Here is a 173,035-nt window from a genome sequence, read left to right as displayed (position 1 = left end):
GGCACCATTTCCACACGGTCTGCGGATGCAATCCTTCCAGTCTGGCCCATTCCTTTACCAACATGAGATTTATTATAACATAGGATTACTTAAGAAAACAAAACAGTTCAGTAACAGGCAACAACCCCACTCGCCAGATTCGTCCGCGAAGATGCTCAATTCTCTCAAATGGGCTCCTGACAACATTGGAGGAAAAGGAATGCCGGGGGAATACCCCCGGCGACTTGGAGCCTCGCCCTTGCGGGCCAAAGCACTGTTTATTATGCCAAAATACGTGACGACTCGCAACATCCTCATGAATGTTGTTACTGAATTTGATAGAAATAGCAGATGCAGATTCAAACCTAGTCGTTGTAGAGCATTATTGTATAAAGATGTCGCTCATACACTATCAAGAGAATCCGGAACCTTTTTGAATTCATATGCTCGACACGCAATGTATCCAGCGTCGTTTATAATAATTCCTTGTGCCTTAATGGCGTATCGGGCTATAGCGCAGTTTGGTAGCGCGCCTGCTTTGGGAGCAGGATGTCGTGGGTTCAAATCCCGCTAGCCCGACAAACAAAAGAAGCCTGGAATCTCAACGATTCTGGGCTTCTTCTTTTATCCGGCCGCTAAACGATTTATCCGATTTTATCCGATGACCGTAGAACCTATATGGCCTTGCGGCCTAAGGGACTTTTGTGATGTTGGGACCCCACCTGCTAGTCAGTTCGATTCCATGCGACATCGATTTCCGCTTCCCAATCTCAAATGACACCAAAATACCTGCAACGCATTCCGGGATATCCAGACGTCGTACGGCAGTTTCGACGACTATATTTGGCGGTTCACCGGCCGTCATGTCATCTACGAGACAGGCATGACTACATCCCCTCTGTCCGACGCCATCGCAGTGGATCTCAAGACGTACGGCATGCGATTCATCGGCACCACCATCGTCTACGCCTATCTGCAATCCATCGGCGTCATCAATGCACATGAGCCTGGATGCTTCCTGCACCGGGAAAGATGACCTGTGCCGGATTCATAAGGTCGCTCGGGCAGAATCTCTCCGAGAGGAACCAGTGCTTCTAGTTATTTTGCTTATCGAGTTCTTGGTAGCGCTCTTTGACCACGGTGAGGATTCTGGCAGATTGTTTGCGCTACTGCGCGGTGAGCGCTTCGAGCAGTTCGCCGAAAGTCAACCCACCTTCACTACCGGATGACGGATGACGGTTTTGAGGTTTTCCGGTTTTGCTCGGCGCGGATCGGATATGTAGATTTCGTGATGTCGTCGGGCGTCGGAGAGGTCGAGCTCGTAGCCTTGCGAGCGCGCGTAGTCATCCAGAATCGCCACGGTTGCGGGCTCGTCGTCGTACGGGCCCTTGTGCATGACCTGCGCGACCACGCCTTCATCGAAATCGAAGAGATATGCGCGATTGACGTCGGATTCCAGATGTTTGGCGGCAAACGATGCCTTGGCCCACGCAAAGACCTTATCGGTCACGAATTCCGGCAGACGAATCATCGAAGTCCAATGGAAGTCGGCTTTGTGCGCGTAATCGACGCCGGACACACCCTCCCCCATGCTCCATAAGCCCTCCAGCGGAGGCACGGTGTAGTCGAAGTACCCGTCGATATGCTCGGCCGGGTTCTTTGACTTCTTGCTCATTTTGACGGTGAACGAAATGCCGTAAAGCAGTTGCATCGCCTTGGCATAATCGCCGCCTTCTTCATTCGGGTCGCCCACACCGTCCACCGCGACGAACCGCATCGCCGGTACCATGACGATGGCCGGCATGGTCTTCGGCTGATACAGGTCCTTATACTCCTTCTTATAATCGAACGCCATCGCTCATTCCCCTTCCGCCACCGCATCGATCTCGTCCTGATGCCGCCACCGCTTGAGGTTTGGCAGCAGCGCCGACATGCAATCCTCGGCCTGTTCGACGCTGATATGGCAGGATTCCGCCATCATCGGCGCACACGCGGCGATCAATTCATCGCTATTGGCATAGTCCTGAAGAAAAACGCCGTCGTCATAGCAGTAGTTGCAATAATCTCCGCTTCGCGTTCCATCCGGTTCGGTGCCATGGTCTTCCGGGCGATAGAACGGCATGGCGCAACTTTGGCAAAAACCGTTGTCCGGCATCTCCATAAGCCTCGCCATCGGCACCTCAAAACGGGTGCTGATAAGCCGAATCATGTCGATGCTCGGCTCTGCCGTTCCCTTCTCCCAGCGGGAAAGCGCCTGTTGGGTGACGAACAGCTCGTGCGCGAACTGCGACTGCGTAAGACCTCGCTCCTCGCGCACGACTTTGATAACCTGACCGATCGACATGACTACCTCCCGACATCGGAAAACGATTCGAGCGCCTCGCTGTGCGCTTGCTGATTCCAGTCTAAGGGCATGGCCCGTTCGCCAAGCGCGGGTACAACAAACCGTTGTTCGTGCTTGCATCCCGGAGGAAGAAACGGCTCGGTCGAACCTATTTCCTCTCCGCACCCTTCAGTTCTCCCGGTTCCTCTGACTCCTTTGCAAGCGCGGCGGACGGGATAAGCACGCTCACGTATGGGGTTGCGCCGGATAGGACGTTGTCGTAGAAGCGCTGTTTGGCGTCGATGAAGTCGATGGAATCCTGGATTTCCGCAAGCTGTTCGACCAGCCGCGCCCGCTTGTCGGCAAGCATCCGCTTGCGCTCGGGGATGCTCGGCTCGTGGAGGAGAGTAAGGGGCGCGAGTAGGGGTTCGCGGCTTTGCTGCGGTCTCTCCCTCACCCGGCTACACCGGGAGCTCCCTCGTCAGAGGGAGCTTGACTTCGGTCTGGTTATAGGCCCATGGGCTTCTTGGGCTTTTTGGCGCTCATGAGCATGAGGAAGCTGCGGGACTGGGCGGTGATTATGAAGCCCGCCTCATAGCTCAGTTCCGGCCCATTCGGGTTGTGCGTATCCACGACCAGCTGCCACTTACGGCCGTAACGCTCATCCGGCAGAGTGAACATGATCGGCTCGTAATGCGCGTTGAAGATCAGGATGAAGTCGTTGTCGACCATCCGGTTGCCATACCAGTCGACCTCGGGAATATCCGATCCGTTCAGGTAGATCATCATGGAGAACGCATGGGTGTTCTGCCAATCGTCCATATCCATGATGGAACCGGTGTGGTCAAACCATTCGACCTGCGGAATCGTGTTGGAGTCGTCGCCCGGTTCGCGGCCGGTGAAGAAACGACGACGGTGCAGCACCGGATGTTCCAAACGCAAATGAATGAGCTTGGAGACGAACGCAAGAAGCTCTTCCTGGTTCTTGTCGAGATTCCAATCGGTCCACGAAATCTCATTATCCTGGCAGTACGCGTTATTGTTGCCCTGCTGGGTGCGGGCCACTTCGTCGCCACCGCAGATCATCGGAATGCCTTGGCTTAGCAGCAGAGTGGAGAACATGTTACGCATCTGACGCTGGCGCAATTCGTTGACGTCGCGAATGTTGGTGGGGCCTTCCACACCGCAGTTCCAGGAACGATTGTTGCTCTCACCGTCCCGGTTGCCTTCACCATTGGCTTCATTGTGCTTCTCGTTGTAGCTGACCAGATCGTTCATCGTGAAGCCGTCATGCGCGGTGATGAAGTTCACGGATGCCACCGGTCGGCGGCCATTGACCTGATACAGGTCGGAGCTGCCCATCAGGCGAGAAGCAAATTCAGGCAAAGTGGACGGTTGCGAGCGCCAGAAGTCGCGCACGGTATCGCGGTAGCGACCGTTCCACTCGGACCAGCTGGACGGGAAGCCACCCACCTGATAGCCACCTGAGCCCAAATCCCATGGCTCGGCGATCAGCTTGACGCGCGAGATGATCGGATCCTGTTCCACGATGTCGAAGAACGCGGACAGCTTGTCGACCTCCTGGAACTGGCGAGCCAGCGTGGCGGCCAGATCGAAGCGGAAGCCGTCAACATGCATTTCGGTGACCCAGTAGCGCAGCGAATCGGTGATCAGCTGCAGGGCATGCGGCGAGCGCATAAGCAGTGAGTTTCCGGTGCCGGTGGTGTCGAAGTAGTGCTGCTGATCACCTTCCACCAGTCGGTAGTAGGAGGCGTTGTCGATACCCTTGAAGCTCAGAGTGGGGCCCATATGGTTGCCCTCGGCGGTGTGGTTGTACACCACGTCAAGAATGACCTCCATGCCGGCATGATGATATGCCTTGACCATGGCCTTGAACTCGTTGACCTGTTCGCCGCGTTCCCCGGAAGAGGAATAGGCGTTGTGAGGTGCGAAGAAGCCGATGGTGTTGTATCCCCAGTAGTTCGACAGACCCTTTTCCTGCAGGAAGGAGTCGTTGACGAACTGGTGAATCGGCATCAGTTCAATGGCGGTGACGCCAAGCTTTTTCAAATATTCGATGACGCTCGGATGAGCCAGACCCGCGTAGGTGCCGCGGATATCCGGCGGCACATCCATGTTGAGGTTGGTCATGCCGCGCACATGCGCCTCATAAATCACCGAATCATGGTACGGAATATACGGATGCTGATCATTGCCCCAATCGAAGTAGGGGTTGATGACCGCGGACTTCATGGTGTGAGCCGCCGAGTCGAGGTCGTTCATCGCCGTGTTGTCGTCCGGACTCTTGAACCAGTACGAGAACAGGCTTTCGTCGCCGTCGATATTGCCTTCGATGGCCTTGGCATATGGGTCGAGCAACAGCTTGTTAGGATTGCACCGCAGACCGTTCGCCGGGTCGTACGGCCCGTAGACGCGGTAACCATAACGCTGCCCGGGCTGCAGTCCGGGAATATAGTTATGCCATACGTAGGAGTTCTGCTCGGTCATCTCGACACGCGTCTCCGCATCATCTTCGTCGAACAGACACAACTCCACCTTTTGCGCAACCTGCGAGTACAACGCGAAATTCACACCGGCGCCGTCATAGCTGGCACCCAGCGGATACATTGATCCTGGTCTGATCTGCATACTCTTCAGTATCCCACTTTCTTGTGTTACCGATGTTCGGGCACGGTGAACGTCAGGAGAATAACGTCGGCTTGTCTTTGTCGGAATTCTTGGCGAGGAGCCTGCGCAGCGCCTCGTGCTGGATGGCGATCATTGAATTGGAGGAGGTGATGCGCGTGGCGGCCAGATCGCTCCATGGAATCCATGCGGACTCCACATGCTCATCCGGGTCGAAATGCCGTGGCTCATGTTTGAACGGACCGAGATGCAGCACCATGATGTGAGCCAACTCGTCGGTCATGCCCTCAGAGGAATAGAAGTCACCGACATAGTCGACACCCATGGCATCACAGTCAGGAACCACTCCGGTTTCCTCACCCAATTCACGCAATGCGGCGTCAAGCACATCCTCGCCCTCGTCCATAAGACCCGCGGGCAGCCCATAGGCGAACATGTCCGAACCAGCACGATATTCACGTTCGATAAGGTATCGGTCATTGGACATGTCATGCACGAGCATTACTACGCAAGGTGCATGGCGCAACACCTGACGGCTGATTTCATGTTCTTCGCCGCCTTTGTCGGTCAATGCAATACGCATATCGTCCACATGGAAGATGCGGCCGGTATACACGGTTTCACTGCTCACCACCTTGGCGGGCACATCCATGTCGATACCGTCAGAAGTAGCGTTCAGCTTATGGTCAAGCCGGCGCTCGAGTTGTTCCCGCTTGCTTTCGCCAAACATGCTTCTCCTTCGCAAACGTTTTCAATACCCTACTGTAGTGGCTCAGTCTTGACGGGAGATGATGGACAGCGTCCATGGGTCAGTCGTGTCGCGGAACCATTCGACCTCGGGACGAGAACCTGTCGCCCGTTCGACGGCAACAGGCACATCCTCAAGCGCATAATTGAACCACATGGATTCGATGGCAGCATGCGGTGTGTTGATGAAATAAGGACGCACATGCCCATCACCGCTCTCCCCCTGCCCGAGGACAATGCCTTGACCGCGCATTCGTGCCTCGTAACGCGCCTGTTCAATGGCATCAGTCACCGGATGATGCCGTAAATCGCTGGTCACGTATACATCCGCGCCTGTCGCGCGCACTTCATTGAACAAGGAATCACCGGAGCCTGGCAAGATGGCTATACGCCGCACCAGAGCCTCTGGATCGCCGCACATCTGGATACCGAGGGCAGTGACCATGCCATGGTCACTCACCTCATCGAATACGCGCTGAGCAAAATCCTTGAGCGTGATTGGCTCCGGCAAACGACCCACACGTCCAAGCCCGACCGGATGCGCGGCCGCCGTATCTTCGATGGGTACAAGCGGTTGCGAGCCAACAAGCCCGAAATAATCGGCTGCGGCCTGTCCCACGCCGCGGTATGCGGCATCGGCATTCGTATGTCCCACCCATAATCCACAACCGTGCTGGTACAGGCGACGGACAATATCGCCGCGGAAACCAAGTCCGCTGGCCTCATGCACGGATCGGAAGAATAACGGATGATGGGTGACGAGTAGGTCGGCGCCGGTGGCAACGGCCTTATCCACTATGGCCGAGGTCGGGTCGGCCGCGAAGACAATCCGATTCACCCCATGGTTTAGATCGCCCACAATCAGGCCCGGCTCATCCCATTCCTCGGCGTAACGCAACGGATACAGGGTCTCGAGAACGTCGATAACTTGCTTGAGATTCGGCATAGGTCTCATTGTAGTGGAGATGACAGCGATTGCGGTTTGCGGGCACCCTTCATCAAATTTCCGCAGTCCGCTACGGTAATGGTTGCCCTCGGTGGGAGGGCAACTCATACTGCGCGGCAAAAGAAACCGGCAACGAATCAGTGGGCGGCGAGCTGCCAGTCCGATCCGATACCGCAGGACACATCCAGCGGTACGGCAAGATCGACGGCATGTTCCATGGCATTGCGAATCAGCTCGGTGACCTGCTCGCTTTCGCCCGGAGCAATCTCCACCACAAGTTCATCGTGAATCTGCAGGATAATGCGGCTCTTCACACCGGCCTCGTCCAGAGCCTGCCCGGCACGAATCATCGCGATTTTCATGATGTCTGCGGCGGAACCCTGAATCGGCGCGTTCAGCGCTGCGCGTTCGGCGGCGTCACGCGCCATGCGGTTCGTGGAACGCAGCGCCGGAAAATAGCGCCGACGGCCGAAAATCGTTTCGGTATAGCCTTTCTCGCGGGCAGTCGATACCAATGATTCAAGGTAGTCGTGTACCTTGCCGAAGGTGTCGAAATACCGGTTTTTCAGGGCCTCGGCTTCACGCTGCGCAATGTTGAGCTGCTGAGCCAATCCGTAGGTGCTCAATCCGTAGGCAAGGCCATAGCTCATGGCTTTTACATGGCTGCGCTGGTCACCGGTAATCTGATCCACCGGCACGCCATAGACCATCGAGGCCACATATTTATGGAAGTCCGCACCGGAGCGGAATGCCTCGATCAGAGCCTCATCGCCAGACAAATCGGCCATAATACGCAATTCGACCTGCGAATAGTCGCAGCTCATCAGCGCCTCATAGCCTTCTCCCGGCACAAACACACTACGAATCTCACGTCCGACCGCATTACGGTTGGGAATATTCTGCAGATTCGGGTCCACCGAGCTCAATCGGCCGGTGGCGGCCACGGTCTGCTCGAACGTAGTGTGGATACGCTCGTCTGCCTTATTCGTGGCATCAATAAGCGTCTGCACGATCTGCTTAAGCTTATTGGTTTCCCGATGACGCAGCAGCGCCCCGAGGAATCCATTGGCCTGCTCATTATCCACGGAATGGATGTAGAGATTCTGCAATGCCGCCGCATTGGTGGTGTAAGAGCCATTCTTGGTGCGTTTGGTGGGCTTCAAACCCATATCTACAAACAGCACCTTCTGCAACTGCTTGGGGCTCTGCAGATTGATCTCACCACCTGCATACTGCCATGCCATTTCCTGTGCCTGACGGGCATCGGCGGCAAACCGGTCACGCATGTCGGTGAGCCTGGAACGGTCGATTTTTGCCCCCGAATGCTCCATGCCGTGCAGCACCCGGGAAACCGGCAGCTCAATGGCACGCATCAGCCAGTATTGCCGACGCTCGTCGATGACCGGCCCCAAAGTAACGGCCAGTTCGCGGATAACAGCCAAATCATGCACACGCCGTTCGTTCAGGTCTTCCTCGGTGTGTTCGTCGTCGAAATCCAGCACACCTTGGGCCGGCTGCTCGGCATCGACAACATGAATATCCAGGAAGTGTTCGGCTGCCTGATTGAGATTGTCGGCATGGAAGTCAGGCTGGGCAAGGTATCCGCCCAGTTTGGTATCGAACATCGGCAATGCCATGCCCAATCCGGCGGCAGAAAGCAGGTGAAGCAGTTCCTTGTATCCGTGGACGATGGTACGGAAATGCTCGGCTTTCAGGAACCGATCAAGAGCGGTCTGCACTGATGATGCCATCGGAGCCTCGATAATGGCTGCTGAGGATGCCGTAGCAACGGCGCATGCCTGCACATGGGCGCGCCCGGGCCGCGCGTCTCCCCATGCGGTCACCGTCCAGGCATGACCGACCGCGTCACCGCACATGATGTGACGTTCGGCCTCATTGCTGTAATCGGAAACCGGGAAATCAACAATGTCGTCAGGAACATTGATCTCATGACGATGGGCTTCGACCCACTGCTCGAACTGTGCCGCGGATTCAATAACCGTGATTTTCGGTGTGTCCAAACCGGAACCCAGCTCGTCTTCTGCAGGACCATCCGACTGTGCGGCCGCTGCTCCCTGGGCGGTTCCAGCTGGGCTCACGCCACCATTGAAAATCTTCATCACGCGGGTCTTGGTACGCGGACCGAACTCGAGCTCTTTGAAGAGAGCATCAACCTGGGCCACATCCACTGAGCCGAACGTCAGATCCTCGATATCGACACCGAGATCCACGTCGCGCACCAGCGCATTGACCTTGCGGTTCAGCTTGACCTGATCGATATTGGCGCGCAACGCCTCACCTTTTTTGCCGGTGACCTCGTCTGCGTGTTCGCAAATGGCATCCAGCGAGCCATACTGGTTGATCCATTTGGCCGCATATCCGTCGCCCACGCCGGGCACACCGGGAATATTATCGGCGGTCTCACCACGCAGAGCCGCCAAATCAGGGTATTGTGCCGGCGTGACCTTGTACTTGTCCACGATGGACTGAGGCGTCATATGCTTCAGGTCTTTGAAGTGATGGCCTGGGTAGAGCACGGTGACGTTGTCGTCCACAAGCTGGAAGGCATCTCTGTCGCCGGACAATACCAGCGTGTGATAGCCGGCGTCGTCTCCCATAGTGGCGAGAGTGGCGATGATGTCATCGCCCTCATACCCCTGCTTTTCGATATACGTGACGCCCAGGGCCTTGAGCATGCGCTGAATCAAAGGCAGCTGGGTGAGCAGCTCCTCGGGCGCGGCCTCACGGGTGCCCTTGTACTGCGGAAGCATGTCGTTGCGGAACGTGCCGCCCTTCATATCGAAGGCTACACCTAGATGGTCTGGCTTCTCCGCTTCAATCACCTGAGACAGCATGGTGGCAAAGCCCCATACCGCGTTAGTGGCTTGCCCTGCTGCGGTACTGAAATTTTCAACCGGCAGGGCGTAAAACGCACGAAAGGCCAGCGAGTGGCCATCCACCACCAGCAAAGTTTCATTGGTGGGCTCGGTCACGCTGGCCTCTCCCCTAATCGGTTCATTTGTTTGTTGGCTCAGCGCTCGTCGGTCTCGGACGGCTTCGGATCGCCGTACTTGGCGATGATGGCCTGCGCAAGACGCTTCTTAGGAATGCGCTGATCCATGGATGTCTTCTGAATCCAACGGAAAGCACCCTGCTCGGAGAAGTCGGCCTTGTCCATCAATAGACCCTTGGCACGATCCACAAGCTTGCGTTCCTCAAGGGTGTCCTCAGCCTTCTTGAGCTTTTCCTCGGTCTCCTTGAGCTGATCGGTGGTTTCCTGAAGCTTGCGTTCGCTGCGCTCGACGTTGTCCAGAAGATCGTTGATTTCAGCGAAACGACCCATGGCGACTTCGAGGGTCGGCAGGAGCTTGGATTCCTCGTACGGCTTGGTGACATATGCCATGGCACCGGCACCGGTGGCCTTCTTGACCAAATCGGTCTGGGAGAAGGCGGTGAGCATGACCACGGGAGCGATGTTCTCGTCGCAGATGATGCCGGCGGCGGCGATGCCATCCATACGCGGCATCTTGACGTCCATGCACACCACGTCCGGGCGGAACTTGCGGGTCAGTTCGACGGCTTCCTCGCCATTGGCGGCCTGGCCGACGACCTCGTAACCATTGTCTTCGAGCATGGCCACCAAATCCATACGATTCACGGCCTCGTCCTCGGCCACGACAACGGTACGCGGGCCGTTCTCGGGCTTGGTTTTGCACTCAGCAGGCTCGCCGTCTTCCTCGGCCACAGCCTTGAGTTCTTCGTCGGTCAGCACCTCGTCGACGTCGATGCTCGGTTCCTCGGACTTCTTCCTTGCAGCCATGCCACCCTCTTTTCCGATTGTGACCAAATACAAATGACCCCTCGCGATTCGCGAAGGTCGTTATTTGAGTCTGACCTTTTTGCGAAAGTGCCCTCGGTGGGACTCGAACCCACACTGCGCAGATTTTGAGGCTGCTTCCTCTACCAATTGGGATACGAGGGCGTGCCAAAGCACTCTTGCAGAGCTTAGCATATCAATTCGACTCTCCCGCCATAAGACACGCGATAGCCGTCATCATCGCTAACGGCGTACCCGAGTGTTGCCTATCGTCAGGCGTGTCGCCGCGGCCTACAATAGGCCATAGGTTGATGTTCCGCTTCTGTTAGGAGGGCATATGAGCAACGAAACCTACCGCCAGTTTGACCCGTGGCGTCCTTCTCCGGTCAAGGAGATTTCCCGCAGGCAAATCGTGGAGACGCATTATTTCAATGTCGATCATGTCTCGTACGAATCGAATCAGATCGGCTCGTTTGAACGCTATTTTGTCCAGGAACTCAACGGCGACACCGTCGCTGTGTTGGCCGTCACCGAAGACGGCATGATTCCGTTGGTTGAGCAGTACCGTATTGCCAACCATCGGTGGACATTGGAGATTCCGGCTGGGCACGCCAACAATCCTTCCGAACGCCCGACCGATGTGGCCAAGCGCAAGCTGGCCGAGGAAGCCGGATTCGACGCCGACAAATTCACGCAGTTCACCCGGTTCATGAATACGCCGAGCTATTCCACCCAGCACACCTCGATATTCTTTGCCACCGGTCTCAAGCCGGTGTCTCGTCAGGAGATCGGGCCGGAAACGCCTCGTTCCGACGTCCGACTGGTCTCGGTGGACGAGGCCTATGAAATGGTGGTCAACGGCACGATTCTCGATGCCAAAACCGTGATCGCGATTCTGCGACTGAAGAGTGGCAGCCTGCAGCATCTCAATGACTAAGTGAGGAGACAAGAGCCGCAATTCGCCTCGAATGCGACTCCGACTCCTCTCCCTACGCAACAAAAAGTCCCATCCAATCGGATGGGACTTTCGTCTACTACTAGCGTGTGCTAGTCAGCGAGCGAATAATCAGTCGCAAGCGCCAACAGTGTGCACGTAGATGGAGTCGGTGCGGCCCGGCTGGTGATCGCCCTGAGCGGAGCTCAGAATGACGATCTTGTCGCCGTCAACAACCTTGCCGGCGTCCTTGAGGACCTTGTCGGTGAAGATCATGAGGTCCTTGCGGGACTTGTCGTGGTAGTCCTCCTTGAGCAGGAAGGCTTCGGTGCCCCAAGACAGAGCCAGCCAGTGGTAGGTGTGCTCGTTGTTGGTCAGGCCGTAGATCGGGGCGGCCGGACGCTCGCGGGACACGCGGTGCACGGTGGAACCGGTCTGGGTGTAAGCAACGATGGCCTTGGCGTTGAGCTTGTCAGCCAGATCCACAGCAGCGGAGGAAACAGCGCCGGTGGAAGACATGTCAAGGTTCTTGAGCTCCGGGATACGGTCGAAGCCGTGGTCGGTGGCGTAAGCGGAAATACGGGCCATGGTAGCCACGGTCACATCCGGGTACTTACCAACGGCGGTCTCGTTGGAGGTCATGGTAGCGTCGGAGCCGTCGAGAACGGCGTTGGCGCAGTCGGAGGCCTCTGCACGGGTCGGGACCGGGGAGTTCACCATGGAGCCGAGGACTTCGGTGGCCACGATGACCGGCTTGGCGTACTGGCGGGCCAGCTCGATGATGCGCTTGGTGGCCAGCGGGACCTCTTCCAGCGGGCACTCAACAGCCATGTCGCCGCGGGCGGCCATGACGCCGTCGAAGGTCTTGACGATCTCTTCGAGGTTCTCCAGAGCCTGCGGCTTCTCGATCTTGGCGACGATCGGAATACGACGGCCTTCCTCATCCATAATCTCGTGGGCGCGGTCGATGTCGGTGGCGAAACGCACGAAGGACATGGCGATGATGTCGGCACCGGTGCGGATGGCCCAGCGCAGGTCGGCCTCATCCTTCTCAGTCAGAGCCGGCAGAGAGACGGCGACGCCCGGCAGGTTGATGCCCTTGTGGGAGGACACGGGGCCAGCGACGACAACCTTGGTGTGCACGTTGTTGCCCTCGACCTTGGTGACCTCAAGGCGAACCTTGCCGTCATCGATCAGAATCGGGTCGCCCGGGTGGCAGTCACCCGGCAGGCCCTTGAACGTGGTGGAGGTGATGTGCTCGTCACCCTCAACGTCGTCGGTGGTGATGATGAATTCCTGGCCGAGCGTCAGCTGGACCTTGTCCTCGCCCTCGGCGTTCTTCTTGAACCAACCGCAGCGAATCTTCGGGCCCTGCAGATCAACGAGAGCGGCCACGTTGCGGCCGGTGGCCTCGCTGGCCTTGCGCACGTTGTTGTACACGTTGAGGTGATCTTCGGGGGTGCCGTGGGAGCGGTTCAGACGAGCAACGTCCATACCGGCTTCGACGAGCTTGAGAAGGTTGTCGTAATCCTCGGTGGAAGGACCGATGGTGTCTACGATCTTGGCTTTACGCATGAATGCCTGCCTATTCTTGTTCTTTTTTGGTTCGAGGCGCGATTGCCTCACTTGCCGCAGCCCAGTCTACTAGCGCAGACCGGCTCATGACAAGTTTATTCCCCGGTGTGTTGTGAGCGCTCACACTGTTGCGCCGATTGGGTTTTGAGGGGTTGATTTCCCTATGATTTCAGGCCTTCTCAGCGCTTTCCACTTGCTTCATCTTGACCACAGAAGCCAAAGCCGCTCCGCCGATTGCCAGGACAATCACAGCAAGGGAGAGCCATGTTGGCACTTCAGGCACCCAATGCACGCCTTCGCCGCCGTTGATGAACGGCAGAGTATTGCCGTGCAGCGCCTCCATAATGAGCTTGACACCGATGAAGCCCAGCACCACGGACAAGCCAATCGGCAGATAGACAAGCTTGTCGAGCAAGGCGCCAAGCAAGAAGTACAGCTGCTGCAGGCCAAGCAATGCGAACACATTGGAGGTGAACACCAGGAACGGGTCCTTGGTCAGACCGAAGATTGCGGGAATCGAGTCAAACGCGAACATAACATCGGTGGTGCCGATGGTCAGGAACACGATGAGCATCGGGGTCCAATAGCGCACGCCGTTCTTGGTGGTGCGCAGCTTCTCGCCGTCGTAATCGTCGGTAATCTTAATGACCTTACGCAACGCACGGATGATGCCGTTTTCGTGGTATTCCTCATCCTCATCGCCGCCAAGCACCAACTTGAGCGCGGTGTAGATCAGGAATGCGCCGAAGATAAAGAACACCCAGGTGAAACGGGTGATCAGAGCCGCACCAATCAGAATGAACAGACCACGGAAAATCAACGCGATGGTGATACCGACCGACAGCACATATTTCTGGATCTGCTTGGGTACTGCGAAGTTCGACATAATGATGACGAACACGAAAAGATTGTCGATCGATAGCGAATACTCGGTCAGCCAGCCGGAATAGAACTCGATGGCCGGCTTGGAACCAGCGAAAAACCAGATGCATCCACCGAATATGAGCGCCATGACCACGAAGAACGCGATATGCTGCACGCATTCCTTGGTGGAAGGCACGTGCGGGCGACGGCCAATGACGAACAGGTCGACGATGAAGAACAGTGCGAGCACCACAAAGGTGATGATTTCAAATGCGAGTGGGGTTTCTGCCATGATTCCCTACACTAACTTATGTCTGTGACGGGTTTACTTATTCGCCTCAGTCATTTGACGCAGCTCTTTTTTGAGGTCGCGGATTTCGTCGCGTAGACGGGCGGCGAGCTCGAATTGGAGCTGTTCGGCGGCAGTGTGCATCTGTTCAGAGAGTTGACGAATCAAATCAGCCAGGTCCTGTGCGGGCAGTCCGGCCTTGAGGATTTCCTCATGACGCTTGTCGGCTTCGTTGGGATCGAGCACGGGCACGCCCAGATGCGTGTTGCCGGCCTTGCCTGCATTGCGATAACCGCCCTCGAGCAGGGTCTGGGTGTCCACATCCTCTTTGGCCAGCATGTCGTTGACATCGCTGATTTTCTTAATCAACGGCTTCGGATCAATGCCGTGCTCCTTGTTATAGGCAATTTGCTTGGCGCGGCGACGATCGGTCTCGTCAATGGCCTTGCGCATGGCATCAGTGGTCTCATCGGCGTACATGATTACCGTGCCTGACACGTTTCGTGCGGCACGACCGATGGTCTGAATCAGTGAACGATAGGAACGTAGGAAACCTTCCTTATCGGCATCGAGAATCGCCACCAAGGAGACTTCCGGCAAGTCAAGGCCCTCACGCAGCAGGTTGATGCCGACTATCACGTCGATTTTGCCCTCACGCAGCATGCGCAGCAGTTCGACACGACGCAGCGTGTCCACGTCGGAATGCAGGTATTCGACCTTGATGCCGCGTTCCAGCAGATAGTCAGTCAGATCCTCGGCCATCTTCTTGGTCAATGTGGTGACCAGCGCACGCTCGTTCCTGTCTACGCGCGCCTTGATCTCCCCAAGCAAGTCGTCAATCTGACCCTTGACCGGTCGCACATCGATTTTCGGATCCAGCAGGCCGGTCGGACGGATGATCTGCTCGACCACGCCATCCGAAAGTCCCAGCTCATAGTCACCTGGCGTGGCGGAGAGGTATACGGTCTGGCCCACGCGCTGCAGGAATTCCGGCCATTTCAACGGACGATTATCCATTGCGGAGGGCAGTCTGAAGCCGTGCTCGACCAGCGTGCGCTTACGGGAGGCGTCGCCCTCATACATGGCGCCGATCTGCGGCACGGTGACATGCGATTCGTCAATGACCAGCAGGAAATCATCAGGGAAAAAGTCAAGCAATGTGTGCGGCGGAGTACCGGCGGCACGACCGTCGAAATGACGCGAATAGTTCTCGACGCCGGAACAGACACCCACCTGGGTGAGCATTTCCAAATCATAGGTGGTACGCATGTTGAGGCGCTGGGCTTCCAGCTCCTTGCCCTGCTTGCGCAGCTCGGCCAGACGCTCGTCAAGTTCCTCGCGAATGGTTTTCAGGGCCCGTTCCATGCGTTCGGGACCGGCCACATAATGCGAGGCCGGGAAAATATGAACCTCGTTTTCCTCATCGATTTCGTCTCCGGTCAACGGATGGAGCGTGGAAATGCGGTCGATCTCGTCACCAAAGAATTCGATACGCACCGCCAGTTCCTCGTAGACAGGGATGATTTCGACGGTGTCGCCCCGCACGCGGAACGTACCGCGGGTGAAGGCGATGTCGTTGCGCTTGTATTGCATGGCAACAAATTGACGCAGCAGGTCATCACGGTTGATCTCTTGACCCACCTTGAGGAAGAGCATACGGCCGGCATATTCTTCCGGCGTGCCCAAGCCGTAGATGCAGGATACCGTGGCCACCACCACGCAATCACGCCGGGTCAGCAGGTTTGCGGTGGCCTGATGACGAAGCCGTTCCACATCGTCATTGATATTGGAGTCTTTCTCTATATAGGTATCCGTCTGCGGGATATAGGCTTCCGGCTGGTAGTAGTCGTAGTAGCTCACGAAGTAGCTGACGGCGTTGTCCGGCATAAGTTCGCGGAATTCGGCGCACAGCTGCGCGGCCAGCGTCTTGTTGGGCTCAATGATGAGGGTCGGGCGCTGCAGTTTCTCTATCAGCCAGGCGGTGGTGGCGGTTTTACCAGTACCGGTGGCACCCATCAGAACCACGTCATTTTCACCGTTTTCGATGCGTTCAGACAGCTCGGCGATAGCCTGTGGCTGGTCGCCAGATGGTTGATAGGGCGATTTGACGACGAAAGACTTGTCCGCACGCTCGATATTGAATCCCATGAGGCTTTATCTTAGCGGGCCCGGTTCACAGCAAATTATTCTCAATAAGAAAAGTGTGAGGATTTCGCTTTGACAATCGAACACAATCCCCCGAGAAACAGCTCATTCCCGCCATTCCTTTCAATGCGCGATTGAGCGGTATTGTGCGTTTGCCTCACACTTTCTCTAGTGCCGTTCATTTTGTGTGAGCCATCCCACGTATATTTCATCCACTTGGGCCAGCATCTCAGGTATTGGACGGGTGGAGTCGATGACGATGTCAGCGATAGCCCGACGTTCCTCCTCGCTGGACTGGTGGCGGATGCGCGCTTCAGCCTGTTCGAGACTCATACCGCGTTCCTCGATCATACGGTCAAGCCGTATGCACACCGGTGCCTCGACGGTGACGATATGGTCGAAAGTGAAAGGAATGGTATCGATTACTTCGGCGAGCAGCGGGATGTCATGGACGATGACGATTGTCTCGGGATGCTTACGTTCCAGACGCGCCGCCTCGGCGTAAATCAGCGGATGCTCGATGGCATCAAGGCGTTCACGCGCGCCCGTTCTGGCATCCTTGCCAAAGATATGGTCGGCAATCCATTGGCGATTCATGGTACCGTCAGCGTTAAGGGCATCAGAACCGAATTCGGCGACAATCTGCGGCAGCGCCACTCCCCCAGGTTCGACGATCTGGCGGGCCAGGGCATCGTAGTCGATATGCAACGCGCCCAGCTCACGCAACCGTGCGGCCACTGTGCTTTTGCCGGCTGCGATACCGCCAGTCAGTCCTATTCGCATCATGGTGCCTATCGTAGCTGCAACTCCCCTCAAGTCGACTATCGTCGACAGCTCCCCCTCAGGAAGGGGAGTCATTGGCGGATAACTCCCGAAACGCAAGAAACCCGGCCCACTCGGACCGGGTTTCTTCAGACGCTAAGCGTTAGCTTCGCGGCAAACTCACTTGCCGAGCAGCTGGTCGCGCAGGGCGGCGAGCTGATCGGAGTCGGCGAGGGTGCCGGTAGCCGGAGCAGCGGAAGAGTAGTTGGAGGTCTCCTCGACCGGCTTCTCTTCCTTCTGGTTCTGGCCGTCGGCGGCAGCGGACTCGGCCGCATTTGCCAGTTCCTTGGCCACGAACTCCTTGTGCTCTTCCCACAGGTCGTGAGCGGCGGCGTACTGGGCTTCCCACTCCTCGCGCTGCTTCTCGTAACCAGCGATCCACTCGTTGGTGTTCGGGTCGAAGCCTTCGGGGTACTTGTAATTGCCCTGCTCGTCGTACTCGGCCGGCATACCGTAGATGGCCGGATCGAAGTCCTCGGAAGCCGGGTCAACGGAGTCGTTGGCCTGCTTGAGGGACAGGGAGATGCGGCGACGATCGAGATCGACGTCGATCACCTTGACGAACACGGTCTCGCCCGGCTTGACCACGGTCTCCGGGTTCTCGACGTGACGGTTGGCGAGCTCGGAGATGTGCACCAGGCCCTCGATGCCGTCTTCGACGGAGATGAAGACACCGAACTGGACGATCTTGGTGACCTTGCCCTTGACAATCTGGCCGGGAACGTGGGTGCGAGCGAAACGCTGCCACGGATCCTCCTGGGTCGCCTTGAGGGACAGGGAGATACGCTCACGGTCGAGATCGACGTCGAGCACCTCGACAGTGACCTTGTCGCCAACCTTGACGACCTCAGACGGGTGGTCGATGTGCTTCCAGGACAGCTCGGAAACGTGGATCAGACCGTCAACACCGCCGAGATCGACGAAAGCGCCGAAGTTGACGATGGAGGACACCACGCCTTCACGGATCTGACCCTTCTTGAGCTGGGACAGGAAGGTCTCGCGGACCTCGGACTGGGTCTCCTCAAGGTACTGGCGGCGGGACAGAACCACGTTGTTACGGTTCTTGTCGAGCTCAAGGATCTTGGCCTTGATCTTCTGACCGATGTACGGGGAGAGGTCGCGGACACGACGCATCTCAACGAGGGAGGCAGGCAGGAAGCCACGCAGACCGATGTCGACGATGAGGCCGCCCTTGACGGCTTCAATGACGGTGCCCTCAACGACGCCGTCAGCTTCCTTGATCTTCTCAATGTCGCCCCAAGCACGCTCGTACTGAGCACGCTTCTTGGACAGAATCAGACGGCCTTCCTTGTCTTCCTTGGTGACGACAAGGGCCTCGATGGTGTCGCCGACCTCGACGACTTCGTCAGGATCAACGTCCTTCTTGATGGAAAGCTCGCGGGAGGGGATGACGCCCTCGGTCTTGTAGCCGATGTCCAGGAGGACCTCGTCGTGATCGATCTTGACGACGGTACCCTCAACCAGATCACCATCATCGAAGTTCTTGATGGTGGAATCGACTGCCTTGATGAAGTCCTCTTCGGTGCCGATGTCGTTGATGGCAACCTTGGTGACTTCAGTGTTGTTCTCTGCCATGTAAATATATGGTTTCTAATAGTGGATGGATAATTTCTCGATATTCAGTTATACGTATGCCCTTGCAGACATACAGATATTTACGATACAAGCAACTCTGCCCAAATTTCCTAGAACAATTCGGGTGTGTCGCACGCTTTAATTTGCGTTGACCACAGATGGGCTGGAATGTTCTGTTGCCGGGACCGCTCCAGGCCGCTCAGGCCAAGCTTTACGCCCGGCAACAGAACATCCCGGCCCACCTGTTCCTCATCGGGAGGAACGCTCGGCCATTTCTACAACGTTGGCCAGAAGCATGGCTCGGGTCATGGGTCCTACGCCACCGGGGTTGGGGGTGTATGCGGACGCCTTGTCATAGCAGGCCTTGTCCACGTCGCCCTTGATACGGTAGCGACCGGCCTCCTCATCGAATACGCGGCTGACGCCCACATCCACCAGTACCGTCCCCTCCTTGATCTTGTCAGGGGTCACGAAGCCGGCGGAGCCCATTGCGGCGATGATGACATCGGCACGGCGCATATGGTCGGCCACGTCGCGCGTACCGGTGTGGCACAAGGTGACGGTGGCATTGACGGCATTGCGCGTGAGCAGCAGGCCGATGGTGCGGCCGATGGTAATGCCACGGCCCAACACGCACACTTCCTTGCCTTCCAGGTCAATGTTGTAGGCATCAAGCAATTCAAGCACGCCGCGTGGGGTGCAGGGCAACGGTGTTGCGATGTCTGCGCGTACATGCAGCACCAGTTCGCCAAGGTTGTACGGGTGCATGCCGTCCGCATCCTTGGCCGGATCGATCATGTTGATGATCGCGTTTTCATCAACGCCCTTGGGCAGCGGCAACTGCACGATAAATCCGGTGCAAGCCGGGTCATCGTTAAGTTCACGCACGGCCTCGGCAATCTGGCCGAAACTGGCATCGGCAGGCAGTTCCTTCTTGACCGAGGTGATACCCACCTCCTGGCAATCGGCATGCTTGCCGGCCACGTACTTCATCGAGCCGGGATCCTCCCCCACCAGCAGCGTGCCCAGTCCAGGCACCACGCCTTGCGCCTTGAGCTTGTTCACACGTTCGGCGAGATCGGCTTTGATCGTGGCAGCAACCTGCTTGCCGTCGATTATCGTGGACATCCATACCCTTCCATACTGTTCGGCGCATTCTATCGAAACGATAGGCTATCGTTGGAACAAATCAGGATTATATCGTTCGTCCATCTCAACGAAGAAGGCACGCCATGGGGATTCGGATTACACGACTCACGAAACTCGCCGCAGCCGGCCTAGGCGCCGTCATGCTGTTCGCTTCCGCGGCTTGCGGCTCGGCCACAACCCAAACCGAGCCGAACACCAAGCAGAACGTACCCGAGCCCACCGGTCCGATCAACGTGGTCGCCTCCATCAACCAATGGGGGTCGCTGGCCGCGGAACTTGGTGGAGATGACGTGACGGTCACCTCCATCATGAACTCCACCAATGTGGATGCCCATGATTTCGAGCCGAAAACCTCGGACGTCGCCAAACTATCCCAAGCACAGATCGTGGTGGCCAACGGCGCCGGCTATGATTCCTGGGCGACCAAGCCGTTGTCGAAAAGTTCCACCTTGGTTTCCGCCGCTTCCGTTATGGGCGCCATGGAAGGCGACAACCCTCACCTATGGTTCTCCAAGGACGCACGCTCGAGCATGGCCTCCGCCATCACCGAGGCATATGTCAAAGCTCTGCCCAGCAAGAAGAAAATATTCCAGAAGCGACTGAAGAATTGGCTGAACAGCGAAAAAACACTGGAAACCTGGGTCAACGACTTCACCAAAACCCATACCGATCTCACGTACGCGGCAACCGAACCCGTGGCCTACTATCTCATGGCCGACGTGGGGTTCAAGGACGCAACCCCCAAGGGCTATACGCAGTCGACGGCTTCCGGCGGCGAACCAGCACCGGCGGATCTGCAGGCTTTCCAGACGCTTATTGAAGACAAGGGCGCGGATGTATTGATCAACAACACGCAGGAAGCCAGCGATGCCACCAATATGATCACCGGCACCGCAGGCAAATCCGATGTGCCGGTCGTCGATGTCTCCGAGCAGATGCCCGCGGACGCCACCACGCTGAATGCTTGGATTAACCAGCTCATCAACACCATCATTGACGCGGTGGATCCGACTTACGGCTGTGATGCCGGCACCGGCGACAACACCGAAGGCGATGCGTCCGGAGAAAATTCCTCCGACACTGCCGCAAACCAGTCCGACTCCGCCAACGATGCAGGTACCACTTATATCCGCGAATGCAAGGCCACGAACGCCGACTCCGCCAGTGATTCAGCAAACTTCGGGACCGACAACTCCACCACCGATACAGAAGGCACCACTCCTTCGAACGAGGGCCAAACCGATCCGGGCAAATGATCGGGGTCCACGGCGGCGAGCTGTGACCATAGTATGCATATGCGCGAAGGCCATGCTTCCGATATGACATCGGTTGCATGGCCTTTGCCATAACCGCATCATTCGATATTGAGAACGATTGTCAGCATCATTTGCCACAATCGAGCCCTATGAACGAATCTTCCGCATGCATCGTGTTCACGGATGCCGCCATCAAGCGTGGCGATCGCACGATATGGCAACATGGCAACTTCACCATCCCCACCGGTTCGGTCACCGCCATCGTTGGCACTAACGGCACCGGAAAAACCACGATGATGAAGGCCGAGTTGGGCCTGCTGCCTCTCTCGCACGGCTCCCTGACCGTATTGGGCAAGCCGGCCGGAGAGATGAACAAACGCATCGGCTATGTGCCGCAAAGCTATGTTTCCGACGTCGATTCCAATCTCACCGCCGAGCAGTCGGTGCTACTGGGACTGACCGGTACACGATTCGGCATTCATCCCGTCACCAAAACACAGAAGGCCAAGGCACACGAAGCCATGGAATTCACCGGCATCGCAGACAAGGCCCATTACCGTCTGTCCGAGCTGTCCGGCGGCCTGCGTCAGCGTGTCGCCATCGCCCAGGCGCTGGTATGCGACCCACAGCTGCTCATGCTTGATGAGCCGTTGGCCAATCTGGATCTGGCCAGCCAACGATCCACCGTACATGTGCTTGCCAAACTCAATCGCGAACTTGGCATGACTATCCAAGTGGTGGCACATGATCTCAACATGCTGTTGCCGATTCTGACCGGCGCCGTATATCTGCTGGACGGCCATCCGCATTACGCCGATATGCACAAGGTGCTTGATTCCGATCTGCTGACACATTTGTATGGCACACAGGTGCAGGTGGTCACCACCCCGCAGGGAGACATGTTCGTGACCCCCACTCCGGACGAGCCACGCGACCAGCCGCAGGATATGCATACCGCCGCCGAAGTGGCGCAGCTGCACCATCACGAACACAGCACCGATACCGCGACCGCGCACCAATAACGTCTAGCACAGCAGTCAGCACCGTACAGAATCGCCGCGCATACCAAGCCGCGGCATGAGGAAACAAGAGACACAGAGATATCAAAGACCATGAGCACCATCAACTTCTCATATGATCCCGAATGGCTCAGCACGCTATCTGCCCCGTTCATGACCAATGCCTTCATCGCCGGCCTGTGCATCGCATTGGCCGCAGGCGTTATGGGCTACTTCACCATCGCACGACGATCCACCTTCGCCGCTCACGCATTGGCTCATATCGGACTGCCCGGTGCCACCGGCGCGGTGCTGTTCGGCCTGCCCGTCTCGCTGGGCATGGGCGTGTTCGCGCTCGGTGGCGCACTGGTCATCGGCGCATTGGGCAAGCGCGTCTCCGAACGTGAAATCGCCACCGGAACCGTACTGGCCTTTGCCACCGGTCTGGGTCTGTTCTTCGCACGACTGTCCAGCTCGGCTTCCCAGCAGATGCAGTCCATTCTGTTCGGCTCAATCCTGACCATCGTCACCGGCCAGATCATTGGCTTCGCCGTGTTCGACGTGCTGCTGCTAGTCCTCTTGGCGATTATCTACCGTCCGCTGCTGTTCAGCTCGCTCGATGAGCAGGTGGCGCAAGCCAAAGGCGTGCCGATTGGCCTGATGAATGTGGCATTCATGGCGATTATGGCCGGTGTGATTACCATTGCCGTGCCGGCTGTGGGCACACTGCTGATTTTCGCTCTGGTAATCACGCCTGCGGCCACCGCCAATATTCTGGCCGGCTCGCCGTTCAAGGCCATGGTGATTGCCAGCGTGCTGTGCCTGGTGTCCATCTGGGCCGGACTGGTGCTTTCCGCGATGTTCCCCGCTCCCCCAAGCTTCATTATCGTGACGCTGTCCACCCTGTTCTGGGCACTTGCCAAAGCTGTGGAAACGTTGCGGAAGTAGCACTCCGCACCACTCTCAACGAGAGGAGCCCCTTTCCGCATGGGAAAGGGGCTCCTCTCTTATGACTTCGTCATCAGCGACGCTCCACCAAAGCACTGGCGATGGCGGCTATGCCTTCGCCTCGACCGGTAAAACCCATATGGTCGGTGGTGGTGGCGGTGACCGATACCGGGCAATCGGCGGCCGCGGATAACGCGGCTTCCGCCTCGGCGCGGCGGGTACCGATTTTCGGGCGATTGCCGACGATGGCCACGGACGCGGAGACGGGCCGATAGCCACTATCCGCAAGATGGGCAACAGTTTCACGAAGCATATCCGAGCCGTGCATACCGGCACCATGCGCATGGGAGCCCACGCCGAACAGTGAACCAATATCGCCCAGACCGGCAGCGGCGAGCAACGCATCAATCAAGGCGTGAGCGGCCACATCACCATCGGAATCACCTTCGATGCCCTCATATCGGGCAGCCTCAGCCGGTGCAGCGTTCTCTGGGACCGGCCAATACAGTCCGGCCAACCATAATTCACGTCCGGAACCGGAAGCGGCAAACCGATGGGCATCAAAGCCCTGGCCGACGCGCAGGATCACTTCTTCTTGGACTTCTTTTCGGCTTCGACGCGCGCCAGCGTGTCTGCGGCCGCTTCTTCAGGCTCAGCAGCGTGATGCTGGTCATCACCCACCTGGGCAGGTGCGTAGCCGAGGTTCACGTCAAGCAGACGCTGTGCTTCCGTCTCATCGATCTTCTCGGACAGCGCGATCTCGGAGGTCAGGATGGCGCGGGCCTTGGTCAGCATGCGCTTCTCGCCTGCGGACAAGCCGTGTTCGTCCACGTCGCGCTGCGCGAGATCGCGCACCACTTCGGCGATTTTATTGACATCACCGGTGGCGATCTTTTCGACATTCAGCTTGTAACGGCGGGACCAGTTCATTTCCTTTTCGATGATCGGGGTTCGCAGAATCTCGAACACCTTGGCTACCTCGGAACCGGAGACGATGTCACGCACACCGACTTTCTTGGCGTTTTCCACCGGCACATTGATGACCAGACCGTCGGAGGAAAGTACGGACAACTGCAGATATTCGCGCGTCACGCCCTTAACCGTCCGCTCGGTGATGGCCTCCACTTTTGCTGCACCATGACGTGGGTAGACGACCATATCGCCGACTTGATAAGACATGTATCCTCCGAGAACTGACGGATTACTCACAAAAACTCGAATAATTGTGCCATATGGTCTGGACTGGGACAATGAGAGCGCTCACAATCAGGCGACAACACTCTAAGCGGCATAAATTCGCCATTTTCGACGCGCCAATGTAGCGTTTCCGACACCAACGCACGTAGACTTTGGGGCATGGCTAATGAAACGAAGATCAAAGAAGATACCGTCACCGTGCCTGTTGCCCAAAGTGACCTCGACGCGGTGTGCAATGCTGAATTCTACAACCCCCACGGAGTTCTCGGCGGGCATCTCGGCATTGGCAAGCATGCCGATACCGCCACAATCCGTGTGCTGCGTCCGCTTGCCAAATCCGTGACCATCCTCACCCAGGACGGCGAATATCCGATGACACACGAATACAACGGCGTATTCGTGACCACCGTTCCCGCCGCGGGGACCAAGAAGCAGCCCACCATTCCCGATTACCGCGTGAAAACCGAATGGGAAAGCGGCGACGTGCTCATCGAGGATGACCCCTACCGCTACATGCCCACACTTGGCGAAATGGACACCTACCTGTTCGGCGAAGGTCGCCACGAAAAGCTCTGGGAAGCCCTCGGCGCACACGTGTTGCGCTATGACGACCCGATGGGCGGTGCCGATGGCACGCCCGGCGAACAAGTGGTGGGCACCGCATTCTCCGTATGGGCACCAAACGCCCACGCCGTGCGCGTGGTCGGCAACTTCAACGCCTGGGACGGCCGCCGCCACGCCATGCGCGAGCTCGGTTCCTCCGGCGTGTGGGAAATCTTCATTCCCGGTCTTGGCGCAGGCGAGAACTACAAGTTCCAAATCCTCAATGCCAACTACGTGTGGGAGATGAAGGCCGACCCGATGGAGCGTCAGCACGAAATCCCGCCGAACACCGCATCCATCATCACCGAATCCTCCTACGAGTGGGCCGACGACGCCTGGATGCAGCACCGCCGCACCACCAACCCGCACAACGGCCCGGTCTCCATCTACGAGGTGCATGCCGGCAGTTGGAAGAAGGGCCTGAGCTACCGCGACCTAGCCACGGAATTGGTGGACTACGTCAAGCAGGAGGGCTACACCCACGTCGAGTTCATGCCGTTGGCCCAGCACCCGTTCTCCGGATCCTGGGGCTATCAGGTCACCGGTTACTACGCGGTGGATTCACGCCTCGGCTCCCCCGACGATTTCCGTTACCTGGTCGACAAGTTCCATCAGGCCGGCATCGGCGTGATCATGGACTGGGTGCCCGCTCACTTCCCGAAGGATGCCTTTGCACTCGGCCGTTTCGATGGCACCCCGCTGTACGAGGATCCAGACCCGTTGCGCGGCGAACACCCCGATTGGGGCACCTATGTGTTCAACTTCGGACGCCGCGAGGTGCGCAACTTCCTGGTGGCCAACGCCCTGTTCTGGCTTGAGGACCTGCACGTCGACGCACTGCGCGTGGATGCCGTCAGCTCCATGCTCTACCTCGACTATAGCCGCGAACCCGGTCAGTGGCGCCCGAACATCTACGGAGGCCGCGAGAACCTGGAGGCCATCGACTTCCTCAAGGAGGCCACCGCCACCGCTTACAAGAACAACCCCGGCGTGATGATGATCGCCGAGGAATCCACCGCATGGCCGGGCATCACCGCCCCCACTTCCGCCGGCGGCATCGGCTTCGGCCTCAAGTGGAACATGGGCTGGATGCATGACACCCTTGAATATCTGCATGAGGAGCCCATCAACCGCAAGTGGCATCACAATGAAATCACCTTCTCGATGGTGTATGCCTACTCCGAGAACTATGTGCTGCCCATCAGCCACGACGAGGTCGTGTACGGCAAGGGATCCGTATATGGCAAGATGCCGGGCAACGGTTGGCAGAAGATGGCCGGCGTGCGTGAACTGTTCGCCTACCAGTGGGCTCACCCGGGCAAGAAGCTCTCCTTTATGGGCAACGAGCTGGCACAGTGGGGCGAGTGGGATCACGATGCCTCCATCGACTGGGATTGCCTGAACTGGCAGGATCATCGCCAGGTGCAGACCATGGTGGCCGACCTCAACGCCTTCTACAAGGCGAATCCGGCACTGTGGAGCCAGGACTTCGATCCGGCCGGTTTCCAGTGGCTCACCAGCGACGATGCCGATCACAACACGCTGAGCTTCCTGCGCATCGGAACCAAGGGCGAGACGCTGGCCGTGGTGGTCAACTTCTCCGGCGAGGCATGGTCCGACTACCAGGTGGCACTGCCCACCGGCGGCAAATGGACCGAAGTGTTCACCACCGATGATGCCAAGTATGGCGGTTCCGACATCCATAACGGCACGTTCGAGGCGGACGCCGGAGAATACCATTCAAGGCCTTTCTCGGCTAAAATCACCGTTCCAGCTCTCGCAGTTGTATTCTTGAAGCCAGAGAACTGAATTAGCCAACAGGCTGAAAGGTAACTATTCATGCTGAATTCCACAGCGCGTCAGAACACGGCTCCGCGCACGGTGTTGGTAGTGGAGGACGAGCCGACGCTCGCCACTGCCATCGCCCAGCGCATCACTGCTGAAGGATGGACCGCTCGTGTGGCTGGAGATGGCGCTTCCGCCGTTCAGGCCGCCTTGCAGCTCAAGCCCGATCTGGTCATCATGGATATCATGCTGCCGGTTATGGATGGTCTTGAAGCCACTAAGCGTATCGTTGCCGAGCGCCCGGTTCCTGTACTGATCCTCACCGCCCGTGACGATGAAACCGACAAGGTCATTGGCCTGGGTGCCGGTGCTGACGATTACATGACTAAGCCGTTCTCCATGCGTGAGCTCATCGCCCGCTGCAAGGCGCTGCTGCGCCGCGTGGAACGCGCCAAGGTCATCGCCAAGAATTCCGAGAACGAGAAGATTCTTGATTTCGGTTCCATGGTCATCGATCCGGCCCAGCGCATCGTCACCGTCAACGGTGAGCAGGTGCACCTGACCCCGACCGAATTCGATTTGCTGGCCACGCTGGCACGTCGTCCGAAGTCGGTGCTCACTCGTGAGAAGCTGCTTGAAGAGGTGTGGGACTGGGTGGATGCCTCTGGCACCCGCACCGTCGATAGCCACGTCAAGGCCCTGCGCCATAAGCTTGGCGCCGATATGATTCGCACCGTGCATGGTGTGGGCTACGCCTTCGAACCGCCGACCGAGTAATGGCATCTCCGCAATCAACGAAATCCCGGCTCGACAACGCTACCAAGCGTGTCAAGCCGGTTGATTTGTTCTCTTCGCTCAAGCTGGAGCTCAGTGCGCTTATCGTTTGCGCCACCGCCATCGCCTTCGCGATGTGCTGGTTTCTCCTGAAGTTCGGATGGTCCGGTTGGATTGCCATGCCACTGACTCTGGTAGTGGCGCTGGGCATTACCTATTTCTTTTCTCGAGGTATCACCGCACCTCTGCGCCAGATGCGTGACGTGGCTGAAGCCATGGCCGAGGGCGATTACACCGTGCGTGTGAACATCGATCAGGAACGTCATGATGAAGTGGGCCAGCTTGCACGCTCCTTCAACGAAATGGCCGAAGAGCTAGAGCATGCCGACAAAATGCGTCTGGACATGATTGCCAACGTTAGCCACGAACTGCGCACGCCGGTGTCTGCATTGCAGGCGATGGTCGAGAACATGGCTGATGGGGTCACTGAACCCACGCCAGCCAATCTTGAGGGCATTCTTACCCAGACGCAGCGCCTGAGCGATCTTATTGCCTTCCTGCTGGATCTGAGCCGTATGGAAGCTGGAGCCGCCAGTCTGAACATCGAGCAGTTCAACGTCGCCGAATTCCTGGACGAAACCGTTGAACCGTTGGAAATCGCCGATGGCGGGCATGCTCATGATATTCAGATGCGTGTGAGCGATGACATCACGATGGAAGGCGATCAGGATCGTCTCCGTCAGCTGTTCACCAACATCATCGCCAACGCGCTCAAGCACTCCCCCGATAACACCACGGTGCTGGTCGAAACGCATGAAGACAAAGACAACGGCACCATTGTGACCAATGTGGTCAATTTCGGCTCACAGATTGCGCCTTCCGATCGTTCCGATATTTTCCGTCGCTTCGTCAAAGGCAAGACGGGACCGGGTACTGAATCCGGGGGCACCGGCCTGGGCCTGTCCATCGCACGATGGGCCGCCCAATTGCACGGTGGCAGCGTAAGGGTCGTGGATGACGCCCGTGGCGCCGATTTTGAGATCACCCTGCCCAAATATCACATTGCCAATGAGTGATCTAGGGCCGCACGGCCGCAAATGAATCCGCGTCGATCCGGCGAGGATTCTTTGTTGTTATACCACCCTTTTGGCTTCGGTAAGCGTCATTGCCCCTATGACCTCGGCGCCGGCCTGTCTGCAGGTTTGCGCGCATTGGCGCAACGTTGAGCCGGTGGTGATGATGTCATCGACCAGTACCACCTGTTGGCCTTGCATCACGGCATCAGAGACAAGTGCGATTCGTCCACCGATGCGTTGGGCGCGTTGAGCCGATGACGCCTGCTGCACCGATCGGCCGCCCGAAGCAATACTGGCCAATACCCGATATGGTTTCGCATCGAAGCCGTAATCGCATAATGCGTTTGCCACGGCCTTGGATAACGGATCGATATGCCGTCTCCCTCTGCGCCGCATCGAAGCCGGCGATGAAGGTACCGGAACCACGAGCACGGCGGTCTGCCGACGGCAGGAGCGGTGAATGGCGCTGTGTTCCAGTAATGAGGCCATTACCTCGCCGAATATCGTATCGAGCTCGGTATCATCATGGTCTTTCCATGCAAGAATCGCATGCCTGACGACTCCCTGATATGTTGACGCGGACCATGTGTGCACAGCACCCTGAGTTTCTTGACCTGATACCAGTTCCCGGTTGCGCCAGTTGGCGAATAGGGAACGACAGTCGCCGCACAGTACCTCATCCGGTCTGTCACACCCGGCACAGCCACGAGGAAACAACGCGTCACGCATCATGCCCAGCAACGAATCACGGCGATCCCAGCTCAACACGCATCCCCTTTCGCCCAGGCAGGCCTCCCGACCGTTTAGGCCGATGCTCCCACACGTTGCAGCAATGCATCCATCAGGCCCAACGCATCCTGGGGGTTCTCGACCTTCATGCCCACGGCACCGGCTGCGACGGCTGGATAATCGTTGCCGTCAGGAGTCATGCGATCTCCTACGAATACGATGCTGCCAACCGGCACATCAAGTATCTCAGCAAGACGACGCACCGCATAGGCCTTGTCGATGCCATGCTTGCTGACATCCACGCTGGAATATCCGCCGGAGCGCACCCTCAAATCTGGCAAATCCGCTTTCACCGCTTCAACAAGCGCTCGTTTCTTGATATTGTCCGGATCCCATGACTGCTTGGCGGCAACGGGCGCATACTGGCCAAGCGCCGAGAAGGTGATCTGGCTGCCGCGATTTTCAATCCGGCTTCCCCAGACATGTTCTTCCCACATGCCCAGTTCCTTGGCGCGCCGTTCCAGACTGGAGGTGATGGCAGCAACGGTGCGGTTGTCCAAATCATGTGCGTAGACCAGCGTCCAGCGCTCCCCATCCCATCGATAGTAGCGGGAGCCTGACGTAGGCATGACATGCAGATGGCTGCGATCGGTATCCGGGCCCAATACATCCAGCACCTGTGAGGTGACGACGTCCATGCCGCCTCCGGAAATCAGAGCCACGGTCGCGTGCGCGGTCAACGCGCTGAATCGTGCGATCATCGCGGGTTCCATAGGTTGTTTGGAACTGGCCAGCGTGTTGTCCAGATCAAAGCCGAATACTCGCGCATGCGCGCATATGTCATCCAAATCAAGTTCGGCCCACGAACGTACCACCATTCGCCGTGTCCTCCTTGCTGATGAGATTCGATTCGATGAACCAATCCTAGCGCATGTTGCCGTCGCCTTGGCCTATGGTGGAACCATGCTTCAGCCACCTTGGAATGCTCGCGTGTACCGCAATCGTCACGGCAGGGGTACGCGCACCCCGATGTTCGGCACCCGACTGCCCCGCTACCGCACACGTACCGGCATGTTCGACGATATGGTGGCCGCTCAGGTGCGTCGCCTCGGCGATGCCTGGCCCGAACTGGTGCGCCCATTACAATTCGCTGTGGAAGATGTGCCGCCGTCGGATCCGGTGCCGTGGCAGGTCGAGCTGAATATGACCTCGCAATGCTTCCCCGCAGGGCATGGCATTCCGGCACGCATCGTGCTGTACCGCATGCCGTTACAGACGCAGGCACCCACCAAAATCGAACTGCAACTGGCGATTCGTGACGAGCTGGTTTCCCGAATGGCGGAACTCTACGGCCGCAGACCCGAGGAAATCGACCCTGACTTTGGACTGTAAATAAACCCGGGGTCCACTCGCCTAGTGGACGATCGAGGGATTGCTGCGCGCCCAGACATGGGTGGTGGCAGGCATCAGCGGCGTGGCACCCAGCGATGCCAGACCGGCGACTTTGTCATCGCCAAGGTTGGCGTGGGTCAAGCGCACGCCCCAGCCAATCTGCTGAGACTGATCCTCAAGCATCAGCAACACTGCTTGGTCATTGTCTTTCGATAGATCCTTGATATCTATCGTCATAGCGGCATTGGCGTCAATCTCCACTTCCTTGGAGGCGGTAGCCTTGCCGTCGGCGTCATAGGCGTGCAACGTGGCCTTACGTGACTGATTGGACGAGTTCGCCAACGATACCGTGGCATCCACATCATCAGGAATGGCAAGACCAGTAAACGAAGCCGGAGCCGCGGCATTGATCAGGGCGAAATCAGCCTGATCGTCATCACCGGACTGGGACGCCTTCACACTGAAAGCCACATCGTCTTCGGCAGTGGACATCACGCCCAATGCATCTTCGGGAGCCTCACCCAAATCGACGACGGTCACCCGATTGGCCTGCAATGTTGCATCCTTTGCCTGTACCAGACCATGCTCGGTGATCCACGACAACGTGACACCCGTCGCGGAAGCGGCATACAGGTAGGCATCCACCGCATCGCCCTTCGCGATCGACGTGGCCACTGAGGCATTGGACGCATCATGAAGCGGCAGCGCGAAATCCGAGCCTTTTGACGTCAGTCCATTCATGGACACCGTGCGGACAACAGCCGCGATCGGAGTCTCCTTGCTGGATACGGTGACGTACAGCCCCTGCTGATTCGGTGCGGCAGCTGCCAAGTCCAGTGCATTCTCGCCGCTGGCGGGAATGGCCAATGAGGATTGCGTGGACAATGCCATCTCGCCTGACTGCTTCGATCCCCAAATCTTTATCTCCACGGTAGTGGGCTTGGTGGAGGGATTGGCGATAATCAGCTGCTGCGTGGTGCCGGTCGCCGTACCGGACAGCAGGAATGATTGGCTTAAGGCCGTGGTCTCACATGATGATGCGGATACACCTTTGAGGTCACCGTCATCCGCCCAGGAGGCAATGGAGCCGACAGTGCCTGTGCCTTCAGCAGCCTGCAGCATGCGTGTATCGAGAAGGCGAGACCCGTTGTCGATTGACTGGGCACCTGTTTTGACGGCGTCGTTATCGGTCGGATCGGCATCCTTCAAGGTGATGTTGTCAGCGGAATCATCACCGAACGCGGATACCGTGGCGCTGTATACGGAGTCAAAAGCGGCATAACGCGCTTGTGTGCTGAGGTTACCGGTTGTCGCTTGGAAGGCGCTATCCCCGTAGCTGCCAGTATCGGCCAACCCCATAGGGGCAGGACAATAGGCCTCAGTCTGCGTGGGACTGACGGTCTGGTCGATGGCGTCGTCGGTGGCCGCCACCGCATCCACCCACTGCTTGGATCCAGGAAGCACCACCAAAACGGCCAGCAACGCAATCAGCACAATCATGGTGATCACACCGATCACCACGCTGGTCACACGCCTAGACTTGGAAACTATCTCCTTGCTCATGCTTCCACCTCCAATCCGGCAAGCAACCGTCTGCGCGGCACTGCGACAAGGCAATACAGCACCAGAATCACCGATAGGCAAATCAGCCATGCATATCGCCAGGCGCTCTGCTGTGTACGCTGCTGCCAAGAGGTGTCAACGTTCTGGGCATCGGCGTTCTGCAGCGTGAGTCGGTAATAGCTGCCGGCATCGGTGGAGACCAGCGACTGCGTGCCGTCCGAAGCGGCGATATTGGTGCTCAACTGTTCGTAAGGCACTGTATCGGCATCGGATTGCGTATCGGCGACCACATAGATGCCACCAAAACCAAGAGCGCTGATATCGGCAATCGCCTGCTCGTCCGGATTGGACAGCAAAGTCGCGCACGCCTTGGCCAGCACCTGATCGACGTCATCATGCTTGCCATCGAGCAAACGCACCCGTTCCACCGGCGAACTATCGATCAAATCGCCTCTGGAGGTGCGCATCACCGTGTAATTGACCGTATTGCGTGTCTGAGCGCTAACCGCCAGCACACGATGGTCCGCTCCGGACTCCAGGTAATCGGTGACCACCATGGGCAGGCCGGAACCGGAAACATTAAGTCCCTCATCTTGATGGCGCACCAGTCCATACCAACATTGAATACCGATGCAGACAGCCAGCAACACCGCAAGAACGGCACGACCGAAGACAATCAACGGGTGAAGACGGGTCTCCGTGGTCTGCTCGCCGGACGAAGAATGCAGCGGACGGAACCGCTTGACGGCACCGCCGGCCACCAGACAGACACAGGCCAGGAAACCCATGATCATCATCAGCATGCCGGGCTGGGCGGAACCCGCCACCACGCCATCAGCATCGACTGAGATGGCAATACGGCTTGAAGACATGGCCAGCACACCGCCGCAGACGATGACCACCCACATCAGTCGTGATGTTCTCAGTGCAAAAGGCAACACCAACGAGGCAACCGCCAGGATGGTAATCGCTATGAAGACCACAGCCATTGCAATATCGACGGCCTGTCCGGACAAAGGATTCCAGCCCAACGCCCGTTGAGCCGATTCAAGCAGGCTCAATGAGGCCGGCGATCCGTTCTGCGCCGAGGAAGGCAACATGATATCGCCGAACAGCTGACGCCAAAATCCTTCGTCTGCGTATCGGATGGAGTTGAGAATGGTGGGGGCCACGGCAAAAGCTGCAGGCACGGGAATCAGCAATAATGCGGCGCGCTTGCGCTGCACGAACAGCAGGAAAATAAGGAATACCACAATCAACGCCAGCAGCAGTTGCGGCTCAGCGGCCACCACGGGAACAAAGCACAACGCGGAGATGGCCGCGGCTTGTACGGACGGGTGAGGCCTCAACGGATCCTCGGTGTGGTACATGCCCACTGCACGGAACACGAATGCAAAAGCGGCAGGCAAAAACACCAGAACGGTGAGCATGGGAAGATTCGCCTGTGCATACCAGCCAAACATCATGCCGGTTGAGGCCCATAGCAATCCGCCCAGCACACGGACGACATCCGAACGCGTAAAGATACCCGCCAGTGCCCAGAATGACAAGGCGCTCAACGGCGCAGCGGCAAACAAGATCAGTCCCAAGGCGGCAGGAACATGACCAGCAGTGACGATGGACGCGACCATCAATACCAACAGCCACGGCGTGGGGGGTGCGGGAAGGCCAACGCCGGATCCAAACACCCACGGCGTAGTGGTGGACTGCACCAATTGCTCGAAACTTGCGCCCGTGGGCAACAACGCATTGGAATACAATGATCCGTCAGAGAACAGCGAACGGAACACCGGCCAATACAGCAGCATCACCGCTACAAAGCACACCACGGCCAATCCCAAGGCCTCCGCCCAGCGGCGCATCAGACGAATCCTGAGATGGGCACGTTCCAGAGGGCTCAGCAATACCAGCCCCTTCTGGGCCATGAACGCGTCACGACGGTCATGGAATTGCTTGATTTGCTGGCGATCGGCAGTCAGCACCTGCAATGAGGACATGGACACTTTGGATTGCCGAGTCACCAGACTGCGCGATCGCATGGCACCGGCGATGGAGGTCAACGCCAACCACGGCAGACACAGCTGCACCCATGCCTCATATGGCTTTTTGCGGAACAACATCGCTATGGCCATGCCGAAACTACGCAATAAACGCCACAGCCATACCACTATCCATGCCGAGCGTGCAATGTCGGTGTACAGATACCGCTGCTGCGAACGAGCCACCGTCATGGCCGGATTGATGGCACTCTCCTCATTCAACGGTTCGCCGCCACGGGTACGGATGCCCTCATAGCGTGCGCGACGATGCGAGATTTCCGCCTGCGGCACAATAACCACGCGCCTGCCGCTTAAGCAGACACGGCGGCAGAAGTCAACCGATTCACTGTAGGTAGTGAACCAATGATTAATGCCCTTCAGTCGTCTGAGTTGCGATAACGGAACCAATGCTCCCGCAAGGGAAACCGCGAAAACATCCTGCCGACCATCATATTGCTCTTGATCGGGCTCACCGTCGACCACGAGGGAGTGCACGGCATGATTGCCGGCGTACATACCAACATCATGCAATTGGGTGCCTCCCCAATCGCACTGTTTGCATCCTAGGATGCCGGCTCCGGAAGCATTGCGCCACGCCTCGAGCAATCGCTCCAGGCACCAGTTATCCGAAGGACGGGAATCATCATGCAGCATCCACACCGCGCGCGTGGAAGAATCAAGATCGGCGGCGGCGAGCGCCTTGGATACGGCATCACCAAATGAACGCGCCCCCTTGGCACGCACCACTTGCACGCTCACCTGCTTTGCCTGCGGCACCTCCATTGCGGGACCTGCAGGTGAGTGGATCACCTCAAATGAAGTTTGCACCGATCGCGTTGTGAGCCCAGTGGCATCGGCTATGACGATAACGCCCGGCAATACGCTTTGCGTGAGCAGCGAGCGAAGCGTGGCATTGAGAAAACGCATATCCGCTTCAACGGTGACTACCGCCACTATGCCGGCATCCACATCCTGCCGGTGCGTGTATGGCCTTGCCGATATGGCATCGACCACAGCTTCATGGATATCGCTATTCGCTGTCGGATTCATAAACTCCCAGTGTACGCACTGACCTTGAAGTGGCCGTGCATATAGCTATGCCTGTTCCCTGTGGTCCTTCTTGTACCGGCGGCGTTCACGCTCGCTCATACCGCCCCAGATACCAAAACGCTCGTCATGGTCAATAGCCCATTTCAGGCATTGCTCGCGGACTTCGCATTTGGCGCATACGCGCTTGGCGTCGCGTGTCGAACCACCTTTTTCCGGAAAGAACGCTTCGGGATCGGTCTGTGCGCACAATGCTTTGTGCTGCCAAGACACATCACCATCGGGCTTGAACAGTCCCCACAACTCATTCAAAGGCTCTTCGGCAGAATCGTCAATCGCACCCCACATGCGACCCTCCTTGCCTATGAGTTGTACTTGCACCCACAAATTACACACATGTGACTTGGAATTTGTCAAATCAAGTCTCGTGTCATTACAGTTTTTTCCGTCTCAATGTGCTATACGCCGTCCACCGAGCACTGCACTCCATAACCAATTGAGATGAATATTGTGCCGTTCCTGCACAGGAACAGCGCTCCCTAGGTATGGCACGGCACAGCATGTGCAAAAGTGTCATTCAGTAAATTGAGCAGTTTTGGGAGAATTGCATGACGCAGGAATCAGGTGGGGCAGATCCGCAGATCAATCCGCCGAGTTTTATTCCTTCGGCAGGCCGACGTTCACGAGCATCGTCACAGACACCACGTACCATCACTCCCTCATCATCGTCGCGAACACCCAGAGCCGCCGGCGGCAACGATAACGGCATACCGCCCAGCTTCTCCCCCAATGTGAACCGATCCGCTCGCAGAAGCACCTCGGCCTCCTCCCAGCCGCAAAGCATTCCACCGACGCAGGCACGCCGCTCGTCCGGCTCATCTCGCAATGCCAGCACGCCGGCATCATCCGTCATTCGCTCCGCCACCCCCTCCAGAACGCCCGTGGTAGCTATGACGTCCGGGCACAACAGTGCCATAGCGATACGCGACCGTGGTCATAAAGTCCGCAATGGCGTCATCGGCGCAGTCATATTGCTTATCGCAGCACTGGTGCTCGCCGTGTTCGGCGCCTGGGGCTGGGTGGACGGCAAGCTCAACAAAGCGGATTGGCTGACCACCGCAGCCGACACACCGGCTTCCACCTGGCTTATTCTCGGTTCCGATGAGCGTGACGGTTCCACTAACTTTGGTGGCGTAGACGATATCAGCGGATACCGAACCGACACGATTCTGGTGCTGACCAAGCCTAAATCCGGCCCCAGTTCACTGATTTCCATTCCGCGCGACTCCTTGATGAACGTGGACGACCAATACATGAAGATCAATGCCGTGGCTCAGCTGGTCGGCAAAAAGGCCTTGGTCGGCGAGATAGAGCAGTTGACCGGACAGAAAATCGATCATGTGGCACAGGTCAAGTTCGGAGGCTTGCAGAAGGTCGTAGACGCTTTGGGCGGCGTGGAATTGTGTTACGACCAGGACGTACAGGATGCTTATTCCGGCCTGAACTGGACAGCTGGATGTCATAACGCGGACGGTTCGACTGCATTGTCGTTCTCTCGTATGCGTTATGCCGATGCCACCGGCGATTTTGGCCGCAATGCCCGCCAGCGTCAGGTCATTTCCGCCATTGTCAAGAAGGCCTCCAGCAAGGAGACGTTGACCAATCCCAAGACGGTGACGACCATGGCTGAAGCCGGCTTGAGTGCGCTTACCGTCGATGGGAAAACCACGCCGCTAACCTTGGTGAATATGGCGTTGGCGTTCAAAGACGCCACAGGAAGCAAGGGCATATCCGGCAGCGTGTACTGGTCCAATCCCGATTATTACATGGATGGCGTCGGCTCCTCCGTACTGCTTGACGATGCCAAGAACACCGAACTGTTCAGCCAGCTGGCTGCGGGCACCCACGCCGCAGGAACCGTAGGTACACTCGCCGAAAGCTGATAATTCAGCCAATCAGCTTGCCGCGACGCACGCCCGGCAAGCTGGAACCACATATCCCGTTATCGCTTGCGCTACGCGCATCCTTCATTCACGCTGAAAGCATGACTCGTGAACGGCAACGCACAATACGATTTCATCGTTCATTACCGGCCCCTGCAAGAAGGGGTGCCACAACCGCTCCGCGCGGCGCACGCTCCCGCGTGATGGTGCTCGTTGCGGCCGCCCCGATAGTGGCGCAGATCATGATGCTGGCAATGATGGCGTTGCACGGGCAATGGATGTTTGCCCTAGTCATGGTTCCCGGCATCGTCGGTGGCCTTGCATCGATGCTCGTCACATTGCCGCTGCCATATGTCGAACCGTCCCAAGGCCCTGTCGAGTCCACTGAGACACACCACGCTCCCCGAGGCCCCTCCCCTGACGCTGCCGACATGTTCTGCGCTTCCGATGCGCCCTCCATCGAATCCCTGCTGACGTTCGACCGCCTTGGCTGGCGAACCATAGTCCGCAACTGGCTTGAGCCTTCCGATTACGATGTGCCGCTTGGCGTCACCTCGTCCGGCCCGTTCATGCTCAACCTGCACAGGCAGGGCCCTCATGCTCTGGTGGCCGGCACCACCGGCTCCGGCAAATCGGTACTGCTGCAAAGCTGGTGCTTAGCTTTGGCGGCCATGAATGGTCCGGATCAGCTTAATTTCGTTTTTCTTGATTTCAAAGGCGGTGCCGCTTTCCGTAAACTCGAGCAACTGCCCCACACCATCGGAAGCGTCTGCGATCTCGATCTGGCCCATGCCGCACGGGCGCTCAAGGCCTTGGAAGCCGAACTGACCCGCCGTGAAAAGCTGTCTGCCGACCTGCATGTATCCGATATTGATGACATGCGCGACGCACCGCCTCGACTTGTCGTGGTCATCGACGAATTCCATGCGCTGAAAGACCAGCTGCCGGATTACATGCCGCGCTTGGTGCGTATCGCCTCGCTTGGCCGCTCCCTGGGCATGCATCTAATCGCCTGCACGCAGAATCCGCTTGGTCAGGTCAGCACCGATATGAAAGCGAATATGGCCATTAGCATCTGTCTGCGAGTGCGGGACGGATTGCAATCCACCGAGCTGCTGGGCGATTCCAGAGCTGCGACCATAAGTCCCGCACTGCCGGGTGCCGCCTACTGCAATGACGGCGAACACGTGACGGCATTCAGATGCGCGCCAGCCGACAATATCGATGTATATTGCCGGCAAATCGCGTTCGCTGCCCGATTCGTGGGGACACGTTCGCGACCGCCACTGTTCACCTCTCCCCTGCCACGGAGTGTCCAAGACCATCCGGTATCCGGGCAGGTGGATCGTATTCGGTTTGGCCTATCGGATAACGGCATCACACTCACCGATGCGGTTGTGCCCCTTGACTGCGGCAATATCGCCATCATCGAACCTCAGGGACGGGGCAAAACCACGCTGCTCGAAGTCATTGCCCGCCAGGTAAGTGCCGTGGACGGCCTGATGCTGCATATCAGTGGTCTATACAGGGGCCAACGACTCACGACGACCGAGCATCGTTCCCGGCTCAGTGCCGCATCAACGCGCATCGCACCGGCACCACCCCGTTTGATATGGCTGGTTGACGACGCCGACGACCTGCTGGATCCGCTCTGCTGCGATACGCAGGCCGTACGGTTCAGGCAAGCCCTTGCCGATTCGTCCATTATCGTTGTATTCGCGGTGCGCTCACCCCGCCACATACGGGTCCCGGACCATTGCAGCACACGCATTGTGTTCCCCTGCGGAGATCGAACGGCAGATTTGGTAGCGGGCATACCATCATCGCTGGTGAACACGATGAGTCAGGAGGATTTGGACACGCCTGGCCGAGCGGTTCTGATTGCGGGTGCCTCGGCATGCCTTGTGCAGTGCGCGTCATAAAATCTCCGCTTTTTTCTGGGCAGAACCTCTTGAAAAACGCACCGGTTCGTGGTTACCTTGTACAGGACTTAAGGAAAATCACATCAGCCACAGGGCTTTTAAGGGAGGCAAGCAATGAGCAACGCTTTTGATTGGCGAGCCAAGGCCGCATGTCGTGACAAGGATCCGGAACTGTTCTTCCCGGTGGGCAACACCGGTGCCGCATACAATCAGATTGAAGAGGCCAAGGCCGTATGCCGTACCTGCAAGGTGATTGATGCATGCCTCAAGTGCGCATTGGACACCAATCAGGATTATGGCGTCTGGGGCGGCCTGAGCGAAGACGAGCGCCGCGCTCTGAAGCGCCGTGCCATGCGCGCCCGCCGTTCGCAGGCTATGCAGATGCAGATCTGATATTTTTGCTTGTTTATGCAAAAACCCTCCCGTTTGGGAGGGTTTTTGCGTTAGGGCTATTACTCGTCCTGTGCGGCACGCAGCTTCATATCAAGCACCACACGGGTACCGCCTTCGCGGCGAGGCTCCCAGTTCACGGAACCACCGAAGTCGTTGGTCACGAAGGTGTTGATGATCTGCGTACCCAAGCCGGAACCGGAGGAACGTGCCATGCCGCCCTGCTCTTCAGAGCCGAGGCCGGAACCGTCGTCCTCGACCACCACATTGAGGTTCGGACCGGAACGTCCCACGGAGATCGTGATATGCCCCTCCTTGCGCCCCTCGAATCCATGCTCCACGGAATTGGTGATGAGCTCGGTAAGCACCAAAGACAACGGCGTGGCGTCTTGGGCGGGCATCATGCCGAATTTGCCCATGTAATTGATTTCGATGTGCTGATCCTTCATGGTTGCCAGATCCACAGCCATGCGCAGCAGGTTGGCAATCACCTTGTCAAAGTCCACCACTTCATCGGCTGTCTGGCTCAGTCCCTCGTGCACCATGGCGATGGTCTGCACACGGCGCTGGGCCTCCTGCAGTTCCTTCTTGACCTCGTCGGACTTGGTTTTGCGCGCCTGCAACCTGAGTAGCGCGGAAACCGCCTGAAGATTGTTCTTGACACGATGGTGAATCTCGGAAATCGTGGCGTTCTTGGTCTGCAGTTCCTGCTCGCGACGGCGCAGCTCGGTAACGTCACGACATAGGATAATCGCACCGACACGGCCGTTATTGTCGTACAGCGGCAGCGATCTCATGGAGACGGCGGAACGGTTGGCGTTGAGCTCGGAGTCAACGGCCGCCTTGCCTGCCAGCACCAGCGGCAAAGTATCCGGCACCGGATCGTTCTCCTTGAGTAGCTGGGTGCCCAGCTCGCTCAGGTATTGGCCGGGCATGGTATTGAGCAGGCCGAGACGGCGGAAACAGCTGATGGCGTTGGGAGCGGCATACCGCACCACGCCGTCCACGGTGAGGATGATGAAGCCGTCCGCCACGCGCGCGATATGACGCTGGCTCATCACCGAATCCTTGTAAGGGAATTGACCGCGCGGAATCATCTCATACAGTTGCTTTCCGGCATTGATGCTTTCGGATTCGTAGCGACCATTGGATTCACGCGTGGCCATGTTCGTCTCACGCACCACCAAGCCAAGCGTCTTGCCATTGTGCCGCACCGGAGCGTATACATTGCACACCGTGGCCTTGCCTACGGTACGCAGCACAGTGGAACGGAACACCACGCTGGATTGCATGGCGGCGTCCAGCTCACCGGTCATATCATCGGGCATGGTGTCTCCCACCACATCATCACCGCGCAGGGTCATCACGGTGGAGGGGCGGCACTGTTCCGCAACCACGTACTTGCCGTCGCCGTTCTGCACGAGCAACAGCAGATCGGCGAAGCTCAGATCGGCGATGACCTGCCAGTCGGCAACGAGATGGTGCAGCCATTCGCGGTCGTCGTCGTCGAAATCGGGGCGTGTTGCGAGAATATGTGAAAAATCAGCCATGTGTCCATCATACGCAGATAGGTTCCGCTTATCGCCGAATTACGCGGTGTGATCTGATGATAAATTACAGGTGAGTCGGTATTGACAATCCAGTAGGTTACGCTAACGTAAGTTACGGAAACGTAAGGAATGACCGTCAGCTCGCGGGGAACGAGGAATCATATGGCATCAGCAACCGACGACGAGATGGCAGCGACCCAGCAGACCAATTCCAAGGCCGCCAACGAACCGTCCGACTCGTATGTCGAGACGAAGCGTCAGGCCGTCATAGAGGCACGCGAACAGGCGCTGCAAGCCAAAGCGGAAGCAGTGCGCGTCAAGGCGCAGTTCAGGGCCGAAGCCATTCGAGCCAAAGCCGAAGAGAAGGCCAGCCGCACGCTGGCCAAGGCAGAGAACCGGGCACTGAAAATCGAGGGCATCGCCCCTGCGGAAGTGGAGCGCAAGATTCGTCTCGATGTTCACGGCCGTCCGAAGCCCGCTATGCGCGGCTGGATTCATGCGGTGGCCGCTCCCCTGTCTTTGGCCGCAGGCATCGTACTGATCTGCCTGGCACACGGAGCCAGTCTGAAATGGGCATGCGTCGTATTCATGGCATCATCGTTGGTGCTGTTCACCAATTCAGCCTGCTACCATCTGGGTGATTGGAGCCCCCGCGTCACCGATGTGCTGCGCCGCATCGACCATGTGAATATCTTTCTGCTCATCGCCGGCACATACACGCCGGTTTCATTCGCGCTGGAACCATTCTGGCGCAATATCATCATTATTTCGATGTGGGCATGCACGGTCATAGCCATCATCATCCACGTGATTTGGATCAAAGCGCCGCGATGGCTATATACGGTGGTGTACATCATCTTCGGCATTTATGGTCTGGCCTATATGGTGATGTTCTGGAATTCACCGTATGCGGGCCCCGCCGTGGTGGTGCTGTTGTGCTCGGGCGGTGCCTGCTATATCCTCGGCGCCATCGTCTACGCGCTGCGCAAGCCGGATCCCTGGCCGCGCGTATTCGGATTCCATGAAATCTTCCACTGCGGCACCGTAGCCGGCTATGCCTGCCACATGGTGGCGATCTATATGGTAATCGTGGCACTGTGGCATTAATCGCAACGCGCGAGAGCCGATAGAGCGAGAGCCTGAAACCTCAATACGAGGTTTCAGGCTCTCGCTCTATGCGCTTCTGCCTACTCAGGCCAGCGGCTTGGCGGCCTTGACGGTCACGGACAGCTCACGGCCGTTCGGTGCGGTGTAGGAGACGGTGTCGCCCACCTTGGCCCCCTCGATGGCCTTGCCGATCGGGGAATCCGGGGTCATGATCTCGTAGTCGGTGCCCACCACGATGTCACGGCTGCCGAGCACGTAGGTCATCTCGTTGCCGTTGAGCTCGATGGTCACCACGGAACCGTTGCCCACGGTACCCTCGGGAGCGTTTTCGATAATCTTGGAGTCGCGCAGCTTGACGGTGAGCTCGGTGATACGGCCTTCGTTCTTGCTCTGTGCCTCGCGGGCGGCCTGATAACCGCCATTCTCGGACAGATCCCCCTCGGCACGAGCCACGGCAATCTTGTGAGCGATTTCCTCACGCAGCTCGCCCTCACGATGGGCCAGCTCTTCCTTCATCTTGTTATATGCTTCCTGCGTCAGCAGGTAGACCTTGTCCTCAGCCATATCGTCCTCCTGAACCGTTTGATGCTGAATGAAGATACGTTATCTATAACAAAAACGCCGGCTGCGACCCCGGCGTTCGTCACATGCTGAACAGGCGTCAGCGGGTGGAAATGATGTCGATGACGAATACCAGCGTGTCCTCGCCGCCGATGCCGGCCTGCGGAACGCCGCGGGAACCGTATCCGTATTCCGGCGGGATGGACACCACGAGACGGGAACCCACATTGTGGCCCGGCACGGTCTGGTCCCAACCTTTGATGACCTGACCCACGCCGATGCCGAAGCTGGCAGGCTGGTGGCGGTCGAAGCTGGAGTCGAACGGGGTGTCCTTGCCCCACACCACGCCGTGGTAGTTCACGGTCACGGTGTCGCCGCGACGAACCATCGGGCCGTCGCCCTCAGCCAACTCAACGGCCTTGAGACCCTTCGGGGCCTCGGGCGCCGGAAACTCGATAACGGGCGTGGTGCCGAATTCGGCATTCACCTTGGGCATCTGATCTGCCATGAGTCCTCCTTCACAGACACAATGCGCCCTACAATAGCACTATTGGCAAACCTGCGGAAGTCAGCATTCAACGACGTTGACGGCAAGACCGCCTTTGGACGTCTCCTTGTATTTGGCCATCATGTCTTCGCCGGTCTGCTTCATCGTGGCTATGGCCTGATCCAAGGTCACGATATGCGAGCCATCGCCGAGCATGGCCATACGTACCGCATTGATGGCGGTGTTGGCGGCCATCGCATTGCGTTCGATGCAGGGAATCTGCACCAAACCACCCACCGGATCGCAGGTGAGCCCCAGATTATGCTCGATGCCGATCTCCGCTGCGTTCTCCACCTGTTCGGGTGTGCCGCCCATAACAGCGGCAAGACCTGCAGCGGCCATCGAGCAGGCCGAGCCGACCTCGCCCTGGCATCCGACTTCAGCACCGGAAATCGAGGCATTACGTTTGAACAGGTAACCGATGGCTCCGGCGGTCAGCAGGAACGTGGCCACACCTTGATCATCGGCATCGTCCACGAAGTGCCAATAATAGTGGAGCACGGCGGGGATGATGCCTGCCGCGCCGTTGGTCGGCGCAGTGACGATACGGCCTCCCCCGGCGTTCTCCTCGGAAACAGCCAGAGCAAATAGATCCACCCATGCGGCATCCGAGGATTCCAGCACGGCATCCTTACGACGGCTGTTGCGGCGAAGCACATCGGAGTTGAAAGCAAGACGCTGATACATCTTGGGCGCGCGCCGGGGTACGTCAAGTCCGCCGGGCAGCACCGTCTCCTTGGATGTGCAGCCGTGGCTTACGCAGTCGCGCATCACCTGCCATATGCCATCTAGCTCGGCCTTGACAGCCTCTTCCGGGCGGAGCGCGGTTTCATTGGCCCATACGATATCGGCAATGCTCATATCGTGACGCCGGCATAGTGCCACCAATTCCGTACAGGAATGGAACGGATACGGCACCTCGGTTACGGGTTCCACAGCGGACTCGTCTTCATCGGCGAAAGACATGCCGGCCAGAGGACGGTCATGGATGCCGATCATGGAATCATCGGGCGCACCCTGACGGATGAAACCGCCGCCGATGGAATACCAGACTTGTTCGTCGACCAAGTTGGCGGCATCATCGAATGCCTGGAATCGCATGCCGTTGGGATGGGCGGCCATGCGCTTCCACTGCTCGAAAATCACGTCATGGTCATAATCGAAATGAATACGCTTGGCCCCGGCGAGATTCAAGGTGTTATCCAGCGCGCAAGTCTCGCGAATATGCAGCATATGATCGGTATCCACTGTGGCCGGTACATTGCCTTCGAGTCCGGCCATAACGGCGCGATCGGTACCGTGGCCGAGCCCAGTCAAGGCCAATGAACCGTACAGCGTGGTTTTGACGCGCGTAACACGATCCAGCACATGCCGCTGCTGCAACGAGGAAGAGAACGCGTATGCTGCCGCCATAGGCCCCACGGTATGCGAGGAAGAGGGACCCACGCCGATGGTGAACATGTCAAGCACGCTGAACAATAGCTCTCCTTCTCCTGAACAAGCGTCGCCGTATAGCCATTAACGACATATACCAGCATACGTCCGTGCCGCGAAGGAGACACGGCGCTTCGGCTCTGTGCCGGTTTCAGTGCGGCACGGCCGAAAATGCTTTAGTGGGACAATGCCGAGAACATCATCACCAGCACGATGATGCCGATGATGGCGAGTGCGATCTGCACCACCATGAGTCCAACGGTCAAACCCTTTTTAGTGGCGATTTTCGGCGCATACGCCTGCGCCAGCAGGAACGCGATGAATCCGAACACCGCATAGTTGACGGTCAGGGCAATGACATCGCCATTAGCCAATACCACGCCGTTCAACGGCTGGTTGAGCGAGTTCATCATGGCGCTCATGACGAACATGCCCCAGATGCCATAGCCGAGCAGTCCCACGACGCCATAGGCCCACGGCTTGAAGGCGTCCTTCATGCGCATGGTCAGCGCTTCGGAGCACCATAGCAAAGCGAATCCGACGACGTAGGAAAAAGCCACGGCGATCAGCACCATGACGGTCATCCACGGCAGCAAAGCCACCACATTGCCGATCATGGACAGGTAGAAGCCGGAACAGGCGATGGCGCCGATGGTCAGCGCGGTGCCTGCGATGACAGCCTGGGCGAGCATGGTGGGCAAGGCGCCCTCATCGACCCGTTCGACGTCGGTCCAGCGTGAAGCCATGTGCGTTCCCTCATTTCATCAGATTCATCGTCACAACATCACACAGACTAATGGCTGTTTGTTTCGGGAAGGCGACCGATACGAAAAATCCCCGCGGCAAACGATGCTGACCGCAGTCCAGTGAAGGTGCCTCCGGTGGGACTCGAACCCACCGGAGAAAAGCACACAGCCTTACTCCCAGCTCAATCACGCGGCCCTCGAAACCTCTTTTGCCCACATTTTGCCCACATTCTCACGCGCCAGCATCTCACCCATGCGCTCCGACAGCTCATCCAGATCATCGTTGAAAAGGTCGGCGTACACGTCCAACGTCATGGCCGCGCTCTTGTGCCCCAACTGCCGTTGCACGGCCTTCACGTTCGCGCCCGCTCTGACCCATGAGACTCGCGGCCGTGTGCCTCAGGTCATGAATGGTGAGGTGGCCGGGTATGCCGGCACGCCGCAGGCCGACCGACAGCCAACCGTCATCACGGCTCGCATTACCCCACTCGCGTATCATCATGCCCTCGCGTCCCGGCTGCTCGAACAGCAGGTCGCCGGGCTCGCGCCCCTCGCACAGACTGCGCATGATCGGGTCCAGCACGACCAGGTACATGACGGCGCGCGCCTTGTAGGTCTTGGCGCCGTCAGGTATGATGACGCCGCCCACCATCGGCGCGCTCACTCCTATATATACGGTGCTTTTTGAGATCGACGTCCATCACCTTCAGGGGTATAAGCTCGTCCCATCTCATGCCGCACAGTCCGAGCACGAGCACGAGGTCTCGTCTCCATGGCATGACGCTGCCAGCCAGCCGGTCAAGCTGTTCGGCGGTGAGGTACACGTGCTTTTTCCTGCGCTTGCGTGGCAGTTCGATGCCCCGTGCGGGATTGTCCGGGATACGCCGGTCGGCTTTCGCGTCATCCAATAATTCCGGCGAGCACGCCGTGGGCGCGGAGGACGACGCTGGCGCTCCGAGGCTTTGCGAGCACTATCTCGTTGCCTTGTTCATCTTTGGCGGTCTTGCCCTGGCTGATTCCGGTGACCCATCGTTGCGCGGCCTCGCGGGTGACCGCTGATACCGGGGTGTTTCCCCATTCGGGTTTCACCCATTTCTCCCATGCTCCTTCGAGGTTCCGGTAATGGCTGGGCTTGGCGCTGAGCTTCTTCTTGGCCAACCATGCCGGTGCCAACTCCCCCACCGTTATCTTCCCTGCAGTGGGATCGATGTACGTGCCTTCGGCCTTGGCCACGGTGACCCGTTTCGCCGCCCAGTTCTCCGCATCTATCTTGCGGCGAACTCCCCCCGTGTCGGTTTGCGTACCGTCTGGCTTGCGGTAACGGACGCGATAGCGCACTTCGCCTTTGCTGGTCTTGTATCTGGTGACGTTCGCCATGATTTTCACTCACTTGTACGGGTTTTTCCGGTTTTGATGTGTTTTAATGGGATCTGACAAGGGGCAGGAAAACACATAAGCTTATCCACTTACGCCAAAATCGAAAGGAGGCGGCCATGACCATGACGGATACCGACGTACGCGCCGCCCGAGGACGGCAAGCCACGCAACGCCGTGGATGAGAAATGGATGCGACTGCACCGCGCGATGATGAACCGTCCGGCACGACTCGCGAAGAGGAGGGCATAGGGGCCTTTAATTCGGAACCGGAAAACGTATAACGTGATTTTGGAGGACTGATGAGCCATGAGGACATCAACGAAGCAAGCGATGATTCGCGGATTCAAAGCGGAGGTGACAGCGGGACTGACGGGCAGGACACGAAAATCGGAGGCTCCGAAAATCATGACGTCTCTCGAACTGCAGACCAAGGCTTGGAATCTGACCGGCGATTCGATCCGGAAGGCGATGGATCGCCGATAGTCTCTGACTCATATGGAGGTGACGTCCTGCCCCTTGCCGTCCAGCAAGGAACTCGCCGAATACGAACAGACTCTTCCCGGCGCGGCGGACAGGATTCTTCGTATGGCCGAGGATTCCTTGCATTCCGAAATCGACAGTCAGAAACGTGTAGTCGAAATCTATGCCGATGACCGGAAAGCGGAGAACTGGGTCTACAAATTCACCGCCGTCGTATTCTCTTTGATTCCCGCTGCGGCGTTCATCTGCGCCGTGGTGTTCTTTGCTCTGGGCATGAACCCGGCCGCGTTCATCAGCTTCGCCGGAAGCGTCGGTTTCATTATGCCGCGTATCATCGAGGCGTTCAAATCCGGGAAGGCATCGAAAGGCGATGACAAGCACAAGTCCGCAAATTGACATTTCGGGTATAGCTTCGCCCCGTGTAGGATAGTGGGCGAAGCGTCCTCCTTTCTTGAACTAGCTGGATTCTTCACTTGCCCTGTTGGCGCTGCAACGCCGGCAGGGCAACTCTTTTATTTCAAGGTTGTATCGCTTCCATCAGCGGGACATGTCGCCACATCCCGGCCATCGATGGATAGCGTCGCGTTCCATTTGATGCCGGTGCCGCGAATATCCTGATTGGGCAGCATCGCGTAGAAAGTCCCGTCCTGCAGAGTCACCAGATCATTCCATGTCCCGAGATTGTTCTGCTTGCTTGTTCCCATGTCGAACACGAATACCGAGGTCTCGTTCGAGTTGACGACATTCTTGAAACCCGCCTGCCACATCTTGCCAGAATCATTGGTGAAATTGATGTAGTACCCGTAATAGTCGCTCGCCTGTATCGAACTGTTGTTCGGTATCTCGACTCGAATCTTGTATGAGCTGGTATCGATTTTCACCGACTGGAGCCTTGGGTCGGAGCCGGAGCATTCGCCGTGTAGTCCGTTATCGATTAACGGTTCCTGACTGCTTTGGGAATCGGTCCTTTGATGGCGTCTTCAGCTTCCGACTGGATCTCGGCTTTGTCGTTGGCCGCCGTTTCCTTGTTTGAGCCACAGGCGGCAATAGAGCCGAGCAGTAACACCGATGTCACTACTGCCATTGATTTTCTTATACCGTTCATTTTTGCACCGGCTCGTATGTGGGGTTGTCGTTGTGGCGGTTCTCGTATGCGGGGAGCTTTAGGTCAGGGAAATCGTTGCGCACTTTTTCCCAACGTTCCTTGTTGGCAAACAGGAGTGATTCGTTGATGCCGTTGCGTACCGCGCATTTGATGACGAAGTAGCTGATGCCGAGTCCTATCAGCAGAACGATAATCGCAAAAATGAGAGATGCCGAATCCATTGTTTTCTTCTTTCTTCTAGGCGGCCACGCTGTCGTGTAGCCAGTTCTTGTAATCTTCTATGACTTGGACGGTCACGTTGAGTTCAGCGGCAATCTGGTAAGGGTTGCTGTCATACATGCGTTCCGCCAAGGCGTATTCGGCTGGATCGATGAGCAGTATGGCGGTCTCGCGCCGGCAGCGTTGTTCGAGCTTGCCGCCGTTGCACCCGTTGCTGGTGTCGTCTCCGTGTCTCCAGTGGACAAGCTCATGCACGAGCGCGCAGCGTTTGCGTGTGTAGGTGATGCGCCGGTCGATGAGCACGGTGTTGGTGGCGAGGCAGTATATGCCCGTCGAGTTTGCCGGGCAGTCGGGCGCTGGCCACGTGCAGGTTTGGCGCGACCTGATACAGGATCATGCGCATCTGCCCATAGCTCATGCGCGGCGACAACGGCAGGAGGGGCTCTTTCTGCCATCCGTAGTTCATTCGTCCCCTCCTCCAGTTATTCCGGCAAGCAGTCTCGCACAACTTTCATCGGTGAGTGAGTAGAAGGCCGGCCGGGTGCCCTTATGCGACACTGCACCGGTCTCCTCTAGAGAGCCGAGGCCTTGCGCGATTTTCTTTCTTCCCAGACCCAGTCCCTCGCCCAGCTGCCTACGGGTCACCCTGTGCGGGGATTCCCCGAACAGTTCCTCCTGCACGAGCACCGCGATTATGTTGGCTTCGACGTCGTCCCACTGCCGTTCCTCTTTCAGGCTTTCGAGCCGGTTCACGGCGTGCAGGAGCATGGAGCCTTTCTCAGACAAGTCATCGATGAGTTTTTTCTGTGCGTCCGCGACGAATTTCATCATCCGGTATGCGAATATGCTGCCGTCACGCCGGTTCAACGGGTGCTGTGCGTCTTCGAAGGCCTTGTAGTAGCGGTCCTTGCCGTCGTAGATCACGGGGCTGAGGCTGATGGCGGTCGGTGCGCTCAGGTGCTGTCTGAGCTGCAGCGCGAACAGGAATCGTCCCGTGCGCCCGTTGCCGTCGTAGAACGGGTGTATGTATTCGAATGCGAAGTGACACATCGCCGCTCGGATCAGCGGTGGCACGTCCCGGTTGCGTGAGAGTGTCAGCCATTGCGTGAGCAGTACTTTGATTTCCGATTCGGGGGTGATGCCGGTGTGGATTCTTTTGCCGGTGGATGGGTTGTCGATGTAGACGGGCCCGTTGCGGAACAGTTCGCCGTCCGGCTTGTCCTTCTCGGCGAGTTCGCCTGACATGACTTTGTCGTAGATGGCTCGGATCTCGTTGAGTGTTTCGGGCATGGGTTCGGGCTGTTCGTCGCTGAGTGTGAGGAAGAGTTTTGCGAATTCGCTGAATCGTTTGTGCGGCCCGTCGTTGAGTGCGGCTTCGAGGGCGTCGCTGATTTCCCTGCGTGTGGAGCGGACGCCTTCGATGTCATTGGTGCTTTGCATTTCCGTGCCGATGAGGTCGTGCAGGTAGGCGCGGCGTGCGATTGGGGGCAGCGCGTTCCATAGTTCGATTACTTTGTTTTCCTGGTCGCGTATGCTGTCGGCGATCGTGGCAAGTTCGCGGAAATTGACGACGAAGAGTTCGTTGCCGCGTAGTGTGATGCCGGATCGGAACGTGCTCCATCCGTTGAGGCGTTGCCGGTATTCATGTTCGGCTATGGTCTCCGGTGTTTCCGTGGACTGGCTCATATGCACGGTTTGCCGAATGCTTTTATAGTCCATCGTATTGTTCCAATCGTTCCAGAAAAGCATTTATATAAACGAAAATCATACTTCTAATGTTCCAAAACGCCGAAATGGAACATTAGAGACATGAAATATCACGCCGGACCGTCGCCGTCCCCGTCGAACTTGTGCTCGTCTTCCAAGGCGGCGATGTCGAGGTCACCACGTTTGAGCTTGCTAAGGGTCTCCGCCACACGAGCATTATCATCATCGACAGTAGATCGGACGATGGGTTCTGGAGTGTCGGCTGAGGACTGCTGCGTTCTTAGCATTTCGAATATTTCGTTAATTGAATCGCGTTCTTCCTGCGTCATAGACATATATTCTTCGTTTTCGAGCTCGTTTACTCGATCTATCACCATATGAAGTGCCTGCGCTGGAAGACAATGGCTTATTGCGCTAAGTCTGATGAATTCAGAAAGTCGGACGGGAGCTTTATTGCCCATTTTTATATCCCGAATACGGCTATAGGTTACTTCACCATATGTCAGGCTTTCCATTTCGCGGTAAGAAGCACCTAATTCGTCCAACAATTCAGACAGTACGTCTCTTGCTGCGTAGTCGAAAATATCCCATTCAATCTTTGTTGCCATGTGCAAATGTTATCACCTGACAGCAGTTGGCAACGCCGCAGAAATACTGTTGGCATATGACAACACGCCGTAGCGTTTGACTTCGTTTGTGGCAGGTGCCAATATACAAATCGCGATTGCATCAGCCAACAACACAGCAGCTTCGGCCGCGAAGAGCCTCCGAGTAAAAGTCCTGCTCGATGAGGTGCCGAAGACATATATCGCCTCCAAGGTCGGACTCAGCCGAATGACCGTCGGAAAGCATCTCAAATCGGATGCGTCTGTTCAATAGAAGTTAGGCCGATGCGGCATAACTTTCAGGTCCGAAAAGCGGTGGGAATTAGTCCGTTCACCGAAATGGCGAGATGAAGGGCACCGGCCCGCCATAACCCGGCTATTTTCCCGAGTTGAAACACACCCGGCCGAACAAGGCCACTCGGGAAAGGAAAGGAATGACGAAACCGGTGTCGATACAACAACGTATCAGGATTCTCGACGCCCAGGGCGTGTCATGGCGCGAAATCGCCAGACGGCTTGGCGTGTCGAGGGATACCGTCAGGAAATACGCGACCATGGAGGACTGCTCGCCGAAACCCGCGGTCAGGAAAGGACAGCGTTCCCTGACCGACGCGTGTTCCGGCACGGTGGATTCGTGGCTGGCCGCGGACAGGCTCATGCCCCGCAGGACAGGCTCATGCCCCGCAGGACAGGCTCATGCCCCGCAAGCAGCGCCATACCGCCAGACGCGTGTACGCCAGGCTCGTCGAGGAGGAGGGCTTCGAGGGCTCGTACTCGTCGGTGCAGCGCTACGTGAAGAGGTGGCGCGAGGAGCACCGGTCCGACGGCGATGGGTACCTCGAGCTCGACTGGCGCGCCGGCGTCATGCAGGTCGATTTCGGCGAGGCCGTCGCCACGATCGGCGGCGGGGACGTCAGGGTCCACTGCCTGGTCGCCACGTTCCCGCACTCGAACATGCGGTACGTGGCCGCGATGCCGGGCGAGAACGCGGAATGCGCGTGCGAGGGGCTGGCCCAGATCCTCGACCATATCGGCATGGCTCCCCGCGTGCTGGTGTTCGACAACGCCACCGGCGTGGGCCACCGCGTCGCGTGGGACAAGGTCACCGTGGTGCGCGTGTTCGCCATGTTCTGCGACCACTACCGGCTCGAGACGAGATTCTGCAACCCGTATTCCGGCAACGAGAAGGGATCCGTCGAGAACGCGGTCGGCTTCCTGCGCCGCAACCTCATGGTCCCCAAGCCCAACGCGGAGAGTCACAGACAGCCGGCGAGGCATCTGCCGTCGAGGCGCGACGCGATCGCGGATTCGGACCACTACCGTTCCGGCAGGCCGATACGCGAGCTGTTCGACGAGGACCGCGGGGAACTGCAGCCGCTGCCGCGCGCGTTTCGACGCGGTCGAATGGGTCGAGCGCAAGGCCGACAAGGAGGGCAACATCCAGATCGGCTCGGTCCGTTACCTCGCGGGCCCGTCATGGCGCGGCTGGACGCTGCTCGCCGGCCTGCGCGCGTTCGAGGCGGAGATCCGCACCGCCGACGGCAGGCACGTGAACACCCTTCCCCGCTCCTACGGGAACGGCGGCCCGACGGTCAGGAACCCCGCCACGCTGCTGCCCGCGCTTGCCCGCAAACCCAACGCGTGGGGCGAGTCGCCCCTGCGCGGCGAGCTTCCCGACGGGCTCGCCGCCCACCTCGACGCCCTGGATCCCAGGGCGAGACGGCGCGAGCTGACGATGCTGCACAGGGCCAGCCTGGCGAGCGGCTTCGGGAACGCGGTCCGGGCCATGACGGCGATCGCGGAGGACGGCAGGACCCCGGACGAGGCCAGCCTGCTCGCACTGGCCAGACGGATCGCGCAGAGCGACCCGCCCGACCCGGACGACGGGCCATCCAATGGATCAACTCGATAACCGAACCGAAACAACACACCCAAACACTCGACAATGTATAGGAGCATCTAAATACAAGTGTTCCTCATCACGCCGTCCGCGCGGGGCGGGCGTCTGGTCCGAGATCGGGCGTGACGTGATCGGATTGCCGGGAAAAGAGTTGGACGCGGCCCCGGGGATCCGGCCGGCCGAGGGAGGGCCATGCCCAGATTCCGGCTCGGGGAACCGGGCATGACCGGTACGCCTTGGTTCCCCTGACGGTAATGATGGCTTCGAAGGCGCACGACGCCCGATCAGCGTTAGTTGGAGACGGCGGGCATGTTCCTGCCCGATATCGGAATGATGTAGGACATTTTCTCCAGTTTCTCGCCGTTTATTTTCTTCATGAGCACGTCGACCACGGTCTTGGCTATTTGGTCATATGGCTGCGCGACCGTAGGCAATGGCGGGAAAACGGCCTCGGCAAGGAACGTGCCGTCGTATCCGAACATGAAGATGTCATCCGGGATCCTCATTCCTCGCGCAAGGGCCTGCCTCTGGATGGCGACGGTGACCGGATCGGCCGAGAAAACACCGTCCAAGCCGGGATATGAATCTAGGATCTCGTCCGCTGTTTTCAGATAGGTTTGGAATTCGAACTGGTTCAGCTGAAGTTCCTGCACGATGCAGGTGATGCCTGCCTCGCACATCCTTTTCGTGAAGACCTCATGCCGTTTGCTTGAAGGTGTTTTGACGTATCCGGAAGACACCAGCTGGATCACCTTGTGGCAGCCGTGTTCGATGAAGGCGTCCGCGGCGATTTCGCCGCCTTTGGCATGGTCGGCGGCGACGACGGGTATGTCTTCGGACAGATTGCGGTCCAGTGCAACGATCGGCGCATCTATATCGGAGTAATTGATGTCGATGGAATGCGAGCCTATGATGATTCCGTCGACCTTGTTGGCGATCAGCAGATCGAGGTATTTGCGTTCCTTTTTGGAGGAATGCAGCGTGTTGCAGAGGATCATCTTGTACCCACGGGCGTCCAGCTCGTCTTCTATCTGGGCGGTTATGGCCGAGAAGAAGGGATGCTCCACGTCGGGTATGACAAGACCGATCAGATTGGTCTTGTGCGTGTACAGGCTCCGCGCAATCTGGTTGGGCTGGTAGTGTAGCTCGTCGATGGCCGCTTGTATCGCGGCTCTTGTCTTGTCCGATATGTATCCACGCTGGTTGAGGTAGCGCGAAACGGTGTTTTTGGAGATTCCAGCGGCTTGTGCCACATCAGTAATCGTCACCATGAGAAAGCTCCTTATTCAATCACGCCACGACGCAGTATATGGGCTAAACATTATATATTGTTTAGCCCATATACCTTTAGTCCGGCCAAGCGATTCAGACCGAGTTCAACCCGTGTCCGATCAGATCGCGGATTGAGGCGCCTCCCTCGGAAGAAGCGAAGGAGATGCCGTTGTGGTCATTGCCCGCGAATACGTTCATTGAATGAACAATACGTCCGCCATCGACAAATATCTCCACAGAGCTTTGGTCGCTGAGCACGACCACGTCAAGCCGTTCCTTCCCGTGAAGCGGGAGGGGGCTGCGGGACGTGCCTTTGCTCCACCCATCCGCGTTGTTCCGGTCGACACGCAGCTGCGCGGCCGTGAAATCGAACGTGACGGTCAGCGCGTGGTCGTCATGCTGCCTTAGTTTCAGCGTGAGACTGCTCGCGTCGGTCTTCGTCAGGTCGATGTCGAAGGACAATTCGTAGGCCACGCCATCTCCGACCTGAATGGATGTCGGCTCTTCTCCGACTTCGAGCTCGCTCGGGATGGGCGCCTTTTCGCCGTATAGCAGCTTCACTTCGGAAACCGGTGTCGCAGATAGGGTCAGGCCGTCATTCAGGCGGATCTCTCGCGGAATGGCGAAGGAGCCGCACCAGCCTTCCCTCCAAGTCGGGCCCCAGTCTTTCCAGAACGGCATCCAATCCCATTCATTGGCCCATCCGACCATGATGCGGCGGTTCCGATGGTCCAGGAACGTCTGGGGGGCGTAGAAATCGAATCCCCAGTCAGCCTCTCCCGTGACGGTATAGGTGAAGCTTCCCGTCCGATAATCGAAATCACCCACGAAATAGACCGTGGTCCTTTCGCCGGCGCCCATGGGGGAGCAGAGGAACACCCATTTATCCCCAAGCGGGAAGAAATCGGGGCATTCCCACATGTATCCCCATTCGCCGCGTGATTCGAACAGGACATTGAAGAAATCCCAATGCAGCAGATCCGGCGAGTGATACAGCAGGGCTTGTGCTTTTCCGTCGCGTTGGGCGCCGCATACCAGGTAATAGGTCCCATCGTGTTCCCAGACCTTGGGATCGCGGAAGAAATCATGCGGGATGCCGCTGGGTGGTTCGATGACGGGATTGCCCTCATACTTTTTGAAATGAATCCCGTCCTCGCTTACGGCGACGTTCTGCGTCTGCTCGAAGCCGTTGCCGTTGTTGGCGGTGCCCGTATAGATCAGATACAGCTTCCCGTCCTTTTCGATCGCGCTGCCGGAGAAGCATCCTCCCTGCGGGTGGTCGTCATAGCTTTCGCTCGGCGCAAGCGCGACGGGCAGCTGCTCCCAATGCATCAGGTCATCGCTGACCGCATGCCCCCAGTGCATTTGCGACCAGAAGCCGCTATAAGGGTTGAACTGGTAGAAGAAGTGGTATTTCCCCTTGAAATAGATCAGGCCGTTCGGATCGTTGATCCATCCGCAGGGGCCCATGAAATGGTATCTTTGACGGCTTGGCGCCGAGGATACCGTCGGGGCTTTCTCCGCGATGCATCTTTCCGCCCGCTCGATCGCGGCCTGCATGATTTTCTCACTCATCGTTCTGCTCCGAATCGAACCGTGCGCGCAGCTTCTTGGCGAATTCCGTGTTCAGCTTGGATTCGCGCCTTGCCTTGTCCTCCTTGATTCTGAATTGCTCGTCGCGAAGCGGCTTGTATTCCTTCCAACGCTTTTCGTAGGATTCGCGGGCGGCCTTCTGCTCGTCGGTGAAGGCCGGCGGGACCAGTTTCCGCTCCGGAGGCTGCGGGACTACCGGCAGACGGTCCTCGACGGGCGCGATGGTGATGGGCGTTGCCGTCGGCAACGCCTGATACCAATACGCTGTCGAGCTCCAATCGTCGGACAGCTGGTTCGCGTGGCCGTGCTCGATGGTCACCTTCAGATGCTTGTTGAAGCGGACCGGATCGGTGATGTGCCAACGGTACGAGACCTGGAATCCATCCGTATCCCCCTCGTGGACGATGGTCCCGAAGAACGGATACGCGTTGCGTTGCATTCCCCATGCGTGGTTGAAGTAGTCTTCGGTGCCGGTGCCGTTAAGGCTCGGGTATTCCTCGCCGTCGATGAAGAACATGTCGTTGCCTTCGCCCCACCAGCTTCCTTGGAAATGCTTCACGGTGAGGTTGCATCCCACGTAATGCCCCTTGCCCTCGACATCGAGTATCGTGTAGTTGTTCTCGCCCTTGAAGTTGGTGACGTTGTTGACCTCGGGCGAATTCACCTGCAGGTCCGGCCCCCAGCCGTTGCATGGGTTCTCGCGATGCCAAGCCGCGTGGAAGTAGGCGGTGTCTTCCGGAAGCGGCTTGTCGTACATTTCGTAATCGATGTTGAAGTACAGAATAAATGGCAGCTCGTTCTCGTTGATGATCTCGATCTTCGCCTTCTTGTTGAAGGGCATGGGGAAGTAGCAGGACACGGAGCACGGAGCGCCGTATTTTCCGGCTTCTTCGGGCTTGAGTGACACATTAAACGGCATCGAGGAGAAGTTGCCCGGATAGCTGTTGCCGATGCAAAAGAAGTCACCGAGCGGCGCCAGCACGCTCGGAACGTCCTGATCGTCCCAGGTGATTTTGATCAATGCCTTGCGGTAGTAGAACGGGTCGTAGGCGTCCCAAATGACGCCAAGCGCCGGGTGGATCTCCATGACCGGAGCGGCCGAGGCGTTGAGCACCGGATCGAGGATGCTTGGCGCCACGACCTTGCGGCACGAGGAGGTCATCCACATGTGCGTGATGCAGCCGGGGCCTTCGATTTCGCCCAGCGTGATGCTCTCGCCGGCGGGGATCTCCCAGTAGTCCTGGTTCTTCCCTCGTTGGTCCCAGCTCGCGAGCCGTCCGTTCCGGGCGTGCTTAATCTCGGTGAGGTCTTTGAAAAGACCGGTAATTTCACTCATGGTAATCTCCTTTGTTTTATTGGTTTTTATTAGCCCTTGACTGCGCCGGCGACCATGCCGCCGACGATCTTCTTCTGGAACAGCCCGTAGAAGATAAGCTCGGGGATTATGATCATCACGCTCGAGGCGACGATGCCGCCGTAATCAACCGTGTATGTTCCCTTGAAGAAGGACGCGCCCATCGACAGGGTGTATGCGCTTTGCTGCCTCAGCATGACGGATGCGAACGGGTACTCGTTCCAGATGTAGAGGACGTTGAAGATGACCACCGTCGCGATGACGGGTTTTGTCATCGGCAGGATGATTTTGATCATCAGATCCCATATGGAGCATCCGTCGATGACGGCCGCTTCGTCGATCTCGACGGGCAGGGCCTTCAGATAGCCGACGAAAAGCAGTGTGTTGAAGGAAATGGAGGATGCCACATACGGGAATATGAGCGCGAATTGCTCTTTCAGGCCGAAGAACAGGTTGATCTTGTAGACCGGGAACAGGAGAATGAACGGCGAGACGCATAGGCCGGTGATCAGGAAGGCGTAGACTGCCTTGGAGAGACCCGGGCGCTTGTACGTCATCCTCGCCAGAGCAAAAGAACTGAGGAAGGTGATCGTCAGCTCGATGACGATCGAGATCGCACATACGATGAACGTGTTCGCGTACAGTCTCGGATAATTCAACGTGTGCAGCGCGTTGGCGTAGTTCGAAAAATCCAGCGCCTTGGGCCATGCCAGAGGATTCGACATGATCTCGGAATTGCTCTTGAAGGACATCATGAGCATCCACAAGAACGGGAAAACCATGATTAGCGTAATCAACGCCATTAGCACGTAGAAAACCGTCTTTGTCTTCTTGGATAGCATGGGTTCAGCCCCTTTCCTTGCTGAAGAGGAAATAGATGCCAGTGATACCCAGTGAAATCAGGAACGTGACCGTGGCGATGGACATGCCGTATCCGTATTCACTGCTTTGGAATGTCATCGAGTAGCTGTACGTGACCAGCGTCTCGGACATATGGTTCGGACCGCCGCCGGTGGTCTGCTGCACGATTTCGAAGATTTTGAATATTCCGGTGATGATCAGCACAATCACCGTGGAGATGGACGAACGCATCATGGGGATGATCACGTAGAAGACACGCTGCACCGCGTTCGCGCCATCGACCTTCACCGCTTCGAGAACCTCCTCCGGGATCATCTTGAGTCCGGCGATGAAGATGGTGGTAAGGTATCCGAGCTGCTGCCAGAAATAGATGATCGCCATGCTGTATGGAGAAAGGACGGTGCCGCCGATCCATTGCTTCGCCAGCGATCCGGCGCCGATTGAACGCAGTATGTTATTGATCACGCCGATCTTCGGATCCAGGATGTAGACCCAGATGATGCCGACGATGATGGGGGCGATGATCGCGGGGGAGAAGACCAGTGCCTTGGAGGTGTCCGCGAACTTTAGCTTGTTGTTGAGTAGAAGCGCGAGCAGGAACGAGAGCACGAGCAGCAGCACCGAAGCCAATACGAAGATTATCGCGGTGTTCTGCAGTGATTTCCAGAACAATTGATCGTGGAACAGCCTTTTGTAATTATCCAGCCCGATGAAGCGTGCTTTTCCGATGCCGGAATATCTGGTGAAGCTGTAGCCAATGGCGATGAAAATAGGCAGGATGATGAACACGACATAGACGAGGAGTGTCGGGACCAAGAAGCCTATTTTATAGCGTGTCTTACTGAGCCAACGCATACTAATACACTTTCTGTTTTCAATTTCAATTGCCGCTGGGCCGGATGGGCGATTCTTGTGTCTGGTCCAGCCCAGCTGGCTGATTTAATTGATGGCCGGCGAATCACTTGCTGTTCGCAAGGGCCTCATCCATTTTCGTGAGGGCCTGCTGTGGCGTGTAGGTGCCCTGCATAACTCCGAACAGGCCGTCGTACAGAGACTGCTGGACCGCGGACGGGACGGTCAGGTCAGGTGCCGCGACGGGCGACTCATATCCGTTGGACAGGGCGTCGGCCATGGCGGACATCGAATATTGCTTGGAGTCCGGGGTGAGGCCGACGTAGGAAGTCGCGGGGAACATGGAGTTTTCGTACGACAGTTCGGCTGCGTCCTTGCTGTAGTAGAACTTCAGGAACGCATAAGTCGCGTTTTTGATATCTTCATTGTCGGACACGGAAGCGCTCACCGCAATCGGAGCGGACGGGACCTTCATGTCGAGCTTCTGGTCGGCTTTCGAATCCTTGAAGGTCGGCCCCCACCAGAATCCGATTTTGTCTCCGAGATTCTTGTCGAACTCCGCGCAATCCCATTGGCCGCTGCCGAACATTGCGGCCTTGCCGGTATCGAACTGCTGCTTCGCGTCGAAGTACTCGATGGTCGACATGTTCTCGGGGAACGCTCCGGCTTTCGACAGGCCCTGTATCTTGGAGAACGCCTTGACCAATTCGGGATTGTTGAACTTCTGCTTTCCGTTCAGGATGTCCTGAACGGAATCGGACCATCCATATCTGGCCAGCCACAGATTGAATTCCCACATGGCGAAGGAACTGTTCTTGCTGCCGATGGCCAGTGGGGTGACGCCGCTTGCCTTCAGCTTGTCGACCATCTGGATGAACTCGTCATATGTCGTGTCGTCGTTCGGATATTCCACACCGGCCTTGTCGAACAACTCCTTGTTGTAGAAAATGCCCTGCACGTTGCTCTGGTACGGCAGCCCGTACTGGACCCCGGAGTCGTCCTGGAACGCTTTCTCGGAACCGTTCAAGGCCTTTTTGACATTCGGATTCTGCTTCAGGAAGTCCTTGAGGTCCAACAGGACCCCGGATTCGTTGAAACCGGTGACCTGGCTTCCCTCGACCCAGAACACCTGGGGAAGCGTTCCGTCGGACGCCTCCAGTTTCATGTTCTTGTTATGCGATTCGGTGTCGGCCGCCTCGAACTGTACTTTGTATTTTCCTTTGTTCTCTTTATTGAAGGCCTCGACGATCGCGTTCGTTGCCGGCTCCTGCTTGGCCGGGTTCGCCACATTGATGCCGAATTTGATCACGGTGGCGCCGTCGGCGTCCTTCGTGGCACTGGTTTTCCCTCCGCATCCGGCAAGCATTCCGACGATCATCGTCGCGGCCGCCGTCGCCGACAACACTGTCATTAACGCGTTCTTTTTCATGATGCTCCTTCGCCATTCAATGCCCGCAAAACAGGCATTTCCTCCTGTGTCTCCGTGGACAAGGGATATTTCAACCGATTAACATTCTTTTATGCCGCACAGCAATGTCCGAGCGTAAAAGAATAAATCTACAAGTTAACGTTAAACGTATAACCTTTGTTTGGAATCTCCTCTGTTCATCGTTGACGATTCTCATGATACTTGCGAACGAACGATATGTCAACCGGATAACATATTTCTTTTCAAGACTGCAGAATTGGCTCCATATAGCCATTCTCTCCGCGTGTTTCCACCTCGGTTGAGGGTGATGTCGGGAAATTTGCTTGTTTTCGGATTCTGATGTGACGTACATGTTCCATGTACATGTTTGGTATGCGGCCGTGTTTCCCAAATAGCTTCGACCGAAATCCGAAGTGGCGAGACGAGATTCCTCGAACGTCGCATGGATCCGTCGCTCCATCGTCCTTGGTGTTGCGCCAACGCATCATTGTCATCGAAAATGAATTCCGGACGGGGGTGACCTATCGTTCCGCGGTTCGAACGACCTCATATGTGCATCATTTGCCTGAGGACGCTCTGGCGTGACTGGCATGCCAACAGTGCCGAGGTGACCGTCACGCCATAAAACGGTAAGCCATGTCGATTGAATAACCGGAATCATGATGTTTTCTAGTCTGCTGCTCCCGGCTGAAAGATTTTTCGCAATGTGGGCGGTTCGATCCACTCCCTAAAACGGAGGTTTCCGGAACGGATGGCGGATCGGTCGCCGTGTCCACGACACTCCGACGAATAATGTTCCGAAACTCCATGCCATTGACGGGTAGTGGCATGGTCGGACACATGGCGAGCATGATTTACGGATACGCGAGGATCTCCACCAACGACCAGACCACCAGCCTGCAGAAGGACGCACTCGAAAAAGCCGGCTGCGACCGGATCTTCACCGACGTGGCCTCCGGCGCGAAGGCCCATCGTCCTGAGCTTGACCACATGCTCGACCTCCTGCGCGAGGGCGACATGGTCGTGGTGTGGAAGCTGGACCGTCTCGGAAGGAGCATGCAGAACCTGGTCGACCTGATGACCACGTTCGACGAGAGGGGAATGCAGTTCAGATCCCTGACCGAGTCGATCGATACGAGCACTCCAGGAGGCACGCTCGTATTCAACATCTTCGGCAGTCTCGCGCAGTTCGAACGTGATTTAATCCGAGAACGCACGCGCGCCGGACTCGAGGCCGCTCGTGCCCGCGGGCGGAAGGGCGGACGACCCGCCAAACTTGACGAGAAGCAGGTCAAAGAGGCGCGGCGTCTGTACGAATCCAAGACGGTGACGGTGGACCAGATTGCCGCGATGATGGGCGTCGGACGATCCACCATCTACCGTTGTTTGAATTGATGAGAGCTTTATTCCAAGAGTGCCGAATAATTTAATCAACAATATGCCATCGGCATTATTCACTGTCATCTTCGACGAGAACTAATGCATTGATGCCAATTTCAGCTGACAGGGCATCGAAGAACCAGCAGAAAACTTTTGCTTAGAGTTGTAAGGCCGATCCCCGAGCGAGAGGACTGGCCTATTGTCTATCTTCCTACTGGAAGAATGAGGAACGAATCATCGTTCATTTGGACTCGAACAGTGTTGGTGGATTTGTTCACGACATAAGGGATGCTTATACGTTTCGTCTCACCGATTTGTATGTCGGATCCCGGGTATACGCCGAATGCCGCGCCGCCACCGCACTCATATCCCGGATATTTCAAAGATGAGTCGGAACTTGTGCGCTGAACGCCTTCTTCGTCTGAAATGGTTCCGATTTCGTCGAATCTTATATGACCTGAATAGTCATCGGACACGGGATGAGAAATATTTTTGACGATCAACAGGAGGTATCCGCATTCTTGATCGTCGCCGGCTTCTCCGAACTGCTGCAAAGCGACCGTGTCTTCTGGACGAATTGCGAAACCTTCGACGGTGACTTCCACTTGGCCCTTGGATGTATCAATTTTCACGGCTTTGCCCAAGGAATCCATTTTCCCTAGAAATTGTTGGCTTGTCTGCTCTAGCGTTACGAGCGCGTACTCCTTGGCTTCTTCTGTTATCAGCTTGTTCTGTATCTTCAACCCGGAATCGATAAATTTGCTGTTATAGGCATCTGCGTCGTCAGGGTAACGGCCAAGACCGTCTTGCTGCGACTGTAGGGAAGAATCGTAAGATTTGAAAAATTCCCTGAACGAGGCGTCTACGAATTCGGAAGCATCGTGATTTGAAAGGGTTTCTTTTTCGTCGGAAACTGCCTGCAGTGTCTGCTTGGCCCAGTTTTGTGCGGAACCGGTTGTTTCCTCCATTACGGAATTTTTCTTGTCGAAGGCATCAATCAGATTTTTGACGCATCTCTGCTCCTTGATAAGTCCTTCATATCTTCGGCTAGCCTTTTTCAAGGTGCCGGCATTGCTGACCTTCTGCTTGTCTTCGCTGGATAGGGTGTCGTATTTCTGTCTTGCTAGCGCAATTGCCTTTTTAGAGGAGAGGGATACTTTGCCAATAGAGGAGATGGCTTCTGTTGTTTCCTTTACTTGGCTTCCCTCACAGGCGGCTGTCCCCGCAATTAAGGCTAGTCCGATTATGCTTGCTAATAGTCGTTGCAGCGGTGCATCTCTTCTTCTCCTGTCTCAGCTCGGATGGTGAGGTTTCCTTAGATTTTCTAAGTATTCCTGGCCTTTCGCTGTTTGGTGTGGGTAAAGCGGGTCAGGTGGCGACGGTTCGCAGGTCGAGTCTGCCGCAGGTCAGGTAGATCATCGTGCTGAAATAGTCCATGTTCCTGAAGCCCCTCGCGCGGGTCTTGACGTTCTGGATGATGCTGTTCAGGCCCTCGAGGACCGCGTTGGTGCGCCGGTGGTCGAAGTAGGCCAGGATGTCGTCCCAATGGCGGCGGAGCTGTCGGGCGAGGGCCTTCATGGGCTCCAGCCTCGATTGCATCATCCACGAGCACAGGCGTTTGAGCCCCGTTTCGGCCTCGGTCCTGTTCGCGCTGGTGTCGTAGATGTCCTGGAGGGTCTCGCGCATCCGGCAGGCCCGGGCGGTCTTGAGCCGATGCCTCCGCAGGCCGCGCTTGATCTCCAATTGGAGTTCGGTCAGGTTCGACTCGTTCCTGGGCCACAGGTACTTCGTCCTTTTTCAGCAGGCCGTTCTCCCGGTCCTCCGCCTTGTGCACCTTGTAGACGGCTTTGTTGGCGTGCTTGACGACATGGAACCTGTCGATGACCTTCGCGGCGTTGGGCAGGTGCTCGCGGATACCCTTGGCGAATCCTCGGCTCATGTCGCACGTGACCAGCCGCACGCGGTCCGGGTCGCCGTTGTGGTCCATGAAATCCCTTGCGAACCGTTCGACGGTATGCGCGTCCTTGCCCGGCGTCACGCAGACCACGTTGCGCTCCGTCAGGTCGGGGGCCACGGTGATGCACCCGTGGCCCCCGCGGCTGGTCTCGTCGATGCTTATCGCCTCCACGCCCGTGTAGTCCCCGTACGGCATCGCCTCGTCCACGTAATGGCGGATGAGGCGCCACAGGCGGGTGTCGTGCTCGCCGACCTGTACGGCGACGTCCGCGACCGGCTGGCTTTTCGCCAGTTCCACGACCATCGCCTCGAACAGGAGCGCGGACCCACTGCCCGGACGCGACCACGGCACCGTCACGGTCCTCACGTGTTTGTGTTCAATAAGGAATTATTGATTCGAGGTGGTGACGTTTTCTTGGACTCCCCGACCGGGAGGAGAACCCCCTTATGGCAAGGTACGGCAGGGAGCAGCGCGGCAGGGCCGTGGACCTGTACGTCAGATACGAGCGCTGCGCCGCCGACGTGATCCGCGAGCTCGGCCATCCCGGCAAGGGCGCGTTGCTGTCGTGGTACGCGGACCGGCTCGAGGAGGAGCGCACCCGTGGCGGAGACGCCCAGGAGGAAGCCCCCGACGGCCGGAGAGAGGAAAGCCGGCGTGGCGACTATGGCGTCGGGAAACATGCCGACGTCCGCATCCGGGCCTCGGGACACGGCGGATCCGGCGGACACGCTGGGTCCATGGAGGCCAGACTCGCGCGCTTGCAGGCCCGTCTGGACGAACTGGACGCCGACGTCGAACGGCAGCGGCGGGAGAAGAAGGAACTCGACATCGAGATCGCGATCCGGAAGGGCACGTTGGAGCTGTTGGGAAAAGAGCCGGGCACAGACCCGGAAAACCCGGCCAGCCGAGAGAAGACGATCCTCGTCAAACAGACCAGTGAGAGGCTCGGCGTGACCGCCGGAAGCCTGTTGCCCGCGGTGGGCGTCGCGCGCGGCACGTACCACTACCAGCCCGACGCCATGAAACGCCCCGACAAGGACGCGCCGCTGCTGGAGCTCGTGCGCGAGGCGTTCGAGAACAGCGAACGCCGCTACGGGTACAAGCGGATCCACCTGGAGCCGGAAAGCATGGGTATCAGGGTATCGGCCAAACGGATCATGAGGCTCATGACGAAGAACGGGCTCAAGCCGTCGTTCAAGAGCGCGAAGCGGTACGGCTCGTACAAGGGCGAGCTGACCAAGGCCCCGGCGAACCTGGCGGACGGGGATTTCCACGCCGAGCGTCCGAACATGCCGTGGGTCACGGACCTCACGGAGTTCTCGATCCCCGCGGGCAAGGCCTGCCCGTCGCCCGTGATCGACTGCCATGACGGCATGCCGGTCGCCTGGACGATCGGCACGAGCCCGGACTCGGCGTTGGCCAACGGCATGCTCGCCGACGCGTGCTCCACGCTCAAGGACGGAGAGAAACCAATCATCCATTCCGACCATGGCTGCCGTTACCGGTGGCCCGGGTGGATCCGCATCCGCAAGGACGACGACCTGACGCGTTCGACGGGCGCGAAGGGATGCAGTCCGGACAACGCCGCCGCGGAGGGGTTCCTCGGCCGTCCCAGGCAGGAGTTCTTCCACAAACGCAGCTTCGCGGGCGTCTCGATGGACGGATTCATCAACATGCTCGACGACTACATGGTCCGGTACCGGGACAAGAGGATCAAGACGGAGTCCGGACACGGGCATCATGGACCGTCGACGCAGACTCGGTCTTATGGCATGATCGGTGGTGATGGAATCAATGACGAGTCCAACAAAACGGCACCATCCCCGTCTAGCGAGGGTGCCTCCAACGGGACTCGAACCCGTAAGCCGAAGCGGTCGATTTTAAGTCGACTGCGTATACCAATTTCGCCATGGAGGCCTGCCGGATTTTCACCGGCTTAGTTATTGTACGCTACCGAGCGAGAAGACGGCGCCCATAATCGAGCACAATGCCATCCAGCAGACCATGTTCACTCGCGACGAACGAGTCGATGGCCTCGCCGTGATCGGCTTGGGCCGCCTCGCTCACTTTGGCGAGCACGCGGCTCCAGACCACAGCACCACCACCGACCACATCGATACGGCCCGGATGAATGGTCTTGTATGCGCTGCGTTCGGCTCGGGTCATGCGCAGGAATCGGTCATCCACTGCGTACGCATCTTCAAGGCTCAGTCGATGGCCATCGACCACGGTGTGATCGTATTCCTTCAATCCCATGGCCAGGGCGGTCATGGTGGTCACCGTACCGGACACGCCGATGATGGTACGTGCCTTGCCAGCGTCCACAGTACGGAACGCCTCATCGATATGCTCGTCGATATCGGCTATCGCCTCATCAATCTCCGCTTGTGTGGGAGGATCGGTGACGAGATGGCGTTCGGTCATGCGCACGGATCCGATATTCATGGAAAATGCACCCTGCACCTGTGTGGTGGGGGCGTTCACGCCATCACCGCCGATCACCAGTTCAGTGGAGCCGCCTCCCAAATCAACCACCAGATAGGGTGCCGGCAAATCATCTCGGTTGACTACGGAAGTGGCACCCAAGAAGCTGAGATCGGCTTCTTCGGTACCGGGAATGACTTCAGGACGGACACCAAGGATGCTCTCGATGCCATCCTCAAATTCCTCACGATTCTCAGCATCGCGCGTGGCAGAGGTGGCCACGAATCGCAGGCCGTCGACCGGATGCTCGGCGAGTACGCCGGCGAACTCACGGGCGGCTTCATACGCGCGTTCCAATGCTTCGCCGGCAAAACGATGGGTTTTGTCCACGTCCTGACCGAGTCGGATTACCCGCAGGATGCGGGGTACGACTTCATGCATGCCGTCGGCGTCCACGCGCGCGACTTTCAATCGGATGGAGTTCGTGCCGCAATCAATACCGGCAACGGTTACGGATTCCTTGCTCATCGCTTTCCTCTTCTTCTTGTACGGACAATGGCACACGTGCCATGCGCGGAATCGTTGCTCAGTCCTCCAGCGAGCAGCGACAGAGGGCGGGGTCGAACTCATCCTTGATTCGTTCGAGTACCATGTCTCCGATTGGATTGGCTCCCGGCCCCATGACCAGCGATTGGGCCAGTAGCGCATGCAGGCATTTGACACGTACAGGCATGCCGCCGGCCGAGGTCCCCTCAATGTGCTCCTCGCTGTCGCCCAAACGGGTTGCCAGTTCATGGCGGAAGGCCAGATACAGTTCATGTGCCTGCCTATAGGCGGCCTGCAGTTCCTCGTCGGCGCCCAGCATGTCGTTGTATTGCTGCATGATGCCGGCCGCTTCCACGTGGGAGGCGGCCTTGACCGCCTCAGGCCCCGTCAGGTAGCAGGTGGTGGGAAATGGTATGCCGCCGGGCAGCACGGGCCGGGTGATGACGGCGAGCGGACGCCCGCATACGCATCGGGCACCCACAGCAACCATGCCGCGCGGATAACGTCCAAGCTGGCGTTGCACCACATCGATGTCATGGTCGGTCGCGGGTTCGGCAAGAATCGCGTCAACGAGAGCCTTGGCCTTGGCGTCGATATCGATGGTCACTGCTGGGTTCCCTCCCCTGTGTTGGTCTGATTGCTGTCTTGCGTGTTGTTCTGTTCATCCTGCGTATTGCCGGAATCAGAGCCGCCCGAGCTGTCATCTTTTGATTGAGACACAGGCTCGTCGGCTTTCTTGAACGAGTAGGCGAGCTCGCTGTACCATGGCAGCACTTTCTTGTTGGATTCCGAGGACGAGGACGAATCAGACTCGGAATCCTCGCTACCGGTCACGGCTTCCGGATGAAGCACATGAACTGCGGTCTCCCCGGGAAACACAAAGCCGAGACGCTCACGAGCTTGGGCGGTGACGTAGGCTTTGTCATCCCAACGTTTGATGTCGTTTTCCAATTCCTGTTTTTTGGCCACCAACGAGGCTTCCTCTCGTTTGAGGCCATTGAGTTCGGCAAGGTTCAGCGCATAGGTGTGAAACGTGGAAACCAATTGAATGGTACCAAGAGCCACGATAAACAGGGAAACGAAAAATGCGATTGGTCCCGCACTGTTTTTCTTTCTGGCCGTTGCTTTGCCGGGTTTACCGACTTTGCCAGATTTACCGGACTTGCCGGCGCGGAACGACTTGCTCATGACACACGAAAATACCCGTCGCATTCGACTTGACGAATGCGACGGGCATCAAGCTTGCGCTGAATATCACGCCTTTACGGGCGTTTCAATTCACTTGGCCAGGTACTTCTTGCAGGCCTTGAAAGCGCTGTAGCCGGCGTACTGAGCGGTGGAGCCAAGCTCCTCCTCGATCTCGAGCAGGCGGTTGTACTTGGCAACGCGCTCGCCACGGGCCGGGGCACCGGTCTTGATCTGGCGGGTGTTCTTAGCGACAGCCAGGTCGGAGATGGTGGTGTCCGGGGTCTCACCGGAGCGGTGGGAAACCATGGAGGTGTAGCCATTGGCGGTGGCCAGCTCGATGGCGTCGAGGGTCTCGGTGACGGAACCGATCTGGTTCAGCTTGACCAGCAGGGAGTTGGCGGCGCCGAGGTCGATGGCCTTCTGCAGACGAGCCGGGTTGGTGACCAGCAGGTCGTCGCCGACGAACTGCAGACGATCGCCGAGGCGAGCGGTAATGGCAGCCCAGTCTTCCCAGCCTTCCTCGTTGAACGGGTCCTCGATGGAGACGATCGGGTACTCGTTGATGAGGTTCTCGTAGTAGTCGAGCATGTAGGCGGAGTCGCGCTCTTCACCGTCGAAGCGGTACTTGCCGGTCTCCTTGTTGTAGAACTCGGAGGAGGCGACATCCAGGCAGATGCCGATCTGCTTGCCGGGCTCGTAGCCGGCAGCGGAGATGGCGTCCATGATGTACTTGAGGGAGTCCTCGTTGGACTTCATCTTCGGGGCGAAGCCGCCCTCGTCGCCGAGGCCGGTGTTCAGGCCTTCCTTCTTCAGGACGTTCTTCAGGGTGTGGTAGACCTCAACGCCAGCGCGCAGAGCCTCGGAGTAGGTGTCGAAGCCGTACGGGGAAATCATGTACTCCTGAATGTCGGTGGCGAAGTCAGCGTGAGCGCCACCGTTCATGATGTTCATGTTCGGGACCGGCAGGATGTGGCCGTTGGTGCCGCCGATGTAGCGGTACAGCGGCAGGCCTGCGGACTCAGCGGAGGCGTACAGAGCGGCCAGGGAAACGCCGAGGATGGCGTTGGCGCCCAGCTTGCCCTTGTTCGGGGTGCCGTCGAGCTCGATCATCAGGTCGTCGAGGGCGCGCTGATCAGCGGCATCCATGCCGATGATCTTCGGAGCGATGACCTCGTTCACGGCCTTGACCGCGTTGAGAACACCCTTGCCGCCGTAGACAGACTTGTCGCCATCGCGACGCTCCCAAGCCTCGGCCTCACCGGTGGAAGCACCGGAGGGAACCAGACCCTTACCCTGAGCACCGTCTTCGGTCTCCAGGTAGACCTCAACGGTCGGGTTGCCACGGGAATCCAGAATCTGACGTGCGTACACGCTTTCAATTGCTGCCACAACTACTCCTTAAAACGGTTGTGTATCTTGAATGACATTCATAAGAGTAGTGCGATTTGTGGACGTTGTGAACAACACGCCCAAAATTTGGTGTGAGCGCTCACAATGTCGGTGTGCCGCGTGATTGCAGTCAACTTTGGAGGAAAACACTTAGGCGCTGATTACATCATTGAGATAGTCGATTTCGCTATCGGACAATTCAAGAGTGACCGCTTTGAACGAGTCCTGAATCTCCTGTGGGTTTCTAGCGGAGGGAATCGTAAACAGATTGCCATATTGTGCAAGCTCCCAAGCAAGTGTGACACGCTGGTAGGAGCAGCCGTGATTGTCGGCGACTTCCTTGAATCGGTCGAACAGATGCTCATTGAAGGGATCGAGGAAGCCACCAAGCGGCGACCAGCAGACGAAAGCCAGTCCAAGCTGTTCGCAGGTTTCCATCGTGTGGTCGGGATCGCGGTGGACCGGCGAGAACTGGTTTTGGACGGCGACCAGCCTGTCTCCCAGAATGGTATGGGCAATTTCGATGTCCTTGTTGTCGATGCGCGAGATGCCGACCGCTCTGACCACGCCCTCATCCACGAGCTGCTTGAGCGCACCCATCTGGTCCTCGTAGGGCACCTGCGGATCGTTGCAATGCGAGTACAGCAGATCAAGCGTTTCTACACCGAGGCGCCGTGCGGATTCCTTGGCGTTGGCAATCATGGTTTCAGGGCGGGCATCGGCCTGCCAGCTATAGTTTCCATGGTTGTCGAGCGTGCGCAACCAGCCGGTTTTGGTGGCCACGAGCACCTCGTCCTTCGGGCCGTGCCACGAGTTCAACGCGTCACGAACCAAGTATTCGCCATATCCCATGTCCTCCGGCTCGCCGGTTCCTGGCTTGCTGGGCAGGTAATAGGACCACGCCGTGTCAAGGTAACGGACCCCGGCATCCAGCGCGGCATGGATGGTCTCGATCGCCTGATTACGATTGGTCGGCCGCCCCTCGATGGCGAGCGCCATCGTGCCCATGCCGAGTCGAGGAATTTCGTAGCCGGCAAGTGTTGCCGTGTGTTGGTTTTTCATCGTTGTGGCCTCCATGCCAAGTCATCGAGGAGCTGATTGGTCCAAAGAACTACTTGATCGGAACTCATGGGACCTTGGCCCAGGGAGCCGGTGAACGGGGTGGGGACGATGAGCTGGTGAGTGACCGGGCGGTATTGGGTGCCCTTGTAGATTCTCGTCATGCGCATCTGAATGGATTCGGGCGGGTCAATGCGTCCGATACGCACGCGGTTGGATTGCGCCAGAATCTCCGAAACGCCGAGCTTGCGCGCCTTGAACTTCAAGCGAGCCACGTCGAAGAGGGTTTCGAATTCGACCGGAGGCTTGCCGTAACGGTCGGTGAGTTCTTCTTTCAAATCCTTGAGGTCGGCTTCATTGCGTGCGGAAGCGAGCTTGCGGTATGCCTCCAAACGCAGCTTGTCGGAATCGATGTAGTCAATCGGAATCGACGCCTCGATAGGCAGATCGATGGACACGGACACCGGCTCGACGTCCTCATCGGGTTCCTTGTATTTTTCAACGGCTTCGGAGACCATGCGCACATACAGGTCGAAGCCGACGCCCTCGATATGGCCGGACTGCTCGTCACCCAGCAGGTTGCCGGTGCCACGCAGTTCCAAATCCTTCATGGCCACGTCGAAGCCGGAGCCGAGCGCCGTGTTCTGCGCAATGGTGGCGAGTCGGTCGTGCGACTGCTCGGTCATCGGCTTGGACGGGTCATACAGGAAGTAGGCGTACGCACGCTCGCGGCCACGACCAACGCGGCCACGCAACTGATGAAGCTGGCTCAGACCGAAACGGTCGGCATGGTCCACGATCAGCGTGTTCGCATTGGAGATATCAAGACCGGTTTCGATGATCGTGGTGCATACGAGCACATCGATGTCGCGATGCCAGAAGTCGCGGATAATCTGGTCGAGCTGCTTCTCCCCCATCTTGCCGTGGGCGATGCCGACGCGCGACTCGGGCACCAGCGTGTGAATCTTGTCAGCGATGGACGAGATGTCCTGCACGCGGTTGTGCACATAGAACACCTGGCCGCCGCGCAGCAGTTCCCGGCGTACGGCTGCGGTGACCTGCGCGTCCTCATAGGCACCCACATAGGTAAGCACCGGCAGACGGTCTTCTGGCGGTGTGGCGAGCGTGGACATCTCACGAATGCCGGTCACGGCCATTTCCAACGTACGCGGAATAGGCGTGGCGGACAGGGACAGCACGTCCACGTTGGTGCGCAGGGCTTTCAGCGTTTCCTTGTGTTCCACGCCGAAACGCTGCTCCTCGTCGATGATGACGAGTCCCAAATCCTTGAACTTGATTTTCGGGTTCAGCAGTTTGTGTGTGCCGATGACCACGTCCACCGTGCCGTTTTCCAGGCCTTCGATGGTCGCGTTGATCTCCTTGGTGGTTTGGAAGCGGCTCATGGCGGCCACATTCACCGGGAATCCTTCAAAGCGGTCGGTGAAGGTTTCCTGATGCTGTTGAACGAGCAAAGTGGTGGGCACGAGCACCGCCACCTGCTTGCCGTCCTGTACGGCTTTGAATGCGGCACGTACGGCGATTTCGGTTTTGCCGAAGCCCACGTCGCCGCAGATGAGTCGGTCCATTGGCACGGGCTTTTCCATGTCGGATTTGACCTCGTCGATGGTGGTGAGCTGGTCGGCGGTTTCCTGATAGGGGAAGGCGTCTTCCAGTTCTTTCTGCCACGGGGTGTCTGGGCTGAATGCAAAGCCTTTGGCGCGCTGGCGGGCGGAGTACAGCTTGATTAGGTCGTCGGCGATCTCGTGGACGTGCTTGCGGGCTTTGGCCTTGGTGGCCGCCCAGTCGGAGCCGCCGAGTTTGTTGAGCTTGGGTGCTTCGGCACCGATGTATTTGCTGACCTGATCAAGCTGATCGGTGGGGATGAACAGTTTGTCCGCCGGTGCACCGCGCTTGGAAGGCGCGTATTCGATGACCAGGTATTCGCGGGTGGTTTTGTTGGCGCCGGTGCCGATGGTGCGCTGGCGCATTTCCACGAATCGGCCGATGCCGTGCTGCTCATGCACCACGTAATCGCCTTTTTTGAGTTCCACTAAGTCGATGGCCTTGCGCCGGCGTTTCGGCGTTTTGGCCACAGCAACCGCAGAGCTTCGACCGGTCAGGTCGCGTTCGGTGAGCAGGGCGATTTTGGCGGCATTGTCCACGAATCCATCGATAGCCTGAGACCGGATGGTATCGAACGTGGTGATGCCGGTGGTGTTGAGCGCACGCTTCAGACGAGCCAAGGTACCGGCGGCAGCAGCGGTAATGGTGACGTGGAAGCCAGCATCCAACAGGCCGTCGATTCCTTGTGAGGCCTTGGCTTCATCGCCGCGGAATTCGGCTGGGTTTTGCGCGTCGAGCTGCACATGGCCGGCCAGCGTGGTGTCTACACCGAAACTCGTCAGGCGAATCACCGGGTGCTCGGAATACTCGAGCGAACTGACGGTCTCCGCATAGTCAAGGAAACTGGCTTCGTCGAAGCTGATGGGCGCGCCGGCGCCGTGGCCGGATGCAGCCACATGCCAGCTGGCGGCCAGGAACTCGTTGGCGGTTTTGGCCAAATCTTCAGCGGAACGGCGTAGTTTTTCAGGGTCGCTAAGCAGCACCACAGCATGCTTGGGCAGCATGGAGCCCACCGGTTCCAAGTGATCCACAAGCGCGGGCATCAGAGATTCCATACCTTCGACCGGAATGGCGTTGGCGATGGATTCGAGCATGTCTTCGGCGTTGGGAATCGAACCGATCAGGGCCTTGGCACGGGTGCGCACGGCATCGGTCAATTGCAGTTCGCGGCAAGCGGTGGCCCAGATGGTTTTGAGCCCCTCGCCATAGGTGCGCTGGTCGGAAGCGTGGAATTCCTTGATAGTGTCGATTTCGTCACCGAAGAATTCGATACGTACCGGGTGCGGCGCGGTGGGCGGAAATACGTCGAGGATGCCACCACGCACGGCGAACTCGCCGCGATCCATGACTAGTTCCACGCGCGTGTAGGCGTTTTCGATAAGCCGTTTGGCCGCCTCATCAAGCGGCAGATCTTCCCCTACCGTGAACACGAGCGGTTCGACGTCGCCAAGGCCTTGGACCACCGGCTGAATCAGCGAGCGAATCGGCATGACAAGGATGCGAATCGGCCCGAACATCGCATTGCCTGTGTCCGGGTGCTTCAGTCTGCGGAACACGGCCATACGGCTGGCCACGGTGTCCGCGCGCGGGCTCAGGCGCTCGTGAGGCAGGGTTTCCCACGCCTCAAGCTGGGCGATATCGTTCGGGTCGCCGTCATACCAGGAGCGCAGCGATCCCACGGTTTCCTCGGCTTCGCGGCCGGAAGCCACAACCAGCACGACCGGCTTGCCTGCCCCACCGTTCACGCCTTGGGCGATTGCGGCGGCCAATGCCGGACGCAATCCTTCGGGAACACCGGCCAAAATGGAATTGTCGACATCATCCGACACTTCGATGTCGCCAACCGCCAGTTGATGAAAAACCTTGTCCTGCTCGAGCTTGGACAGGACGCCCACGAGCGAGCCGTTAATCAGATCCGGATGGGCGTTGTGGCCTGTGTCAGCAGCCGTCTTCGCATCAACGGCCATTGAACTTCTCCTGGGTCTTGGCAAGACCGTGGAAGATGATTTCTTCGGCCGCATCGGCGCCGTCGGCCAGGAATTCGGGCAGTTGCTTGCGCTGATCTGGTCCAAAGCCGCCCAATACCCAGTTCACCGTGTTGTCATGCGCGTGCGCTCCGCGCTTGGAGTGGCCGACACCCATGCGTACGCGGGCGTATTTCGGTGTGCCGAGTGAACGATCGATGGATTTGATGCCGTTGTGACCGCCTGCGGAGCCACCCGCCTTGACCTTGATACGGCCAAATTCCAAGTCCATGTCGTCGTGAATCACCACGATGTGGTCGGGCTCGATCTGATAGTAGGCGCTGATGGAGGCCACGGCATTGCCCGAGTCGTTCATGTAGGTCAACGGCTTGGCCAGAAAGAACTTGATGGTGCGACCGTCAAGATTCATCGTGCTCTTACCGAGCATGGCAAGACCCTTGTGATCGGCGAAGTTCACGCTCCAGCGTTCGGCGAGCACGTCGGCTGTCATGAAGCCCATGTTGTGTCGCGTGTCCTCATATTTCTTGCCCGGGTTGCCCAGTCCCGCAATCAGCCAAAAATCCGATGCCATATCCGTTCCTCGTCTTGTCTCGCCTGCCTACAAACGCAACGATTGTACTTAGAGGTCGAGATACCAGTAGGACATATCACGCATGGTGCCGGTGGAGTCGGTGGCGGCGGCGGGCATGAGGCCGAACTGGGTGAAGCCGAATCGTCGCATGAGGGCGATTGAGCCGGCGTTGTCGGCAAAGATGATGCCGCAGGCTTTGCGCATGTGACGGGCGCGGGCCTCGCGTAGGAGATTGTCCAGCATGAACGTGCCCACTCCCCTGCCTTGCCATGCGGGGGCGATGTAGTAGGCGAGATCGGTGACGCCGTCATAGCCGGCACGATCGTAGAACACGGAGAGCGAACCAAAGCCGATGACTTGCCCGCCCTCTGATTCCGCCACGAATACGCCATATGGAGGTTTATGGGATTCGACCCACGCACGGCGCTGGTCGAGGGTGCGCGGAGTCAGGTCCGCGGTGGCTCCGCCGACCACCACCGAGGCGTTGTAGATGTCGGTGATGGCTTGGATATCAGACTCGACGGCTGGACGGAAAGTGTATGGCATGACTCCAGACAATAGCATGGCTCCCGCTGGCGGGAGCTGTCGCGGTTTATCCGCGACTGAGGGTGATAGCATTAGTCACTCTTGACCACCCTCAGTCAGCTGCGCTGACAGCTCCCGCCAGCGGGAGCCACCTTGTTTCGGTGAACTACTTGTCGAGCTCTATGGCCTTGTTGAGGGCTTCTTCGAGCTGCTGTTGGGCCTTGCCGTAGGCGGTCCAATCGCCGTTCTTCATGGCGGACTGGCTGTCTTTCATGGCTTGGGCGGCATCGTTCAATGCCTGCTGGAGTTCGGGACTGCGAGCGGTGCCGGACTGCCCGGATGACGTGCCAGAATCCGACTTGCCGTCCGTGGTGCCGGACTGGCCATCAGACTGGGACTGGTCGCCGGAGGTGTCGGAACCGGACTGATTGCTGGCATCCTGTCCGCCGGTGTTCGAGGAGTCGGATGATCCGTCGCCAGACACATTCTCGGCATCGCCGGCCGCTGCACCGGAGTCACCACCGAACACCTGATCGAGCGCCTCATCAAGCGTGTCGGCAAAGCCGACCTGATCGCCGAATGCCACCAGCGTCTTCTTCAGCAGCGGGAACGACGTGGCACCCGAAGACTTGACGTACACGGGCTGCACATACACCAGGCCACCACCGAGCGGCAGGGTGAGCAGGTTGCCTCGCACCACCTGCGTGTCACCGGACTGCAACAAGTTCAGTTCCTTGGACACATCGGCATTGGCGTTGAAATTGTTCTGCGCCTGGCCGGGGCCCGGCACATTCGAATCCTTGGGCAGCTCCTGCAATCGGATGGTGCCGTAATTCGGTCCTATCTTGCCTTTCTCATTACCGGCGTCGGAGTCGACCGAAAGGAATCCGGTCAGAATCTCTCGAGTGGACTGGCCGGCCGGAATATAGGTGGAGGTCAGCGAGAACACCGGCTCCTTGGTGCCACCGGTCTGCAAGGTCAGGTAGTAGGGCGGCTGCAGGATGTCCTGATCCTGCTGGGACTGTGATTCGGTGGGGTCGACCGGCGTCTGCCAGAAGTCCTCGCCCGAGTAGTACTGGTTGGCGGAAGTCACATGGTACTTGGAGAGCAGTTCGCGCTGCACCTTGAACAGGCTTTCCGGGTAACGCAGGTGACTCATCAGGTCACCGGAGATTTCGGACAACTGGTGATACTGGCCGGGGAAGATCTTCTCCCACGCCTTGATCACCGGGTCGGATTGATCCCACACATACAGGTCCACGGAACCGTCGTATGCGTCCACAGTGGCCTTGACCGAATTACGGATATAGTTGGCCTGCTGCGAACCCAGGCTGGACACCGTCGACGAAGACACCGTGGTGGAGTCCTTGGTGGCATTGCCGAGATCGGTCATCTGCGAATACGGGTAGGCGTCGGAGGTGGTGTAGCCATCGACGACCCACTTGACGCGGCCATCGACCACAGCTGGGTACACACGGCCGTCAAGCGTCAGGTACGGCGCGACCTTGGCCACACGTTCCTTTGGGGAACGGTCGTAGAGAATCTGGGATTCGCTGGTCACACGGTCGGAGAACAGAATCTGGTCCGAACCGAAGCGGATTGCATAGAGAATCCGAGAGAACAGGTTGCCGACCGACGGTCCGCCATCGCCCTTGAACGTGGTCAAAGCGCCTTCGGAACCGGTCGGGTAATCGAATTCCCAAGCCTGCGTGCCTTCAGGTGCGCCGACAATCGAGTATTCGGTGGTGTTCGGCGAGAAGTAGATGCGTGGCTCGTACTTTTCGGACTCGGTGAGCTTGCCTTGGGTGGGGATGCCCGATTCAAAGAATTCGGGCTGGCCGTCGGCAGTCACCTTGTTGCCGTAAGCGGCCACCACGCCATAACCATGGGTGTACACGGTGTGGTCGTTGACCCAGTTGCGGTTGTCGTTGCCAGCCAGGTCAAGCTCACGCGCGGCGATCACGGTGTCTTGGGAGACGCCATCAATCTCATACTTATCGACGGCAAGCGTGTCGGCGAAGGTGTAGTACTGCTTGGACTGCTGCAGCTGCTTGAACGTGGGGCTGACGACCTGCGGGTCGAGCAGACGAATCTGCGCGGTGGTGTCGGCCTCCTTGGCCAGTGCACCTTGCTCGCCCTTGTCGGTCACCTTGTACTGCTCGGTTTTGAGCTTGTCGAGACCGTAAGCGGCGCGAGTGGCGTCGATGTTGCGCTGGATATAGGTGGATTCCATCTCCTGCGCATTCGGGTTGACGCGGAAACGTTGCAGCAGCATGGGCCAAGCGATGGTGAGCACCATGCCGACCACCACGGTGACGGCGATGGCAGTTACCGGCACGCGCCAGGCCTTGAGAGCAGCAGAGGCACGCACACCGATGGACGCCTGGCCTTCAAGCGCATGGGACTGCATCAGCCATACGCCCAGCACCACGCCAAGGATGGCGGTCAATGCGGCCATGATGAAGGTGACGGGAATGTTGGCATGCACTGCGGTGTAGGAAGCGCCAGTGATACGCGAGCCCTGCACGGTGAGCTGTTCGAAAACACCCAGTACCTGACGTACGGACCACGCAAGCATGTTAAGAATCAGCCAGATGCCGAGCTGACGGCGAGCGCGTTTGGTGATGGAGAACAGGCCACGGCCGTTGACCGGCATGGTGATGCGGATGCCGCCCATCAGCACATGCGTGACCAATGAGAACACGAGGCCTACGCCCAGCAGCATGGCCACGGCTGCGAGCACGAGCTTCAGGCCAGGCAGTACGAACACGTAGAAGCCGTTGTCGAGTCCGAACTGCGGGTCTGTGGTACCGAACTTCTGCGCGTTGAACATAAGCAGGATCTCGCTCCAGTTCGCGTTGAACTGGGAGCCGAAAATCACGCCGACAATCAGCGAAATCACCACGGCCACGCGACGTGCGGTCTTGGAGCTCGCCGATTTGCCGACTTCCACCACATCACCGTTGATGCGAATCGTGGAGCCATCCGCGGAGTCCGGGCGAGCGCGAATGGCCAGCCATGCGGCGATAAAACCAGTCAAGGCCATCAGCAATGCGTATGCCACCCATAGACCGATTTTCACGCCGAGTTGGGTCCACACCACAGATTGGAAGCCGAGCTGTCCGTACCACATCAGATCGGTGATGAATCGGGACAGACCGAAGAACAGTGCGACGATGATGACCAGTGCCAGCACCACGCCGATGAATATTTTGGTGCCTCGGCTGTTGCCATGGCTGCCGGAGGGTCTGCGGGGCAAGCGCGGACCGGCCGGACCTCGCCCTGAGGGGTTGGAGCCATTCCTGTTGGGGGTGTCTCCATCGGCCTCAACATTAAGAATGATCGGATCATCATCATTCGAGTTATTGCGCCGGGAACCGCCGCCATTGCCGAACAGTATTGAGAAAGGGTCATTAAAAGACATGATTCAAGCGTAGCGAAAGGTCGGGAAAGTAGGTTATGCCCTGAGCACAGCGCACTGGATTTCGGCTTGTATTCAGCTTGGCGGGTTCCTCACAAACCCTGAACACATACTGCCAGCGGATTGCCAGCAAGCTGTATGAGATTCCCCTATGCTGGAAGATTATGAGCAATCGTCCTGAGCAACCGTCGGCGCACCCCTATCGGGATGGCCATAGGACTTCGCATTGGGACGTGTTGGTCGGATCCGTATTGTGTGTACTGGCGCTGGTAGTCACGGCGCTGTATGGATGGCGCATCGGCTGGTTTGCATCGATGACTGGAAATGATGCCGCGGCAAGTTCCGCTACAGCAGACGCTGCACGGAACACTCCGCAGCAGTTGGCACGTTCGGCGGCCCCCAAGCCGGATCCCTCCCCTGCCAGCAAAGCTCATCGCATGGTCAATGCCATGGATATGGACACTCGAATTGGTCAGTTGGTGATGGCACCGCTGTATGCCGGCAACGACCCGGCCTCACTGGCTTCACTCATCGCCGACCGCCATGTGGGATCGGTGCTCATCATCGGCAAATGGACCGGAGGGGTTGCTTCGGTGCGGGCTGCGGACGACCAGTTGCAGGGGTATGCCCCGGTGATAACCGCCTGATTATCTCCACCGATCAAGAGGGAGGCTGGGTACAGCATCTGACCGGCCCTGGTTTTGATCGGATGCCCACGGCAGTGGATCAGGGAACCATGTCGACCGATCAGTTACGTCAATCGGCCAGCGTATGGGGCTCACAGCTGGCAGCCGCCGGCATTAACGTCGATCTTGCACCCGTGCTGGGCACGGTAGTGGCGAATCGGGCCGCCAACGCCCCCATTGGTGCGCTCTATCGCGATTTCGGACTGGACGCGGAAGGCAACGCGGCTCATGGCACGGCGTTTGTGCAGGGCATGGCCGATGCCGGAGTCCAGTCCGCCATCAAACATTATCCGGGATTGGGCGCGGTGACCGACAACACGGATTTCACCGCCGACGGCATCCTGGATACGACCACCACCTTGGATGGCACGGAAATCAAAGCGTTTGACACCACCATTGACCAGGCCAACCCTGCCATGGTGATGATGGCATTGGCCACCTATCAGGCCATTGACCCCAATAATCCCGCGGTGTTTTCCTCAATCATCATCGACGGGCATCTTCGCGGCGATCTGGGATATGACGGCGTAGTGATTTCGGATTCGATGTCGGCAGCGGCTGTGAGCGCCTATGACACCACTCAATTGGGAGTCAAACTCGTGGAAGCCGGCGGCGATTTGGTCTGCATCGGAGACACCAACTATGTCGTGCCGATTCTGGATGGATTGTCTACGCGGGCGGCATCGGATCCCGCCTTCGCCAATAAGGTCACTCAGTCGGCGATTCGTGTGATGACGTTGAAAATCAAGATGGGATTGGCCTAAACGATCCGCTGCGGTTGCCGTCAGTGCTGCTTGGAATACAGGCCATGCTTGCCGATGTACTGCACCACGCCGTCCGGCACCAGATACCAGACCGGCTCATCATGTTCGGCACGACGGCGCACATCGGTTGAGGAGATGGCCAAAGCCGGTATTTCCAGGGTATCGACCTTACCTTCAGGCAGCGTGACGCCATCCGGGCTGGAATATCCGGGGCGCGTGACGGCCACGAAGTGGGCAAGATCCCACATCAAGTCGGCGTCCTTCCACTGCATGATCTCAGCCACGGCATCAGCACCGGTGATGAAGAACAACTCTGCATCGGGATGCTGGGCTCGAATGTCTTTAAGCGTATCGATGGTGTAGGTGACACCTGGACGGTCGATATCCACGCGAGACACGGTGAACTTGGGGTTGGATGCCGTGGCAATCACTGTCATCAGATAGCGGTCCTCGGCGTTGGTGACTTCCTTATCAAGCTTGAATACAGGCCGACCCGTGGGCACGAAAATCACTTCATCAAGGTCGTACACCCATGCGACTTCGGACGCCGCGACCAAGTGGCCGTTGTGAATCGGGTCGAATGTGCCGCCCATAATGCCGATGCGCAGACGCGTGTGCCAATTGCCGCGCGCGGAAAGGCGACCTTTGCCATGGCTGTTCGCGCCGCCCGGCACAGACAGATCAGACATACGCCGTTCGGCTTCGCCCTGTGCGACAGCGATGATTTCAGCCGGATCGCTGCTGCTCATGCCTTGCCGCCTTCGCCGCCTTCGTTGGCGCTTTCGGTTTCCTGCTCGATTTCATTGGCGGTGGGATTGTCTTCCTTGGGATCGATCTTACCCATGTCTTCGTCCCACTCATCCTGCACCACGCGGCGAATCTCAGCGAACGTAGGCAGAGGGAAGTCCGGCTGATACAGTCGACGGACCTCGGCCACGCGTTCGGTGATGCGAATCAGCGTGTCCGTCATGCCATCGATATCGCCATCATGCTCCATCTGCGTGTATTTGGCGATGTAGCTTTCCATCAGATCCATGTGTTCGCGCACGGTTTTGAGCTGGGCATCAGTCAAATCCGCAATCTCCGGGGATTCATTCTCCGGCCAACCGATAAGCACTGCATCCGCGTACTCGAGCGACGCTCGCTGCGCCGCCGAAGCGATGCCATCCTCAATCTGCACGAGAAACACGTAGCGCACAATGCTCAGACGCTCAGCCGCAATCTTGAGATTGAGTTTGGGATCGTTGAGCTCAATATCCGGCCGTAGCTCAACTGCGGCGTTGTCCTCGCTCTTCACATTCTCGCTCATGCGCGCACCTGCCCCGTTCCATAGCCAATCCACTTCGTGGTGGTCATTTCCCTCAAGCCCATGGGTCCGCGCGCGTGCATCTTTTGGGTGGAGATGCCGAGCTCGGCGCCGAATCCGAACACACCGCCATCAGTGAAACGGGTGGAGGCGTTGACCATGACCACGGCCGAGTCGATGCGCTTGGTGAATTCCTCGATGGCCGCATAGTCCTCGGCAATGATGGATTCGGTGTGACCGGTGGAATGAGTGTTGATATGGTCGATAGCCGCTTCTAGGTCCGGCACCACCTTAATACCCATCTTGAGCGCCAGGTATTCGGTATCCCAGTCCTCCTCGGTGGCATGATTCAGTTCAAGCCCTTCAATGGCGGCACCTTCGAGGATGTCGTACGAAGTTTCATCCGCTTGCAGCACGACGTTCGCCTGCGTCAACGCTACGGCGATCTGAGGCAGGAATTCAGCGGCGACGTCCTCATGCACCAGCAGTTTCTCGGCCGCATTGCACACACCCACACGCTGGGTTTTGGCGTTCAACACAATCGGAATGGCCTTGACGAGGTCTGCGGACCTGTCGATATAGATATGAACGTTGCCGGCACCAGTCTCAATAACCGGCACCTTGGAATTGCGCACCACGGCTTGGATGAGCCCCGCACCGCCGCGTGGCACCAACACATCGATATGGCCACGGGCCTCCATCATGGCGGTGGCGCCGGCACGGCCGTACTGGTCGACGGACTGCACCAGAGCCGAATCAAAACCGTGAGCTTCCAGCACTGGAGCGATAACGCTCAAGGTGGCGGCATTGGTACGTTCGGCGGCATGCCCACCTCGCAGCAGCGCAGCATTACCGGACTTCAGGCACAGGCTGGCCACGTCAACAGTGACGTTGGGGCGAGCTTCGTAAATCATGCCGATGACACCCATGGGCACGCGCGTTTGGGTGAGGCGCAATCCGTTAGGCAGGTTGTAGCCGCGCACGATTTCACCAACCGGATCGGGCAACGTTGCCACATGGCGCACGCCTTGGGCTGCGGCGGCCACGCGCGGCGTATCGAAAAGCAGGCGATCGAGCTTGCCCGCGTCCATGCCGTTTTCCTTGGATTCAAGCATGTCCAGCGCATTGGCGGCCTCGATATCGGCGGCATGCTCGTCCAGCGCATCCGCAATGGCCAGCAGCAGCTCGTTCTTGGCTTCGGCGTTCGCCTGGGCAAGGCGTTGCTGTGCGCTCGCGGCCTGATCGGCCTGACGGCACACCGCGTCGAATACCTCAGGACTCAGTTCATCACTCATAACATTCAAGCCTAACTCACCAAATGGTCTAACGCAGCGTAATTTCCGTGGTTATTGCGCCCCCACGGCTATATTTTCTGACCTTTTGCCCTCATCACTATCCCTCCAGCATCCTTCAGCGACAGAATTTCAGGAAATGACCCCTATACTTCTAAATTTCTGTCGCTCAGCTCCGCTCAGCGTCAGAATTCTCGGAAATAAACCCATTAATCCTAAATTTCTGTCACTGAGTACTTCTTAGCGACAGAAATTTAGGAGCATAGGACGAATTTCCTGAATTTCTGCCGCTAGACAGACAAAACGAGACGTCCGCGACATCTGACCGAGGCAGACGATAGAATAATGAAGATTTGTAGTATCTTTCATTCCCGAGAATAAGGATTCAACCGTGGCTACCACCTTCCATTCCACTCGCAGCACCACCGATTCGCTGACCGCCAAGCAGGCGATTCGTAAGGGCATTGCCGACGACGGCGGCCTGTTCGTCTCGGACGCATTGGGCGAGACCAAGGTGGATGTCGCCTCGCTGCCGGGCAAGACCTACCAGCAGATCGCCGCCGAAGTGCTGGGCGCGCTGCTGCCCGACTTCACCGCCGAGGAACTGGGCCAGTGCATCGCCGATGCCTACGGCGAGCAGTGGTCCGACGAGCGTATCACTCCATTGAAGCCTCTGGGTGACGATTACGTGCTCGAACTGTTCAACGGTCCAACCTCCGCATTCAAGGATGTGGCCCTGCAAATTCTGCCGCGTTTCATGGCGCACACCACGCCAGCCGACGGCGACGCGGACGAGAAGATCATGATTCTCACCGCCACCTCCGGCGACACCGGCAAGGCCGCGCTGGCCGGCTTCGCGGACGCTCCGGGCACCGCGATCACCGTCTTCTACCCGGAAGGCAAGGTTTCTCAGGTCCAGGAGCTGCAGATGACCACGCAGGCCGGCTCGAACGTGCAGGTGGCCGCTGTGGAAGGCAACTTCGACGACGCCCAGTCCGCGGTCAAGCGCATCTTTGGCGACCGTGCCCTGGCCGAGCGCCTCGCCGGCAATTCGCACGTGGTGCTTTCCTCCGCCAACTCCATCAATGTGGGCCGTCTGGTGCCGCAGGTCGTCTACTACTTCTCCGCCTACGCCCAGCTGCTAGTCGATCAGGTGATCAACGTTGGCGATGAGGTCGAGTTCGTGGTCCCGACCGGCAACTTCGGCGATATCCTCGCCGGCTACTACGCCAAGCTGCTCGGCCTGCCGGTCAAGCACCTCGTGGTGGCTTCCGACAAGAACAACGTGCTGTTCGACTTCCTGACCACCGGTACCTACAACCGTCAGCGCCCGTTCTTCCAGACCATCTCCCCCTCGATGGACATCCTCATCTCCTCCAACCTGGAGCGCATGCTGTACTACTTGTCCGAGGGCGACACACGCTTGATCTCCATGCTGATGAACGATCTCAACCAGTGGGGCACGTACGAGATTCCAGAAGAGCTGCTGGCCAAGATTCGCCAGATCTTCGGCACCGGTTGGGCCGACGAGGACCAGGTGCGCGAATCCATCAAGCACTGCTGGGATGAGAACCACTACGTAATCGACCCGCACACCGCCTGCGGCTACTACCTGCTTGAGCAGATGCCGCGCGACCCGCTGACCCCGCGTGTGCTGCTCTCCACCGCCAGCCCCTACAAGTTCCCGCGTGTGGTGAACGAGGCTCTGGGCTTCGACGCCACCGGCACCGACTTCGAATGCATGGACGTGCTGGCCCGCGAGACCGGCACCACCGCCCCGGCCGCCTTGCGTGGGCTCGAGACCGCCGACGTGCGTTTCAAGGACGTCGTGGCCATCGACGGCATGGAGGACTACGTAGAAAAGGCCGCCCAGTCACTGTAATAGTCCACGTGACGTTTGTATAACGGTCATTTTTTGAAACCGATACGTGCTTTACCGGCGCGTATCGGTTTTTTGATGCCGCAAGCCAAGCGTCCGAGTATGCACGGGCATTGTCAGGCATGTGTCAGGCGTTGTTTTCTTGTGAGCTTCCGTTAATTAGTACCGAATTACCTGCAACGAATATTCAGTTCGGTCAATTGTCGAGTCATTGCAGGTATAAAGGGTCGAATTAGATCCGCCAGAACGTCCAATTCTCGTATCTCTCATATATTGCAGGTATTTCGGTACCAATTACGGAGCATTTTTGCAGGTAGAAAGGGCTCATTTAGCCAATTGCAGGTATAAGGGTGCGAGTTACGGCGCAAAATCGCCCATAACTCACACCCTTATACCTGCAACCTCAATAACGTAAAAAAATACGCTTACAAAAGCACGGGCAATCCTTATCCCGGAGGTAAAGATAGAGAAACGGCTATATGTCCATATCGTGGAGCGGAAGGTCCGTCCGAGTTTATAAGTGGTTTATAAAAACATATAAACTTGATGAAGAAGGAAACATTATTTACTGATTTCAGAAAAATAGCCTCAGGCCAAAACGGTCTGAGGCTATTAATTTTATGCAAATATAATCTCCTTGTTTACCACTTCGATAGCTGCGTTGCGGATTGAGTTCATTTTACCCACCCACACCATTTGGTTCTTTGTCTTTAATTGCTCAGTTACACCCTGCATTTTCGCCATTTCTTTTACCAAGCGAGAAAACATATTTTCTGCTTGCTCGTTAATATCGGCAAGATAAGCGTTCAAATTTCCGCTTGTAAGCAAGTTTGTATAAGTCACTCGCTTATGGTCTTGTAAATAGCGTTTATGCCGCTGTCCCCATATGCCAATAGGTTGTGTTTCTTCTTCGGTTGGTAGGGCAAGGTCGGGTAGATAGTAATCGCCTTGTAGGGTATAAGTGCCTCCGAGTTGTTCAAATAATGATTTCATTGCAGTCCCCTCCAAATTTAAGTTTTAGATTTTCTGCAATATACCGTACCGATTGTCTTTACCATTTGTTTTCAAAATCTTCGTTACGGCACCTCATCATTCCTGTCGGTCTCTTTTCATTCGCGGTCGGACAAATGCGCGGCTAGAGTTCTTTGGCTCGGTAGATGCGGATGGCTATAAGCATGGAGCCAAAATATGCGAGCAGACACAGCACGGCGAGAACAAGCGCCGTATGCCACCAGATCGTCAGGAAATCGGTAATATTCAGCAAAAGCCATTGCCAGTCAACAGGCAATCGAGCCAGCAGCGCAATGACGGCATACAAGCCAACCATGACCGCGACAGAGGCCACCATCATCTTGCGGAAGGTGAACCGGTATGCACAGGCCAGCAGCACCGACCCAAGAATGATAGCCAAAGCGAAGATGAAAGCACCTGCTGCCAAGGTACCGATCCACCCCATATCTGCTATATCGCCAAAGACAATGAAGACGCCGCCGCATATCACCACGTCCAAAGCCCAGAGCAGGCCAACCACCAACAGAAAAAGGTACCGACCTACAACTTGTGCAGTGCGTGAAACAGGAATCAGCCCTCGCATGGCACTGTGCCCTGCAGATTCCTCGGATGACGCAGGCCCCAATGCACTCATACATGCCATCGTCGATGCCAAACCTCCGAGTCCGCCCATCAGACCACTGGCAACGTGTTCATCGACGTGGGTCGATATCATCACCAGCGATACCACGATAGACAGCATCGGGAGAGCCAGCAGAAATACCATATTCGCCACGCTAAACAGACCCATCCCGGCACAATCGAATCGACATTGCTTTACTACGGATTTCCAGTTCATCGTCACCATTCCCTTGAAGCAAATATGCGAGAGGCAATTACATACGAGATTCCATATGCCACAACCGTCGTTGTCAATACCGCAATAACCAGCCACAATCGTTGCGCGATGATGGCATTCGCGGCATGGGCCAATCCTCTGGTCACCGAAGCAGGCAAAATAGATAGCAGTATGGATACAGCCAATGCAACGACATAGATCACCATCATCGTGACTTGAAGACCGCCTAGTTTGGTCCACAGATAACCCGTGGGCACGATAAGCGCGACCATCAGCGCGGTGCAGAAACCTCCCAACGGCGCCGCCCACAGATTGCCCGCGAATGACCAATCTGGATTGACCAGCACTTGCAACCCGTCAATCAGAACAATCATCGCTATCGACAATACGGAAATCACCAATCCAACCACATATCGCGCGGCCACCTGACTCTTCCTCGAAGCCGGAATAATGCCACGAAGTCGATATCCGTTCTGTAAGTCAGCAACCGCCATGGTTAGCACCCACATGGCGCAGGTGAATACCGTCATGATGACACCCATGCGATAGCCGAAGCCATCACCATAAGCTTCACCTTGAAAGATGACGGAGAACAACGGTGCCAACAACAACGAGAACACAGTCCGTACGTCGACGCACAGGTAGGCCATATCGACGCGCAATGCAGTGGTCAATGCATGTTGCCGAGACCGCGACACCCTCAGTATTGCCTCCATGGCCGCTCACCTCCCGCTCAAGTCACGATTGGAATCATGGGCATTGGTCAGTCGAATGATGTCATCAATGGAAGCCGATTCAACGACAAGCCCCGAAACCACCGACGCAACAGCATCAAGCCTGTCTGACCGGACCAGCGCATCGAATCCGGTGGCATACGTATGTGAGCCCAGCACTACGTCCGCAGGCAGTTGTGCCAGTTCGTCTGGACCGCCCTTAATCAGGCGGAACGATTCCTCAAACTCGTCTTTCGGACCGGTGTAGTAGAGACGGCCATCGGTGATGTAGGTAATGAAGTCAGCAGCACGTTCGAGGTCGGCAGTGATATGGGTGCTGAACAGTACCGAATGTTCGCCATCCTCAATGTAGGCATGCAGGATATCCATGAGTTCGTCGCGGGCAAGCACATCGAGTCCGCTGGTCGGCTCGTCGAGAATCAGCAGCTTGGCGTCATGGCTCAATGCGATGGCCAGCATCAGCTTCATCTGCATGCCGCGGGAAAGATCCTTGATATGTTTCTTGCCGTTCTGTGCGTCACCAAGGCCAAAAGTATCCAGATACTTGTGATAGCATCCACCGTCCCATGATGGATACAGTGGCGCAACGATACGTTCAATGTTCTTGACTTGCCACTGTTCATGCATGTAGCTGAAGTCGAACACCACGCCGAGTTGTTCTTTGACGGGCTCCTCGTTGGCGATGTTGTCGAGGCCGAGCACGTGAATCGAACCGGCGTCGCGGTGGATCATGTTGAGGATGAGTTTGATGAGGGTGGATTTGCCGGCGCCGTTCGGGCCGATCAGTCCCATGATGTAGCCCTTGGGCAGGTCGAAGGTCACGTCGTCCAGCGTGAAGCCGGAATCATAGTGTTTGGTGACGTCGGTGACCTGCAACGCCATCGCGTCGGATTCGGATATGGCGGTCATGTCCATGGTCCTTTCTTGAGGTTATTCCTTGCGGTATTCCTCTTCGAGCATGCGGTCCAATGCGTTCAGCGGAATGCCGGCGGCTTTGGCGCCCCGGCTTGCCTCGGCCAGGCTTTCACGAATCTGGGTTTCGAGCTGACGTTGCATCAGTTCGTTGCCCTTGTCCATCACGAAAGTGCCTTTGCCTTGAATGTTCTGCACCACGCCCTCATCGGCCAGTTCGTTGTACGCCCTGGTGACGGTGAGTACGGAGATGCGCAGCTCCTTGGCGAGTTTCCTCAAGGACGGCAGGGCCTCGCCCGCCTTCAACTCGCCGCTGAGCACCGCCGAACGGATTTGGGTTTTGATTTGCTCGTAGATGGGTTCACCGGACACGGATGAGATGATCAGTTTCATCTATGCCCCTTTCGATTGTGGTTGACTAGCACCCCAGCTGTTTAGCTGTTATACAACACAGTATAACCGTTCTGCTTAACTGTCAAGGTGTGTTACATAACAGCTAAACAGTGAACAAACACCTCGCCAACATACAGTGTCGAAACATGGGCCGTGCTTACAATGGCCTCGGAAAGAGGTACCTATACCGAACAACGCCGTTACGCTACGCCATACCGAACCGAACGATTATCCGGAACTTGAGATCTGGTGGAACGATCACGCCATCGCCGACGATTGCCGTCATACGATGGAGAAAGTGCCGGACAAGACCATCGACCAGATGTTCCATACGTGGAGCGACGAGGATGACGATCGGCGCTTCGGCCGCACGACCCTCGGCCCGGACGGGCATCCGGTGGGCCATATCATCGCCAAGGACTGCACCGCGCCCGACCACAACGCCACGATGACTATTCTCATCGGCCCGTACTACCAGAACCACGGGTACGGCAGCTTGGCGATGAAGCTCGGCATCAAGCTGGCCCCGAGCAGCTTGGCGCGAAGACCATCACGCTGAAGGCGTGGTCGTTCAACCTGCGGGCACGTCATATGTATGAGTCATTGAGATTCAAAGAGACGGGTCGCGCGGAGCACGCAGTGGAGCGTGGCGGTCATTGGTTCGATGAGGTGGTGTACGACGCGCCGGTCAGCATGCTGCTGGAGCGTATCGCCGCTGAGGAGTCCGCGCGTGCGGAGGGCGAGAAGCTGGAAGAGCAACGGCTTGAGGCCGAAAGGCAGTCTGACAGGATTGCTCGACGGTAAGGACTGAGTAAGCGCAAGTGGAATCGGGCTGTGCCCGATATTGAATCGCACGGCTCATGCCACGACTTTTCTCCCCCACCCGCTTCGCAGGAGCCCCTCATCAGAGGGACTTATTGTAGGTGCTTACAACGAACGTGGGGCGTCGTGAAAATCAAAGAGGACGCCGTCCGCGATATCGCAGATTTCGGGCCAGTCGGCATCAGACGAATCGTCGTGCATGGCCCATACCTTCATACCGACCGACTTGGCTGATTTGATACCGACCAGCAGGTCTTCAAACACCGTGCAATCAGCGGGCTTGGCGCCCAGCCGCTCGGCGGCGAGCAGATATACGTCAGGCTGGTCCTTGCCGACATCATTGGCGTCATCGACGGAGACGATGTCATCGAACATGTCGAGCATGCCGACATGTCGCAACGCCGGCTCTCGCAGCTGCGGTGGCAACGATGTGGCAACGCCCATCTTCACCCCGGCACTCTTGAGATCACGCAGATAGTCGAGCGCGCCGGGCTTGGCCTCCACTGTGGTGGAATAGGCCACGCGGGCCATATCGTCCCATTCCTGCATCAGCTCCTCAGGCGTGTCCTTGAGGCCGAAACGCGCAATGGTGTATTCCGCGATCTGCTGGAACTGCATGGAGGAGACCTTGATCATGTAATCCGGCGGCACCTCAATGCCCCTCTTGCCGAGAAAGTCGATGTCTACCTGGTCCCAGACGCCCATGGAGTCGAGCAGGGTTCCGTCGAGGTCGAATATGGCTGCTTTGGTCATAGTGCGGAATCCTTCAGCAATTCGCGGGCATGGTCCAAGGACGCTTCGGATTCACTGCCGGAGAGCATACGGGCGATTTCATGGACGCGTTGGTCGTCGCGCACTTCGCAGACGGTGGTCGCAACACCAGCCGCCTCATCGCCCGAGTCCTGCGATTCCTTGGACACCACGAACTGAGCGTCCGCCCAAGAAGCCACCTGTGCCAGATGGGTGACCACAATGACCTGTGCGTTGCGAGCCAATCGCGCGAGCCTTTTGCCCAATTCGACCGCGGCTTTGCCTCCCACGCCAGCATCGACCTCATCAAAGATGAAGGTCTGATCGCTGCCGCCACGGACATCCGCCGCCACGAGTTCCAGAGCCAGCATCAATCGGCTGAGCTCGCCGCCCGAAGCGCTTTTGCCCATCGGCAACTGCGCAGAACCCTCAAACGGGGTGAACAGGAAAGCGATGTCGTCACGACCGTACGGCCCGAGAGGACCGGTATCCCCCGCCGAATCGCCAGCCACCGCGTCACGGTCGTTTTTATAGCCGTCGCTTAATTCTCGAGGGGTGACGCGTACCTCAAGGGACGCACCAGACATGGCCAATGAGCTCAACTCATCGGTCACACGGGCGTCCAGCGATGCGGCAGCCTTGGTACGGGCGGCGCTCAACGTATCGGCAGCAGCCAAAGCCGCACTGTACAGCGACTGTCGTTCGGCCTCCAGTTCGGCTACTTTCTCCGGCGAGGCGTCCAGGTCCTCCAAGTCGAACGTGGCCTTGTCACGCCACGCAATCACATCCGCCAAGGTCGGCCCCCAACGGCGAGTGAGTTCGTTCAGCTCGTGAATCCGCCCGTTGATCTGGTCAAGGTCTTCGACACTGCCCTCATCGCCCAATTCTTGAGTGAGCGAGAACACTACGTCACCCAAATCGGCATTGATGGATTCCAATCGATCTGCCTGCTCGGCGAACTCGCCGCCGACGCGAATCGCACGCAACGAAGTCACCGCATGGTTAATGAGATCTACGGCCGACGCACCACCCGCATCGGCATCCACCTGTGAGGCATCCAACGCGCCCAACGCCGCGCCCACTCCTTGGGCGATATCGGCCGCGTTCTCGATACGCTCGCGACGCGACTTCAGTTCTTCGTCCTCCCCCAGCTGCGGATTGGTACGGTTGATACGGTCGATGGATTCACGCAAATAGTCCGCCTGCTGACGAGCGGAGGACTCCTGCGAGCGCAGTCGCCCCAACCGCTCATCCATGGCGGTCAGCTCATTCCATGCCTGCCGGTAAGCGTCAAGCTCCACCTCGTCGCCGGCCACACGATCAAGGAATTCTCGTTGACGTGCGGCGGAGGCAATTTTCAGCTGATCGGCCTGCCCGTGAATGGTCACCAATTCTCCGGCAATGGAACCGAGCACAGATCGCGGCACGGATTTGCCGCCAAGTACGGCACGAGATCGGCCGGAAGCCGGCACAGTGCGAGAGAGGAACAGCTCACCGTCTTCGGGTTCGACGCCCGCATCGCGAGCTCGGGCAACAGCCGCCGCGACCCCAATGAGGGCCGCAGGATCGCCGTCATCGGCATCACGTGAAGAATCGTCCTGACCATGGTTCCCGGAGTCTGCGGCTAGAGCATCATCGTCCAGCGCAAAAATCGCCTGCGCCCATGCCTCGTCTGCTCCTGCGGCGACCCGCGAGGATTCGGCCGTATCGCCGGACACCAGACGAATGGCGGACAGCAGCATGGATTTGCCCGCACCGGTTTCGCCGGTGATGGCCGTCATGCCACGGGCGGGCGCGATGGAGGCTTCTCGAATCGGCCCTAGGTTACGAATATCGAGTTCTTCGAGCATCAGCCCTCCGCCTTGCCGTTATGCTCGTCCGTCCTATCAGACACGGCATCAGCGGCAGTCGGGAACGTGTGTCCGTGATGCAGTGGCTGGCCCGAGGCCTCATTGCGTGCATGCTCACGCCAACCAACCACAGGCAGATCGAACTTGGAGACCAGACGGTTGGTGAACGGCACACCGGAGAGTCGGGCGAGGCGCAAGGTATCGCGCGATTCGCGCACCATGACGCGCGTACCCTGCGGCAGGGCGCGCTGGCGGCGGCCATCGCAGCAGATCCAGCCTTCGGACATGGAATCGTCCAGGATATCGATGGTGAAGGTCGAGCCGGAGCCGATGATCAGCGGCCTGGCGAACAACGCATGCGCGGCCAACGGAATCAGCTGCAAAGCCTTGACGTTCGGCCAAATCACAGGACCGCCGGCGGAAAAGGCATAGGCCGTGGAACCGGTGGGCGTGGAGACGATGATGCCATCGGCGCCGAAGGAGTTCATTTCCACATCGTCCACGCGAATGGAGAGCTCCACCATCTTGCCGCGGTCGGCGCGTTCCAAAGTGATATCGTTCAGCGCCCAATCCTCGATGGGTTTGGTGGCACCGGGCAGCCAGACATCAACATGGGCGATCATGCGCTCGTCAATGGAATAGTCATGTTCGGCCACGCGCCGAATCGCCTCGTCGATCTGGAAGCTCTCGAATTCGGCCAGGAAGCCGACATGCCCCATGTTCACGCCGAGAATCGGCACCTGGGTGCAATGCACGAGCTCGGCCGCGCGAAGAATCGTGCCGTCGCCGCCCAGCACCACGACGATTTCCGTGTCGTCCGTCACGCATGCGGGACTTACGCCGAAATCCGGAGCTTCGGTGTTATCGATAATCGTGACTTCAAAGCCGGCGCTGCGCAGCTGGCTCACCGCCTCGGACACCACTGTGCCGGACTGCCTGAGCCTGGTATGCGTCACCACAACCGCATTGCGCTTGGCCATGACATCCTCCTATTGAATCGGTCGCACTGATGACTATCCTAATCATCGCCTGAGCCATCGGCCACATCACGTCACCGGCCCTCGGACATCAGACAAGGCCAACATATGGGCGTCGATACTATTGCACACCGCATGCTGTTCCACGGAGTCGATTATCGCGAGGCTTCGGCTTACAATTACAGCCATACACCATTACGCCATCAGTATGGTGGGAAGCAGGAACCATATCCAACGACTTTGACGAGTCCTCCTCAAACAAGGAGACCTCGAAAGGCCTGTCATGGTGGTACTCGACCGACGTAATCAGCCAAGACAAGGACGACCGGGCCTCCAAGCGCATCCGGCGCATGACGCTCACGGATCGCCTCATCAGGCATCCGGGCCGCCTGTCCATTCTGTATTTTTCCGTATTGATATTGCTGTCGACCGGATTATTGATGCTGCCCATCTCCACTACGAATCACGATGGCTTCAGCAACTTTCCGGTGTCGTTCTTCACCGCGGTCTCCGCCCTGTCCACCTGCGGCATTCCGGTGGTGAACACCGGCGAGTACTGGTCGATGTTCGGCCAGTTGGTCATCCTGTTTTCCATCCAGTTCGGTGGACTTGGCGTGATGACCTTTGCTTCGATAGTCGCATTGGGTGGTTATTCCGCAGGCGTGGCCAGCGCCGGCAACCCAGCATGCCTGTTCATTCTTGCGGCCGCAATGATTGTCGGTCGAGGCTTCCGTAACCATCACCGGCAACCTGTTGGATGCCGGCATCTCCGACCTGTGGGCCAAATCGGTCTCTCAGAAGCACGCCCGCATTCTGCAGCGCATTGGTGCCCACCATATCATCAATGCGGAAACCGATGCCGGCAAGCGCGTGGGTCATCTGGTGGCTGGCAACTATCTGGATTACATCGAAATCGACGGCCCATACAACGTCGTGAAGATTCACACCCCGCTGTACGCGGTGGGTCGCAACATCGAGGATGTGCAGGTGCATGACAAGTACGGTGTGACCGCGGTCGGCATCAAGGCCCCGGCAAGGAATTCCAGTACGGTTCCAAGGAACTGATCATGCATCGCAACGATGAGCTCATCATCATGGGCAAGCAGGATCAGATCGACCGCTTTATCCAAGGCTGATTCTCGCGATACCCCCGTCCTGTTACTATATACCCATAATGCAAACGTTAGCATTAGCTCATCAACGATGATGACACTTGCGGTACGCAAAGCACAGGAGGTATCTTGCATCACCACACCGGCAACACAGGGCACGTACGTAACGGAAATTATGGGCTCATTACCGTGACGACCCGTACCACATTCGCCGACGATGTACGTTTTCGCACCACCATGGTCACCGGCACGCTTGAGGCAAACACCATTACCGGCAATCAGCTGATTGTCGACAATGGTACAGTGAGATGTTCCGGCGATGTTCATGTCGAGCGCATTGCCGGCAGAGGCAGAATCATCACCGATGGCAGCATCATCTGCGGCGGCATCGAGCTCACCGGCGACCTGCACTCCGGCGGAGATATCACGTGTAACGATGATTTGCTCGTTAAGGGATCGCTGACCAGCCGTCATATCCGCGCGCGCAACATTCTGCTCCACGGCGTGCTTCAGGGGCATCGCATCAACGGCAGCAGTCTGGAGATCCGGCCATTGCGCAGCGCGATGTTCACCAGATTCGACATGCTGAAATATGAGGGAGGCAGCTCAGCCTCGCATATAGACGTCAACAAGATCGAGGCTCATCGGCTGACGTGCCGTACGTTACAAGCCGGCACTGCCATATTGTGTGATAACAGCATGGTGGAGCATGCTATTTGCTCGACTTCAATAGGTCTTGACCGAACATCCTGTGTGATGCTGGTCAACCGAGAATGCCGAAGATATCATTTGAAAACCGCATAAAGCAGATATTCCGCATTACCGTGCATGCCTTCAATGGGACTGTCGGCCGTATTGACGACGTGCAGCCCGTGCTGCCGCGCACAGGCGACGACATCGGCAAGGGTCTGCTCGCGCAATGCCGGATCGCCCACAATGCCATGCTTGCCGAGTCCTTGCCGACCGACTTCAAACTGCGGCTTGACCAGCAGCACCACCTGAGCGCCGGGAGCGGCGATGCGCGCAATCACCGGAATCACATAGGTCAGTGAAATGAACGAGACATCGGACACGATCATCGCCGGGCGATATGGCAAATCATCGGCCGTGACTTCACGGATATTGACGCCGCTCATTTCGATGACGCGGTTATCTCCTGCAATACGCGGGTCAAGCTGCCCATGCCCCACATCGAGGGCCACGACTCTGGCCGCTCCCCCGCGCAGTAGCACATCGGTAAATCCACCGGTGGATGCACCGATATCCAAACATTCCAGACTTTGCGGCCCGGTCAGCCCATCGTCGGCAAAGGCCTTGAACGCGCCAAGCAGCTTGTAAGCTCCACGAGAGACATAATCATCACCCTTATCCACGGCAAGCTCACAATGACCGGCTTTGACCATGAATGACGGCTTGGCGATGGTCTCTCCGCCAACACGCACATGTCCGGCCTTAATAAGGCGCTGCGCCTTGGATCGGGACTCAACGAGATCGGAGGCCACAAGCATCATGTCAAGACGGTCAAGCGGCATTGCGGGATCAATCGGATGTTCTGACATCAATCAGTCACGGCTCTCGTCGAGCTCACTGTGCAATGAGTCAAGCACATTGCGGTAAATCTCGAGCTTGCGGTCATTGTCCTGATTGTCAATATCCACAAGATCCGGGTACCGTTGCGACACCGGCGTACGGCCGGCTGACTGAGGTTCGCTGTTCATCGCTGCTCTCCAAGGACAAAGTTCGGCACCATGGATTCATCCATCTGCGCGCCTTTGTCGGCGGCTTCCCAAGCGGCACATACCGCAGCACGAAGACCATCCATACTCGTGGGATCACTGACCTGAACCCGTCCGTTTTCAAACCATGCGCTGGCCTTGCGGCACTCCCAAGTACCGTCCTCGCAACGCACCGGTTCGCTCTGAATCTCGCCAAGCTCGCGCAGATCACGGGCGATGAACGTGGGGCGCAAGTGTTCGGGAGCCAGCATAAGCTCGGTCGGGTTGGTCACGCCGGTCAACACAGCCAGCGAATCATAGCCGCCACGGTTGCCTGCCTCGATATCCGTGTCGAGACGATCGCCGATGGCGATGGACGACTCTTTGGGCACCAAGTCATGACCTTCGGCGGCGTTGAGTTCACGCGCTTCATCGTACATATAGGCTTCCGGCTTACCTGCGGAGGCCACTGGTTCGACGCCAGTGGCGGTGATCACGGCTCGAATCATCGAGCCGCAGCCGGGCGCTATGCCCATTTCACGCGGAATGGTCAGATCACGGTTAGTCACGAAATATGTGGCTCCGGCTTCGACCGCATAGGAGACTTCAGCCATCATCTGCCACGTCATCTCGGGATACCATCCCTGAATAACCGCCTGCGGATGGTCTTCCGGGCCATTCACGATGGTCAAACCGTTTCGCGTGACCTCATCACGAAGATGATCGGCACCCAATACCTGCACGCGCGCACCGGCCGGCAACGCTTTGGCTACCATACGGGCCGCCACCACCGAGGAGGTGATGACCTGCCACGGTTCCACATCCAGGCCAAAACCCTTGAGCTGATCGGCCACCACATGCTGGAATCGTGAGGAATTGTTGGTGGTGTACTCGATAGTCATGCCGGCCTGTTCGGCAGCGCGGATGGAATCAGCCGCATAGTCGACCGGGTTCTTGCCGCGGTACACCACACCGTCGAGGTCCAGCAGCGCAAGCTGATAGGCCTCGGCAAGCGGACGATCGGTGCCTTTGAGAAAACGGGTCATTACGCCGCTCACTCCTCGGTTTCTTCAGATTCGGCTTCGGCGGGAGCATCATCAGCCGACTCTTCGGATTCGGCCGGTTCGTCGCTCTCCTCGGACTCCTCAGTGGCATCAGATTCAGCTACGTCGGATTCCTCCGCAGCTTCATCATCTTCCGGTTCCTCGGCGTCTTCTGATTCCTCAGGCTCCTCAGACTCTTCAGGCTCAAGCTCTGGAGCATACTGTGCTTCGGACGGGTCGATACCGAGGGTTTCCATCACTTCGGAGTCGTCGGTGATGTCCTCAAGATCATGGTCAACGACCACGTCATCGCTATCCTCGTCGATGTCTTCGTCGGCGTACTGGTCTTCAAGGCGGTCAAGCAAATCGTTAAGCTGCTCGGCTTCCTTGTTGCGGCCGGCTTCCTCGAGGAAATACTGTTCGGCTTGTACCGCACGCATGCGGTACTCCCCCGGCAGACCCTGCGAACGTCCGACGGCGTGAACCACATCAATGGCCTTATCCCACATTTCCAAATCACCGAGAGCGCCAGCGTACACCAGGAACATCTCGACCTTCGGAGAGCCATGCAGTGCCTTGCCCTCGTCGGACAGCGCCAGTTCCACGGCCTTCTTCGGGTTGCCAAGGCCACGCTCGCAGTCGGCGATGAACGGCAGGTAGTCCTGGAATCCGTTCATGCGGTAAGCGGTGCGGAATTCGCGCAAGGCGAGCTTGTAGTCGCCTTGACGGTAGGCGATGAATGCCAACGTTTCACGGGCGAAGTCAATTCGGGAAGCCTGACGAGCCACCCACTTGGCATGCTCGAGAGCATTCTGAGGATCGTCCTCCTCCTGCGCAAAGGCGGCGAGAATATGCAGACCGATGTTCTCCGCGTGCTCCTTGGACAGGCCGCGCAGACGCTCCCTCTCATCCGAGGACAGCATCGACCATTCCATACCCTTGGGCATCTTCGGCTCGTCAGGGCGACGATCGGTGTACGGGTTCTGCGAGGGGAAGCTCATCGTGCCGTCGGAATTGCGGCGCGGACGGTTCATGTATTCAGAGCGCTTCTCCTCACGGTACTGGCGCTTCTCCTCCTGAGAGAACTCGCGGTAGCCGTCACGGCGGTCATTGTCACGACGGTCATCGCGACGGAAGTTGCGGCGATCGCCATCCCTATGGAAGTCACGACGATCGCCATCGCGACGGAAATCACGGCGATCATTGTCGCGGTGCTGGTAGCGCGGGTTCTCGCCGTTCTCGCCTTCGTGGGAACGGTAGCCACCCTCGCGGCGCGGCTTGAAACCGTCGCCGTCGCGGCGCGGACCATTGCCGCGGTAGCCGCCCTTGTGGAAGCCTCCGGACTTGCCGTAGGACTTGCGGTAGCCGCCGCGACCTTCACCATCACCATCGCGACGCGGCGCGTAACCCTCGCCATCCTCGCGGTGACGCGGCTTGAAACCCTCACCATCATGGTCGCGACGCGGGCGGAATCCTTCGCCGTCACGACGCGGACCATTGCCGCGGTAGCCGGAACGACCACCCTTGTGGAAGTCGCCGCCCTTGCCGTACGACTTGCGGTAGCCGCCGTGGCCTTCACCATCACCATCGCGGCGCGGCGCATAACCCTCGCCATCCTCGCGGCGACGCGGCTTGAAACCCTCACCATCATGACGCGGCTTGAAACCGCCCTTGCCGCGCGGCTTGAAACCCTTGCCACCGCGGTTGCCCGGTCGGCGATCGCCATACCCCTTATGGCCGCCGCCGTAGGACTTGCCGGAACGCTCGTTACCTTCTGCCATTACTTGTTTTCCTTAATTCGTTGTTGATTAACGGTTTTCCACGGCGCCGAGCGCCTTCTTGCCACGACGGATGAGCGCGAAGCGGCCGGCCAGGAAGTCAGCTTCGGCCAGCACCTGCTCCTCATCCTCGATACGGTTGTTGTTGAGATACACGCCACCGGACTTGATGGCGCGGCGTGCCTCGGAAGCGGACTTGAACAGTCCGGCAGCCTGGGCGGCGTCGATCACGCGATCGCCGGGCTTGGAGACGGGGAAGACGTGCTCGCCGTTCTCGTCGACCACCTTGAAACCGTCGAGCACGGATTCCAGCGTTTCCTCATCGATGTCTTCGAGGTTGCCACCGCGTCCGAACAGCGCACCGGAAGCGTCAATGGCGGCCTGGGTAGCGGCCTCGCCATGCACGAAGCTGGTGACCTCCCAGGCGAGGGTCTTCTGGGCCTCGCGCTTGCCGGGGTTGGTCTTGGATTCCTCGACCAGTCGTTCGATTTCGGCCTTGGGCAGGAAGGTGAACGCCTTCAGCAGGCTTTCCATCTCCACATCCGGGCGGTTGATCCAGAACTGGTAGAACTTGTACGGGCTGAGCATCGTGGCATCGAGCCAGACGGCGTTGCCCTCGGACTTGCCGAACTTCTTGCCGGAAGCATCAGTGATGATCGGGCTGGTGAACACATTGACGTCCACACCGCGCACCTTGTGAATCAGGTCCAGGCCGGAGGTGAGGTTGCCCCACTGGTCGGAGCCGCCGAGTTCCAACGTGCAGTGGTATTCGTCAAACAGGTGGAGGAAGTCGTTGCCCTGCAGCACCTGATAGCTGAACTCGGTGAAGGAGATGCCTTCCTCGGAGTTCAGGCGGCGAGCCACGGTGTCTTTGGCCAGCATGGTGCCCAAGCGGAAGTTCTTGCCGACATCGCGCAGGAAGTCGATGACGGTCATCGAAGCGGTCCAATCGTAGTTGGACACGAAACGCACCGGGTTGGCGCCTTCAGTCTCCAAAATGCCGCCGATCTGGTTCTTGAGGCGGTCGGCCCAGCCGGCCACCACGTCCTTCGGATTGAGCGTGCGTTCACCTGACTGGCGCGGATCGCCGATCAGACCGGTGGCGCCACCGACCAGGGCGATTGGATGATGGCCTGCCAACTGCAGATGACGCATGTTGATGAGCTGCACCAGATTGCCGATATGCAGGGATGCAGCAGTGGGATCGAAGCCGCAATAATAGGTGATGGGCTCGCCGTTCAATGCTTCCGCAAGTCGATCCCTGTCCGTGGACTGAGAAATCAACCCGCGCCATTCCAGTTCCTCAAGCAGGGTGTTGAAACCCGCTTCCTTGAAGTCGGTGACGTGAGCCATAGCCTGTCGCTTCTCCCTATCGAATTGTGTATAAAACCGCCCAATTGGGCACAGTCAAGTTTCGCAGAACATGGCGACAGTGCCGAACACCAGCCGAGCCGCGCGATTCAGTAAAACGCCTTATTCTAGCGGCGCGGGCCCATAAGTTCGCGCAAAGAGTCGATGATGTCCTGACGATTCGGCACCTGGAACTTCGGGAAGGACTTGAGCATACGCTTCTGCTGTGCGTTGATAACACCGTTGGCTGCCCAACGCAGACGCTCAATCGTATCCTGCGAGAGCTCGCGCATCTTATCGGATACCGCACTGGAACCCCATTGCCACGTGTCGCCTGCTCGTGCAGCCACATCCTGCACCGTTTGAGTAACGGAGTCGAGCACCTGCTCGAATTCGAGCATGCCTGCCACCGTGACCGCTAAATCAATGATGGTGACCAGAGCCAGTACCGTGACCAATGTGTGCAGCATTGGCACAGGAATCAGGTCAGTGAACTGTGCCACGTATGGTTGGGCGCCGAGCACAATCACCACACCGGCAATACCGAAAATCACCGCCCCTAAAAGGCACACACGCCCTTGGACATTGAAACGGAAATTCGAGTAATCCCACCAACGTGCGTGGAAGAGCTCCTCCATAACCCACGAGGTCGTGTATTCAAGAATCGTGGCGCCGACCATCGAAATCAGAAAGATGATGATTGGATTATGGAGATTGCCGAGCACGGCGATGCCCAGTACCGCACCGGTGCCGTAAATCGGGCACAGCGGACCGTTGAGGAATCCACGGTTTACCAAGCGACGTTCTTGGCAAGAAACAAGGATGGATTCATAGACCCAGCCCACAAAGCTGTAGAACAGGAACCAGAGGAAGTAGTGTTCAAGCGCAATCATCATCGGCGGTAATCACCTTGTAACGCGGTGTTTGATGTGTGCCTCCAACGAGGGCAGATGTGGCTTGTTGAACCGGTCGAACGAGAACGTTTCGGCGGTGGCCGAAAGCTTATCCGACAACGTGACAAGGTATCCTTCGATATAGGCGGGCGGCACAGGGGTCATCGGGAACATATGGTTTTCGATGCTGTTGCGTTCGATGTCGTTGAGGTCAAAATCCTTCAAAGCGTTCATCAAGGCCGCATGGCCATGGGTGAAGCCGTGCCAACGGTGCTGCCCGTTGTCCCAGTCGTGCCAGTCGTACAGGAAGTAGTCGTGCAGGAGAGCCGCACGAATCAGAGACCTGAGATTCACGCGGTACCAGAGATGTGCGCGATCCGCCAGCCAAACGGCGAGGCACGCCACACGTATGGAATGCTCGAATGTGGTGACATTGCCGTGCTGATAGCAGCAACGTTCGATCTGCATGTGCTGATGTTCGATGACTTCACGGCCATGCTTGGCGACCAAGCGTTGAATCTGCGCTCGAGTGAGCAGGCGTCCCACGGTTTCGTCCTTCCCGTTCGGGCTGGTTCGGTTCATTCCATGTGATTACCCGACAACATTCAAGTATTTATCGGGTAACACCGTGACCGATTGTAGGGCACGCACATTACCGTGCACACTCATCCAAAAGAACGACAATAGGAACTGTTCGAGAAATCTTTGCGCTTAGCACGAGTCAGTGCAAAGATCTCTCGAAATCAGGGATTATTACGAGAATTCCTTGCGCCGAGAGGTCAGAGATACGTTGCGGCCAATCGGCTGTTGAGCTGTTAATCGTGGAGGGATTCGAGATAATCAAGATAGCCTTGGAAGCCTCCATAGAGGCTGGCCACATCGTAACCGCGATCGGCGAGAATTTCGGCCACTTCCTCGCTCCACCAACCTTGGGCGCAATAGACCACAACAGTTCGATCCTTGGGCACGGTTTTGAGTACATGAGCCAATGGATCAAGAGGAGCATTGATGGCACCTTCGACCGGGTGAGCGGCGAAATCGGCCGGTTCCCTCAAATCGAGCAGCGTAACCGTATTCGGGTCGAGCTCGGCGAATTCTTCCGGCGTGATGTGACGATACGCACACTCACCGCTCTCATCGGCATCAACCACATTATGCAAAGCAATAGGCATGTTCTTCCCCTCTCGTTCTGATCTTGGCTCCCCTGGAGGGGAACTGTCCGCGTAGCGGACTGAGAGGAGGCTTGCTCAACCGCAACAACTCCCCTCAGTCACCTACGGTGACAGCTCCCCTCAGAGGGGGAGCCATATAGCTCTAAATCGCGCAGGCCGGCTGAATATAGTTGGCCGAGTCAATGGCGGTGATGGTCGGTTGCTCACCACACACCGGGCAATCCGGCACATGCTCCGGCAATGGCACCCGTCGAATATTCATGGTCAACGCATCCACGGTGAGCATGCGGCCCACCAACGGCTCCCCCACGCCGACTATCAGCTTGACGGCTTCAGTGGCTTCCAGACTGCCGATCACGCCGACCACCGCACCCAAGACGCCAGCTTCCTTGCAAGTCGGAATCTCGCCAGCGGCAGGCATGTCGCGGAAAATACAGCGATAGCACGGGCCTTCACCGGGAATGACGGTCATCACCTGACCTGCGAATCCGACCACACCCGCATGAATATACGGTTTATTGGCCAATACACAAGCGTCATTGATAAGGAACTTCGCGGCGAAATTGTCGGTGGCCTCTATCACCAGATCGTATGCCCCGATGAGGCCGGCGATATTGTTGGCATCAACAAGCTCATAGTAAGTGTCGACCGTCACGTCCGGGTTGAGTTCACGGATGGCCTCAGCCGCTGACTCCACCTTGGGCTCGTTCACCCGTGCAGTGGTGTGGATAATCTGGCGTTGCAGATTGCTCAAATCCACCATATCGCCATCCACGAGTCCGATGCGACCGACTCCGGCTGCCGCCAGATACAGAGCAACCGGCGAACCGAGCCCGCCCGCGCCGATAATCAGCACACTGGAAGCCAGCAGACGCTTCTGCCCTTTGACACCCACGCCCTTCAAAATCAGATGACGCGCGTACCGCTCCACCTGTTCATCCGTCAATGCCATGTTTTCTCCATGTTTCTGCCCTCTCCGGAGGGACGCTGTCATCACAGGTAACTGAGAGGAAGTTTTAACGCTGCCTCGCGAATTCCTCTCAGTCCGCTACACGGCCAGCTCCCCTCAGAAAAGGGAGCCAATACCCAATCAGTGCAAATACCCCGTGGTCGGACTGGACGGCACGGCTTGTCCCTCGGTCACCTTGCCAAGGCCAGACAGATACGCGGAACGACCCGCATCGATGGCGTGCTTGAACGCCTCAGCCATCAACGGAATATTGCCAGCGGAGGCCACAGCCGTGTACGCCATCACCGCATCCGCACCCATTTCCATGGCATCGCAAGCCTGGCTCGGGCGTCCGATGCCGGCGTCGATGATGACCGGCACGTGCGCGTTGGCGATGATGATTTCGATAAAATCACGCATACGCAAACCCATGTTGGAACCAATCAGCGAGCCGAGCGGCATGACGGCGGCCGCACCAGCTTCTTCCAGCTGACGGGCTGCGATCGGGTCCGGGAACATGTAGGGCATGACCACGAAGCCTTCCTTGGCCAGCATTTCAGTGGCACGAATGGTTTCGGCGTTGTCCGGCAGAAGGTACTTGGTTTCATGCTCGATTTCGACCTTGACGAAATCAGTGTGGCATACTTCGCGGGCCAGTCGCGCAATACGCACGGCCTCCTCGGCATTGCGCGCGCCAGAAGTATTCGGCAGCAGCGTAATGCCCTCAGGAATGTAATCAAGCACGCTGTTCTCGGTGGTCTGCGCGCGACGCAATGCCATGGTGACAATCTGCGTACCGGCGTGCTCGACCGTGGCCTCGATGAGGTTCAGGTCATAGCGGCCGGAACCCAAGATGAATCGCGATTGGAATTCGTGGCCTCCCAGATTCAGCGGCTTGTCTTCCACCGGCAGAATCGGCGCAGCGGTACCGACCGGATTGGTGACGGCGGGCTGCGGCGGCAGCGGCGTCGCCTCAACGGATGCTTCAGTAACCGGATTGATATTGCTCATAGCTCTTCCTTTCAGCCACCCTGAACAAACTGTACGATTTCCATAACGCACTGGTCGTCAAGCATGGCATCGGCACGCTTGTCGCGCGGAATAATCTCACCATTAAGTTCGATGGCCACACGTTCGGCGCGGAATCCGTGTGCTTCGAGATAGTCGGCAACGCTGACCGGCGTATCGAGCTTGACTTGCTCTCCGTTGACCTGCATAACAACCTTTCCGAATAGTAAAAAAGGGTGCACGAAACGAACCGTACCTTAAGTGGTGCGCCCATTCATGAACCCAATCATGCGACCGTGTGGCCGCCGCGATGCATTGGCTACACCACGACCCGTCATACGGCTAAATTATGCAAACGGAATGAAAGACTGTTGCAGGAAACCTAACAAATCAAGAACAACGATTCCTTACGGCGGCATGACCCGCGTCAAGTTCCCCGGTCGAAGTCTGGCAACTTCCTCTCAGCCTTACGGCTCCCGTTCGTTACGATTATTCAGTGTAGGCCGTTGCGATGACAACGCAAGACCTAGCTCCCGCTGGCGGGAGCTGGCTCGCGGAGCGAGACTGAGGGTGGTCATGTGGACGAAGACCTTCGCAACCACCCCCAGTCGGCTTCGCCGACAGCCCTCGCCAACGGGAGCGCACAGTTTAAAACGTGCCGGGGGCCTTATACGCGGAACCGTCAGAAGTGGAGGCCGGGAACAACTTGAGCTCTTCGACGCTGGCCTTGGCGTCGGCAATCTGCTCGCGCACACGACCATAGGCGGTGCCGCCCTTGCCGTTGCGAGAGTCGACCGAACCGTGGCTGGAGAGCACTTCACGCACGCCCGGAGCCTTGCCGGCCGGCAGGAATGCGGCGAAGGTCTCGATGAAGTCCTCGTCGGTCAGATCCCAGAGTTCCTGGCCACGGCCTTCGGCGAGCTTGACGCAGGCACCAGAGAGCTCGTGAGCATGGCGGAATGGCACGCCGTTCTTGACAAGCCATTCGGCGATGTCAGTAGCCAGAGCAAAGCCGGTCGGCGCTTCCTCTTCCAGGCGGTCGCCGTCGAAGTGCATGGTCTTGACCATGCCGGTGAAAGCAGGCAGCAGCACTTCGAGCGTATCGACCTGGTCGAACACGGCCTCCTTGTCTTCCTGCAGATCGCGAGCGTAGGCGGTGGGCAGACCCTTCAGAGTGGCCAGCAGACCGGTCAGATCGCCAATGAGACGGCCGGACTTGCCACGGGCGAGCTCGGCGATATCCGGGTTCTTCTTCTGCGGCATGATGGAGGATCCGGTGGAATAGCCGTCATCGAGCTTGACGAAGGCGAACTCCTGAGTGTTCCAGATGATGATCTCCTCGGACAGACGGGAGATGTCCACGCCGGTCATGGCGGCCACGAACGCGAATTCGGCCACGAGATCGCGTGCGGCGGTGCCATCGATGGAGTTGTCGGTCACGCGGGAGAAGCCGAGCTCACGCGCCACGGCCTCCGGGTCGAGGCCGAGCGTGTTGCCGGCCAGTGCGCCGGAGCCGTACGGGGAGGCGTTGATGCGCTTGTCCCAGTCGATCAGTCGCTGCACGTCGCGGATCAGCGGCCAAGCGTGGGCCATGAGCTGGTGCGCGAGCAGCACCGGCTGGGCATGCTGCATATGGGTGCGACCCGGCATCACGGTGCGGCCGGCCTTTTCGCTCTGCTCGATCAGTGCGTTGACCAGGTCAAGCAGCAATCCGGCGATTACGCGGGAGTGACGGCGCAGCCACATGCGAATCAGGCAGGCGATCTGGTCGTTGCGAGAGCGGCCGGCACGCAGCTTGCCGCCGAGTTCGTCGCCAGCGATGTCGATGAGTCCGCGTTCAAGCGCAGTGGCCTCGTCCTCATCGTCTTCGATAGGAGCGAAGGAGCCGTCATCGACGTGACGCTGGAGCGTATCGAGTGCGTCTTCCATGCGCTGCAGTTCGTCGGCGGTCAGGAGTCCCGCACGGCCGAGAGCACGGGCGTGGGCGCGGGAACCAGCGATGTCGTCGTCAGCCAAACGCCAATCGAACTGCGTGGACTTGGACAGTCGGGCCAACTCCGGAGACGGACCGGATGTAAAACGACCACCCCACAAGGCCAAATGTTCGTTGTTCTCAGTCATGAAAGCTCCTTGAAAAGTGAAAATAGCTGTGTTTAAGCGTAGCAATGTGTTCAAACATACAGTTGCCCCCGCTGGCGAGGGCTGTCACATGGAGTGTGACTGAGGACAGTCCTTTCAAAGACCACTCCCAGTCAGCTATGCCGACAGCCTCGCAGCGGGGGCGACTGAGTAAGAATCACTCGACGGTGTTCTTCGGGACCTCGATGCCGTTGCCGAACTTGACATCGCGGGCGGCAGCCACGCGGGACGGCAGGCCGTAGATGTCGATGAAGCCGTTGGAGGACTTCTGATCGAAGGTATCGCCGGAATCGTAGGTGGCGAGCTTGTAGTCGTACAGCGAGGAGTCGGAACGACGGCCGGTCACCACAGCGCGACCGCCATGCAGAACCATGCGAATCTCACCGGACACGTACTTCTGGGTGTCCTCGATGAAAGCGTTGAGCGACTGGGTAGCCGGGGAGAACCACTGCGCATCGTAAACCAGCTCGCCCCAGCGCTTGTCGATGTCGCGCTTGATGCGGTGCTGTTCGCGCTCGAGGCAGCAGTTTTCGAGTTCCTGATGAGCGGTGATCAGGGCCACGGCGCCCGGAGCCTCGTACAGCTCGCGGGACTTGATGCCGACCAGGCGATCCTCGATGAGGTCGATACGGCCGATGCCCTGGGCGCCAGCACGTCGGTTCATCTCTTCGATGGCCTGCAGCGGAGTGACGTCGCGGCCGTCGATCTTGACCGGGATACCTTCCTTGAACTCGATGACAACCTCATCTTCGACCGGCGGGAAGGCCGGGTCGTCGGTGTAGGAGTAGCAGTCCTTGGTCGGACCGTTCCACGGATCCTCGAGGAAGCCGGTCTCGATGGCGCGGCCCCACACGTTCTGATCGATGGAGTACGGGGACTTCTCGGTCTGGGTGATCGGCAACTTGTGCTCCTTGGCGAACGCAATCTCGACGTCACGGGTCAGGGAGAGATCACGAATCGGGCTGATGGCCTTGAGCGTCGGGTCGATGGAGGCGATGGAGACCTCGAAACGAACCTGATCGTTACCCTTGCCGGTGCAACCGTGGGAGATGGTGTCGGCGCCGAACTGGTGGGCGGCGCGCACGAGGTGCTTGGAGATCAGCGGGCGGGAGATGGCGGAGACCAGCGGGTAGACGCCTTCGTACATGGCGTTGGCCTTGAGGGCCTTCATGCAGTATTCGTTGGCGAATTCGTCACGGGCGTCGACCACGTAGGATTCGATGGCGCCGCAGGCGAGGGCGCGCTCCTTGATGGTCTCAAGGCTTTCACCGCCCTGACCTACATCGAGGGACACGGCCACGACGTCCTTGCCGGTGCGCTCCTTCAGGTACGAGATGGCGACGGAGGTATCAAGACCACCGGAGTAGGCCAGAACAAGGCGATTGTTATCTGCCATGAGTTCCCTTTCATTCAAGGTCCAAAAAAACAAACTGATGTAAGTATATACAGAGGATTGTATATTTATGCACGGCGTGTTGGGGAGGATTGGGCAACTCTCCTCAGTCGCCTACGGTGACAGCTCCCCTCACCTTGGGGGGGGGCAAGAAAAAACACTATTTGGAGGCGAGGCCGAGCAGCCAGTCAGAGCGGGAGACGGCGGTGCCGTCGTCAGCGCAGATCACCATGACGGTATCGTCTCCAGCGATGGTGCCAAGCACGCCGTCGATGGGCTGACGGTCAATCACGGAAGCCACATATTGTGCGGCTCCGGACGGGGTATGCACCACAACGAGGTTGCGGGCAGCGGCCACCGAAGTGACCAGACCATTGAGCACACGAGCCATCTGAGCCTCGGTGCGCTCCCCCACGTCCTCAACATCGGCAACCGCCGAACCACGTCCAACCGTATAGGCCACCGTACCGTCCTTCAGCCGGGTTTTCACCGCATGCATCTCATCCAGGTCGCGGCTCAACGTGGCCTGCGTAACCGCGATGCCTTCGTCCAATAGGATTTTCGACAGCTGCGATTGTGACGTGATGACATGCGTGGCCAGCGCCTGTTCAATGGCACTGAGTCGCGCGGCCCTGGTGGCAGGGCGCTGCAGGGACGGCAGGGCTTCACTCATGCGAGCAGGCTTTCGTCGCCACGGGCCTTGCCGGTCAGCCAGGTGAGCAACGCCTTCTGCGCGTGCAGACGGTTCTCCGCTTCATCCCACACCACGGACTGCGGGCCATCAATCACCTCGGCAGTGACTTCCTTACCGCGATAGGCGGGCAGGCAGTGCTGGAATAGCGCATCCGGCTTAGCCAGAGCCATGAGCTCGGCATTGACCTGATAATCCCAGAACGGCTTGGATCGGATGGCGTATTCAGCTTCCTCACCCATCGAAACCCAGGTGTCAGTAAACACGCAATCGGCACCGGCGACGGCCTCACGAGCATCAGTGGTCACCAGAATGGAACCGCCGTTCTCAGCGGCAATGCGTTCGGCATCGGCCACGATATCCGGACGCGGCAGGTAGCCCTGAGGTCCGGCCACACGCACGTTCATACCGGCAACGGCACCGCCGAGCAGATACGAGTTGGACATGTTGTTGGCGGCATCACCGAGGTAGGCGATGGTCTGGTTCTTCAGATTGTCCACGCCGCCGCGGTGTTCGGCGATGGTCTGGAAGTCGGCAAGAATCTGGCAGGGGTGGAAGTCATCGGTCAGCGCGTTGACCACCGGGTGGGTGGAATACTTGGCCATTTCCTCCACGCGATCCTGACCAAAGGTGCGCCAGACCACGCCATAGGCCATACGGTCGAGCACACGGGCGGTATCGGCCACAGGCTCGCCACGGCCCAGCTGGGAGCCGGACTTGTCAATGACCAGCGGGTAGCCGCCAAGCTCGGCAACACCAATGGAGAAACTGGAGCGGGTACGGGTGGAAGGCTTGTCGAACAGCACGGCGACGGCCTGCGGACCGGCAAACGGCTGCTTGTAGAAACGGTTCTTGCTGAACTTGATGGCAAGCTCAAGCACCTGCTTCTGCTCCTCATGGTTGAGGTCGTCATCACGCAGCATATGGCGCAGTTCTGGGGTCATGGTGATCTCCTTATATAGGTCAGGTAAGTCAGTCGTTCGGCAGATCAGCGGGCACGTCCTTGAGAACGGCGAGCGCCTGGTCAACGTCTTCGGCGGTTACGATCAGCGGCGGTGCGAAACGCAGCGCATTGGGGGCCACCGCATTGACGATGAGCCCGTGTTCGAGGCAGTAGTTCATGACGGCGTGGGCGCAGGGATGCTTGAGCTCTACGGCATCGAGCAGGCCACGACCGCGCACGGATACGTAGAGCGGATTGCCGGTGACCATAATGCCATCGCGCAGCTGCTGGCCGCGGGCCTCGGCATTGGCAATGAGGTTATCGTCCTCAATGACACCGAGTGTGGCAAGTCCAGCCGCCGCACCCAACGGGTTGCCGGCAAAGGTTGATCCATGAGAGCCCGGAGTGAACAGGGCTGCAAGCTTCTCGCCGAAGGCAATCATGCCACCCATCGGGAATCCGCCGGCCACTCCCTTGGCAAAGGTCACCATATCCGGGGTCACGCCGCCGGAAAGATCCTCACGCTGAAATGCAAACCACTTGCCGGTACGACCGATGCCGGTCTGCACCTCATCGATGATGAGCAGCGCATGGTTGATGTCACACAGCTCACGCACGAACTTGACGTAATCGGCACCCAACGGCTGCACGCCGGCCTCACCCTGAATGAGTTCCAGAATCACCGCCGCTACCGGCCCCTTGCCATAGTGGCCAAGACCGGTCTGGGAGAACGCCTCGTACAGGGCGACCTCGTCGCCGGCGCGCACGAATTCGATGTCGGGCACCAACGGGTCGTAGGGCTTGCGGATGTTCGGCTTCCAAGTTGCGGAGAGCGCACCCATCGTACGGCCATGGAAGCCGTGCGTCATGGCAAGAATACGGGCGGGCTTACCGCCGATGGACGGCAGTGCGCCGGGCAGGGTGCGACCATACAGCTTGGCCAGCTTCAATGCCGCTTCATTACCCTCGGCACCAGAATTGCCGAAGTAGACCTTGGAACCTTCCGGGGCACCGGCCAGTTTGACCAGCTTCGCGGCGAGCTCGATCTGCGGCTCGGAAGCGAAATAATTGCTGATGTGAGCCACCTTGGCCGCCTGCTCAGACACGGCTTTCACCCACTTGGGATGGGCATAGCCCAGCGAATTGACGGCGATGCCAGCCAGGAAGTCAAGGTATTCGTTGCCATCAACGTCCCAAATATGCGCGCCCTGACCGTGATCCATAACACGCAGCGGCGTGCCGAACACGTTCATGTGTACCTGGGAGTACTCCCCCAGCCACTTGCTGTCTTCAGCGCCCAGCGTCTCGTTCTGCTCAGTGCTCATAGGAACTCCTCATTTCCATACCGCCTTCGGGCACGACCATGGTGCCGATACCGGCGGAGGTGAATATCTCGTTCAGGATCGAGTGTGGTTTACGACCGTCGATGATGTGGGCTTGGGGCACGCCACCATCGATGGCGCGCACGCATGCTTCCATCTTGGGGCGCATGCCGGATTCCAGATCGGGCAGCATGTCGCGCAGATCCTCCACGCCGATACGCCCGATAAGTGAATTCTTATCCGGCCAGTCGGCATAGAGACCGTCCACGTCGGTCAGAATGACCAGCTTGTGCGCGCCCACGGCTGCGGCAAGGGCCGCGGCCGCGGAATCGGCGTTCACATTCAGTACCTCGGTGGCGTCCTCCTCATTCGGAGCCACAGAGGAAACAACCGGAATACGACCGGCCGCGACCAAATCCTCGACCGCGGAGGCATCGACGGACACCACATCGCCGACCAGACCGACATCCGTGGGCTTGCCATTGATAATGGGCTTGCGTTGCATGGCGGAGAACAAGCCTCCATCCTCACCAGACAGACCGACCGCCATCGGGCCGTGCGCATTGATCATGCCGACCAGTTCGCGCGAGACCTTGCCGGTCAGCACCATACGCACCACGTCCATCGCTTCCGGCGTGGTGACGCGTAGGCCTCCCTTGAATTCCGACTTGATGCCGAGGGCCTTGAGCATGTGCGAGATCTGCGGGCCGCCGCCATGCACGACAATCGGATGCAAACCGACCTGACGCAGGAACACCATATCCTCGGCGAAGCACTGCTTCAAGTGATCGTCGATCATGGCATTGCCGCCATACTTGACCACGATGCGCTGGCCGGCGAATTCCTCCAGCCACGGCAGCGCCTCAATCAGCACTTCCGCCTTCTGATCGGCGCGCAAATCGGTATGCACGTCGAAATGGAACCCAGGTCCCTTCAATTCAGTAGCCATGTTCTTCTTTCCGTAACTTTGCCCCCGCTGACGGGGGCTGTCATGCTGCGCATGACTGGGGGTGGTTTGGCGAGACCACCCTCAGTCCGGTTCCACCGGACAGCGTCCTGCAATTACAGTAGGCGTTGCCTACGTTTTGTCGGTTCGCCTGTCGGCGAACACGTCGCCTACAAACGCCTCTCGGCATTTGCTTCACGGCGACATCCGCCAGCGAGAGCATGGTGGATGTCAGCTTTCGTAGTCGGCGTTGATGTGGACGTATTCGTGGGTCAGATCGTCGGTCCAGACGGTGGCCTCGGCGTTCGATCCGGTGTTGAGGTCGATGTCAATGTGGACTTCGCGCGGGATCATGTCGACTTCGCTACGGTCCCGTCCGGCACCACCGTTCTCGCAGATGCGCACGCCGTTGACGTCGACGGTCACCTTCTCGGAATCATAAGGTGCAACTTCAGGGGAAACGGTGCCTAGGGAGCTGACAATACGGCCCCAGTTCGGGTCATTGCCGGAGATCGCGCATTTCAGCAGATTCGAGGCCGCGACCGCACGGCCGCAGGCAAGGGCCGCGTCTTCGCTGGTGGCACCGGTAACGGTGATGCGAATGTCATGGGAAGCGCCTTCACCGTCGCCGATAATCTGACGGGACAGGGAGGCGCAGGCCTCGCGCACGAGCTTGTTGAACTCGTCCTTGTCGGGCTCCACGCCGGAGGCTCCGGAGGCGAGCAGCAGCACTGTGTCATTGGTGGACATGCAACCATCCACGTCGATACGGTTGAACGAATGCTCGGCGGCCACGGTAAGCGCGGCCTGCATTTGACCGGCACTGACCACGGCATCGGTAGTGATGACGCACAACATGGTGGCCAGCTGCGGGGCGATCATGCCCGACCCCTTGACCATGCCGCCGATCTTCCAGCCGTTGGAACCGGTCAGTTCGACGGTCTTGGCCTTGGTGTCGGTGGTCATAATGGCATGTGAGGCGTCCGCCCCGGCCTCGGCGGTGCTGGCAAGAGCAGCATAAGCGGCTTTGGCACCGGCCAAAACGTTATCCAAGGGCAACAGCTCGCCGATCAGACCAGTGGAGCACACAGCAACATCCTCTGCTTGTGCGCCGACGAGTTCGGCGACCGCCTCGGCGGTGGACACGGACTGTTGATATCCCGCCTCACCGGTGCAGGCGTTGGCACCGCCGGAGTTGAGAATCACGGCTTTGGCGTGGCCGTCCGCCACGGCTTTGCGGCTCCACTGCACAGGGGCTGCACAGAATCGGTTCGACGTGAACACGCCGGCCACCGCATCAAGCGGGCCGTTGTTGACCACGAGAGCGAGATCCTTCTTGCCCTCAACCGATGAAATGCCCGCCACCACGCCGGCAGCGGAGAATCCTTGCGCGAATGTGACGCTCACGGTGCTACTCCGATCTTGGTCAGGCCTGCATCTTCCGGCAGGCCAAGTGCGATATTCAATGATTGGACCGCTTGTCCGGCGGTACCACGGTTGAGGTTGTCGATGGCGGCGAAGGCATAAATGCGCCCGGACTTGCGGTCGGTGACAACCTGCAGGTGAGCGGCGTTGGAACCGATGATGTTGCCGGTGGCGGGCAATGTGCCCTCAGGCAGCAGCACCATGAAGTCCTGGCCTTCGTAGGCTTTTGCCCATACGTCTCGGATTGCTTCGTCACTCATCGCCTTGGCCTTGTCGGTCATGCGAGCCGACACGGTGGCGAGAATGCCTCGGGACATGGGCGCCAGTATCGGGGTGAAGCCAAGCGTGAACTTGCCGGCATCAGCTGCGGTCTCACCGGCCGCATGGGCGAAATTCTGCAGGATTTCAGGAATATGACGGTGCGTGCCGCCCACCGAGTACGGCAGCGCGGATTGCAATGCCTCGGCGGCCAACAGGTTGGTGCGTTTGAGGTTCTTGCCTGCGCCGGAGTAGCCGACGACCAAATTAGCCACGATGTCCTTCGGCTCGACCAACCCTTCCGCTATGCCGGGTTGCAGAGCCAGAGTCGTGGCAGTCACATTGCAGCCAGGGCCCGCAATTCGCTTGGCACCAGGCAGCGCCTCACGTTGACGGGTGTATGCGCCATCGGCAGTCTTGCCGGTGATGAGCTCAGGCATGCCGTAAGTCCAGTGCTCGTAGAAATCGCCGCCATAGAATTCATCCCATGCGGCCTGTTCTTCGAGACGATGATCGGCACCGAGATCCACGACCACGGCATCCGGGTCGAGCTGGGATGCGAGCTTGCCGGAAGCGCCATGAGGCAAGGCAAGGATAATGACATCGTGACCGTTGAGCACCTCAGGCGTGGTGTCTTCAACAACAAGATTGGCCAGTTGCGGAATATGCGGCATATGCTTGGCCATCGATTCCCCCACGGAGGAATGGCCTGCCACACATGTGATTGCAAAGTCGGGGTGTGCAGCAAGAATGCGCAGCGCCTCGCCGCCGGCATAGCCTGTAGCACCGGCTACGGCCACTGTATATTTCGCCATACTCATCTCTTTTCCGCTGACGTACTTCGCATGAGTATACGCGATTATGCAGACTATTGCATAGTTATACAGCGGGTGTGTTGCAGCAACTTAGTCCTATGCAGAGATGGAATCAGATGAGGGACCAGTGCCGCTGCCGGTGAACTGCTGAAGGATGTCCTGATACAGAGTCATGGCATCATAGCCATTCAATGCCATCCAAATAACCGCAAGGGTGTAGAACACGTTGATGACCACGGCTGCAAGAGCCAGGCCAAAGCCCTTCATATGGAACGTGCGCGTCCGCCACATCGCCACGCCGCCCATCAGAGCGGAGAGCACCGGTACGGGAAAGAACATGGCGAGCACGAAGGAAATGATTGCATAGGAATCCCAATGCCCGTACAGCGGATTCTGATTGGGGTCATTGAGATCGATACCGTTGTAGTAGTGAGGCTGCTGGGACTGGCCATTCGGCTGGCTGCTGCCAAACCGGGAGCCCGGCCCGTACTGGGGTCCAAACGGGTTGCCCTGTTGGGACTGCCCATACTGCTGATTGCCGCCGAACGAATTGCCGGAAGAAGCGGGCCGTCCATTGTTCGGCTGCCCGGCTCCGACTCCGTTGTTATCAGCAGCGGAGCCGTTATTGGCATCGGGTTCGGGAGCGCCATAAATGTACGGGTTGTAGTTTGGCCCGTATTGGCCCGACATCGCACCATATGCGGGCTTCTGGTATTGCCCGTATTCCGGTGTGTTATGTTCCGGTTCACTCATGGCGCTCCTCATGCTTTCGTACAGTGATCAGGCACGCAGCTGGGCGCCAAGATCGGCAGCCTTGGCCACGATAGCCTGGCGAATGGCGTCGCTGTCATCGGCGGACAAGGTCTTGTCCGGAGAACGGAACACCACAGCGTAGGCCAGGGACTTCTTGCCCTCACCCACCTGCTCGCCGGTAAACACGTCGAACAATTCGATGGACTCGAGGTTGGCACCAGCCGCCTCACGAATCACTGCTTCCAGCTGATCGGCAGTCACCGACGCATCCACGGTAAAGGCCAAATCCTGCTTGACTGGCGGGAAGCTGGAAATCGGCTTGGCCTGCACCGGCTTGCCGGTCAGGGTGCCGAACAGCGCGGTAAGGTTCAGCTCAAACGCCGCGGAATGCGCCGGGAAGCCAAGTGCCTCGTTGACGCGCGGATGCAGTTCGCCGACCCAACCGGTGAACACGTCGCCCACCATGACGCGGGCAGCACGGCCCGGATGCCACTGTGCAGGCACATCTTCGGCCGCAGGCTGATCAAGCACGATCTTCGCACCGATGCGATCCGCAAGACGATGCACGGCTTCAACGGCGTCCGACCAATCGACCGGACGCTTGCCGCCCAGCCAGCCATCGTCTTCAGCCAGACCGGTCAGGATGCCGGCCACGTGGTCGGGCTGATCCGGCAGACCGGCGTCCAGCGCTGCCAGCTGCTCATCGGTCGGGCGCACGCCACCGGGCAGAGCCGGGATTGCGGGCGCGTTCGGATCCCACAGATAGACATGGCCGAGTTCATACAGGGACACGTTTTCGATGCCTCGGCGAATATTGCGCTGCACGGTGGTGGCCAAGGTCGGCAGAATGTCACGACGCAGGTACGGGCGATCGCCGTAGAGCGGGTTGGCGATCTCGACGCTGACCTTCTTGGTGGCTTCAGGATCGAAGCCGAAAGCGCGGTAATCGTCGTCGCCGACGAACGGGTAGCTCAGCGCCTCGACCATGCCGTATTCGGCCAGCTCGTCCGCCACGCGACGGCGGCGAGTCTGATCCGGGGTCAGGCCCACAAGGCCCTCGACCGGTGCAGGCGGCACGGTGACCGGAATCTGGTCGTAGCCAACCAGTCGGGCGATTTCCTCGACCAGATCACACGGTTCACCCAGATCTGGACGCCAGCTCGGCGCGGTGACGGAGAATTCGCCGTTGCCGCCGCCGGCCACAACGCAGCCGATGTCGGTGAGAATGTCGGAGATGCGGTTGATGTCCACATCGAGACCGGCCACACGGGCCACTTCGGAAGCCTTGAAGTGAATGACCTTCGGACGCGGCGTGTTATCCACATCGTTCGGATGCTCGCTGGGCTCGCCGTTACCGTACTTGGTCATGAGCTCGGCGGCCATCTGAGCCGCAGCAGGCTGCAGCTCGGTGTCGACGCCACGCTCGAAACGACGAGATGCTTCAGACGGAATCTTGTGGCGACGAGCGGAACGGGCGATGGTCACCTGATCGAAGTGCGCGGCCTCCAGCAGGATGTTCTTAGTGTCGGCGGTCACCTCGCCGTACAGTCCACCCATCACACCGGCAAGGCCGAGGATACGCGAGCCGCGTTCGCCATTCGGCGAATCAGTGATGAGCAAATCTTCAGTGCTCAGGTCATGTTCCTTGCCGTCCAGCGTGGTGAGCTTCTCACCCTCGTTAGCACGACGCACAACGATTGGGCCCTCGAGCTTATCGAGGTCGTAGGCGTGCATCGGCTGACCGAGATCGAGCATCACGTAGTTGGTCACGTCCACGGCCAGCGAGATGGAGCGCATGCCAGCACGAATCAGGCGGCGACGCATCCAGCTGGGCGTGTGGGCGTTGGGGTCGAAGCCCTTGACGACGCGAGCGTAGTAACGATCGCAACCGGGAACGCCATGAATCGGGTTGTTGTCATCAATCTCAATGTCGATGTCCACCGGAGTGCCGGGCTGGTAATCAGCAGGCTCCGGAGCCTTCTCGTTCAGCGCGATGGCCGGATCGGTGTAGGCGGCACCGGTGGAGTGATGGTACTCGCGGGCAACGCCACGGTAAGACAGCGTGTAGCCACGGTCCGGGGTGATGTTGATCTCGAGCAGCGGCTGGTCGAGATGTAGCAGGTGCATGGCGTCCTGGCCGGGCTTCAGAGCTTCGTATTCGGCCTCGGAGAAGCCGTACTCACGTAGCAGGATGATGCCGTTGTGGTTGTCGCCAAGACCCAGTTCACGCTCGGATGCGCACATGCCGTTGGAGATATGGCCGTAGGTCTTGCGCGGCTCAATCTTGAAGTCGCCGGGCAGCACGGCGCCAGGCAGGGTGACGACGACCTTCTCGCCGGCCTTCATATTGGGTGCGCCGCAGATGATGCCACGCGGCACCTTGTTGCCGTTCTCGTCGGTCTCGTTCCATTCGTCGCCGCAGTCCACGTGGCACCAGTTGATGACCTTGCCGTTCTTCTGCGGTTCGGGAGTGGCGTCCACCACATAGCCGACCACGATCGGGCCGGTCACCTGGGAGGAGTGAATCTCCTCTTCTTCAAGGCCCACCTTGACGAGGTCCTTGGCAAGCTGTTCATAGGTCAGGCCTTCGGGGACCTCGACGTGGTCCTTGAGCCAATCGATATCGATCATAGGCATGGGTAATTCACTCCCCCATCACAAACTGTTCGGCGAAACGCACGTCGCCTTCAACCAAATCATGCATATCGTTGATGTCGCTGCGCAGCAGAAGCGTACGCTCCATGCCCACGCCGAACGCGAAGCCGGTGTAGACCTCCGGGTCGATGCCCGCGGACTTCAGCACGTTCGGATTCACCATGCCGCAGCCACCCCATTCGAGCCAGCCGGGGCCGCCCTTCTTATCGGGGAACCACAGGTCGAGCTCGGCGCTCGGCTCGGTGAACGGGAAGTAGCTCGGACGCAGTCGGGTCTTGGCCTCGGGACCGAACATGGCGACGGCGAGCTTGTCCAGCACGCCTTTCAGGTCAGCCATGGTCAGGTGCTTGTCGACGGCGAGGGCCTCGCACTGGTGGAACACCGGAGTGTGGGTGGCGTCCAGCTCATCGGTACGGAACACGCGGCCCGGGCTGGCGATGTACAGAGGCACGCCGCGGGTCAGCAGGGCGCGAACCTGATCGGAGGAAGTCTGGGTACGCACCACCATGTTGGAGCCGACGAAGCCGGCAGCGTCCTTGGCCTGGTTGCCCTTGACGTAGAACGTGTCTTGCATCTGGCGGGCCGGGTGATCCGGGCCGAAGTTCAGGGAATCGAAGTTGTACCATTCCGCTTCGATTTCCGGGCCGGAGGAAATCTGCCAGCCCATGGAGATGAAGAAGTCCTCGACGTCTTCCATCAACTTGGCCAGCGGATGACGGGCGCCCAAAGGCTTACGGTTCACAGGCAGCGTCATGTCCACGGTTTCGGCGGCAAGGGCGGCCTGTTCGGCAGCTTCCTTGAGTTCCTTCTCCTTGGGGCCAAAGGCGCGTCCGAAATCGGCGCGTAGCTTGCCCATCAGCTTGCCGGCTTCCTTCTTCTGATCGGCCGGCAGGGATCCGATGGCCTTGCTGGCCTGGGCCATCGCCGAATCGGCGCCTGCGTACTGTGTTTTGATGGCCTTGAGTTCCTCCAGGTTGGAGGCGTGCTGGATCTTCTCGATGCCCTCGGCGACCGCTGCGGTCACCTGGTCGGCGTCGAACACCATTTGTTCTGCCACGAGAACCCTTTCGTCTGATGATTTCTCAGCATTTCTAGCGTTTTTACCGATTTCACATTCTTTCAATATGACCCGACATAGCCAGCGACATCAGCATCACCGCAGCCGAAGTACCGAGGTTCAGCGATTCGGCCTTTCCATAGAGCGGAATGGAGACGATGCGGCCACATCGTTCGAGGATTTCGGGTTCCAATCCACGCGCCTCATTGCCGAACAGCACAGCCTGAGACATGCTTACCGCTGCCTTGTCCGCCAATACCGCGGGCAGGCTTTCCGGCTTGCGTTTCTCGGTACCGTATACGTCAGCGGCCCACACGTCCACATGATGGTCGGAAGTCCAATCGAAGAATTCGTCCGTACGCATGGTGAGCACTGGTAGGTGGAACAAGGATCCTGCAGTGGAGCGGATGACCTTGGGATTGAGCACATCCACGCAATCATCCACGAATATGACGGCATCGCAGCCTGCGGCATCAGCCGCGCGGATTACCGTACCCGCATTGCCCGGATCGCGCACCTGCCAGAATGCGGCAATCCGCGGAGCAAAATCTGCGGTATCCAAGGCGAGGTCATCGACACCCGACTGCATGGCCTGCGTATTGCCCACCGCCAGAATGCCTTGGGCATCCGCACTGATACGACGAATCACATCGCCAGTGCACTGATGAACATAAATGGTGGCATCCTGTGACGCTTCGACGATTCTCTCCAGCGTGGAGGAAACGATGCGCGGATGATCCAGCGCTTGTGCGACTTCCACATACAAATCCTGCACCACGTCGGGCCGCCAGGTGACGGCTTCTCGCACGGACTGAGGGCCTTCGATAAGGAAACGGCCCGAACGTTCCCGGCCTTTGACGCGGGCCAAATCGGCGATACGGCGCACACGGTCGGACTTCGGATTATCAAGAATCTTAGGCGTGATGGGCATGGTCACTACCCTACTGCCGGGTCATTACGTTGTCTTTCAGACACCCTGAAAAGCGAAGTGCCAATTCCCAGTACCAACGGCGACTCCTAGGGAGATCAGCGGAACGGCGAGACAGATGACGTAGAAGAGCCAGTCAATGGGCTTCAGGCGGGAGATACGCGCTTGCGAGCGCGGGGCATTGGAGCCGAAGCCGCGTGCTTCCATGGCAGTGGCGAGCTTGGTGGCACGGCGAATGGAGAGCACCAGCAGGCCGAATGCCTGGGAAAGCGCACGCGCTATGGCGTTACCGTCACCGAGGCCGCGCGAGCGCTGGGACAGACCGAGTGCTCGCCAGTCCTCCTGCAACAAGGTGAACATGCGCAGACCAGCCAAGCCACCATATACGAATCGCGGCGAGAAATGCAGGATCTCCACCAGTCCGTCAGCCAGATCGGTGGGGTCAAGTCCCAACGCCAGAATCACGCCCGGCACGGCGATCGCCGCCACCCTGATGGCAGTAGCGATGGCGAGATATATGGATCCTTCACTGATGACAATCCAGCCGCTTTGCCACAGAATCTCGCCTGAAGTACGTCCATAGAGGAACACGGAGATGAAGCTGCCCGCTGCCGCAACCCACACCGGCCAGGTCTTGCGGCATACGGTCCAAGGCGCCACGCCGCCAATCCACAGCAGCACGAATTCGATGCCGAGCGCCACCGACGCGGATACCACGTCCAGACTGATAAACATCGGAATGCACAGTAGCAACGCGCCGATAATGCGACTGACCGCGTTGATACGTGCCACGAACCAGGAAGGCGAAGAGGCTCTGACGGGTTCCACGCGCGCCTCCTGCGCACTGACCGTCACCACATCGCTTATTGCGACAGTGACCGCCGCACTTGCCGGCTGCGCCGCGGCGTTCCCGGACACCGTATCCTCAGAGGCTCCGGCACCGGCATCATCAGTAACGAATCGAATCACGTCGCTCATGCCCGTGTCTCCTCGAACATCACCCGTCGCGCACCCAGCGCATCAACCAGCGCCTCATCGTGCGTCACCATGATCACGCATGATCCCTGATCGCGAATCGCGGCAATCAGCTTCACCATTTCGGTCCAAGTACTGAAATCCTGCCCGAATGTCGGCTCATCCATCACCAGCACCTTGGGAGCGGCGGCTAGCATAGACGCCACAGACAGGCGCCTCTTTTCTCCGCCGGACAACGTGTACGGATTCGCCTTGGCAAAGCGGGTGAGATTCATCTGCTCGAGCATACGATCCGCGGTCTGGTTAGCTTCGTCTTCACTGTGTCCCATCGATTTGGGTCCGATGGCCACCTCATCGCGTACGAAGTTAGACGCGAATTGATGTTCGGGCTCCTGGAACACCATGCCGATACGGCCCAGCAGTTCCTTGCTTTTCCAGTTGATGGGTTCTTGACCGGCGTGCGGCGGTTTCAGACTATCCGCAATCAGCACTTTGCCATCAATCGGCTTCAGCAGACCCGCCAAGGTCAGTGCCATGGTTGATTTGCCCGCACCATTCGGCCCCATCAGTGCCGTAACTTCGCCGGCGTGGAAATCCAGATTGATGCCGGTACCCAGCGCCGTGCCGCGCCCAAAGCTGAGGTTCTCGGTACTGAGCACCGTTTCTCCGCGGGTTTCATCGTCGGGACGACAATCGGGAATCGCACGTCCCGGCACCCACGCGCCGCCGGCGGCCAGAACGTCGCCCATCTGCGCAAATACCTCATCGGGCTTGCCGTCCGCGATAACCGCTCCAGCCGGAGAATCGGCATCGGGTCGACCGAGCACGATCACGCGGTCCACCAAATCAAGCCATACGTCGATATGGTGTTCGACCACCACCATGGTCTGGCCGGTGGTCTCGATGACCTTTTTGACCGCATCATGCACTTCGACCACGCCTTCGGGATCGAGGTTGGCGGTCGGTTCGTCCAGCAACAACAGACCGGGCTTCATGGCCAGTACGCCGGCCAGAGCGAGCCGCTGCCGTTGTCCGCCGGACAAATGACGGGTGGAGCGGCCCAGTTCGAGTCCTCCGAGACCGACCATATCCAGCGATTCGCGCACACGCTGCCAGATTTCCTCACGTGGCACGTTGAGGTTTTCGCAGCCGAACGCCGCGTCATCGCCCAGTCGTTCAAGAATGATCTGCGAGTCCGGGTCCTGAAGCACCAGTCCCACGCGGCCTCGCGCCTCGCGCGCGTCAACACCGTCGATGGTGAGCGAGCCTTCCTGCTCGCCTTCCTCATCGCCGCCCAGCACACCCGCGAGACCGGCCATCATTGTGCTTTTGCCCGCGCCTGAAGCACCGAGCAAGAGCACACGTTCACCTGGCCGGATGGTGAAATCGACGGCACGCAACGCGAAATCCTTGCGCGTGGCGTGCCGCCAGCCCCAGCCGCTAGCCTCTACCGCAGCCGGATCGACCTGCATCAGACGCGTGCCTTGCTGCGTCCGGATTCAAAACGTTCAAGCGCGCCAGTGGCGGCGAGCGCACGGGACAGGTACCAGACCACGACGCCGGCAATCACGATGCCGGAGATGATGGAACCCACCAGGTACCAGGTGACACGCATGGCGTTCCAGCCCGGGTTGGTGGCCCAGTAGTAGGCCCAGCAGCCAACGCCGGCAAGCGCACCGGAAAGGATGGTGGTGCCGAGGTTCCACTTCTTCCAAGCGAAAACGGCGAAGCCGATCTCGGCGCCCAGACCCTGGATGATGCCGACGATCAGCGAGCCGCCGACGCCCCACTGGTTGCCCAGCGTGAGCTCAAGGAAAGCGGCGAGAGTTTCGGCGAACAGGGCGGCGCCGGGCTTACGCACGATGATGGCGGCAAGCGGGCCGGCGAACAGCCAGAATCCATTGAGCAGACCTTCAAAACCGGGGGTCACGCCTTCGAACAAAGTCAGTGGGGCGGTGCAAACGATGTCCCAGCCCCAGAAGATGACGCCGGATGCAACGGCGAGAATAGCGGCGACGACGATATCGACAACGCGCCACTTGTAATTAGCCTTGGCCACAGCTTCAGCCATGATGTGCCTTTCTTCTCTTCTCACGCAAACCACAGCAGCTTGCACGATTGGTTCAGGCACGGGTAAATAAGAGCGACAATTCCGTGCGCCAGCATTATCCGGTCACGTTCCATCGGTCGAGACTATGCGTCTCCTCTCAGCCGCCTGTCGGCAGCTCCCGTGTCAACTCCCCGACTATAAAGCAAACCACCGTCAAAGGCAATAGATTCGGTAAGCATTGTGGCGAGGCTCTCAGTGAAGACACGATGCCGCTATTTGGCAAGTTGGCGCCACAGAAGACCTGTCAGTGGAGCCAAGCTGCCGAACAATGGCAGGACGGCACCGCTGAGATACGCCAAGCGGCGCCGACTTGCCAGTATTTGGCAAATCAGCGCCGCTGTGGAGTGATGAGCCAAGGTTCAAAGTACAAAACTACTTACCGAGCTTATCGAGCAGCAGGGCCTCGGTAATCACGTTGCTCTTCAAGCCCGGCAAGGAGATGGACTCGTTGGGGCTGTGTGCGTTGGCCTTCGGGTCTTCGGGGCCAGTGACCAACACCTGAGCAGACGGGAAGATACGCTGCAGTTCGGGAATGAACGGGATGGAGCCGCCCTCACCCTTGTTAATGGGTTCCACACCGAACGCCTCGGTCATGGCTTCCAGCGCATCCTTGGTGGCGATGGCGGTCGGATCCATGGCCCAACCCATGCCGTTTTCGCCACGCTCGACAGTGACCTTGGCACCGAACGGCGCGTGGGATTCAAGGAACGCGGCCAAGGCTTCCTGTGCTTCTTCAGGGCGCTGGGTGGGCGCGGTACGCAGAGACAGACGGAAACGAGTCTCCGGGGAAATCACATTGAAGGAGCCTTCGACCGGGTGCGCGTCGAAGCCGATCACGGTCACGGACGGCTTGGTCCACAGGCGGGAAGCCAGGGAACCGGTGCCGGCGAACTCGTAGCCGGAAACCACACCGGAATCCTCGCGCACGGTGGTCTCGTCGAGGTCGCGCTGCAGACCGCCGATCGGCTCTTCGGCAGCCACGCCGGGCACAGCCAGATCGCCGTTCTCGTCATACATGGAGGCGATAAGCAGGGCGGCCAGCGTATTGGAATCGAAGATCGGGCCACCATACTGGCCGGAGTGCACTGGGTGTTCAAGACCCTTGACGGTCACATCCACGCAGGTATTGCCGCGAAGAGAGGTGGTCAGGGAGGGAATATCGGCCGACCAGTTGCCGGAATCGGCCACGATGATGACGTCGGCGGCAAACTCGTCCTTGTGGGCTTCGATGAACGGGATGAAGCTCGGCGAGCCCATCTCCTCTTCGCCTTCGATGAACACCTTGATATTGACCTTGAGGTCATCGCCGAGGGCCTTCAGCGCGCCGGAATGGATGGCAATGCCGCCGCCATCATCGGCGGAACCACGGCCATAGAGGCGGCCATCGATCTCAGTGGCCACGAACGGGTCGGTGTTCCATTCGGCCGGATCCGGCACGGGCTGCACGTCATGGTGTGCGTACAGCAGCACGGTGGGCGCATCCGGGTTCACGATGTGTGAGCCGATGACTTCCCACGCGCCTGGAGTACCGTCCGCATTGGAGGCTTGCACCACCTTGGCATCCACACCGACCAGTCGTAGTTCATCGGCCACGAATTGCGCGGAACGCCTCATGTGCTCGGCGGTAATGCCGTTGGCGGAAATCGACTGCAGCGCCACTTTCTCGCTCAGCACCTTGACGATGCGATTCCAGTCGGATTCCACACGAGAACGAATCTCGTTGGCAGTCAATGCGGCCATGGTAGTTCTCCTCTATATATGTTGTGAGTGGCGTTATTGCAATGGCTACGCCTATGGTCGGGTGTCTGAACGTCACCGTAACCTCAAAGCATGACATGGAATCCGTTCAAGAAACAAGAAGAGGCTCAGGTTCCCGTTGAGGAAGCCACGAAGAAGGCCGCACCCAACGAGAAGAAAGGCCGTCCCACTCCAAAGATGAAGCAGGCTCAGGCCGCCGGCATCCGTCCGCTGGTTCCGGTGGACCGCAAAGCCAGCGCAAAAGCCGCCAAGGCTCGTCTACGCGAGAAGGAAAACGCCGAATACGAGGCAATGCAGAAGGGCGACATCAATCACATGCCCAAGGCCGAACGGTTGCCTTGGCGCATTTACATCCGTGATTACGTGGACGCCCGTTTTAACCTTGGCGAATGGTTTATTCCCGTGGCATTTGCGATCCTGATTGCGTCCATGCTTGTCACGTCTCTCGTGCAGAACCAGTGGGTATCCATCATCATGATGCTGTGCATGTATGGCTACCTGATTGCCGTAATCATCGACGTGTGGCTGATGTGGCGCAAGCTTAAGGCCAAGCTCATTGCCAAGTACGGCGAGTCGTCTGTGTCGAAGGGATCTCGCTCCTTCTCCTACGCGTGGAGCCGTGCCATTCAGATGCGCCGCTGGAGGCTCCCCAAGCCGCGTTATCCGAAGCGCGGTCACTGGCCTGCGGACTGATACTCATCTTCTGGCTTCCTTGCGAGGAAGCCATTTTTTTATGCAATGCTGACAGCGCAAACCAGTATGGCTTCCTATGATGGGAGCCATACTGGTTTGCGAAACATACTGCCGAGGAGGTCAATATGAGCGAACAATTCGATTTGGCAATCATCGGCGCCGGCCCCGGCGGCTATTCCACCGCATTGCGCGCAGCCGAACTCGGCATGAACGTGGCCCTTATCGAGCGCGACGCCACCGTGGGCGGCACCTGTCTGAACCGCGGCTGCATTCCTTCCAAGGCACTGATTACCGCCACGCACACCATCGACACCATGCATCGCGCAGCCGAACTCGGCATCCACGCATCAGTGGATAGCATCGATTTCGGCACTCTGCGCGACTATCGGCTGCGCGTGGTGGACACCATGGTCAAAGGTTTGGCGGGGCTGTTAGCGCACCGTAATATCACTGTGCTGCGCGCCGACGCATCCTTCAATGCGGAAGAAACCGATGCAGCAGACAACGCCCGGCATATTGTTCATCTCGTCCCTTCCCCTGGGCAAGCCGAGATTCTCACTTATCACAAGGCGGACGTCCCCGAACCGACCGGCGCTAGTCTCGATCTGGCGGCCGGCAACGTTGTCATAGCCACCGGCGCCAAGCCTCGTCCGCTGCCCGGCAATCCGTTCGCCGGCGCGCTCATCGATTCCACGCAGGCATTGGAAGTCAACGAGTTCCCCTCATCCGCTGTGATTATCGGCGCTGGAGCGATCGCTCTCGAATTTGCCTCGATGTGGAACGCGGCCGGTTCACAGGTAACGTTGTTGATTCGCAAGAATCGCGTACTCTCCGCGTGGGATCGTCGCGCCGGCACAACGTTGACCCGAGAGCTCAAGCGTCGCGGCGTGAACGTCATCACTCATACCATCGTCACCCATGTGGATACCGGCGCTAATCTGGGTGCCACCGTGCATTACACACGTGAAGGGCAGGATGGCGAACAATCCGTATGGGGCGAGATTGCACTGGCGGCCATTGGACGTACACCAGTTGCTGACCCATCATGGGGCGTCGCACTTACGGAGAGCGGCCATGTTGCCACAGATGCGTTTGGCCGCACCAACAAATCGGGCATATGGGCGGTAGGAGATGTGACGCCGGGCCATGCACTGGCTCACCGCGCATTCGAACAGGGCATCGTCATCGCCGAGGCCATTGCCGGACTCGATCCCAAGCCGGTTGACGAGAACACCGTTCCGCAAATCGTGTTCTCCTCACCCGAGGCGGCATCGGTGGGGCTGACGATCGAGCAGGCGCAGGCACGTGAGAATCTCCTCGAGGTCAAGGAGACTATCTACCCAATGCTGGCGAATGCCCGCATGTTGATGAGCGGCACAGCCGGTTCACTGACTATCGTCTCCGGCTGCGATGCTGCCGACCCTGACACTCCACGGGTACTTGGCGTGCACATGGTTTCTCCCGTGGCCTCCGACATCATCTCCGAAGCCGAGCAATTGGTTGGTAACCGATTGCCGCTGGCTGACGCGGCCCGGCTCATCCATCCTCACCCCACATTCAGCGAAACGCTCGGCGAGGCGTTGCTGAAGGCCGACGACCGGCCTCTGCACACGCGCTGAGCCAGACCAGCGCACCTGATAGGATATTGCCCAGTGTGTTTCGTCCCAGCAAAAGGAAGAAGTGATGGCGGAAAAGGACGCTAAGCCCAAGAAGCAGAGCACAATCAAGCAGATCATCCAGATTTACAAATACACGGCCAAGGAAGACAAGGCCCTGCCGTGGCTCGAGGCCGGCGCTTTCCTGCTGCCCGTGGTCGTCATGGTCATTATTGGCCTGATCGCCAAGTGGACCTGGCTGACCTGGATTTTCACCATGATCACCGCCGTGATGCTCGGTATCCTGCTGGCCATGATGCTGCTCACCCGCCGTGCGGACAAGGTCGGTTATAAGCAGATCGACGGCAAGCCCGGCGCCGCAATCGGCGTGCTGAGCAACATGCAGAAGGCCGGTTTCGACTTCCCGCAGGAGCCGGTGTGGATCGACCCGAAGACCAAGGACGCCATCTGGCGCGGCACTTCGATGAATGGCATCTATCTTATCGGCGAAGGCGAGTACGGCCGCGTGATGAAGGCCATGGACCGCCAGGAGCATGAAATCAAGGGAGTCACCGCTGGTTCCACCATTCCCGTGTACCGCATTGCCGTGGGACACGGCCCCAAGCAGGTTCCGCTGGACAAGCTGCGCAGCACGGTGACCAAAGCCAAGAGCTACGAGCCCACCAATCACAAGAACGCGCTGGTAGCCAAGATTCACCCGCGCCGCCGCTTCCTGCTGACCAGGGCCGAGACGACGACGCTGAACGAGCGCCTGCACACGCTGCAGTCCAAGAAGGGCTATTCCATCCCCAAGGGCATGGATCCGAACCGCCCGCAGAAGATCTCCCGCCGCGCAATGCGTGGCCGCTGATAGACTGCCGCATATTCCGTAACGAATCCCCGCTGACCTTCCTGGGTTGGCGGGGATTCTCTTATATTCGTCCCTATAAGCATCATCTCCATCTGTCAATATCTACTGTCCACGTTGCGGACGCCCGTATTCATTCACCCGATTGGTCACGTTTCCTTTCCGTAACGACGTTTCCTTGGAATACCGCGCTTTGCCGGCTGCTGTCCATAGTCACGAAACATTCTCGTAACCCAAGTTTCGAGCCGGCGAAACGCGCGATTTTACGATGGATACCGTTATATTCCACATGAAAGGAGCGGTCCCGTGACCGAACTCAAGTCCAAGGAAGACGCCGAGGCCCTTATCAACAAGGAAGGCATCGAGTATGTCTCCGTCCGTTTCACCGATCTTATCGGCGTTCAGCAGCACTTCACTGTGCCGGCTAGCGAATTCCTGAAGGACGCCTTCACCGACGGCATGCCGTTCGATGGTTCCTCCGTTCAGGGCTTCCAGGCCATCAACGAATCCGACATGAAGCTGGTCCCGGATGTTGAGACCGCTTTCGTTGACCCGTTCCGCAAGCACAAGACCCTCGACGTGGCCTTCTCCATCGTCGACCCGCTGACCGACGAGCCGTACTCCCGCGATCCTCGTCAGGTCGCCGGCAAGGCCGAGGCTTACCTGAAGTCCACCGGCATCGCCGACACCGCTTCCTTCGCCCCTGAGGCCGAGTTCTTCATCTTCGACAAGGTTCGCTTCGAGAACTCCATGCAGCGTTCCTTCTACGAGGTTGACTCCATCGAGGCTCCGTGGAACTCCGGCGTTGACACCGAAGAGGACGGCACCCCGAACATCGCCTTCAAGAACCGCGTCAAGAAGGGTTACTTCCCGGTTCCTCCGATCGACCACACCCAGGACCTGCGCGACGACATGGTCGCCAACCTGCAGAAGGTCGGTCTGATCCTCGAGCGTTCCCACCACGAGGTGGCCGCCGCTGGTCAGCAGGAGATCAACTATCGCTTCAACACCCTGCAGCACGCAGGCGACGACCTGATGAAGTACAAGTACGTTGTCCACGAGACCGCTGCTCTGGCTGGCAAGGCTGCAACCTTCATGCCGAAGCCGATCGCCGACGACAACGGCACTGGTATGCACTGCCACCAGTCCCTGTGGAAGGACGGCAAGCCGCTGTTCTACGACGAGAAGGGCTACGCTGGCCTGTCCGACCTGGCTCGCTGGTACATCGGTGGTCTGATCAAGCACTCCTCCTCCGTGCTGGCCTTCACCAACCCGTCCCTGAACTCCTACCACCGTCTGGTTCCGGGCTTCGAGGCTCCGGTCAACCTGGTGTACTCCGCTCGTAACCGTTCTGCCGCCATCCGTATTCCGCTGGCTGGTACCTCCCCGGCTGCCAAGCGCATCGAGTTCCGCGCTCCGGACCCATCCTGCAACCCGTTCCTGGCCTTCTCCGCTCAGCTGATGGCTGGCCTGGACGGCATCCTGAACCACATCGAGCCTCCGGAGCCGGTCGACAAGGACCTCTACGAGCTGCCGCCGGAAGAGCACGCTGGCATCAAGCAGGTGCCGAGCTCCCTGGCCGAGGCTATGGACGCCCTGGAAGAGGACCACGACTTCCTGACCGCCGGCGACGTGTTCACCGACGACCTGATCGAGACCTGGATTGGCCTCAAGCGCGACGAGATCGACCAGGCTCGCCTGGCTCCGACCCCGCTCGAGTACGAGCTCTACTTCCACATCTGAGTTCTACTACTCATCAAGAAGACCCCCAACCGCTTCTACGGTCGGGGGTCTTCCCGTATGCACTCACACAAAATGGTTCACTGCGGGAAAAGTGTGAGCCAAATGCACATTATCGCCCAAACGCACATGAGGATAACAAGCATTCCTCTGACGTAATTGGACATAAGCGCAAGAATTTCTCGAAAAAGCCCATTGGAGAATTTCTTGTGCTAAGCGTCTGTCAGTGCAAAAAATCTCGAAATGGCGGTTTTGTTCGAGAAATCTTTGCGCTCAGGCAGCGTCAGTGCAAAGATTTCTCGGAAACAAGGATTATTTCGAGAAATTGTTGCGCAGGGAATTCATCGGAATGTATGTCACCTGACATCGACGATGTCTGAAATCCACCAATAGATGATTCGCACAACTCAATGTGCGATTACAAGTATGTGAGGCTCACACTTTTCTTATCGAGAATCATTCGCTGCGCAGATCAGAGCGCCATAAGGCGCTCGGCGAGGCTGCGGAAGGTCTGGCCGATGCCATCAGTGCGCAGAGCGCCCTCGGAGGTCAGGACCGCCGGGCGTCCGGCCTCACCGGTCTCGCGCACCTCGGGTTCCAGAGGAAGCTGGGCCATCAGCGGCACGTCATAGCCCAAGGCCTCAGTCAGCTGCTCGGCCACGCGCTGGCCGCCGCCTGCGCCGAAAATCTCCAGCTTCTCACCTTTATGCTCGTAGTAGCTCATGTTCTCCACCACGCCGCGCACCTTCATGGGCACCTGCAATGCGACCAGCCCGGAGCGCACGGCGATGTCGGAGGCGGAGGGCTGCGGGGTGGTGACCACCACGAGTTCGGCGTTGGGCAACGCCTGAGCCACCGAGATGGCCATGTCGCCGGTGCCGGGAGCCAGATCAAGCAAAAGCACGTCGGGCTCGCCCCACCATACATCGGAGAGGAACTGTTCCAAAGATCGCTGCAGACGGGGACCACGCCAGAGAATCGCGCGATCGGCACCGGCGAACATGCCGATGGAAATCAGCTTTACACCCCATGCGGTGACCGGCATAAGCATGCCGTTCAGGTTGGTGGGCTGGGTGTGCACGCCGAACAGACGCGGCAGAGAGAATCCATAGATATCCGCGTCAATGGCGGCCGTGTCATAGCCAAGTGCCGCAAAAGTGGCGGCGAGGTTCGCCGTGACCGAGGACTTGCCAACGCCGCCTTTGCCGGAGGCGATGGCGAAGATTCGGGTCTTGACTCCGGGCTTGCTGAACGGGTTCTGTTTACGTTCGGCCTTGAGATCAGCAACAAGGTCAGCCAGCTTATCGCGGCTCATCGAACCGACTTCGATATGGGTGTTGAGCTGTGCACCAGGATAGGAGCTCACTGCACCGTTGATCTGGTTGGTAATGGTTTCGCTCAGCGGACAGCCAGGAACGGTCAGTTCGACATGCACGGTGACGTCATAGGCATCAGTGTCAACGTTGGCATCAGCAGGCGTGGCCTCGATGGCGGCAATCATGCCGAGGTCGGTGACCGAACGGCCAAGCTCAGGGTCGATGACCTTGCTCAGGCGTTCATAGATCTCGGCTTCGATCTGACGTGCGTCGCTCATAAATCCGTATCCTCCTTAAGAACCTGTACTACCCTAGCGTGTGTTGCGGCGGCATGCCAGAGAGAGTGGAGTAAGTCACACTGGGGCAGGACTGCGTTGAGAATTCACTCCTTGGCTCGCAATGGTTACTCTCCTCAGTCGTCTGATGCGACAGCTCATCCGCAATTATGAACAAACTTCGTTCGCATCCTCTGGCTCGCTGTCGTTCGCTCTTCATCTACAAACAGTCCAGCCTCAGAGAAGGGAGCCAAGAAATCAGATGCTACCGTTTTCGAGGAGTTGGGCGAATTGAGCCTCATTGAGCATGGGGATGCCGAGTTCCTCAGCCTTGGCAGCCTTGGAGCCGGCGTTTTCGCCGACCACCACGTAATCCGTCTTCTTGCTCACCGAACCGGCTGCCTTACCGCCACGCTCAATGATTGCCTCCTTGGCGGAGTCGCGAGAATAGCCTTCCAAGGAACCGGTGACCACCACGGTTTTACCTGCCAAGGTTTGCGGCAGCGTACTGGTCTCCGCTACGTCAACGCCCACGCCGGCGGCCTGCCACGCACGCAACGTCTCGCCACGCCAGTCTCCGGGTTCACGGGCCGCGGCGAACCAGTTCACCACCGATTCGGCGATTTCCGGACCGACGCCATCGATGGCGGTCAAATCCTCGACCGTGGCGTTTTCAATGGCACCCAACGAACCCATAGCGGAGGCAATCAGACGCGCGGTGGGAGGCCCGAGCCGTCGAATGGACAATGCCACCAGCACACGCCACAAGTCCGCGTGACGGGCTTTGTCCATCTCGTCGAACATCTTGCGCGTATTCTCGCCGGGCCTGATATACACCGGCACATCAGTGACGCCCGTGCGCGTGGTTTTGTGGTCGACGCGAACGATAACCGCATCAGCCGGCACGTCATATTCCGGGTAGCGCGATGCGACAAAGGCCGGCTTCGCATCAGACAAAACCGCGGCTTCGCCAGATGAGCCGGGCATGATGTCCGATGCACTCCCCCGTGCCGACTGCACTACAGCCGGTTCGATTCCCTCCGCGGCAGCAGCCGTAGCAGTCGCCACCTGCGCACGCTCAGCCAACTGCTTGGCGGTAAGTCTCTTGGCCGCCGTAGGAGCCGTCCAGAAAGCGGGCACCTGATGCCACAGGCCAGAGCCGCCCACGCGCTTGCGCACTTTCTTCTTCCTGCCGTTGGCATCGACCACTTCATGCACTTCGACAATCGCAGCCTCACGCCATACCTGCACATCTTTCAGATCGGCGACAGTCAGAGCGAACAAGCCTGATTCATTGGACAGCACAGGCGTTTGCTTGGGAGGCAATTCCAGACCAGCCGCAGGCTCGTAAGGTTCCGGTTCCTCGCCGGGAGCGACCAGGATCTCCGCGATATTCGGCGCATAGGTCGCCACAGAATCGGGACGGTTCTCCTCAGGATTGGTCAGCGCGATGGCCGACTGCTCGCCCAGATGCTCGATGTCGAACGCCTTGCGGGAGCCCAACGAAATCACACGCTCGGTGAGCTGCGCTGGGCAGCTTTCCACGTTCGGGCAGCGAATATCCTTATCGCCCTCCTTGGCGGGAGCCAGTTTCGCGCCGCATGACGGGCAGAACTCGGGCATGACGAATTCTCTCAGTTCGCTCTCACGCCCCTTGCGACGCTCCAGCACCGGCCCGACCAGTTCGGGAATCACATCACCGGCCTTGCGCACCACGACCGTGTCACCAATGAGAATGCCCTTGCGCTTGACCTCGAAACCATTGTGCAACGTGGTGCGAGCCACAGTGGAACCGGCCACATACACCGGTTTCAACACCGCAACCGGCGTCACACGACCAGTACGCCCCACCTGCACGGTGATGTTGAGCAGCTCAGTATTGACCTCTTCCGGCGGGTACTTATAGGCGATGGCCCAACGCGGCGCCCGCGAAGTGGCGCCAAGGGTGCGTTGCAGGCCAAGGTCATCGACCTTGACGACGATGCCGTCAAGCGCATGTTCGATATCACCGCGGTGCTCGCCGTAGTAATCGATCATGTCGAGAATCTCATGGAAGGACGTGACCGAACGATTGTGAGGAGAGACCGGCACGCCCCACTTGGCATACAAATCATAGGCTTGCGATTGGTCGGCTATCACGTCATGAGTGCCACGAGGATGATCCGGTCCCCAAGTGAGCTGCCCTAAACCATGCGCATAGAAGCTCAGCCGGCGAGTGGCGGTGATGCGCGGATCCTTCTGCCTCAACGAACCGGCTGCGGCGTTGCGCGGATTGGCGAAAGGCGCTCGGCCTGCATCCTCCTGCTCGCTATTGAGTGTATGAAAATCATCCCAACGCATGAACACTTCGCCGCGGATTTCCACGAAGTCCGGAATATCCTCTTTAGGCCCACCAAGCTGCGCCGGGATGGAGCCGATAGTGCGCACGTTCAGTGTGATGTCTTCACCGGTGACGCCATCGCCACGAGTCAGCCCCTGCTCCAGCACGCCGCCTCGATAGATGAGATTCAATGCCAGACCATCGATTTTGACCTCGCAGCTCATTGGCAACGGCTTGCCGTCCGGCCAATCGAGATCGCGAATCACCGAATCGTACCAGTCCTTGAGTTCCTCGATGGAAAAGACATCATCAAGGCTCATCATGCGGCTTGGATGCCGCACGGAAGTGAAATCGTTGGAGAACGAGCCGCCAACTCGATGGGTGGGCGACTGTGGATTGTCCAGCGAGGGGAACGCCGCCTCAAGCTTTTGCAGGCAACGCAGGCGCGCATCATAGGCGGCATCGGAGCTGACGGGTGCATCATCGATGTAGTAGGCGATCTGGTCGGCCTCCACCCAAGCGGCCACACGAGCCCACAGACGCGCCGCGACCTCGGCATTGAGCGTATTGACGTCAAGACGATCGAGCCGCATCGCGTCATCATCGGTGGCGTCAAGCGCGGCCACCCACTGCTCGGAACCGGGGGCAAAGCGGGTAACGCCTTCGTCGGGCCGGACCTCGGCCGCACCCCCATCGTCGAAATCCCATGCCAACTGTTCGTTCGTGCTCATGATTGTCTATCCTAGCGGGCGAACTCCCCCTGAAACGGCTACGCAGAAAGGGAACGAAGGAATTGGGCCTGGATAACGTCGATATTGTCGCCTTCGCCATCATTCATACGGGCAACAGCCACCGAAAGCGTGCGGGCAGGCACAAACATGCCCTCATCGACGCATACACGAGCGGCATCACGCACGATACCGGCCACTTCAATGTGCGGCCAGACCGGCAGATCATGCGAAGACAACACTTGCGCCGCGCTCTCCACCGATTCCGGCACACGGATGCATTGCGAATCGGCTCGGGAGACCAGCTCCTGTAACTCGCTCTCCAGCGATCCGATTGCTCCAGGTGCAATATGGTCGCTCATGATGTAGGCTGCGGCAGCCGTATCGAATCGGTCCAGCATCCACTCCGCATAGGCGAAACGGTAATAGGCGAACGCCGCATCATCACGATCCAGAGCCACTCGCAAGGCATTCAGGCAGGCGGCGCGCGCCGAATCCCAATCCTCATTGCGGGCCAGCTGAATGGCCAATTTCAGGTGCGACAGCGGATAGGCGGGCGCGTAGGCCACCATACGATTCAGGTGTGGAATCGCGGCTTTGGCGCCTTTGAGCTGTCCCAGCACATCAGCTAGTTCCATATGTGCATAGAACAGATTGTCAGGAATCAGAACCGTGCGCTCATCCAATGTGGCGAACAGGCGGTTATACACCACTCGTTCGGCATAGGAATTGAAGTATCGTGGCACCCCAGGGCCCATGGCAAAGATCTGGTCCATACGGGCCGCAGCCGCTTCGGCCATCTCAATGGCCTGATCGGCCTGTCCGGAGAACAGCAGATCGCGAGCGCGCAGACGTTCCTTATCCAGCTCGTCGGCAAGGGTGAAGGCAAAGTCCGGCGTATCGTTGCCGTCAATCAGCGCACTGGTGACCTGCGAGGCCAGACCCGTCAGTTCGGGATCGCTGATGGACTCGATGATCTGCATGGCCCGCTGCGCTTTCTCCACGGAATCAAGTTCCGTATTACGGGCGATGTCGTGGAACGCATTGACGCCATGCTGCAGCAGGTCCACACGCTGAATCGCCAGACCAGCGCTATTCTGCGCACCCAGTACTCGCGCGGTCGACGCGTTGAACTGACGGTCGGCAAGTTCCGGCTCCTCCTGGGAGCCAACGGGCGAGAACCGGCTATCGGCCAAGTCGAAGTCGGCGTTGATGGGCTTGAGCCCGCCCTCGCCGTCGACATCCATCACCGCACCAAACATCCGGTAGGTTTCTTCAGGGTGGTCAAGACCATCGGTGTCGAGACGTTGCAGGAAGGCATCCCTGGCGAATGTGACGGTGACCATGTTGCGCACGGTGGGGTTACGGCGCAGCACGCTCATCGGATCATCACCCGCACCCGCATTCTCGGTTTCGTTGCCGTCATCCGACGCCATGCCGAAAGCCATCTCGTCAATATCTACGCCCCGCATAAGGTCTTCGAACTGGGAGTCGATGGATGCGCTGTCGTCGCTGTCTTCGGCATTCTGCTGAGACGGGTCCGTCCCATCCGTCTCCGCGTCCGTTGCAGGCTGCTCATCACCGGTGCCAGTGGGCGGCTGCCCAAAGGCCTCCTCATGCGTGATCGGTCGGGTCGGATCGCCATGGAAATCGCCATCCTTGGGATCAGCCTTGGAACTGACACGTCCCAAATCGCCGCTGCGCAAATGCTCGAAAGCGCTTAACGCCTCGCTCATCATCTCTTCGATGGCCGAGTCCTGCTCGGCAATCGCCTCTTCCAAACCGATGGAATCGATGTGCAGAGACACCTGATGCACGGCTTGGCTGGTGCCGAAGCTCAGCGCCGCCATCATCAGGCCGACGCGCAAGTTGTAGGAGGCGCTCATCGATGCGCGCTCGACGCTGCTCAGCGTTCTCCACGTGCGCCGTTCGGTGTCATATCTGCTATCCGGCATCATCGACGTGCCCGCCGTGGTGAAGCCGATGGCCACTTCCCCCGAATCCAGTCGGGAACGAAACTCGACATCAAACCGATACGGTAGACGCAATCTGCGCAGCAGGGACGACAATGCCTGTCGATACACCCATTCGTCCGCTTTCGGCGCCGCATTCCTTGGGTCGGGGAACTCCTCACGAATCCGGTCTGCGGCGTGCTCGGCCGCATTGACCAGGCTCAGCACCGCACGGCGTTCATCGGATCCGTCATACGGGTTGAGCGCCATAATCGCGGGGTTTTCGATGAGCTTCATATCGATCTGCGCGGCCTCGGCACGGGTCACCGTGTCTTCCGTGGGATTGAGCCCACGCGAGGAATTGCGCTCCAGCCAGGCGCTCACCGCGGCAAAACGATTGAGATTGCCTTCGATTTTCAGGGATTTCAGTGCCTGATTGAAGGCCAACGACTTATCCCACGTGAAGAAATAGCCGCTCGAGTACGTCGAAGTATACAAATGCAGCGGCTCGGCGCCATGCACGGCTTCCAAACCCGGCGTGTTATCCAAAGCCCCGGCCTCGCGCATCAGATCCGCAAAATGATCCTCCAGGCCAGAGGCACGCATGCCGTGCGCACGAGCCTCCATCGTGTCGCGAATCGAACGCCTGATCGCACCGATGGGAGCCTCGCGATTGAGACGGCGGAAAATATTGCCGGAACCAAAACCTATCAACAGCCCATTGATTTGCGGCAGCATGTAGGCGGCGAAGAACGCAATGGCCATGGCATCACGGTATTCCAGATCATGACGCATATCAGCCGGCAGATTGGCGCGCATCTGCTCCAAGGTGTACCGGTTGCCGGCCTTAAGCCACGAGGCGAGCCACGTCATACGACCGGTGTCATCACGTCCGATCACGCCTCCGGTGATGGCCTTCACCTCGCCATTGCTGCGAATCGCCCGGCCCAGCACATTGCGACGAGTCTGCCCCGCATCAAAGCCCAACCGCTCACCGTTCGGCAGGGTCACTTCCTTTTCCTTGCCGAACATGAAGCGCGGCTGCATATCCTGGATGTCCATATCCAAATCGGCGCCCACAAACACGCGACCATGGGTATCGGCAAACGCCACCTGCGCAAAGTGATCCCGATCGGGGAAAATACCCAAGGAGAATCCGCGCCCCCGCGTGGAAGGCAGTTGCGCCCATCCCAGCACCAGTCCCTCGGGAACATTTTCCAAGGCGGGAAACGAACGCCTCTTGACCACCGGGCTCAGCGGCACCGCATGCTTGGTCAGTTCATCGATGATGCCGCCCTTGCGCTCGCTGGCCTCGCTCAACGCATCGCCAAACGGGTTGGTGCTGGCCTGACGAGGCTTGGATAAGCCCAGATCGGAGGCAAGCGCGTTCATCGAATCCTTCAGCCCGCTCAAGAAGGACGGACCGGATCGTTCACTGTGATTCGACATACGTTTTGGCATGATTCACATTCTCTACTGTTTGCCAGACATAAAGCCTATAGAATAATGGGGTGCATTCCGAAGACAGTCATCTCACCAGTCGTGTACGCCGCCGATTGTCGTGGCGCCCGCTTGCGGCGCTACTGGCTGTTGCGGCCATTATCGCCGGCATGGAGTGCATCGTTTTCAACCTGCCATTCTGGCGCACGCTGGGGGCCAGCACCGACACCAACGCCGTGCATAACACCTTGGGCCCGGGCCTGGTGCGCACCGATGACGATATGCTGACCGTCACCGATCCGACCAAGGCATATCTCGAACTGGCCGCAGACGGCACTTCAGCATATCTGCGCATCGACTCCCCCTCGCACGACACCATCGATGCGGTTCACGAACAGGCCGAGGCCGAATCACGGGCCAATGGGGACAAGGCGGTGTTCAAGCCACTGGACACCATCCATGTGCGCGTGGATGTGAACGGCAGTACCGGCCAAGCCATTTCGATGAATCCCGGCACCTCACGCAGCCATTATGTCAAAGCTGTGGGTGCAGGCACCGTACGCATCTGGATCCAGGAGGAACGCGGCGCAATTGTGCCGATCACCGACGCACGCGCGAACGTGCACGTGCCTTTTGCCATCGATTGGATCCGCGTCGCGGCAATGGCCGCGCTGGCGTTGCTGGTCGCCATATGGAGGCCCGGCTCTCGATTGTGGCGTATCACGTTTGATCCCTCCAGCACACGCCAGCGGCTGGCGTTCGCGGCCATTGCGGCGATTCCGACACTGGCCATCGGCGCTTCCATCATCTGGCAGCTCACGCATGCCATGCCGCTCGCCTTCCATACCGCAGGCGGCTACACCTATGACTTCGACCAGTACGGTCATGTGGCCGATTCCCTAATCGCAGGCCGCCCATGGCTAGACCTTGACGTACCCGGCCAACTGGCCCAAAGCACTCACCCCTATGATGTGCCGACTCGTCTCAAACTGTTGGAGGATGGGGTCAGCCCGATGTATTGGGATTACGCCTATTACGAAGGCCACTGGTACTCCTACTTCGGCGTGCTGCCTGCCGTGCTGCTGTTCGTGCCGTATCGTCTGATTACCGGGCAAATGTTGCCGACCGCCGCAGCCGAACAGTTCCTGGTGCTGCTGTTCATCATCTTCTTCTCCCTGCTCGTACTGCGTGTGATTCACCGCGTGATGCCAAAAACATCATTGGCCGCCGCCTCGCTCATCACCGTCAGTGCGCTGCTCGGGGCGCAAGTGGGCTATCTGGCTTACCGCACCAACTTCTACCAAGTGCCCTTCGCCGCTTCTCTGGCGTTGACTTCACTGGGATTATGGTTCTGGCTGGGTGCGGATACATCCAGTCGCCCACTAATACCGTCCGACCGCTGGCAAGCCGGCGACGCACAGCCACTGTCTTTGCCGCGACTGGCCGTCGGCGCCCTATGCATCGCGGCGAACTTCGGTTGCCGGCCGACCTTTGCGCTCACGGCCCTGCTGGCCATCGCCCTGTTCTGGCCGCAGATCCGCGCTATGATCAGCGATCTTGCGCATCGACGCATTACCATGCTCAAAGCGTTGCGCGCGCCGCTTGCCATGGTGATACCTGCATTGGTTGTGGTCATTCCGCTGATGTTGTGGAACAAAGTGCGCTTCGGCAGTCTGATCGACTTCGGCAACGCCTACCAATTCACCGTCTCTGACATGACCCGTTATGCCACCCCAATTGCCGACATGCCGGCCACCGTCTGGTATTACCTGTTCCTGCCGGTGCGATTTGTACGAAACTTCCCGTGGTTGGCGGTCTCCCCCGCGCCAATGCCGGTTTGGGGCTATTACGAGGTGATGGTCGGCGCACTGTTCACCGCCACGCCGCTGATGCTGCTTGCATTAGTGCTGCCGTTCCTGCATAAGCTGGAGATGCATGGCATGCGTCGTTGGCTCATGTCTTGTCTGGCTCTGGCCGGCGTACTGATGGTGTTCGACAGTTATGTGGGCGGTCTGGGCTGGCGATATTTGGCTGATTTCGGCTGGCTGGTGGCGCTCGCTTCGATTCCGGGACTGCTGTGGCTGGTCAACGGCCGAGAGCCCAGCACCTCGTTGGCCGGCGCGAACGACGCCGCATCCGGCGACGGCATCGCCCGTGTCACTCCATGGCGTTGGCTGATGCGATGGACCGTACTCATCATGCTGATCTGGACGTTGGCCGTCGCCATACTAGGGTGCTTTGCTCCCGCCCGCGATGACGCCATGCTGACGAATAATGCCGCGCTGTGGCACCAGGTTCAGTCCTGGTTTACGCTGCTGTAGCCAGGCCACGGTCGCACCCTACCGGCCGTCCAGTATATTCCCAGTATTGCAGGCAGTTTTCTCCAAGACCCGCGGCATAGTGTATGTGATGTAATTCACCGTTGTTCATCTGTAGTACCATGAGGATTCCCTGTGTCTACTGCCGTCCGAAGTCGTGTTTTCAAAATATCCGCAGCGGCCATCGCCATTGGCCTATGCCTGTTCTCGCAGGATGATGTCAGCGCCTCCATCAAGGAACGTCGTGTAGAGCGGCTCAACGCGCAAATCGAAAGCGTGTACACCACTGAATATCAGCAGATGATGGATGACGAGATGGCTGACGAGCGCGATGCCAAGGAGCGCACGGTCGACAACATCTGAACCAAGACGAACCCGTATGGCACGAACACCTACCGCGTCTACCAGTACGGCTTCCGCGGCTTCTATTTCGCGTAGCGGCATCGGCCTGCGACCGAGCGACACACCCTTGGCTCCCCTCTCTGAGGGGAGCTGTCACCGCAGGTGACTGAGGGGAGCATTACCGCTTGGAGGCCTCGTACTTGCGTCGAATCAGATCCTCATAAAACGCCACGGCTGCGGCCGGCGCGTCATCGCACACGACCGCGTGCTCGTCCAGTACGAGTACGCGGTCGATTGCGTATTCGGGCCGGCGAATCATATCCGTGTCATGCGTGGCGAAGATGACCTGCTTGTTGTAGCTGAACAATGCCTTGGCCACGTGTGCGGTGCCAATCTCATCCAAACCCTTGCTGGGCTCGTCAGCCACGATTGCACTGGGCTCAAAGCTCAATGCGGCGGCAATGGCCAGCAGATGTCGTTTCTCCGAGTCAAGCTCGCTGGCCTTGGCCTTGGAGACCTGTGCCAGATTGAAATGCGCGAACAGATTGCCGATGCGCGCATGGCGTTCGGACTCCGGCACCTTGTGCTTTTTCAGTGCTTCGGACACCGCTTCGGAGATATTCGCGGCCCGGTAGAAGCTGTTCGGAATCTCCTCGCGACGCACTTTACCGACAAGGTCGTCAATGCGCTTCAGGTCTTTTTTCACGGCTGGGTTCAGTTGTTCGCTGCCGCCGGACACCATAACCGTGCCGATATTGGCTTTAAGAGAGCCATCGAGCAATCCCAACAATGTGGATTTGCCAGCTCCATTCAGGCCGATCACAGCCACGCGCTGTTCGCTGATGGTCAGCATGGTGGGCGCAAGGCCAACATGCCCATCATCATAGGTATGGCCGGCTTCTTTCAAGGTGAACGTCAGCGAAGCCGGGCGCGGCAGCTCTTTGGACTGAAAAAAGAATCCCATGCCGCCCATTATGCCAGCAACGCCTCCACAGTGGCGAGCACGGCGCAAATGCCTTGTCTAAACACTTCCGGCTCAGGCAGCAGCGAAACCGCCAAATAGCCGTTGGAGGTCATATCAAAGAAATATCCAGGCTGTCCGGTCAGGCCATGCTCGGCGATGAGCTTCAGCACCATCTCGTTCTCGTCAATCACGGACGGCACGCGCAGCAGCACGTTCCAGCCGCCCTCGGCTCGCAGCACGCTGACCAACCCATTCGGGTCCGCATCCAGCAGCTCGTGCAAAATCGCGAGATTGCCGCGCACTCGTTCCTCCACACGCGCGGTTTGCTCAGTCGCGGCCTCCAACAGCGCCGGAATCCGCTGTGCGATGATGTCACTCATCGGCAGGTAATCGTCGGCTATGACATCAAGTCGGCGCTGGGCTTGCGCAACATCCTCGGCCGGCCCGGACACCTGAATCCACCCGACTTTGGCATGAGGCGCCGCCAGCATTTTGGAGAACCCGTCAAGCGCAAAAGTAAGCACACCCTGCTCTCCGGCCAAACGCGCGTTGCCGGCAAATGGCTCAAGGGCATAATCAAAGAACACTTCATCGGCAATAAGGGCGATGCCTCGCTCCCGGCACATCGTCACGATACGTTCCCGCTCGGCCGGCTTGACATAGGATCCGGTCGGATTATTCGGATTAATCAGTACCAATGCACGAATACGAGCGCCGCTCGGTCCGTCAAGCAATTGCTCCAGCTCGGCCACGTCAATGAACCAAGAGCCGTCGAACCGCAACTGGTATTCGACGGTATCCACGCATTCAAGCCGGGCGATCGACTCGATCAGCGGGTATCCCGGCTTGGGGGCCAGCACTGCATCTCCGGCATCACATAACAATTTGATCAGCCATGAGTATGCCTCGGATGTGGAGCTCAACACATACAATTGCTCCGGCTTCACGCCCCTGCTGGCGGTATTCGCTGATGCGTTCATCTGGGAGCGGTCCGCATTGGCTTCGTTCAGGAATGCAGCCAGAGCTTCACGAACCGCGTACGATCCGCGCGGATCGGCCGTATATACGTTCGGCACCAGTGCGGGAGCCAGTCCATGCCGCGTCGGATTGGAATCATTGAGCTTGCCCAACGCAGTACCGTTTGCCCTGGCCGCAGCCTCGGCGGTCGCAATCGGATTCGGATCGGAAATATCCACTCGGGAGGAGAAATGCACGCTCATATCTCCCTACGATAGAGCGTGGCAACCCCGACCCTTGCCGCGGTTCGAGACCAAAGCAGCATGCTTGCGCTTCCAGCCATACGGCTATACTGGTGAGTCGTTCGCGCGGTTGGTGGCAGCAACCGTGCCGATATCATTTGGAATACACGCCCTCGCTTATGCGCGTGGCGTACGGTTTGATGTTTCGCGCGGGCTCCTCACCTTTCCGCTTTACGATGCATCAGACCTTGAGCGCATTATGCGCAGAAGGCAAGGTGACATGAAGATGAGGATTGAAGTCAAGAAGGGTCTGGTCAGGATGGTGGCCGTGTTGGGAGCCGCCACGCTCGGACTGTCCGTTGCGGCATGCGGCAACGCCAACACCGCCGATTCCAGCAATTCCAGTACACCCACCGTTTCGTTCATGCTTGATTGGACGCCGAACACGAACCATATCGGCCTGTACGTGGCCCAGAAGCTCGGCTACTTCAAGGACGCAGGAGTCAACGTGAAGATTCTGCCGACCGCTCAGGCCGGCGCGGAAACCAGTGTGGAGAACGGTGTGGCAAACGTCGGTTTCACCACGCTGAGCAATGTGGCCGCATTCAACTCGCAAGGCTCCGATCTGAAATTCGTCTTTGATCTGACGCAAAAGCCCGTGGCCCGCTGGTGCGCATTGGCCTCCCGTACCGACATCAAGACGCCGGCAGACCTGTCCGGCAAAACCTTCGTGAGCTTCGGCTCGGCAGAGCAGAACGCCGTGGTGCGTGAGATGATTAAGGATGCAGGCGGCACCGGCGAATTCAAGACCGCCACCGCCGGCACGAACACCTTCGAGACCCTTACTAGCGGCAAGGGTGACTTCGGCGGCTTCTACGTGACTTGGGAGGGTGTGGAAAGCGAGCTGAACGGCCCGGCGCTCAACTGCTTCGTTGCCTCCGATTGGGGCGTTCCCGGCAACCCGGACCAGCTCGGCTTTGCGGTCAAGGGCTCTTGGCTTAAGGATTCCGCCAACGCCGACGCATTGAAGAAGTTCCTCTCCGCCACCAAGAAGGGCTACGACTACGCCCTGTCCAACCCGGACAAGGCCGCCGATATTCTCGTGGCACAGGCCAAGGAAGCCCAGCTGGATTCCAAGCTGACCCGTACCTCGATGGAAGAGATCGTCAAGAACGGCTACTGGACCACCGATGATGCCAAGTCGCTGCCCGGCACCGTGAACTTCGATGACGCCCAGCCTTACCTTGACTTCCAGTACAAGGCCGGCACCTACCAGGACAAGGACGGCAAGAACCCCAAGCAGGCTCCGCAGGCCAAGGAACTCGCCACTAACGACTACGTGGACTGAGCGACTGTAGGGAGGCCGGCTCCCCTCATTCTTGAGGGGAGCCATTTATATATTTCGAAGGCAAATAATGAACAATCTCAAGTCGTGGTTGGTGCGTATAGCGCCACCGGCCATTACCATCGGTCTTTTGCTGGTGGTGTGGGAGGCGGCCGTACGCGCGGGACATGTCTCGGAACGTGTACTTGCTTCCCCCACCCAGATCATCGCCTCCATGGTGCGCACTTGGCCGGATTTGATGGATGCCGCCGCCATCACCACATATGAGGCTCTCACTGGATTTGCCATCGCCATCGTAGCGGGCGTGCTCATTGGCATCGGGCTGTACCTATCCAAAACCCTGCACCGTGCGTTCTATCCGCTGCTGGTGGCCGCACAGACCATTCCATTGATTACCGTGGCTCCGTTGTTCATGATTTGGTTCGGATTCGAGCCACTGGGCAAAATCGTTATTGTCGCCGTGTTCGGCGTATTTCCCATCGCCGTGCAGACCGCCCGTGGACTGACCGCCGTGCCGCAATTTTACGAAGATGTGGCACTGACCTGCGGAGCCACACGTGCATGGGCACTCTGGCACGTTAAGCTGCGTGTAGCCGCACGCCAGATCTTTGGCGGCATTCGCATCTCGGCCGCCTACATTTTCGGAACGGCGGCCACCGCCGAATATCTGGGCGCAATGAACGGCCTGGGCATTTGGCTGCAAGCTGCGTTCAATTCGTTCCGCACTCCGCTGATCTTCTCCGCCACTGTAGTGGTGATCGCCGAAACCGCAATACTGCTAGGGCTGATTTCACTGGTCGAATGGCTGCTGCTCGGCAATGGAGCCGACGCGGATATCAGCGAGTAGCTCGTTCCTTACTTCACGTCCCCAGCAATTAGGACCGGCTTCGCCGGACTCAACACGCCGAGCCGCACACTACCGCGCCCGGCTCGGCGGCGTGAAAGAACAGCCCGCAGGGCTGTTCTTTACTTCACGCCGCCGAATCGACGATCGCGGTGAATGTAGTTATCAATGGCGCGCCAGAGCACCTCACGGCCGCAGTCAGGGAACAGTTCAGGTACAAAGTCCAGCTCGGCGTACGCGGCCTGCCACGGCAGGAAGTTGGAGGTACGCTGCTCGCCGGAAGTGCGAATCACCAAGTCGCAATCAGGGATATCCGGATTATAGAGATGATCGGCAACCATCTTCTCGGTGACGCGGTCTCCGGAAATTCGGCCGTCACGCACCTCTCGTGCAATGGCTGCACAGGCATCGGTAATCTCGGCACGACCACCATAGTTGATGCAGAACACCACATCGATGACCTTGTTGTTCTTGGTGCGTTCCATTGCCACTTCAAGCTCGTCAATCACCGACTTCCACAGCTTCGGACGGCGGCCCGACCAGCGCACACGCACGCCCCATTCATCCATCTGCGCCACTCGGCGATGGATAATCTCGCGGGAGAAGCCCATCAGGAAACGCACCTCTTGCGGCGATCGTTTCCAGTTTTCAGTGGAGAACGTATACAGGCTTAGATAGCGCACACCGGCCTCTATGGCACCGGCAATGGTGTCGAACACCACCGGCTCAGCCGCTTGATGGCCATTGGTGCGGATCATGCCGCGCTGCTTGGCCCAACGGCCATTGCCGTCCATAATCACACCCACATGCCGGGGCACTTTGTTTTTGGGGAAATCAGGGATACGGGAGGGGTCGCTGAACGGAGCTGCGGGGATGTCCAACGACGTGTAATCAACGTTCTCAAAAGCCATACTCATGAATCTATCAAGCGCAGCGAACGAATCGGCCGTTCGAGGTAATACTCCCCCCAATCTTCAACCAACTCTTGCACAATACGCTCCAATGGCGCGTTATCAAGCACCGACCAGTCGCCTCGAATCAGGGCATCAAGCTGACTCAATACAAGCGGCGCGATACGTCGGGCATCGGTGGTGTGGTCGGCCTCGCACATCACACCGCCTGACACGATGGAGAAGTAACGGCGCTCGGGCTTGCCGCACACCACGCAAGTGGCGAGACGCGGCGTCCAGCCGGCCAGCGCCAGGGCCCTCATCACGTAGGACTCGCTGATGGTCTGCGATGCATGAGCATGTTTGGCGAGCGCATTCAATGCACCGATAAGCAGCCGATACTGGTTTGGCAATTGCTCATGCTCGGTGCTGACGAGCTTATCAATGGTCTCCACAATGACGTTGGCAGCCTCGTACGCCGCATAATCGGCAGCTATTGCGGCACCATACGAAGCGACGGATTCAGCTTGTGAAACGACGTCCAGCGAACGGCCCTCAGCAATAAGCAGATCCACGCGCATGAACGGTTCAAGGCGTGCCCCGAACCGTGATTTAGTACGTCGTACGCCTTTGGCCACGGCTCGAATCTTGCCATGCTCGCGCGTCAGCAGGGTGATGATGCGGTCGGCCTCACCCAGTTTGGCGGTTCTCAGCACCACGCCTTCATCTCGGTACAGCGGCATCATCCCTCCTTTCGCAACGTTTGCGCCATATGTCAGTAAACGAACAGACCCCAGAACGCGAAGAACAACAACACGTTCAGCATAGTGAACGCCACCAGCCAGAACAGTACGCGGCCAAGTCGAGTGGAGGCGAGCACCGGTTCGGCACCGGTGACGATATTACGAACCGCCTCGCGCCTGGGCGGCAACTGGATAAGGCCACGATGCCAGGCCACCTCTATAAGCCTCATGAACACGCGAGACCATGCCCAGACCACCAGCACAGACACCACTTGGATCACCGGCCAGCTCCAATACATCACCCCGGGCGTTTCCGTGGGCGCGCCACCCCAGGCAAGTTTGACCACGCCCATAATCACTTGGCCTAGTCCGGCAAAAAAGATCAGCATCGCGGCCAGCGTGGTAAGGGTAAGCGTCAGCAACGATCCGCCGAAACCATGGGCGAAACCCAATACCACGGGCTTGGCAGGCAGGAGCATGCCAGCCCGCTTTGCCTCCCTCCGATTGCGCCGCCACTGTGCGTTCAACGCGATCTTGCGGCCAAGCGCTACCAATCCCAATATCGTTGAGGCCATAAGCAGCAGCACAACGGCGACATGCACGATCACGCCGTATATGGTTCCCACCCGACGGGCTTTCAACGCTCCCGGCAACCCAATCGACTGGTACAGGCCAGCGCCGGCCACGCGTTCACTGGTTTGCGTATAGCCTGCCGTGGTACCTACCGCCCAGTCGATCAGGTCATTCACATAGGCATCCGCGAATGGAGTTCCAGCCTCCGACTCGTCCCCCAAGCGGAGCACGTGGTTGGCCACGGGATAACTGCGTACGGTCACATCCCAGTTGTTGGCCTGGTGCGCGTTGTGCAGAATCGCGCGCACACCATCGACCTGTGCGGTCATCACATCCTTCGACCCATAGGCCACAAAAGTGGGAACGGCGTAGGCGGCAGGTTTGAGCGTATCAAGATCGAAATTCGTCAGCGAGAACAAATCGGTGTCCGCGCTGAACACACGCTGGACAATGGACTGATAGCCATCATTCGCACCGGCAAGCGTAAAGTCCTGGGTGACGAAGAAGCCCAACGACTGGCGTGGGCTGAATACCATCGGACTCAAGAGAATCTGGAAAGCGACATCCGGGTCATCCTGCAGCAGGTATGAGGATATCCAAGTGGATTCGGACGTGGCGTAAATGCCGACCTTGGCATTGTCGACGTTCTCGAGCTGCCGCAAATATGCAATCACCTGATCATAGGCTTTGGCGGAGGCCATGTAGTCGCGGTTGACGTCGGTGGTGTTCCAAACTGGTTTATCGAGTACTGCGGTCACAAAACCGGCTGAAGCCATGTCGGAGGCCACATCGCCAAATGAGTTATCACAAGTGCCGTAACCGGCACCGTGCATGAACACCACACCCGGTCGTTTGCCGGCAGCTCCCTGCGGCTCGCGAATAAGCACCTTGATGGTCTGCACGCCGTTCTTGTTGGCCTTGCCGCGCACTCCGGTCTCTTGAGTCAGGTTGCCGTCGCTGGTCATATTCAGGGTGATATACCGTTCACTGACCTGATAGGTGCCTTTACTGGGCAATGCTTCGCCGGTCGGATTGGCAAAAGTGACGTCCGTATCATCGGTAAGCGTGGCCATGGATTGGCCGGTGGGCTCGATATTCCATGGCACGGTAGTGAGATTGGAGATAGAGACCAGCACGCCCATCAGCATGATGAAGATGGGCAGACTGACCATGAGCCGGTGGAGGCTGGTCCACGGCTTGGCCTTCACGGTCAGACGCTGCTCTTCTTGTGGCACGAAAGGTTATTGTAGCCGTTCCACGGTAATTATGCCGTGGGGCGCATTCAGCGATTGGGATGCTGAATGGGAACCACCACCGGACCGGTGGCGTTGACGGGAACCAGGCCATCGGCCTCCATTTGGGCGGCGATTTCCTGCGCCTTGGTAAGCAACGTGTCTACGATCTGGTCTTCGGGCACGGTCTCGATGACCTTGCCCTTGATGAAGATCTGTCCCTTGCCGTTGCCGGAAGCCACGCCGAGGTCGGCCTCGCGGGCTTCGCCGGGGCCGTTGACGATGCAACCCATAACGGCCACGCGAATCGGAGCGGTCACGTCCTTCAGCCCCTCGGTCACGGCCGAGGCAAGCTGAATCACATCCACCTGGGCTCGTCCGCAGCTCGGGCAGGAGATAATGTCAAACTTGCGCGGGCGCAATCCCATGTATTCAAGGAGCTTGCAGCCCACCTTGACCTCTTCGACCGGCGGGGCGGACAGCGAGACGCGAATCGTATCTCCGATGCCTTCGGCGAGTAGTGCGCCGAACGCCAGGCAGGATTTGATGGTGCCCTGCCAGGCCGGACCGGCTTCGGTGACGCCGAGGTGCAGCGGCCAGTCACCCTTGGAGGCAAGCAGACGATAGGTTTCGACCATGGTGATCACGTCATGGTGCTTGACGGAAATCTTGAAATCATGGAAGCCGACGTCCTCGAACATGTGAGCTTCCTTCAATGCGGAGGCCACCAATGCTTCAGGAGTGGGGCCGCCGTATTTGGCGTAGAGTTCCTTGTCCAACGAACCGGCATTCACACCGATACGCAGAGAGATGCCGGCATCAGTGGCTGCTTTGCAGATCGAGGGGCCGACTTCATTGAATTTACGGATGTTGCCGGGGTTCACGCGTACGGCTGCGCAGCCGGCATCGATGGCCTGGAACACGTACTTGGACTGGAAGTGAATATCCGCGATGATCGGCACCGGCGACTTCCTGCAGATCTCCGGCAATGCGTCGGCATCGTCCTGACTCGGCACAGCCACGCGCACGATATCGCAACCAGCTGCGGTCAGCTCGGCAATCTGCTGCAATGTGGCAGGAACATTGGCCGTAAGCGTGTTGGTCATCGACTGCACGGAGATGGGGGCTCCCCCACCGACCGGCACCGAGCCGACCATGATGCGGTGAGACTTGCGACGCGGGTGCAGCGGCGATTCGCTGGTCAATTCGACCGGATTACCGGTTTTGCGGAACGGTTTTTCGGCAGATTTTTCCGTATTCAAGGTATTCATCATTGTTTGTTTATCAAATCATCGGCACGGTGACGAGCTTCAAGCTCAATCTGTCCCATTTCCTCCACGTCCGTGAACAGCGGGTTGCCACGCAGTTCGGCATCCATCTGGTCGAGCACGGCCTTCACCGTGTCCACGATGCCAAGGTACGGCAGACGATGGTCGAGGAAGGCGTGCACGGCCTGCTCATTGGCCGCGTTGAGCACGGCCGTATGCTTTTCGGATGCACCCAGGCAATGGCGGGCGAGCTGGACGGCGGGGAACGCCTCATTATCCAGCGGCTCGAACGTCCAGGTTGCAGCCTGCGTCCAGTCACATGCGGCAGCCACATTGTCCATGCGGTCAGGCGCGGACAAGCCGAGCGCGATGGGCAGGCGCATGTCCGGCGGCGAAGACTGGCAGATAGTGGCGCCATCCACGAATTCGACCATGGAATGGACAATGGATTGCGGGTGCACCGTTACGTCAATACGGTCCGGCGGCACATCGAACAGTCGGGAAGCCTCAATAACCTCGAGTCCCTTGTTCATCAGGGTCGAGGAGTTGATGGTCACAACCGGACCCATGTTCCACGTCGGATGATGCAACGCCTGCTCAGGTGTGATATTCGCCATATCGGCACGTTTCCAGCCTCGGAACGGACCACCGGAAGCAGTGACCACCAACTTGGAGACCTCGGCATGGGTGCCGGAACGCAACGACTGCCAGATGGCGGAATGTTCGGAGTCAACCGGATTGATCTGATCGTCGCGCACTTGCGCGCTGAACAGCAGATGACCGCCGGCAACCACTGATTCTTTATTGGCCAGGGCAAGCTGCGAATCGGCTTTCAGCGCGGCGATGGACGGCTCGAGACCAATGGAACCGGTGATGCCGTTCAATACGACGTTCGCGCCGGAACCGGCCAATGCGATCACGGCATCCGGCCCACCGGTCACGCGGGTGTCGCGGGCACCGGCCTGCTGCAACGCCTCTTTCAGTGCCGGAATCTTGGTGCTGTCGAATACCGCGACTTCCGGTACACGGAATTGTGCGGCCTGACGAGCCAGCAATTCGATATGAGCGCCGCCAACGGCCAAACCCGTGACAGTGAAACGCTCAGGATGGCGTGCAATGACATCAAGGCCTTGTGTGCCGATGGATCCGGTAGATCCAAGAATTACGACGGTGGAGTTGGAGACTACGCTCACTGTTCCTTCTTCGTATCATCATGATCCAGCGTCGGGAAAGACAGATCCGGGATGCTTGAATTGAAATCATCGCTGGTTGGGAACAGCGAGGGGAACGGCATGTCGGAAATCTGTTCCGGACGCTTTGTCTCGGCATCCTTGCTGGGCTGGGCTGCCGGCTTCGGTGTGCTCACGGGCTCGGCCGGCACATCATCAGAATGGTCGGCAACCGGAATCGGAACGGATCCGGTGGTGCGCACCGGCTTGTTGGCCGGCGCAAAGGAGACCGGCATGGTCTCAGGCGCAGGCTGGTGACGCGTCTGCGCGTGCGGCGGCTCCGGTGCTGCAGGGGCTTCGCTCGGCGCTGCAGGAGCGGCGGATGCGGCAGTAACCGGTGCGGCAGCCGGAGTAACAGGAGCCGGCATATCGTTCAATTTCAGTTCTTCCGGCGTGCCCAGACTCGGCATCTTGGGTTCAAAAGACGGCACGCTCACCGCAGGGATATCCTGTGAGGCTTGCGCCATATGGGCCAAGGCGGCCAGCGAGGAATCGCTCTCAGCCGTCGGAGGGACCGCAGGAGATGCCGGGGTCACCGGAGCTGCCGGAGCCACAGGAACCGCAGGAACCGCCGGAGTAGACGGGGCCGCGGGGGCAGATTTTGCTCCGAACGACGGTGCATCGGAGACCACAGGCTGCGGTGCTGCGGACGAAGCAGGTGCGTATGACGCCGGCTGATATGCCGCTGGAGCAGACGCGTTATCGGCCTGCTCAGCTGCAGGACGAGCCACAAACAGATTCTGTTCGGCCTGATGCAAAGCATCGAACGCATCATCAGAGGCGGCGGCCTGAGGTGCGAAACGTGCGTCGGCAGCCGGGCGCTGTGCATTGGCAGCGAACAGTGGCGAAACGGCTTCCGCCGGGGCTGCCACCGCTGCTGCGGGAGCCGGGGCCGCAGCAGCGGCTGGCTCGTTGGCGGAAGCGCCACCGACTCGAGCGTAGGACTCAATACGACTGAGCAACTGGACGCACGCGTTTAGGAAATAGTCGACCTGACGCTCGTCATAGCCCTTCTTGCCCTTGCGCTGGGTGAAGATGACATTGCTCACCGAAACGGCGTTGAGATCAGCCAAGTCACGGACATCGTCTTCGGTGACACCGTCGACGCCGAGGGATGCAGCGGCTTTATCCACAATCTGATCGGTAAGACGGTCGACCTGCTTCTTGTCATACGACGGCTGCTTGGCCTCACCGGGCTTGAAGCGCTCGCCCTGCTCACGTTCCACATGCTCGAGAATCTGCTGGTACAGGTTCTCAGTCTGTGCCTTCCACGTCACACGACCATGCTGGGCGATCTCCCATGCGGTCTGCTTGTCGACCACCGCACGCTCGAGACGATTAAGCGCTGCGTCGACCTGAGCAATCACATAGCCGTCCTTGGTCAGGTCGAACGACACCGACTGAATATCACGCTGGGTAAGTCTGATTCCCTCACTGTCGTACAAAGCGTGGGCCCGCTCTAGAAAAGCGTCGACCTGAGCGGGATCATATCCCCACTTACGCTTGCCTGCGCGTGCAATGCCTGCCTTGCCGTCCCCTTCGCGAAGTTCCTGCGCCATCGGCTAATCGACCTCCTGCTGGATAAACAAATCTGTCCACAACTGTACGTGATTGTTGCGACGCGCGCGTGTATTTAGGCGGAAATTCACAGTTTTTGGCCTTCTCGACACTGGTCGGCCTCATTTCGAAAGCGCAGTGAAAGTGGGCAATAAGGGACTCGAACCCCTGACATCCACCGTGTAAAGGTGGCGCTCTAACCAACTGAGCTAATTGCCCGCGAGTATCAACAATAGCGTAAGGACGGCACAGCCGTCACTTGCACACGCCGGACGCCGCAATCATGACCTTTCGCCAAGGCCATGGCTTCCGCCCGTCGTTCCGATTCAGCGGCCCTTGCCGAAAGCGCGCAGACGGATACCATTCCAGTCCGGGCTGACAGTCAGCGGAGTGGCGGCGTTCATGCCTGCGGTCTGGGCGGCGGACTGCACGGTGGAAGAGCTGGCGGCTCCCGGACGACCGGGCTTCGGCGTCAACACCCACAATGGGCCGTCATTGCCGAGCACCGCGTAGGCATCGACGATGGTATCGGACAGTTCGTCCTCGTCGTCGCCATCGCGCCACCACAGAATGACACCATCCACGGCGGAGTCATAATCCTCGTCTACAAGCTCCTCACCCGTGAGCTCCTCGATCTTGGCGCGTACGGAGTCGTCCACGTCGTCGTCCCAGAGCCACTCCTGGACGATGTCGCCGGGCTTGAAACCAAATTCTTCAGCGTTCTGCGATGCCGTTTGATTCACAGGGGCTACATTAGCAAGTCATGGCGAACAAATACGTTAACGCGACCAAAAATCTCGCTTTGTGACCGTTTCACCGCAAAATTCCAAGCGCTCACGCCGTGCAATGCGGCAAGTCGTCGGCCTGTCCTTTACCGATGGCCACCAGTGCCCGATAGGCCTCGTCCAAGGTGGCGACCTTGACATCGCGCAGCCCGTCGGGCACATGGCCTGCCACCGCGCTGCAATTATCCGCAGGAGCCAAGAACCATGTGGCACCGTCGCGTTTGGCTCCAACCATCTTCAGCTGAATGCCGCCGATTTTGCCGACATTGCCCTTCTTGTCGATAGTGCCCGTGCCGGCGATGGTCTTGCCGCCACTTTCACTCTCGGGAGTCAGCTTGTCGATAAGGCCCAGCGTGTACATCATGCCGGCGGACGGCCCGCCGATGCTATCCACATGCATCGTCACCTTGGCATGGGCGAGCGATGCGGCATCAATGCCCAACTCATCGGCGTGTGCTTTGGCATACGCCAATCCCACTTCGCTGGCCGAGGACTGGGAACCGGCCATGTCCTTGTCGACCGTCTTCTGATATTCGTCGGCCGTCTGCCCCACTGGCACCGTCGCTTCCCTTGGCATGATCTCCATCTTCGGGTTCGCCCATGCCCACACGGCCTGTGCATTGATAATCGTGTAGCCGGGCACGCCGGAAGCGTTGACCGTGGTCAACAGCAATGAGCCGGAATCTTGGTACGTGGAAACGCCTTTGCCGGATACATCAATGACTGCGCCGTCCTCGACGCTACCGAGCACATTCTGGGTCGGCCCCGGCCCCTCGATGACATACGGGCTGGGCAGCAGTAGTATCACCACACCGAGCAATACGGCAAACGCGCCGATGAAATGACGCGGAGAACGAGCCGCCAGGTATCGCCTCACCCTCTGCGCGGCGCGCGAAAAACGCGATTGTCCGGTTTCCTTGGATGAGTTGGAAGATGACGCGGCCGAATCATCGTGTTCTGGATGGGCTTCCATAGCGGCCAAAGACCCGGATTGCCGATTCGTGTGACGTACAGACATATGCAACAGTGTATGCGAGTGACCGAAATGAACACACAACACACATATTCCTCGGCCTCCAGCGAACGGGCGCGGGCACAACCTACACTTGGGATAACACACCGCGGCAAAGAAGGATACGCATGGACGACAACGCGATTCACGAATGGCTGATCAAGTGCTTCGGCCCGATTCAGGGAGAAATGGCTTGGCAACAGATCGGCCAGCTGCCAGAGGAGATTCGCGCGCAGATGATGAGCCAGGATCCGAGCCGTCTGCCAGATCCTGCGGAAGTCCAGCAGATGATGGCAGCGTTCAGTGCCGGCGGCCTGAACACCATGGGCGATATGCAGCGCACGGTCGAAGAGGGACCGATCAACGTCAAGCTCGCCAAATCAATCGCATTGCAGCAGGCCAACGCTTCCGGCTCTCAGCCCAGCGTGTCCGCAGTGGACGGTGAAGCCGCTCGACGTGCTATGAGCGAGGCGAATCTGTGGCTGGACACGGCATGCGAGTTCGATCCCGCTCCCGGAGAGCCCGATGTGCTCACCCGCGCCGGATGGGTGGAAGGCACCATCGACCAATGGGCCAAATTCGCCGCTCCCGTGGCCGAGTCGATGAACGACGCTTTGGCCTCGGTGATTTCCGAGCGCCTCGGCGGCATGCTTGGCAACGGCGAAGTGGCCGGCATGTTCGCAGGCCCAGTGCCGATTCCGATTCCTGACGGCATGAAGGATCCCGGCCAACTCATGAAATTGCTGGGCAACACGTCCTTTGCCATGCAGCTGGGTCATGCGGCTGGCAATCTGAGCCATGAAGTGCATGGCAGCTTCGATCAGGGCATCTCTCTGCTGAAGAACCCTGCCGGTGGCCTGATAGCCCAGAACGCCACCGAATACGCCAAATTGCTGAATGGCGAGGCACCTGCGGAAGCCACTGACGAGACAAGTGAAACAACCAATCCCATTGGCTTCACTTCGGCCGCAACCAGTGCTGGCACGATTGACAATTCCGATTCGAGCGAAACCAGCACAACCGTCGAGTCCTCGGATGACGCAAACGCCGCAGACACCGCCGCATTCGAGGAAGCATTCGCCGGATTCGACTCCAACGATAAGATTCCCGAGTCCGAGGTGCTGTCTTTCCTTGCGCTGCAGGAAATGGCCCATGCCCGCCTCTATGCTTCGGTTCCTTGGCTGATGCCCCGGTTTGAAGCACTCATCGGCAAGTATGCGCGTGGCATCTCCATTGATTTGGATGCCATGGAAGAACAACTGCGCGATGCCACTTCCATGGATCCTGAATCGATTTCCGGAGCGGTGAATCTCACCAAAGTAGGCATCCCCGATACGCCTGAACAGCGTGAAGCGCTGGCATCGTTGGAATCATTGCTGGCCATGGTTGAAGGCTGGGTGGATTGCGTGGTGTGGCGTGCCGGCATGGCTCACCTTCCGCATATCGAGCAGCTGCGCGAAATGATGCGCCGCGAGCGTGCAATGGGAGGCCCAGCGGAACGCACTTTCGAGAGCCTGCTCGGCCTGCAACTACGCCCTAAGCGCATGCGTGAAGCCGCCGGCCTGTGGGAGATGATCACGGTGGCCGAGGGGCCGGACGGACGTGATGCCAAATGGTCGCACCCGGATTTGCTGCCGGCCTTGCCTGGTGACAAGCCCGCGGATGGCGTTGCGACCGAATCGAGTGATTCGTCTCAATCCTCCGTCAATGCCGGTAGCTCTACTTCGCACCCTGCAGCGGATGGCAAGACCGACAACATCGACTGGGATGCCGAACTGTCCAAACTGCTCGGCGAAGATGGCAACGACGGCCCGGATACCCCGGACCAGCCCGACAATCCTCAACAGCCGAACGAGTGACGGCATCGCCATCGCTTAGGGCACATTATTTACACCGAGCGAGCCGAAGAAAAGCTGCTTGAAGCAATGTTCACAAGAAGCGGGAAGGGCGGCGCTGCTGCGCCCCATACCCATCCTTGGTCCGCGCATATGACAGATGCAGCGAGTCCTCGGCTCGTGTGACGCCCACGTACATAAGCCGTCGCTCCTCTTCCAACGTCTCCCCCGGTTCCGGTGACCCGTACGGCAATAGCCCTTCGGAGCAGCCTACCAGAAAGACGTGTTTGAATTCCAGACCTTTGGCCGCATGGATGGTGGAAATCATGACGCCGGGGTCGGTGCTCTGCTGGCTGCCTGTGGCGTCCAATCCCATGGCTTCCAACAGGGCCCTGCGTGTCGTGGCATCATCCGCGAGCGACGAAGACTGCCATCCGGAATCCTTACGCACGCGGAATTTCAGCCTTGCCGCGCGCAATGCCGCACCGAAAACCGGCTGCTGCGCGTTGATGCGCGTCAGAATCGCGCAATCGGAGGGCTTCGCACCCTGTGCAACAAGTCGTGCGATGCGAGCCGCCACACCTTGTGCTTCCAGGTCATCGGTGTCATAGGCCGTTCGGCTGATGCGCACCCCCTTCTCCCTGGCGGAAACCAGCTTCAAATAATCCTCACGATTGGGGGCCGCGGCAAGCACCCGATTGGCGAGACCCACCACTTCAGGAGTCGAACGGTAGTCGGTGTTGAGGTTGATGTCTGCAGACAGAGGGCCGAACTCATCGGCGAACTGCAACAGATGCCAGCTGGATGCACCCGCGAACGAGTAGATGGTCTGCGCAGGGTCGCCGACCACACATACATTGCGGTTCATAGCGGCCTTGCCATTCGGCCCGTCTCCCCCAAGCCATAAGTTCAGCAAACGATGCTGCAGCGGAGAAACATCCTGATACTCATCAACGGTGAGCCAGCCGATGGAGGAACGAATCTGCGCCGCCGCTTCGGGAAAATCATCCATGATGTGGCATACCAGCAGCAGGATGTCGTCAAAATCGATTTCTCCTCGCGATGTTTTCTCTTGCTCATACGCATCATAGATAGCGGCGAATCGAGCGGCATCGAACCCTGCGGGCGGCTGACGATTGGCCTCTACGCTGATACGCGCGTAATCATCGATGGGTACCAGAGAAATTTTGGCCCAATTGATTTCAGCCAGTACATCGCGCACGGTCAGTGCATCAATATCTCGTACAGCGGTAGCACGAGTGATGGCACGAGATACGGTGTCACGCTGATTTTCGATGAGATGCGGGAATGGTGCTTCACAGACATCGGCCCACACACTGTTGAGCTGGCGCAATGCCGCAGAGTGAAAAGTAGCGGCGGTAACACCGGATGTACCGCCTTGCAGCCCCAGCTGCTCAAGTCGAGCACGCATTTCGGCAGCGGCTTTCACCGAAAACGTAACGGCCAGCACCCGCTCGGGCTTCCATGCTCCCGTCGCGCAGGCATAGGCGATGCGTCGCGTAACGGTACGGGTCTTGCCCGCGCCTGCACCGGCGATGATGCGCACCGGGCCATTCAGCGTAGTCGCCGCCCGGCGCTGCTGCTCATCGAGCCCTTCAAGAATCTGCTGCGCTTGTTCCATGACCTCCATTGTGGCACGAAACCGAAAACCAGTGCGAAAACTACGTCATGAAGAGCCGGACATGTATTAGTGTGGAAGAGTGATGAAACGTAGCAACTATATGCTGGCAGCGCTTACCTCGGCTGTCCTGCCGAATCTGGTCATCGCGGGCGTGCGCGGAAGCACGCAGCCCAGCGCAACCGATGAGGGCAAGGGCATCGATCAGGCAGTGGTGCAGGATGCCTCAGGCAAACTGTATGACGTATATGCCACTGACACCAAAGAGGGACGCGCTCGTCTGACACGGCGTGTGCAAGCGGCTCAGACGCTTGCCTTGGCCCGCGAGCCGGGTGGCCTTGGATTCGATTTGGATCATGTCATTGCATTCACTCCCGGCGACGAGCCTCAGATCGGGCAGACGACGACCACGCAGTCCGCTGATCAGCCCGAGGCTCAGAGCGCCCGTAAGCCCGGCCCGACAGGGGAAACTGCAGTGATGATTGCAGTTCACCGCGAGGGACAGGCGCGCTCGCTTGACCTGCTTACTCTTGATGACTGCGCTTCGGTCGGCACTGCATTGGGTGCTATTCATCGCCTGCCAACGGCATTTCTCTCGGCCGCCAAATATCCGGTGTTCACCACTGGCCAGATTCGTTCGCAACTGACCGCCTGGATTAAGCGTCTGCGCTCGGCAGGACATGTGCCGCAGGAAATCACCAATAGTTGGGCGCGAATCATAGAGACCGAGGGACTGTGGTCGTTCTCCACGTGCATGGTGCATGGCGGCTTCTCAGACGGCGACTTCCTGTTCTCGGGTTCGGCTATTACTGCCGTGACCAATTGGCAGGATATGCAGGTCAATGATCCTGCGCGCGATCTTGCCTGGATTTTCGGCAAACTTGACGAATCCCACCGCAATGCGGTGCTTTCCGCATACGGCCGCATGATGGGCTCTCGCCTTGATGACCTGATCATGCTGCGTGCCAACCTATGGTTGCAGATGGAGCAGGTCGGCGACTTTATCCAAGCATTGAATCGTGCGGATAATAATCGCATCATGCAGTTTAAGGCTCAGGTTGAGCGTCTCGCTCATCAGCTGGGCGTTATCAGCCGTGATACTACGCCGTCTACGGCCGCTCCGGCCGCTGGCGCAACCGCCAAGTCCGCTTCCCCATCCACCATTACCGTCGGCACTTTGCTGCGGGAGGATGACCGCCGCTACGCCGAGGATGACGATACTACCAACGAAACCACGGAACCGTCCGACGAAACCCCCGATCCGGATCGTACCGGCTCGGCCGAGGTCGTTGCCGTGGGAGAAGCAGACGTGACCCCGGCTGTGCCTGCCGCCGCTGAGGATAACGATCAAACCGCCGGCAGTCCGGTGACCGGCACTGGCTCAACCAAGCCGCAGCCCGCCAATGCCGAGCAAGGTGACGACGCGGTAACCATCACGCTCAAAGAGCTCATTGAGATGAACGATCAGCAGGCGGCGTCGGCACCTTCCGCCAACGTGGAGGATGCCGGCAAGGGCGAGGCTGATGACGATACCAATGATCGCCTGTCGCAGTCTGGTGCTGAGACCACGGTTATTCCCTTGCTTGAGCGCGAGGAAAGGGCGTTGCGTGACGCTCGCGCAGGACTGGCTGGGTACGATGACGAGGGCAATCCCTTGCATGACGGTCAGGACGACACACCTTCACGTGGAGTTCCGGAAACCACGCCGAGCGCGTAACCGGTCATCTCATGCCGACGTTACGCGGCACAATAGAACCAACGGATATGGCTGGAAACAGCCAACAATCAACCGCCCGGCGACGGGCACCAACGAGGAGCATTCATGGACATCGAACTGGGCATCCAAAACGTGGCACGACCGGTGAACTTCAGTACCGAGGAATCGGCCGAGAGCGTCGGCAAGGCTATCGCACAGGCCGTAGCCAACGACGAAACCATCAATCTGACCGATGATAAGGGTCGTCACATCATCGTGCCCGCCAAGGCACTGGGCTATGCCATCATCGGTTCCGAGACCAAGCACGCCGTCGGTTTCGGCGCTCTGTGACGATACGGATTGTTCAAGGGCTTACAGCAAGCCTCCGCGAGAGCGGAGGCTTTGTGCTATCGGTATAACGGCAGCGCGCCGCGTCGGACGATTTCGGCCACGGTGGCCTCATCGGTCAGGTTCTCTCCCAACAGATTCGGTTTGCCCTTACCATGCCAGTCCGATCCGCCTGTGACCAGCAAATGGTAACGTGCGCAAATGCCCAGCAATCGTTCGCGTTGTTCGGGAAGGTTGCCACGATGCCACACTTCCAGGCCATCCAGCCCTTCCGCAATCAACTCTTCAATCTGCTCATCAGAAAGCAGTCTCCGGTTTCGGCTCAAATCACCGGCATGAGCAATCAGAATCACACCGTCAGCCCCCTTCACGGCAGCAACCACCTCGCGCGCGGTCGGCGACGGCGTGGGAATGTAATATTTGGAGGACGCGCTGACCGCATCGGCAAACGCCTCAGAACGATTTTGATACACCCCGGCGGCAACCAGCGCATCGGCGATATGCGGGCGTCCTATAGTGGTGTTCCCGCCTTCCTTGACCTGGGCGAGCACGGACTCCCATGAAATCGGAAGGTCCTTGGACATAAGTTCCACCATACGTTGCGTACGCCGCAATCGTGCCTGGCGAGTACGCGCGAACAGATCCACGATGCATTGATCCGTGGGATCATATTGGAATCCGAGCATATGCACGGAAACACCGTCATCGGTGGCCGTGATTTCAGCGCCGCGCAGTAGCGGCAGCCCTACCTTGCGTGCCGCGGCCTCGGCCTGAGGCCAACCGGCAGTAGTGTCATGATCGGAAATGGATACACCTTTAAGCCCCACAGCCTTGGATTGCTCGGCCAACACAGCCGGCGTCTCCGTGCCGTCGGAGAAGGCGGTGTGGCAATGGATGTCCCACCCGGTTGTGGGCGGTTCCATAGGCATCACGTATCCAGTCATACTGTCCATCGTAACCTCATTTCGCCCCTCCCATGTCTGCAACTCGATTCGCTACCAGGCAAAACCGAACATTCTCTTCCTATCTGACAACCACAGCGGTTAATCTTGAGCGCAGTACCCACACCGGAGGATTCCATGACGCACACGAACAGCACAAACGGCGCACGTAACGATACCAGTACTGCCTCAATTCCCCGGCTCACTGGCTGGAGGCACAGCGCCACATGGACTTATCTCATCATGCTGATTGCTTCGGCAGTGGCATTGGGAGCCTCGTTCATACTTTCGGCCGAGACGCTACAGCTGGCACGCCATCCTGAGTCCTCATTGGGATGTGATGTAAATGCCGTGGTCTCCTGTTCCACGGTGGCTCAATCATGGCAGGCGGAACTCGTGAAATTCGGCGGGCTCTCCTATCCGAATGCGTTCTTCGGCATCGCCGCCGAATCAGTGTTCATTACCATTGCCGTGATTGGTATGGCGCGCGTGCGCGTGCCGCGATGGTTTGCCACTTGCACATGGTTTGGCGGCTTGGCAGCATTGGCCTACTCATACTGGTTGAGCACGCAGTCGCTGTTCGTGATTCACGCGCTATGCCCGTGGTGCCTGACGCTGATGTTCTCCACCACCATCCAGTTCATGGCGTTGAGCCACGCAACCGTGGCCGTGCAGGGATTGCCGTCTCGCAAGGTCACTGACGAAGAGAACGGCATCGCTTCCGATATGCCGCAGATACCGGCCGGGTTGAACAAGTATTACCGCCTCAACATCGACCTTATGGTTGACGTGCTGTGGATTGTGGCGATTGTGGTGCTGATTATCGTCACCGAGGGCGCAGCACTGTTCGCCGCATAAGCAGCTAATAACGACGTATCTCTCCCTCCATCAGCCTCACGGCTGGCGCTTCTCTCACCAGAGGGAGGTCAGGAACGGAGCAAATCGATATCGGCAACCAGCGTGGCCGAGCCGGTGAGTTTGACGTCCTCGTCGGTCACGTCCACTCGCAGAGTGCCGCCGCGCACGGTGATGTCCCAGTGTGAGATGCCGGTCTTGGCGCGTAGCACAATGCCTGTGGCGCACAAGCCCGTACCGCAGGAGAGGGTCTCTCCGCAGCCTCGTTCGTTGACACGCATCGTCGCCTCACCCACTGCGGTGTTGTGGTCGATATCATCAATACGCACGAATTCCACGTTCTGATCGGATTCGATAGTTGGGTTAACCACCGGCTTGGTGACCAAATCCAGATCCTCGACCACTGGCAGCGTGGAGAAGGCATCTTCAATCACCGCCACCACATGCGGGTTGCCCATGTCGACGAACGTGCCACGTGCCGAGCCATCGTTGCCGGGAATAGTGACTTCATAGGCGTCGGTCTCGCCGATTTTCCACTCCCCCATTTCCACCTGGAACACATTGGCACCATACGGCTTCACGTTGCCACGAGGGGTCAGAATCTTGACGCCGGCTCGGGTTCCAAGGCGGAACGGCTCGGTGGAGTCAGCCACGCCCTCACGCTGGGCGAATAAAGTGATGGCGCGTGTGCCGTTGCCGCACATCTCAGCCAACGACCCGTCTGCATTGCGATAGTCCATGAACCATTCAGCGTCACCTGCTTGCACAGCCATGATTTGCTCATCGCTCAGATCAGACACGAACTCAGGCTTGGTCAGGCGAATCAGTCCATCGCTGCCGATGCCGAAATGACGGTCGCACAGGAACCGTATCTCATCGGCAGTGGGCTCGAAATCGCCGGTTTTGTCGAGGTACACCACGAAATCATTGCCGGTTGCGTGTGTCTTAGTTACTCGTTGCGGAAGACTCATGGCTTTCAGAGTACTCTAGGGAACGAAACAATACTGTTCACAGACTGTTTCCGTGAACAGTGTGGGACTGGCCGCACGGCCGGCCTCGGGCATTTCGTACCGGCACGCAGTCTTGTAGGAGGATTCTGGCATGAGCTCATCAGCGCCCATTGGCGTCTTTGATTCAGGGCTTGGAGGCATTTCCGTTGCCCGAGAAATCGCCAAGGACATGCCGGCTGAGCACGTGCTGTATTTCGGCGATTCCGCCAACGCCCCGTACGGCGTCAAGACCCCGGAGCAAGTGAAGGCCTTAAGTTTTGACATCGTGGAACGATTCGTTGAACACGGTGTCAAGGCCGTGGTCATTGCCTGCAATACCGCTACCTCCGCCGCGGTGAACGATTTGCGCGAGCATTATGACATTCCGATCATCGGCATGGAGCCGGCATTGAAAGTGGCTTGCGACCGCGGGGACGCCCCTCTCGGCCAGCAGCATATTCCACAGCGGGTGATTGTGGCAGCTACTCCCCTGACCTTGCGTGAGCGGAAATTCGCCGAGCTTATGAAGCGTTTCGACTCCGATAACACGATTTTCAAGGAACCCTGCCCGGACCTGGTGGAGATTGTGGAGTCCGGTCAGCTTGGCAATCATGATCTGGTGATGCGCACGCTGCACCACTACTTTGACCGATATGACCTGGACCGCATTGATTCTGTGGTGTTGGGGTGCACGCATTTCGTGTTCTACCGCGACTATTTCCGTGAACTGCTGCCCAAGCATGCCGCAATCATCGATGGCAACGAGGGTACGGTTCGTCACCTTGGCGTGGTATTGGAATCATTGGGCAAGCTGGCACCGGAGGATGCACTTGGCCGCGTGGAGATTTCCAATTCCGACCCATCCGAGCGCATTGCCAAGCTGTCGCATGACCTGCTGAGTGCCTGACCTTGGCCACCCTCTTTGAGGGGAGCCAAGGCAAATAAACAGACATTTCGTGGGTCCATCGCCCACATCTTTGTCCAAACAGCGCGCGTAAGCTCATGACTACTTGAGCAAAATAGGGGGTTTGGTATGGCAAAGACCGCAATGATTGATGTAGGCGGCGGTTTTCGTGCTATTTTCGGCTGCGGCGTGATGGATCGCATGCTCGAAGATGGCATTGATGTGGACATGTGTTACGGCGTGTCCGCGGGGGCAGCCAATATGACCTCGTTCATCGCCCGCCAGCATGGGCGCAACCACACTTTCTATACCAAGTACGCGTTCCGTAAGGAATACGCGAGCGCGGAAAGTTATTTCAAAAATCACAACTTTGCCAACCTGGACTATATCTACGGCACGCTGAGCAACCACGATGGCGAGAACCCGGTGGATTACGCGGCTTTCGAGGCCAATCCCACCGGCTTTACCGTGGTAGCGTGCAACGCCGAAGACGGTTCGACCAAGTATTTCGACAAGTCGCGTGCGCGATTCGATGACTTCGATGTCATCAAGGCCTCGTCGGCTGTGCCAGTGGCATGCGAACCGTATGTAGTGGACGGTGTGCCGTATTTCGACGGCGGCATCGCCGATCCAGTCCCGGTGCAGAAGGCATTGGATGATGGCTACGACAAGGTGATTCTGATTCTCTCCCGTCTGCGCAACGAAGTGCGCAAACAGCAGAAGGATCTGGCTCCAGCCCGTATCCTCGAACGCTCTTACCCCGCCGCGGCTGAGAAGCTGCGCATGCGGTACAAGACCTATAACGACGAAATCGAGATGGCCAAACAGTATGAGGCAGAAGGCCGCGTGCTGATTCTCGCCCCGGAAGACCTCTATGGTCTCAACACCCTAAAAAAGAACTTCGAGGGTCTGGAAATGATGTACCGCAAAGGCTATGCGGCGGCCGAGGCCATCCCCGAGTTCCTCAGCAAGTAAGTTTTGCGGATTTTTCTCACTGAGCAACCGTCAGCGAGAAAGTTTGCAAGGCAAGGTGGCAATTACTCATTAATCAGCATTGAGAGCATATACATTGGCAGATAGGTGATTCCTTTCTCTTGGAATACGTTGGTTTCCGCGAGTACTATCGCCCTGTCAATGGCGTAGCCGTCAGTGTTCAGCGCATTGTCAAGGGCTGCATGAGAACGGTAGTATTTGCCCGACTTAATCTCCAGGGCCAACACATCACCGTCATCGGTCTCTATCAGGAAATCCAGCTCACCAATCCCTTTTTCCGTGAAGTAATAGAGATTGGTAAATCCATGCGCGGTGAGTTCCTGCGCCACGACATTCTCGTAGACTCCGCCCATGTTCATTGCAGCCTGACCATCCAGTATGCCCAGTGCTGACTTCTTGCCATACGAGCTGGTCAGCAATCCTACATCGGAATAGAACAGTTTCAGCAATCGACGTTCTTTACTGGCTCTCAGCGGAGCCACGGGGGCAGCAACACTAAATGCCGGCAGCGCAACATTAGCACGAGTAAGCCAAAGGAATTCATCTTCTGAGTTCTAAATAGAAGTGCAACACCTTGTCTAAGGTTGGAAGTGTTCAGTTTCTAACTTAAGAAGGTGTTGCACTTCTATTTAGAACTCAGGGTCTTTATGCACTCATCGCAATCTATAGGTGAGTAATTCGCGCACTCGTTACAATCTGCATACAGTCAATTTTCGCACTCGTTGAAATCTAAACCGGTCGCGACGATATCAATTCATATGGAATCAGAGCTGAAACGCAGTGAAGCCCCTCGCTTGGAGGGGCTTCACTAACGATGGATGCGGTTGCAAATGGGCCGATTACTTCGTTTCGTTGGCGGTGAGCATGGCCTTGGTGACCTGTTCGTAGAGATCCTGATAGCCGCCAGGCGTGGAGGCGGGCAGCACCACGGTCTTGGCGTTGCCGGACTCGGACAGCGAACGCATCACATCGAGGTACTGGTTGAACAGCACCACGTTGTTCACGTCGTTGATGTTCATACCCACGGCCTGCAGACTCTTGATCTGGTCGACGATACCGTTGGCGATTTCGCGGCGGTAGTTGGCCTGGCCCTCACCCTGCAGCCGGGTCTTTTCCGCCTCGGCGGCGGCCTGGGTCTCGATCTGGATGCGCTGGGCCTCGGCGCGCTGGCGGGTGGCTTCCTTCTCGCGCTGGGCGGCGTTGATGGAATCCATGGCGTTCTTGACCTGCGGGCTCGGATCGATGGCGGTAATCAGGGTCTTGACCACAGTGAAGCCGAACCGGCTCATCTCGTTGCCCACGGTCTTCTGCACATCGAAAGCCACGTCATCCTTGCGGGCAAAGGCATCGTCCAAAGACAGTGCAGGGATAGCGGAACGCAGCGCGTCCTCCATGTAGGAGCGCAGCTGACCGGCCGGGTCACGCAGCTCGTAGTAAGCGGTGGCCACATCGTTCGGGTTCACGCGGAACTGAGTGGAGGCCACCACGGTGACGAACACGTTGTCAAGAGTCTTGGTTTCCAGCTGCACGTTAAGCTGGTTGACACGCATGTTGGTTTTCATAGCGATACGGTCCACAAACGGAATGCGGATATGAATACCTGCGAACTGCACCTTAAGGAACTTGCCGAATCGCTCAATGATGTAGGCCTGCTGCTGCGGCACGACGAAGAGTGCGGCACTCAGCAGAACAATGAGTAGCACGATGATAATGAGCAATGCAATCAGCCGGCCAGCAAAGAATACGGCCATGATGTTTCCCTTCATCCACGTCGAGACCGCCCTCGGCCTCGACTCGTGATTTCCATCGTATCAGCGTTCAAACAAAGCGGTAGACATCGTACGCATATGTGTACAACTGTTCACTATGTGTGCATGCTGGCTTCTGATAAAAGATGTGCGGCATCCAATCAGTATGCTGCGGTGATGGCCTGATCAAGGTCTGCGATCAGGTCGTTGACATCTTCCAAACCTATGGATAGGCGAATCAGGTTGTCACTGACGCCGGCGGCTATACGCGCTTCGGCCGGCACTTCGCGATGCGTGATGTGCGCGGGGTCGACGATAAGAGAGCGGGCATCACCGATGTTGGGCACGTAGCTGAACAGTTTGGCACCGTCGATGATACGGCGGACATTGTCGGCACTGCCATCCACTTGGAAGCTCAGGATTTGCCCCACACCGCGCGGGAAATACTTGCCTACAAGTTCGTATTGCGGTGTGTAACCGAGACCGGAATAGTTGACCTTGGTCACATGCGGGGCACTGGTCAGATGTTCGGCTATGCGCTGAGCCGAAGCCACCTGCTGACTGACGCGCTGGGGCAACGTCTCCAGCCCAACGAGCGAAAGGTAGGCATTGAATGGACTTTGCACAGCACCGAACGTACGCAGGTACTTGATGCGAATGCGTTTGATGAATGCGGCCATACCGGAGCCCACTGCAACGGCACCGATACCGCCTTCCAGCGCAGCGAGTCGCCTTTCCAAGGCATCGACGGTGGGATTGGCCACACGGGAGTATTCGAAGCCGTCGATGTCGCCACCCGCGAGCGCATCGCCGCGAGCCGCATCGCCGAGGTCGAATGCGGCGGAAGCGTAGATTGGCGGCACGGAGGCACGGCCGTTAGCCAGCGGATCGTATCCGGCGTGGATGGCTTGTGTTTGGAAACTTTCGCTCATCAATTCTCTCCCCTACCGCCATAAATTCTATTTCCGAACTTAGCAAGCCTTGACGCGTGACACCGGCACGAAGATATTGCAATTGCTGATGTGTTCTTATAAGCATTGGCTATATACGCAAAAACAGCAATCCCATTTTCGCAAGTCCATTTTTAGAGTCTTCGCCAGTTTGTGTGGTGGGAAAGCCCCGGCAACGGACGCCGGGGCTTTCCCACCACACACACAAACTGGCGAAGACTCATTTATTTCCTGCGTTTGATAACCGGTTATTATGTCGATAACGCATTAGTGATGTTCAAAAAAGAGACGGTGTCACAGCAGACACAGAACTCAGAATGAAGACAACTGCGCAAGATGGAACGAACCGTTGTCCACCTAATCGATGAAAGGGCCCAACGTCTTAGAACGTCAGGCCCTTTCTGCACATAATTCGAGGTCAAAGGTAAACCTCGACGGTCAGATCCAACGAAATGAAAGTCAGTAATGCTGTCAAGAGAATCGCTCCGAAGCTAGCACGATCTTTCCGCTAGCATACCAATGTACCAGCTTCCACCAGATCCGACCCGCATTGCACAAACAGCCGGAGCCCGCGTGAGTCCCGAACACTCATCCAACATTCATAAGCAGGCGAACGTGCATCCCATGTAATTCTTGGACCGAGCCCTAGTCGGTCAGCTCCCCCAACTCCTGCAGCTTGTTCTTGATATCCACTGCGGAGGGCTCCACCTGGAACGAGCCGTCACCGTACAACACAACCGGAATGTGCTGCTGGCCGCTGATGGCCACGGCACGGTCGGCAGCGCCTTCCTCTTCCTCAATGTTGTGCCAAGTGTATGCCGCCCCCAGCTTGTCGAGCGTGTTCTTGGCTTGACGGCAGTCGCCGCACCATGTAGCACCGTAGATATCAATGGCCATGTCGGGTCCTTTCCTCTGTTTCGCCGCGTACAGCTCTCACGCGGCCTGTTTTGCTAGATCGTGTCCATCATAACGGGAGACGTGATGGATACGCGTCTGGCATAATGCATACGCAGTCTTGCCCTGATGACGGTTTGCCACATAACACGGAAAAACGTGATTCCCTTCTTACATGGCACGAAATCCGCGAGTTGCAGGGAGATACCACCACGAGTCGATTTTTCTCTCTGCATCTGCGCCATAAAAGCCAAGTCCCACCGAGGAACGGAACCAAAAACCACATTCAGCTCGCATAATCCCGACAGCATCCCCGGCCCAACAAGAACAAAGGCATAAAAAAGCGGCGCCGGTGTGGCACAACCGACGCCGCTCCCCAGGAGTAGAAACAGGCAGGAAAAGTATCAGATCAGGCGAACACCCCCGAAGTCAGTTGTTGGAACACGTCAGTATCGGCATGTCGATCGATGTAACGGGCGTAGGCGGTATCGAAAGCCTGACCAAGATCCTCGATCAAATCGTTGGCGTCTTCGATGCCAACGGCAAGGCGCACCAGCTCATCGGTGATGCCGATCTTCAGGCGCTCCTCACGGGGCAGCTCGAAATGCGTCATGCGACAGGGCAGCTCAGCAAGCGACTCCACAGCCCCCAACGATACCGCAAGCCGGAACAAATGCAGGTTGTTGAGCACATCCGCAGGGTCAACGCCGGGCACCACCTCGAAACTCAGCACGCCGCCGGCACCCTTGAGTCCCTTGGCGGCCAGATGCTGATCGCCGGCACCGGGCAGTCCCGGGTAATGCACCGACTTGACCAGCGGGTGCACCAGCAGGTAGCAGGCAATGGCATTGGCGTTCTCCTGCTGACGGTCCATGCGCAGGGCCAGAGTCTGAATGCCGCGGCGTACCGCGTCGCACTCAGCGGGAGCCAACACACCACCCAAACGGTTCTGCGCAAAGTACACGCGGTTCGCCAGATCCTCACCGGAAACGACCACCAGACCGGCGTTCACATCAGAATGACCGGCCAGATACTTGGTGGCGGAGTGAATCACCACATCCGCACCCAGCGCAAGCGGCTTTTGCAGGTACGGGGTCACGAACGTGTTGTCCACAATCGAAAGCGCCCCGAAACGGTGGGCCACCGTGGAGATGGCGCGTACGTCGTTCACCTTGAGCAGTGGATTGGTCAGGGTTTCAAAGTAGACAGCTTGGGCAGGCGCGATGCCGTTCGCGCGGTCGCCTTTGACGGCGGCCTCCAATGCTGCAATGTCCTGAGTGTCGACGGCCTCGACGATGATTCCCCAGCGAGTGAAGAACTCATTGAGCTGGGAATACGATCCGCCATAAATATTGTCACCGACCACGATGCGGTCACCGGGCTTGAAAATGCTCAGTACCGCATGAATCGCCGCCAGCCCCGAGGCGAACGCAAAACCACGCGTTCCCTGCTCGAGCTGAGCGATCTGCTGTTCCAGGAAGTCGCGTGTGGGATTGCCGCTGCGCGCATAGTCATAACGGGGCATCGCGTCGACCCTCTCGAAAGCATATGTCGTCGAGTTGTAGATCGGCGGGTTCACGGCTCCGGTGTTGTTGTCTCCAACCGGCAGTCCGTGGACGAGCTGAGTGTTGAACCTGGTCATTGCGCACCCCCTTTATTGTCGCGTTATCTGTGCGAGGCCACTCCCCGCGCGGCTTGGTTATGACCATAACGCAAATGGGCAGCGAATTGAACGGCGTGGCTATATGGGTTGCTTATGGATGGTTCAAACGCCCGTTCCGACACTCGCGATGGCTACACTGGGAGGCATGGAAATCACCAAGGCTTTGACCCGATTGAAGGGCCTGGAAAACGAACCGGTATTCATGCTACTGCATGGCTGGGGCTCCAATGAATACGACCTGCCCGACTTGCTGAACTACTGTGGGGCCGGTTCCGCCGACTATGCCAGTCTGCAGGCTCCCATCGCCTATGGCATGGGATACACATGGTTTGGCTCATGGGCGCATGAGGGCGTGCCGGAAGGCAAATCATTGGACGAACAGGCACTTGCCGCGGCGCAGGCTATCGATGCATGGGTCGGGGCAAACATTCCCGCAACCCGGCCGATAGTCATGATGGGCTTTTCGCAGGGCGGATTGCTGGCCACCCATATGCTGCGATTCAACCCAAACCGGTACGCTGCAGCCGTATCCTGTTCAGGCTGGCTGGCACCGGGCACCGTTGACGGAGATGCACAGCTCGCTTCGCTGCAGCCGCCGGTGTTCTATGGGCATGGCGCGATTGACGATATCTTCCCCAAAGCCGATGTTGCGGCGATGGGCACATTCTGGCGTGAGCACGGCACGCTGACCGAAGAAGTGTATCCGGGCATGGCCCATTCAATCAATATGCCTGAGATGCGTGATATCCAACGTTTTCTGGAGAAGAACGGGTTTATTAGGCCGCAGATTTGGTAGTGGCATAATCCAAGTGGGCGAATTCCGGGACTTTATACCATTTGACGGGATAGCCGGCACCGTGGGCGCAGAACACCGAATCCGGGGTGTTGTCCAGATCCGATTCGGGGTCATAACCGGCTATCTTGATGACCTGTTCCGCGTCATGGCACGGCTTATACCCGCCGAAAGTGGCGGAGAACCGGCCATGACCATGGGCGTACTGATTCACTTCCATCGCATAGTCACGCATTTCAGAAACCGGCGCTTCACCTTCAATCACTGCGTAGCCACCGTCGGTGGACGGCGAATCGAACGTGCCAGACATGCGTTGAACATCACTCATCGCCCGGCCGATCATATCGGCGGGCACTTCAAGACGGAATCGATACCACGGCTCAAGTAGTCGACAGTTGCCCTGGCCCGTGGTATCGGGGCGTTCCTCAACCGGAGAGCCGGGACGTCCGCTGACTCCGGCTCTGGCTTCCATCAGACCCTGACGAATCGCACGATAGGTGGCCTGACGGAAGTCACCGCCTTCGGTATGTTTCAGATGCGCCTTGCCTGCCACCAGTGTCATCTTGATATCGGTCAGCGGTGCACCAACTAGCACGCCGAGATGCTCACGCTCGGTCAGATGCGTAAGAATCAGACGCTGCCAGTTACGATCCAAATCGTTTTCGGACAAAGCAGATGCCACGCTGATGCCGCTTCCGGGCTTCCCCGGTTCGAGCAGAATATGCGCTTCGGCATAATGCCTGAGCGGCTCAAAATGGCCGATGCCCTCGATTGGCTCGGTGATGGTTTCACGATACAGAATCGAGCCCGGACCGAACGACACATCAAGACCGAAACGATCATGCAGGGTCTGCTGAACGATTTCCAACTGCACTGCGCCCATCAGCTGCACATGGACCTCGGCTAGCCGTTCCACCCACACCACATGCAGCAACGGATTCTCGTCCTCCAGCTCACGCAATGCGGTGATGACCTTATGCAAAGTCAGATCATCGAATCGGGGGCGTGCCACGAATCCGCTGTCTTCCTGAGCATCATCTGAATTGTCGGGATCCACTCCATGCTGTCCGGTATTTCGCTGAGCAACATCTCGGCCGACGTTTTCGGCATCGCCCGATCCCGCATCTGCAGGAAGCACTGTGTATGTCAATACCGGCTGCAGCAACGGTGATTCGGCATCCGGCTCATAGCCCAATCCCTCACCTGGGAAAGTCTGCGTCAACCCTGTCACCGCACATACCGCACCGGCTGGCACTTCGGTGACCGTATCGAATTTGGCACCGTTGTATACACGCACCTGGTCGACTTTCTCGGACCATGCCGGCTCGGCGGTCTTCCGCGTTGACGACGATACGATTTCCTTGGCCTTCAACATGCCACCGGTAACCCTCAGCCATGTCATGCGATTGTGCTGCCCGTCATGGGCCACCTTGAACACGCGCGCGGCGAACCGTTCCGGCCACTGCGTTTCGGCGGTGAAAGATTCCACTCCATCCAAGAACTCCTCGACGCCTTCCAACTTCAACGCCGAGCCGAAGTACACGGGAAACAGTTCGCGTGCGGCGATCATTGCGCGCAACCGGACTACGGACAGCCCGCCATGCTCCAGATAGTCGTTCATCGCGGTCTCATCCAGTGTGGCGATATCCTCGGCAGACTCCCCTAACGGCACCTCATCGTCATCGGACAATCCATCGACTGCAGGCAACGGATACGCCGCATCACTCAGTCGTTTGCGCAGCTGGGCCAGCACGGCTTCACCGTTGAATCCGTCTGCATCGCACTTGTTGACAAAGATGAACGTCGGCACACCATATCTTGCCAGCAAACGCCATAGGGTTTCCGTGTGCCCTTGCACCCCATCGGTACCGGAGACCACCAGAATTGCGTAGTCAAGCACACGCAGCACGCGTTCGGTTTCGGCCGCAAAATCCACATGCCCCGGCGTGTCCAGCAAGGTCAATCGCAGATCACCATGTTCCACCAGTGCCTGATGCGCGAAAATCGTGATGCCTCGCGCCTTTTCCAGCGAATTCGTATCCAGAAAGGCATCGCCATGGTCAACGCGGCCCAACTTGCGAATCTCACCAGTGCGATACAGCAACGCCTCGGATAGTGTGGTCTTGCCTGCATCCACATGTGCCACGATGCCCGCCACTATCCGTTTCATATGTCACCTTTCCCGACAGCCCGATTATTCGTTACCAAATATATCCGTTATTTCCCCCGATATCGGCAATCCGACGAAGGATTACCCCTAGTGCAACCAGACCGAACAATGTTAGGATTCTGCTTGGCATCTGGCTTGTTGGGGGCTTATCGTGATGCTATTCAATGGTTGAGGAACTCGTAATGAGCGACGAACATACCACTGACGATGACGCCAGCAAACGGTCAGGTACCATTCGATCAGCTGGTAAAGCCCACAGCACGACAACCTACGCCAGGTAATGCACCGCAACCCGCAGTGCCATTCCAGCCAGTGCGGCCAGGACAGCCCTATGCTCCACAGGGCCAGCCGAATCAGCCGTTTCAACCCGCTTACACGGGTCAACCGGGCCAGCCAGGCGCACCGTTACGCCTTGGTTACCCCGCACAGCCCGGCTACCCCAACAACATCGAGTACGGCACCGATGCCTATAACCAGTACCACAATCTCTTGGATCAGTACTATGACATCGAATATCCGTACGATGCCTCAACGGAGCTGAACGACGCACTCACGAGTTTGGACGAAACGGCCAGCCCGTCTAAAAAGCTGAATGACCTCGACAAGTTGATACAAGACAAACTTGACGATATACAGCAGTAACCGAATCGGCTGTATCAGCTGATTTCCCGCCCCTGTACCCGGTTCGCAGATACGGGGCTTTTTCGTCAGGTTGGGCTGCCGCTACAATAAATCACCGAACATCGACCGATAGGAGGAGCATCCAGTGACCGTTCCCGGCATTACCGTTTTTGGCCAGCAGTCCCATTCCGACTGGACCGCCGGCACCCCGATTGCCGAAGACGCCACCGGATTCCCCACCGATTATGTGGCGCTTGATTTGGAGACCACCGGGTTTTATCCGAACCGTTGCGCCATCACCGAAATAGGTGCCGTACGCGTGCGCGGCGGCCGTGTCGTTGACCAGTTCCAGCAACTCATCAACCCGCTATGCCCGATTCCTCGTCAAATCACCGCGTTGACCGGCATTACCGACGCGATGGTCGCCGACCATGATCCCATTGACGGGGTGCTCCCCCAATTCATTTCCTGGCTCGCCGATTCCAACGCCGCGGCTGAGACCGAGCCCATCGTCGGTCATAATGTCAGCTTCGATCTGCGATTCCTGGACTATAACACCCGCCATATTGCGGGATGCGGATTCGCCTGCGCCGACTATGACACCATGCAAATCAGCCGTGCCCTGTTCCCCAAGCAGAGCCATCACCGGCTCGCCGACCTGATTGTACGATTCGGCATTGCCGATAACGAGGAACACCGCGCATTAAGCGATGCCATCCAAACCCAGCAGTGCTTCGAATGGATGCGGCATTATGTCAGCGAGCACCATGAATCCAGCACGATCCGATGGAAGCAGGCACCAGCCAAGAACAGCACCGAAATTCTGCACCAGCAGTTGGTGGTACAGCGGTAAGGCTCGTTCTCGGCTCCCCAAAAAAGAGAAAAACTACAAGCCGTATTCCTGGGCGATGACGTTCCACAGGTCGGCTGCGGCCTGATCGACGGTCTCGTTGATAATAGTCACATCGAATTCGCTTTCGGCGGCCAGCTCCACCTTGGCGGTTTCCAAACGGCGAGCCTGCTGTTCGGCGGTTTCAGTGCCGCGGCCAATCAGACGACGCTTCAGCTCCTCGAAGCTCGGCGGTGCAATGAACACGTACACCAC

At 58.4% G+C, this 173,035-nt stretch carries 150 protein-coding genes, 4 tRNA genes, 7 pseudogenes and 1 riboswitch (1 of these 162 running past the window's edge); of the genes and pseudogenes, 41 read left to right on the top strand and 120 right to left on the bottom strand.

Translation table 11 applies throughout. From position 1 onward, the window contains the following. Nucleotides 1-484: 484 nt before the first annotated feature. Together NBH12_RS04685 and NBH12_RS04680 are read left to right on the top strand one after the other, a co-directional pair. Nucleotides 485-558: transfer RNA gene (locus tag NBH12_RS04685), tRNA-Pro, on the top strand. Between the two features lie 229 nt (nt 559-787). Next, the gene (locus NBH12_RS04680) at nt 788-1,015 is read left to right on the top strand and encodes a DNA-3-methyladenine glycosylase I (RefSeq protein WP_079287451.1); all 228 of its coding nucleotides are present in this window, start codon (nt 788-790) and stop codon (nt 1,013-1,015) included. A 168-nt stretch (nt 1,016-1,183) separates the two neighbouring features. On the opposite strand, the gene NBH12_RS04675 is transcribed toward NBH12_RS04680, so the two are convergent. From NBH12_RS04675 to NBH12_RS04635, 9 genes are all read right to left on the bottom strand, one after another. Beyond that, nucleotides 1,184-1,834 (bottom strand): GyrI-like domain-containing protein, encoded by a 651-nt coding sequence (locus tag NBH12_RS04675; RefSeq protein WP_065456791.1) that lies wholly within the window; start codon nt 1,832-1,834, stop codon nt 1,184-1,186. A gap of 3 nt (nt 1,835-1,837) precedes the next feature. Further along, nucleotides 1,838-2,323: a zinc ribbon domain-containing protein gene (locus NBH12_RS04670; RefSeq protein WP_019728004.1), complete on the bottom strand. Its 486-nt coding sequence runs from the start codon at nt 2,321-2,323 to the stop codon at nt 1,838-1,840. A 148-nt stretch (nt 2,324-2,471) separates the two neighbouring features. Beyond that, complete coding sequence (locus tag NBH12_RS04665) at nt 2,472-2,672, bottom strand: transcriptional regulator (RefSeq protein ID WP_065456812.1); 201 nt, start codon at nt 2,670-2,672, stop codon at nt 2,472-2,474. A gap of 137 nt (nt 2,673-2,809) precedes the next feature. Further along, entirely contained in the window at nt 2,810-4,930 is a 2,121-nt protein-coding gene (gene glgX, locus NBH12_RS04660) for a glycogen debranching protein GlgX (protein ID WP_025301160.1), read from the bottom strand. Nucleotides 4,931-5,003: 73 nt separating this feature from the next. Next, nucleotides 5,004-5,678, bottom strand: coding sequence for an NUDIX hydrolase (locus NBH12_RS04655; RefSeq protein ID WP_003831861.1), 675 nt, complete (start codon nt 5,676-5,678; stop codon nt 5,004-5,006). A gap of 42 nt (nt 5,679-5,720) precedes the next feature. After that, nucleotides 5,721-6,641, bottom strand: a complete 921-nt coding sequence (locus NBH12_RS04650) for a Nif3-like dinuclear metal center hexameric protein (protein ID WP_065456790.1) — start codon at nt 6,639-6,641, stop codon at nt 5,721-5,723. Nucleotides 6,642-6,778: 137 nt separating this feature from the next. Next, a complete protein-coding gene (gene polA, locus NBH12_RS04645) occupies nt 6,779-9,634 on the bottom strand; it encodes a DNA polymerase I (RefSeq protein ID WP_003831860.1) in 2,856 nt (951 codons plus the stop codon). Between the two features lie 38 nt (nt 9,635-9,672). Continuing rightward, nucleotides 9,673-10,461: an ANTAR domain-containing response regulator gene (locus tag NBH12_RS04640; protein WP_003828934.1), complete on the bottom strand. Its 789-nt coding sequence runs from the start codon at nt 10,459-10,461 to the stop codon at nt 9,673-9,675. 88 nt (nt 10,462-10,549) lie between these two features. Further along, a tRNA-Leu gene (locus NBH12_RS04635) sits at nt 10,550-10,623 on the bottom strand. A 172-nt stretch (nt 10,624-10,795) separates the two neighbouring features. Here NBH12_RS04635 and NBH12_RS04630 point away from each other — a divergent pair. Next, nucleotides 10,796-11,395: an NUDIX domain-containing protein gene (locus NBH12_RS04630; protein WP_003828931.1), complete on the top strand. Its 600-nt coding sequence runs from the start codon at nt 10,796-10,798 to the stop codon at nt 11,393-11,395. A 129-nt stretch (nt 11,396-11,524) separates the two neighbouring features. On the opposite strand, the gene pyk is transcribed toward NBH12_RS04630, so the two are convergent. From pyk to NBH12_RS04600, 6 genes are all read right to left on the bottom strand, one after another. Continuing rightward, nucleotides 11,525-12,967, bottom strand: a complete 1,443-nt coding sequence (gene pyk, locus NBH12_RS04625; RefSeq protein WP_014483884.1) for a pyruvate kinase — start codon at nt 12,965-12,967, stop codon at nt 11,525-11,527. A 169-nt stretch (nt 12,968-13,136) separates the two neighbouring features. Next, a complete protein-coding gene (locus NBH12_RS04620; protein WP_014483885.1) occupies nt 13,137-14,123 on the bottom strand; it encodes a TerC family protein in 987 nt (328 codons plus the stop codon). A gap of 33 nt (nt 14,124-14,156) precedes the next feature. Further along, on the bottom strand, nt 14,157-16,268 hold the full coding sequence (gene uvrB / locus NBH12_RS04615) for an excinuclease ABC subunit UvrB (protein ID WP_003831859.1): 2,112 nt from the start codon (nt 16,266-16,268) through the stop codon (nt 14,157-14,159). A gap of 165 nt (nt 16,269-16,433) precedes the next feature. After that, nucleotides 16,434-17,060, bottom strand: coding sequence for a dephospho-CoA kinase (coaE, locus tag NBH12_RS04610; protein WP_025299724.1), 627 nt, complete (start codon nt 17,058-17,060; stop codon nt 16,434-16,436). Between the two features lie 147 nt (nt 17,061-17,207). Then, nucleotides 17,208-18,683, bottom strand: coding sequence for a 30S ribosomal protein S1 (rpsA, locus tag NBH12_RS04605; RefSeq protein WP_025221431.1), 1,476 nt, complete (start codon nt 18,681-18,683; stop codon nt 17,208-17,210). Between the two features lie 249 nt (nt 18,684-18,932). Beyond that, entirely contained in the window at nt 18,933-19,811 is an 879-nt protein-coding gene (locus NBH12_RS04600) for a bifunctional methylenetetrahydrofolate dehydrogenase/methenyltetrahydrofolate cyclohydrolase (protein WP_065464761.1), read from the bottom strand. Between the two features lie 104 nt (nt 19,812-19,915). Between NBH12_RS04600 and NBH12_RS04595 the strand changes: the two genes are divergently transcribed. The 3 genes from NBH12_RS04595 to NBH12_RS04585 all read left to right on the top strand — a co-directional run bounded on the left by NBH12_RS04595 (nt 19,916) and on the right by NBH12_RS04585 (nt 23,034). Continuing rightward, complete coding sequence (locus tag NBH12_RS04595) at nt 19,916-21,088, top strand: metal ABC transporter solute-binding protein (RefSeq protein ID WP_106622253.1); 1,173 nt, start codon at nt 19,916-19,918, stop codon at nt 21,086-21,088. 149 nt (nt 21,089-21,237) lie between these two features. Next, a complete protein-coding gene (locus NBH12_RS04590) occupies nt 21,238-22,110 on the top strand; it encodes an ABC transporter ATP-binding protein (protein WP_250819219.1) in 873 nt (290 codons plus the stop codon). 90 nt (nt 22,111-22,200) lie between these two features. Continuing rightward, on the top strand, nt 22,201-23,034 hold the full coding sequence (locus tag NBH12_RS04585; protein ID WP_250819218.1) for a metal ABC transporter permease: 834 nt from the start codon (nt 22,201-22,203) through the stop codon (nt 23,032-23,034). A 73-nt stretch (nt 23,035-23,107) separates the two neighbouring features. Here the strand turns inward: NBH12_RS04585 and ispF are convergent, their stop codons facing one another. Together ispF and NBH12_RS04575 are read right to left on the bottom strand one after the other, a co-directional pair. Continuing rightward, nucleotides 23,108-23,623, bottom strand: coding sequence for a 2-C-methyl-D-erythritol 2,4-cyclodiphosphate synthase (ispF, locus tag NBH12_RS04580; RefSeq protein WP_502801747.1), 516 nt, complete (start codon nt 23,621-23,623; stop codon nt 23,108-23,110). Continuing rightward, the gene (locus NBH12_RS04575; protein ID WP_003828909.1) at nt 23,620-24,213 is read right to left on the bottom strand and encodes a CarD family transcriptional regulator; all 594 of its coding nucleotides are present in this window, start codon (nt 24,211-24,213) and stop codon (nt 23,620-23,622) included. Before NBH12_RS04575 ends, ispF begins: the two co-directional genes overlap by 4 nt. A gap of 177 nt (nt 24,214-24,390) precedes the next feature. Here NBH12_RS04575 and glgB point away from each other — a divergent pair, with 177 nt between their 5' ends. Genes glgB through NBH12_RS04560 form a run of 3 tightly spaced genes read left to right on the top strand, consistent with a single transcriptional unit; the run spans nt 24,391 to nt 28,469 of the window. Further along, a complete protein-coding gene (gene glgB / locus NBH12_RS04570; RefSeq protein ID WP_250819217.1) occupies nt 24,391-26,643 on the top strand; it encodes a 1,4-alpha-glucan branching protein GlgB in 2,253 nt (750 codons plus the stop codon). Nucleotides 26,644-26,673: 30 nt separating this feature from the next. After that, nucleotides 26,674-27,396 (top strand): response regulator transcription factor, encoded by a 723-nt coding sequence (locus NBH12_RS04565; protein WP_003831206.1) that lies wholly within the window; start codon nt 26,674-26,676, stop codon nt 27,394-27,396. Continuing rightward, nucleotides 27,396-28,469 carry a sensor histidine kinase gene (locus tag NBH12_RS04560; RefSeq protein WP_250819216.1) on the top strand — a complete coding sequence of 358 codons (1,074 nt, stop codon included), beginning with the start codon at nt 27,396-27,398 and terminating at the stop codon, nt 28,467-28,469. The genes NBH12_RS04565 and NBH12_RS04560 overlap by 1 nt, the downstream gene beginning before the upstream one ends. Nucleotides 28,470-28,526: 57 nt before the next feature. On the opposite strand, the gene NBH12_RS04555 is transcribed toward NBH12_RS04560, so the two are convergent. Together NBH12_RS04555 and NBH12_RS04550 are read right to left on the bottom strand one after the other, a co-directional pair. Further along, nucleotides 28,527-29,201, bottom strand: a complete 675-nt coding sequence (locus tag NBH12_RS04555; protein ID WP_021649560.1) for a ComF family protein — start codon at nt 29,199-29,201, stop codon at nt 28,527-28,529. Nucleotides 29,202-29,272: 71 nt separating this feature from the next. Continuing rightward, a complete protein-coding gene (locus tag NBH12_RS04550) occupies nt 29,273-30,076 on the bottom strand; it encodes an HAD-IIB family hydrolase (RefSeq protein ID WP_250819215.1) in 804 nt (267 codons plus the stop codon). Between the two features lie 151 nt (nt 30,077-30,227). Between NBH12_RS04550 and NBH12_RS04545 the strand changes: the two genes are divergently transcribed. Beyond that, nucleotides 30,228-30,590 (top strand): metallopeptidase family protein, encoded by a 363-nt coding sequence (locus tag NBH12_RS04545; RefSeq protein ID WP_250819223.1) that lies wholly within the window; start codon nt 30,228-30,230, stop codon nt 30,588-30,590. A gap of 21 nt (nt 30,591-30,611) precedes the next feature. Here NBH12_RS04545 and NBH12_RS04540 read toward each other — a convergent pair whose 3' ends face one another. From NBH12_RS04540 to NBH12_RS10945, 4 genes are all read right to left on the bottom strand, one after another. Beyond that, the gene (locus tag NBH12_RS04540; protein ID WP_025301152.1) at nt 30,612-32,153 is read right to left on the bottom strand and encodes a DUF5719 family protein; all 1,542 of its coding nucleotides are present in this window, start codon (nt 32,151-32,153) and stop codon (nt 30,612-30,614) included. Continuing rightward, complete coding sequence (locus tag NBH12_RS04535; RefSeq protein ID WP_065453837.1) at nt 32,150-35,242, bottom strand: glycosyltransferase family 2 protein; 3,093 nt, start codon at nt 35,240-35,242, stop codon at nt 32,150-32,152. The genes NBH12_RS04540 and NBH12_RS04535 overlap by 4 nt, the downstream gene beginning before the upstream one ends. Nucleotides 35,243-35,287: 45 nt before the next feature. Next, entirely contained in the window at nt 35,288-35,587 is a 300-nt protein-coding gene (locus tag NBH12_RS04530) for a WhiB family transcriptional regulator (RefSeq protein WP_003828894.1), read from the bottom strand. Between the two features lie 229 nt (nt 35,588-35,816). After that, entirely contained in the window at nt 35,817-36,152 is a 336-nt protein-coding gene (locus NBH12_RS10945) for a pilus assembly protein (protein ID WP_236716338.1), read from the bottom strand. On the opposite strand from NBH12_RS10945, the gene NBH12_RS04520 reads away from it, so the two are divergent. The 3 genes from NBH12_RS04520 (at nt 36,082) to NBH12_RS04510 (ending at nt 39,497) form a co-directional block, all read left to right on the top strand. Continuing rightward, entirely contained in the window at nt 36,082-37,182 is a 1,101-nt protein-coding gene (locus NBH12_RS04520; RefSeq protein ID WP_226790630.1) for an LCP family protein, read from the top strand. The two genes, NBH12_RS10945 and NBH12_RS04520, sit on opposite strands and share 71 nt — an antisense overlap. 203 nt (nt 37,183-37,385) lie before the next feature. Next, a complete protein-coding gene (locus NBH12_RS04515; protein WP_250819214.1) occupies nt 37,386-39,104 on the top strand; it encodes an FtsK/SpoIIIE domain-containing protein in 1,719 nt (572 codons plus the stop codon). Between the two features lie 114 nt (nt 39,105-39,218). Further along, a complete protein-coding gene (locus tag NBH12_RS04510) occupies nt 39,219-39,497 on the top strand; it encodes a WhiB family transcriptional regulator (RefSeq protein WP_003828887.1) in 279 nt (92 codons plus the stop codon). 59 nt (nt 39,498-39,556) lie between these two features. Here the strand turns inward: NBH12_RS04510 and NBH12_RS04505 are convergent, their stop codons facing one another. Further along, the gene (locus NBH12_RS04505; protein WP_015438656.1) at nt 39,557-41,044 is read right to left on the bottom strand and encodes a sensor histidine kinase; all 1,488 of its coding nucleotides are present in this window, start codon (nt 41,042-41,044) and stop codon (nt 39,557-39,559) included. Nucleotides 41,045-41,230: 186 nt separating this feature from the next. On the opposite strand from NBH12_RS04505, the gene trhA reads away from it, so the two are divergent. Beyond that, a complete protein-coding gene (gene trhA / locus NBH12_RS04500; protein ID WP_250819222.1) occupies nt 41,231-42,151 on the top strand; it encodes a PAQR family membrane homeostasis protein TrhA in 921 nt (306 codons plus the stop codon). A gap of 84 nt (nt 42,152-42,235) precedes the next feature. Here trhA and NBH12_RS04495 read toward each other — a convergent pair whose 3' ends face one another. The 7 genes from NBH12_RS04495 to NBH12_RS04465 all read right to left on the bottom strand — a co-directional run bounded on the left by NBH12_RS04495 (nt 42,236) and on the right by NBH12_RS04465 (nt 46,816). Next, nucleotides 42,236-42,715 carry a GreA/GreB family elongation factor gene (locus NBH12_RS04495; protein ID WP_250819213.1) on the bottom strand — a complete coding sequence of 160 codons (480 nt, stop codon included), beginning with the start codon at nt 42,713-42,715 and terminating at the stop codon, nt 42,236-42,238. Between the two features lie 97 nt (nt 42,716-42,812). Next, nucleotides 42,813-43,220, bottom strand: coding sequence for an FKBP-type peptidyl-prolyl cis-trans isomerase (locus NBH12_RS04490; protein ID WP_003828883.1), 408 nt, complete (start codon nt 43,218-43,220; stop codon nt 42,813-42,815). A 60-nt stretch (nt 43,221-43,280) separates the two neighbouring features. Beyond that, complete coding sequence (locus NBH12_RS04485) at nt 43,281-44,738, bottom strand: L-serine ammonia-lyase (RefSeq protein WP_250819212.1); 1,458 nt, start codon at nt 44,736-44,738, stop codon at nt 43,281-43,283. A gap of 131 nt (nt 44,739-44,869) precedes the next feature. Further along, nucleotides 44,870-45,439, bottom strand: a complete 570-nt coding sequence (locus NBH12_RS04480; protein ID WP_025299712.1) for a hypothetical protein — start codon at nt 45,437-45,439, stop codon at nt 44,870-44,872. 277 nt (nt 45,440-45,716) lie between these two features. Then, nucleotides 45,717-46,091, bottom strand: a complete 375-nt coding sequence (locus NBH12_RS04475) for a site-specific integrase (RefSeq protein WP_229028530.1) — start codon at nt 46,089-46,091, stop codon at nt 45,717-45,719. Continuing rightward, nucleotides 46,066-46,347, bottom strand: coding sequence for a site-specific integrase (locus NBH12_RS04470; protein WP_229028531.1), 282 nt, complete (start codon nt 46,345-46,347; stop codon nt 46,066-46,068). Before NBH12_RS04470 ends, NBH12_RS04475 begins: the two co-directional genes overlap by 26 nt. Next, complete coding sequence (locus NBH12_RS04465) at nt 46,340-46,816, bottom strand: tyrosine-type recombinase/integrase (protein WP_229028532.1); 477 nt, start codon at nt 46,814-46,816, stop codon at nt 46,340-46,342. Before NBH12_RS04465 ends, NBH12_RS04470 begins: the two co-directional genes overlap by 8 nt. Before the next feature lie 495 nt (nt 46,817-47,311). Here NBH12_RS04465 and NBH12_RS04460 point away from each other — a divergent pair, with 495 nt between their 5' ends. Continuing rightward, entirely contained in the window at nt 47,312-47,692 is a 381-nt protein-coding gene (locus NBH12_RS04460; protein WP_052790801.1) for a DUF2335 domain-containing protein, read from the top strand. A 116-nt stretch (nt 47,693-47,808) separates the two neighbouring features. Here the strand turns inward: NBH12_RS04460 and NBH12_RS04455 are convergent, their stop codons facing one another. The 7 genes from NBH12_RS04455 to NBH12_RS04425 form a co-directional block, all read right to left on the bottom strand. Then, the gene (locus NBH12_RS04455; RefSeq protein ID WP_021649573.1) at nt 47,809-48,177 is read right to left on the bottom strand and encodes a hypothetical protein; all 369 of its coding nucleotides are present in this window, start codon (nt 48,175-48,177) and stop codon (nt 47,809-47,811) included. Between the two features lie 53 nt (nt 48,178-48,230). Next, nucleotides 48,231-48,380: a hypothetical protein gene (locus NBH12_RS04450; protein ID WP_155238099.1), complete on the bottom strand. Its 150-nt coding sequence runs from the start codon at nt 48,378-48,380 to the stop codon at nt 48,231-48,233. 17 nt (nt 48,381-48,397) lie between these two features. Next, nucleotides 48,398-48,622 (bottom strand): DUF6019 family protein, encoded by a 225-nt coding sequence (locus tag NBH12_RS04445; protein WP_019727986.1) that lies wholly within the window; start codon nt 48,620-48,622, stop codon nt 48,398-48,400. A gap of 16 nt (nt 48,623-48,638) precedes the next feature. Further along, nucleotides 48,639-48,875, bottom strand: coding sequence for a hypothetical protein (locus NBH12_RS04440; RefSeq protein WP_226790607.1), 237 nt, complete (start codon nt 48,873-48,875; stop codon nt 48,639-48,641). Continuing rightward, nucleotides 48,868-49,086: a hypothetical protein gene (locus NBH12_RS04435; protein WP_232044890.1), complete on the bottom strand. Its 219-nt coding sequence runs from the start codon at nt 49,084-49,086 to the stop codon at nt 48,868-48,870. The genes NBH12_RS04440 and NBH12_RS04435 overlap by 8 nt, the downstream gene beginning before the upstream one ends. Next, complete coding sequence (locus tag NBH12_RS04430; protein ID WP_052789160.1) at nt 49,083-50,339, bottom strand: Fic family protein; 1,257 nt, start codon at nt 50,337-50,339, stop codon at nt 49,083-49,085. Before NBH12_RS04430 ends, NBH12_RS04435 begins: the two co-directional genes overlap by 4 nt. Nucleotides 50,340-50,437: 98 nt before the next feature. Then, nucleotides 50,438-50,935 (bottom strand): hypothetical protein, encoded by a 498-nt coding sequence (locus NBH12_RS04425; RefSeq protein ID WP_226790610.1) that lies wholly within the window; start codon nt 50,933-50,935, stop codon nt 50,438-50,440. A 431-nt stretch (nt 50,936-51,366) separates the two neighbouring features. Between NBH12_RS04425 and istA the strand changes: the two are divergent. Then, nucleotides 51,367-52,844 (top strand): annotated as a pseudogene (gene istA / locus NBH12_RS04415) (IS21 family transposase). A 278-nt stretch (nt 52,845-53,122) separates the two neighbouring features. Here istA and NBH12_RS04410 read toward each other — a convergent pair. The 6 genes from NBH12_RS04410 to NBH12_RS04385 all read right to left on the bottom strand — a co-directional run bounded on the left by NBH12_RS04410 (nt 53,123) and on the right by NBH12_RS04385 (nt 60,193). Next, complete coding sequence (locus tag NBH12_RS04410; RefSeq protein ID WP_250819211.1) at nt 53,123-54,103, bottom strand: LacI family DNA-binding transcriptional regulator; 981 nt, start codon at nt 54,101-54,103, stop codon at nt 53,123-53,125. Between the two features lie 94 nt (nt 54,104-54,197). Beyond that, nucleotides 54,198-55,679, bottom strand: coding sequence for a glycoside hydrolase family 32 protein (locus tag NBH12_RS04405; protein WP_052789040.1), 1,482 nt, complete (start codon nt 55,677-55,679; stop codon nt 54,198-54,200). Next, nucleotides 55,672-57,033 carry a glycoside hydrolase family 172 protein gene (locus NBH12_RS04400; protein WP_052789039.1) on the bottom strand — a complete coding sequence of 454 codons (1,362 nt, stop codon included), beginning with the start codon at nt 57,031-57,033 and terminating at the stop codon, nt 55,672-55,674. Before NBH12_RS04400 ends, NBH12_RS04405 begins: the two co-directional genes overlap by 8 nt. Nucleotides 57,034-57,062: 29 nt before the next feature. Continuing rightward, nucleotides 57,063-57,893, bottom strand: coding sequence for a carbohydrate ABC transporter permease (locus tag NBH12_RS04395; protein WP_019727979.1), 831 nt, complete (start codon nt 57,891-57,893; stop codon nt 57,063-57,065). A gap of 4 nt (nt 57,894-57,897) precedes the next feature. Then, the gene (locus NBH12_RS04390) at nt 57,898-58,728 is read right to left on the bottom strand and encodes a carbohydrate ABC transporter permease (protein ID WP_226790616.1); all 831 of its coding nucleotides are present in this window, start codon (nt 58,726-58,728) and stop codon (nt 57,898-57,900) included. 142 nt (nt 58,729-58,870) lie between these two features. Further along, the gene (locus NBH12_RS04385) at nt 58,871-60,193 is read right to left on the bottom strand and encodes an ABC transporter substrate-binding protein (RefSeq protein WP_052789038.1); all 1,323 of its coding nucleotides are present in this window, start codon (nt 60,191-60,193) and stop codon (nt 58,871-58,873) included. Between the two features lie 840 nt (nt 60,194-61,033). Here NBH12_RS04385 and NBH12_RS04380 point away from each other — a divergent pair. Beyond that, nucleotides 61,034-61,588, top strand: a complete 555-nt coding sequence (locus tag NBH12_RS04380; protein ID WP_437124132.1) for a recombinase family protein — start codon at nt 61,034-61,036, stop codon at nt 61,586-61,588. Between the two features lie 188 nt (nt 61,589-61,776). Here NBH12_RS04380 and NBH12_RS04375 read toward each other — a convergent pair whose 3' ends face one another. Both NBH12_RS04375 and NBH12_RS04370 read right to left on the bottom strand, forming a co-directional pair. Continuing rightward, nucleotides 61,777-62,541: a hypothetical protein gene (locus tag NBH12_RS04375; protein ID WP_052789037.1), complete on the bottom strand. Its 765-nt coding sequence runs from the start codon at nt 62,539-62,541 to the stop codon at nt 61,777-61,779. A gap of 400 nt (nt 62,542-62,941) precedes the next feature. Next, a pseudogene (locus NBH12_RS04370) lies at nt 62,942-63,896 on the bottom strand (ISL3 family transposase); the annotation flags it as partial. Between the two features lie 80 nt (nt 63,897-63,976). On the opposite strand from NBH12_RS04370, the pseudogene NBH12_RS04365 reads away from it, so the two are divergent. Continuing rightward, nucleotides 63,977-65,194 (top strand): annotated as a pseudogene (locus tag NBH12_RS04365) (IS3 family transposase); the annotation flags it as partial. Between the two features lie 173 nt (nt 65,195-65,367). Here NBH12_RS04365 and NBH12_RS04360 read toward each other — a convergent pair. The 10 genes from NBH12_RS04360 to NBH12_RS04315 all read right to left on the bottom strand — a co-directional run bounded on the left by NBH12_RS04360 (nt 65,368) and on the right by NBH12_RS04315 (nt 78,264). Beyond that, a tRNA-Leu gene (locus NBH12_RS04360) sits at nt 65,368-65,447 on the bottom strand. 33 nt (nt 65,448-65,480) lie between these two features. Beyond that, the gene (locus NBH12_RS04355) at nt 65,481-66,482 is read right to left on the bottom strand and encodes a Ppx/GppA phosphatase family protein (RefSeq protein ID WP_015438652.1); all 1,002 of its coding nucleotides are present in this window, start codon (nt 66,480-66,482) and stop codon (nt 65,481-65,483) included. A 58-nt stretch (nt 66,483-66,540) separates the two neighbouring features. Next, nucleotides 66,541-67,107: a DUF501 domain-containing protein gene (locus NBH12_RS04350; protein ID WP_003831223.1), complete on the bottom strand. Its 567-nt coding sequence runs from the start codon at nt 67,105-67,107 to the stop codon at nt 66,541-66,543. Continuing rightward, complete coding sequence (locus NBH12_RS04345; protein ID WP_016463113.1) at nt 67,104-67,688, bottom strand: FtsB family cell division protein; 585 nt, start codon at nt 67,686-67,688, stop codon at nt 67,104-67,106. Before NBH12_RS04345 ends, NBH12_RS04350 begins: the two co-directional genes overlap by 4 nt. Nucleotides 67,689-67,778: 90 nt before the next feature. Further along, nucleotides 67,779-69,077, bottom strand: coding sequence for a phosphopyruvate hydratase (gene eno, locus NBH12_RS04340; RefSeq protein ID WP_003828875.1), 1,299 nt, complete (start codon nt 69,075-69,077; stop codon nt 67,779-67,781). Nucleotides 69,078-69,227: 150 nt separating this feature from the next. Next, nucleotides 69,228-70,139 (bottom strand): aldo/keto reductase, encoded by a 912-nt coding sequence (locus NBH12_RS04335; protein ID WP_016463112.1) that lies wholly within the window; start codon nt 70,137-70,139, stop codon nt 69,228-69,230. Beyond that, the gene (mfd, locus tag NBH12_RS04330) at nt 70,136-73,726 is read right to left on the bottom strand and encodes a transcription-repair coupling factor (RefSeq protein ID WP_250819210.1); all 3,591 of its coding nucleotides are present in this window, start codon (nt 73,724-73,726) and stop codon (nt 70,136-70,138) included. The genes NBH12_RS04335 and mfd overlap by 4 nt, the downstream gene beginning before the upstream one ends. Then, nucleotides 73,716-74,315, bottom strand: coding sequence for an aminoacyl-tRNA hydrolase (gene pth, locus NBH12_RS04325; protein ID WP_003828872.1), 600 nt, complete (start codon nt 74,313-74,315; stop codon nt 73,716-73,718). The genes mfd and pth overlap by 11 nt, the downstream gene beginning before the upstream one ends. Before the next feature lie 48 nt (nt 74,316-74,363). Then, a complete protein-coding gene (locus tag NBH12_RS04320; RefSeq protein WP_025301142.1) occupies nt 74,364-74,861 on the bottom strand; it encodes a GNAT family N-acetyltransferase in 498 nt (165 codons plus the stop codon). 145 nt (nt 74,862-75,006) lie between these two features. Then, a complete protein-coding gene (locus NBH12_RS04315) occupies nt 75,007-78,264 on the bottom strand; it encodes a UPF0182 family membrane protein (protein WP_025299704.1) in 3,258 nt (1,085 codons plus the stop codon). A 161-nt stretch (nt 78,265-78,425) separates the two neighbouring features. Between NBH12_RS04315 and NBH12_RS04310 the strand changes: the two are divergent. Further along, nucleotides 78,426-79,711, top strand: a pseudogene (locus NBH12_RS04310) (glycoside hydrolase family 3 N-terminal domain-containing protein). A gap of 20 nt (nt 79,712-79,731) precedes the next feature. On the opposite strand, the gene nadD reads toward NBH12_RS04310, so the two are convergent. Genes nadD through NBH12_RS04295 form a run of 3 tightly spaced genes read right to left on the bottom strand, consistent with a single transcriptional unit; the run spans nt 79,732 to nt 82,312 of the window. Further along, complete coding sequence (gene nadD, locus NBH12_RS04305) at nt 79,732-80,460, bottom strand: nicotinate-nucleotide adenylyltransferase (protein WP_003831229.1); 729 nt, start codon at nt 80,458-80,460, stop codon at nt 79,732-79,734. Continuing rightward, nucleotides 80,457-81,020 (bottom strand): phosphoribosylglycinamide synthetase, encoded by a 564-nt coding sequence (locus NBH12_RS04300; RefSeq protein ID WP_065456825.1) that lies wholly within the window; start codon nt 81,018-81,020, stop codon nt 80,457-80,459. The genes nadD and NBH12_RS04300 overlap by 4 nt, the downstream gene beginning before the upstream one ends. Then, complete coding sequence (locus NBH12_RS04295; RefSeq protein ID WP_065463955.1) at nt 81,017-82,312, bottom strand: glutamate-5-semialdehyde dehydrogenase; 1,296 nt, start codon at nt 82,310-82,312, stop codon at nt 81,017-81,019. The genes NBH12_RS04300 and NBH12_RS04295 overlap by 4 nt, the downstream gene beginning before the upstream one ends. A gap of 388 nt (nt 82,313-82,700) precedes the next feature. Between NBH12_RS04295 and thrC the strand changes: the two genes are divergently transcribed. Then, nucleotides 82,701-84,191 (top strand): threonine synthase, encoded by a 1,491-nt coding sequence (thrC, locus tag NBH12_RS04290; RefSeq protein WP_250819209.1) that lies wholly within the window; start codon nt 82,701-82,703, stop codon nt 84,189-84,191. Nucleotides 84,192-84,806: 615 nt separating this feature from the next. On the opposite strand, the gene NBH12_RS04285 is transcribed toward thrC, so the two are convergent. The 5 genes from NBH12_RS04285 to NBH12_RS04265 all read right to left on the bottom strand — a co-directional run bounded on the left by NBH12_RS04285 (nt 84,807) and on the right by NBH12_RS04265 (nt 88,076). After that, nucleotides 84,807-85,181, bottom strand: a complete 375-nt coding sequence (locus NBH12_RS04285; protein WP_003828863.1) for a TnpV protein — start codon at nt 85,179-85,181, stop codon at nt 84,807-84,809. 142 nt (nt 85,182-85,323) lie between these two features. Beyond that, entirely contained in the window at nt 85,324-86,037 is a 714-nt protein-coding gene (locus NBH12_RS04280) for an ABC-2 transporter permease (RefSeq protein WP_025262895.1), read from the bottom strand. A 2-nt stretch (nt 86,038-86,039) separates the two neighbouring features. Next, on the bottom strand, nt 86,040-86,753 hold the full coding sequence (locus NBH12_RS04275) for an ABC-2 transporter permease (protein ID WP_003828859.1): 714 nt from the start codon (nt 86,751-86,753) through the stop codon (nt 86,040-86,042). Nucleotides 86,754-86,759: 6 nt separating this feature from the next. After that, nucleotides 86,760-87,680 carry an ABC transporter ATP-binding protein gene (locus tag NBH12_RS04270; RefSeq protein WP_014485765.1) on the bottom strand — a complete coding sequence of 307 codons (921 nt, stop codon included), beginning with the start codon at nt 87,678-87,680 and terminating at the stop codon, nt 86,760-86,762. 21 nt (nt 87,681-87,701) lie between these two features. After that, complete coding sequence (locus NBH12_RS04265) at nt 87,702-88,076, bottom strand: GntR family transcriptional regulator (protein ID WP_003828856.1); 375 nt, start codon at nt 88,074-88,076, stop codon at nt 87,702-87,704. A gap of 136 nt (nt 88,077-88,212) precedes the next feature. Between NBH12_RS04265 and NBH12_RS04260 the strand changes: the two genes are divergently transcribed. Beyond that, nucleotides 88,213-88,635 (top strand): GNAT family N-acetyltransferase, encoded by a 423-nt coding sequence (locus NBH12_RS04260; RefSeq protein WP_250819208.1) that lies wholly within the window; start codon nt 88,213-88,215, stop codon nt 88,633-88,635. Nucleotides 88,636-88,679: 44 nt separating this feature from the next. Next, nucleotides 88,680-88,880, top strand: a complete 201-nt coding sequence (locus tag NBH12_RS04255; protein WP_241487521.1) for a hypothetical protein — start codon at nt 88,680-88,682, stop codon at nt 88,878-88,880. Nucleotides 88,881-89,003: 123 nt separating this feature from the next. Here the strand turns inward: NBH12_RS04255 and NBH12_RS04250 are convergent, their stop codons facing one another. From NBH12_RS04250 to NBH12_RS10835, 4 genes are all read right to left on the bottom strand, one after another. Then, nucleotides 89,004-89,651: an HAD family hydrolase gene (locus NBH12_RS04250; RefSeq protein ID WP_052787674.1), complete on the bottom strand. Its 648-nt coding sequence runs from the start codon at nt 89,649-89,651 to the stop codon at nt 89,004-89,006. Further along, nucleotides 89,648-91,498 carry a DNA repair protein RecN gene (gene recN / locus NBH12_RS04245; protein ID WP_052829105.1) on the bottom strand — a complete coding sequence of 617 codons (1,851 nt, stop codon included), beginning with the start codon at nt 91,496-91,498 and terminating at the stop codon, nt 89,648-89,650. The genes NBH12_RS04250 and recN overlap by 4 nt, the downstream gene beginning before the upstream one ends. After that, the gene (locus tag NBH12_RS04240) at nt 91,498-92,478 is read right to left on the bottom strand and encodes an NAD kinase (protein WP_115786031.1); all 981 of its coding nucleotides are present in this window, start codon (nt 92,476-92,478) and stop codon (nt 91,498-91,500) included. The genes recN and NBH12_RS04240 overlap by 1 nt, the downstream gene beginning before the upstream one ends. A gap of 460 nt (nt 92,479-92,938) precedes the next feature. Next, nucleotides 92,939-93,070 (bottom strand): hypothetical protein, encoded by a 132-nt coding sequence (locus NBH12_RS10835; protein WP_021649823.1) that lies wholly within the window; start codon nt 93,068-93,070, stop codon nt 92,939-92,941. A 122-nt stretch (nt 93,071-93,192) separates the two neighbouring features. Here NBH12_RS10835 and NBH12_RS04235 point away from each other — a divergent pair. Both NBH12_RS04235 and NBH12_RS04230 read left to right on the top strand, forming a co-directional pair. Further along, nucleotides 93,193-93,611 (top strand): annotated as a pseudogene (locus NBH12_RS04235) (TrkA C-terminal domain-containing protein); the annotation flags it as partial. A gap of 105 nt (nt 93,612-93,716) precedes the next feature. Beyond that, complete coding sequence (locus NBH12_RS04230) at nt 93,717-94,391, top strand: hypothetical protein (RefSeq protein WP_016463102.1); 675 nt, start codon at nt 93,717-93,719, stop codon at nt 94,389-94,391. On the opposite strand, the gene NBH12_RS04225 is transcribed toward NBH12_RS04230, so the two are convergent. From NBH12_RS04225 to NBH12_RS04095, 27 genes are all read right to left on the bottom strand, one after another. Then, on the bottom strand, nt 94,373-95,146 hold the full coding sequence (locus tag NBH12_RS04225) for a TlyA family RNA methyltransferase (RefSeq protein WP_250819207.1): 774 nt from the start codon (nt 95,144-95,146) through the stop codon (nt 94,373-94,375). The genes NBH12_RS04230 and NBH12_RS04225 overlap by 19 nt on opposite strands. 3 nt (nt 95,147-95,149) lie before the next feature. Then, nucleotides 95,150-95,305, bottom strand: coding sequence for a hypothetical protein (locus tag NBH12_RS04220; protein WP_003828837.1), 156 nt, complete (start codon nt 95,303-95,305; stop codon nt 95,150-95,152). After that, complete coding sequence (locus NBH12_RS04215) at nt 95,302-96,348, bottom strand: HAD-IIA family hydrolase (RefSeq protein WP_003831241.1); 1,047 nt, start codon at nt 96,346-96,348, stop codon at nt 95,302-95,304. Before NBH12_RS04215 ends, NBH12_RS04220 begins: the two co-directional genes overlap by 4 nt. A gap of 8 nt (nt 96,349-96,356) precedes the next feature. Continuing rightward, nucleotides 96,357-98,126 carry a tetratricopeptide repeat protein gene (locus NBH12_RS04210; protein WP_250819206.1) on the bottom strand — a complete coding sequence of 590 codons (1,770 nt, stop codon included), beginning with the start codon at nt 98,124-98,126 and terminating at the stop codon, nt 96,357-96,359. 27 nt (nt 98,127-98,153) lie between these two features. Continuing rightward, nucleotides 98,154-99,476 carry a tyrosine--tRNA ligase gene (tyrS, locus tag NBH12_RS04205; RefSeq protein ID WP_003831242.1) on the bottom strand — a complete coding sequence of 441 codons (1,323 nt, stop codon included), beginning with the start codon at nt 99,474-99,476 and terminating at the stop codon, nt 98,154-98,156. A 125-nt stretch (nt 99,477-99,601) separates the two neighbouring features. Next, the gene (locus tag NBH12_RS04200; protein ID WP_250819205.1) at nt 99,602-100,369 is read right to left on the bottom strand and encodes a putative ABC transporter permease; all 768 of its coding nucleotides are present in this window, start codon (nt 100,367-100,369) and stop codon (nt 99,602-99,604) included. 9 nt (nt 100,370-100,378) lie between these two features. Then, entirely contained in the window at nt 100,379-100,912 is a 534-nt protein-coding gene (locus NBH12_RS04195) for an HD domain-containing protein (RefSeq protein WP_025221391.1), read from the bottom strand. A gap of 269 nt (nt 100,913-101,181) precedes the next feature. Beyond that, on the bottom strand, nt 101,182-101,538 hold the full coding sequence (locus NBH12_RS04190) for a rhodanese-like domain-containing protein (protein ID WP_025221390.1): 357 nt from the start codon (nt 101,536-101,538) through the stop codon (nt 101,182-101,184). Between the two features lie 142 nt (nt 101,539-101,680). Continuing rightward, complete coding sequence (thiF, locus tag NBH12_RS04185; RefSeq protein WP_250819204.1) at nt 101,681-102,490, bottom strand: thiazole biosynthesis adenylyltransferase ThiF; 810 nt, start codon at nt 102,488-102,490, stop codon at nt 101,681-101,683. Nucleotides 102,491-102,628: 138 nt separating this feature from the next. Beyond that, nucleotides 102,629-103,498 carry a thiazole synthase gene (locus NBH12_RS04180; protein WP_250819203.1) on the bottom strand — a complete coding sequence of 290 codons (870 nt, stop codon included), beginning with the start codon at nt 103,496-103,498 and terminating at the stop codon, nt 102,629-102,631. Nucleotides 103,499-103,509: 11 nt separating this feature from the next. Then, a complete protein-coding gene (gene thiS / locus NBH12_RS04175; RefSeq protein ID WP_003828811.1) occupies nt 103,510-103,704 on the bottom strand; it encodes a sulfur carrier protein ThiS in 195 nt (64 codons plus the stop codon). Nucleotides 103,705-103,881: 177 nt separating this feature from the next. Further along, a riboswitch (TPP riboswitch) is annotated at nt 103,882-103,985 on the bottom strand. Nucleotides 103,986-104,143: 158 nt separating this feature from the next. After that, nucleotides 104,144-105,616, bottom strand: coding sequence for an argininosuccinate lyase (argH, locus tag NBH12_RS04170; protein ID WP_250819202.1), 1,473 nt, complete (start codon nt 105,614-105,616; stop codon nt 104,144-104,146). Between the two features lie 175 nt (nt 105,617-105,791). Beyond that, the gene (locus NBH12_RS04165; protein ID WP_003828800.1) at nt 105,792-107,030 is read right to left on the bottom strand and encodes an argininosuccinate synthase; all 1,239 of its coding nucleotides are present in this window, start codon (nt 107,028-107,030) and stop codon (nt 105,792-105,794) included. Nucleotides 107,031-107,187: 157 nt separating this feature from the next. Further along, nucleotides 107,188-107,700 carry an arginine repressor gene (gene argR, locus NBH12_RS04160; protein ID WP_003828799.1) on the bottom strand — a complete coding sequence of 171 codons (513 nt, stop codon included), beginning with the start codon at nt 107,698-107,700 and terminating at the stop codon, nt 107,188-107,190. Then, on the bottom strand, nt 107,697-108,662 hold the full coding sequence (gene argF, locus NBH12_RS04155) for an ornithine carbamoyltransferase (protein ID WP_014483932.1): 966 nt from the start codon (nt 108,660-108,662) through the stop codon (nt 107,697-107,699). Before argF ends, argR begins: the two co-directional genes overlap by 4 nt. Before the next feature lie 28 nt (nt 108,663-108,690). Next, nucleotides 108,691-109,986 carry an acetylornithine transaminase gene (locus NBH12_RS04150; protein ID WP_003831249.1) on the bottom strand — a complete coding sequence of 432 codons (1,296 nt, stop codon included), beginning with the start codon at nt 109,984-109,986 and terminating at the stop codon, nt 108,691-108,693. After that, a complete protein-coding gene (gene argB / locus NBH12_RS04145; RefSeq protein WP_003831250.1) occupies nt 109,976-110,932 on the bottom strand; it encodes an acetylglutamate kinase in 957 nt (318 codons plus the stop codon). Before argB ends, NBH12_RS04150 begins: the two co-directional genes overlap by 11 nt. 228 nt (nt 110,933-111,160) lie before the next feature. Further along, the gene (gene argJ, locus NBH12_RS04140; protein ID WP_003831251.1) at nt 111,161-112,336 is read right to left on the bottom strand and encodes a bifunctional glutamate N-acetyltransferase/amino-acid acetyltransferase ArgJ; all 1,176 of its coding nucleotides are present in this window, start codon (nt 112,334-112,336) and stop codon (nt 111,161-111,163) included. Next, complete coding sequence (gene argC, locus NBH12_RS04135) at nt 112,333-113,427, bottom strand: N-acetyl-gamma-glutamyl-phosphate reductase (RefSeq protein ID WP_032739109.1); 1,095 nt, start codon at nt 113,425-113,427, stop codon at nt 112,333-112,335. The genes argJ and argC overlap by 4 nt, the downstream gene beginning before the upstream one ends. Before the next feature lie 96 nt (nt 113,428-113,523). Then, on the bottom strand, nt 113,524-114,180 hold the full coding sequence (locus NBH12_RS04130; RefSeq protein WP_032739110.1) for a hypothetical protein: 657 nt from the start codon (nt 114,178-114,180) through the stop codon (nt 113,524-113,526). Between the two features lie 27 nt (nt 114,181-114,207). Beyond that, a complete protein-coding gene (pheT, locus tag NBH12_RS04125) occupies nt 114,208-116,817 on the bottom strand; it encodes a phenylalanine--tRNA ligase subunit beta (protein ID WP_003831254.1) in 2,610 nt (869 codons plus the stop codon). Between the two features lie 7 nt (nt 116,818-116,824). After that, entirely contained in the window at nt 116,825-117,892 is a 1,068-nt protein-coding gene (gene pheS, locus NBH12_RS04120; protein ID WP_065464806.1) for a phenylalanine--tRNA ligase subunit alpha, read from the bottom strand. A gap of 52 nt (nt 117,893-117,944) precedes the next feature. Next, complete coding sequence (locus NBH12_RS04115; protein WP_250819201.1) at nt 117,945-118,823, bottom strand: TrmH family RNA methyltransferase; 879 nt, start codon at nt 118,821-118,823, stop codon at nt 117,945-117,947. A 36-nt stretch (nt 118,824-118,859) separates the two neighbouring features. After that, a complete protein-coding gene (locus NBH12_RS04110) occupies nt 118,860-119,687 on the bottom strand; it encodes an energy-coupling factor transporter transmembrane component T family protein (protein ID WP_250819221.1) in 828 nt (275 codons plus the stop codon). A 107-nt stretch (nt 119,688-119,794) separates the two neighbouring features. Continuing rightward, nucleotides 119,795-121,267: an ABC transporter ATP-binding protein gene (locus NBH12_RS04105; RefSeq protein ID WP_060618640.1), complete on the bottom strand. Its 1,473-nt coding sequence runs from the start codon at nt 121,265-121,267 to the stop codon at nt 119,795-119,797. Next, entirely contained in the window at nt 121,267-121,866 is a 600-nt protein-coding gene (locus NBH12_RS04100) for an ECF transporter S component (protein ID WP_014483940.1), read from the bottom strand. Before NBH12_RS04100 ends, NBH12_RS04105 begins: the two co-directional genes overlap by 1 nt. A 411-nt stretch (nt 121,867-122,277) precedes the next feature. Further along, complete coding sequence (locus NBH12_RS04095) at nt 122,278-123,645, bottom strand: dipeptidase (RefSeq protein ID WP_250819200.1); 1,368 nt, start codon at nt 123,643-123,645, stop codon at nt 122,278-122,280. A gap of 90 nt (nt 123,646-123,735) precedes the next feature. Between NBH12_RS04095 and NBH12_RS04090 the strand changes: the two genes are divergently transcribed. The 4 genes from NBH12_RS04090 to glnA all read left to right on the top strand — a co-directional run bounded on the left by NBH12_RS04090 (nt 123,736) and on the right by glnA (nt 128,562). Next, nucleotides 123,736-124,356 carry a DUF3043 domain-containing protein gene (locus NBH12_RS04090; protein ID WP_003828771.1) on the top strand — a complete coding sequence of 207 codons (621 nt, stop codon included), beginning with the start codon at nt 123,736-123,738 and terminating at the stop codon, nt 124,354-124,356. A 125-nt stretch (nt 124,357-124,481) separates the two neighbouring features. Further along, nucleotides 124,482-125,975 (top strand): dihydrolipoyl dehydrogenase family protein, encoded by a 1,494-nt coding sequence (locus NBH12_RS04085; RefSeq protein ID WP_065452677.1) that lies wholly within the window; start codon nt 124,482-124,484, stop codon nt 125,973-125,975. A 64-nt stretch (nt 125,976-126,039) separates the two neighbouring features. Then, nucleotides 126,040-126,822 (top strand): DUF4191 domain-containing protein, encoded by a 783-nt coding sequence (locus NBH12_RS04080; RefSeq protein ID WP_025221376.1) that lies wholly within the window; start codon nt 126,040-126,042, stop codon nt 126,820-126,822. 303 nt (nt 126,823-127,125) lie between these two features. Further along, a complete protein-coding gene (gene glnA, locus NBH12_RS04075) occupies nt 127,126-128,562 on the top strand; it encodes a type I glutamate--ammonia ligase (protein ID WP_003828766.1) in 1,437 nt (478 codons plus the stop codon). Nucleotides 128,563-129,031: 469 nt separating this feature from the next. On the opposite strand, the gene NBH12_RS04070 is transcribed toward glnA, so the two are convergent. The 4 genes and pseudogenes from NBH12_RS04070 to NBH12_RS11110 all read right to left on the bottom strand — a co-directional run. Beyond that, nucleotides 129,032-130,153: an Mrp/NBP35 family ATP-binding protein gene (locus tag NBH12_RS04070; protein WP_003828763.1), complete on the bottom strand. Its 1,122-nt coding sequence runs from the start codon at nt 130,151-130,153 to the stop codon at nt 129,032-129,034. A 255-nt stretch (nt 130,154-130,408) separates the two neighbouring features. After that, nucleotides 130,409-133,201, bottom strand: a complete 2,793-nt coding sequence (gene ligA, locus NBH12_RS04065; protein ID WP_250819199.1) for an NAD-dependent DNA ligase LigA — start codon at nt 133,199-133,201, stop codon at nt 130,409-130,411. Between the two features lie 38 nt (nt 133,202-133,239). After that, a pseudogene (locus tag NBH12_RS11115) lies at nt 133,240-134,595 on the bottom strand (tetratricopeptide repeat protein); the annotation flags it as partial. 174 nt (nt 134,596-134,769) lie between these two features. Further along, nucleotides 134,770-136,611 (bottom strand): annotated as a pseudogene (locus NBH12_RS11110) (tetratricopeptide repeat protein); the annotation flags it as partial. 50 nt (nt 136,612-136,661) lie between these two features. Here NBH12_RS11110 and NBH12_RS04055 point away from each other — a divergent pair. Next, complete coding sequence (locus NBH12_RS04055) at nt 136,662-138,911, top strand: hypothetical protein (RefSeq protein ID WP_502801746.1); 2,250 nt, start codon at nt 136,662-136,664, stop codon at nt 138,909-138,911. Nucleotides 138,912-139,043: 132 nt separating this feature from the next. After that, a complete protein-coding gene (locus tag NBH12_RS04050) occupies nt 139,044-139,271 on the top strand; it encodes a hypothetical protein (RefSeq protein ID WP_250819197.1) in 228 nt (75 codons plus the stop codon). 157 nt (nt 139,272-139,428) lie between these two features. Here the strand turns inward: NBH12_RS04050 and NBH12_RS04045 are convergent, their stop codons facing one another. Both NBH12_RS04045 and NBH12_RS04040 read right to left on the bottom strand, forming a co-directional pair. Next, complete coding sequence (locus tag NBH12_RS04045; protein WP_025221370.1) at nt 139,429-140,214, bottom strand: ATP-binding cassette domain-containing protein; 786 nt, start codon at nt 140,212-140,214, stop codon at nt 139,429-139,431. A gap of 8 nt (nt 140,215-140,222) precedes the next feature. Then, entirely contained in the window at nt 140,223-141,434 is a 1,212-nt protein-coding gene (locus tag NBH12_RS04040; protein WP_250819196.1) for a pyridoxal phosphate-dependent aminotransferase, read from the bottom strand. A gap of 259 nt (nt 141,435-141,693) precedes the next feature. Here NBH12_RS04040 and NBH12_RS04035 point away from each other — a divergent pair, with 259 nt between their 5' ends. After that, nucleotides 141,694-142,761 (top strand): ABC transporter substrate-binding protein, encoded by a 1,068-nt coding sequence (locus tag NBH12_RS04035; protein WP_016462411.1) that lies wholly within the window; start codon nt 141,694-141,696, stop codon nt 142,759-142,761. 67 nt (nt 142,762-142,828) lie between these two features. Further along, nucleotides 142,829-143,605 carry an ABC transporter permease gene (locus tag NBH12_RS04030; protein ID WP_014483950.1) on the top strand — a complete coding sequence of 259 codons (777 nt, stop codon included), beginning with the start codon at nt 142,829-142,831 and terminating at the stop codon, nt 143,603-143,605. A gap of 119 nt (nt 143,606-143,724) precedes the next feature. Here the strand turns inward: NBH12_RS04030 and NBH12_RS04025 are convergent, their stop codons facing one another. The 9 genes from NBH12_RS04025 to NBH12_RS03985 form a co-directional block, all read right to left on the bottom strand. Beyond that, nucleotides 143,725-144,513, bottom strand: coding sequence for an isoprenyl transferase (locus tag NBH12_RS04025; protein WP_032739512.1), 789 nt, complete (start codon nt 144,511-144,513; stop codon nt 143,725-143,727). Between the two features lie 2 nt (nt 144,514-144,515). Further along, a complete protein-coding gene (gene recO, locus NBH12_RS04020) occupies nt 144,516-145,235 on the bottom strand; it encodes a DNA repair protein RecO (RefSeq protein WP_032739514.1) in 720 nt (239 codons plus the stop codon). 32 nt (nt 145,236-145,267) lie between these two features. Beyond that, complete coding sequence (locus tag NBH12_RS04015; RefSeq protein WP_003832573.1) at nt 145,268-147,043, bottom strand: alpha/beta hydrolase family protein; 1,776 nt, start codon at nt 147,041-147,043, stop codon at nt 145,268-145,270. 47 nt (nt 147,044-147,090) lie between these two features. Continuing rightward, a complete protein-coding gene (ispG, locus tag NBH12_RS04010) occupies nt 147,091-148,314 on the bottom strand; it encodes a flavodoxin-dependent (E)-4-hydroxy-3-methylbut-2-enyl-diphosphate synthase (RefSeq protein ID WP_003828740.1) in 1,224 nt (407 codons plus the stop codon). Then, nucleotides 148,311-149,501 carry a 1-deoxy-D-xylulose-5-phosphate reductoisomerase gene (dxr, locus tag NBH12_RS04005; RefSeq protein ID WP_003832574.1) on the bottom strand — a complete coding sequence of 397 codons (1,191 nt, stop codon included), beginning with the start codon at nt 149,499-149,501 and terminating at the stop codon, nt 148,311-148,313. Before dxr ends, ispG begins: the two co-directional genes overlap by 4 nt. After that, entirely contained in the window at nt 149,498-151,096 is a 1,599-nt protein-coding gene (locus tag NBH12_RS04000; protein WP_106628711.1) for a DivIVA domain-containing protein, read from the bottom strand. The genes dxr and NBH12_RS04000 overlap by 4 nt, the downstream gene beginning before the upstream one ends. 143 nt (nt 151,097-151,239) lie before the next feature. Then, nucleotides 151,240-151,313: transfer RNA gene (locus NBH12_RS03995), tRNA-Val, on the bottom strand. Between the two features lie 107 nt (nt 151,314-151,420). Further along, nucleotides 151,421-151,837: a DUF3052 domain-containing protein gene (locus NBH12_RS03990; RefSeq protein WP_003828737.1), complete on the bottom strand. Its 417-nt coding sequence runs from the start codon at nt 151,835-151,837 to the stop codon at nt 151,421-151,423. A gap of 91 nt (nt 151,838-151,928) precedes the next feature. Beyond that, on the bottom strand, nt 151,929-152,852 hold the full coding sequence (locus tag NBH12_RS03985; RefSeq protein ID WP_003828735.1) for a S16 family serine protease: 924 nt from the start codon (nt 152,850-152,852) through the stop codon (nt 151,929-151,931). A 167-nt stretch (nt 152,853-153,019) separates the two neighbouring features. Here NBH12_RS03985 and NBH12_RS03980 point away from each other — a divergent pair, with 167 nt between their 5' ends. Further along, complete coding sequence (locus NBH12_RS03980; RefSeq protein WP_003832577.1) at nt 153,020-154,750, top strand: zinc-dependent metalloprotease; 1,731 nt, start codon at nt 153,020-153,022, stop codon at nt 154,748-154,750. A gap of 70 nt (nt 154,751-154,820) precedes the next feature. On the opposite strand, the gene NBH12_RS03975 is transcribed toward NBH12_RS03980, so the two are convergent. Then, nucleotides 154,821-156,368, bottom strand: a complete 1,548-nt coding sequence (locus tag NBH12_RS03975) for an ATP-dependent helicase (protein WP_019727936.1) — start codon at nt 156,366-156,368, stop codon at nt 154,821-154,823. Nucleotides 156,369-156,450: 82 nt separating this feature from the next. Between NBH12_RS03975 and NBH12_RS03970 the strand changes: the two genes are divergently transcribed. Both NBH12_RS03970 and NBH12_RS03965 read left to right on the top strand, forming a co-directional pair. Further along, complete coding sequence (locus NBH12_RS03970) at nt 156,451-158,082, top strand: phosphotransferase (RefSeq protein WP_003832579.1); 1,632 nt, start codon at nt 156,451-156,453, stop codon at nt 158,080-158,082. A 105-nt stretch (nt 158,083-158,187) separates the two neighbouring features. Next, nucleotides 158,188-158,412, top strand: coding sequence for a DUF3107 domain-containing protein (locus NBH12_RS03965; protein ID WP_003832582.1), 225 nt, complete (start codon nt 158,188-158,190; stop codon nt 158,410-158,412). Nucleotides 158,413-158,468: 56 nt separating this feature from the next. On the opposite strand, the gene NBH12_RS03960 is transcribed toward NBH12_RS03965, so the two are convergent. After that, nucleotides 158,469-159,362 carry a PHP domain-containing protein gene (locus NBH12_RS03960; protein WP_250819195.1) on the bottom strand — a complete coding sequence of 298 codons (894 nt, stop codon included), beginning with the start codon at nt 159,360-159,362 and terminating at the stop codon, nt 158,469-158,471. A 126-nt stretch (nt 159,363-159,488) separates the two neighbouring features. Between NBH12_RS03960 and NBH12_RS03955 the strand changes: the two genes are divergently transcribed. Next, nucleotides 159,489-160,208 carry a vitamin K epoxide reductase family protein gene (locus NBH12_RS03955; RefSeq protein ID WP_014483960.1) on the top strand — a complete coding sequence of 240 codons (720 nt, stop codon included), beginning with the start codon at nt 159,489-159,491 and terminating at the stop codon, nt 160,206-160,208. Between the two features lie 68 nt (nt 160,209-160,276). Here the strand turns inward: NBH12_RS03955 and dapF are convergent, their stop codons facing one another. Continuing rightward, a complete protein-coding gene (dapF, locus tag NBH12_RS03950; RefSeq protein WP_065453649.1) occupies nt 160,277-161,176 on the bottom strand; it encodes a diaminopimelate epimerase in 900 nt (299 codons plus the stop codon). Between the two features lie 130 nt (nt 161,177-161,306). Here dapF and murI point away from each other — a divergent pair, with 130 nt between their 5' ends. Together murI and NBH12_RS03940 are read left to right on the top strand one after the other, a co-directional pair. Then, nucleotides 161,307-162,101: a glutamate racemase gene (murI, locus tag NBH12_RS03945; protein ID WP_003832589.1), complete on the top strand. Its 795-nt coding sequence runs from the start codon at nt 161,307-161,309 to the stop codon at nt 162,099-162,101. Nucleotides 162,102-162,227: 126 nt separating this feature from the next. Continuing rightward, nucleotides 162,228-163,073 (top strand): patatin family protein, encoded by an 846-nt coding sequence (locus tag NBH12_RS03940; protein WP_014483963.1) that lies wholly within the window; start codon nt 162,228-162,230, stop codon nt 163,071-163,073. Between the two features lie 62 nt (nt 163,074-163,135). Here the strand turns inward: NBH12_RS03940 and NBH12_RS03935 are convergent, their stop codons facing one another. From NBH12_RS03935 to NBH12_RS03915, 5 genes are all read right to left on the bottom strand, one after another. Further along, a complete protein-coding gene (locus NBH12_RS03935) occupies nt 163,136-163,540 on the bottom strand; it encodes a DUF4143 domain-containing protein (protein ID WP_250819194.1) in 405 nt (134 codons plus the stop codon). A gap of 390 nt (nt 163,541-163,930) precedes the next feature. Further along, nucleotides 163,931-164,842, bottom strand: coding sequence for an SPFH domain-containing protein (locus NBH12_RS03930; RefSeq protein ID WP_003828713.1), 912 nt, complete (start codon nt 164,840-164,842; stop codon nt 163,931-163,933). Nucleotides 164,843-165,000: 158 nt separating this feature from the next. After that, nucleotides 165,001-165,771: a PLP-dependent transferase gene (locus tag NBH12_RS03925; protein WP_250819193.1), complete on the bottom strand. Its 771-nt coding sequence runs from the start codon at nt 165,769-165,771 to the stop codon at nt 165,001-165,003. Nucleotides 165,772-166,434: 663 nt separating this feature from the next. Continuing rightward, nucleotides 166,435-166,686, bottom strand: coding sequence for a mycoredoxin (locus tag NBH12_RS03920; protein WP_014483966.1), 252 nt, complete (start codon nt 166,684-166,686; stop codon nt 166,435-166,437). Between the two features lie 406 nt (nt 166,687-167,092). Then, the gene (locus tag NBH12_RS03915) at nt 167,093-168,325 is read right to left on the bottom strand and encodes a trans-sulfuration enzyme family protein (RefSeq protein WP_003828706.1); all 1,233 of its coding nucleotides are present in this window, start codon (nt 168,323-168,325) and stop codon (nt 167,093-167,095) included. Between the two features lie 166 nt (nt 168,326-168,491). Between NBH12_RS03915 and NBH12_RS03910 the strand changes: the two genes are divergently transcribed. Next, the gene (locus tag NBH12_RS03910; protein ID WP_065470757.1) at nt 168,492-169,142 is read left to right on the top strand and encodes an alpha/beta hydrolase; all 651 of its coding nucleotides are present in this window, start codon (nt 168,492-168,494) and stop codon (nt 169,140-169,142) included. Here NBH12_RS03910 and NBH12_RS03905 read toward each other — a convergent pair. Beyond that, a complete protein-coding gene (locus NBH12_RS03905; protein ID WP_250819192.1) occupies nt 169,123-171,309 on the bottom strand; it encodes an elongation factor G in 2,187 nt (728 codons plus the stop codon). The genes NBH12_RS03910 and NBH12_RS03905 overlap by 20 nt on opposite strands. Nucleotides 171,310-171,516: 207 nt before the next feature. Here NBH12_RS03905 and NBH12_RS03900 point away from each other — a divergent pair, with 207 nt between their 5' ends. Together NBH12_RS03900 and NBH12_RS03895 are read left to right on the top strand one after the other, a co-directional pair. After that, the gene (locus tag NBH12_RS03900; RefSeq protein ID WP_054321716.1) at nt 171,517-171,951 is read left to right on the top strand and encodes a hypothetical protein; all 435 of its coding nucleotides are present in this window, start codon (nt 171,517-171,519) and stop codon (nt 171,949-171,951) included. A 124-nt stretch (nt 171,952-172,075) separates the two neighbouring features. After that, entirely contained in the window at nt 172,076-172,783 is a 708-nt protein-coding gene (locus tag NBH12_RS03895; protein ID WP_250819191.1) for a 3'-5' exonuclease, read from the top strand. Nucleotides 172,784-172,816: 33 nt separating this feature from the next. Here the strand turns inward: NBH12_RS03895 and gmk are convergent, their stop codons facing one another. Next, nucleotides 172,817-173,035, bottom strand: partial view of a guanylate kinase gene (gene gmk, locus NBH12_RS03890; RefSeq protein WP_250819190.1) — the 3' end only. Its footprint extends 372 nt past the window's final position; the window shows 219 of its 591 coding nt (coding positions 373-591); its start codon lies off the right edge, out of view — the gene reads right to left on this strand; it ends in the stop codon at nt 172,817-172,819.

Source organism: Bifidobacterium sp. M3-N-101, assembly GCF_023656805.1.
Taxonomy (GTDB): domain Bacteria; phylum Actinomycetota; class Actinomycetes; order Actinomycetales; family Bifidobacteriaceae; genus Bifidobacterium; species Bifidobacterium breve.
Note: the sequence above shows the minus strand (reverse complement) of the source record. Positions and strands in the feature narration are given on the sequence as shown.

What these genes read in the sequence shown, in the direction of transcription:
- NBH12_RS04675 (WP_065456791.1), bottom strand. Translation starts at nt 1,834, where the DNA reads ATGGCGTTCGATTATAAGAAGGAGTATAAGGACCTGTATCAGCCGAAG.
- NBH12_RS04670 (WP_019728004.1), bottom strand. Translation starts at nt 2,323, where the DNA reads ATGTCGATCGGTCAGGTTATCAAAGTCGTGCGCGAGGAGCGAGGTCTT.
- NBH12_RS04665 (WP_065456812.1), bottom strand. Translation starts at nt 2,672, where the DNA reads ATGCTTGCCGACAAGCGGGCGCGGCTGGTCGAACAGCTTGCGGAAATC.
- glgX (WP_025301160.1), bottom strand. Translation starts at nt 4,930, where the DNA reads ATGTATCCGCTGGGTGCCAGCTATGACGGCGCCGGTGTGAATTTCGCG.
- NBH12_RS04655 (WP_003831861.1), bottom strand. Translation starts at nt 5,678, where the DNA reads ATGTTTGGCGAAAGCAAGCGGGAACAACTCGAGCGCCGGCTTGACCAT.
- NBH12_RS04650 (WP_065456790.1), bottom strand. Translation starts at nt 6,641, where the DNA reads ATGCCGAATCTCAAGCAAGTTATCGACGTTCTCGAGACCCTGTATCCG.
- NBH12_RS04640 (WP_003828934.1), bottom strand. Translation starts at nt 10,461, where the DNA reads ATGGCTGCAAGGAAGAAGTCCGAGGAACCGAGCATCGACGTCGACGAG.
- NBH12_RS04630 (WP_003828931.1), top strand. Translation starts at nt 10,796, where the DNA reads ATGAGCAACGAAACCTACCGCCAGTTTGACCCGTGGCGTCCTTCTCCG.
- pyk (WP_014483884.1), bottom strand. Translation starts at nt 12,967, where the DNA reads ATGCGTAAAGCCAAGATCGTAGACACCATCGGTCCTTCCACCGAGGAT.
- NBH12_RS04620 (WP_014483885.1), bottom strand. Translation starts at nt 14,123, where the DNA reads ATGGCAGAAACCCCACTCGCATTTGAAATCATCACCTTTGTGGTGCTC.
- uvrB (WP_003831859.1), bottom strand. Translation starts at nt 16,268, where the DNA reads ATGGGATTCAATATCGAGCGTGCGGACAAGTCTTTCGTCGTCAAATCG.
- rpsA (WP_025221431.1), bottom strand. Translation starts at nt 18,683, where the DNA reads ATGGCAGAGAACAACACTGAAGTCACCAAGGTTGCCATCAACGACATC.
- NBH12_RS04600 (WP_065464761.1), bottom strand. Translation starts at nt 19,811, where the DNA reads ATGTCCACGATAATCGACGGCAAGCAGGTTGCTGCCACGATCAAAGCC.
- NBH12_RS04595 (WP_106622253.1), top strand. Translation starts at nt 19,916, where the DNA reads ATGGGGATTCGGATTACACGACTCACGAAACTCGCCGCAGCCGGCCTA.
- NBH12_RS04590 (WP_250819219.1), top strand. Translation starts at nt 21,238, where the DNA reads ATGAACGAATCTTCCGCATGCATCGTGTTCACGGATGCCGCCATCAAG.
- NBH12_RS04585 (WP_250819218.1), top strand. Translation starts at nt 22,201, where the DNA reads ATGAGCACCATCAACTTCTCATATGATCCCGAATGGCTCAGCACGCTA.
- NBH12_RS04575 (WP_003828909.1), bottom strand. Translation starts at nt 24,213, where the DNA reads ATGTCTTATCAAGTCGGCGATATGGTCGTCTACCCACGTCATGGTGCA.
- glgB (WP_250819217.1), top strand. Translation starts at nt 24,391, where the DNA reads ATGGCTAATGAAACGAAGATCAAAGAAGATACCGTCACCGTGCCTGTT.
- NBH12_RS04565 (WP_003831206.1), top strand. Translation starts at nt 26,674, where the DNA reads ATGCTGAATTCCACAGCGCGTCAGAACACGGCTCCGCGCACGGTGTTG.
- NBH12_RS04560 (WP_250819216.1), top strand. Translation starts at nt 27,396, where the DNA reads ATGGCATCTCCGCAATCAACGAAATCCCGGCTCGACAACGCTACCAAG.
- NBH12_RS04555 (WP_021649560.1), bottom strand. Translation starts at nt 29,201, where the DNA reads ATGATGCGTGACGCGTTGTTTCCTCGTGGCTGTGCCGGGTGTGACAGA.
- NBH12_RS04550 (WP_250819215.1), bottom strand. Translation starts at nt 30,076, where the DNA reads ATGGTGGTACGTTCGTGGGCCGAACTTGATTTGGATGACATATGCGCG.
- NBH12_RS04545 (WP_250819223.1), top strand. Translation starts at nt 30,228, where the DNA reads ATGTTCGGCACCCGACTGCCCCGCTACCGCACACGTACCGGCATGTTC.
- NBH12_RS04540 (WP_025301152.1), bottom strand. Translation starts at nt 32,153, where the DNA reads ATGAGCAAGGAGATAGTTTCCAAGTCTAGGCGTGTGACCAGCGTGGTG.
- NBH12_RS04535 (WP_065453837.1), bottom strand. Translation starts at nt 35,242, where the DNA reads ATGAATCCGACAGCGAATAGCGATATCCATGAAGCTGTGGTCGATGCC.
- NBH12_RS04530 (WP_003828894.1), bottom strand. Translation starts at nt 35,587, where the DNA reads ATGTGGGGTGCGATTGACGATTCTGCCGAAGAGCCTTTGAATGAGTTG.
- NBH12_RS10945 (WP_236716338.1), bottom strand. Translation starts at nt 36,152, where the DNA reads ATGACGGATGATGCCGGCGTGCTGGCATTGCGAGATGAGCCGGACGAG.
- NBH12_RS04515 (WP_250819214.1), top strand. Translation starts at nt 37,386, where the DNA reads ATGGTGCTCGTTGCGGCCGCCCCGATAGTGGCGCAGATCATGATGCTG.
- NBH12_RS04510 (WP_003828887.1), top strand. Translation starts at nt 39,219, where the DNA reads ATGAGCAACGCTTTTGATTGGCGAGCCAAGGCCGCATGTCGTGACAAG.
- NBH12_RS04505 (WP_015438656.1), bottom strand. Translation starts at nt 41,044, where the DNA reads ATGGCTGATTTTTCACATATTCTCGCAACACGCCCCGATTTCGACGAC.
- trhA (WP_250819222.1), top strand. Translation starts at nt 41,231, where the DNA reads ATGGCAGCGACCCAGCAGACCAATTCCAAGGCCGCCAACGAACCGTCC.
- NBH12_RS04495 (WP_250819213.1), bottom strand. Translation starts at nt 42,715, where the DNA reads ATGGCTGAGGACAAGGTCTACCTGCTGACGCAGGAAGCATATAACAAG.
- NBH12_RS04490 (WP_003828883.1), bottom strand. Translation starts at nt 43,220, where the DNA reads ATGGCAGATCAGATGCCCAAGGTGAATGCCGAATTCGGCACCACGCCC.
- NBH12_RS04480 (WP_025299712.1), bottom strand. Translation starts at nt 45,439, where the DNA reads ATGGCTTCACGCTGGACCGACGTCGAACGGGTCGATGAGGGCGCCTTG.
- NBH12_RS04475 (WP_229028530.1), bottom strand. Translation starts at nt 46,091, where the DNA reads ATGGTGGGCGGCGTCATCATACCTGACGGCGCCAAGACCTACAAGGCG.
- NBH12_RS04465 (WP_229028532.1), bottom strand. Translation starts at nt 46,816, where the DNA reads ATGGCGAACGTCACCAGATACAAGACCAGCAAAGGCGAAGTGCGCTAT.
- NBH12_RS04460 (WP_052790801.1), top strand. Translation starts at nt 47,312, where the DNA reads ATGGAGGTGACGTCCTGCCCCTTGCCGTCCAGCAAGGAACTCGCCGAA.
- NBH12_RS04450 (WP_155238099.1), bottom strand. Translation starts at nt 48,380, where the DNA reads ATGGCAGTAGTGACATCGGTGTTACTGCTCGGCTCTATTGCCGCCTGT.
- NBH12_RS04445 (WP_019727986.1), bottom strand. Translation starts at nt 48,622, where the DNA reads ATGGATTCGGCATCTCTCATTTTTGCGATTATCGTTCTGCTGATAGGA.
- NBH12_RS04435 (WP_232044890.1), bottom strand. Translation starts at nt 49,086, where the DNA reads ATGAACTACGGATGGCAGAAAGAGCCCCTCCTGCCGTTGTCGCCGCGC.
- NBH12_RS04430 (WP_052789160.1), bottom strand. Translation starts at nt 50,339, where the DNA reads ATGGACTATAAAAGCATTCGGCAAACCGTGCATATGAGCCAGTCCACG.
- NBH12_RS04425 (WP_226790610.1), bottom strand. Translation starts at nt 50,935, where the DNA reads ATGGCAACAAAGATTGAATGGGATATTTTCGACTACGCAGCAAGAGAC.
- NBH12_RS04410 (WP_250819211.1), bottom strand. Translation starts at nt 54,103, where the DNA reads ATGGTGACGATTACTGATGTGGCACAAGCCGCTGGAATCTCCAAAAAC.
- NBH12_RS04405 (WP_052789040.1), bottom strand. Translation starts at nt 55,679, where the DNA reads ATGAGTGAGAAAATCATGCAGGCCGCGATCGAGCGGGCGGAAAGATGC.
- NBH12_RS04400 (WP_052789039.1), bottom strand. Translation starts at nt 57,033, where the DNA reads ATGAGTGAAATTACCGGTCTTTTCAAAGACCTCACCGAGATTAAGCAC.
- NBH12_RS04395 (WP_019727979.1), bottom strand. Translation starts at nt 57,893, where the DNA reads ATGCTATCCAAGAAGACAAAGACGGTTTTCTACGTGCTAATGGCGTTG.
- NBH12_RS04385 (WP_052789038.1), bottom strand. Translation starts at nt 60,193, where the DNA reads ATGAAAAAGAACGCGTTAATGACAGTGTTGTCGGCGACGGCGGCCGCG.
- NBH12_RS04380 (WP_437124132.1), top strand. Translation starts at nt 61,034, where the DNA reads ATGGCGAGCATGATTTACGGATACGCGAGGATCTCCACCAACGACCAG.
- NBH12_RS04375 (WP_052789037.1), bottom strand. Translation starts at nt 62,541, where the DNA reads ATGGAGGAAACAACCGGTTCCGCACAAAACTGGGCCAAGCAGACACTG.
- NBH12_RS04355 (WP_015438652.1), bottom strand. Translation starts at nt 66,482, where the DNA reads ATGAGCAAGGAATCCGTAACCGTTGCCGGTATTGATTGCGGCACGAAC.
- NBH12_RS04345 (WP_016463113.1), bottom strand. Translation starts at nt 67,688, where the DNA reads ATGAGCAAGTCGTTCCGCGCCGGCAAGTCCGGTAAATCTGGCAAAGTC.
- NBH12_RS04335 (WP_016463112.1), bottom strand. Translation starts at nt 70,139, where the DNA reads ATGAAAAACCAACACACGGCAACACTTGCCGGCTACGAAATTCCTCGA.
- mfd (WP_250819210.1), bottom strand. Translation starts at nt 73,726, where the DNA reads ATGGCCGTTGATGCGAAGACGGCTGCTGACACAGGCCACAACGCCCAT.
- pth (WP_003828872.1), bottom strand. Translation starts at nt 74,315, where the DNA reads ATGGCATCGGATTTTTGGCTGATTGCGGGACTGGGCAACCCGGGCAAG.
- NBH12_RS04320 (WP_025301142.1), bottom strand. Translation starts at nt 74,861, where the DNA reads ATGCCATACACTTTCCGTCCAGCCGTCGAGTCTGATATCCAAGCCATC.
- NBH12_RS04315 (WP_025299704.1), bottom strand. Translation starts at nt 78,264, where the DNA reads ATGTCTTTTAATGACCCTTTCTCAATACTGTTCGGCAATGGCGGCGGT.
- nadD (WP_003831229.1), bottom strand. Translation starts at nt 80,460, where the DNA reads ATGAGCAGCAGCGATCCGGCTGAAATCATCGCTGTCGCACAGGGCGAA.
- NBH12_RS04300 (WP_065456825.1), bottom strand. Translation starts at nt 81,020, where the DNA reads ATGAGCGAGAATGTGAAGAGCGAGGACAACGCCGCAGTTGAGCTACGG.
- NBH12_RS04295 (WP_065463955.1), bottom strand. Translation starts at nt 82,312, where the DNA reads ATGAGTGATGAACTGAGTCCTGAGGTATTCGACGCGGTGTGCCGTCAG.
- NBH12_RS04285 (WP_003828863.1), bottom strand. Translation starts at nt 85,181, where the DNA reads ATGAAATCATTATTTGAACAACTCGGAGGCACTTATACCCTACAAGGC.
- NBH12_RS04280 (WP_025262895.1), bottom strand. Translation starts at nt 86,037, where the DNA reads ATGAACTGGAAATCCGTAGTAAAGCAATGTCGATTCGATTGTGCCGGG.
- NBH12_RS04275 (WP_003828859.1), bottom strand. Translation starts at nt 86,753, where the DNA reads ATGGAGGCAATACTGAGGGTGTCGCGGTCTCGGCAACATGCATTGACC.
- NBH12_RS04270 (WP_014485765.1), bottom strand. Translation starts at nt 87,680, where the DNA reads ATGACCGCCATATCCGAATCCGACGCGATGGCGTTGCAGGTCACCGAC.
- NBH12_RS04265 (WP_003828856.1), bottom strand. Translation starts at nt 88,076, where the DNA reads ATGAAACTGATCATCTCATCCGTGTCCGGTGAACCCATCTACGAGCAA.
- NBH12_RS04250 (WP_052787674.1), bottom strand. Translation starts at nt 89,651, where the DNA reads ATGACCAAAGCAGCCATATTCGACCTCGACGGAACCCTGCTCGACTCC.
- recN (WP_052829105.1), bottom strand. Translation starts at nt 91,498, where the DNA reads ATGCTCGAAGAACTCGATATTCGTAACCTAGGGCCGATTCGAGAAGCC.
- NBH12_RS04240 (WP_115786031.1), bottom strand. Translation starts at nt 92,478, where the DNA reads ATGGCCAAGCGCAATGCGGTTGTGGTGACGCATACCAGGCTCAGGCAG.
- NBH12_RS10835 (WP_021649823.1), bottom strand. Translation starts at nt 93,070, where the DNA reads ATGGAAAACAGGATGACCAACTGGCCGAACATCGACCAGTACTCGCCG.
- NBH12_RS04225 (WP_250819207.1), bottom strand. Translation starts at nt 95,146, where the DNA reads ATGTCAGAACATCCGATTGATCCCGCAATGCCGCTTGACCGTCTTGAC.
- NBH12_RS04220 (WP_003828837.1), bottom strand. Translation starts at nt 95,305, where the DNA reads ATGAACAGCGAACCTCAGTCAGCCGGCCGTACGCCGGTGTCGCAACGG.
- NBH12_RS04215 (WP_003831241.1), bottom strand. Translation starts at nt 96,348, where the DNA reads ATGACCCGTTTTCTCAAAGGCACCGATCGTCCGCTTGCCGAGGCCTAT.
- NBH12_RS04210 (WP_250819206.1), bottom strand. Translation starts at nt 98,126, where the DNA reads ATGGCAGAAGGTAACGAGCGTTCCGGCAAGTCCTACGGCGGCGGCCAT.
- tyrS (WP_003831242.1), bottom strand. Translation starts at nt 99,476, where the DNA reads ATGGCTCACGTCACCGACTTCAAGGAAGCGGGTTTCAACACCCTGCTT.
- NBH12_RS04200 (WP_250819205.1), bottom strand. Translation starts at nt 100,369, where the DNA reads ATGATGATTGCGCTTGAACACTACTTCCTCTGGTTCCTGTTCTACAGC.
- NBH12_RS04190 (WP_025221390.1), bottom strand. Translation starts at nt 101,538, where the DNA reads ATGCCTATTGCTTTGCATAATGTGGTTGATGCCGATGAGAGCGGTGAG.
- thiF (WP_250819204.1), bottom strand. Translation starts at nt 102,490, where the DNA reads ATGGCATTGACGGATGAACAGGTGGAGCGGTACGCGCGTCATCTGATT.
- NBH12_RS04180 (WP_250819203.1), bottom strand. Translation starts at nt 103,498, where the DNA reads ATGAGCAATATCAATCCGGTTACTGAAGCATCCGTTGAGGCGACGCCG.
- thiS (WP_003828811.1), bottom strand. Translation starts at nt 103,704, where the DNA reads ATGCAGGTCAACGGAGAGCAAGTCAAGCTCGATACGCCGGTCAGCGTT.
- argH (WP_250819202.1), bottom strand. Translation starts at nt 105,616, where the DNA reads ATGACTGAGAACAACGAACATTTGGCCTTGTGGGGTGGTCGTTTTACA.
- NBH12_RS04165 (WP_003828800.1), bottom strand. Translation starts at nt 107,030, where the DNA reads ATGGCAGATAACAATCGCCTTGTTCTGGCCTACTCCGGTGGTCTTGAT.
- argR (WP_003828799.1), bottom strand. Translation starts at nt 107,700, where the DNA reads ATGAGTGAAGCCCTGCCGTCCCTGCAGCGCCCTGCCACCAGGGCCGCG.
- argF (WP_014483932.1), bottom strand. Translation starts at nt 108,662, where the DNA reads ATGACCCCAGAACTGCGCCATATGCTGCGTGATGACGACCTCAACCAT.
- NBH12_RS04150 (WP_003831249.1), bottom strand. Translation starts at nt 109,986, where the DNA reads ATGAGCACTGAGCAGAACGAGACGCTGGGCGCTGAAGACAGCAAGTGG.
- argB (WP_003831250.1), bottom strand. Translation starts at nt 110,932, where the DNA reads ATGGCTACTGAATTGAAGGGACCTGGGTTCCATTTCGACGTGCATACC.
- argC (WP_032739109.1), bottom strand. Translation starts at nt 113,427, where the DNA reads ATGGCGAAATATACAGTGGCCGTAGCCGGTGCTACAGGCTATGCCGGC.
- NBH12_RS04130 (WP_032739110.1), bottom strand. Translation starts at nt 114,180, where the DNA reads ATGAGTGAACCGGAACATAACACACCGGAATACGGGCAATACCAGAAG.
- pheT (WP_003831254.1), bottom strand. Translation starts at nt 116,817, where the DNA reads ATGCCTATGATCGATATCGATTGGCTCAAGGACCACGTCGAGGTCCCC.
- NBH12_RS04115 (WP_250819201.1), bottom strand. Translation starts at nt 118,823, where the DNA reads ATGCCCATCACGCCTAAGATTCTTGATAATCCGAAGTCCGACCGTGTG.
- NBH12_RS04105 (WP_060618640.1), bottom strand. Translation starts at nt 121,267, where the DNA reads ATGCAGGTCGATCCGGCTGCGGTAGAGGCTAGCGGCTGGGGCTGGCGG.
- NBH12_RS04100 (WP_014483940.1), bottom strand. Translation starts at nt 121,866, where the DNA reads ATGGCTGAAGCTGTGGCCAAGGCTAATTACAAGTGGCGCGTTGTCGAT.
- NBH12_RS04095 (WP_250819200.1), bottom strand. Translation starts at nt 123,645, where the DNA reads ATGGCCGCATTGACTGCCAACGAGATTCGTTCTCGTGTGGAATCCGAC.
- NBH12_RS04090 (WP_003828771.1), top strand. Translation starts at nt 123,736, where the DNA reads ATGACATGGAATCCGTTCAAGAAACAAGAAGAGGCTCAGGTTCCCGTT.
- NBH12_RS04085 (WP_065452677.1), top strand. Translation starts at nt 124,482, where the DNA reads ATGAGCGAACAATTCGATTTGGCAATCATCGGCGCCGGCCCCGGCGGC.
- NBH12_RS04080 (WP_025221376.1), top strand. Translation starts at nt 126,040, where the DNA reads ATGGCGGAAAAGGACGCTAAGCCCAAGAAGCAGAGCACAATCAAGCAG.
- NBH12_RS04070 (WP_003828763.1), bottom strand. Translation starts at nt 130,153, where the DNA reads ATGAGCGACGCACGTCAGATCGAAGCCGAGATCTATGAACGCCTGAGC.
- ligA (WP_250819199.1), bottom strand. Translation starts at nt 133,201, where the DNA reads ATGAGCACGAACGAACAGTTGGCATGGGATTTCGACGATGGGGGTGCG.
- NBH12_RS04045 (WP_025221370.1), bottom strand. Translation starts at nt 140,214, where the DNA reads ATGGGATTCTTTTTTCAGTCCAAAGAGCTGCCGCGCCCGGCTTCGCTG.
- NBH12_RS04040 (WP_250819196.1), bottom strand. Translation starts at nt 141,434, where the DNA reads ATGAGCGTGCATTTCTCCTCCCGAGTGGATATTTCCGATCCGAATCCG.
- NBH12_RS04035 (WP_016462411.1), top strand. Translation starts at nt 141,694, where the DNA reads ATGAAGATGAGGATTGAAGTCAAGAAGGGTCTGGTCAGGATGGTGGCC.
- NBH12_RS04030 (WP_014483950.1), top strand. Translation starts at nt 142,829, where the DNA reads ATGAACAATCTCAAGTCGTGGTTGGTGCGTATAGCGCCACCGGCCATT.
- NBH12_RS04025 (WP_032739512.1), bottom strand. Translation starts at nt 144,513, where the DNA reads ATGGCTTTTGAGAACGTTGATTACACGTCGTTGGACATCCCCGCAGCT.
- recO (WP_032739514.1), bottom strand. Translation starts at nt 145,235, where the DNA reads ATGCCGCTGTACCGAGATGAAGGCGTGGTGCTGAGAACCGCCAAACTG.
- ispG (WP_003828740.1), bottom strand. Translation starts at nt 148,314, where the DNA reads ATGATGAATACCTTGAATACGGAAAAATCTGCCGAAAAACCGTTCCGC.
- NBH12_RS04000 (WP_106628711.1), bottom strand. Translation starts at nt 151,096, where the DNA reads ATGGCGCAGGAACTTCGCGAAGGGGACGGCAAGGCAGGCATTGCACGC.
- NBH12_RS03985 (WP_003828735.1), bottom strand. Translation starts at nt 152,852, where the DNA reads ATGGAAGCCCATCCAGAACACGATGATTCGGCCGCGTCATCTTCCAAC.
- NBH12_RS03980 (WP_003832577.1), top strand. Translation starts at nt 153,020, where the DNA reads ATGGACGACAACGCGATTCACGAATGGCTGATCAAGTGCTTCGGCCCG.
- NBH12_RS03975 (WP_019727936.1), bottom strand. Translation starts at nt 156,368, where the DNA reads ATGGAACAAGCGCAGCAGATTCTTGAAGGGCTCGATGAGCAGCAGCGC.
- NBH12_RS03970 (WP_003832579.1), top strand. Translation starts at nt 156,451, where the DNA reads ATGAAACGTAGCAACTATATGCTGGCAGCGCTTACCTCGGCTGTCCTG.
- NBH12_RS03965 (WP_003832582.1), top strand. Translation starts at nt 158,188, where the DNA reads ATGGACATCGAACTGGGCATCCAAAACGTGGCACGACCGGTGAACTTC.
- NBH12_RS03960 (WP_250819195.1), bottom strand. Translation starts at nt 159,362, where the DNA reads ATGGACAGTATGACTGGATACGTGATGCCTATGGAACCGCCCACAACC.
- NBH12_RS03955 (WP_014483960.1), top strand. Translation starts at nt 159,489, where the DNA reads ATGACGCACACGAACAGCACAAACGGCGCACGTAACGATACCAGTACT.
- dapF (WP_065453649.1), bottom strand. Translation starts at nt 161,176, where the DNA reads ATGAGTCTTCCGCAACGAGTAACTAAGACACACGCAACCGGCAATGAT.
- murI (WP_003832589.1), top strand. Translation starts at nt 161,307, where the DNA reads ATGAGCTCATCAGCGCCCATTGGCGTCTTTGATTCAGGGCTTGGAGGC.
- NBH12_RS03940 (WP_014483963.1), top strand. Translation starts at nt 162,228, where the DNA reads ATGGCAAAGACCGCAATGATTGATGTAGGCGGCGGTTTTCGTGCTATT.
- NBH12_RS03930 (WP_003828713.1), bottom strand. Translation starts at nt 164,842, where the DNA reads ATGGCCGTATTCTTTGCTGGCCGGCTGATTGCATTGCTCATTATCATC.
- NBH12_RS03925 (WP_250819193.1), bottom strand. Translation starts at nt 165,771, where the DNA reads ATGAGCGAAAGTTTCCAAACACAAGCCATCCACGCCGGATACGATCCG.
- NBH12_RS03920 (WP_014483966.1), bottom strand. Translation starts at nt 166,686, where the DNA reads ATGGCCATTGATATCTACGGTGCTACATGGTGCGGCGACTGCCGTCAA.
- NBH12_RS03915 (WP_003828706.1), bottom strand. Translation starts at nt 168,325, where the DNA reads ATGACCAGGTTCAACACTCAGCTCGTCCACGGACTGCCGGTTGGAGAC.
- NBH12_RS03910 (WP_065470757.1), top strand. Translation starts at nt 168,492, where the DNA reads ATGGAAATCACCAAGGCTTTGACCCGATTGAAGGGCCTGGAAAACGAA.
- NBH12_RS03905 (WP_250819192.1), bottom strand. Translation starts at nt 171,309, where the DNA reads ATGAAACGGATAGTGGCGGGCATCGTGGCACATGTGGATGCAGGCAAG.
- NBH12_RS03900 (WP_054321716.1), top strand. Translation starts at nt 171,517, where the DNA reads ATGACGCCAGCAAACGGTCAGGTACCATTCGATCAGCTGGTAAAGCCC.